At 65.6% G+C, this 224,719-nt stretch carries 212 protein-coding genes, 1 other RNA gene and 1 riboswitch (2 of these 214 cut by a window edge); of the genes, 123 read left to right on the top strand and 90 right to left on the bottom strand.

All coding sequences use genetic code 11. From position 1 onward, the window contains the following. The 3 genes in view from ACKVEX_RS02165 to rsmI are tightly spaced (at most 41 nt apart) and all read right to left on the bottom strand, a layout consistent with a single transcriptional unit that may run on beyond the window. A protein-coding gene (locus ACKVEX_RS02165; RefSeq protein WP_473214037.1) for a hypothetical protein crosses the window boundary here: on the bottom strand, nt 1-279 show its 5' portion. It extends 153 nt beyond the left edge of the window; the window shows 279 of its 432 coding nt (coding positions 1-279); the start codon lies at nt 277-279; its stop codon lies beyond the left edge, outside the window. A gap of 10 nt (nt 280-289) precedes the next feature. Further along, a complete protein-coding gene (gene pyrC, locus ACKVEX_RS02160) occupies nt 290-1,324 on the bottom strand; it encodes a dihydroorotase (protein WP_473214036.1) in 1,035 nt (344 codons plus the stop codon). A gap of 41 nt (nt 1,325-1,365) precedes the next feature. Then, entirely contained in the window at nt 1,366-2,226 is an 861-nt protein-coding gene (gene rsmI / locus ACKVEX_RS02155; protein ID WP_473214035.1) for a 16S rRNA (cytidine(1402)-2'-O)-methyltransferase, read from the bottom strand. Between rsmI and ACKVEX_RS02150 the strand changes: the two genes are divergently transcribed. From ACKVEX_RS02150 to ACKVEX_RS02140, 3 genes are read left to right on the top strand one after another with little or no spacing between them, the layout of a single operon-like run. After that, nucleotides 2,225-2,638, top strand: coding sequence for a YraN family protein (locus ACKVEX_RS02150; protein ID WP_473214034.1), 414 nt, complete (start codon nt 2,225-2,227; stop codon nt 2,636-2,638). The two genes, rsmI and ACKVEX_RS02150, sit on opposite strands and share 2 nt — an antisense overlap. A gap of 56 nt (nt 2,639-2,694) precedes the next feature. Continuing rightward, nucleotides 2,695-3,288, top strand: coding sequence for a phosphoheptose isomerase (locus ACKVEX_RS02145; RefSeq protein WP_473214033.1), 594 nt, complete (start codon nt 2,695-2,697; stop codon nt 3,286-3,288). Next, entirely contained in the window at nt 3,285-3,947 is a 663-nt protein-coding gene (locus tag ACKVEX_RS02140; protein WP_473214032.1) for a BON domain-containing protein, read from the top strand. Before ACKVEX_RS02145 ends, ACKVEX_RS02140 begins: the two co-directional genes overlap by 4 nt. A 27-nt stretch (nt 3,948-3,974) precedes the next feature. Here the strand turns inward: ACKVEX_RS02140 and mpl are convergent, their stop codons facing one another. Beyond that, complete coding sequence (mpl, locus tag ACKVEX_RS02135; RefSeq protein WP_473214031.1) at nt 3,975-5,327, bottom strand: UDP-N-acetylmuramate:L-alanyl-gamma-D-glutamyl-meso-diaminopimelate ligase; 1,353 nt, start codon at nt 5,325-5,327, stop codon at nt 3,975-3,977. Nucleotides 5,328-5,387: 60 nt separating this feature from the next. Between mpl and ACKVEX_RS02130 the strand changes: the two genes are divergently transcribed. The 7 genes from ACKVEX_RS02130 (at nt 5,388) to ACKVEX_RS02100 (ending at nt 11,272) form a co-directional block, all read left to right on the top strand. Further along, nucleotides 5,388-5,990: a hypothetical protein gene (locus tag ACKVEX_RS02130; RefSeq protein ID WP_473214030.1), complete on the top strand. Its 603-nt coding sequence runs from the start codon at nt 5,388-5,390 to the stop codon at nt 5,988-5,990. Then, nucleotides 5,987-6,535: a TlpA family protein disulfide reductase gene (locus ACKVEX_RS02125; protein ID WP_473214029.1), complete on the top strand. Its 549-nt coding sequence runs from the start codon at nt 5,987-5,989 to the stop codon at nt 6,533-6,535. Before ACKVEX_RS02130 ends, ACKVEX_RS02125 begins: the two co-directional genes overlap by 4 nt. Before the next feature lie 97 nt (nt 6,536-6,632). Beyond that, nucleotides 6,633-7,124: a type II 3-dehydroquinate dehydratase gene (gene aroQ, locus ACKVEX_RS02120; protein ID WP_473214028.1), complete on the top strand. Its 492-nt coding sequence runs from the start codon at nt 6,633-6,635 to the stop codon at nt 7,122-7,124. Nucleotides 7,125-7,171: 47 nt separating this feature from the next. Next, nucleotides 7,172-7,630, top strand: coding sequence for an acetyl-CoA carboxylase biotin carboxyl carrier protein (gene accB, locus ACKVEX_RS02115; protein ID WP_473214027.1), 459 nt, complete (start codon nt 7,172-7,174; stop codon nt 7,628-7,630). 7 nt (nt 7,631-7,637) lie between these two features. Beyond that, complete coding sequence (gene accC / locus ACKVEX_RS02110; RefSeq protein WP_473214026.1) at nt 7,638-8,999, top strand: acetyl-CoA carboxylase biotin carboxylase subunit; 1,362 nt, start codon at nt 7,638-7,640, stop codon at nt 8,997-8,999. Nucleotides 9,000-9,014: 15 nt separating this feature from the next. Then, nucleotides 9,015-9,920, top strand: coding sequence for a 50S ribosomal protein L11 methyltransferase (prmA, locus tag ACKVEX_RS02105; protein WP_473214025.1), 906 nt, complete (start codon nt 9,015-9,017; stop codon nt 9,918-9,920). After that, nucleotides 9,917-11,272, top strand: coding sequence for a DUF3426 domain-containing protein (locus ACKVEX_RS02100; RefSeq protein ID WP_473214024.1), 1,356 nt, complete (start codon nt 9,917-9,919; stop codon nt 11,270-11,272). The genes prmA and ACKVEX_RS02100 overlap by 4 nt, the downstream gene beginning before the upstream one ends. Nucleotides 11,273-11,281: 9 nt before the next feature. Here the strand turns inward: ACKVEX_RS02100 and ACKVEX_RS02095 are convergent, their stop codons facing one another. Then, on the bottom strand, nt 11,282-11,749 hold the full coding sequence (locus ACKVEX_RS02095) for an outer membrane lipoprotein (protein ID WP_473214023.1): 468 nt from the start codon (nt 11,747-11,749) through the stop codon (nt 11,282-11,284). After that, nucleotides 11,749-12,684, bottom strand: a complete 936-nt coding sequence (locus ACKVEX_RS02090) for a carbohydrate kinase family protein (protein WP_473214022.1) — start codon at nt 12,682-12,684, stop codon at nt 11,749-11,751. The genes ACKVEX_RS02095 and ACKVEX_RS02090 overlap by 1 nt, the downstream gene beginning before the upstream one ends. Nucleotides 12,685-12,815: 131 nt before the next feature. Between ACKVEX_RS02090 and ACKVEX_RS02085 the strand changes: the two genes are divergently transcribed. Further along, nucleotides 12,816-13,574 carry a GNAT family N-acetyltransferase gene (locus ACKVEX_RS02085; RefSeq protein ID WP_473214021.1) on the top strand — a complete coding sequence of 253 codons (759 nt, stop codon included), beginning with the start codon at nt 12,816-12,818 and terminating at the stop codon, nt 13,572-13,574. 8 nt (nt 13,575-13,582) lie between these two features. Continuing rightward, nucleotides 13,583-14,341 (top strand): lysophospholipid acyltransferase family protein, encoded by a 759-nt coding sequence (locus tag ACKVEX_RS02080; protein ID WP_473214020.1) that lies wholly within the window; start codon nt 13,583-13,585, stop codon nt 14,339-14,341. 38 nt (nt 14,342-14,379) lie between these two features. Here ACKVEX_RS02080 and ACKVEX_RS02075 read toward each other — a convergent pair whose 3' ends face one another. Next, nucleotides 14,380-15,177 (bottom strand): symmetrical bis(5'-nucleosyl)-tetraphosphatase, encoded by a 798-nt coding sequence (locus tag ACKVEX_RS02075; protein WP_473214019.1) that lies wholly within the window; start codon nt 15,175-15,177, stop codon nt 14,380-14,382. Between the two features lie 5 nt (nt 15,178-15,182). Then, a complete protein-coding gene (locus ACKVEX_RS02070; RefSeq protein ID WP_473214018.1) occupies nt 15,183-16,193 on the bottom strand; it encodes an NAD-dependent epimerase in 1,011 nt (336 codons plus the stop codon). A 139-nt stretch (nt 16,194-16,332) separates the two neighbouring features. Here ACKVEX_RS02070 and waaA point away from each other — a divergent pair, with 139 nt between their 5' ends. Beyond that, the gene (waaA, locus tag ACKVEX_RS02065; RefSeq protein ID WP_473214017.1) at nt 16,333-17,607 is read left to right on the top strand and encodes a lipid IV(A) 3-deoxy-D-manno-octulosonic acid transferase; all 1,275 of its coding nucleotides are present in this window, start codon (nt 16,333-16,335) and stop codon (nt 17,605-17,607) included. Nucleotides 17,608-17,610: 3 nt separating this feature from the next. On the opposite strand, the gene ACKVEX_RS02060 is transcribed toward waaA, so the two are convergent. The 4 genes from ACKVEX_RS02060 to ACKVEX_RS02045 form a co-directional block, all read right to left on the bottom strand. Beyond that, the gene (locus ACKVEX_RS02060; RefSeq protein WP_473214016.1) at nt 17,611-18,915 is read right to left on the bottom strand and encodes a TolC family outer membrane protein; all 1,305 of its coding nucleotides are present in this window, start codon (nt 18,913-18,915) and stop codon (nt 17,611-17,613) included. Nucleotides 18,916-18,926: 11 nt separating this feature from the next. Further along, nucleotides 18,927-19,250 carry a rhodanese-like domain-containing protein gene (locus ACKVEX_RS02055; protein ID WP_473214015.1) on the bottom strand — a complete coding sequence of 108 codons (324 nt, stop codon included), beginning with the start codon at nt 19,248-19,250 and terminating at the stop codon, nt 18,927-18,929. Between the two features lie 15 nt (nt 19,251-19,265). After that, the gene (locus ACKVEX_RS02050; protein ID WP_473214014.1) at nt 19,266-19,919 is read right to left on the bottom strand and encodes a protein-L-isoaspartate O-methyltransferase family protein; all 654 of its coding nucleotides are present in this window, start codon (nt 19,917-19,919) and stop codon (nt 19,266-19,268) included. A gap of 196 nt (nt 19,920-20,115) precedes the next feature. Further along, on the bottom strand, nt 20,116-21,435 hold the full coding sequence (locus ACKVEX_RS02045) for a carbonic anhydrase (protein ID WP_473214013.1): 1,320 nt from the start codon (nt 21,433-21,435) through the stop codon (nt 20,116-20,118). A gap of 168 nt (nt 21,436-21,603) precedes the next feature. Beyond that, nucleotides 21,604-21,707: riboswitch (TPP riboswitch) on the top strand. A 75-nt stretch (nt 21,708-21,782) separates the two neighbouring features. Between ACKVEX_RS02045 and thiD (ACKVEX_RS02040) the strand changes: the two genes are divergently transcribed. Then, entirely contained in the window at nt 21,783-22,631 is an 849-nt protein-coding gene (thiD, locus tag ACKVEX_RS02040) for a bifunctional hydroxymethylpyrimidine kinase/phosphomethylpyrimidine kinase (RefSeq protein ID WP_473214012.1), read from the top strand. Nucleotides 22,632-22,770: 139 nt separating this feature from the next. Beyond that, complete coding sequence (thiC, locus tag ACKVEX_RS02035; RefSeq protein ID WP_473214011.1) at nt 22,771-24,687, top strand: phosphomethylpyrimidine synthase ThiC; 1,917 nt, start codon at nt 22,771-22,773, stop codon at nt 24,685-24,687. A gap of 43 nt (nt 24,688-24,730) precedes the next feature. Here the strand turns inward: thiC and ACKVEX_RS02030 are convergent, their stop codons facing one another. Further along, complete coding sequence (locus ACKVEX_RS02030) at nt 24,731-26,527, bottom strand: SLC13 family permease (RefSeq protein ID WP_473214010.1); 1,797 nt, start codon at nt 26,525-26,527, stop codon at nt 24,731-24,733. A gap of 245 nt (nt 26,528-26,772) precedes the next feature. Between ACKVEX_RS02030 and ACKVEX_RS02025 the strand changes: the two genes are divergently transcribed. From ACKVEX_RS02025 to ACKVEX_RS02015, 3 genes are read left to right on the top strand one after another with little or no spacing between them, the layout of a single operon-like run. Further along, a complete protein-coding gene (locus ACKVEX_RS02025; RefSeq protein ID WP_473214009.1) occupies nt 26,773-27,300 on the top strand; it encodes a DUF2478 domain-containing protein in 528 nt (175 codons plus the stop codon). Between the two features lie 4 nt (nt 27,301-27,304). Beyond that, nucleotides 27,305-27,889 carry a YqiA/YcfP family alpha/beta fold hydrolase gene (locus ACKVEX_RS02020; RefSeq protein WP_473214008.1) on the top strand — a complete coding sequence of 195 codons (585 nt, stop codon included), beginning with the start codon at nt 27,305-27,307 and terminating at the stop codon, nt 27,887-27,889. Then, the gene (locus tag ACKVEX_RS02015) at nt 27,886-28,755 is read left to right on the top strand and encodes a methyltransferase domain-containing protein (RefSeq protein WP_473214007.1); all 870 of its coding nucleotides are present in this window, start codon (nt 27,886-27,888) and stop codon (nt 28,753-28,755) included. Before ACKVEX_RS02020 ends, ACKVEX_RS02015 begins: the two co-directional genes overlap by 4 nt. Before the next feature lie 18 nt (nt 28,756-28,773). On the opposite strand, the gene ACKVEX_RS02010 is transcribed toward ACKVEX_RS02015, so the two are convergent. Then, a complete protein-coding gene (locus ACKVEX_RS02010) occupies nt 28,774-29,682 on the bottom strand; it encodes a ZapG family protein (protein ID WP_473214006.1) in 909 nt (302 codons plus the stop codon). A 70-nt stretch (nt 29,683-29,752) separates the two neighbouring features. Next, nucleotides 29,753-30,274, bottom strand: coding sequence for a DsrE family protein (locus ACKVEX_RS02005; RefSeq protein WP_473214005.1), 522 nt, complete (start codon nt 30,272-30,274; stop codon nt 29,753-29,755). A 261-nt stretch (nt 30,275-30,535) separates the two neighbouring features. Here ACKVEX_RS02005 and ACKVEX_RS02000 point away from each other — a divergent pair, with 261 nt between their 5' ends. The 5 genes from ACKVEX_RS02000 (at nt 30,536) to mgtE (ending at nt 36,483) form a co-directional block, all read left to right on the top strand. Next, nucleotides 30,536-32,440 (top strand): ribonuclease catalytic domain-containing protein, encoded by a 1,905-nt coding sequence (locus ACKVEX_RS02000; RefSeq protein WP_473214004.1) that lies wholly within the window; start codon nt 30,536-30,538, stop codon nt 32,438-32,440. Between the two features lie 12 nt (nt 32,441-32,452). Then, the gene (locus tag ACKVEX_RS01995) at nt 32,453-33,403 is read left to right on the top strand and encodes an energy transducer TonB (RefSeq protein WP_473214003.1); all 951 of its coding nucleotides are present in this window, start codon (nt 32,453-32,455) and stop codon (nt 33,401-33,403) included. Next, the gene (aroE, locus tag ACKVEX_RS01990; protein WP_473214002.1) at nt 33,403-34,236 is read left to right on the top strand and encodes a shikimate dehydrogenase; all 834 of its coding nucleotides are present in this window, start codon (nt 33,403-33,405) and stop codon (nt 34,234-34,236) included. The genes ACKVEX_RS01995 and aroE overlap by 1 nt, the downstream gene beginning before the upstream one ends. Next, nucleotides 34,233-34,925: a monofunctional biosynthetic peptidoglycan transglycosylase gene (gene mtgA / locus ACKVEX_RS01985; RefSeq protein ID WP_473214001.1), complete on the top strand. Its 693-nt coding sequence runs from the start codon at nt 34,233-34,235 to the stop codon at nt 34,923-34,925. The genes aroE and mtgA overlap by 4 nt, the downstream gene beginning before the upstream one ends. A 115-nt stretch (nt 34,926-35,040) precedes the next feature. Continuing rightward, entirely contained in the window at nt 35,041-36,483 is a 1,443-nt protein-coding gene (gene mgtE / locus ACKVEX_RS01980) for a magnesium transporter (RefSeq protein WP_473214000.1), read from the top strand. A gap of 255 nt (nt 36,484-36,738) precedes the next feature. Here mgtE and hemL read toward each other — a convergent pair whose 3' ends face one another. The 3 genes from hemL to thiD (ACKVEX_RS01965) form a co-directional block, all read right to left on the bottom strand. Then, nucleotides 36,739-38,028: a glutamate-1-semialdehyde 2,1-aminomutase gene (gene hemL, locus ACKVEX_RS01975; RefSeq protein WP_473213999.1), complete on the bottom strand. Its 1,290-nt coding sequence runs from the start codon at nt 38,026-38,028 to the stop codon at nt 36,739-36,741. A gap of 85 nt (nt 38,029-38,113) precedes the next feature. Then, nucleotides 38,114-38,755, bottom strand: a complete 642-nt coding sequence (gene thiE, locus ACKVEX_RS01970; RefSeq protein WP_473213998.1) for a thiamine phosphate synthase — start codon at nt 38,753-38,755, stop codon at nt 38,114-38,116. After that, a complete protein-coding gene (thiD, locus tag ACKVEX_RS01965; RefSeq protein WP_473213997.1) occupies nt 38,745-39,629 on the bottom strand; it encodes a bifunctional hydroxymethylpyrimidine kinase/phosphomethylpyrimidine kinase in 885 nt (294 codons plus the stop codon). The genes thiE and thiD (ACKVEX_RS01965) overlap by 11 nt, the downstream gene beginning before the upstream one ends. A gap of 128 nt (nt 39,630-39,757) precedes the next feature. Between thiD (ACKVEX_RS01965) and ACKVEX_RS01960 the strand changes: the two genes are divergently transcribed. From ACKVEX_RS01960 to ACKVEX_RS01935, 6 genes are all read left to right on the top strand, one after another. Beyond that, a complete protein-coding gene (locus ACKVEX_RS01960) occupies nt 39,758-39,910 on the top strand; it encodes a rubredoxin (RefSeq protein WP_473214275.1) in 153 nt (50 codons plus the stop codon). A gap of 138 nt (nt 39,911-40,048) precedes the next feature. Next, nucleotides 40,049-40,432 carry a response regulator gene (locus ACKVEX_RS01955; RefSeq protein WP_473213996.1) on the top strand — a complete coding sequence of 128 codons (384 nt, stop codon included), beginning with the start codon at nt 40,049-40,051 and terminating at the stop codon, nt 40,430-40,432. A 25-nt stretch (nt 40,433-40,457) separates the two neighbouring features. Next, nucleotides 40,458-40,823: a response regulator gene (locus ACKVEX_RS01950; protein ID WP_473213995.1), complete on the top strand. Its 366-nt coding sequence runs from the start codon at nt 40,458-40,460 to the stop codon at nt 40,821-40,823. A 6-nt stretch (nt 40,824-40,829) separates the two neighbouring features. Further along, nucleotides 40,830-41,357 carry a chemotaxis protein CheW gene (locus ACKVEX_RS01945; RefSeq protein ID WP_473213994.1) on the top strand — a complete coding sequence of 176 codons (528 nt, stop codon included), beginning with the start codon at nt 40,830-40,832 and terminating at the stop codon, nt 41,355-41,357. Between the two features lie 49 nt (nt 41,358-41,406). Then, nucleotides 41,407-43,530 (top strand): methyl-accepting chemotaxis protein, encoded by a 2,124-nt coding sequence (locus ACKVEX_RS01940; RefSeq protein WP_473213993.1) that lies wholly within the window; start codon nt 41,407-41,409, stop codon nt 43,528-43,530. Between the two features lie 40 nt (nt 43,531-43,570). Next, a complete protein-coding gene (locus tag ACKVEX_RS01935) occupies nt 43,571-49,447 on the top strand; it encodes a hybrid sensor histidine kinase/response regulator (RefSeq protein WP_473213992.1) in 5,877 nt (1,958 codons plus the stop codon). A gap of 57 nt (nt 49,448-49,504) precedes the next feature. Here ACKVEX_RS01935 and ACKVEX_RS01930 read toward each other — a convergent pair whose 3' ends face one another. Further along, nucleotides 49,505-50,944: a cryptochrome/photolyase family protein gene (locus ACKVEX_RS01930; protein ID WP_473213991.1), complete on the bottom strand. Its 1,440-nt coding sequence runs from the start codon at nt 50,942-50,944 to the stop codon at nt 49,505-49,507. A gap of 107 nt (nt 50,945-51,051) precedes the next feature. Here ACKVEX_RS01930 and ACKVEX_RS01925 point away from each other — a divergent pair, with 107 nt between their 5' ends. The 5 genes from ACKVEX_RS01925 to ACKVEX_RS01905 are packed head-to-tail and all read left to right on the top strand — an operon-like array spanning nt 51,052 to nt 54,882. Continuing rightward, nucleotides 51,052-51,618: a YqgE/AlgH family protein gene (locus tag ACKVEX_RS01925; protein ID WP_473213990.1), complete on the top strand. Its 567-nt coding sequence runs from the start codon at nt 51,052-51,054 to the stop codon at nt 51,616-51,618. Continuing rightward, nucleotides 51,611-52,132: a Holliday junction resolvase RuvX gene (gene ruvX / locus ACKVEX_RS01920; RefSeq protein ID WP_473213989.1), complete on the top strand. Its 522-nt coding sequence runs from the start codon at nt 51,611-51,613 to the stop codon at nt 52,130-52,132. Before ACKVEX_RS01925 ends, ruvX begins: the two co-directional genes overlap by 8 nt. Continuing rightward, a complete protein-coding gene (gene pyrR / locus ACKVEX_RS01915; protein ID WP_473213988.1) occupies nt 52,119-52,619 on the top strand; it encodes a bifunctional pyr operon transcriptional regulator/uracil phosphoribosyltransferase PyrR in 501 nt (166 codons plus the stop codon). Before ruvX ends, pyrR begins: the two co-directional genes overlap by 14 nt. Further along, complete coding sequence (locus tag ACKVEX_RS01910; protein ID WP_473213987.1) at nt 52,612-53,568, top strand: aspartate carbamoyltransferase catalytic subunit; 957 nt, start codon at nt 52,612-52,614, stop codon at nt 53,566-53,568. Before pyrR ends, ACKVEX_RS01910 begins: the two co-directional genes overlap by 8 nt. A 27-nt stretch (nt 53,569-53,595) precedes the next feature. After that, entirely contained in the window at nt 53,596-54,882 is a 1,287-nt protein-coding gene (locus ACKVEX_RS01905; RefSeq protein WP_473213986.1) for a dihydroorotase, read from the top strand. 144 nt (nt 54,883-55,026) lie between these two features. Here the strand turns inward: ACKVEX_RS01905 and ACKVEX_RS01900 are convergent, their stop codons facing one another. The 5 genes from ACKVEX_RS01900 to ACKVEX_RS01880 form a co-directional block, all read right to left on the bottom strand. Next, the gene (locus ACKVEX_RS01900; protein WP_473213985.1) at nt 55,027-56,721 is read right to left on the bottom strand and encodes an acyl-CoA synthetase; all 1,695 of its coding nucleotides are present in this window, start codon (nt 56,719-56,721) and stop codon (nt 55,027-55,029) included. Between the two features lie 193 nt (nt 56,722-56,914). Beyond that, nucleotides 56,915-57,238 (bottom strand): DUF167 domain-containing protein, encoded by a 324-nt coding sequence (locus tag ACKVEX_RS01895; RefSeq protein WP_473213984.1) that lies wholly within the window; start codon nt 57,236-57,238, stop codon nt 56,915-56,917. Further along, the gene (locus tag ACKVEX_RS01890; RefSeq protein WP_473213983.1) at nt 57,235-57,816 is read right to left on the bottom strand and encodes a YggT family protein; all 582 of its coding nucleotides are present in this window, start codon (nt 57,814-57,816) and stop codon (nt 57,235-57,237) included. Before ACKVEX_RS01890 ends, ACKVEX_RS01895 begins: the two co-directional genes overlap by 4 nt. A gap of 5 nt (nt 57,817-57,821) precedes the next feature. Beyond that, on the bottom strand, nt 57,822-58,652 hold the full coding sequence (gene proC / locus ACKVEX_RS01885) for a pyrroline-5-carboxylate reductase (RefSeq protein ID WP_473213982.1): 831 nt from the start codon (nt 58,650-58,652) through the stop codon (nt 57,822-57,824). Then, complete coding sequence (locus ACKVEX_RS01880) at nt 58,649-59,350, bottom strand: YggS family pyridoxal phosphate-dependent enzyme (protein ID WP_473213981.1); 702 nt, start codon at nt 59,348-59,350, stop codon at nt 58,649-58,651. The genes proC and ACKVEX_RS01880 overlap by 4 nt, the downstream gene beginning before the upstream one ends. A 99-nt stretch (nt 59,351-59,449) precedes the next feature. Here ACKVEX_RS01880 and ACKVEX_RS01875 point away from each other — a divergent pair, with 99 nt between their 5' ends. After that, nucleotides 59,450-60,493: a type IV pilus twitching motility protein PilT gene (locus ACKVEX_RS01875; protein WP_473213980.1), complete on the top strand. Its 1,044-nt coding sequence runs from the start codon at nt 59,450-59,452 to the stop codon at nt 60,491-60,493. A gap of 119 nt (nt 60,494-60,612) precedes the next feature. Further along, the gene (locus ACKVEX_RS01870) at nt 60,613-61,746 is read left to right on the top strand and encodes a PilT/PilU family type 4a pilus ATPase (RefSeq protein WP_473213979.1); all 1,134 of its coding nucleotides are present in this window, start codon (nt 60,613-60,615) and stop codon (nt 61,744-61,746) included. A gap of 27 nt (nt 61,747-61,773) precedes the next feature. Here the strand turns inward: ACKVEX_RS01870 and ACKVEX_RS01865 are convergent, their stop codons facing one another. From ACKVEX_RS01865 to ACKVEX_RS01855, 3 genes are read right to left on the bottom strand one after another with little or no spacing between them, the layout of a single operon-like run. After that, nucleotides 61,774-62,931: a THUMP domain-containing class I SAM-dependent RNA methyltransferase gene (locus tag ACKVEX_RS01865; protein WP_473213978.1), complete on the bottom strand. Its 1,158-nt coding sequence runs from the start codon at nt 62,929-62,931 to the stop codon at nt 61,774-61,776. Between the two features lie 16 nt (nt 62,932-62,947). Then, the gene (locus ACKVEX_RS01860) at nt 62,948-63,358 is read right to left on the bottom strand and encodes a CopD family protein (protein ID WP_473213977.1); all 411 of its coding nucleotides are present in this window, start codon (nt 63,356-63,358) and stop codon (nt 62,948-62,950) included. After that, on the bottom strand, nt 63,352-64,257 hold the full coding sequence (locus ACKVEX_RS01855) for an NAD-dependent epimerase/dehydratase family protein (RefSeq protein WP_473213976.1): 906 nt from the start codon (nt 64,255-64,257) through the stop codon (nt 63,352-63,354). The genes ACKVEX_RS01860 and ACKVEX_RS01855 overlap by 7 nt, the downstream gene beginning before the upstream one ends. Before the next feature lie 21 nt (nt 64,258-64,278). Between ACKVEX_RS01855 and ACKVEX_RS01850 the strand changes: the two genes are divergently transcribed. From ACKVEX_RS01850 to ACKVEX_RS01835, 4 genes are all read left to right on the top strand, one after another. Then, nucleotides 64,279-65,298: a CDP-6-deoxy-delta-3,4-glucoseen reductase gene (locus ACKVEX_RS01850; RefSeq protein WP_473213975.1), complete on the top strand. Its 1,020-nt coding sequence runs from the start codon at nt 64,279-64,281 to the stop codon at nt 65,296-65,298. 15 nt (nt 65,299-65,313) lie between these two features. Next, a complete protein-coding gene (locus ACKVEX_RS01845) occupies nt 65,314-66,450 on the top strand; it encodes an EAL and HDOD domain-containing protein (RefSeq protein ID WP_473213974.1) in 1,137 nt (378 codons plus the stop codon). A gap of 161 nt (nt 66,451-66,611) precedes the next feature. Then, nucleotides 66,612-68,672: an ATP-binding protein gene (locus ACKVEX_RS01840; RefSeq protein ID WP_473213973.1), complete on the top strand. Its 2,061-nt coding sequence runs from the start codon at nt 66,612-66,614 to the stop codon at nt 68,670-68,672. A 71-nt stretch (nt 68,673-68,743) separates the two neighbouring features. Further along, nucleotides 68,744-70,909 carry a putative bifunctional diguanylate cyclase/phosphodiesterase gene (locus ACKVEX_RS01835; RefSeq protein ID WP_473213972.1) on the top strand — a complete coding sequence of 722 codons (2,166 nt, stop codon included), beginning with the start codon at nt 68,744-68,746 and terminating at the stop codon, nt 70,907-70,909. 119 nt (nt 70,910-71,028) lie between these two features. On the opposite strand, the gene ACKVEX_RS01830 is transcribed toward ACKVEX_RS01835, so the two are convergent. From ACKVEX_RS01830 to ACKVEX_RS01800, 7 genes are all read right to left on the bottom strand, one after another. Next, a complete protein-coding gene (locus tag ACKVEX_RS01830) occupies nt 71,029-71,337 on the bottom strand; it encodes a c-type cytochrome (RefSeq protein WP_473213971.1) in 309 nt (102 codons plus the stop codon). Between the two features lie 212 nt (nt 71,338-71,549). Next, the gene (gene queF / locus ACKVEX_RS01825; protein WP_473214274.1) at nt 71,550-72,401 is read right to left on the bottom strand and encodes an NADPH-dependent 7-cyano-7-deazaguanine reductase QueF; all 852 of its coding nucleotides are present in this window, start codon (nt 72,399-72,401) and stop codon (nt 71,550-71,552) included. 95 nt (nt 72,402-72,496) lie between these two features. Next, nucleotides 72,497-73,078 (bottom strand): TolC family protein, encoded by a 582-nt coding sequence (locus ACKVEX_RS01820; protein ID WP_473213970.1) that lies wholly within the window; start codon nt 73,076-73,078, stop codon nt 72,497-72,499. Between the two features lie 76 nt (nt 73,079-73,154). Further along, nucleotides 73,155-73,778 (bottom strand): DUF3299 domain-containing protein, encoded by a 624-nt coding sequence (locus ACKVEX_RS01815; protein WP_473213969.1) that lies wholly within the window; start codon nt 73,776-73,778, stop codon nt 73,155-73,157. A 6-nt stretch (nt 73,779-73,784) separates the two neighbouring features. Further along, the gene (locus tag ACKVEX_RS01810) at nt 73,785-75,047 is read right to left on the bottom strand and encodes an ABC transporter permease (protein WP_473213968.1); all 1,263 of its coding nucleotides are present in this window, start codon (nt 75,045-75,047) and stop codon (nt 73,785-73,787) included. After that, nucleotides 75,044-75,754 carry an ABC transporter ATP-binding protein gene (locus ACKVEX_RS01805; protein WP_473213967.1) on the bottom strand — a complete coding sequence of 237 codons (711 nt, stop codon included), beginning with the start codon at nt 75,752-75,754 and terminating at the stop codon, nt 75,044-75,046. Before ACKVEX_RS01805 ends, ACKVEX_RS01810 begins: the two co-directional genes overlap by 4 nt. 9 nt (nt 75,755-75,763) lie before the next feature. Further along, nucleotides 75,764-76,411, bottom strand: a complete 648-nt coding sequence (locus ACKVEX_RS01800) for a DUF2796 domain-containing protein (RefSeq protein ID WP_473213966.1) — start codon at nt 76,409-76,411, stop codon at nt 75,764-75,766. 231 nt (nt 76,412-76,642) lie between these two features. Between ACKVEX_RS01800 and ACKVEX_RS01795 the strand changes: the two genes are divergently transcribed. The 4 genes from ACKVEX_RS01795 (at nt 76,643) to ACKVEX_RS01780 (ending at nt 79,585) form a co-directional block, all read left to right on the top strand. Next, nucleotides 76,643-76,816 carry a hypothetical protein gene (locus tag ACKVEX_RS01795; RefSeq protein ID WP_473213965.1) on the top strand — a complete coding sequence of 58 codons (174 nt, stop codon included), beginning with the start codon at nt 76,643-76,645 and terminating at the stop codon, nt 76,814-76,816. Between the two features lie 8 nt (nt 76,817-76,824). Next, the gene (locus ACKVEX_RS01790) at nt 76,825-77,580 is read left to right on the top strand and encodes a metal ABC transporter ATP-binding protein (RefSeq protein ID WP_473213964.1); all 756 of its coding nucleotides are present in this window, start codon (nt 76,825-76,827) and stop codon (nt 77,578-77,580) included. Beyond that, nucleotides 77,580-78,446 carry a metal ABC transporter permease gene (locus ACKVEX_RS01785; protein ID WP_473213963.1) on the top strand — a complete coding sequence of 289 codons (867 nt, stop codon included), beginning with the start codon at nt 77,580-77,582 and terminating at the stop codon, nt 78,444-78,446. The genes ACKVEX_RS01790 and ACKVEX_RS01785 overlap by 1 nt, the downstream gene beginning before the upstream one ends. A 185-nt stretch (nt 78,447-78,631) precedes the next feature. Continuing rightward, nucleotides 78,632-79,585, top strand: a complete 954-nt coding sequence (locus tag ACKVEX_RS01780) for a metal ABC transporter substrate-binding protein (protein ID WP_473213962.1) — start codon at nt 78,632-78,634, stop codon at nt 79,583-79,585. Between the two features lie 39 nt (nt 79,586-79,624). Here ACKVEX_RS01780 and ACKVEX_RS01775 read toward each other — a convergent pair whose 3' ends face one another. The 5 genes from ACKVEX_RS01775 to ilvD form a co-directional block, all read right to left on the bottom strand. Then, nucleotides 79,625-80,431 (bottom strand): sulfite exporter TauE/SafE family protein, encoded by an 807-nt coding sequence (locus ACKVEX_RS01775; RefSeq protein ID WP_473213961.1) that lies wholly within the window; start codon nt 80,429-80,431, stop codon nt 79,625-79,627. A 104-nt stretch (nt 80,432-80,535) separates the two neighbouring features. After that, a non-coding RNA gene (ssrS, locus tag ACKVEX_RS01770) (6S RNA) lies at nt 80,536-80,718 on the bottom strand. A 37-nt stretch (nt 80,719-80,755) separates the two neighbouring features. Next, entirely contained in the window at nt 80,756-81,058 is a 303-nt protein-coding gene (locus ACKVEX_RS01765; protein WP_473213960.1) for a cell division protein ZapA, read from the bottom strand. Nucleotide 81,059: 1 nt separating this feature from the next. Next, nucleotides 81,060-81,254: a hypothetical protein gene (locus ACKVEX_RS01760; protein ID WP_473213959.1), complete on the bottom strand. Its 195-nt coding sequence runs from the start codon at nt 81,252-81,254 to the stop codon at nt 81,060-81,062. A gap of 63 nt (nt 81,255-81,317) precedes the next feature. Beyond that, nucleotides 81,318-83,168, bottom strand: coding sequence for a dihydroxy-acid dehydratase (gene ilvD, locus ACKVEX_RS01755; RefSeq protein WP_473213958.1), 1,851 nt, complete (start codon nt 83,166-83,168; stop codon nt 81,318-81,320). A gap of 129 nt (nt 83,169-83,297) precedes the next feature. Here ilvD and ACKVEX_RS01750 point away from each other — a divergent pair, with 129 nt between their 5' ends. Further along, nucleotides 83,298-83,996: a YceH family protein gene (locus tag ACKVEX_RS01750; protein WP_473213957.1), complete on the top strand. Its 699-nt coding sequence runs from the start codon at nt 83,298-83,300 to the stop codon at nt 83,994-83,996. A 27-nt stretch (nt 83,997-84,023) separates the two neighbouring features. Then, complete coding sequence (lgt, locus tag ACKVEX_RS01745; RefSeq protein ID WP_473213956.1) at nt 84,024-84,809, top strand: prolipoprotein diacylglyceryl transferase; 786 nt, start codon at nt 84,024-84,026, stop codon at nt 84,807-84,809. Nucleotides 84,810-84,833: 24 nt separating this feature from the next. Here the strand turns inward: lgt and ACKVEX_RS01740 are convergent, their stop codons facing one another. The 3 genes from ACKVEX_RS01740 to ACKVEX_RS01730 form a co-directional block, all read right to left on the bottom strand. After that, the gene (locus tag ACKVEX_RS01740) at nt 84,834-85,238 is read right to left on the bottom strand and encodes a two-component system response regulator (protein ID WP_473213955.1); all 405 of its coding nucleotides are present in this window, start codon (nt 85,236-85,238) and stop codon (nt 84,834-84,836) included. 104 nt (nt 85,239-85,342) lie between these two features. Beyond that, on the bottom strand, nt 85,343-85,996 hold the full coding sequence (locus ACKVEX_RS01735; RefSeq protein ID WP_473213954.1) for a response regulator: 654 nt from the start codon (nt 85,994-85,996) through the stop codon (nt 85,343-85,345). Further along, entirely contained in the window at nt 85,993-87,306 is a 1,314-nt protein-coding gene (locus tag ACKVEX_RS01730) for a sensor histidine kinase (protein WP_473213953.1), read from the bottom strand. Before ACKVEX_RS01730 ends, ACKVEX_RS01735 begins: the two co-directional genes overlap by 4 nt. A gap of 138 nt (nt 87,307-87,444) precedes the next feature. Here ACKVEX_RS01730 and ACKVEX_RS01725 point away from each other — a divergent pair, with 138 nt between their 5' ends. From ACKVEX_RS01725 to ACKVEX_RS01685, 9 genes are all read left to right on the top strand, one after another. Continuing rightward, nucleotides 87,445-88,824 (top strand): malonyl-CoA decarboxylase, encoded by a 1,380-nt coding sequence (locus tag ACKVEX_RS01725; protein ID WP_473213952.1) that lies wholly within the window; start codon nt 87,445-87,447, stop codon nt 88,822-88,824. Between the two features lie 225 nt (nt 88,825-89,049). After that, nucleotides 89,050-91,506 (top strand): putative bifunctional diguanylate cyclase/phosphodiesterase, encoded by a 2,457-nt coding sequence (locus ACKVEX_RS01720; RefSeq protein ID WP_473213951.1) that lies wholly within the window; start codon nt 89,050-89,052, stop codon nt 91,504-91,506. Then, on the top strand, nt 91,506-92,690 hold the full coding sequence (locus ACKVEX_RS01715; RefSeq protein WP_473213950.1) for a porin: 1,185 nt from the start codon (nt 91,506-91,508) through the stop codon (nt 92,688-92,690). Before ACKVEX_RS01720 ends, ACKVEX_RS01715 begins: the two co-directional genes overlap by 1 nt. Before the next feature lie 7 nt (nt 92,691-92,697). After that, a complete protein-coding gene (locus ACKVEX_RS01710; protein WP_473213949.1) occupies nt 92,698-93,132 on the top strand; it encodes a hypothetical protein in 435 nt (144 codons plus the stop codon). 78 nt (nt 93,133-93,210) lie between these two features. Further along, on the top strand, nt 93,211-93,987 hold the full coding sequence (locus ACKVEX_RS01705; protein WP_473213948.1) for a MotA/TolQ/ExbB proton channel family protein: 777 nt from the start codon (nt 93,211-93,213) through the stop codon (nt 93,985-93,987). Beyond that, on the top strand, nt 93,987-94,400 hold the full coding sequence (locus ACKVEX_RS01700; RefSeq protein ID WP_473213947.1) for an ExbD/TolR family protein: 414 nt from the start codon (nt 93,987-93,989) through the stop codon (nt 94,398-94,400). The genes ACKVEX_RS01705 and ACKVEX_RS01700 overlap by 1 nt, the downstream gene beginning before the upstream one ends. A gap of 326 nt (nt 94,401-94,726) precedes the next feature. After that, on the top strand, nt 94,727-96,019 hold the full coding sequence (locus ACKVEX_RS01695; protein WP_473213946.1) for an efflux RND transporter periplasmic adaptor subunit: 1,293 nt from the start codon (nt 94,727-94,729) through the stop codon (nt 96,017-96,019). Further along, on the top strand, nt 96,016-98,028 hold the full coding sequence (locus tag ACKVEX_RS01690; RefSeq protein ID WP_473213945.1) for a MacB family efflux pump subunit: 2,013 nt from the start codon (nt 96,016-96,018) through the stop codon (nt 98,026-98,028). The genes ACKVEX_RS01695 and ACKVEX_RS01690 overlap by 4 nt, the downstream gene beginning before the upstream one ends. A gap of 8 nt (nt 98,029-98,036) precedes the next feature. Further along, nucleotides 98,037-99,434, top strand: a complete 1,398-nt coding sequence (locus ACKVEX_RS01685; RefSeq protein WP_473213944.1) for an efflux transporter outer membrane subunit — start codon at nt 98,037-98,039, stop codon at nt 99,432-99,434. Between the two features lie 8 nt (nt 99,435-99,442). On the opposite strand, the gene ACKVEX_RS01680 is transcribed toward ACKVEX_RS01685, so the two are convergent. The 16 genes from ACKVEX_RS01680 to phnF form a co-directional block, all read right to left on the bottom strand. Further along, nucleotides 99,443-99,769, bottom strand: coding sequence for an AzlD domain-containing protein (locus tag ACKVEX_RS01680; protein WP_473213943.1), 327 nt, complete (start codon nt 99,767-99,769; stop codon nt 99,443-99,445). Further along, the gene (locus tag ACKVEX_RS01675) at nt 99,766-100,470 is read right to left on the bottom strand and encodes an AzlC family ABC transporter permease (RefSeq protein ID WP_473213942.1); all 705 of its coding nucleotides are present in this window, start codon (nt 100,468-100,470) and stop codon (nt 99,766-99,768) included. Before ACKVEX_RS01675 ends, ACKVEX_RS01680 begins: the two co-directional genes overlap by 4 nt. Nucleotides 100,471-100,554: 84 nt before the next feature. Further along, complete coding sequence (locus ACKVEX_RS01670; RefSeq protein ID WP_473213941.1) at nt 100,555-101,409, bottom strand: EamA family transporter; 855 nt, start codon at nt 101,407-101,409, stop codon at nt 100,555-100,557. Next, nucleotides 101,406-102,173, bottom strand: a complete 768-nt coding sequence (gene phnP, locus ACKVEX_RS01665; protein WP_473213940.1) for a phosphonate metabolism protein PhnP — start codon at nt 102,171-102,173, stop codon at nt 101,406-101,408. The genes ACKVEX_RS01670 and phnP overlap by 4 nt, the downstream gene beginning before the upstream one ends. Then, on the bottom strand, nt 102,164-102,733 hold the full coding sequence (phnN, locus tag ACKVEX_RS01660; RefSeq protein WP_473213939.1) for a phosphonate metabolism protein/1,5-bisphosphokinase (PRPP-forming) PhnN: 570 nt from the start codon (nt 102,731-102,733) through the stop codon (nt 102,164-102,166). The genes phnP and phnN overlap by 10 nt, the downstream gene beginning before the upstream one ends. A gap of 9 nt (nt 102,734-102,742) precedes the next feature. Continuing rightward, entirely contained in the window at nt 102,743-103,897 is a 1,155-nt protein-coding gene (locus ACKVEX_RS01655) for an alpha-D-ribose 1-methylphosphonate 5-triphosphate diphosphatase (RefSeq protein ID WP_473213938.1), read from the bottom strand. Next, entirely contained in the window at nt 103,897-104,619 is a 723-nt protein-coding gene (phnL, locus tag ACKVEX_RS01650; RefSeq protein WP_473213937.1) for a phosphonate C-P lyase system protein PhnL, read from the bottom strand. Before phnL ends, ACKVEX_RS01655 begins: the two co-directional genes overlap by 1 nt. Nucleotides 104,620-104,628: 9 nt before the next feature. Further along, entirely contained in the window at nt 104,629-105,459 is an 831-nt protein-coding gene (locus ACKVEX_RS01645; protein WP_473213936.1) for an ATP-binding cassette domain-containing protein, read from the bottom strand. Then, nucleotides 105,456-106,361 carry an alpha-D-ribose 1-methylphosphonate 5-phosphate C-P-lyase PhnJ gene (locus tag ACKVEX_RS01640; protein WP_473213935.1) on the bottom strand — a complete coding sequence of 302 codons (906 nt, stop codon included), beginning with the start codon at nt 106,359-106,361 and terminating at the stop codon, nt 105,456-105,458. Before ACKVEX_RS01640 ends, ACKVEX_RS01645 begins: the two co-directional genes overlap by 4 nt. Continuing rightward, on the bottom strand, nt 106,358-107,479 hold the full coding sequence (locus ACKVEX_RS01635) for a carbon-phosphorus lyase complex subunit (RefSeq protein ID WP_473213934.1): 1,122 nt from the start codon (nt 107,477-107,479) through the stop codon (nt 106,358-106,360). The genes ACKVEX_RS01640 and ACKVEX_RS01635 overlap by 4 nt, the downstream gene beginning before the upstream one ends. Then, nucleotides 107,479-108,045 (bottom strand): phosphonate C-P lyase system protein PhnH, encoded by a 567-nt coding sequence (gene phnH, locus ACKVEX_RS01630; RefSeq protein WP_473213933.1) that lies wholly within the window; start codon nt 108,043-108,045, stop codon nt 107,479-107,481. The genes ACKVEX_RS01635 and phnH overlap by 1 nt, the downstream gene beginning before the upstream one ends. A gap of 10 nt (nt 108,046-108,055) precedes the next feature. Then, nucleotides 108,056-108,547 (bottom strand): phosphonate C-P lyase system protein PhnG, encoded by a 492-nt coding sequence (gene phnG, locus ACKVEX_RS01625; RefSeq protein WP_473213932.1) that lies wholly within the window; start codon nt 108,545-108,547, stop codon nt 108,056-108,058. Nucleotides 108,548-108,559: 12 nt separating this feature from the next. After that, nucleotides 108,560-109,588: a phosphonate ABC transporter, permease protein PhnE gene (gene phnE, locus ACKVEX_RS01620; protein WP_473213931.1), complete on the bottom strand. Its 1,029-nt coding sequence runs from the start codon at nt 109,586-109,588 to the stop codon at nt 108,560-108,562. Nucleotides 109,589-109,598: 10 nt separating this feature from the next. Then, entirely contained in the window at nt 109,599-110,411 is an 813-nt protein-coding gene (phnC, locus tag ACKVEX_RS01615; RefSeq protein WP_473213930.1) for a phosphonate ABC transporter ATP-binding protein, read from the bottom strand. Between the two features lie 83 nt (nt 110,412-110,494). Further along, the gene (locus ACKVEX_RS01610; RefSeq protein ID WP_473213929.1) at nt 110,495-111,445 is read right to left on the bottom strand and encodes a phosphate/phosphite/phosphonate ABC transporter substrate-binding protein; all 951 of its coding nucleotides are present in this window, start codon (nt 111,443-111,445) and stop codon (nt 110,495-110,497) included. 50 nt (nt 111,446-111,495) lie between these two features. Then, a complete protein-coding gene (gene phnF / locus ACKVEX_RS01605) occupies nt 111,496-112,224 on the bottom strand; it encodes a phosphonate metabolism transcriptional regulator PhnF (protein ID WP_473213928.1) in 729 nt (242 codons plus the stop codon). A gap of 225 nt (nt 112,225-112,449) precedes the next feature. Here phnF and ACKVEX_RS01600 point away from each other — a divergent pair, with 225 nt between their 5' ends. From ACKVEX_RS01600 to ACKVEX_RS01575, 6 genes are all read left to right on the top strand, one after another. After that, nucleotides 112,450-112,929, top strand: a complete 480-nt coding sequence (locus ACKVEX_RS01600; protein ID WP_473213927.1) for an arsenate reductase ArsC — start codon at nt 112,450-112,452, stop codon at nt 112,927-112,929. Between the two features lie 30 nt (nt 112,930-112,959). Continuing rightward, nucleotides 112,960-113,322, top strand: coding sequence for an arsenite efflux transporter metallochaperone ArsD (gene arsD, locus ACKVEX_RS01595; RefSeq protein ID WP_473213926.1), 363 nt, complete (start codon nt 112,960-112,962; stop codon nt 113,320-113,322). Nucleotides 113,323-113,341: 19 nt separating this feature from the next. Next, a complete protein-coding gene (arsA, locus tag ACKVEX_RS01590) occupies nt 113,342-115,138 on the top strand; it encodes an arsenical pump-driving ATPase (RefSeq protein ID WP_473213925.1) in 1,797 nt (598 codons plus the stop codon). A 71-nt stretch (nt 115,139-115,209) separates the two neighbouring features. Next, nucleotides 115,210-115,551 carry an ArsR/SmtB family transcription factor gene (locus ACKVEX_RS01585; RefSeq protein WP_473213924.1) on the top strand — a complete coding sequence of 114 codons (342 nt, stop codon included), beginning with the start codon at nt 115,210-115,212 and terminating at the stop codon, nt 115,549-115,551. A gap of 179 nt (nt 115,552-115,730) precedes the next feature. Beyond that, nucleotides 115,731-117,791 carry a PhoX family protein gene (locus tag ACKVEX_RS01580; protein WP_473213923.1) on the top strand — a complete coding sequence of 687 codons (2,061 nt, stop codon included), beginning with the start codon at nt 115,731-115,733 and terminating at the stop codon, nt 117,789-117,791. A 105-nt stretch (nt 117,792-117,896) separates the two neighbouring features. After that, complete coding sequence (locus tag ACKVEX_RS01575; RefSeq protein ID WP_473213922.1) at nt 117,897-118,907, top strand: 2OG-Fe(II) oxygenase family protein; 1,011 nt, start codon at nt 117,897-117,899, stop codon at nt 118,905-118,907. Between the two features lie 110 nt (nt 118,908-119,017). On the opposite strand, the gene ACKVEX_RS01570 is transcribed toward ACKVEX_RS01575, so the two are convergent. Continuing rightward, entirely contained in the window at nt 119,018-120,676 is a 1,659-nt protein-coding gene (locus ACKVEX_RS01570) for a choice-of-anchor I family protein (protein ID WP_473213921.1), read from the bottom strand. A gap of 267 nt (nt 120,677-120,943) precedes the next feature. On the opposite strand from ACKVEX_RS01570, the gene ACKVEX_RS01565 reads away from it, so the two are divergent. The 15 genes from ACKVEX_RS01565 (at nt 120,944) to rhuM (ending at nt 136,042) form a co-directional block, all read left to right on the top strand. Beyond that, nucleotides 120,944-122,686 (top strand): GspE/PulE family protein, encoded by a 1,743-nt coding sequence (locus ACKVEX_RS01565; protein ID WP_473213920.1) that lies wholly within the window; start codon nt 120,944-120,946, stop codon nt 122,684-122,686. After that, on the top strand, nt 122,679-123,947 hold the full coding sequence (locus tag ACKVEX_RS01560) for a type II secretion system F family protein (protein ID WP_473213919.1): 1,269 nt from the start codon (nt 122,679-122,681) through the stop codon (nt 123,945-123,947). The genes ACKVEX_RS01565 and ACKVEX_RS01560 overlap by 8 nt, the downstream gene beginning before the upstream one ends. Nucleotides 123,948-124,049: 102 nt before the next feature. After that, nucleotides 124,050-124,490, top strand: coding sequence for a type II secretion system major pseudopilin GspG (gene gspG, locus ACKVEX_RS01555; RefSeq protein WP_473213918.1), 441 nt, complete (start codon nt 124,050-124,052; stop codon nt 124,488-124,490). Then, nucleotides 124,487-125,050 carry a GspH/FimT family pseudopilin gene (locus ACKVEX_RS01550; protein ID WP_473213917.1) on the top strand — a complete coding sequence of 188 codons (564 nt, stop codon included), beginning with the start codon at nt 124,487-124,489 and terminating at the stop codon, nt 125,048-125,050. The genes gspG and ACKVEX_RS01550 overlap by 4 nt, the downstream gene beginning before the upstream one ends. After that, nucleotides 125,047-125,424, top strand: coding sequence for a type IV pilus modification PilV family protein (locus tag ACKVEX_RS01545; protein ID WP_473213916.1), 378 nt, complete (start codon nt 125,047-125,049; stop codon nt 125,422-125,424). Before ACKVEX_RS01550 ends, ACKVEX_RS01545 begins: the two co-directional genes overlap by 4 nt. Beyond that, complete coding sequence (locus ACKVEX_RS01540; protein ID WP_473213915.1) at nt 125,421-126,143, top strand: prepilin-type N-terminal cleavage/methylation domain-containing protein; 723 nt, start codon at nt 125,421-125,423, stop codon at nt 126,141-126,143. The genes ACKVEX_RS01545 and ACKVEX_RS01540 overlap by 4 nt, the downstream gene beginning before the upstream one ends. Beyond that, entirely contained in the window at nt 126,140-127,024 is an 885-nt protein-coding gene (locus tag ACKVEX_RS01535) for a hypothetical protein (RefSeq protein ID WP_473213914.1), read from the top strand. The genes ACKVEX_RS01540 and ACKVEX_RS01535 overlap by 4 nt, the downstream gene beginning before the upstream one ends. Next, the gene (locus tag ACKVEX_RS01530; RefSeq protein ID WP_473213913.1) at nt 127,014-128,072 is read left to right on the top strand and encodes a PilN domain-containing protein; all 1,059 of its coding nucleotides are present in this window, start codon (nt 127,014-127,016) and stop codon (nt 128,070-128,072) included. Before ACKVEX_RS01535 ends, ACKVEX_RS01530 begins: the two co-directional genes overlap by 11 nt. Then, the gene (gene gspM / locus ACKVEX_RS01525) at nt 128,056-128,616 is read left to right on the top strand and encodes a type II secretion system protein GspM (RefSeq protein WP_473213912.1); all 561 of its coding nucleotides are present in this window, start codon (nt 128,056-128,058) and stop codon (nt 128,614-128,616) included. The genes ACKVEX_RS01530 and gspM overlap by 17 nt, the downstream gene beginning before the upstream one ends. Continuing rightward, a complete protein-coding gene (locus ACKVEX_RS01520) occupies nt 128,613-129,164 on the top strand; it encodes a hypothetical protein (RefSeq protein WP_473213911.1) in 552 nt (183 codons plus the stop codon). The genes gspM and ACKVEX_RS01520 overlap by 4 nt, the downstream gene beginning before the upstream one ends. 67 nt (nt 129,165-129,231) lie before the next feature. Beyond that, nucleotides 129,232-131,478 (top strand): type II secretion system secretin GspD, encoded by a 2,247-nt coding sequence (gene gspD / locus ACKVEX_RS01515; protein WP_473213910.1) that lies wholly within the window; start codon nt 129,232-129,234, stop codon nt 131,476-131,478. A 78-nt stretch (nt 131,479-131,556) separates the two neighbouring features. Next, the gene (locus tag ACKVEX_RS01510; RefSeq protein WP_473213909.1) at nt 131,557-133,107 is read left to right on the top strand and encodes a type I restriction-modification system subunit M N-terminal domain-containing protein; all 1,551 of its coding nucleotides are present in this window, start codon (nt 131,557-131,559) and stop codon (nt 133,105-133,107) included. Further along, nucleotides 133,104-134,309 carry an AAA family ATPase gene (locus tag ACKVEX_RS01505; protein WP_473213908.1) on the top strand — a complete coding sequence of 402 codons (1,206 nt, stop codon included), beginning with the start codon at nt 133,104-133,106 and terminating at the stop codon, nt 134,307-134,309. Before ACKVEX_RS01510 ends, ACKVEX_RS01505 begins: the two co-directional genes overlap by 4 nt. After that, on the top strand, nt 134,309-134,920 hold the full coding sequence (locus ACKVEX_RS01500; RefSeq protein ID WP_473213907.1) for a DUF4276 family protein: 612 nt from the start codon (nt 134,309-134,311) through the stop codon (nt 134,918-134,920). Before ACKVEX_RS01505 ends, ACKVEX_RS01500 begins: the two co-directional genes overlap by 1 nt. 117 nt (nt 134,921-135,037) lie before the next feature. Further along, entirely contained in the window at nt 135,038-136,042 is a 1,005-nt protein-coding gene (gene rhuM / locus ACKVEX_RS01495) for a RhuM family protein (RefSeq protein ID WP_473213906.1), read from the top strand. A 126-nt stretch (nt 136,043-136,168) separates the two neighbouring features. On the opposite strand, the gene ACKVEX_RS01490 is transcribed toward rhuM, so the two are convergent. Further along, nucleotides 136,169-136,627 carry a c-type cytochrome gene (locus ACKVEX_RS01490; protein ID WP_473213905.1) on the bottom strand — a complete coding sequence of 153 codons (459 nt, stop codon included), beginning with the start codon at nt 136,625-136,627 and terminating at the stop codon, nt 136,169-136,171. Between the two features lie 18 nt (nt 136,628-136,645). On the opposite strand from ACKVEX_RS01490, the gene ACKVEX_RS01485 reads away from it, so the two are divergent. Then, the gene (locus tag ACKVEX_RS01485) at nt 136,646-137,266 is read left to right on the top strand and encodes a cation efflux transmembrane domain-containing protein (RefSeq protein WP_473213904.1); all 621 of its coding nucleotides are present in this window, start codon (nt 136,646-136,648) and stop codon (nt 137,264-137,266) included. A 14-nt stretch (nt 137,267-137,280) separates the two neighbouring features. On the opposite strand, the gene ACKVEX_RS01480 is transcribed toward ACKVEX_RS01485, so the two are convergent. The 3 genes from ACKVEX_RS01480 to ACKVEX_RS01470 all read right to left on the bottom strand — a co-directional run bounded on the left by ACKVEX_RS01480 (nt 137,281) and on the right by ACKVEX_RS01470 (nt 141,159). Continuing rightward, the gene (locus tag ACKVEX_RS01480; protein ID WP_473213903.1) at nt 137,281-138,435 is read right to left on the bottom strand and encodes an aminotransferase class V-fold PLP-dependent enzyme; all 1,155 of its coding nucleotides are present in this window, start codon (nt 138,433-138,435) and stop codon (nt 137,281-137,283) included. 20 nt (nt 138,436-138,455) lie between these two features. After that, nucleotides 138,456-140,549 carry a YgiQ family radical SAM protein gene (locus tag ACKVEX_RS01475; protein ID WP_473214273.1) on the bottom strand — a complete coding sequence of 698 codons (2,094 nt, stop codon included), beginning with the start codon at nt 140,547-140,549 and terminating at the stop codon, nt 138,456-138,458. A gap of 130 nt (nt 140,550-140,679) precedes the next feature. Then, nucleotides 140,680-141,159 (bottom strand): LysR substrate-binding domain-containing protein, encoded by a 480-nt coding sequence (locus ACKVEX_RS01470; RefSeq protein WP_473213902.1) that lies wholly within the window; start codon nt 141,157-141,159, stop codon nt 140,680-140,682. Here ACKVEX_RS01470 and ACKVEX_RS01465 point away from each other — a divergent pair. The 3 genes from ACKVEX_RS01465 to ACKVEX_RS01455 all read left to right on the top strand — a co-directional run bounded on the left by ACKVEX_RS01465 (nt 141,158) and on the right by ACKVEX_RS01455 (nt 142,031). After that, nucleotides 141,158-141,424, top strand: a complete 267-nt coding sequence (locus ACKVEX_RS01465; RefSeq protein ID WP_473213901.1) for a nuclear transport factor 2 family protein — start codon at nt 141,158-141,160, stop codon at nt 141,422-141,424. The two genes, ACKVEX_RS01470 and ACKVEX_RS01465, sit on opposite strands and share 2 nt — an antisense overlap. 10 nt (nt 141,425-141,434) lie before the next feature. Further along, nucleotides 141,435-141,749: a non-heme iron oxygenase ferredoxin subunit gene (locus ACKVEX_RS01460; protein ID WP_473213900.1), complete on the top strand. Its 315-nt coding sequence runs from the start codon at nt 141,435-141,437 to the stop codon at nt 141,747-141,749. Nucleotides 141,750-141,872: 123 nt separating this feature from the next. After that, complete coding sequence (locus ACKVEX_RS01455; protein WP_473213899.1) at nt 141,873-142,031, top strand: hypothetical protein; 159 nt, start codon at nt 141,873-141,875, stop codon at nt 142,029-142,031. Between the two features lie 33 nt (nt 142,032-142,064). On the opposite strand, the gene ACKVEX_RS01450 is transcribed toward ACKVEX_RS01455, so the two are convergent. Beyond that, nucleotides 142,065-142,244 (bottom strand): hypothetical protein, encoded by a 180-nt coding sequence (locus tag ACKVEX_RS01450; RefSeq protein ID WP_473213898.1) that lies wholly within the window; start codon nt 142,242-142,244, stop codon nt 142,065-142,067. 59 nt (nt 142,245-142,303) lie between these two features. On the opposite strand from ACKVEX_RS01450, the gene ACKVEX_RS01445 reads away from it, so the two are divergent. Continuing rightward, nucleotides 142,304-142,990 carry a class I SAM-dependent methyltransferase gene (locus tag ACKVEX_RS01445; RefSeq protein ID WP_473213897.1) on the top strand — a complete coding sequence of 229 codons (687 nt, stop codon included), beginning with the start codon at nt 142,304-142,306 and terminating at the stop codon, nt 142,988-142,990. A 19-nt stretch (nt 142,991-143,009) separates the two neighbouring features. Here ACKVEX_RS01445 and ACKVEX_RS01440 read toward each other — a convergent pair whose 3' ends face one another. Further along, the gene (locus tag ACKVEX_RS01440; RefSeq protein ID WP_473213896.1) at nt 143,010-143,930 is read right to left on the bottom strand and encodes a YihY/virulence factor BrkB family protein; all 921 of its coding nucleotides are present in this window, start codon (nt 143,928-143,930) and stop codon (nt 143,010-143,012) included. A 183-nt stretch (nt 143,931-144,113) separates the two neighbouring features. Between ACKVEX_RS01440 and ACKVEX_RS01435 the strand changes: the two genes are divergently transcribed. The 9 genes from ACKVEX_RS01435 (at nt 144,114) to ACKVEX_RS01395 (ending at nt 152,897) form a co-directional block, all read left to right on the top strand. After that, nucleotides 144,114-144,734 carry a DUF502 domain-containing protein gene (locus ACKVEX_RS01435; protein ID WP_473213895.1) on the top strand — a complete coding sequence of 207 codons (621 nt, stop codon included), beginning with the start codon at nt 144,114-144,116 and terminating at the stop codon, nt 144,732-144,734. Between the two features lie 31 nt (nt 144,735-144,765). Then, nucleotides 144,766-145,107: a hydrogenase maturation nickel metallochaperone HypA gene (hypA, locus tag ACKVEX_RS01430; protein ID WP_473213894.1), complete on the top strand. Its 342-nt coding sequence runs from the start codon at nt 144,766-144,768 to the stop codon at nt 145,105-145,107. Nucleotides 145,108-145,113: 6 nt separating this feature from the next. Then, nucleotides 145,114-146,010, top strand: coding sequence for a hydrogenase nickel incorporation protein HypB (hypB, locus tag ACKVEX_RS01425; protein WP_473213893.1), 897 nt, complete (start codon nt 145,114-145,116; stop codon nt 146,008-146,010). 17 nt (nt 146,011-146,027) lie between these two features. Continuing rightward, on the top strand, nt 146,028-147,116 hold the full coding sequence (locus ACKVEX_RS01420) for a Kae1-like domain-containing protein (RefSeq protein ID WP_473213892.1): 1,089 nt from the start codon (nt 146,028-146,030) through the stop codon (nt 147,114-147,116). A gap of 3 nt (nt 147,117-147,119) precedes the next feature. Beyond that, complete coding sequence (locus ACKVEX_RS01415; RefSeq protein ID WP_473213891.1) at nt 147,120-147,359, top strand: HypC/HybG/HupF family hydrogenase formation chaperone; 240 nt, start codon at nt 147,120-147,122, stop codon at nt 147,357-147,359. Then, complete coding sequence (gene hypD, locus ACKVEX_RS01410; RefSeq protein ID WP_473213890.1) at nt 147,356-148,510, top strand: hydrogenase formation protein HypD; 1,155 nt, start codon at nt 147,356-147,358, stop codon at nt 148,508-148,510. The genes ACKVEX_RS01415 and hypD overlap by 4 nt, the downstream gene beginning before the upstream one ends. Further along, complete coding sequence (gene hypE, locus ACKVEX_RS01405; RefSeq protein ID WP_473213889.1) at nt 148,507-149,553, top strand: hydrogenase expression/formation protein HypE; 1,047 nt, start codon at nt 148,507-148,509, stop codon at nt 149,551-149,553. Before hypD ends, hypE begins: the two co-directional genes overlap by 4 nt. Before the next feature lie 16 nt (nt 149,554-149,569). Beyond that, a complete protein-coding gene (locus ACKVEX_RS01400) occupies nt 149,570-151,393 on the top strand; it encodes a hydrogenase maturation protein (protein ID WP_473213888.1) in 1,824 nt (607 codons plus the stop codon). 196 nt (nt 151,394-151,589) lie between these two features. Further along, nucleotides 151,590-152,897 carry a hydroxyacid-oxoacid transhydrogenase gene (locus ACKVEX_RS01395; RefSeq protein WP_473213887.1) on the top strand — a complete coding sequence of 436 codons (1,308 nt, stop codon included), beginning with the start codon at nt 151,590-151,592 and terminating at the stop codon, nt 152,895-152,897. Between the two features lie 78 nt (nt 152,898-152,975). Here the strand turns inward: ACKVEX_RS01395 and ACKVEX_RS01390 are convergent, their stop codons facing one another. Then, nucleotides 152,976-153,302, bottom strand: a complete 327-nt coding sequence (locus ACKVEX_RS01390; protein ID WP_473213886.1) for a hypothetical protein — start codon at nt 153,300-153,302, stop codon at nt 152,976-152,978. A 261-nt stretch (nt 153,303-153,563) separates the two neighbouring features. Here ACKVEX_RS01390 and ACKVEX_RS01385 point away from each other — a divergent pair, with 261 nt between their 5' ends. Next, nucleotides 153,564-153,923, top strand: coding sequence for a hypothetical protein (locus ACKVEX_RS01385; RefSeq protein WP_473213885.1), 360 nt, complete (start codon nt 153,564-153,566; stop codon nt 153,921-153,923). Here ACKVEX_RS01385 and ACKVEX_RS01380 read toward each other — a convergent pair. Then, entirely contained in the window at nt 153,889-154,503 is a 615-nt protein-coding gene (locus ACKVEX_RS01380) for an acyl carrier protein phosphodiesterase (RefSeq protein WP_473213884.1), read from the bottom strand. The two genes, ACKVEX_RS01385 and ACKVEX_RS01380, sit on opposite strands and share 35 nt — an antisense overlap. Continuing rightward, nucleotides 154,500-155,078, bottom strand: a complete 579-nt coding sequence (locus tag ACKVEX_RS01375) for a DNA-3-methyladenine glycosylase I (protein ID WP_473213883.1) — start codon at nt 155,076-155,078, stop codon at nt 154,500-154,502. Before ACKVEX_RS01375 ends, ACKVEX_RS01380 begins: the two co-directional genes overlap by 4 nt. 261 nt (nt 155,079-155,339) lie before the next feature. Between ACKVEX_RS01375 and ACKVEX_RS01370 the strand changes: the two genes are divergently transcribed. The 7 genes from ACKVEX_RS01370 to ACKVEX_RS01340 all read left to right on the top strand — a co-directional run bounded on the left by ACKVEX_RS01370 (nt 155,340) and on the right by ACKVEX_RS01340 (nt 163,342). After that, nucleotides 155,340-156,929, top strand: a complete 1,590-nt coding sequence (locus ACKVEX_RS01370; protein WP_473213882.1) for an ABC transporter substrate-binding protein — start codon at nt 155,340-155,342, stop codon at nt 156,927-156,929. A 68-nt stretch (nt 156,930-156,997) separates the two neighbouring features. Beyond that, complete coding sequence (locus tag ACKVEX_RS01365) at nt 156,998-157,981, top strand: ABC transporter permease (RefSeq protein ID WP_473213881.1); 984 nt, start codon at nt 156,998-157,000, stop codon at nt 157,979-157,981. Between the two features lie 20 nt (nt 157,982-158,001). Next, nucleotides 158,002-158,940, top strand: coding sequence for an ABC transporter permease (locus ACKVEX_RS01360; protein ID WP_473213880.1), 939 nt, complete (start codon nt 158,002-158,004; stop codon nt 158,938-158,940). Beyond that, nucleotides 158,940-160,013: an ABC transporter ATP-binding protein gene (locus tag ACKVEX_RS01355; protein ID WP_473213879.1), complete on the top strand. Its 1,074-nt coding sequence runs from the start codon at nt 158,940-158,942 to the stop codon at nt 160,011-160,013. Before ACKVEX_RS01360 ends, ACKVEX_RS01355 begins: the two co-directional genes overlap by 1 nt. Then, on the top strand, nt 160,010-161,053 hold the full coding sequence (locus ACKVEX_RS01350) for an ABC transporter ATP-binding protein (protein WP_473213878.1): 1,044 nt from the start codon (nt 160,010-160,012) through the stop codon (nt 161,051-161,053). The genes ACKVEX_RS01355 and ACKVEX_RS01350 overlap by 4 nt, the downstream gene beginning before the upstream one ends. Beyond that, nucleotides 161,050-162,390 carry an NAD(P)H-dependent oxidoreductase gene (locus ACKVEX_RS01345; protein ID WP_473213877.1) on the top strand — a complete coding sequence of 447 codons (1,341 nt, stop codon included), beginning with the start codon at nt 161,050-161,052 and terminating at the stop codon, nt 162,388-162,390. The genes ACKVEX_RS01350 and ACKVEX_RS01345 overlap by 4 nt, the downstream gene beginning before the upstream one ends. A 4-nt stretch (nt 162,391-162,394) precedes the next feature. After that, nucleotides 162,395-163,342 (top strand): DMT family transporter, encoded by a 948-nt coding sequence (locus tag ACKVEX_RS01340; RefSeq protein ID WP_473213876.1) that lies wholly within the window; start codon nt 162,395-162,397, stop codon nt 163,340-163,342. A 31-nt stretch (nt 163,343-163,373) separates the two neighbouring features. Here ACKVEX_RS01340 and ACKVEX_RS01335 read toward each other — a convergent pair whose 3' ends face one another. The 6 genes from ACKVEX_RS01335 to ACKVEX_RS01310 form a co-directional block, all read right to left on the bottom strand. Then, nucleotides 163,374-164,183, bottom strand: a complete 810-nt coding sequence (locus ACKVEX_RS01335) for a cobalamin-binding protein (RefSeq protein WP_473214272.1) — start codon at nt 164,181-164,183, stop codon at nt 163,374-163,376. Then, nucleotides 164,183-165,091: a ribose-phosphate diphosphokinase gene (locus ACKVEX_RS01330; RefSeq protein ID WP_473213875.1), complete on the bottom strand. Its 909-nt coding sequence runs from the start codon at nt 165,089-165,091 to the stop codon at nt 164,183-164,185. Before ACKVEX_RS01330 ends, ACKVEX_RS01335 begins: the two co-directional genes overlap by 1 nt. Then, nucleotides 165,091-166,683: a thymidine phosphorylase family protein gene (locus ACKVEX_RS01325; protein WP_473213874.1), complete on the bottom strand. Its 1,593-nt coding sequence runs from the start codon at nt 166,681-166,683 to the stop codon at nt 165,091-165,093. The genes ACKVEX_RS01330 and ACKVEX_RS01325 overlap by 1 nt, the downstream gene beginning before the upstream one ends. A 64-nt stretch (nt 166,684-166,747) precedes the next feature. Further along, entirely contained in the window at nt 166,748-168,031 is a 1,284-nt protein-coding gene (locus ACKVEX_RS01320; protein ID WP_473213873.1) for an MFS transporter, read from the bottom strand. A gap of 158 nt (nt 168,032-168,189) precedes the next feature. Next, complete coding sequence (locus tag ACKVEX_RS01315) at nt 168,190-169,221, bottom strand: VWA domain-containing protein (protein WP_473213872.1); 1,032 nt, start codon at nt 169,219-169,221, stop codon at nt 168,190-168,192. Nucleotides 169,222-169,587: 366 nt separating this feature from the next. Continuing rightward, nucleotides 169,588-169,761 carry a hypothetical protein gene (locus tag ACKVEX_RS01310; RefSeq protein ID WP_473213871.1) on the bottom strand — a complete coding sequence of 58 codons (174 nt, stop codon included), beginning with the start codon at nt 169,759-169,761 and terminating at the stop codon, nt 169,588-169,590. On the opposite strand from ACKVEX_RS01310, the gene ACKVEX_RS01305 reads away from it, so the two are divergent. The 5 genes from ACKVEX_RS01305 (at nt 169,760) to ACKVEX_RS01285 (ending at nt 175,974) form a co-directional block, all read left to right on the top strand. Continuing rightward, nucleotides 169,760-170,560 (top strand): S1C family serine protease, encoded by an 801-nt coding sequence (locus ACKVEX_RS01305; protein ID WP_473213870.1) that lies wholly within the window; start codon nt 169,760-169,762, stop codon nt 170,558-170,560. The two genes, ACKVEX_RS01310 and ACKVEX_RS01305, sit on opposite strands and share 2 nt — an antisense overlap. A gap of 62 nt (nt 170,561-170,622) precedes the next feature. Continuing rightward, nucleotides 170,623-171,597 (top strand): AAA family ATPase, encoded by a 975-nt coding sequence (locus ACKVEX_RS01300; RefSeq protein ID WP_473213869.1) that lies wholly within the window; start codon nt 170,623-170,625, stop codon nt 171,595-171,597. Continuing rightward, nucleotides 171,572-172,510, top strand: a complete 939-nt coding sequence (locus tag ACKVEX_RS01295; RefSeq protein ID WP_473213868.1) for a DUF58 domain-containing protein — start codon at nt 171,572-171,574, stop codon at nt 172,508-172,510. Before ACKVEX_RS01300 ends, ACKVEX_RS01295 begins: the two co-directional genes overlap by 26 nt. After that, the gene (locus ACKVEX_RS01290) at nt 172,507-173,529 is read left to right on the top strand and encodes a VWA domain-containing protein (protein WP_473213867.1); all 1,023 of its coding nucleotides are present in this window, start codon (nt 172,507-172,509) and stop codon (nt 173,527-173,529) included. Before ACKVEX_RS01295 ends, ACKVEX_RS01290 begins: the two co-directional genes overlap by 4 nt. 171 nt (nt 173,530-173,700) lie before the next feature. Then, nucleotides 173,701-175,974: an NADP-dependent malic enzyme gene (locus ACKVEX_RS01285; protein WP_473213866.1), complete on the top strand. Its 2,274-nt coding sequence runs from the start codon at nt 173,701-173,703 to the stop codon at nt 175,972-175,974. 73 nt (nt 175,975-176,047) lie between these two features. Here the strand turns inward: ACKVEX_RS01285 and ACKVEX_RS01280 are convergent, their stop codons facing one another. Continuing rightward, complete coding sequence (locus ACKVEX_RS01280; protein WP_473213865.1) at nt 176,048-177,268, bottom strand: exo-beta-N-acetylmuramidase NamZ family protein; 1,221 nt, start codon at nt 177,266-177,268, stop codon at nt 176,048-176,050. A gap of 499 nt (nt 177,269-177,767) precedes the next feature. Here ACKVEX_RS01280 and ACKVEX_RS01275 point away from each other — a divergent pair, with 499 nt between their 5' ends. From ACKVEX_RS01275 to ACKVEX_RS01265, 3 genes are all read left to right on the top strand, one after another. Further along, a complete protein-coding gene (locus ACKVEX_RS01275) occupies nt 177,768-178,697 on the top strand; it encodes a bifunctional nuclease family protein (protein ID WP_473213864.1) in 930 nt (309 codons plus the stop codon). A 248-nt stretch (nt 178,698-178,945) separates the two neighbouring features. Continuing rightward, nucleotides 178,946-179,125, top strand: coding sequence for a hypothetical protein (locus ACKVEX_RS01270; protein ID WP_473213863.1), 180 nt, complete (start codon nt 178,946-178,948; stop codon nt 179,123-179,125). 110 nt (nt 179,126-179,235) lie between these two features. Then, nucleotides 179,236-180,270: a GGDEF domain-containing protein gene (locus tag ACKVEX_RS01265; RefSeq protein ID WP_473213862.1), complete on the top strand. Its 1,035-nt coding sequence runs from the start codon at nt 179,236-179,238 to the stop codon at nt 180,268-180,270. A 21-nt stretch (nt 180,271-180,291) separates the two neighbouring features. Here the strand turns inward: ACKVEX_RS01265 and ACKVEX_RS01260 are convergent, their stop codons facing one another. Continuing rightward, the gene (locus tag ACKVEX_RS01260) at nt 180,292-182,853 is read right to left on the bottom strand and encodes a TRAP transporter permease (RefSeq protein WP_473213861.1); all 2,562 of its coding nucleotides are present in this window, start codon (nt 182,851-182,853) and stop codon (nt 180,292-180,294) included. A gap of 136 nt (nt 182,854-182,989) precedes the next feature. Between ACKVEX_RS01260 and ACKVEX_RS01255 the strand changes: the two genes are divergently transcribed. The 3 genes from ACKVEX_RS01255 to ACKVEX_RS01245 all read left to right on the top strand — a co-directional run bounded on the left by ACKVEX_RS01255 (nt 182,990) and on the right by ACKVEX_RS01245 (nt 184,775). Continuing rightward, nucleotides 182,990-183,505, top strand: a complete 516-nt coding sequence (locus ACKVEX_RS01255) for a DUF1499 domain-containing protein (protein ID WP_473213860.1) — start codon at nt 182,990-182,992, stop codon at nt 183,503-183,505. A 100-nt stretch (nt 183,506-183,605) separates the two neighbouring features. Continuing rightward, complete coding sequence (locus ACKVEX_RS01250) at nt 183,606-184,346, top strand: hypothetical protein (RefSeq protein ID WP_473213859.1); 741 nt, start codon at nt 183,606-183,608, stop codon at nt 184,344-184,346. Between the two features lie 138 nt (nt 184,347-184,484). Continuing rightward, a complete protein-coding gene (locus ACKVEX_RS01245; protein WP_473213858.1) occupies nt 184,485-184,775 on the top strand; it encodes a hypothetical protein in 291 nt (96 codons plus the stop codon). Between the two features lie 8 nt (nt 184,776-184,783). Here ACKVEX_RS01245 and ACKVEX_RS01240 read toward each other — a convergent pair whose 3' ends face one another. After that, nucleotides 184,784-187,348, bottom strand: a complete 2,565-nt coding sequence (locus ACKVEX_RS01240) for a PEP/pyruvate-binding domain-containing protein (RefSeq protein WP_473213857.1) — start codon at nt 187,346-187,348, stop codon at nt 184,784-184,786. Nucleotides 187,349-187,520: 172 nt separating this feature from the next. On the opposite strand from ACKVEX_RS01240, the gene ACKVEX_RS01235 reads away from it, so the two are divergent. The 8 genes from ACKVEX_RS01235 to ACKVEX_RS01200 all read left to right on the top strand — a co-directional run bounded on the left by ACKVEX_RS01235 (nt 187,521) and on the right by ACKVEX_RS01200 (nt 198,419). Next, complete coding sequence (locus ACKVEX_RS01235; protein WP_473213856.1) at nt 187,521-188,729, top strand: MFS transporter; 1,209 nt, start codon at nt 187,521-187,523, stop codon at nt 188,727-188,729. A 140-nt stretch (nt 188,730-188,869) separates the two neighbouring features. After that, on the top strand, nt 188,870-191,416 hold the full coding sequence (locus tag ACKVEX_RS01230; RefSeq protein ID WP_473213855.1) for a heavy metal translocating P-type ATPase: 2,547 nt from the start codon (nt 188,870-188,872) through the stop codon (nt 191,414-191,416). A gap of 3 nt (nt 191,417-191,419) precedes the next feature. Continuing rightward, entirely contained in the window at nt 191,420-191,833 is a 414-nt protein-coding gene (gene cueR, locus ACKVEX_RS01225; protein WP_473213854.1) for a Cu(I)-responsive transcriptional regulator, read from the top strand. A gap of 91 nt (nt 191,834-191,924) precedes the next feature. Further along, nucleotides 191,925-192,857: a YcjF family protein gene (locus ACKVEX_RS01220; RefSeq protein ID WP_473213853.1), complete on the top strand. Its 933-nt coding sequence runs from the start codon at nt 191,925-191,927 to the stop codon at nt 192,855-192,857. Between the two features lie 86 nt (nt 192,858-192,943). Further along, entirely contained in the window at nt 192,944-193,876 is a 933-nt protein-coding gene (locus tag ACKVEX_RS01215) for a 2-hydroxyacid dehydrogenase (protein WP_473213852.1), read from the top strand. 708 nt (nt 193,877-194,584) lie between these two features. Beyond that, nucleotides 194,585-196,621, top strand: coding sequence for an oleate hydratase (locus ACKVEX_RS01210; RefSeq protein ID WP_473213851.1), 2,037 nt, complete (start codon nt 194,585-194,587; stop codon nt 196,619-196,621). 79 nt (nt 196,622-196,700) lie between these two features. Continuing rightward, a complete protein-coding gene (locus tag ACKVEX_RS01205) occupies nt 196,701-197,714 on the top strand; it encodes an NADP-dependent oxidoreductase (RefSeq protein WP_473213850.1) in 1,014 nt (337 codons plus the stop codon). A gap of 30 nt (nt 197,715-197,744) precedes the next feature. Beyond that, nucleotides 197,745-198,419, top strand: a complete 675-nt coding sequence (locus tag ACKVEX_RS01200; RefSeq protein WP_473213849.1) for a type 1 glutamine amidotransferase domain-containing protein — start codon at nt 197,745-197,747, stop codon at nt 198,417-198,419. Nucleotides 198,420-198,922: 503 nt separating this feature from the next. Here ACKVEX_RS01200 and glmS read toward each other — a convergent pair. Together glmS and glmU are read right to left on the bottom strand one after the other, a co-directional pair. After that, nucleotides 198,923-200,749, bottom strand: a complete 1,827-nt coding sequence (gene glmS, locus ACKVEX_RS01195; protein ID WP_473213848.1) for a glutamine--fructose-6-phosphate transaminase (isomerizing) — start codon at nt 200,747-200,749, stop codon at nt 198,923-198,925. 42 nt (nt 200,750-200,791) lie between these two features. Further along, the gene (glmU, locus tag ACKVEX_RS01190) at nt 200,792-202,153 is read right to left on the bottom strand and encodes a bifunctional UDP-N-acetylglucosamine diphosphorylase/glucosamine-1-phosphate N-acetyltransferase GlmU (RefSeq protein ID WP_473213847.1); all 1,362 of its coding nucleotides are present in this window, start codon (nt 202,151-202,153) and stop codon (nt 200,792-200,794) included. Nucleotides 202,154-202,343: 190 nt separating this feature from the next. Here glmU and ACKVEX_RS01185 point away from each other — a divergent pair, with 190 nt between their 5' ends. Next, nucleotides 202,344-203,753, top strand: a complete 1,410-nt coding sequence (locus ACKVEX_RS01185; protein ID WP_473213846.1) for a bifunctional enoyl-CoA hydratase/phosphate acetyltransferase — start codon at nt 202,344-202,346, stop codon at nt 203,751-203,753. After that, a complete protein-coding gene (locus ACKVEX_RS01180; RefSeq protein ID WP_473213845.1) occupies nt 203,753-204,940 on the top strand; it encodes an acetate/propionate family kinase in 1,188 nt (395 codons plus the stop codon). The genes ACKVEX_RS01185 and ACKVEX_RS01180 overlap by 1 nt, the downstream gene beginning before the upstream one ends. A gap of 148 nt (nt 204,941-205,088) precedes the next feature. Here the strand turns inward: ACKVEX_RS01180 and ACKVEX_RS01175 are convergent, their stop codons facing one another. The 10 genes from ACKVEX_RS01175 to ACKVEX_RS01130 all read right to left on the bottom strand — a co-directional run bounded on the left by ACKVEX_RS01175 (nt 205,089) and on the right by ACKVEX_RS01130 (nt 219,319). Continuing rightward, a complete protein-coding gene (locus ACKVEX_RS01175; RefSeq protein ID WP_473213844.1) occupies nt 205,089-206,552 on the bottom strand; it encodes a glutamate synthase subunit beta in 1,464 nt (487 codons plus the stop codon). Between the two features lie 2 nt (nt 206,553-206,554). After that, complete coding sequence (gene gltB / locus ACKVEX_RS01170) at nt 206,555-211,228, bottom strand: glutamate synthase large subunit (protein WP_473213843.1); 4,674 nt, start codon at nt 211,226-211,228, stop codon at nt 206,555-206,557. Between the two features lie 259 nt (nt 211,229-211,487). Next, on the bottom strand, nt 211,488-212,612 hold the full coding sequence (locus ACKVEX_RS01165; RefSeq protein WP_473213842.1) for a deoxyguanosinetriphosphate triphosphohydrolase: 1,125 nt from the start codon (nt 212,610-212,612) through the stop codon (nt 211,488-211,490). Further along, nucleotides 212,609-213,691, bottom strand: a complete 1,083-nt coding sequence (gene aroB, locus ACKVEX_RS01160; RefSeq protein WP_473213841.1) for a 3-dehydroquinate synthase — start codon at nt 213,689-213,691, stop codon at nt 212,609-212,611. The genes ACKVEX_RS01165 and aroB overlap by 4 nt, the downstream gene beginning before the upstream one ends. A 53-nt stretch (nt 213,692-213,744) precedes the next feature. Next, nucleotides 213,745-214,314, bottom strand: coding sequence for a shikimate kinase (locus ACKVEX_RS01155; RefSeq protein WP_473213840.1), 570 nt, complete (start codon nt 214,312-214,314; stop codon nt 213,745-213,747). Between the two features lie 54 nt (nt 214,315-214,368). Then, nucleotides 214,369-216,489: a type IV pilus secretin PilQ gene (locus ACKVEX_RS01150; RefSeq protein WP_473213839.1), complete on the bottom strand. Its 2,121-nt coding sequence runs from the start codon at nt 216,487-216,489 to the stop codon at nt 214,369-214,371. A gap of 10 nt (nt 216,490-216,499) precedes the next feature. Continuing rightward, nucleotides 216,500-217,006 (bottom strand): pilus assembly protein PilP, encoded by a 507-nt coding sequence (locus tag ACKVEX_RS01145; protein ID WP_473213838.1) that lies wholly within the window; start codon nt 217,004-217,006, stop codon nt 216,500-216,502. Next, on the bottom strand, nt 217,003-217,677 hold the full coding sequence (locus ACKVEX_RS01140; protein ID WP_473213837.1) for a type IV pilus inner membrane component PilO: 675 nt from the start codon (nt 217,675-217,677) through the stop codon (nt 217,003-217,005). The genes ACKVEX_RS01145 and ACKVEX_RS01140 overlap by 4 nt, the downstream gene beginning before the upstream one ends. After that, nucleotides 217,674-218,246, bottom strand: a complete 573-nt coding sequence (locus ACKVEX_RS01135; protein ID WP_473213836.1) for a PilN domain-containing protein — start codon at nt 218,244-218,246, stop codon at nt 217,674-217,676. The genes ACKVEX_RS01140 and ACKVEX_RS01135 overlap by 4 nt, the downstream gene beginning before the upstream one ends. Next, nucleotides 218,243-219,319: a pilus assembly protein PilM gene (locus ACKVEX_RS01130; RefSeq protein ID WP_473213835.1), complete on the bottom strand. Its 1,077-nt coding sequence runs from the start codon at nt 219,317-219,319 to the stop codon at nt 218,243-218,245. The genes ACKVEX_RS01135 and ACKVEX_RS01130 overlap by 4 nt, the downstream gene beginning before the upstream one ends. 169 nt (nt 219,320-219,488) lie before the next feature. Between ACKVEX_RS01130 and ACKVEX_RS01125 the strand changes: the two genes are divergently transcribed. Further along, nucleotides 219,489-221,852, top strand: coding sequence for a penicillin-binding protein 1A (locus ACKVEX_RS01125; RefSeq protein ID WP_473213834.1), 2,364 nt, complete (start codon nt 219,489-219,491; stop codon nt 221,850-221,852). 6 nt (nt 221,853-221,858) lie between these two features. Here the strand turns inward: ACKVEX_RS01125 and cyaY are convergent, their stop codons facing one another. Then, nucleotides 221,859-222,182, bottom strand: a complete 324-nt coding sequence (gene cyaY / locus ACKVEX_RS01120; protein ID WP_473213833.1) for an iron donor protein CyaY — start codon at nt 222,180-222,182, stop codon at nt 221,859-221,861. Between the two features lie 44 nt (nt 222,183-222,226). Here cyaY and lptM point away from each other — a divergent pair, with 44 nt between their 5' ends. From lptM to dacB, 3 genes are all read left to right on the top strand, one after another. After that, nucleotides 222,227-222,391, top strand: coding sequence for an LPS translocon maturation chaperone LptM (gene lptM / locus ACKVEX_RS01115; RefSeq protein WP_473213832.1), 165 nt, complete (start codon nt 222,227-222,229; stop codon nt 222,389-222,391). Beyond that, nucleotides 222,388-223,656, top strand: a complete 1,269-nt coding sequence (gene lysA, locus ACKVEX_RS01110) for a diaminopimelate decarboxylase (protein WP_473213831.1) — start codon at nt 222,388-222,390, stop codon at nt 223,654-223,656. Before lptM ends, lysA begins: the two co-directional genes overlap by 4 nt. 95 nt (nt 223,657-223,751) lie before the next feature. After that, on the top strand, nt 223,752-224,719 hold the 5' portion of the coding sequence (gene dacB / locus ACKVEX_RS01105; RefSeq protein WP_473213830.1) for a D-alanyl-D-alanine carboxypeptidase/D-alanyl-D-alanine endopeptidase. Its footprint extends 457 nt past the window's final position; 968 of the gene's 1,425 nt are visible here — the first part of the coding sequence; it begins with the start codon at nt 223,752-223,754; its stop codon lies beyond the right edge, outside the window.

Raw genomic sequence — 224,719 nt, 5'->3', positions numbered from 1 at the left:
ACGCAGCGCCCACAGCAGATCTCCCGCCTCGAACACCTGCATTTCGGTCAGTTCGGTCGGGTCGGGATGGATGCCCACCTTGCGCTGACAGTGCGGCAGACGGGAAACGACCACGGACTGGTCGACCGTCGACGTCCAGAAAAAGGGCTGCTCACGGACCAGTGTCAGCGCGTGCTGACTGGTATCGATCATGAAGGCGGTCGCGCTGTTCTCGCACGCCGCGAGCAGCGGCAGCAGCATCAGCACCCCTGCCACGCGCGGCAGACCGGTCAGTCTCATGGTCATTGCCTCAGACCAGGCGCCATGCCACGGCCTCGCCGGCACCCAGCGGCACCAGCGGGTCGTCCGGCAGGTACGCGTATTCGGCGGGCACGGTCCAGGACGACTTTTCGAGCGTGATCCTGTCCGGGTTCGGCGGCAGGCGATAGAAGGCGGGCCCATTCAGGCTGGCGAACGACTCCAGCCTGTCGAGCGCTTCCGCACGATCGAACACCTCGGCATAAAGCTCTATGCCGACATGAGCTGTATAGCAGCCCGCACATCCGCACGCGTTCTCCTTTGCGCCACGCGAATGGGGCGCCGAATCGGTCCCGAGAAAGAACTTGGGATCTCCCGACGTGACCGCGGCCACCAGCGCCCGGCGGTGCGTCTCGCGTTTGAGCACCGGCAGGCAATAGTGATGCGGACGGATGCCACCCGCGAAGATCGCGTTGCGATTGAGCAGCAGATGATGGGCGGTGACGGTGGCCGCCACGTTCGCACCGCTGTGCTCGACGAAGCGCACCGCCGCCTCGGTGGTGATGTGCTCGAACACGATGCGCAGTTCCGGAAAACGCTGAGCCAGCGGTGCGAGCACCTGCTCGATGAACACCTGCTCGCGATCGAACACATCCACGTCCGGATGGGTCACTTCGCCATGAACGCACAACACCATGCCGCGCGACTGCATGCGCTCAAGCACTGGATAAATCTTTTCGATCCCGGTCACGCCCGCGTCCGAGTTGGTGGTGGCGCCCGCCGGATAAAGCTTCGCGGCAAGGACCGCCCCGCTGTCGGCAGCCCGGTCGATCTCGTCGGGCGACATGTTGTCGGTGAGATAGAGCGTCATCAGCGGCTCGAAGCGCGTGCCGGGCGGCACCGCAGCCAGGATGCGCCGACGATAGGCAAGCGCCTGCTCGGTCGTCGTCACCGGCGGGCGCAGGTTCGGCATGATGATCGCGCGTCCGAAACGCCGCGCGGTGTGCGGCACGACTGCGGCCAGCGCAGCGTCGTCGCGCACGTGAAGGTGCCAGTCGTCGGGTCGAATGAGGCTGATGGTGTGCATGTGCCAACGGAATCCGATCGGAACTTGATTATAGGCGTGCTTCAGTCGCCCTTGAGCTCGAGTGCGCGCGCATACAGCGCATTCTTGGGCCGGCCGCTGATCTCGGCCGCCAGTCGGGCGGCACGCTTCAGCGGCATCTCTGCCAGCAGCAGACGCAAGATCCTTTCCGCGCCCGCGTCGATACCTTCGGCCTGCGGCGCGCGCGCGACGATCAGCACGAACTCGCCCCGCGCGCGATTCGGATCCTGTGCGAGCCACGCACACGCGTCGCCGATGGGAAGCCGCACGATCTGCTCGAAGAGCTTGGTCAGTTCGCGCGCGATCACCAGTTCACGCTGCGGCTCCAGTTCGGCGGCGAGATCCGCCAGACACTCGCTGATACGGTGCGGCGACTCATACAGGATCAGCGGCACCGACAGGTCCCGGTAAAGCGCAATAGCAGCCCGTCGGGCCGCCGACTTGACCGGCAGGAAACCACCGAAATGAAATCCGCTGTCGGTGAAGCCGGCGACCGACAGGGCCGCGACCGCCGCACAGGCGCCCGGGACCGGAACCACCGGCAGTCCCGCCATTCGCACCCGCGCCACCGCACGCGCACCCGGGTCGGAGATGCCCGGCGTACCCGCATCGGAGATCAGCGCGACATGACGCCCCTCCTCAAGGATGCGTATCAAGTGGGCCGCAACGGTCTGCTCGTTGTGTTCATGCATGGCGATCATGCGGGTCCCGATGCCGTAGGCATCGAGCAGGCGCTGGCTGTGGCGGGTATCCTCGGCGGCGATCACATCCACGAACGCCAGCACCTCGCGCGCGCGCAAGCTGATGTCCTTGAGGTTACCGAGCGGCGTCGCCACCACATACAATGACGGTGTACTGGAGAGCGGAGAGGAGTCCTGGGACATGAAACGCGCCGATCAGCATGGAAACGGTCCGATTGTCGGTCCCGCGCGCACCGCGGCGCAAGTGCGCGGTGACGCCGCGGAAGCCCGGGCATGCGAATTCCTGTCGGCACGCGGCCTGCGGCGGCTGGCGCAGAACGTGCGCTGTCGCGGCGGCGAGATCGACCTGATCTGTCTCGATCGCGACGTGCTGGTGTTCGTCGAGGTGCGGCGGCGCGCCAGCGCGCGTTTCGGTGGCGCGGCCGAAAGCATCACGATGGCCAAGCGCCAACGCATCATCCTGGCCGCACGCTGGTGGCTGAACGGGGCGGGGCGACGACATGCGAATCGCGCGTGCCGCTTCGACGCGCTGCTCTTCGACGGCCCCGATGTCGAGAAGCCGGACTGGATCCGGCATGCCTTCGAACTCGACTGAACGACTGTGCGTGCTAGACTTTGCGCCTCTACAACCCGGTTCCCGAGACAGCACGCATGGACCTGATTCAACGCATCACCCGCCAGTTTGACGACAGCGCCCGCAGCAAACTCGATGCGCGCGATCTGCTCGCGGCGCCGATCGCCGGTGCGGTCGAAGTCATGACCACCTGTCTGCTCGGCAACGGCAAGATCCTCGCCTGCGGCAACGGCGGTTCGGCCGCCGACGCGCAGCATTTCGCCGCCGAACTGGTCAACCGCTTCGAAATGGAGCGCCCGCCGCTTGCGGCGATCGCGTTGACCACCGACTCCTCCACGCTGACCTCGATCGCGAACGACTATGACTTCGTCGAGGTCTTCTCCAAGCAGGTCCGCGCGCTAGGTCAGGCCGGGGACGTGCTGCTCGCGATCTCGACCAGCGGCAATTCACCCAACGTCATCGCCGCGATCGAAGCCGCCCATGAGCGCGACATGCGGGTCGTCGCTCTCACCGGCAGAGGTGGCGGCACCATCACCGACCGCCTGCAAGACAGTGACATCCACATCTGCGTACCTGCAGATCGGACCGCGCGCATCCAGGAAGTGCATCTGGTCACGCTGCACTGCCTGTGCGACGGCATAGACTGTTTGTTACTCGGAGTCGAAGAATGACCAATCCCAATCCCCCCACCCGTCCACTTTCGATCGCGCGCCGGCGCCTGATGCTGGCGGCTGCAGCTCTGGCCGTATTGCCCGCCATACAGGGCTGTGTCCCGGTCGCGGTGACCGGTGCGGCGGTCGGTGCTGCCGCGGTCATGGGCGACCGCCGTACCTCGGGAGCCTATCTCGAGGACGAGGCAATCGAGTGGAAGACGCGGTCCCAGCTGAGCAGTCGCTTCGGCAACATGATCAACGTCAGCGTGACGTCGTACAACCGCAACGTGCTGCTGACCGGGCAGGTTCCGGATGAAGCGACCCGGGCCGAAGCAGGGCGTATCGCGGCAGGCATCGACAACGTCCGCGGCGTGGTCAACGAGGTGGAAGTCGCGGGCTTGAGCTCGATGACCTCTCGCAGCAACGACGCATTGATCACGTCTCGCGTCAAGGCACGCTTCGTGGACGATTCGAGCTTCTCGGCCAATCACGTCAAGGTCGTGACCGAGACGGGCACGGTTTTCCTGATGGGCATCGTGACGCGACGCGAGGCGGACGCGGCCACCGAGGTGGCGCGCACCACCAGTGGCGTGCAGAAGGTGGTACGGGTTTTCGAGTACATCTCGGATGCCGAGGCGGCGCAGCTGAGCGCGCAACCGGCAAGTTCCGGGAACTGATCCGGGTCGCGCGATCCGGCGCATGTTTCAGGTCCGCGTCGCCAGTGCGGCGAGCAGCTTTTCGTGTACGCCGCCGAATCCGCCATTGCTCATGACCAGCACGTGGTCGCCCGGGCGCGCCCAGGCCACCACGTCCGAAACCAGCTCGGCTAGGTCGTGGTATACGCGCGCCCGCGCACCCAGCGGCGCAAGTGCGCCGGCGACATCCCAGCCCAGCCCGTTCGCGTAGCAGAACGTCTGGTCCGCCAGCGCGAGGCTGTGCGGCAAGCGGTCCTTCATCACGCCCAATTTCATCGTGTTCGAGCGGGGTTCCAGCACCGCGGCGATCCGACCCTCGGGGCGGCTGCGTCGCAGCCCCTGCAGCGTGAGTTCGACCGCGGTCGGATGATGTGCGAAATCATCGATTACGGTCACATCGCCGATACGGCCGCGAACTTCCATCCTGCGACGAATCCCCGAGAAGCCAGCCAGGGCGGCAATCGCGACCGATGGCGGAATGCCGACATGGCGCGCGGCCGCAATGGCCGCGAGCGCATTGGCATGGTTGTGACGTCCGGGCAGGGCCATCGTCGCGCTACCAAGCGTCGACCCGGCCAGATCGAAACGGGTGCTCGACGCGTCGTCACCCGACGCCACGAACCACTCCGACACATCGTTGAACCATTCGATTTCCGACCAGCATCCCCTGTCCAGCACGCGCCGCAAGGCTTCCGATTCGGCATTGGCGACGATGCGCCCGGTGCGTGGCACGGTCCGCAGCAGGTGATGGAACTGGGTCTCGATCGCGGCGAGGTCGGCGAAGATGTCCGCATGGTCGAACTCGAGATTGTTCAGGATCACGGTGCGCGGCCGGTAATGAACGAACTTGGAACGTTTGTCGCAGAACGCGGTGTCGTATTCGTCGGCCTCGATGACGAAGAATGGCGAGTCGGTCAAGCGGGCCGACAGGCCGAAGTTACCCGGCACGCCGCCGACCAGGAACCCGGGATTCAGCCCCGCATGTTCGAGCATCCAGGCCAGCATCGAAGTCGTCGTGGTCTTGCCATGGGTCCCCGCCACCGCGAGCACCCATCGACCCTGCAGCACGTTCTCGGCCAGCCACTGCGGACCGGACGTATAGGGCAGCCCCTGATCCAGCACCGCCTCGAGCAGCGGGTTCCCGCGCGAGATCGCGTTACCGATGACGAACAGATCGGGCGCCAGATCGAGCTGAGCAGGATCGAAGCCCTCGATCAGCGCGATCCCCTGCTCGCGGAGCTGGGTACTCATCGGCGGGTAGACGTTCGCATCGCAGCCGGTGACGGTGTGCCCGGCAGCGCGCGCCAGCAGCGCGATCCCTCCCATGAAGGTTCCACAGATTCCGAGAAGGTGAATGTGCATCGAGACTCCAGGCGGTCCACAGCGTGTAAAATGGATGCCATTCTACATCGGCACACGACCATGACCTCCCGAGCCCATGCAGGCCGAGCCGGCACCCTGAGGCGTGAGATCGCCGCGCTCGCGGCACGCATGATGGCCGAGGACGGCATCAGCGACTTCGGCTTCGCGAAACGCAAGGCCGCGCGGCAACTCGGCGTGTCCCTGTCCGAAGCGCTGCCCAACAACGCCGAGATCGAAGCGGAACTGCGTGCCTGGCAGTCCCTCTATCAGGATGACGAGCAGGCCGAGCGCGTGCAGGAAATGCGTGTCGCAGCGGTCGAAGTGATGCACCTGCTCGAGGAATTCCGGCCTTACCTGACCGGCGGCGTGCTGGACGGCACCGCGGGGCGCTACTCGGAAGTGGACATCGAGCTCTACCCGGAAAGCGCAAAGGAGGTCGAGATATTCTTCCTCAACCAGGACCTGCATTACGAGCATCGGGAGCCCCGGCGGCCGGCACCGCAGGCGCCCGAAGCGGTTCTGAGTTTCGACTGGGGGGACGTGCCGATTCGTTTGTCGATCTACGAGGGCCGTGCCGAACGCAACGGCCGACGAGGCGGCGACCGCGCCCGACGCGCCGCGGTCGAGGCACTGCTCGACAGAAGCGAGAACCTGACCGAATGAAACGCGCCCTTCGAATCCTGATGATCCTGGTGGTCGCCGCGGCCACCGCGGTGGCCGGATATTTCACCAGCATGAGCATGCGAACCGGTGCAAGCGCGACACAGAGCTTTCCCGCCGGAGCCGAACAGAAGATTCTCGGGATCACGTTGCCCGACCTGGACGGCACGGACCAGGGCCTGGCGCAATGGCGCGGCAAGGTGCTGGTCGTCAATTTCTGGGCGACATGGTGCCCGCCGTGCATCAAGGAGATCCCGGAGTTTGCGTCGGTCAGTCGACGTTACGCGGATGCGCCGGTCCAGTTCGTCGGGATCAGCATCGACACCGCGGACAACGTCCGCGATTTCGCGGAGCGCTTCGAAGTCCCGTATCCACTGCTGATCGGATCGACGCAGACGCTGAGTCTGGCCGCCGACATCGGTAACAGTGCGCGCGCGTTGCCCTTCACCGTCATTCTCGACCGCAGCGGCAGCATCAACGAAGTGGTGCTCGGCACGCTGAGCGAAGCCGACCTGATCGAAAAGATTCAGGCCCTGCTCGGCAGTTGATTCGAGTCGCACGCATGCGTGACTGAACGCTGCCGGCAGGCTGCGGCATTGCTGCGCCTCTGGACAAAATGCGCCCATTTGCGGCAAACTTGCAGACATGACGCGCTCAAAAAACAAGAAATCCTCGACCACGCAGCCGCCCCCGCAAGCGCGGATTCTCGTTCTGCACGGACCGAACCTGAATCTGCTCGGGACGCGCGAACCTGAGATCTACGGTCATACGACCCTCGCCGACGTTCACGACGCGATGGAGGCGCGCGCGCGTGCGGACGGCATCCAGGTCGAGTCCTTCCAGAGCAATCACGAAGGCCAGTTGATCGATCGCGTCCAGGCCGCCGCGTCCGAGGGCGTGGGCTTCATCATCATCAATCCGGCCGGATACACACACACCAGCGTTGCCTTGCGCGACGCGCTCGCGGCGGTGAGCATCCCGTACGTCGAAGTGCATCTGTCCAACATCCACGCGCGCGAGCCGTTCCGTCACCACTCCTATTTCTCGGATCGGGCGACTGGCGTCATCTGCGGACTCGGCGCCTACGGCTACATGGCCGCACTCGAGTTCGCACTCACGCGACTTCGCGAGAACTGAAAACCACCCGGGGCCGCCGGCTCGGCGCGCCCTTTCCGGAGAGAATCATGGATTTGCGCAAGCTCAAGAAACTGATCGACCTCGTCCAGGAGTCGGGCATCTCCGAACTCGAGGTGACCGAAGGTGAGGAGAAAGTCCGCATCGCCAAATATCCACCGGCTTCGGCCATGCACTATCAGCTGCCCCCCCATTCCGCTCCGGTCGAGGCCGGCACCCTGTCGGAGAGCAACCCGGTCGCTGCGGCAGCAACGTCGGTCGACGCCCTGCCGGATGGACACGTGGTCAAATCACCGATGGTCGGTACCTTTTATCGCGCAGCCTCGCCCGGCGCTCAGCCCTTCGTCGACGTCGGTCAGAAGGTCACGGCGGGCGAACGGCTGTGTCTGATCGAAGCGATGAAGCTGATGAACGAGATCGAATCCGATGTCGATGGCACGATCAAGGCGGTCCTGGTGGAGAACGGACAGCCGGTCGAGTACGGTCAACCGCTCTTCGTCGTCGGCTGAAGCGCCCATGTTCGAAAAAATCCTCATTGCCAATCGCGGCGAGATCGCGTTACGGGTCCTGCGGGCCTGCCGCGAGCTGGGCATTCGCACCGTGGCGGTCCACTCCGAGGCGGACATCGAAGCCAAGTACGTGAAACTCGCCGACGAGTCGGTCTGCATCGGTCCGGCCTCGTCCACGCTGAGCTATCTGAACGTGCCCGCCATCATCTCTGCGGCCGAGGTGACGGATTCGGAGGCGATCCACCCCGGCTACGGTTTCCTGTCCGAGAACGCGGACTTCGCCGAGCGCGTCGAGCAGTCAGGCTTCGTGTTCATCGGCCCACGGCCTGAAACCATCCGGCTGATGGGTGACAAGGTCAGCGCCAAGGACGCGATGAAGGCCGCAGGCGTGCCATGCGTGCCCGGATCCGACGGCGCTTTGCCGAGCGACCCCAAGGAGATCGTGCGCATCGCACGCACAATCGGATACCCGGTCATCATCAAGGCCGCAGGCGGGGGTGGGGGCCGCGGCATGCGCGTGGTCCACACCGAGGCCGCCCTGCACAATGCGGTCGCGATGACGCAATCGGAGGCGCAGTCCGCTTTCGGCAATGCGACCGTCTACATGGAGAAGTACCTGGAGAATCCCCGGCACGTGGAGATCCAGGTGCTCGCGGACCAGTACGGCAACGCCGTGCATCTGGGCGAACGCGACTGCTCGATGCAGCGCCGTCATCAGAAGGTCATCGAAGAAGCGCCCGCGCCCGGCATCGATCGCAAGCAGATCGAAAAAGTCGGCGAACGCTGCGCCCAGGCCTGCCGGACCATCGGCTACCGCGGCGCCGGGACCTTCGAGTTCCTGTTCGAGAACGACGAATTCTATTTCATCGAGATGAACACCCGGGTCCAGGTCGAGCATCCGGTGACCGAACTGATCACCGGTGTGGACATCGTACAGGCGCAGATCAGGATCGCGGCCGGCGAGAAGCTCTGGTTCAAGCAGCGCGACGTCAGTTTTCGCGGCCACGCAGTCGAGTGCCGGATCAATGCCGAGGACCCCTTCAAATTCACCCCCTGCCCCGGCCGGATCACGAACTGGCACATGCCGGGAGGCCCGGGCATCCGGGTCGATTCGCATGTCTATAACGGCTACACCGTCCCGCCCTATTACGATTCGATGATCGGAAAGCTGATCGCCTATGGCGACACGCGCGATCAGGCGATCAGGCGCATGCGGATCGCGTTGTCCGAGATGGCGATCGACGGCATCAAGACCAACGTGCCGCTGCATCAGGAATTGATGCTCGACAGCCGCTTCCTCGAGGGCGGAACCAGCATCCACTATCTCGAGCACAAGCTGTCCGATCGCAACGAGCTCAAGCAGGACTGAACCCGGAGCGGACGCATGTGGATCTCGGTCACTCTCCAGGCAGAGGCCGACAAGGCAGAGGCCCTGTCAGACGCACTGATGGACACGGGCGCCCTGTCCGTGTCCATCGAGGACGCCGATGCAGGCACCGATGCCGAGAGACCGCAGTTCGGTGAGCCCGGTCATCATCCGGCCGGTCTGTGGGATCACAGTCGTGTCGTCGCGCTGTTCGACGCCGACGCCGACCTCACGACGGCGCTGACCCAGGCTGCCGCACAGTGCGGCTTCGCCGCCGTACCGCCGTTCTCGCTGGCCGAGGTGCCCGAGCAGAACTGGGTCCAGCTCACACAGAGTCAGTTCGACCCGATCCGGATCACCGAAAGGCTGTGGATCGTGCCGTCCTGGCATCAGGCGCCCGATCCGGACGCAATCAACATCGAACTCGATCCGGGCATGGCCTTCGGGACAGGTTCGCACCCGACCACCCGCCTGTGCCTCGAATGGCTGTGCGACACGGTTCGGCCCGGCATGTCGGTGCTCGACTACGGCTGCGGTTCCGGGATACTGGGTATCGCGGCAGCCAAACTGGGTGCCGACGATGTACTCGGCGTGGACATCGACGACAAGGCGATCGAGGCCGCACATTACAACGTCGAGCGCAACAATGTGCGGATGCGACTGCAGCACACCCGCACACCCGTCGAGACGCGCTTCGATGTCGTGGTCGCGAACATCCTGACCAACCCCTTGTGTGTGCTCGCACCGGTCCTGTCGGCGCGGATCGCGCCGACAGGACGGATCGCGCTGTCCGGCGTGCTCGCAGCCCAGGCGGACCAGGTGATCGAAGCCTATTCCGGATATGTCACACTACACGTGGGCGCCGAACATGAGGGCTGGGTTCGGCTCCAGGGCCGGTGCGATCCGGCCCCCTCCGGACCATGATGATCGCCCGCTGTCCGGCCTGCCAGACAGTGTTCCGCGCGCGATCGGAACAACTGCAGGCGCATGGCGGCATGGTGCGATGCGGACAGTGTTTCGCGCCTTTCAATGCGCTCGAGCACGTGATCGAGGCCACGGTCTCAGCCGCTGGCGACGCGATACCGCTGCGGGCAGACGTGCAGACGTCCACGTCTGACGATCCCCTGCTGGTGCGCGCTCTCGACCGTGCGAACGAAGAAGCGTCCATCGATTCGGGGACACCAGACTCGCCCGGCGGGGACACTACAGACCGGAATGACCTGTCGGTCCACGATCTCAGCGACGACGCGCTGGAGTACGAGCCAGTGCGTGCGGACGATGCCTGGCGTGCAGACGCTCGAGCCGCTCAGCCTCGACCGGTCTTCGAACCACTGGGGGAAGGACTCGACTTCGAGTTTCCCGCCCCGTATTCGCCGCGGAAGCGGTACAGCGCCGCATCCGACGATGATGCGGACAATCCCGAGCACGCACCTCCTGAAGCACTGCGCTCCGATGGATCTCCCGCCCGGGCGCGAGCAGACCTCGGGGTCGGTCTACCGCCGTCGCGGGGCGATACACCCGAGCCTGAGGCCAGTGGTGCAGGGTTCGATCGGGGTGACGCGTGGTCCGACGTGGGGGTCGAGGACACGCCGGAACACGACGTCGACGCCAAAGCCGCGACGACGGACACCTCCGCGCGACAGGCACAGGCCGCCAACCATGCCGGCGTGGACGACGGAGCGGGCGCCCCGGATTACCAGCCGCCACCGGTCCGGCACCATCCGCGTGCAGCAGCTCATGTGAAGATAGACCGCCCTGACCGCGACTTCAGCCCTTACACAAAGCCGAAAGCGAGCGGCGTGGCACGCTGGATGACGGGTCTGCTGGTGGGCATTCTGATGGGCACGCTGGCGGCGCAGGCCGCCTATCTCTTCCGCATGGAAATCACCCGAAGCTGGCCCGAGTTGCGCCCGCTCTACCTCCGTGTGTGCGCCCAGCTCGGCTGCGACGTGCCCTTGCCCCAGGTCGCGAGCGCGATCCGGATCACGAGCTCGGATCTCGAATCCGACCCGGCCGATCCGTCCCGGATGGTCCTGAATGCGCGGGTGCTGAACCAGGCGGCCCACCCGCAGGCCTATCCACATCTCGAAATCACACTGACCGACGCGCGGGACCGCCCGGTCGTTCGCCGGGTGCTCGCACCGGACGAATGGGTAGGCACCGACAGGCCGGAGAATGGTTTCGGCGCCAGCAAAGAGATCGTCGTGCGGCTGCCCTTCGGCACGTCCGGGGTCGTCGACGCGACCGGTTACCGGGTCTACGCGTTCTTCCCGTGAACCCCGCGATCAGCGGGTCACTCGGGTCGTCGCACCGTCACCGAGCACACGCACCCGCTCACCCGGCCTGAAGCCCTCGCCACCGTCTTCCTGAACCACGGCGATGAGCCGCCCGGTCGGCATCCTGACTGTCACCTCGACACCACGACGGCGCGTGGCGCCCTCCTCGACCGCGGCACCTGCGACACCGCCCACCACCGCACCGAGTACGCTGGTGACGTACCGACCACTGCCTCCGCCCATGCCGCTACCGGCGATGCCGCCGACCGCCGCGCCCGCTGCCGGTCCAATCGGCGTCTTCGTGCCTTCGATCTGCACGTAACGCACTGCTTCGACCGTGCCGTACTGAACGTCTATGACCCTTCGGGCTTCGGCGCGAGAGTACGTGTCGCCCCCCAGTCCGGACGCACATCCGCCCAACCCGAGCGCGCCGACCGCCGCCGTCAGCACGAGCACACTTTTGAGTCCACGAATCATCACCACAATACCTCACCAAAAAACTGTTCGAAACGCTGCGCGATCGTATCGCGGTCGGGACGATGATTCTGCCCGCCACGGCTTGCGATCTTCAGCGCGCCCATCAAAGAGGCCAACCGACCGGTCCGCTGCCAATCGTAAGCATTTGCGATGCCGTACAACAGTCCGGCGCGATAGGCGTCACCGCACCCGGTCGGATCTTGGAGTGACTCCGCAGGCACGCACGGAATCTCGATACGGCGACCACCGGCATGAATATGGGAACCCTCTGCGCCCATCGTCACGATGAGCGCCTCGACCCGTTCGGCCAACTCCGCCAGCGTGCGCCCGGTCTTCTCGCAAAGCATTCTGGCCTCGTAATCATTGACAGTGCAGTATCGCGCCAGGTTCAGACAGGCCATCAGTTCGTCGCCACTGAACATCGGTAGACCCTGACCCGGATCGAATACGAAGGGAATGCCGCCGGCCGCGAACTGCTCGCAATGCGCCAGCATGCCGTCGCGCCCATCCGGGGACACGATGCCGAGACGGACTCCAGTGGCATCACCCACGCGGTTGTGGTGGGAGTAGTTCATCGCACCCGGGTGGAAGGCGGTGATCTGATTGTCGTCGAGGTCGGTGGTGATGAAGGCCTGCGCGGTGAAGCTGTCGGAGACCTGGCGCACGTGATCACGACGCAGGCCCAGCGCGTCCAGTCGATCCAGGTAAGGCTGGGCGTCCTGCCCGACGGTGGCCATGATCAGCGGGTCCGCGCCGAGCAGCTTGAGGTTGTAGGCGATGTTGCCGGCGCAGCCGCCGAACTCCCTGCGCATGTCCGGCACCATGAAGGCCACGTTCAGGATGTGAATCTGTTCGGGCAGGATGTGGTTCTTGAAGCGGTCATGAAAAACCATGATCGTGTCATAGGCAACCGAACCGCAGACGAGAATGGACATGCGCGCTCCCCGGTAAAGAAAGCCCGGATTATACGGCCGGCCGATCGGTCACCGGACCGTAATCCCGATGTCACGGCACTGAAACGGCTGATTTCGACAATGGGGCGACCCAACGCTACAGGACCTGCGTCATGCTCCAGCAAGCCCGACAAAGCTTCATCCGGCCCCAGCGCAAACTCCATACCGCGATCGCAACCTGCGAGACCGAGATCCTCGAGGCGCAAAAGCTGCGCTATCGGGTCTTCTCCGACGAGCTGGGCGCCCGCCTGCGAACCCGCATACCCGGCGTGGATCGCGACATCTACGATCCCTACTGCGAGCACCTGATCGTTCGTGACGAGGATCAGGGCCGCATCGTCGGAACCTACCGCATCCTGTCACCCGGCGCGGCACGCCGGGTCGGTGGCTACTATTCCGAGAACGAATTCGACCTGACCCGTTTGCACCATCTGAAGGACCGCATCGTCGAGATCGGACGCTCCTGCATCGATCCCGACTACCGCAACGGCGCGGTCATCGCGCTGCTGTGGTCGGGCCTCGCGCGCTACATGCGCGAGAATGGGTACGACTACCTGATCGGCTGCGCGTCGGTCACGATGGCCGACGGCGGCCGCACGGCGGCCAGTCTGTATAATCTGCTCAGGCGCGAACATCTGGGCCCACTGGAATACCGGGTCTTTCCGCGCAATCCGCTGCCACTGGACAGACTCCGCGGCGATCTGAATGTCGAGACGCCGCCGTTGCTCAAGGGCTACCTGCGCGCGGGGGCGTGGATTTGTGGAGAACCGGCCTGGGATCCGGACTTCAATACGGCGGACCTGGCTATCATGATGCCGATGAGCCGGCTGAACCAGAAGTACGCCAGACATTTCATGGGAAACCGGGACTGAGAAAGTGTTTGAACGCCACCGATGAGCTTGCACGTGCGCTGCCCGGGCGCGCGTGGCGCTATGTCCGGCTGGGAGTCCATGTCGTGGAGGGCGTGCTGACGGTCGCACTGATCTACCCGCTTAGCGACGGCGGCACGCATCAGCGAATCCGGCAACGCTGGTCCAAACGCCTGCTTGCGATTCTCGGCGTCAAGCTCGACGCGCGCGGGGCTGCCATTCAGCCGGGATGCATGCTGGTGGCCAACCATGTGTCCTGGCTGGACATCTTCGCGATCAATGCGCTGGTGCCGACCGCCTTCGTATCGAAATCGGAAGTTCGCGACTGGCCGCTGATCGGATGGCTGGCTGCCCGGAACGACACGGTATTCCTGCGCCGGGGCAGCCGCGGGCACGCGAAGATCATCAACGCGGAGATCGGCGCGCTGCTCGACGACGGACACAATGTCGGAATCTTCCCGGAGGGGACGACCACCGATGGCACGCATGTGCTGCGTTTCCACGCCGCGCTGCTTCAGCCGGCGATCGAATGCGGCCACCCGGTGCAGGCCATCGCGATCCGTTATCGGACACCGGACGATCGCTACTGCGCGGCACCGGCCTACGATGGCGACATAAGTCTTGGCCAATGCGTCGCGGCCATCATCCGCCAGCCCGGACTGATCGCCTGCCTCGATAGCCACACGCCTATGTCCACCCGAAACGGCCTCAGGCGACGGGAACTCGCAGTCGCGGCACGCGATGCGATCGCCGCCCATGTGGGCGCCTGACCCGATGCGCCGCTGCACAGCCGCGACTACGATTGAGCTCAGGCGTTGACCTGGAAGACCGCGCCGTCCTCGAGCCGTACTGCGGTCAGCTTGCCCCCCCAGACACAGCCGGAATCGAGCGCGATCAGTCCGTCCCGGCGGTAGTAACCCAGCGCGGACCAGTGGCCGCACACGATGGTCTGGCCGGACCACGCGGGCTGGGGCACCCGAAACCATGGCAATGTGCCGGGTGGAGCCTTGTCCGGCGGCCCCTTCGCGCGCATCGCCAGCCGCCCGTCGGGCGTGCAGAAGCGCATCCGCGTCAGCACATTCACGACAAAGCGCAACCTGTCCTGACCGCGCAGCGTGTCGGCCCAACGGTCGGGCTTGTCGCCCTGAAGGTGCAGCAGGAAAGCATGCGACGCCGGCCCGGTCAGCGCAGTCTCGACCTCGGCTGCAAGCGCAAGCGTCTGCGCGACCGACCAGTTCGGCAATACGCCGGCATGGACCATCAGGAAGCCGTTCTCGGCATGCGCGAGCGGACGATGCGCAAGCCAGTCGAGAAGCTCGTCCCGATCGGGGGCTTCGAGTACGCGTGCGAGCGTGTCGTCCTTGCCACGACGGGAAAAGCCCGCCGCGACCATCAGCAAGTACAGGTCGTGATTGCCGAGAACGACGGTCGATGCGTCCGCAAGCTCGCGTGCGAGCCGCAGCACCTGCAGCGACTCGGGGCCGCGGTTGACGAGATCGCCGACCAGCCACAGCCGGTCGACGACCGGATCGAAGCGCAGCTTCTCCAGCAAACGCCCGAACTGCCGGTAGCAGCCCTGAATGTCACCGATTGCGTAAACCGCCATGCCGCTCAACCGTGCCCGTAATACTCCCGATACCAGGCGACGAAGCGCCCGACGCCGTCACTGACGCTGGTCGCCGGCGCGAAGCCGGTCCACGCATTGAGCTCGTCGGTGTCGGCAAAGGTGGCCGGCACATCGCCATCCTGGAGCGGCAGCATGTTCTTCTCGGCCTTGACACCCAGCGCATGCTCGATCGCCTCGATGAAGGCCATCAGTTCGACCGGGTTGTTGTTGCCGATGTTGAACACCCTGAAAGGCGCACTGCTTCGACCCGGATCCGGGCGATCGGAGTCGAAGCCCGGGTCGGACTCCGCGATACGGTCCAGCGTGCGGATGACGCCCTCGACGATGTCGTCGACATAGGTGAAATCACGTCGCATGCGGCCATGATTGAAGACGTCGATCGCACGCCCCTCCAGCATCGCGCGGGTGAACAGGAACAGCGCCATGTCCGGCCGCCCCCAAGGGCCATACACCGTGAAAAAGCGAAGGCCCGTGGTCGGCAGGTCGTAAAGATGGCTGTAGGTGTGCGCCATCAGTTCGTTGGCCTTCTTGGTCGCCGCATACATGCTGACCGGGTGGTCGACGCTGTCATGCTCCGAGAACGGCATGCGAGTGTTGCCCCCGTAGACGCTGGAACTGCTCGCATACACCAGATGCGCGACCTTGTTGTGGCGACAGCCCTCGAGCACGTTCATGAAGCCTACGACATTGCTGTCGATATAGGCATGCGGGTTCTCGAGCGAGTACCGCACGCCGGCCTGGGCGGCGAGGTGCACCACGCGGTCGAAGCGCTCCTCGGCGAACAGGCATTCCATTCCGGCGCGTTCGGCTACATCCATCCTGACGAAGCGGAACGCCGGGTGCGGCATCAGCCGCGCCAGCCGGTCTTGCTTGAGTTTCGGATCGTAATAGTCGTTCAGGTTGTCGAGTCCGACCACCTGGTCGCCACGCGCCAGCAGGACCTGGGCGACATGCATGCCGATGAATCCGGCGGCGCCGGTCACGAGAATTTTCATGATTTTTGGTCTGGGTGATAATCCACCGATTATCGCACAGCGGTCTGTCATCACCACATACGCGGGCCGGCAAAGCGCGGGACGCGCAGCGGCAGCCGCCCCCCTTTATACTGCAGCCCTGACTGAACCAGGCTCATCCATGCTGCTGCGCGTCGCCTACTCCCTCCTGTGGCTTTTGTTGCTCCCGCTGGTGTTGCCACGTCTGGCCTGGCGCGCGCGCAGGCAACCGGCTTATCTGCAGCATGTCGGCGAGCGATTCGGGCGCTACACTGACGCCGGTCCGGACCGGTCGGTGTGGATCCACGCCGTGTCGGTCGGGGAGACCCGTGCCGCCGAACCTCTGGTGCGAGCGATGCTGGCGCGTTACCCGGATCACTCCATCGTGCTGAGCCACATGACCCCGACCGGACGCGACACTTCGGCGACCCTTTTCGGCGACGAAGCGCGCGTGCGGACGGTCTATCTGCCCTACGACGCCGGGTTGCTGGTGGGGCGCTTCCTCGATCATTTTCGGCCGGTGATCGGCATCGTGATGGAGACCGAGCTGTGGCCGAATCTGCTGCTCGGCTGTCAGACCAGGGGGATTCCGGTTGTGCTCGCCAATGCGCGCCTGTCCGAACGCTCCGCGCGTCGCTATGCGCGCTGGCCGGCACTGACCCGCATGACCCTGGGCGCGATCTCGGCCTTCGGCGCGCAGACCGGCGACGATGCCGAGCGACTGCGCCGGCTCGGTGCGAACGCTCCGTCGGTGACCGGCAACATCAAGTTCGACATCAAGCCGCCGGAGGCGCTGCTCGTCCTCGGACGGGCGTTTCGCACGCGTTTCGGAGGACGACCGGTGGTGCTCGCGGCCAGCACGCGCGACGGCGAGGAGACGCTGATCCTCGATGCGTTCATACGCCAGGCACCCGCCTCGGTTCTGCTTGCGCTGGTGCCACGGCACCCGCAGCGCTTCGACGCGGTGGCGCAACTCGTGTGCGAGCGCGGTCTGACACTGCAGATGCGCAGCGACGGCACCCCGGTGGATGCGGACACCCGGGTCTGGCTCGGAGATTCGATGGGTGAGATGTTCGCTTACTACGCCGGCGCCGATATCGCGCTGATCGGCGGAAGCTGGCTGCCATTCGGCGGACAGAATCTGATCGAAGCCTGCGCGGTTGGCACGCCGGTGATCATCGGCCCACACACGTTCAATTTTTCGCTGGTCGCGGACCAGGCCGTTGACTGCGGCGCGGCGCTACGCTCGCCAGACGCGGACGACGCGATCCGGGTGGCGCTCGACCTGCTCGCACACCCGGACGTACGCGACCGCTGCGGGAGCGCAGGCCAGACGTTCGCGGCCGCTCACCGGGGCGCGACCGCACGCACGATCGAGATCATAGAGGAACTGATGCCGCGTCGATCCGACCCGTGACAGTCATTCGCCGAGCAAGGCATTCACAGTTTGCAGATCGTCCTGGCCCAGCGTGCCGGCCGCGGCATTCAGGCGCAAGTGCGACAACACGGTGTTGTAGCGAGCGCTTGCGAGACTGAGCCGGGTCTCGGCCAGTTGGGTCAACGCATCGAGCACATCGATGTTGATCCGCACGCCGACCTCGTAGCCGAGGCGATTCGCCTCCACCGACGACAGCGACGACACCTCGGCGGCCTCAAGCGCCGCAATCTCAGCCAACCCACTGCTGACCCCGAGATACGCATCGCGAGCCGCGAACGCAGCGTTGCGCCGCGCATTCTCCAGATCGGAGTCGGCCTTGACCAACAGCGCGGCCGCCTCGCGCTCACGCGATGTAATCGCACCGCCCTCGAAAATAGGTAGCCTCAGCACCACGCCGACCCGGGTATCGCTGCTTCGATTGGTAGAGGATGACACCCCCCCCGACTGGCGATTCGGCCATCCCTGCGACGCGACCAGATCCAGGGTCGGATAATGTCCGGCACGGGTGCGCTCGACCTCACGTGTCGCGATCTCGCGCACGATCTGCTGCGTCTGCACGCCAAATGCGCCTGTTTGCGCAGCGGCCACCCACTCATCCGAACGGTTCGGCGACGGGGGATTAACGACGATGCCGCTGCGTAATCCCACCAGTTGATCAGGTTCCCGCCCGATGATCCGGGCCAGGTTGTGACGATTGAGTTCCAGCTCGCTCTCGGCCGCAATGACGCGGGCGACCGCAAGATCGTAACGCGACTGGGCCTCATACACGTCGGTGATCGTGACCGTGCCGACTTCGAAGCTGGTTTCGGCGATCTCGCGCTGCTCCTGCGCAGCGGTGCGCAGTTGTGTGACCGCATCGAGATTGTCCTGCGCATTGAGAACGTTGAAATAAGCCTCGGATACCCGCAGGATCAGGTCCTGATGCGCGAGACCGAACTGCACCCCGGACAGTTCGGTCTGCAATGCCCCCTGATCCGCGACGATCCAGTTCTGCCGCCGATAGATCGGCTGCCTGAGCTCCACACCGAAGTTGTCGGTGGTGAAGGTCTGGGAGCGCGCGCCGTCCGGGTCGAAACGATTGCGGGACACGTCGCCGACCGCCTCGATGTTCGGCAACAGGCCGGCCCGCCCCTGCACCGCGAACTCCCGCCCCGCCTCGAACTCGGCTCTCGCCGCGGCATATTGGGGGTCGTTCACGAGCGCGTCACGATAGACGTCGAGCAGATCCGAAGACCAAACCGTGGCGGAAAAGAGGCTGGCCACAGCGACTGCGAGCAAGCGCTTCATCGTGACTCCATTCAGTATTGCGGCATGCCGGGTTCGACCTGCACGGCCCAACCCGCCACGCCGCCCGACAGATTGATGACGCGGGGGAAGCCCTGATGCTCCAGGAACATGCCGACCTGCGCGCTACGTCCGCCGTGATGACAGATCACGACGATCTCTGCGTCCTGATCGAGCTCGCCAACACGCGCCGGAACGGTCGCCATCGGAATGTGCACCGACCCCGCGATGTGGCAGAGCTGGAACTCCCAGGGTTCGCGCACATCGAGCAGAACCGGCTTGCGGCGTGAATCGTCGGCCATCCAGGCCGAAAGTTCCAAGGGGCTGAGCTGCTTCATCGTGGATCCCGGATTTCAGAAACGGAAGTGTTCGGTCTGACGCGCATTCCTGAGCATCGGCACCAACGATTCGAAAATATCCTCGGCCTTGAAGCGACCCTCGCCCAGATGCGTGATCAATCGCGCCTTCATCACCGGCGCCTCGCCGACGAATGCGAACAGGCGTCCGCCTGGTTTGAGCTGCTCGAGCAGACTGCGCGGCACCATCGGCATGCCAGCCGATACGACGATGACGTCGTAGGGCCCCGAACCGGCCAGCCCGTCGGCGCCGTCCGCTTCGATCACGGTGGCGTTCTCGACGCCATAGCGATCGAGGTTGGCGCTGGCGAGATCGACCAGTCCCGGTTCGATCTCGAGGCTTCGGACCCATTCCGCCCGGGCCGCCAGCAGCGCCGCAAAGAAGCCGGATCCTGCACCGATCTCGAGTACCGAGTCCGAGCGCCCGATCTGCAGCGCCTGCAGGACCTTGCCCTCGATCACCGGTTTCAGCATGACCTGGCCGCAACCGATCGGGATCTCGACGTCGGCGAATGCGAGGTTCCGATAGGCTTCCGGCACGAACTCCTCGCGCCGGACCGTCATCAGGAGATCGAGCACATCCTGATCCAGCACCTCCCAGGTACGGATCTGCTGCTCGACCATGTTGAAACGGGCTTGTTCGAAATTCATTGTCGGCTTCCTGAAGGAATATGAGCGCACTCTAGCTGCTGGCCGTCCGAGACCGCGAGCTTTGTTTCAGCCCGATATTCTATCCCAGCTTGGCGGCTTTGCCGACGCGGATGATGCACTGCAAGAACCCCGACGCGTTCTGAGCTGCGGCCGGGCGAGGCGCACGGGAACGCGTGTTCCACGCGGCCGGCTCCGTTCAGCGCGACTGAAGAACGATCCGATCGTTGAGCGGCTGGACCGGTCTGCCGTTGTTGGCGTAGAGGCGTCTGAAGATTCCCAGTTGATCATCCGAAATCCGGACGGGCTCCTTCAGCACGACCCAGGTGACACCCTCCGAGCAAGGGGGCGTGGACAGCGAACCGAGATACAGATAATGCGCCTGACTGCCAGGCAACAAGGCCGCAATGTCGATCGTCGCCTGAGGCATGAAATAGGCACCCCGATCGAGAGGCAGGCTGTTCCACAGGGCCTGTATCACCGGATGAGGCGTGCCACCGCCATCGATCGAGATCGCCACGATGGCGTGACGCCCATCCGCATCGCGGTGATGCAGATGCAGGCCGAGTTCGTGCACCTGACCGTCGATGCGCATCTCCGATGGCGAATGAAACCGGATCCGTTCGAGTTCGAAACGCCGACCGCGAATGTCCGCGCCCAGGCCGGCCCCCACCATCACTTCCAGCGTCCTGCCGGTGTCGGTGACCATGAATCGCGTCTGACGATAGTCGAACGATACCGGCTCGAGATCGACCGCAATCCCATCGCGCAGATCGACGGGGGACTGGCGCATGCCGCTGTCGCACAAGGCCCAGTCCGGCCTCAGCCGGCCCCAGTGCGCGGGACCGGTCTCACCGTGGTAACTCCACTCGACCATCGGCGGCGTTGCGGCGGCCGCCGGCAATGGGACGCTCGGCGTCAGCCGCGACGGATCGGATGGCGCACGCGCGGATCGGGTCGCGGGCGCAGCCGCAGCCGGCCGGGCATCGACAGGTACTGCGGGCGTGCGAGCCGCCGGAGAAGGCGACGCGTCGCGCACCGGCGCGGGCTCGGCCTGCACCTGCGGCCTCGAAGGCGAAACCGGCCGACGCGCCGGATCGTCCGCGATCCGCTGCAGATCCGCAACCGAAGGCGGGCGGCAGATTTCGCGCCACAGACGCTCATCCACGGTATTGCTCGACACCAGCACCGGCTTCGGGTCCGCGATGCTCTCCTCGCGCACCACGATGTTTCGGGCGTCGAGATAGCGGCGGCGCACCGTGATGAAACTGCGATTGACGCAGTCGAAACGATTCAGCGCCTGAGCCGTCATGTAGCCCGCAGTCGCAGCTTCCGCCGGCATCAGCACCACCCGCGCCCAGGCCACGCGCGTGCCGGCGTCCGCCTGGATGATGCTGGCACGGTCGATCTGGACCTGACGGTTTCGGTCGCGCATCAGCGTCTCCCAGGAATCCTGGGCGGCGAGGTCGGTTGCGCCGGTCAGCAGGATGAGCATCGCCGCAGAAGCGAAGGTTTTCATGTGGGGCAAGGACTCGCAGCGTAATGCATCATCATCGGCCGGATTGTCGCCGATCTTTAGCGCCAACCGAAAAAGTCTTGCCGATCACGGCGCAGCGAGCTGGGGATGACTGCTGGCCCCTCGGCGACTCGGCCTGCTTGAAATACGCACGGCGCAGGAGTAGGCTCGAGGCTTCGTTAGGGGTGCCCGCCGTGCGTCGTACCGCGGGCTGAGAAATACCCTTGGAACCTGATCCGGCTCGCACCGGCGTAGGGAAACGCGATGTCCATCCCTGATTCCGTCGTCTTTCCACGCTTCGTCCGGGTACCGTCTTGCCGGTGCAGCCCCCGATTCGTGGAGATTCAGACTTGAAAGCCACCGTCCCCAATGTGTTGAGTATCGCCGGTGTAGACCCGTCGGGGGGCGCCGGCGTTCTTGCCGACGTCAAGACGTTCTCGGCCCTCGGCGCCTATGGCTGCGGTGTCGTGGCCGCCCTGACCGCGCAGAACACGCAGGCGGTCACCGGGGTCCACACCCCGCCGGTCGACTTCCTGCAGTTGCAGATCGACACACTGTTCTCGGACGTGCGTATCGACGCAGTGAAGCTCGGCATGCTCGGCACTGCCGACATCGTGCGCACCGTCGCCGACCGCCTGTCCCACTTCAAGGCGCGTCGCGTGGTCTGCGATCCGGTCATGGTCGCGAAGAGCGGCGACCATCTGCTGGCCAGGAGCGCGGTCGCGATGTTGCGGGAAGCCTTGTTGCCGGCGAGCTTCATGATCACCCCCAACCTGCCGGAGGCGGGCGTGCTGCTCGAATCGCGCGCCCCGGAGTCGGTCAAGGAGATGTACAGGACGGCCGAACGCCTGCGCGAAATGCTGCCGACCGCCAGCGAACGCTGGGTGCTGCTGAAGGGCGGACATCTGCCCGGCAACGAGCTGATGGACCTGCTCTTCGACGGCGACCGCATGATCGAACTGCCCGCACAGCGCATCGACACTCGCAACACCCACGGCACCGGTTGCACACTGTCATCGGCGATCGCCGCGTTGCTGCCGCAGCGCGCCGATGCGTTGCGTCCGGTCGAAGCGGCCGTGCGCGAAGCACGCGTCTACCTGCTACGCGCGATCGCCGCCTCGGCCGCGCTCGCCGTGGGCAGCGGCCACGGGCCGGTGCATCACTTCCACGCGCTATGGCGCACACACGATCAGATCTGACGATCATACGGACGACAGCACCGCATTATTCCGCGCACATCACCCGACCAAACGCCCCAGACCTTTCACGCTGGACCGCAAAACCCCGTCACCCCCTGCATGCCCCCGGCCTGCAAACCTCGAGAAACCCGGAGACCTCATGAACGCCAACGAAAAATTCATCGCCGCCGACGCCCATGTCGACGAAGCCGCAATCGCGCCGCTGCCGAACTCGCGCAAGATCTACGTCGAAGGCAGTCGCCCCGACATTCGCGTGCCGATGCGCGAGATCTCGCAATCCGACACCCCGGCATCGATGGGTGCCGAGCCCAATCCGCCGATCTACGTCTACGATTGTTCGGGCCCATACTCCGACCCGCAGGCCAGCATCGACGTTCGCTCGGGCCTGGCCGCGCTGCGCGCGGGGTGGATCGAGGAGCGTGGCGACACCGAGGTACAGGAGGGTCTGTCGTCAGAGTTCGGTCGCATGCGCGCCGCCGACCCGACGCTGGACGAGTTGCGTTTTCCCGGCCTGCATCGCCAACCACGCCGCGCCAAGCCCGGTATGAACGTCACGCAGATGCATTACGCACGGCGCGGCATCATCACCCCCGAGATGGAGTTCGTCGCCATTCGCGAGAATCTGCGCCGCATGGAATACGTCGAATCCTTGAAGAATGCGGGCCCGACCGGACAGAAGATGGCGGCGATGCTCACCCGCCAACACCCGGGTCAGAACTTTGGCGCATCGATCCCGGCCGAGATCACGCCGGAGTTCGTGCGTGACGAGATCGCCCGCGGCCGCGCCATCATCCCCAACAACATCAATCACCCCGAGTCCGAGCCGATGATCATCGGCCGCAACTTCCTGGTGAAGATCAACGCCAACATCGGCAACTCGGCGCTCGGCTCGTCGATCAGCGAGGAGGTCGACAAGATGACCTGGGCCATCCGCTGGGGCGGCGACACCGTGATGGACTTGTCCACCGGCAAGAACATCCACGAAACCCGCGAATGGATCATCCGCAACAGCCCGGTGCCGATCGGCACGGTGCCGATCTACCAGGCGCTGGAGAAGGTCGACGGCAGGGCGGAGGCGCTGACCTGGGAGATCTTCCGCGACACCCTGATCGAGCAGGCCGAGCAAGGCGTGGATTACTTCACCATCCACGCCGGCGTGCGCCTGCAATACGTGCCACTGACCGCCAACCGGCTCACCGGCATCGTGTCGCGCGGCGGCTCGATCATGGCCAAGTGGTGTCTCGCGCATCACAAGGAAAGCTTTCTGTACACGCGCTTCGAAGAGATCTGCGAAATCATGAAGGCCTATGACGTCGCGTTCAGCCTCGGCGACGGCCTGCGTCCGGGCAGCATCTATGACGCCAACGACGAGGCGCAGCTGGGCGAGCTGAAGACCCTGGGTGAGCTCACCGACATCGCGTGGAAGCACGACGTGCAGGTGATGATCGAAGGCCCGGGCCACGTGCCGATGCAGTTGATCAAGGAGAACATGGACCTGCAGCTCGAGCACTGCAAGGAGGCCCCCTTCTACACGCTGGGCCCGCTGACCACCGACATCGCACCCGGCTACGACCACATCACCAGCGGCATCGGGGCGGCGCAGATCGGCTGGTACGGCACCGCGATGCTCTGCTATGTCACGCCGAAAGAGCACCTCGGCCTCCCCAACAAGGACGACGTCAAGGTCGGCATCATCACCTACAAGCTCGCCGCCCACGCCGCCGACCTGGCCAAGGGGCATCCCGGCGCACAGATCCGCGACAACGCGCTGTCCAAGGCGCGTTTCGAATTCCGCTGGGACGACCAGTTCAACCTGGGCCTCGATCCGGACAAGGCACGCGAGTTCCACGACGAGACCCTGCCCAAGGATTCGGCCAAGGTCGCGCACTTCTGCTCGATGTGCGGCCCGCACTTTTGCAGCATGAAGATCACGCAGGACGTGCGCGACTATGCGGCGAAACAGGGGATCGACGAGGCCGAAGCACTCAGGAAGGGTATGGAGGAGAAGGCGGTCGAGTTCGTCAAGGGCGGCGCCGAGGTGTATCGAAAGGCCTGAGGAGGATCCCGCTCGCCATCCGGAACCCGCTGACCGCGACGATTCAGCTCGCGGTCAGCGGCCAGAACAGCGGAATGACGAGACTCGCGACGATCCACACGATCAGGTTCATCGGAATTCCCAGCCGCGCGAAGTCGGTGAAGCGGTAGTTGCCGGCGTTGTACACCAGCGTGTTTGTCTGGTAGCCGATCGGGGTCGCGAAGCTCGCGCTGGCCGCGAACATCACGCCGACGACGAAGGGGCGCGGGTCTACCCCGAGTTGCTGCGCGACGCCGATCACGATGGGCGTGAACAGCACCGCAACCGCATTGTTGCTGATGAATTCGGTCGCGATCGACGTGATCAGGATCACGATCGCCAGCATCATCCACGGCGACAGCCCCACGCCCGCACCGACCAGCGACGTGGCCAGCAGGTCGGCCAGCCCGGACTCGCGCATCGCGATGCTGATCGCGATCATGCCGAAGATCAGGATGATGATCGGCCACTCTATCGCCTTGTAGGCCTCGTCCGAACGGATGCAGCCGGTCGCGACGACGACCGCCGCGCCGATCATCGCGAGCCCCTCGATCGGCATCACTTTGAAGGCGGCCAGCAGCATCACGCCGGCGATGGTCGCGAGCGCGATCGGCGCCTTTGCCTGCCGATTCGCCGGTGCGCGTCCCTCGGTGATCGCGAACAGATCCCCGTTCTCGCAGAAGCGCTTGATCTGCGCCGGCGTGCCTTCGACCAGCAGGACGTCGCCGAACTGCAGCTGGAAGTCGTCGCCGACGTCCTGAATGGACGCATCCCTGCGGTGCACCGCGATCAGATGGATGCCATAGCGGGCGGCGAGATCCAGATCGCGGATCGGTCGCGACACGTAACGCGAGGTCTGCCCGACGATCGCCTCGACCATGACGACCCCGCGCCGGCGCAGGGTCTCCAGGTCATGGCTGTCGGTGCCCTTGGCCTGCAGGCCGACCAGATCGGTGCTGCGCAGATCCATCATCGCGCTGCTGCGGCTATGCACCACCAGCCGGTCGCCGACCATCAGCCGGGTTTGCGGCGGCGGCGAGGCGATCTCGTCGTCGCCGCGAAAGAGCCTCAGTACCTGTATCGTGCCTTTGGACAGCCGCGCATCCTTCAGCGTGCGCCCGGCCAGCCTCGAGCCTTCGGGCACGAACAGCTCGGTCATGAAGAGCCGGTCGCCACTGCCGGTAAATTGCTGGGTCAGGGTCTCGCGTGAAGGCAGGTAGCGCGGCGCCATGAAATACATGAACACACAGCCGACCAGCGCCAGCAGCAGCGCCGGCGCGCTGATCTCGAACATGTGGAAGGGCGCGAGGCCCATGTCGCGGGCCACACCATCGACCAGAATGTTGGTCGAGGTACCGACCATCGTCACCAGACCGCCCAGGATCGTCGCGTAGGACAGGGGAATGAGCAGGCGCGACGGCGACGTTCCCTGGCGGGACGCAAGCGCGATGACCGCCGGGATCATGACCATGACCACCGGTGTATTGTTGATGAACGGCGACACGAGGACGCCGACCAGCAGCAGCGCCAGCAGCATCCTCCGCTCGCTGTGCCCGGCCATCGCACCCAGCCAGTCCCCGAGCCGGTCGACGCAGCCGGTGCGACTCAGCGCACCGCTGATGATGAACAGGCAGGCGACCGTGATCGGCGCACTGTTGCCGAACACCGACAGCACCTGACCCGGCGCGAGCAGGCCTAGCGCGAGCAGCACCGCGACCGCGCTCATCACCGCGACATCGGGCTTGAGCCACTCGCGGATGAAAGTCGCGAACAAACCGACAAGTATCAGGCCGACGATCAACGGCTGCAGATTTTCGGGCACCAGGTGAGCGCTCCCTCGCGCAGGGGATCAGAACAAGCGCCACACGATAGCGCACAGCCCTTACGACGCGAAAGAATTAAAGATCACTTGAATATTCTCTTTTAGTAACATTCCAATGTTTCCTGACTGCGCACGATCCCGCGCATGTCCGTGGGCGGGCCAATGTTCGAAATGCGCGGTTCGGGACTGTCGCGAGATGCGCGTGAATGAGACAATTCCCCATCGCCACCATGGTTCTCAGCGTCATGTCCGAAGAATCCCTCGCACCGATCGCGGCTGTCGTCTACAAGCCCACCGACAACATCGAATCGATGCTGACCAGCGTCGCGCGCACGCTTCGCGCCCGCGGGGTCAGGCTCGGGGGTGTCCTGCAGCACGACATCGCGACCGTGATCGACGACCCCTGCGCGATGGAACTCGAGGATCTGGACAGCGGTGAACGCTTTTCGCTATCCCAGGAGCTCGGAAGCGGTTCCGAGGCCTGCCGGCTCGATCCGGCGTCGCTCGCCCATGCCGCAATGGCGGTGCGGCGCGCGGTGGACGACGGCGCCGCGCTGGTCATGATCAACAAGTTCGGCGCGCAGGAGGCGGCAGGCTCGGGCCTTCGATCCGAGATGGGGGTCGCGGTCATGGCCGGCGTACCGCTGCTGACCGCGGTCGGGGAGCGTTTTCTGGCCGAATGGCAGGATTTCACCGGCGGCGCCTCCACGCTGCTGACCCCGGATGCGGACAGCATCCTCGCGTGGTGGGATGCGCTGCAGGGACAGGCATGACGCCATGATCATCTATCTGCACGGTTTCCGATCGGCTCCGGCATCGATCAAATCCACCGCGATGAAGAAACGGATGGCGGAACTCGGACTGGCCGATGAATTCTGGTGCGAGCAGTTGCCGGTTTCTCCACAGGCGTCGATAGAATTGATCGAACAGCAGATCGATCGCGCGCGTCAGCGTGACCCGCAGCGTCCACCGACGCTGGTCGGCAGTTCGCTTGGCGGCTACTACGCCACCTGGCTTGCCGAAACGCACGGCCTGCGGGCGGCCCTGGTCAATCCGGCAGTGGTCGCACCCGCTGCGCTGGAGGCCTGGGTCGGCCGCCAGACCAATCTCTATACCGGCGAATCCTTCGACTTCACGCATCGGCACATCGCGGAACTGCAGACACTCGACGTCGCATCGATCACGCACCCGGAACGCTACTGGCTGCTGGTCGAAACCGGCGACGAACTCCTCGACTACCGCGATGCGGTCGCGAAGTACAGGGGGGCGCGCCAGACCGTGATCGAGGGCGGCGATCACGGCTTCTCGCACTGGACCGACTACATCGACGACGTGCTGCGTTTTGCGGGACTGCGCCAATGAGCGCGAAAACGCCGGATTTCGACGCGATGCGTTTCAAGGCGCAGGAGCGGACCGGATTCAATCGTATCGCGGCACGCTATGCTGCCGGCGCGCACCTGCGTGCCGATCTCGCCGTCGCACTCCTCGATGCGGCAGGGCTTCATCCCGGAATGCACGTGCTCGACCTGGCCAGCGGTCCGGCCCTGCTCGCCTCCGACGCAGCGACGCGCGTGGCACCGGATGGCTGGGTGGTCGCAACCGATATCGCCGAAGCGATGCTGGCGCACGCGATGGAGGTCCGACAGCAACATGCGAGGGAGGCCCCCCTGCCCGACGGGCTTTCGTTCGCCGCCGCGGACGCGGAGCGGCTTTGTTTCGCGGACGACAGTTTCGATCGGGTGCTGGCTGGGCTGGCGCTTTTCATGTTTCCGCACCCGCAACAGGCTCTGGCCGAAATGCGGCGCGTACTGAAAAGCGGAGGGCAAATAGCCGTGTCGGTGTGGGGTCCGCGCGAGTCGGTGCCATTGATCGGTCGCGCCCAGGACTGCATCGCGCGCCTGCTGCCCCGCCCCAGGGTAGAACGGCCGTCGGTGTTCCGCTTCGGTTCGCCCGGTGTGCTGGAGTCCCAGCTGCGCGCGGCTGGATTCACCGCCATCCGTGTCGAAACCTGTCGATTCTCGTGTGACTTCGAAGACGCCGACGCCTATTGGCAGGCCTTTCTGGATCTTGCCGGCGGCGCAGCGGAGGCGCTCTCAAGACTGCCGCCGGCTACCCAACTGAAACTGCGTGAAGCCGTGGCAAACGATCTTGAAGCGGATCGCGCGACCGGCAAGCCCGGCTACACGGTCGAAGCGCAGGCCCTGATCGCGGTCGCAACCGTGGACTGAGGCCAGCCCCGGGCTCGACTATTTCCCGGGTCGAGTTTTGGCGTCACCACCCTTGTCGTCGCCCTGCCCTGCTTGCCGGTCCGTTCCACCGGCCTCCGAAGAAGCCTCTTGCGAGCCAAGCTCGGAACCGTCGGTCGGCGACGCCTGAGCGCGCGCTACATCGGTCCGCTTGCGCGCCGCCTTTTCGACTGTCGACTCGGGTGCGGAGTCCGGCTCCGACGTCGATGCTTTGCCAGCTGCGGATCCGGCTTCGGACCCCGTTTCTGACTTGGCTTTGGCCGTCTCGGTGACGATCTCCGTCGCATCCGCCCGAGGTTTCACACTTGGGTCGTCCGCGGCCGCCTTCGGTTCAGCCGCCTTCGGTTCAGCCGCCTTCGGTTCAGCCGCCTTCGGTTCAGCCGCCTTCGGTTCAGCCGGATCGTCGCTTCCGGACGCTGTGGCCGGAGCGGCCCCTTCCTCATCCGGGGTCGTGCCTGCCGCCGAGTCTGCCGCTCCGCTCTCGACGGACTCGTCCCGATTCGCGTGTGCCGACGACTTGTCATCCGTCGGGCTCTCATCCGGCCCGGGATTCTTGCCGGCTCCGCTGCCTTCCGCGCTCTTCGGCCCATCGAGCAGCAGCGCGGCCACGCGTTCCTTGAACAGTTCGCGTGCCGAACCTTCCGAGAGCTTCTCGTAGCCACTCGACAGATGTTCGAACAAATCCTTGTACGATCCTGCCATCGACACGAACAGGGTCGCCGTCTTGTCGAAATGCGACTCGACCTCCTGCTTGTAGGTCGAGATCTCCTCCTTCTGCCGGGTCACTTCAGTTTCGAGTTCTTCGATCCGCTCCTTCGAGCTACCGGACCGGCGTCCGACGAAAAAACTGATCACCGCAGCGACAATCACCGCCGCAATCGCCAAGATCCAACCCATCTGCTCAGTCATATCCCCCCCTGGACATTCAGCACTTCTGTCTCGACCAGCGGCCCCCGGACGCGTCCAGGGGCCACCACCCTTACTCGATCTTTATGTAAGCAAAGCCGTCGCGTTGAAGTTCGGCGATCCGAACCACGCCCGAAGGGACGATATTCACCCCATCGTACAGCTTGTCCTGATCCAGGCCGATCTGGGCCCGCGTGATGTCGCACAGTTCCAGCTTCACGCCCTGCACGGTTCTGAGGCTGTTGAGACGGCTCGCGTTGTTCTCGCGCCGCTCGGCCATCCCGGCATCTTCCTCGAACGGCGTACCGGCCAACGTGTCGTCAGTCAGGAAACGAATGCCGTGCGCGACGAACACGACGCGCACGTCGTAGTCAACGAGCTCGTTCTGGTAATGGGTGACCATGTTGTTGATGCTGGTCAGCATCGCGCTGAAGCGGCGCGGATCCGAGAAATCCGCGTGATAGACGACCTTGGGCGCTTCGTCGGCACGCGCGGCTGTGGTAGACAACATCAACAGTCCGAGCATCAGCGCCGCCATCGACATTCCGGCGAGTCTCGCCAGCGGGTGAGCGGTAAGGTTTGCGGGCTTCATCATCGGGTCTCCTCGTCGGACGGTGCGATGGTCTCTCGAGCATCTTTTTGTATTGTCGCGAAAGTATACGCCGTTTGCCCTGTCCATGAAGCGTACATGATCGATGCATTGCCCGCATTCGTGCCGACGGTGATCACGTGAGGTGCCGCCGGAGCCGCCTCGCCCGATCACGATCCGGCCCGAACCCGCTGCCCCGAATCGAGCCCAATGGCGCGGATCATCCGGGTTAAACTGTGCATCTGGAATCATTCTTGGCGGTTTTTGATGTTTGTGCTTTTTGAAGAGAGCGGCGCGTTCAAGGCGGGCACCGTCCTCGCCGACAACGACAATTCACTGCAGGTGGAGACCTCCCACGGCAAGCGTGTGAAGCTCAAGAGCGGCAACGTGCTGATGAAGTTCCGCGAGCCGTCGCCGACGGAATTGCTCGACCGTGCGGAATCCGGTGCAGAGGAGCTCGACACCGACTTCCTGTGGGAAGTCTGCGGCGAGGACGAGTTCGGTTTCGAGGCGTTCGCGGCCGAGTATTTCGGGCGAACCCCGACCCCGGTCGAGGCCGCCAGCATCCTGCTGCGCCTGCATTCGGCGCCGATCTATTTCCATCGCAAGGGCAAGGGACAATTTCGCAAGGCGCCGGAGGACATTCTGAAGGCGGCGTTGGCAGGCCTCGAAAAGAAACGCCAGCAGGCCGAAGCGATGGAGCAGATCCGGGCCGAACTGGTCGCAGGCCGCCTGCCGCACGAACTTCAGGCGATGATCCCGCAACTCCTGTACCGGCCGGATCGCAACCGGATCGAAACCAAGGCGCTCGAGGCCGCCTGCGTCGACAGCGGGCTGTCCGCCGCGCGCCTGCTGCTCAGGTGTGGCGCACTCGCGTCGAGCCACGATTTTCACTACAACCGCTTTCTGTTCGAGTATTTCCAGGAGGGTACGGCCTTCCCGGCCTACGAGCCGCCAGACCCGCATCCGGAATTGCCGCTCGCGGACGTGCGCGCGTTCTCGATCGACGACGCCACCACCACCGAGATCGACGACGCCTTCTCGGTCACGCCGCGCGAAGGCGGCGGCTGGCGCATCGGCATCCACATCGCGGCCCCGGCGCTTGGGTTCAGCCGCGGTTCGACGCTGGACGCAATCGCGCGACGGCGTCTGTCGACCGTGTACATGCCGGGCAACAAGATCACGATGCTGCCGGATGAACTGGTCGAGCGTTTCACGCTGGCACAAGGACGGCAGTGCCCTGCGGTTTCGCTGTACCTGGACGTGACGCCCGCGCTCGCGATCGTCGGACACGAGAGCCGCCTGGAGCGCGTCCCGATCGTCGCAAATCTGCGCCATCACGACGTCGAACCGGTGTTCAACGAAGACACGCTGGAGCATGGACTACCCGAGTTCGCGTGGAAGCGCGAGCTGAACCTGCTGTGGGATCTCGCGACCGTGCTCGAAGCCGGTCGCGGAAAGCCGAGCGCCAACCAGAACCAGGTGGATTTCAGCTTTTATGTCGACTGGCACACGCAGACGACGGACGGCCCCGGCTATGTCACGATCAGTCAGCGCCGCCGCGGATCGCCGCTCGACAAACTGGTTGCCGAGCTGATGATTCTGGCCAATGCCACCTGGGGCAAGATGCTCGACAAGGCCGGCATCCCGGGTCTGTACCGGGTGCAGAATGGCGGAAAGGTCAGGATGAGCACGTCGGCGGAACCTCATGAAGCCCTCGGCGTCGATTGCTATGCATGGTCGAGTTCGCCGCTGCGTCGCTATGTGGATCTGGTCAATCAATGGCAGATCATTTCGTTGCTGTCCGGCGCGGAACCGGCGTTCGCACCCAAGTCGCCCGACCTGTTCGCCGCAATGCGCGATTTCGAGCTCACCTATGCCGCCTATGCCGAGTTTCAGCGCCATATGGAGCGTTACTGGTGCCTGCGCTGGCTGCGACAACAGTCGGCGCCCGAGGTCGAGGCACGCGTGTTGCGCGACAATGTCGTCAAACTGGAAAACATACCGCTGGTGATCAAGGTTCCATCCCTGCCGCTGCAGATGCCAGGATCGCGCATTCGCCTGGCGATCGAAGGCAGCGACCTGGTGGATGTCGAGGTGCATGCCCGGTTCGTCGCGACGCTGGCCGAACCCGATCCGGATGCGGAAAACGAAGCGCTGTTCGAAGGCTGACGAGGTCGGCAGATGCCCAACGCCCAGACCTTTGCGACCCCGCTTTACCGAACGCCGACGCCCACCGGCGTGGCGGCGGGCCTGCTCACCCTGATCCGTTCCGACCGCCGGCTACAGATCGGCCTGGTCCTGTCGATCGCGCTGCACCTGTTCCTGTTGAGCATCCATTTCGGCCTGCCGGAACGCCAGGAGACGAGTGCGCACAACAGGGCACTGGACGTGGTGCTCGTCAATGCCCGCCATGCCCGTCCACCCGAACAGGCCGACGTGCTGGCCCAGGCGAATCTCGATGGAGGCGGCACCACCGACCTCGACGAGCGCCCCAGCACGCCGGTCCCGCCGCAGGAGACCCGTCAGGACGGCGACGCGCTGATCGACACCCGGGCCGCACCCCCGGAGCCCAGGCCGGTGCAAAAGGAAGTACTGACCCGGCCGGCCCCGGCCGAGCGTCCCGCGCCGCGCATCGCACAGGCACGCCCGCAACCGGAGCCGCCCAGGGAGCCGGCTCCCGCACCGGTCTCCGGCCTCGACCTGATGAGCAACATCGCGAGCATCGCGCGCATGGAAGCGCAGATCGATCGCAGCCTGAATGAACTCGCGAAACGGCCGCGCAAGCAGTTCATCGGTGCCCGAACCCGCGAGTACCGGTTCGCCCAGTATGTCGAGGACTGGCGCATGAAGATCGAACGTGTCGGCACCCTGAACTATCCGGAAGCCGCACGTGGGCGGCTGTACGGCAGCCTGATGCTGTCGGTCGTGATCCGCGCGGACGGTTCGATCGAGAAGGTCGAGGTGCAGCGCTCCTCCGGACAACCGGTCCTGGATGCGGCCGCGGTTCGAATCGTCGAACTCGCCGCACCGTTCGCGGCTTTTCCGCCCGACATCCGGGTCGATACCGACATCATCGAGATCACCCGTACCTGGACCTTCACGAACTCGGACCAACTCAGGACCTCACGCTGATGGACCGTTACGCAGTGGTAGGGAATCCGGTCGCCCACAGCAAATCGCCGCAGATACATCGCGCCTTTGCGCAGCAGACCGGGCAGATCCTCAGCTACGAGGCCCTGCTCGCGCCGCTCGACGGGTTCACCGATACGGTCCGGACCTTCCGTTCGGCCGGTGGTCGGGGACTGAACGTGACCGTGCCGTTCAAGCTCGACGCGCATGCACTGGCCGACACGCTGTCCAAGCGCGCCGAGGCCGCCGGCGCGGTCAACACCCTCGCGTTCTCGAAATCGGGCCTGTTCGGCGACAATACCGACGGCGCCGGCCTGGTGCGCGATCTGATCCACAACCTGGGCTGCCCGCTCGCCGGCCGACGGATCCTGCTCCTCGGTGCGGGTGGCGCGGCCCGGGGTGCAGTGCTGCCATTGCTGGCCGAAGCACCTAGCCAGCTCGTGATCGCGAATCGAACCCTGAGCCGCGCCGAAGAACTCGTCCTGCGCTTCACCCCACATGCGGTCGGCGTCACGCTCCGCGCAAGCGCATTCGGAGCGCTCGGCGGGCTGAGCTTCGATATCGTCATCAATGCGACCGCGGCGAGCCTCGCCGATCAGCGTCCGCCCCTGCCTGCGGGTGTATACGGACCGGACGCGCTGGCCTACGACATGATGTACGGTAGGGGTGACACGCCATTCCTGGCGGCGGCACGTGCGGACGGCGCCGCACGTGTGGCCGATGGACTGGGCATGCTGATCGAGCAGGCGGCCGAGAGCTTCTTTCTGTGGCGCGGTGTTCGCCCCGACACGGCCCCGGTCCTGAGCGACCTGCGGAACAGCCTCGCACGCGCATGAAGAAGGTGCTGCGGCGCCTCGGGTGGGCGATGGCCACGCTGTTCCTGCTCGTCGTACTGGTGCAGGCCTGGTTCTTCGCACATGTGCTGTGGTGGAAGAACAACGACCCGGCCAGCACGCGCTTCATGCGGCTGCAGCTCTCGGAGCTGCGCAGGAACGATCCGGACGCGACACTACGGCATGAATGGGTGCCGTACGAACGGATCTCGGTGCATCTGAAGCGCGCGGTGGTTGCGGCCGAGGACGATCATTTCCTGAATCACCGCGGATTCGACTGGCAGGGCATGCAGCATGCGATCGAGCGCAACCGCGCGCGTGGAGCGGTGGCCGCCGGCGGCTCGACGATAAGCCAGCAACTGGCAAAGAACCTGTTCCTGTCACCACAGCGCAGCTACCTGCGCAAGCTGCAGGAGGCCGTGATCACGGTCATGATCGAATCGACCTGGAGCAAGCGTCGCATTCTCGAGGTCTATCTCAACGTGGTCGAATGGGGCGAGGGGATCTTCGGTGCCGAGGCTGCGGCGCAAGGCTATTTCGGCCTGTCGGCGGACCGGCTCGGTCCGGGCGAGGCGAGCCGGCTGGCTGTCAAGCTGCCCAATCCGCGACGCTATGAACGCGAGTTCGGCCCAACCATGAGCAGGCATGCCGAGCGATTGCGGGCCCGCATGGTGTACTCCAGGATTCCATGAGCGCACCCATCGCGCGGTGACGGGAATTTTCCGATCGAAGAACGAAATACGTTCGCGTGCGCAACGGCAAGCCCGTAAAATTTGGATCTTTGCGCCCCAGGTCGAAGAGGCACGCATGTCCGCCAACGAGGAACGCCATCCCGACGACGTCCAGCAGCATCTGCGTGAGGTGCAGGAGCTGCTGTCGCGCCAGAAGCTGGTGGAAGACCTCGTGCTGCGCCAGGACATGCCACGGCACGACCTGGTCGAGGACCTGGTCCATAGGCAGCACATCGCCGAACTGCAGAACCGCCTCGACGAATTGCATCCCGCCGACATCGCGTACATCCTCGAAGCCCTGCCACTCGAGGACCGCCTGTTCCTGTGGAATCTGGTCAAGGCCGAGCGCGATGGCGAGATCCTGCTCGAAGTCTCGGACGCGGTGCGTGAATCGCTCATCGAGACGATGGATTCGGAGGAGCTCAAGGCGGCCGCCGAATCGCTGGATGCGGACGAACTGGCCGACCTGGCGCCAGACCTCCCGCCCGAAGTCATACAGGACGTCTTCCAGTCACTCGACACCGAAGGCCGCGAGCAGCTTCGCGCGGCGATGTCCTACCCGGAGGACACCGTCGGCGCGCTGATGGACTTCGACATGGTGAGCGTCCGTGAGGACGTCAGCCTGGAAGTGGTGCTGCGCTACCTGCGCCGTTTCGAGGAACTGCCGGACCACACCGACAAACTGTTCGTCGTCGATCGCGACGAGCACCTGCGCGGCATCCTGACGCTCGAGCAACTGCTAATCAACGACCCGGAAAAACAGGTCGGCGTCGTGATGCGCGCCGAACCGGTAATCAGCTTCGAACCCGAGGATGATGCCAGCGACGCGGCCCAGGCCTTCGAGCGCTACGACCTGATCTCCGCGCCGGTGGTCGATGGCGAGAAGCGGGTGATCGGACGCCTGACCGTAGCCGACGTGGTCGACTACATCCGCGAGGAGTCCGAGCAGGAGATCCTCAGCAACGCCGGTCTGCGCGAGGAAGAGGACATCTTCGCGTCGGTGTGGGATTCGGTGAAGAACCGCTGGGCCTGGCTGGCGATCAACATGGTCACCGCGATCATCGCGTCGCGCGTGATCGGCGCCTTCGAGGACTCGATCGAGAAACTGGTCGCGCTGGCCGCGCTGATGCCCATCGTCGCCGGCATCGGTGGCAATTCGGGCAACCAGACGACCACGATGATCGTGCGTGCGATCGCGATGGGTCAGGTCGAGCAGAGCGCGATGCGGCGCCTGATCCGCAAGGAGATGGGCGTCGCGCTGTTCAACGGCGTGTTCTGGGGCGGCTTTCTCGGCGCAATGGCGTGGTGGCTTTACGGCAGCTGGCCGCTCGGCCTGGTCATGACCTCGGCGATGACGCTGAACCTGCTGCTCGCCGCCAGTGCCGGTGTGCTGATCCCGATGATACGCACCCGCCTTGGCAAGGACCCTGCTCTCGGCAGCTCGGTGATGATCACCGCGCTGACCGACTCGGGCGGCTTCTTCATTTTCCTCGGGCTGGCGACGATCTTCCTGCTGTGAGCGGGGTGTGCGCTCGGGAATCCTGTTACGGGTCAATCTGCGATTCGGGATGGCGGTGGCCCGCTCGGCTCCGACAGCCACTCGCGCTACCGCTGTAAGGCTCGCTTCGCTGCGATCCCTGAACTCGCGCTTCGCGCTCAGACAGCAGGGATCGCGGACGCTACGCTCGCCAACAGCGGCATGCGCTAGGGCTGAGTCGCCGAGCGGGCCACCGCCATCCCGAATCGCTGCGTCGCGCGGATTCTGGGAACCGGCTCAGCCGGCAGCCATTGCCGCAAACACTTCGCCCGCCTTGGCCACGGTGGAATCGATGTCGCGCTCGGTGTGGGCCGCCGACACGAATCCGGCTTCGAACGCCGAGGGTGCGAAGTAATGACCGGCGTCCAGCATCGCGTGGAAGAAGCGATTGAAGGCGTCCTTGTCGCATGCGGTGACCTCGGCGAACGAGCCCGGCACCCTGTCGCCGAAATACACGCCGAACATGCCACCGACCGAATCGGCACAGAAACGGATGCCGGCCGACGCAGACGCCTGGTGCAGACCCTCGACCAGCTGCGTGGTGCGCGCAGTAAGCGTATCGAAGAAACCGTGCTCACGAATCAGATTCAACGACGCAATGCCGGCCGCGACCGCGACCGGACTGCCCGACAGTGTTCCGGCCTGATACACCGGGCCCAGCGGCGCGATCGCCTGCATGATGTCGCGGCGCCCGCCGAAGGCCCCCACCGGCATGCCGCCACCGATGACTTTGCCCAGGGTCGTCAGATCGGGCGTGACGCCGTAAAGGCCCTGCACGCCCTGCGGCCCGACCCTGAAGCCGGTCATCACCTCGTCAAAGATCAGCACCGCGCCGTACTCGGTGCACACCCGCCGCAGCCCCTCCAGGAAACCGGGCGCCGGTTTGATCAGATTCATGTTGCCGGCGATCGGCTCGACGATGATCGCCGCAATGTCCTTGCCGCGCGCCTTGAACACGTCCTCGACCTGCTGCAGATCGTTATAGTCGAGCACGATGGTGTGCTTTGCGAAATCCGCCGGCACGCCACCGGACGACGGATTGCCGAAGGTCAGCAGGCCGGATCCGGCCTTCACCAGCAAGCTGTCCGCATGCCCGTGATAACAGCCTTCGAACTTGACGATCGCGTCCCGGCCAGTGAAGCCCCGCGCGAGCCGGATCGCGCTCATCGTCGCCTCGGTGCCGGAACTGACCAGGCGCACCATCTCGATCGACGGCAGCAACGCGCAGATCAGCTCGGCCATCTCGACCTCGGCTTCGGTCGGCGCGCCGAAGGACAGGCCGCGCAGCGCGGCCTCCCGCACCGCCTCGACGATCGCCGGATGGGCATGGCCCGCGATCGCAGGCCCCCACGATCCGACATAGTCCAGGTAGGACTTGCCGTCCGCATCCCAGACCCTCGGGCCTTCGGCGCGCTCGATGAAGCGCGGCGTGCCGCCGACCGACCTGAAGGCGCGCACCGGAGAATTCACGCCACCCGGAATCGTCCTGGACGCGCGGGTGAAGAGAGCTTCGTTTCTGCTGTTCATATCGTCTCGATAGGTCTTTTCGTATGGGTCGGCATTGTCGCCGCTGAGTCCGTTCGGGTCCAGTCGCTTCGCGCCCCTGCGGGCCTCACGTCTGCCCGACAGGTCGCACGAACAGTTCACGGTACGCGGCCGCGCGCGCGGCCGGATCATCGGCGTCGAAGACGTCCGAGATCACCGCAAGCAGATCGGCGCCAGCATCGATCAGCGACGACGCGTTGTCGAGCGTGATCCCGCCGATCGCGGCGCAGGCGAGCCCGAGCGCCGCAGGGCGCCCGAGCAGCTCGATCGGCGCGCGCACCGCCGCCGGTTTGGTCGGCGACGCGAACATCGCGCCGAACGCGACATAATCCGCCCCGGCCTCCGCCGCGGCCTCGACTCTGGACCAGTCGTCATAGCAGGACACGCCGAGCAGACGCTGCCGGCCGATCGCGGCACGCACCTGCGCCGGATCACCATCGTCACGTCCGACATGCACTCCGTCGGCGCCGACCGCCATCGCCAGCGCCAGACTGTCATTCACGATGAATGGCACCCGCGCGCGACGGCACAAGTCCCCGATCCTACGCGCCTGCTCGAGGCGCAGCGATTCAGAGGCGAGCTTGCTGCGATACTGCAGCAAAGCCGGGCGACCCGCGAGGACTGCTTCGACCCTGGCCGCCAGTGACGCGGTGTCGGCGCAATCCGGCGTCACCAGATAGAGGCCGCGCAGGCGCACTTCAGTGCTCATCCGGGTCCGCCTCACGTGCCCAGAACAAGCGGTCCGGCACGGCCAGTCCCATGCCGATCCGGTAGCCCGACGAGAGGGCCTGCCAAACGAACTCCTGCGCCTCGCGACACGCCTCGGACATATCCATGCCATGGGCGAGCGCCGCGGCGACCGCGCTCGCCAGCGTGGCGCGCGCACCGAGGTAGTGACCGCCTAGCCGCTCCCACGCATCCGACCGAATCCGGCCACCCGACCCGAAAAGCATATTGACAACCGTCGGACCCGGCTCTCCCGCGCCGGTGACCAGCACATGCGCGGCGCCGAAACCGATCAGGCGCTCGACGTCCCGGGCGATATCGGGACCGGGACGAATGGGTGCGTCCTCATCCTCGTCGCACAGGCCATCATCGGCGTCACCGTCTTCGTCGAAGGCCGTCAGCATGCGCTCCAAGTCATGCGGGCCCAGCACCACCACGGCGCTCATCGGGAGCAGCAGTTCGACCAGTGCGGCGGCAAAATCCTCGCCCAGCCCCTCGTTTCCATCCAGATGGAACAACGCGGGTTCGAGCACCAGCGGCAACTCCGGATAATCCGACAACACCTCGGCGATCGCGGCGATATTCTCGACGCTGCCGACCATGCCCACCCGAAAGGCCTGCACTGGAATGTCCTCGAGGATCGACCGCGCCTGGGCCACCACGGTATCGGCATCGAGCGCCAGCAACTCCTCCATACCCCGTGTATCGCGCACCGCGACCGCGCACACCACCGACAGCGGATGGCACCCCATGCTCGCGATCGTCAGCACATCCGACTGGATACCGCCGCCGGTGGTCGCGTCGGCACAACCGAAAGTCAGCACCGATGCCGGTGCGGCGAAAAATGCAGAGCTCATCTCAGGCGCCAACCTTCACGGGGTTGCCTTCTGGCAAAGAAACGAAAATGGGGTAAGATCGGCGTCGATTCTAACGCCAAACGGTTCAAGCCAAGCCCCCCATGGCAAACCCCGAATTCAAGACCTACATGTGTCTGATCTGCGGCTTCATCTATGACGAAGCCGCCGGCCTGCCTGACGAAGGCATCGAACCCGGCACGCGGTGGGAGGATATCCCCCCGAACTGGACGTGCCCGGAATGCGAGGCCCGCAAGGAAGATTTCGAGATGGTCGAGATATGACGCTGGAGCGCGTGCCGAGCCTCATGCGACATCCGGCGCCGTGCCGGCGTCTGTCAGCGATCTCGGCGCGCCGGCCGCACGCTGGACGCGATCGACGCCGGACAGCCCCCCGCCACAGCATGATCGAGGACTGACGCCATGGACCTGACCGGACTGAAGGTGATGGTCATTGATGACAGCAACACCATCCGCCGCAGCGCGGAGATCTTCCTGAGCCAGGCGGGCTGCGAGGTGGTGCTGGCCGAGGATGGCTTCGACGCGCTCGCGAAGATCGCGGACCATAATCCCGAAGTCATCTTCGTGGATATCATGATGCCCCGACTCGACGGCTACCAGACCTGCGCGCTGATCAAGAAGAATCCGCGCCTGTCGTCGACGCCGGTCATCATGCTGTCCTCCAAGGACGGCCTGTTCGACCGCGCACGCGGCCGCATGGCCGGCTCCGACGAGTATCTGACCAAGCCCTTCACCAAGGACAGTCTGCTCAAGGCCGTGGCTCACCACGCCGCAAATGCAGACTGAACCGTCCGACTGACGATGGATAGAGATGCCGATCAAGAAGATTCTCGTCGTTGACGACTCGCCGACCGAGCGCTTTGCGATGACCGAAGCCCTAAAGGCACGGGGCTATCTGGTCCTGACCGCCGACAACGGTGAGGAGGCGATCGTCAAGAGCAAGAGCGAACTGCCCGATCTCATCCTGATGGACGTCGTCATGCCCGGCATGAACGGTTATCAGGCGACCCGGACGATTTCACGGGACCCGGCCACCCGATCGATTCCGATCATCCTGTGCACCACCAAATCCCAGGAAACCGACAGGATCTGGGGCATGCGACAGGGTGCGCTGGATTACCTGATCAAGCCGATCAACCATGCGGAACTCATCTCCCGCATTCAGAAACTGGATTGATCGACGATGGCCAGACGAATCAGCTTGCGGGAGTTCCAGGAGAATCTGGTCAAACGGCTGGCCGAATCGCGCACCAGCGACCGACGTACATTACTCGGGGTCGAGGCGGGGAGCGAGAACTGGCTGGTCGACCTCACCGATACCGGCGAGATTCTGCCGGTCCCGGCCATCAGCCCGGTCCCGCTGACCAGCAACTGGTTCCGCGGCATCGCCAGCGTGCGCGGCTCGCTGTACGGCATCATCGATTTCTCCGCATTTCATGGCGGCTCGACCATCATGCCGTCCGGTCTGGCCCGCCTGTTGCTCATCCATGGACGTCATGGCGTGAACAGTGCGCTGCTTTTCTCCCGGACCAGCGGCCTGCACAGCCCGGAAGACTTCGAGCCCGACACGCAGGACGGTGGCCCAGTCGACGATCGACCGTGGGTCGCCGGCAGGCTTCGTGACATGCAGAACAAGGTCTGGCTACGACTGAACATGAGCAAGCTGATCGCCCATCCCCGCTTCCTGGAGGCTGGGCCGGGCGAGCACTGATCACCGACACCGATCCACCACAACCCGCTACTGCGGCGGAGCACGCTATATGGCCTTCAAGCTTTCCGGACCGTCTCTTGGCAAGAACCCGTCCGAGAACGACTCGGCATCCGACACCACCATCCTCGAGAGCGACCCTCCCGGACAGTCCATCCCAGCGCCGGTGGTGAGCGAGCAGCGGCCGATGTCCGGCCGGATCAAGTCGCTCGGGGTGGTTTTCGCGCTGCTGGTCGCCGCGACCGCCGGTCTGCTCGTGTATGAAGGGCGCCAGTCTGCCCATGCGACCCTCTATGTCGCTGCAGCCGGGGAACTCCAGACGCTGTCCCAGCAGATCGCCAGGGCTGGACAGTCGTCATCGCAGGGCGAGCGCTCCGCATTCGGCGAACTGCGTGGTGTGAGCACACGTTTTTCAACGCTGCTCGACGCCCTTTCCCATGGCGGGGAGACGCGGGGTGGCAACGTGCCCGCCAGCCCGACCGCGACCGCCGCGCAGATCGAAGCGCTGCGGGCTGCCTGGCTGAAGACCGAGGCCAATGCGCGTCAGTTGCTCGACCAGGAGGGGAACCTGATCGCGCTCGATCAGGCGGTCGAAACCATCAATGCCCGTGACCCGGCGCTGCTGCAACTCGCCGAGAGCGTCGCGGCGCTCAAGCTTCAGTCCGGCGCCAGCATGCGCGAAGTCTCGGCGGCCAATGCCCTGGCCGTGCTGACCCAGCGCATTGCAAGAAATGCAAATGCGCTGCTGCCGGCCAGTGCAATCACCCCGGACGCGGCCGACCGACTCGGCGCGGACGCCGCCAGTTTCCGCGAACTGCTCGGCAGCCTGCAGCACTCCGTCCTCGACGCCGACATTCGCCAGCGCGTCGGCGATCTCGAGGCGGCGTCGGCCGAAACGCTGGACGCAGTCGGCGGCATCGTGTCGAACATCCCCGCCCTGGTGCAGGCCAAGCAGGCCGGCAGCAACCTGATTGCCGACTCGACCGAACTTCATGCCCGAACGCGGGATCTGGCGGACGCCTACGACCGCGAATTTCGCGGCTTCAAACCGATCGATGCGGCAATCCTGGCCACCGGTCTGCTCGGTCTGATCGTGCTTGCGATGATGGCGCGCGCCTACAATCAGGACCTGACCAGCCGCCAGGCCGAAACCGACAGTCAGCGCCAGAACGCCGAGCATGAACGCAACCTGTCGCAGCAGGCCATCCTGCGACTGATGAACGAGATGGGTGACCTCGCCGACGGCGACCTGACCGTGCGCGCGACCGTCACCGAGGACATCACCGGTGCGATCGCGGATTCGGTCAATTACACCATCGAGGAATTGTCGGTGCTGGTGCGCCGCATCAACGACGCGGCCAACCGCGTCACCACGGCCACGGAATCGGCACAGCGCACTTCCGGGGAACTGCTTGACGCGACCGAACGCCAGACGCGCGAGATCGAGGAGGTCGGCACCACGGTGCAGCGCATGGCGATGTCGATGACCGAGTCGTCCGAACGTGCGCTGCAATCGGCGCAGGTCGCGCGCCGGTCACGCGACGCCGCGCAGAAGGGTACCAACGCGGTCGAGAACACGATCAAGGGCATGCAGGAGATCCGCGAGCAGATCCAGGAAACGTCGAAGCGGATCAAACGGCTCGGCGAATCCTCTCAGGAGATCGGCGAAATCGTCGAGCTGATCTCGGACATCACCGAGCAGACGAACGTGCTGGCGCTGAATGCCGCGATCCAGGCGGCCTCGGCCGGTGAAGCCGGGCGCGGTTTCACCGTGGTCGCCGAAGAGGTGCAGCGGCTGGCCGAACGTTCCGGCGAGGCGACCAAGCAGATTGCGGCGATCGTGAAGACCATTCAGACCGATACCAAGGATGCGGTCGGCGCGATGGAGAACGCGACACGCGACGTAGTCGACGGTGCCCAGCTGTCGGACGCGGCCGGCCAGGCCTTGAGCGAAATCGGCAAGGTCTCGAGCGAAACGGCGCAACTGATCGAACAGATCTCGACCGAGATCCAACATCAGGCGACGACCGCCGGTCGCGTGGCCACTACGATGAAGGACATCCTCGCGATTACCGAACAAACGACCCGCGGCACCCAGCAGACCGCGGTATCGATTGGTGAGCTTGCGGATCTGGCAGTCGAACTGAAGGGTTCCGTGTCCGGTTTCAAGGTGTGATCAGGAGCCGAACCGGACAGGCGCGGCGGAGAAGGCGTTGATGAATCAGAGCACCGAACTGGATCTCGGCCCACTGACCTGGGTCAAGAGCGAGATCGACCTTGCGCTCGCCCGTGCGGATAAGGCGCTGGGCAAGGCCCGCCATTCGCCCGAGGCACAGAGCGATTTCCAGTTCGCCCAGACGCATGTGCATCAGGCCTGCGGCGCGCTCTCCATCGTCGGGCTCGACGGTCTGACGCAATTCGCCAGCACGCTCGATCGACTGCTCGGCATGCTGGCGCGGGGCGAACGCAAGGCCGACGAGGGTACGATCGCGATCGCCAGCCGGGCACTGGCCTCCATCGCCAACTACCTCGAGGAACTGGTGCGGGGTACGCCCGACCAGCCGATGCGGTTGATGCCGCTTTATTCCGAGATCGTGGCGGCCCAGGGCGAAAAACCGGCCTCACCATCCGCGCTGTTCTTTCCGGACCTCTCGCGCAGGCCGACGCGACGCCGGCCGACCGCGCCGATGGCCGAAGCCGACTGGCAGGAGCTGTTGCGCAAATCGCGCACCAAGTTCGAGCGCGGACTGCTGCAATGGCTGAAAAACAGCGCTGACACGACCGGCCCGGCCGCGATGCAGGACGCCGCGAGCGAACTCGAGGCCCTGTTCGACAGCCCGGCCCTGGCCGCGCTGTGGTGGGCGGCACAGGCCCTGTTCACCGCCATCGCCCATGGCGACCTGGCCGGACAGGTCGCCGTTCGCCGCGTCTGCACCCAGTTGGACAGGGAGCTGCGTCAGCTCCAGCGCAACGCGCGCACGGTCCCGGACGCGCTGATGCGTGAACTGCTCTACTGGATCGGCCAGGCGCCGGTGCGCACCGAGCATCAGGCCGCCGTGCGTGAGGTCTGGGCCCTGGATGCGCTGATTCCCGAACCCGAGGCCACCGTCACCGAGATTCCGCTCGCGCCGCTGCTCAAGACCTTAAACACCGAACTCGGTGCATGCAAGCGGGCCTGGAACGAGTTCTGCGACGGACAGGCGATCGCGTTGCCGCGTTTTGAATCCCATGTCGGCGAGTTGACGCGGCTGGCGGCGGCGCTCGAACGGCCGGCATTCGATCGCCTGCTCGCCGGCATCGGCGAATTCGGCGCCTGGCTGCGCAAGGACCCGCTGAAGTTTCAGGATGCGATCGCAATCGAGGTCGCGACCGCGCTGTTGCTGGCCGAGGTCTCGCTCGGTCGTGGAATCCCGGAATCGGGTTTCAATGAACAGGTCAGGGACACGCTGAACCGGCTGGATGCACTGTCCCGCGGTGAGGCGATTCAGGCCGCGGAACACTCTCCGACCGTGGAGGCCGCCCGCAAGCTGCAGGAGAAGCAGGCAAAGACCCAGGTCGCGAGAGAGATCCTGTCCAACCTCGGCCAGGTCGAGCAGACGCTCGACGATTTCTTCCGCAATCAGGCAAAGCGTGCCCCACTGGCCGGACTGAGCCAGCCGCTCAAGCAGATCGAGGGCGCGCTGACGCTGCTGGGGGAGGACGAGGCGATTGCATTGGTGCGGCAGGCGACCGACACGGTGGCGCGTCTCGCGAGCAAGGATGCCGAGCCGGTGCCCGGCGAGTTCGAATCCCTCGCCCAGCGCCTGTCCGCACTCGGCTTCTACGTCGACGCACTCCAGCATGGACCGGCGACGCTGGACCGTTTTCTCGAACCTGCCCGGCCCACACGCGCCGAAGCGCCGCTGGGCGGCGCCGGGGAGGCTGCAGCCGAGCGCGCAGCGACGATGCAGCGCGCACCCGAGGCCCCCGGAATCTTCCCATTCACGGAGACGACCGACCAACCCTGGGCCACGCCCGAACCGGTGGAAGAGGCCGGGCCATTGGCCGCGACAGCGGGCGTGGAGGAGTTCGATCTCGATCTGGAACTCGAACCCGTGTCACTGGACGAGGCCCTCGAGGCAAGCGAGGCGACACCGGGTCTCGAATCGGTGCCATTCGGCGGGCCGACGGTGCGCGAGCACGCCGCCGCGAGTCTGTCCGATGACGCGATCGACGCCGAACTTCTGGACATCTTCCTCGAGGAAGCCCGGGAGGTCCTGTCCACGATCACCGAGCAACTCGATGCGCTGACCGCCGACCCGTCGGACGGCGAAGCGCTGACCTCGGTCAGACGCGGATTCCATACCCTCAAGGGCAGCGGACGCATGGTCGGCCTGACCGAACTCGGCGAGGCCGCATGGTCCATCGAGCAGACCCTCAATCGCTGGCTGCAGCTCGAACTGCCTCCATCGGACGCGCTGATGGCGCTGCTCTCGACCGCTCGTCCACTCTTCGCCGACTGGGTGGAGCAGATCGCATCCGGCCGGGGGCATGCACGCGACGTATCGTCGCTGGTGGCCGAGGCCGAACGTCTGTCTGGAACCGATGATGAGCGCGCCGATACCGGCGTGGTAGCGCCCTCGGCGACGGCAATGCAGGCTGCTGCGGGCGACACCTTCGCAGCGCCCGCAGAAGCGCCGGTCGTGCCGCTCGAAACCGAGGAAGACCTTCCGGACGATCGCTTCGAACTCGAGCACAACCCCGGATTCCAGGCTCTGGACGAGGCGCTGCTGCCGGAACGAGGCGCAGCCGATGCGCGGCCCGCACTCGAAGCGCAGGACTTCACGCCGGAAGACGTCGCATCGCCAGGCGACACGCCCGAGCAAGCGGCCGACTTGCTGCCGGAGGACATGGATCAGACGGAACCTGCGCTTCCAGCCGACACCAGTCTGGAGTCGATACTTCGCGCTGGGGAGCAAGCGGAAGCACCGGTCCAGGCCGACGAAACGGCCGGCACCGTGATGGACTTCGGCGACCTCGAAGCCGCGCCGGAGTCCGGGACCACGCCGACCGACGCCGCGCTTACTGAGGAAGGTCAGCGCGAGGCCGAATTTGCCGAACCCACCGACGTTACCGAACCCACCGAATTTGCCGAACCTGCCCAACCTGCGGAATCCGCCGAAACACCGACCGGGCAAACCGGCGGGACCGCACACGACGAGGCGACCGCAGCCGAGGTCGAGCCGGTCGACGCGCACACGCCACTGGCAGCGGAGACGCCTTCCCTCGACGAACCGCCCGAGGCTGGCCTCGAGGCGCCCCCCCAGCCTGGCGCAGCGGCGACCGTCAGGCTCGGTGATGCCGACATCTCGCGCGCACTGCTGGCGCTCTACCTGGGCGAGGCCCAGGAACATATTGCAACGCTGCACGATGCGCTCGCACAACTGCAGCGCAATCCAACGCTGATACCGTCCGAATCGTTGCTGCGCGCAGTCCATACGCTCGCCGGCATATCGGGTACCGCGCACATCGAGTCCATCCACAGACTTGCGCGAGCGCTGGAGCACGCGACCGAACGCCTGCGCGAGTTCGAGCGCGCCCCGTCCGCCGAACAGACCGAGCTGATGCGTCAGACGACGGTCACGCTGGAAGCCATGGTCGCCGACGTCGCCGCCGAACGGCTACCGCTGAGCGTTCCCGAACTCGAGGCACAGCTGGACGAATGTGGGCGCATGCCCGATGCCGGTCAGCGGGACGTGTCCGGTGTCATCTTCCCGCGAACCGCACCCGACGCGTTCAAACCGATTCCGGCCCTGGCGCAGGGGTCCGTCCCCGAACCCTCGGCGCCGGTGCATGACGATCTGGACGAGCAGTTGCTGCCGCTCTTTCTCGAGGAAGGCAGGGATCTGCTCGGCGAACTGCATACCGCGTTGCGGCTGTGGCGTGACGATGTCGACAGCATCGAAGCATCCGGGAAAACGGCTCGGCTGCTTCACACGCTCAAAGGCAGTGCCCGGATGGCGGGCGCGATGCGCCTGGGCGAACATGTCCATCAACTCGAGAGCAGGCTGGAACTGGCACTGAAGGCCGGTCGTCCGACCGCGGCGCTGATCGAGGAACTGGTCGGCGGGCTGGACGCCGCCGAACAGATGATCGAGCAGATCGCACATCCGCGAGCGCCGGAAGCCGTGGCCGCCGCCGCGACGGATCCGGACGAACTCGCACTCCAGCCGGACATCGCCGGAACCGTCGCCGCACTCGAAACCGCGCCCGCCCCCGATGCCCCGGGCGGCGGCGCAAGCCTGCGCGTGCGCGCAGACCTGGTGGACCGTTTCGTCAACGAAGCCGGCGAGATCGGCATCGCGCGCACCCGCATCGAAGGCGAGCTGCGCACACTCAGGCGCTCGATGCTGGACCTGACCGACAACGTGATCCGCCTGCGCAATCAGTTGCGTGAGGTCGAGATCCAGGCAGAGTTGCAGATGCAGTCGCGCATCGCCCAGGCCGAGTCCGAGCATGCCGACTTCGATCCGCTAGAGATGGATCGCTACACCCGGCTGCAGGAACTGACCCGGATGATGACCGAGAGCGTCGGCGACGTCACCACGGTGCAGCAGAACCTGCTGCGCAACCTCGATGGCGCCGAACTGGCCCTGAACAGCCAGGCACGTCTGTCGCGCGACCTGCAGCAGGCCTTGATGCAGGTGCGGATGGTACCGTTCGAGAGCCTCGCCGACCGCCTGCACCGGGTCGTCAGGCAAAGCGCCAAGGAGCTCGGCAAGCGGGTGAACCTCGATCTGCGTGGCGGCCGCATCGAGGTCGATCGCAGCGTGCTCGAACGCATGACCGCGCCACTGGAACACCTGCTGCGCAATGCCGTGGCGCACGGCATGGAATCGGCCGAAGAACGCGAGGCTGCCGGCAAGGATCCGATCGGCGAAATCATGCTGTCGGTAAGCCAGGAAGGTAACGAAATCGCGATCACGCTGCGTGATGACGGACGCGGGCTGGACCATGACGCGATCCTGGCCAGGGCACGCGAAAAGGGGCTGGTCGGGGCGGACGAGGTCGTGGACGAGCGACGTCTGACCAACCTGATCTTCGTGCCGGGCTTCAGCACCGCCAGCAGCGTGTCGACCGTGTCCGGGCGCGGCGTCGGAATGGACGTGGTCAAGGCGGAAACCGCGGGCGTCGGAGGTCGGATCGACATCCAGTCCGTGCCCGGCAAGGGCACCGAGTTTCGCATCTACCTGCCGCTGACGCTGGCGGTCACCCAGGCGCTGCTGGTGCGCGCCGGCGCTCGCAGCTACGCGATTCCGTCCAGCATGATCACGCAGGTGATGGAACTGCGGTCGGACGCGCTCGAGCTGATCATCGCCGAAGGCGGCGTCGAATGGCAGGGACAGTTCTTCGCCTACCGTTTCATGCCGCACCTTCTCGGCGACGTCGGCGCCACGGTGGAACTGCAGCGCTTCAACCCCTTGCTGCTGCTTCAGGCCGGCGCCCAGACACTGGCGCTGCATGTCGAGGCGCTGCGCGGCAACCAGGAGATCGTGGTCAAGAATGCAGGGCCGCAGCTGGTGCGCATCGTCGGCATCACCGGCGCAACGGTGCTCGGAGACGGCGAGATCGTGCTGATCCTGAATCCGGTCGCGCTTGCAAGCCGCAACCTGACCAGGATAGGACCGTCGGACGCACCCGCCCCGCAGCAGCCGATGTTGGCCGCGCCCACCGAACCGCCGCCCCCGACGGTCATGATCGTCGACGACTCGCTGACCGTGCGCAAGATCACCGGCCGGTTGCTCGAACGCGAAGGCTACCGGGTCATCAGCGCCAAGGATGGTACCGACGCACTCGAGAAGCTGGTCGATACCGTGCCGGATGCGATCCTGTCGGACATCGAGATGCCGCGCATGGACGGTTTTGACCTGGTCCGCAACATCCGTGCCGACGCGCGCACGCAGGCGGTCCCGGTCATCATGATCACGTCCCGGCTTGCCGAGAAGCACCGTGAGTACGCGATGAAGGTCGGTGCCAATCAGTATCTGGGCAAGCCCTACGACGAGGAGGAATTGCTCGGGTTGTTGAAGCGCTACATCAGCGGCGCGCCCTGACCGACCCGGGCCGCCGAATTCTGGAGTGGGCGCGTCCGCCCCCCGGTCGGCCTGGATTCAGCCCTTGGTCACCGCGAAGCGCGCGAGCGTGCGTTCGCGCGCAATCGCGTGGTCGACCACCGGCGCCGGGTAGTCCTGCCCGACCCGCACTCCAGCGGCCTGCGCGTCGATCCCGCCCATCTTCCACGGCGCGTGAATGTACTTGTCCGGCACGCGCGCGAGTTCGGGCACGTAGCGACGGATGAAGCGGCCGTCCGGATCGAAGCGCTCGGATTGCGTGACCGGATTGAAGATCCGGAACCACGGCTGCGCATCGCAGCCGGTGGAGGCCGCCCACTGCCAGCCACCGTTGTTCGCGGCCAGATCGAAGTCGTTCAACCTGGCGGCGAAGTAACGCTCTCCAAGACGCCAGTCGATTCCGAGGTCTTTGGTCAGGAACGACGCGCTGACCATGCGCAGGCGGTTGTGCATGAAACCGGTGCTGTTGAGCTGGCGCATCGCGGCATCGACCAGGGGGTAGCCGGTGCGCCCGTCGCACCAGGCCTGGAACAGCGCCGGCGCGTCATCCCACCGCACCCGATCGAACGCCGGCTTGAAACTGGCGTGCACCACTCGCGGGTGGTGCCACAGAATCATGTGGTAGAAGTCGCGCCAGATCAGCTCGGCCAACCACGCCTGCGCGCCGGCGCTGCCGTTGGCCCAGGCGTAAGCCGCGAGTTCACGCACCGACACGGTGCCGAACCGCAGATGGGCCGACAGGTAGGACACGCCCTTGACCGCCGGGTAGTCCCTCAGACGCTTGTAGTCATCGATTCGGGCGCAGAAATCGTCGAACAGCTTCCGCCCGCCGGACATTCCGGTCGGCAGTCGCAGCGCGCTCAGATCGGTCGGCGCGAAGCCGATGTCGGCCAGCTCCGGCAGCCCCTCGCCCACGGGTTTCGGCGCGAGTGCGCGCGCATGTACGGCGATCGGATACGACTCGATCGCCGCCGGCGTCAGCGCCTTCAGCCACGCGTTGCGATAGGGCGAGAACACGCTGAACGGCTGCGTCGCCTGCGACAACACCTCGTCCTTCTCGAAGATCACCGTATCCTTGAAATCGCGGAAGACGACGCCTGACTCACCGAGCCGCTCGGCCACCCGTCGGTCCCGCGCGCAGGTGGCCGGCTCGTAGTCGCGATTGGCATAGACTGCATCGACCGCCAGCGTGCCGGCCAGATCAGGAATGACCCGATCGGCCCGGCCATGACGCACCAGCATGCCGGCACCGCCTCCTCCCGCGGCCCGCGACAAGGCGTCCAGCTCCGCGTCCAGCTCGCGCAGGCTGTTCCAGATGAACTCGACCCGGCGGTCCTCGCGGCTCGGCAGCGCATCCAGGATCTCGGTATCGAACACGAACACGCAATGAACGCGCTCGCAGTTGCGCAGCGCATGATGAAGCGCGGCATGATCGAAGCTGCGCAGATCCCGTCGAAACCAGACCAGGGCTGAGGACATGGATGCTCCAGAAATGTAGGCTGACGCAGTTGGATGATGCGCGGGTGCGTGGGTTCCTCGACGCAGGAACCTGATCATCCGAGGCCTTGAAAGCGTAAAATGAACACATGAGCGAGATCACTGCAAACCTGACCCATCATTTTCTGATCGCGATGCCGGCGATGGTAGATCCGAACTTCGCTAGGACGCTGACCTACATCGCCGAACACAATGAGCAGGGTGCCCTGGGGATCATCGTCAACCGACCGATCGACATGACGGTCGAGAAACTTTTCGAACGGGTAGAGCTCCGGCTGGAATCCGACGACATCGCGAAGCAGCCGGTTTTCTTCGGCGGTCCGGTGCAAACCGATCGCGGCTTTGTGCTGCATCACCCGCCCGGTGACTGGCACTCCACGCTGAGGGTCAATGACGACATCGCGCTGACCAGTTCGCGGGACGTGCTTCAGGCGATCGGTGCGACCGGCATGCCGTCACGCACGCTGATCTCGCTCGGGTATGCCGGGTGGTCGGCGGGACAGCTCGAACAGGAACTGGTCGACAATGCTTGGTTGACCGTGCCGGCCGACCTGACGATTCTGTTCGACACGCCGCCGGAGGCACGCCTGCCCGCCGCGATGCAGAAGCTCGGCATCGATTTCGCGAACCTCAGCGAGGTCCCCGGCCATGCCTGAGGCTGCGGAGCGAGTCGACGCGCGCCGTGCACAACAGCCGGCCGCCAGTGCCGACGGGCCCGTCGCGAGAACGCCGCTGACCCGCCGCGGCTCGCTGCTCGGTTTCGATTTCGGAGTAGCCCGCATCGGTGTCGCGGTCGGCGAACTGGAGACCGGCCAGGCGAACCCGCTGGCTACGCTCGCGGTCGACTCCGACCCTGCCCGCTTCGCGGCGATAGAACGGTTGATCCTCGAATGGAAACCGGTTGCGCTGGTGGTCGGCATCCCGGTTCAGCCGGACGGCAGCGAACATGACCTGACCCGGCGCTGCCGGCGTTTCGCGAACCAGTTGCACGGACGCCATCGACTCCGGGTCTTCGAGTGCGACGAACGTCTGACGTCGGCGGAGGCGGAAACCACGCTGAAGGCCGCCGGACAACGGCGCTGGCAGGCCCGCAGGAAGACACTCGACGCGGTGGCCGCTCAGCTCATTCTGCAACAGTTCCTGGACGGTCTCCAACATGAAGAGTCTTGACGCAGAGGCGCTTTGCCTCACCCTGATCGACCAGATGCGATCGCGGGTCCGGTCCGACACGATGCTGGTCGGCATTCATACCGGCGGCGTGTGGCTGGCCGAGCGACTGCACGCCGCGCTCGGACTGACCCACCCGCCCGGTAGCATCGACGTGTCCTACTACCGCGACGATTTCGGTTCCCGCGGACTGAACACCAAGGCCAGGCGCACCGACATTCCCTTCAACGTCGAAGGCGCGAACCTCATCATCGTCGATGACGTGCTCTACACCGGCCGAACCACGCGTGCGGCGCTGAACGAACTTTTCGATTTCGGGCGTCCTGCGTCGGTGGAGCTGGCGGTGCTGGTGGACCGCGGCGGGCGCGAGCTGCCGATCGCGGCGCGCTATTGCGCCCACACGCTGCCCGAGCCCTTGCCCGCGTCGCAGATCCTCGAGCTCCAGAAGGACGACTCCGGCATGCTGACTCTGAGACTGATCGATGCATAACCCCCAGCTCAACAAGAACGGCGAACTTCAGCACCTGCTCACTCTGGACGGGCTGCCGCGCGACATTCTGACCGCGATCCTCGACACGGCAGCCCCCTTCACCGAAGTAGCCGAGCGCGAAGTCAAGAAGCTGCCCATCCTGCGCGGCAAGAGCATTTTCAACCTGTTTTTCGAGAATTCGACCCGTACCCGCACCACCTTCGAGATTGCGGCGAAGCGCCTCTCGGCCGACGTGGTCAATCTGAACGTGTCGACCAGTTCGACCGCCAAGGGCGAGAGCCTGCTCGACACCGTGGACAACCTGTGCGCGATGCAGGCCGACATGTTCGTCGTGCGGCATGCGGCCAGCGGCGCGCCGTTCCTGATCTCGCAGCACCTGTTCGCCAACGGACGCAACGACATCCACGTGATCAACGCCGGCGACGGTCGCCATGCCCACCCGACCCAGGGCCTGCTCGACATGTACACGATCCGCCACTTCAAGCAGGACTTCACGCAGCTGACGGTCGCGATCGTCGGCGACGTACTGCATTCGCGCGTCGCGCGCTCGCAGATCAGCGCACTGACCACGCTGGGCGTGCCCGAGGTGCGCGTGATCGGCCCGAAGACGCTGCTGCCGACCGAGGTCGAACGCATGGGCGTGCGGGTATTCCACGACATGCGCGAGGGGCTCCAGGATGTCGACGTCGTGATGATGCTGCGCCTGCAGAACGAACGCATGAACGGTGCGCTGCTGCCCACGCCGCAGGAGTTCTACAAGGTCTGGGGGCTGACGGCCGAGAAGCTCGCGCGGGCCAAGCCGGATGCGATCGTGATGCACCCGGGACCAATGAACCGAGGCGTCGAGATCGACTCCGCGGTGGCCGACGGTGCGCAGGCGGTGATCCTGCCGCAGGTCACGTTCGGCATCGCCGTCAGGATGGCCGTCATGAGCATGCTCGCTGCATGAACATCCGATCAATCGCCGGTTGAACAAATGAAGATCAGAATCAGCAACGGCCGTGTCGTCGACCCGGCCAACAATACCGATGAAACGCGGGACGTCTTCATCGCGGACGGCCGCATCATCGCTCAAGGCGCCGCGCCCGACGGATTCCAGTCGGACCGGATCATCGACGCGACCGGGCTGGTGGTGTGTCCCGGTCTGATCGACCTGGCGGCGCGCCTGCGCGAACCGGGTTTCGAATATCGCGCCACACTCGAATCCGAGATGGATGCGGCGATGGCCGGCGGTATCACCAGCCTCGCGATCCCTCCCGATACCGACCCGACGCTGGACGAACCCGGCCTGGTGGAGATGTTGTGCCATCGCGCCAAGAAGCTCAATCGCGCGCACGTCTATCCCGTCGGTGCGCTGACGCTGGGGCTCAAGGGCGAACGCCTGTCGGAGATGGCCGAACTGGTCGATTCGGGTTGCGTCGCCTTCAGCCAGGCGAACGTGCCGATCATCGACAGCGCAGTGCTGATGCGCGCGATGCAGTATGCGGCGACCTTCGATTTCAGGGTGTGGCTCCAGCCCATCGCGCCTTTCCTGTCGCGCGGCGGCTTCGCACATGACGGGGAGGTCGCCAGTCGTCTCGGCCTGCCGGGCATCCCGGTGGCGGCCGAGACGGTCGCGCTGTACACCTACATCCAGCTCGCCCGCAGCACCGGCGCCCGCCTGCACATCACCCGCCTGTCCAGCGCCGAAGGGCTACACCTGATCGACCAGGCCCGTGCCGACGGCATCGATATCAGCTGTGACGTGTCGATCAACCACCTGCACCTGTCCGACATGGACATCGGCTATTTCAACGCCAACTGCCATCTGATCCCGCCGCTGCGCAGCCAGCGCGACCGGGATGCGCTGCGCGAGGGGCTCAGCGCGGGCCGGATCGATGCGCTGTGCTCGGACCACACACCGGTCGACGACGACGGCAAGCTCACGCCCTTCAGCGAGTCCGAACCGGGCGCGACCGGACTGGAGCTGCTGCTGCCGCTGACCCTCAAATGGGCGCAGGACGAGGGCGTCGCGCTGATCGACGCGCTCGCCCGGGTCACGTCGAATGCCGCGCGCATCATCGGCATCGCCAAGGCCGGGCATCTTTCGCCCGGCGCACGCGCCGACGTGTGCATCTTCGACCCGCAGGCATGGCGACGAGTCACCCGTGAAGACCTGATCAGTCAGGGCAAGAACACGCCGTTCCTCGGGCTGGAACTGCCCGGGCAGGTGCGCTACACGCTGGTCAAGGGCAAGGTGATGTTCGGTGGTTCACCCGCCTAGGAGGCTGTCGGACTTGAGCGATCGTCACGAGCCGAGTGGGAAAGCGAGGACAGATCTGCTCGATTTTGAGGCGCATAGTGGTTCTATGCAACGAAAAATCGGGCAAACATCGATAGCTTATCCCACCGACGCAGTAGATCAGCTTCAAGTCCGACAGCCTCCTAGTTTTGCCCGCTCCTCTTCCTGCAGACGCAGCACCCGCCGCTGTACCTTGCCGGTCGTCGTCATCGGCAGCATGTCGATGAACTCGATCTCCTTGGGATATTCGTAAGGGGCGAGCTGGCTGCGGACATGGGCCTGCAGGCTGTCGACCAGTTCGGACGAAGCCTCGTAGCCCGCGGCCAGCACCACATAGGCCTTGACCAGCGCACCGCGCTCGGGGTCGGGCTTGGGCACCACCGCCGCATTCGCCACGGCCGGGTGTTTGACCAGACAGTTCTCCACTTCCGACGGCCCGATCCGGTATCCGGCCGCCTTGAACATGTCGTCCGCGCGTCCCTTGTACCAGAGGTAGCCGTCGTCGTCGCAGACGGCCAGATCCCCGGTCCGACACCAGTCGCCGGAGAACTTGCTTTCGGTCGCTCCCGGATTCTTCCAGTAGCCGATGAAGAAGACCGGATCCGGATCGCCATGGATATCGCGGCGATTGACCGCGACCTCTCCCAGCTGGCCCGACGGTACCGGGGACCCGGCATCGCCGATCACCGCCACCTGATGCCCCGGGTAGGCCCGCCCCATCGATCCCGGTCGCGCCGGCCAGTCCTGATGACTGTTGCCGACGATATAGTTGATCTCGGTCTGCCCGAACATCTCGTTGACGGTCACCCCGAGTGCCTGCGCGCACCACGTGAACACCGCATCGCCGACCGCCTCGCCGGCACTCATGATCGCCCGCAGGTTCAGATCGAAGCGGTCACGCGGCTGCGGACAGGCCTTCATCATGGCTTTCAGCGCAGTCGGGAACAGAAACGTGTTCGTGACCCGATGGCGACTCATCAGGTCGAACGCGCGCTCGGGCGAAAAGCGACCGCGGAAACCCACCAACGGGCTACCGAAGTAGAGCGTCGGCAGCATCGCGTCCATCAACCCCCCGGTCCAGGCCCAATCCGCGGGCGACCAGAATACGTCGCCGTCGCGCGGGAAACCGTTCTGACTGGCGACGAAACCCGGCAGGTTGCCGAGCAGCGCCTGCTGCGGCATCAACGCGCCCTTCGGCGGGCCGGTGGTGCCGCTTGTATAGATCAGCACCGCCGGATCGGTCGCCCGGGTCTCGGTCACCGGCCCCACCGGATCGGTGCCCTCCATCAGAGTGTGCCACGTCACGCAGTGCAGCGCAGCGAGGTTCGATGGCTCCGAAACGGTCGGCGTGCCGACCGTGACCAGCGTCTTGAGGTCGGGGCAGGACTCGACCAGACCGATCACCGCCGAGGCGACTGGGGCGTCGACGATCGCCAGCACGGCGGCACTGTCGCGCAACCGGTACTCTAGCGCATCCGGCCCGAACAGCATCGACAGCGGCATCGCGACCGCCCCGAGCCGGTAGACGGCCATGTGCGCGACCGCGGTTTCGAAACACTGCGGCAACACCACCGCGACGCGATCGCCGGCACGAACGCCCAGCCCCTGCAGCGCGGCACTCAGACGCTCGGCCGCGACCCGAAGATCATGATAGCTATGCCGAGTACAGGCGCCGGTGTCGTCCTCGACGATCAGCGCGACCCGCTCGGCGGACCCATCCTCTGCCCAGCGCGCACAACAGGCCTGATAGATGTTGAAATCGGCTGGCACCTGCCAGCGCCAGGACGTGTAGAGCTCTTCGTAACGATCGATGCTCGCCATCGTGTCTCCTCCAGGCGAATTCTTGTGTCGTTTCCCAGCGCCGTGCATCGGCGCTGATGGGTGCAATCGTAGTCGTTGCGGACCGACTTGTCGCGACAATGCGCCCATGCTGGCGACACGCACCCCCGACACACCCTTGGGCCGGGCCGGGCCGGACAGGCCCGCCTCGACACGGCGGCGGTGTCCGCGCCGCTCAGGCTGCCGGGGCTCCGGTGGCGTCGGCGGCAGCCCGAAGGCGGTCGACCGTGGCCCGATCCGCCCCGTCGATGCGCACGCGCTTGCGCCGCGACGTCTGTCCGCTCACCAGCGTGACCGCGGCCCGAGGCAGACCGCAAAAGCCAGCGATGAAATCGCACAGCGCCGCATTGGCCTTGCCGTCGACCGGCGGCGCAGCCAACCGCAGCTTGAGCGCATCACCATGCAGACCGACGAAACCGCTTCGCTTTGCTCCCGGCTGCACATGCAGGTCCAGCAAAACACCCCCGTCGCCATGGGTCCTCAGCCAGTCGCAGGTCATCCCGCGAACAGCAGCAACATGAAATTGGCGCGGAAGCCGCCCAGCACGATGAGCAGGATCTGCAGCAGCAACAGCAGCAGCAACGGTGACAGGTCGATGTTGGCAATCATCGGAACGATGCGCCGGAACGGACGCAGAAAGGGTTCGGCCAGGCCCCGGAACAGTGGCGCGGCAGGCGCGTGCGGACTGACCCAGGACAGCACGGCCGACACCAGCACGACCGCGAAGATCAGATAGATCGCCATGCGCGCGAGCCCCACCAGCCCGAGCCCCCACAGGCCGAGCAGCACCCCCAGCGGACCACCGTCGAACGTCGCGCCGCGCAGGCTCAGCTCGATGAACACATAGGCGGTCTGAAACGCCCACGCGGGCAGCAGGCTGGCCAGGTCCAGACCGAACAGCCCGGGCACCGCACGCCGCAGCGGGCGGACGATCCAGTCGGTGGTCGTGACCACGAACTGTCCAATCTGATTGCGGAACGACACGCGCTGCCACTGCATGAAGAAACGCGCCAGCAGCAGCAAGGTGATGAAACCGAAAGCGAAATTGAGCAGCAGCAGCAGAATGCTTCCCAGCATCGTGATCAGCCCTCCTCCCGGCCAAGCGCATCGCCGAGCTCCCGGCTGCGCGCTTCGGCAGCCTTCACCGCGGTCACGATCGCATCGAATACGCCCGACTCGGCCATGCTTGCGAGCGCGGCCGCAGTGGTCCCCCCTTTGGAGGTCACGCGCTCGCGCAGTACCGCGGGCGATTCGTCGGAATCGGCGGCCAGGCGGGCGGCGCCGAGCATGGTTTCGATCGCGAGCCTGCGCGCAGTGGATTCATCGAAACCGAGCGACACACCGGCGGCCTCCAGCGCCTCGATGAAATGGAAGACGTACGCGGGTCCGCTGCCGGACACGGCCGTGACCGCATCGATCAGGCTCTCTTCGGCGACCCAGACGACGCTGCCGACCGCCGACAGCACCCGCTCGGCCGCGTCACGGTCCGCCGCACCGACGCTGGCGTCGGCGAACACGCCGGTGACCCCCGCGCCGATCAGGGCCGGCGTGTTCGGCATGGCCCGCACGATTGCGCGGTATCCCCCGGTCCAGCGCGCAATGTCCTTCATGTGCAGGCCCGCGGCGATGCTGACCAGCAACTGGCGTGTCAGCCGCCCGTTCAGCGGCGACAGCGCGAGCTTCATCTGCTGCGGCTTGACCGCGAGCATGATCAGGTCCGAGTCGAGAAACGCGTCGTCCACCGCCAGCACCGCACGCACGCCAAAATCACGGGTGAGCCGCTGACAGGCCTCGCCCGACGGGTCGACCACCTGGATGTCCCCCGGCGGACATCCGCGCGACAGCATGCCGCCGATCAATGCGGACGCCATGTTGCCGCCCCCCAGAAACCCAACCCTCGAACGCCCGCTCACGATTCCACTCCCTGCCTCGTTCTGGCCCCGAATATCGCACTGCCAATCCGCAGCATCGTGCTGCCCTCTGCAATCGCGAGTTCGAGATCGTCCGACATGCCCATCGACAGCGTGTCGAGCGCGAAACCCCGCACATTCAGTTCGTCACGCAATTCGCGCAGCAGCCGGAACCGTCCACCCAACACCGTTTCATCCTGCACCGGTTCAGGGATGCACATCAACCCGCGCAATGCCAGTCGCGGCAGTTCGGCGACTGCGCGAACGAGGGGCAGAACCTCTTCCGGTGCGACACCGCTCTTGCTGGCCTCGCCACTGACATTGACCTGTATGCAGACCTGAAGCGGCGCACGTGCGGGATCACGCTGGACGGACAGGCGCTCGGCGAGCTTCAGACGGTCGATCGAGTGCATCCAGTCGAAGTGTTCGGCGACGAGTCGCGACTTGTTGCTCTGCAACGGGCCGATGAAATGCCATTCGAGCGCCCGGTCCGCGAGCGCCTCGATCTTGCCGACACCCTCCTGGACGTAATTCTCGCCGAATGCGCGCTGCCCGGCACGGGCTGCCTCGATGATGGACCCGGTCGGCCAGGTCTTGCTCACCGCCAACACCGCGATACCGGAGACATCACGCCCCGCCGCGTCGGCAGCCGCGGCGACACGCCGCCTCACGGCTTGCAAGTTGGCTGAGATTGATGTCATATAGCGGTGACCCGGCATTCGAAGCGGCAACAGTATAGCATCGCCTACTGTAGCCTCCGCTTGCCCCCACCTTCCTATCGAAGTGCGCGCCCAGACCTCATGGACATAACCGAACTGCTCGCTTTTTCAGTCAAGAACAGGGCCTCCGACCTGCATCTGTCCTCTGGCCTTCCGCCGATGATCCGGGTCAATGGTGACGTCAGGCGAATCAATCTGCCGCCCATGGAGCACAAGGACGTACACGCGATGGTGTACGACATCATGAACGACTCCCAGCGCAAGCAGTACGAGGAAGTGCTGGAATGCGACTTCTCCTTCGAGATTCCCAACCTCGCGCGCTTCCGGGTCAATGCGTTCAATCAGAACCGCGGCGCATCGGCGGTGTTCCGGACGATTCCGTCCAAGGTGCTGACACTCGAGGAGCTCAACGCACCCAAGATCTTCAAGCAGATCGCGGACCAGCCACGTGGCATCGTGCTGGTCACCGGTCCGACCGGTTCGGGCAAATCGACCACGCTCGCAGCCATCATCGATTACATCAACGAGAACCAGTACGCCCACCTCCTGACGATCGAAGATCCGATCGAATTCGTGCACACATCCAAGCGCTGTCTGATCAACCAGCGTGAGGTCCACCGCGATACGCTGTCGTTCACCAACGCGCTGCGTTCCGCTCTGCGCGAGGATCCCGACGTCATCCTGGTCGGCGAGATGCGCGACCTGGAAACGATCCGTCTCGCGCTGACCGGTGCAGAGACCGGCCACCTGGTTTTCGGGACCTTGCATACGTCATCGGCCGCGAAGACCATCGACCGGATCATCGACGTGTTTCCGGCCGAGGAAAAGGACATGGTCAGGGCCATGCTGTCGGAATCGCTGCGCGCAGTCATCGCGCAGACGCTGCTCAAGACCAAGGACGGCTCGGGCCGCGTCGCGGCGCACGAGATCATGATCGGCACGCCGGCCATCCGTAACCTGATCCGCGAGAACAAGGTCGCGCAGATGTACTCGGCGATTCAGACCGGTCAGAGCCTGGGCATGCAGACGCTGGACCAGTGCCTTCAGGATCTGGTCCGACGCAACATCGTGTCGGTCGGCGAAGCGCGCATGCGCGCGCAGAACAAGGACAATTTCGCGGGATGACCGAGGCCCCGCGAGATTGCAGCGCAGCCACGAGTTCGCAGGCCCGCAGCCACACCGGCGAAACCAAGATGAATTCAACGCAACGCGAACGCAAGCGTTTTCCGACTGGAGACTAGAGGATGGAACGCGACCAGGCACTCAAGTTCATGCACGATCTGCTGAAGCTGATGGTGCAGAAGAACGGCTCGGACCTCTTCATAAGTTCGGGATTTCCGCCGGCGATCAAGATCGACGGGCGCATCGTCCCGCAGTCGAACCAGATCCTGAGCCCGACGCACACCGCCGAACTGGCGCGCTCGATCATGAACGATCGCCAGGCAGCCGAATTCGAATCGACCAAGGAATGCAATTTCGCGATCTCGCCGGCCGGAATCGGACGGTTCCGCGCGAATGCCCACATCCAGCAGGGCCGGGTTGGCCTCGTACTGCGCACGATCGCACAGAAGATCCCGACCTTCGACGAACTCGGACTGCCGGAGGTGCTGCGCGACATCGCGATGACGAAGCGGGGACTGGTGATCTTCGTGGGCGGCACCGGCACCGGCAAGACCACGTCGCTCGCGGCGATGGTCGATTACCGCAACGAACATTCGTACGGCCACATCATCACGGTCGAGGACCCGATCGAATTCGTGCACCAGCACAAGAACTGCATCGTGACCCAGCGCGAACTCGGCATCGACACCGACAGTTGGGAGGTCGCGCTGAAGAACACGCTGCGCCAGGCGCCGGACGTGATCCTGATGGGCGAGATCCGTGATCGCGAAACGATGGACTATGCCGTAGCGTTCGCCGAAACCGGCCACCTGTGCCTGGCCACGCTACACGCCAACAGCACCAACCAGGCCCTGGACCGGATCATCAACTTCTTCCCCGAGGAGCGGCGCCAGCAACTTCTGATGGACCTGTCGCTGAACGTGCGCGCACTGATCTCGCAGCGGCTGCTCCCGCTCAGGGAACGCAAGGGCCGCGTGCCTGCGGTCGAGATCATGCTGAACTCGCCGCTGATCTCGGACCTGATCTTCAAGGGCGAGGTGCCGGGCATCAAGGACGTGATGAAGCGCTCGCGCGAACTCGGCATGCAGACCTTCGACCAGAGCCTGTTCCAGCTCTACGAAGACGAGTTGATCACGTACGAGGACGCGCTGCGCAATGCCGACTCGATCAACGACCTGCGCCTGCAGATCAAGCTGCACAGCCGTCATGGCGACAAGGACTTCGTGTCGGGCGCGCAGAATCTGGATATCGTGTGACGCGGCCCCGGCCCGGGCGGCCGGGGATCAGACCTTCGGCTTGCGCTGGCTTCCGGTAAAGATGCGGTACTCATAGAGCCGGCACTCCAGCGCGCCGTTGAAAAGCGGCGTGCGCTTGCTCGCCTTGAGCCCGAACAGGCCGGGCAACGCGGTGTCCGCGCTCAGGAAATAGCAGCGCCAGCCGGCCCAGCGCTGCTTCAGCACGTCGCCCCAGCGCGGGTAGAGTTCGGCGAGTGCCTCGAGTTCGCCGATGCGCACGCCATAGGGTGGATTGGTCACCAGCACCCCTTCGCCCGCAGGGGACTCCCGCTCCAAAAAATCCGCGCGCTCCAGTTCGACGCAGACCCCCAGTCCGGCTGCGTTCAGGTTGACGCCGGCGCGTCGGACCTGGTCTCCGACGACATCCGAGCCGAAGATGTTCAGGGGGCGGGCCGGCTTGCGCCGGCCCTCGGCCGCGCTGCGCAGCGCGGCCCACACCGGCCGCTCGAAATGCCGGAAACGCTCGAAACCGAACGAACGCCCGAGACCGGGTGCGACATCGAGTGCGATCTGGGCCGCCTCGATCAGAAAGGTGCCGCTGCCGCACATCGGATCGATCAGGGCCTCGCCAGGCGTCCAGCCGGTCAGCCGCAGGATGCCGGCCGCCAGATTCTCCTTCAGCGGCGCTTCGACCGCCGCCTGCTTGAAGCCGCGCTTGTACAGCGGCTCGCCCGACGTGTCGAGGTACAGCGCCACCGTGTCCTTGGTCAGGAACGCATGGATGCGCACGGCGGGTGCCGCGGTATCGACGCTGGGACGCCGCCCGGAGACGGTGCGGAAATGATCGCAGACGGCATCCTTGATCCGCAGTGTCACGAACTCCAGGCTTCTGAGCGGCGAGTGGCGAGCCGTAACATAGATCCGAATCGTATCGTCGGGCGTGAACCATTTCGCCCAGGTCGCCGCGTAGGCCAGTCGGTAGATGTCTTCCTCCGCCCGATAGCGGCCCTGGTTGATCCGCCACAGCACGCGGGTCGCGATGCGGCTCTCGAGATTGGCCCGGTAACAGGTCGCCCAGTCGCCCCGAAAGCCCACCCCACCATGGGTCGGAGCGACATCGGTCGCCCCCAGCCCGGTCAGTTCGTCCACCAGCGCGGGTTCCAGCCCCCGCGGACACGGGGCGAAATAGAATTCGGGTGAGGTCACAGGGTTCTCGCGTGCATCAGAACGGCTTCAATACGGTCAGGAACACGACCACCAGCAGGACCAGCACCGGCACCTCGTTGAAAACCCGGTACCAGACATGGCTGCGGGTATTCCGCCCAGCTGCGAAGTCGCGCATCAGCTTCCCGCAGTAGAGATGGTAGGCGATGAGCACGGCCACCAGCGTGGTCTTCACGTGCAGCCAGCCCCCGCCAAAGCCGTAGCCGAACCACAACCAGAGCCCGAGCGCGACCGCGAGCGCTCCGATCGGGGTCACGAAGTAATAGAGCTTTCGCTCCATCATCGCAAGCCGTTCGCGGGTGGCGGCATCCTCGACCATGGCGTGATTGACGAAGATTCTGGGCAGATAGAAAAGCCCGGCAAACCAGCTCACGACAAAAACGATATGCAGGGCCTTGACGGTCAGCATCGGGGCGTTTCTCCAGTTCGATTGCGGGATTCGGGGAGCGCAGCGGCCAGGCCCTCGCGCACCGTCGGATAGGTGGGCCGGAAACGCAACTCCCGGCGGAAACGTTCGCCGCCGAGGCGACGGGATTCCGCCATGAAGCTCAGCGCCATCGGCGATACCACGCCTGCCAGCGTGGCACGACTGACCCGCTGCGGACGTGGCAGACCGAACATGTCGGCGGCGAGGTCGAAGTAATCGCCCATCTTCAGGGCCGTTTCATCGACCGCATTATAGACCCGGCCGGGACGCCCCCGAAAAAGCGCCAGACATGAAGCGCGGGCCAGGTCCTCGGCATGAATATGATTGGTGTAGACATCCTCGTCGGCCGACAGCACCGGGTCGCCGCGCTGCAGTCGGGCCACCGGGAGTCGATCCGCCGCATAGATGCCGGGCACCCGCAGGATCGCCACCGTCACGCCCCGACCGCGTCCGAAGCGGCGCAGCCGCGCCTCGGCGTCCACCCGCCGTCTGGCGCGGGCCGTAGTGGGCCGACAGGAATCGGTTTCGCTCACCCATGCGCCGCCCCGATCGCCGTAAACCCCTGTCGTGCTTATGTATACGAGACGCTGTGGTAGACTTTGGCGGCTTGTGAACGCGGCAATGAGATTTGCCGTTCGGGTATCCACGGCACCGCTTGCAGGCGGAGGCGCGAAGTGAAGCACCCACTGTGCAATGCCCGCCAGGCGCCTGAGCGTTCTGCGGTCATCGAGGTCGGCGATCAGCGGGATCGCGCCGGCCGCCCGAAGTGCATCGATGTCGTCGTGCCGACGTGTCACGGCATAGACCCGGAACCGTTTCGCCAGCCAGGGAATGGCCCGGCGGGCCACATCACCGCTACCGACTATCAGAACGCTTTTCATTGACGGATTATCTCACGACCGATGCAGTTTCAGATCTCGACCGAACCGGGGGCCCAGTCCTTCGAAGCCAGCTCCGAGCAGACCGTGCTGGAGGCCGCGCTGGCCGCGGGCCTGCTGCTCCCCTATGGATGCCGTGACGGTGCCTGCGGAACCTGCAAGGCGCGCGTGATCAGCGGTGAGTTCGACCCGGGCGACACGTCGGGCAGCGGCCTGAGCGCAGAAGAGCGCACGCAAGGTTACGCGCTGCTGTGCCAGGCTCGCCCCAGATCGGACATGGTGCTGGGCGTGCGCACGCTGGCCCGAATCGGTGACATCCCGTGCAAGAAGATGCCATGCCGCGTCCAGTCGCTGGAACGGGTGGCGTCGGACGTGATGATCCTGACGGTCAAGCTGCCCGCGAGCGAACAGTTCCGTTTCCGCGCCGGTCAGTACATCGATTTTCTGCTCACGGACGGACGCCGCCGCAGCTTCTCGATCGCCAATCCGCCCCACCAGGCGGATCATCTCGAACTCCATGTCCGTAGAGTCGAGGGCGGCAGCTTCACGACCCATGTGTTCGATTCGATGAAGGTTCGGGACATCCTGCGCCTGGAAGGGCCGCTGGGGAGCTTTTTCCTGCGCGAGGACACGCAGCGACCCATCGTGCTGATCGCGGGCGGGACCGGCTTCGCCCCGATCAAGAGCATCATCGAACATGCGATCGACACGCACTGCAGCCGGCCCATGGTGCTGTACTGGGGCGCGCGCAACCGCGAGGGTCTGTACCGGGACGATCTTGCGCGTAGCTGGGAATCCGCGCTGCCCGGCTTTCGATACATTCCGGTGCTGTCGGACGCGAATGCAACGGACGACTGGCAAGGTCGCCGCGGACTGGTGCATCATGCTGTCATGGAAGACGTCGCGGACCTGTCCGGATACGAAGTGTATGCCTGCGGTGCACCCGCGATGATCGACGCCACTCGAAGCGACCTGGTGACGGCGCGCCACCTGTCTGAAGACGCGTTCTTCGCCGACGCCTTCACCTTCGCATCCTCACCCTGATACGCCGCCGAGCTCATGAACCAGACCACGATCCTCACGCGCGAACCGGTCGTCAACAAGAAACGTGCGATCACCGCGAACCGCCTTATCGCCCACGGGCCGAACATCGCATCGGTCGTCGAGACGCTGAACGATCTGAGCGACGTGTGGCCCGGGCATCACACCGTGTTCGTGTCGCTGGCGCGACTGGTTCCGACCCCTGAACTGCTCGGCTGGCAGATCGCACCGAACACGATGGTCGAAATTCCGGCGCAGGCACTCGCACATGCGAAGACGCGCCAGTTGCTGCCCGAACTGCGCCAGGCCGGCGTCAGCACCTGCCTCAGCTGGTTTTCGCCCGGTATCGAGCTGCCGCTGGACGCCGACTGGCGCTTCGTGCTGATGGACGCCCGCAAACATCCCACGTCGGCCGGCTCCCCGGGCATCGCGCTCGCCTGGGGGTTGCCCGACATCGAGGCCTTTCAGCGCGCTGTCAAGAACGGTTTCGACGGGGCCTCCGGCTGGTTCTTCCTGTACGGCAACCCACCCCCGAAGGCTCTCACGCCAGGCCATGCGCAGATCGTGCGCTTGCTCAACCTGGTCCGGAAGAATGCGGACATACGCGAGATCGAGGCACTGCTGAAGCAGGATGTCGCGATCTCCTACAAGCTGCTGCGCTACATCAACTCGGCCGGCTTCGGATTGATGTGCGAGATCCAGTCCTTCCGCCACGCGGTCACGATCCTTGGCTATTCGAATCTGAACAAATGGCTGTCGCTGCTGCTGGTCACCGCGACCCGTGATCCTGGGGCCCAGGCGATGATGCAGACGTCGATCGCCCGCGGTCGCTTCATGGAGGAGATCGGTTCGAGCTTCTTCGACAAGTCCGAACTCGACAATCTGTTCATCACCGGCGCATTCTCGTTGCTGCCGGTGCTGCTTGGCACGTCCATGCAAAGCATCCTGGATGAAATGCACCTGCCGGACAACGTGACCGATGCCCTGCTGCATGAGGAAGGCGAGTTTGCCCCGTTCCTGAAGCTGGCAAAAGCCAGCGAGAACTTCGATGCGGCCCACTTGCAGCGGCAGGCAGCGGAACTGCAACTCACCAACGAGCAGATCAACAAGGCCTTGCTGAGTGCACTCGGGTTCGCCGACAGCCTCCAGAGCTGAGCGAAACGGCGCGCGGCGCGTCCGACGATGAATCTTGAGTGCATTTTTCACGGACAGCCCTAGATACTGTCGCAATGGATCGCTTACGCGTATTCGGTCACGCAGCCCGCCTGAGGCCGGCTCATAGAATCGGGGCAAGATTAAGAAGGCCCCGTGAGCCGATGATGCTGGCATCCGCCGAATCTCCACTCCTTGCCGGTTCGATACGATTTGCCGTGCTGCCCGAGCAGGCCGGCGCATTGCTGCGCCAGCTCGGAACGGCTTCGGTCGACTGGAGTGAGCTGGCAGAAGAGATCATGCACTCACCCGGCCTGCTCCATGCTTTGCTGACCGCCGCACCGCTGGAGGCGAGGCGCCTGGAGCGCGATCTCAAGGACCGGGTCATCGAACGACTGCAAAGCGTCGGCGTCGAGCTGTTGCGCGCCTGGCTGCTGCAGGAGAGCTGGAACCCGCCGCCGTCCCCACACGTCCCCGAACTGCACGCGCGCTCGGTGATGGCGGCCGAATGCGCGCTGCACCTCGCGCTCGAAACGCGCTACCCGCATCCGGACGAAGCCTATCTTGCCGGACTCTGGCATCGCCTGGACGAACTGCTGATTCCGCCTGCAGCCGACGCTTCCCTCCGCTCGAATTCGGTCAAGACCGACGCCGCGTCACTGAGGGCCACCCTGTTGGCAGCGTGCGGCGTGAACGGTCCAATCGGGGACGCGTTGCGCTTCGGTTCGGCACTGGAAGAGCGGTTCGCCTTCGCGCATCCGCTGACCAAGCTCATTCGGGTCGCGGTACAACTGGCGGCGGACGACTGGGATCACCATGTCGACAGCATGTCAGGGCTGTGCGCGCTGTCGACATCGGCGCTTTTCAGTCTGCGGACCGACGTCGCCTTCATCGCGCAGCAACGTATCGCGCCGGACACGATCGCACCGCCTGCGCTGACCGACTCGGGGGCCGAACAGGATCGCATGCCGGCCAGAGCGCTTGCGGTGCCGATGCTCCCCGGACTGCCCGACGACTTCCTGAGGCGGGCGGCGCTGGCCGGCTGCATCCGCAATGCCTTTGCCGCACTTGAACCGGAGGCCATCAGTTCGCGATTCATGATGTCCACGTGGCTGCTGTGCAGGACGCGCGTGCCGCTCATCGTGACGGTTTCGGAGCAGGACGACCTGGTCGCGCTGGCGCTCGGCGACGATGCCGGCATCCACGCGTATTTCAACGAGCTGAAGCTGCACCTGGAGGACGAGACCAGCGTGATCGCGCTCGCATCCAGAACCGGAGAGCCTTCGAGCCGCGCGGGCAACGGCGCCACGCCGGGGCGCGCGGTCGCGGACTGGCATGTCTCGCAGTGGCTGCGTGCCGATACGCTGATCTGCCTGCCGCTGCCCTGCAAGGGTCGGCGCGTCGTCGCGGTGCTCGCCGCCGACCGGGAGGCACCGCCCCGCACCGAGATCTGCGACCTGCTGGTACAACTGACCACCGAAGCCGCGGATGCGTGGCTGCGCATCGACACGGAGCGGACACATCAGGATCGGATGAGCGCGGAGATCGAGAGCCGATTCCGCGAGCACGCCCGCAGAATCGTCCATGAGGCCAGCAATCCGCTCACGGTGATCAAGAGTTACCTGGAGGTGATGCCCGACCGGCACCCGGAAGCGCGTGCGCTCAATGACGAACTGCGCATCCTGAGGGCAGAGGTAGAACGGCTGGGCACCTTGTTCCGCGAAGTCGCGCATCCACCGGCACAGGCCACCGAACCGGCGACATGCCGGATCCCGGCTCTGCTCGAGGACATGCGCGCACTTTACGGTGAGGCGCTGTTCACTCGCCGCGGGATACAGTTCGAGGTACGCACCAGCGCGGCACTGCCGCCGGCCGCGATGCCCGCTTCGGCCCTGAAACAGGTGCTGCTGAATCTGTTCCGCAACGCCTCGGAAGCGCTGCAACCGGGCAAGCGCTTTTCCATCGTGGTCCCCGGGCAGTTGATCGTCAATGGAATCGCATGCATCGAGATTCGCGTCATCGACAATGGCCCGGGGTTGCCGGCCGAGCGTCTGTCACGGCTCTTCGCCGCACACCCGAGCACGAAAGGCGGTGAACATCAGGGTCTGGGACTGTCGATCGTGAATGAGATCCTCGGCAAATGGCATGGCTCTATCCTTTGTCGTAGTCAGCCCGGCACCGGGACAAGCTTTCAATTGCTTGTTCCTGCTACGGAATCAAGTTAAATTAGTCGGGATGCGCGGAGTTCGTCACGGATTCCGAAGAGCAACAGATCGAAACACACAGAACAGGGATCATGGTCATTCCAGGTGAGGCGCCCTTCTACGGCCAGTCTTCCGAAGTCGCGTCGGACCCTGAGGACATGATACGCATCCTGGTCGTCGATGATGACGTGGCCTTGCGCCGAAGCCTTCCGCACATCCTCGCGCAGGACGATCGACGCTTCGAGCTTTGCGGCAGCGTGTCCGAGGCGATCGCGATCCTCGAGCACGCCACGTTCGACCTGATTCTTCTCGATTACCGGCTGCCCGACGGGACCGGCCTGACCGTGCTCGACTGGCTGAGCAATGCATCCCGCGAGGAGGCGGTGATCATGATCAGCGGCGAGGACGCGATCGACGCTGCGATCGGCGCGCTGCGTCGCGGAGCCGACGACTTCGTGCGCAAACCCTACCATGTCGCCCAGCTTCAGCGCGCCGTTCAGGGCGCTCTGCACAAGACCGCGCTGGAACGCACCAACAAGGTCATGGGCGACAAGCTCAGAGCGTCCGAGCGGCTGCACCGTTATCTGGTGGAGAGTTCGCCCGACCTGATCTTCACGATCGACGCGCAGGCGCGCTTCAGCTATCTGAATCCGCGCATCGAGGGGCTGCTCGGCTATCAGCGCAACCAGTTGCTGAAGCGGCCCTTCCTGTCGCTGGTGATGCCCGAGGATCTCGATCGCATCCAGAGTCTGCTCAAGGCCCAGCTCGAAAGTCCGTCGTCCAGCTTCAGCGTGGAACTGCGTCTTCGGCGCTCACCGGCGGAAGGGGGGGCCGGTTTCATCACGGTCGCGATGCAGGGCATTCCCATGCTTGGCCGTGACGGCGGCGCCAACCGCTACGTCGGCCTCTACGGCGTGGCGCGCGACATTTCGGATCGAAAGCGGGCCGAGGAGATCATCAGTTTCCAGGCGTATCACGATCAACTGACGCGGCTGCCCAACCGGGTCCTGTTCAAGGACCGTCTGGAACTCGCCATTGTGCAGGCGCAGCGCCGGGGCGGCTCGCTTGCGGTGATGTTCGTCGATGTCGACCGCTTCAAGCTCGTCAACGACACCTATGGTCATGCCGAGGGCGATGCCCTGCTGCGCGGGATCGCAACCCGACTGAGCAACAGTCTGAGGCGCGGCGACACGCTGGCCCGACTGGGAGGGGACGAGTTCACGGTACTCCTTCCCGATATCGCCGGCCCCGAGGACGCCGAGGTCATCGCCCGCAAGATCCTGCTCGCCCTCGAGGATCCGTTTCCGCTGGATCACGGCGATTTTCGTGCTACCGCCAGTGTCGGCATCGCGATCTATCCCCCGGACGGCCAGACCGCGGAAGCCCTGACCCAGCACGCGGATATCGCAATGTACCAGGTCAAGCGTTCCGGCAAGAATGGATTCCGCTTCTTCGCCCCGGAACTCAATACACACCATCAGAGCCGCATTGCGGTCGAGAACGATCTGCGCATGGCTATCGAACGCAACCAGCTGGAACTGTACTACCAGCCGCAGGTCAGCCTGTCGAGGCAGCGCGTGGTCGGCATGGAGGCGCTGCTGCGCTGGAATCATCCGGAAAACGGTCTGATCGGCCCTGACGTATTCATCCCGGTGGCCGAAGAGGTCGGGTTCATCGGCGAGATCAGCCGGTGGGTACTGGAAGGCGCATGCATGCAACTGGCCAGTTGGCGAAAGGCCGGTTACTGCGACCTGAAGATGTCGCTCAATCTTGCTCCGCATGACTTCGATCGCGGCGACATCGTGCAATTCGTCACCGACTGCATTCAACGCTACGACCTTCCGCCGAGCAAGGTCGAGCTCGAGATCACCGAGAGCATGATGATGCAGGACACCGCCGGCGTGGCCGCCAAGGTCCGCGAACTGCGCAGCGCCGGCATCGGCGTCGCAATAGACGATTTCGGTACCGGCTATTCCGCGCTGGCCTATCTGCAGAAACTTCCGGTCAGCGTACTGAAGATAGATCGAAGCTTCGTCCGCGACCTGGACGGTTTGATGACGAATCCGATCATCTCGGCCATCACCGGCATCGCCAAGGGCTTCGGACTGGAACTCATCGCAGAGGGCGTCGAACACGCACAACAGGCGAAGACACTGAAGGCGCTCGGCTGCGACGTGATGCAGGGCTATTACTTCGCCCGCCCAATGCAGGCAGCCGACGCGAGCACGCTGATCGGCATGGCGCCCAGGGCGATCTGACCGGGGCGAACCCGGCCCGAAGTGCCACCACGAAGCCCGATCGGCGGAAACGAAAAACCGGCCCTTGGCCGGTTTTTCGCGTGGGTCGCGTCATGCTGTCGATGCGACCGCGAGACCCATCATTTCAGGCTCAGCACCCATTCGGCGAGCTTGACGGCCTCTTCCTCGCTGACCTGCGGGTTAGGCGGCATCGGTACCGGACCATAGACGCCGGAACCGCCCGCCTTGATCTTCTTGGCCAGATACTCGACGGCATCGGCCTGATCGGCGCGCTTGGCCGCGACTTCCTGGTAGGCCGGGCCGACCAGTTTCTTGTCAACCGCATGACAGGCCATGCAGTTCTTGGCCTTGGCCAGATCAGCGTCGGCGAAGGCAGGCGCCGCGGCGAGCAGTCCGGCAGCGACGGCGACGGTAAGGAAAAGCTTCATAGTCATCCTCTCAACAGTAGTGTGGCGAGCACACGATACTAAACCAAGCAAGGTAGTTTGCCTACCGGATCGCCGTCTGAAGCGCAAAACCGCAGTGAGTCACATCGTCGCACCAAGCCGGCTTGCCACTTCAACGCACCAGCCCCGCAAAGGGTTGACCGCGGAATGTGTCGCTCACGCGACGCCGTCGACCGTGGCGACGCGAAGCGCCACTACTGACGCACCTCGAACTGGTCGTCCACCGCTCCGGCGGGTTCGGTCGTGCGGTACGGGTTGATGTCCAGACCGCCGCGGCGGGTGTAGCGCGCCCACACCATCAGTTGCACCGGCAAACAGCGCCTCAGGATGTCGCAGAAGATCCGCTCGACGCATTGCTCGTGAAACTCGTCGTGCCCGCGAAAGGACACGATGTAGCGAAGCAGCCCTTCACGGTCGATTCGCGCGCCCCGGTAGCGGACGAAGATCGATCCCCAGTCGGGCTGTCCGGTGACGAGGCAGTTGGACTTCAGCAAGTGCGAGAACAACGTTTCGGTCACCGCTTCGCCGCCCGGGTCGCAACTGAGCAGCGACGGGTCGGGCTGATAGGTCCGGATCTCGACATCCAGCTCGTCGAGCAGCACGCCGTCCGGATAACCCACCCTGCGCACCGGCCGTGCCGACAGCGAGGTCAGTTCGACGTCCACGCGCGCGCCGTTGGCGACGGACAGGTCACGCGCAATCACATCCCGAACACCACTGATATCCACAAACCGGGTCTGGTTGAAGGAGTTCAGATAGAGCTTGAGCGACTTCGATTCGACCAGACACGGGGAGTCGGCAGGCACTTCGAAGCGCCCCAGCGCGACGACCGGCTTGCCGCGCCCATCCAGCCAGGACACCTCGTACGCATTCCAGAGGTCCACACCGTGAAACGGCAATGCGCCCCCGGAAAGGCCGAGCTCGTCACGCTTGGTCTGCCTCGCGATCGGAAACAGCAACTCCGGTGCATAGCTGTCACGGTAGGACACCGGCCGGCCCAGAGGCATCGTGCGGTCAGGATCGTCGCTGTTCTGGATGGTCTTCATCATGAGCCGGATTGTATCGGATCGGGGCGGCCGGCCGCAGCGCGAACCACTTTCGGGGAAGTGCCGAGATCGACTCGAGCGCAGCCTCAGGCGCGTCAGCGACTCATTGCGCGCATCGCCTCCGCGAACACCGCCTCCTTGTCGATCCGCAACGGTTCCGGCGCCTCTGGCGGGCAGATCGAATCCGGATCGATCGCGCCGCGTTGCTGGCCGAGATCTGCCGGGGTCGGCAGATCCTCCCGGGCCACATCCAGCGCACGCATCAGACGTCCCATCTCGGCCAGCGAACGCGCCTCGGCCACGAGTTGATCATGGAGCGCGCCGACATAGGCACGGCTCGCCTCGGAGAACTCGTTCTCGGTGTCGAGCAGATCGAGCAGCGTGCGCTGCCCGATGTCGAACTGCTGGCGGTAGGCCTGGCGCGTTCGCTCGGACGACCGTCGGTGCTGCGCCAGATAGCCGAGTTGCTCGTTCAGGCGACTGACGTCGTTGTAAGCGATCGACAAGGATTGCCGAACGTCGCGACAGACCTTCTCGCGCAAGTCCATGCCTTCGTTGGCGGTTTCGGCGGCCCGACGCAGCCTGGCCTGATCAGCGCCGCCCCGGCTCAGGTTGTAGGTCATCACCAGTCCGACCACGCCGTCGCGGGTCAAGCCGCCGCCGTGCGCATGTGCCAAGCAGAATCAGGCATTCGAGCAGGCTGTCGGACGCCGCCTCGGTCACATACACCAAAAGCGCAAGCTCGGCGGTGCGCTATTCCTTGTACTCTTCGACCCGAATGCCGCGCATCTGGTAGCCGGCCGAGCCCAGTTCGGAGTTGAAGCGTGCGACGGTCAGGACGCCGCTCACCCAGACCGGCACCATGTTCCAGGCGGCCGGAATCTCGCTGTCCGGCATGACATGGATGAGCTGGTTGGCCGGCGGCGGCGGCACGTGGATGCACGCGCCGAAATACGGCACCAACAGGAACTCATGGATGTTCTGGCCGTCGCTCTCCAGCGGCACCACGAAGCCCGGAATGCGGATGCGCCTGCCGTCGAAGCGGTCCACGACCGGGGCGCTGTCCCACATCTCCCGGATCTTCTCCATGATCTCGACCGCCCGCGGGTCGTAGTCATCGAGGGCATCCATGTTCGCATCGTCGAACAGCCCCGCGAACAGGTCCTCCGGCAGCCAGTCGGGCGGAATCAGATCGTCCCAGCTGATCTCCTGGAACCCGTCGCTGGTCGCGCCATCGCCTGCGGCCAGCGTGTCACCGATCTGGAACGCCCCGTCCGCAGGAGGCGGCGCATCCTGCGCCGTAGCGGGCGTAATTACGCCTGCCAGGCAAACCAGCAAGCCGGCCATCAGCAAATTTTTTGTACGGTTCAAGCTCATTCATCCTCAGATTCTGATCGTCATGCCGTCGGCCAGCGAATAGCGGTAGGCACGAAACCCCGGCACCAGACTGGCCAGGAACGCCGCGATCATCACGCTCCCGAGCAGCACCCATTCTCCCGTTGCCGGCATGCCGGTGCTCAGCAACAGTCCATGCTGTGCGGCCAGCCACGGTCCGACCAGCAGCGACACGCCCTGCACCAGCGCGAGGCCGGCGATGCAGCCGATCAGGCTGATGACCAGACTCTCCAGTGCCAGCAACAGAAACACCTGCCGCGGGCTGGCCCCCATCGCCCTCAGGATCGCCAGTTCTCGCCGGCGCTCGCCCAGACTCGCCACCACGACCGCGACCAGTCCCGCCAGCCCGACCAGCACCACCACCGCCGATACCACCATCAGGGCGCGCTCGGCAACAGAAATCAGACTCCACAATTGCTGCAGGGTTGCACCCGGGAGAATCGCCAGCAGCGGCTCGTCCGGAAACGCATTCACGAAACGCTGCACCCGAAACACCGCCACCCGCGACTCGAGCCCGACCAGCGCGGCGGTCACCTCCCTGGGGGTCAGGTCGAAACGCTGCACATGCGCGGCGGGTATGGAGACGCCGGGCATGCGCGCCCCGCCCGCCCAATCGACGTGAATCGCCTCGATCGCCTCCAGACTCACGAGCACCGACCGGTCCACCGGCGTGCCGGTCCGCGCCAGAATGCCGACGATCGTGAATGGCTTGTCGTCATGCGTCGCGAAACTCACGTCGCCCGCACCATGACTGACGACGATGGACTGTCCGACCCGATAGCCGAGGCGAGCGGCCACCTCGGCGCCGACCACCGCGTCGAAGAGTCCTTCGAAGGCCGCACCGTCGGTGAAAGCAAGATTGCGGTCGCGCGCGTAACGATAATGCCTGAAGAAATCCGTGCTCGTACCCACCACGCGAAAACCGTGATGCGAGTCACCGAGCGAGATCGGCACCAGCCAATCGACCTGCGGGTGCGCCGCGATCTGCCGGATGCTGTCCCATGACACGTTGTTGGTCGGATCGCCGATATGGAAGACCGCATAGAGCAGCAGTTGCACCGGTCCGCTGCGGGCGCCGATGACCAGGTCGGTTCCGGAGAGCGTCTGCGCAAATCCTTCACGCGCGTCGTTGCGCAAGCGCTCTACCCCGAGCAGCATCGCGACCGCGAGGGCCACCGCGAGCGCGGTCAGGCCGACGGTCAGACGCCGGTTCCCAATGCTGCGCCAGGTCAGATGCCACAACGGGGTCATGCCGCACCCGCCGTCATGCGGTTGATCGCGCCCAGTTCGACCGTACGCGCGAATCGTTCGCCAAGCCTGTGGTCGTGGCTGACAAACAGCAGCGTCGTTCCGACGCCTTCGCATTCGCTCAACAACAGATCGAGAAAGGCCTGCTGCCGATCCGCATCCAGCGCGGAAGTCGGCTCGTCCGCAATGATCATGCCGGGCCGGCCGATCAACGCCCGCGCGGCCGCCACGCGCTGTTGCTGTCCGACCGACAGCTCCGCCGCCGAACGGACGAGCAATGCCCGATCGAGATCGAGCCGATCCGCCAGACGCAGGGCTTCGTCCCGTGGCGAGCTCTGCAGCCGTACCGCCCGCTCCGCCGAAAAGCGACAGGGCAACAGGATGTTGTCCAGGGCCGACAGATACGGAATCAGGTTGAACAACTGGAAGATGAAACCGATGTGCGCCGCGCGAAACCGGTCACGCGCAGCGGTGCTCATCGCGGCCAGATTCTGCCCCAGGACCCGGACCTGCCCCTGCTCCGGCGCGATCACACCGGCGACCAGCGACAGCAGCGTCGACTTGCCGCTGCCGCTCGCCCCGTGGAGGAAGACGCGTTCGCCCGTGCCGACACTGAAGGTCGGCACGTCCAGACACACGTCGGCGCCCCGCGCCCAGCGAAAACGGACGTCGGTCAATTCGACGGCCGGTGTGGGTACGTGCTCAGACATGAAGACGCTTCACCGGCCCTGCAGACGAAGCGACGGGGACGCGCGGTCGATGCGGACCGCGCTCTGCCCCTGCGGTGACGCGACTGCGGCACGAACGGTCTGCAGACGCGGAAACGCGTCGAACAGTCTCACATCGAGCCGGTCGAGTGAAGCCGGATTGGCGCATTCGAACTGATACACGACATACAGATCGGCATGGGCATCCGCCTCGTCGTGCCTGTGCTCGTCGTGATCGTGCTCGTCGTGATCGTGCTCGTCGTGATCGTGCTCGTCGTGATCGTGCTCGTCGTGATCGTCGTCGCCCTGCGGATAGGGCGACTCCAGCTGAACGTCGGCGAGTACACAGCCGGCGGCCGCAGGCAGCGTGAAGAGCGGCGTGAATTCCTGCAGACTGCGTTCGGCCTGCAGCAACGCCTCGCGTTGCTGATCGGTGCTCGGTGCGTGCTCGAACCCTACGATGCCGTCCAGCGGACTGTCGAATTCTATCAACAGCGTCGATGATTCGAGCGCGACCCGCAGTTCGGCCACGCCATGCTCATGCGCACCCTGCTGCGCCCCGACTGCCGTTGCGAAGGCCAGCGCCATACTGGCAATGACTGGCTTGAAGAACGCACCGGAGCCGCAGCCCAGCGACGGTAGATTCAAAGGTTTGGACATTGACGGGGGCCTCCAGGTGGGCGTTCAGGGTCGAGATTGGCATCGCATGCTGCGGTCGCTCCGAGCAATCGTCGATGCAATTCCGAGCGAATGCTACAATGTTGCATTCTCGAATACAAATCCGCCGCAGAACCACGGTTCGAAATCCAGACGTGCCCTTCGACCCCGGATCGGGCTGTCCCAACAGCGCAGCCGGCCTCGCAGGCGACCCTGAAGCATTCGCCCACAATCATGACGACCACCAAGATCTCACCCGCCCAGGCGCATCCTCATCACCACCCGGCGCACGGCGGCCTGCCGGACGTCGCATATTCGGTGTTGACCGGCGGCGCATCCTGGCGACTGGCGATCGCGGCGGCGGTATCGCTGCTGTTATGGCTGATCGTCGGTTGGGCGCTGGCATGAGACGGGACATGCCGCCGGCTGCGATACGGTTCAGCAACCTGACCCTCGGATACGACCGTCATCCGGCCGTCCATCACCTCGACGGCACGATCGCGCGCGGCTCGCTGGTCGCGGTCGCCGGCCCGAACGGTGCCGGAAAATCCACGCTTCTGAAGGCCCTGACCGGCGAGATCCGGCCGCTGCAGGGCGGCTTCGAACTGGGCATCGCGCAGGCGCGCGTCGCGTATCTGCCCCAGCGCAGCGAGCTGGATATCAGTTTTCCGGTGAGCGTGTTCGACATGGTCGCAATGGGACTGTGGCGGAGCATCGGCGGCTTCGGTGGGCTCGCCCGCAGCGAACGCAACCGGGTGCGCGAGACCTTGCACCAGGTCGGTCTGCACGGACTGGAACAACGACCGATCGGCACATTGTCCGGCGGGCAATTGCAACGGGCCCGGTTCGCGCGGCTGATGCTGCAGGACTGCGACCTGCTGCTGCTGGACGAGCCCTTCAACGCGATCGACAGCCGCACCACCGACGACCTGATCGCGCTGATCCTGGATTGGCATGCTCAGGGCCGGACGATTCTCGCGGTCCTGCACGATCTCGAACGAATCCGCCGCTATTTTCCGGAATGCCTGCTGCTTGCGCGCGAGGTGATTGCCTGTGGTCCGACGGCTGAAGTCCTGACCGCGGACAGACTGACCCGGGCCCGCACGCTCGCGGAGTGGGTCGATGAGGATGCGCCGGTCTGTCATCGCCATCCTGAACAGGAGGCGATGTGATGATGGAGGGGCTGATCGGCCCCTTTTTCGAGTTCGAGTTCATGCGTCGCGCGCTGGCGGGTTGCCTGGCGCTCGCGCTCGGGGCGACACCGATCGGTCTTTTCCTGCTGCTGCGGCGGATGAGCCTGATGGGCGATGCGATGTCGCACGCGATCCTGCCCGGGGCCGCACTCGGCTATCTGGCCTTCGGCCTGTCGCTGGGCGCCATGACGATCGGCGGACTGATCGCCGGCGTGGTGGTCGCGATGGCGGCCGGCCTGGTGGCGCGCTCGTCGGTGCTGAAGGAAGATGCGAGCCTGGCCGCCTTCTATATGATGTCGCTCGCGGCCGGGGTGCTCATCGTCTCCCTGCGCGGCCGCAATCTCGACCTGCTGCATGTGCTGTTCGGTTCGGTGCTGGGACTGGACGACGCATCGCTGCTGTTGATCGCGGCGATCACGACCGTCACCGTGTTCGCGCTGGCGCTGATCTACCGCCCACTGGTCGTGGAATGCTTCGACCCGTCGTTCCTGCGCGGCGTGAGCCGTCTCAGCCCGGTCGCGCATTACGGCTTTCTGGTTCTGGTGGTCCTGAATCTGGTCAGCGGCTTCCATGCGCTCGGCACACTGATGGCAGTCGGCATCATGATTCTGCCGGCCGCTGCCGCCCGCCTGTGGGCACGCCGCCTGGGCACGATGCTGGCGCTGGCGGTCGTGATCGCATTCGGGAGCGGTCTGATCGGCCTGCTCGCCTCATTTCACGCCGACGTACCGGCCGGCCCGGCGATCGTGTTCTCGGCCGGCCTGTTCTATCTGATCTCGCTCGCGCTCGCACCCGGCGGTCTGTTTGGCGCCCGGCTCCACCGTCGCCCGCATCTGGAAGCCTAGGAGGCTGTCGGACTTGAGCGATCGTCACGAGCCGGGTGGGAAAGCGAGGACAGATCTGGTCGATTTTGAGGCGCATAGTGGTTCTATGCAACGAAAAATCGGGCAGATATGGACCGCTTCTCCCACCGGCGCAGTAGATCAGCCTCAAGTCCGACAGCCTCCTAGACACCCACTACGTCGAAGTCATGATCAAAATACCCCCCCTGTTCAAAACCTTTCTGCTGATCCTCGCGCTCGGCCTCAACGCGACCACGCTGTCGGCACGTTCCGAGCCACTGACCGTGGTCACCAGTTTCAGCATTCTGGGTGATCTCGCGCGGCAGATCGGCGGTGACGACATTCGGGTCATCAGTCTGATCGGCCCGGACGAGGATGCCCATGGCTACCAGCCGAGGCCCTCCGATTCACGCCTGATCGGTGAGGCAGGCCTCGTGATCGTGAATGGGCTGGGGTTCGATACCTGGCTCGAGCGAGTGGCGAGCTCGACCGGACGGTCCGGTCGCGTCGTTATCGTCAGCGAGGGCATCGACGCGATCGAGAATGCCTACGGACAGGCACACGCGGGACATGACCATGGGCCCGGCGATCCGCACGCCTGGCAGGACGTCGCGAATGCGCGCGTGTATGCGCGCAACATCGCCCGCGCGTTCGCTCAAGCGGATCCGTCCAGGGCCGACGTCTACCGCCGCCGCGCCGAGGCCTACGACCAGGCACTCGCGGCGCTCGATGCCGAGATCCGCAGCACGCTGTCAGTGCTTCCGGCGTCGAGGCGCAAGCTGGTGACGTCGCACGATGCATTCGCGTATTTCGGACGAGCCTATGGAATCGTCGTGATCGCGGCTGCAGGAATAAGCCATGAATCCGAACCCTCGGCGGCCGGCATCGCGCGGCTGATCCGGCAACTCCGGCGGGAGAAAGCACCGGTCGTTTTCGTCGAGAACATCAGCGACCCGCGGCTGATCGAACGCATCGCACGCGAGGGCAGCGCAGGTCTCGGCGGAAAGCTCTACTCGGACGCACTGTCCGGACCGGACGGTCCGGCCGGAACCTACATCGCCATGATGCGGTTCAACCTTGCGCAGTTGATGGACGGTCTGATGTCGGAAGCGGCGCTGGAAGAGGACGAATCGGGTCCATGACGTGCGGCAACGAATCGACCGGTAGCACATGACCGGACATCAGAAGAAGATCGTGTGCAGCATCTTCGCACACAGCAGCATCAGCACGCAGGCGAAAACGCGTTTCAGTGTCGCCACCGGCAAGCTGTGCGCGAGGCCCGCACCCACCGGCACCGTAAAAATGCTCGCCAGACTCACGAACACGAGTGCCGGCAGGTAGATGAAACCGAAGCTGAATGACGGCATGCCGGTCGCACTCCAGCCATTGGCCAGGTAGCCAATGGTGCCGGCCAGCGCGATCGGCAAGCCGATCGCGGCGGACGTGCCGATCGCCTGATGGACCTTCACGTTGCACCAGGTCATGAACGGAACCGACAGCGATCCGCCACCGATCGCGACCAGCGCCGATACGATGCCGATGCCGCCACCGACGGCGCTGATCCCCACCGGGCCCGGGAGGTTTCTCGACGGCTTCGGTTTGACGTTGGCCAGCATCTGAATCGACATCAAGGCCATGAAGCCGGCAAAGAAGATCGCCAGCGGCTCCGACGGCACGCGGGATGCGATGAAGGTCGCCGCGAAGGTGCCGACGACCACGCCCGGGGTGATCGCCCTGACGATGTCCCAGCGCACCGCCTTGTGGCGATGATGCGCCCGCAAACTGGCGATCGACGTCATCACGATCGCGGCCATCGACGTACCGAGTGCGAGATGGACGACCTTGTCCATCGGAAATCCCTGTGCGACGAACAGCGTCGCCAGCACCGGCACCATCATCCCGCCGCCACCGACACCGAGCAGACCCGAAAAGAACCCGATGAACGCGCCCAGCGCGAGATAGCTCATCCACCAAAGATCGAACGCCATACGATCGAGTGTCCATCCACGGAACCGCCACGGTTCACGAACGCGCGCAAAAAATTAAGGCGCGGACTCGTCCGCGCCTTGAATGTGGGCTCATCGGCCCGATTTGGCCCCCCGCCTGTGCCGCCTCCGCCGGGCATCCTGAACCGGTGGTTCAGGGTGGTCGCGTCCCGTCCGTATCAGGCTCACCCGGCGAGGGGCGTGCACACCAACGGTTTCATTGGTCGGCAACCATGTCTCTCGACATTGGTTCAAGGAATCTACGGCTTCGACGTACACTGCAGGGGATTGATACTTGCCCACCTTGCCACCCACCCTCGGAAGCTGTCAGAACAGCTTTTCCTGCTGGGCGAGTACCCCGTCAAGGCGTGCATTCATGAAATCGATTCTACGCTTCAAGGCCGGCATGTCAAACCCGCCGGAACGCTGGAATGCCAGAAACTCGTGCGTGACGTTCAGTGCAGTCATGATCGCGAGTTTCTCGCCGGACGCGTTAGTCTTGACGGCGGCATCGCGCAGTTTCTGGTCCAGATACGCGACCGCCTCGAGCAGCGCATCGCGTTCCTCCGGCTTGCATGCCACCCGGTACTCGCGGCCCAGCAGCTTGATGTCGAGCATGTCGTTGTGCATGTCAGGCTTCCGGCATACGGTCGAGCAGGGACTCGAGTTTCTCGGTAGCGAAACCGAGCTTCTCCTTCAGCCTGCGGTTGTCGAGTTCGAGCGCCGCGAGACGCTCGCGCAGCCCACGCATCTCGACCTTGCGAGACTCGTAGAGCCCGATCAGCTGCTCGAGCCGGTTTTCGAGATTGGCGAGTTCAGTATCCATGCGAGCATAGTAGAGGGGGCCCGCCAGGGCGGTCAACAAAGGCGGCGAGCGCACCCGAATCGATCAACGTTGCACCTGCGTGACGTCACGTACCGCACCGGTGTCGGCACTGGTGGTCAGAGCCGCATAGGCCTGCAGCGCAGCCGACACGACGCGCTCACGGTCGGTCGGTTTCCAGGCCTTGTCGCCGCGCGCATCCATCGCCGCACGCCGCTGGGCGAGCACCTCATCGGATACGGCGAGATGGATGCGACGGGTGGGAATGTCGATCTCGATCGTATCGCCCTCTTCCACCAGACCGATTGCGCCCCCACAGGCCGCTTCGGGCGAGGCATGCCCGATGGACAGGCCGGACGTCGCCCCCGAGAAGCGCCCGTCGGTCAGCAGGGCACAGACCTTGCCCAGGCCCTTGGACTTGAGGTAGCTGGTCGGGTAGAGCATCTCCTGCATGCCCGGCCCGCCCTTCGGCCCTTCGTAACGGATGATCACGACGTCACCGGCCACGACCTCGTCGGCCAGAATCGCCTTCACCGCCGCCTCTTGGCTCTCGAACACCCGCGCCCGCCCGGAGAAGGTCCAGATCGATTCATCCACGCCGGCCGTCTTCACGATGCAGCCGTTCTCCGCGATGTTGCCGTAAAGCACCGCGAGTCCGCCGTCCTGGCTGAACGCATTGGCACGATCACGGATCACGCCCGTGGTGCGATCCGTGTCGAGTTCGTTCCAGCGTCGATCCTGCGAGAAGGGTTGTTGCGTCGGAACGCCGCCCGGCGCGGCGCGGTAGAACTCGAACACAGCCTTGTCGTCCGCCTGCATCACGTCCCAGCGACGCAATGCGTCGCCCATGGTGCTCGCATGCACGGTCGACACTTCCCGATGCAGCAGGCCGGCTCGGTCGAGTTCGCCGAGAATTCCCATGATGCCGCCGGCCCGGTGCACATCCTCGATATGGACGTTGGCGACCGCCGGCGCGACCTTGCACAGGCAGGGCACCTTGCGCGAGATGCGGTCGATGTCCTTCATCGTGAAATCGACCTCGCCCTCGCGCGCAGCTGCGAGCAGGTGCAGCACGGTGTTGGTCGATCCGCCCATCGACACATCCAGCGTGATCGCATTCTCGAAAGCCTTGAAGTTGGCGATCGAACGCGGAAGCACGGAGGCGTCGTCGTGCTCGTAATACCGCCGTGCCATGTCGACGATCGTGCGCCCGGCGCGCAGGAACAACTGCTCGCGGTCCGCGTGCGTCGCGAGCACGGTGCCGTTACCCGGCAGCGACAGGCCAAGTGCCTCGGTCAGGCAGTTCATCGAGTTGGCGGTGAACATGCCGGAGCACGACCCGCAGGTCGGACAGGCGGAGCGTTCGATCTCGGCCACTTCCTCGTCCGAGCAGGCGCTGTCGGCGGCCTTGACCATCGCGTCGACCAGGTCGATCGCGATCACCTTGTTCTCCCACTTCACCTTGCCGGCCTCCATCGGACCGCCCGACACGAAGATCGCCGGAATGTTCAGGCGCAGCGCGGCCATCAGCATGCCCGGCGTGATCTTGTCGCAGTTGGAGATGCACACCAGTGCATCGGCGGTGTGAGCATTGACCATGTACTCGACGCTGTCGGCGATCAACTCGCGCGACGGCAGGGAATACAGCATGCCGCCATGCCCCATCGCGATGCCGTCGTCGACCGCGATGGTGCTGAACTCCTTGGCGACCCCGCCCGCGGCCTCGATCTCGCGCGCGACCATCTGACCGAGATCCTTGAGGTGCACGTGGCCGGGCACGAACTGCGTGAAGCTGTTGGCGATCGCGATGATCGGCTTTTCGAAGTCGCCGTCCTTCATGCCTGTGGCGCGCCACAGGGCGCGGGCCCCGGCCATGTTGCGACCGGCGGTTGACGTGCGGGATCGATATTGGGGCATGTTGACCTCGATTCTTCGGGATGCGGAAATCTGCTTGCGGAGGCGGGAATTCTAACCGGACTCGGCTATCATCGGCAGGTGATGCTCAGTATAAGCGGGCCAACCAGCGCCCGCACACCCAGAGAATTCATGACCGAAACCACTGAACAGGGCGACCGCAACACCGAGGGCGGATTCGACCTCCGCCCGGACGAGATCCGGGTCCTCGGCGTACTCATCGAGAAGGGCTTCGTCACGCCGGACAACTATCCGATGTCGATCAATGCGATCCAGACCGGCTGCAACCAGCTCACCGGACGCGACCCGGTCATGAACCTGACGGAGGCCGACGTCCAGGATGCGATAGACAGCCTGATCGCGCGCAGGCTCGTGTCGCGTCGCGACTCGGCCAGTGCACGGGTCCCGAAATACGAGCACCTGGTCCGGTTGCGCCATTCGCTGCCACCGGCCGAACAGGCGGTGCTGACGACGCTTCTGCTTCGCGGCCCCCAGACGGCCGGCGAAATCCGGCAGCGCAGCGAGCGCATGCACGCGTTCGCGGACATCGCGGCGGTCGAGACGGCGCTCGAACACCTGTGCGACAAGTACCCCCCCATGGCCGCACCGCTGCCGCGGGCACCGGGTACGAAGGAGACCCGCTACGCCCACCTGCTCGGCGGCGAGGCACAGTTCGAGGCCCTTGCCGAAGCGGCCGCCAGCGGCGCAACGCCGCCCGCGGCCGGGTCACGCGGACGCAATGCCGAAATCGAAGAAGAGCTCAGACGCCTGCGCGAGGATATCGACCGCCTGCGCGGTGAGTTCGACAGGTTTCGCACCCAGTTCGAGTAATCACACAATAGCGCCCGAAGATCGTCCATGCTGACCCATCCCCAGTTCGACCCGGTTGCAGTCTCCCTCGGTCCGATTTCGATCCACTGGTACGGTCTGATGTACATGGCCGCCTTCGTACTTTTCGTGGTGCTCGGGCGTCTTCACGCCCGGCGCAGACCCGAACTGGGCTGGGATGCGAAAGCGATCGACGACCTGTTGCTGTATGGCGTACTCGGCGTGGTCGTGGGCGGGCGCCTCGGCGAGGTCATCTTCTTTCAGCCGGCCTACTATCTTGCCAATCCGCTCGAGATTGTCGCGATCTGGAAGGGCGGAATGAGCTTTCACGGCGGTTTCCTGGGTGTCCTGGTTGCGATGTGGCTGTATGGCCGCAAGCACGGCAGGGGGTTCTGGGCGGTCACCGACTTCATCGCACCACTGGTACCGACCGGCCTTGCGGCCGGTCGCATCGGCAATTTCATCAACGGAGAACTGTGGGGACGCCCGGTGAGCATGGATCTGCCTTGGGCGATGGTGTTCCCATGGGTGGATGGGATTCCGCGCCATCCGTCACAGCTCTATCAGGCCGCGGGCGAGGGCCTGGTGCTGTTCCTGATCCTGTGGCTCTACGCCGCCCGACCGCGGCCGGTCGGTGCGGTATCGGCGGCATTTCTGGTCGGCTACGGCGTGCTGCGTTTCGGCGCCGAATTCTTCCGCACTCCGGATCCGGGCATATTCGGTACGCTCACGCTCGGGCTGTCGACCGCACAATGGCTGTGCGTCCCGATGGTCGTCGTGGGCGTCTGGATGCTCGGCCGCCTGCCCAAATCCTGAGCGCGCAACCGGCCGAGCTGCGCCTCAAGATCGGTCGATCATACCGGCCAGCGCGAATGGAAGATCGGCCTCGGTCGTAATGACATTCGCGCCGAGCGCACGGGCAGCGCGCGCGGGCATCGAATCGAGCGAAGGTACGACCGAGATGATCCGCAACTCTGGCGCGACCCGTTTCAGCATGCCGATCAGCCGTGCCGGCTCGCTCACGGCAAGACGGGTGTCGAGCACCGCGACGTCGGGTCTGACCCTGAAATACAGGCGTATCGCGGCACTCTCGCTCTCCGCCCGACCGACCAGCTGGATCTGCGGCGCGATCCGCTCGAGCGCACTGTCGATCCAGTTGCACAGCCCCTCCGGAGCGGCGATGATCACCCGCAGTGAGCGATCGACGGTCTTATTCCTGATCGGATGTTCGGACAACAGGCCCATTTGGCATAACCTCTTCAGATACAGCGGAATCATGCATCAACGACCCGGGAAATGACATAGGGGAATATACGAAGTCGTGAAATCCTGCCGCGGCCCGACGGCTTTCAGATGTCGAGCGAGACCAGCCCGCAGCGGATTGCATGGCGCGTGAGACCGGCGACATCGAATATTCCGAGCCGCTGCATCAGTTGTGCGCGATGGGTCTCCACCGTCTTCACGCTGATGTGCAGGCGCTCGGCGATCTCGCGGGTGGAACCGCCTTCGGCGATCAGTTGCAGGATCTCGCGTTGGCGACTGGTCAGCAACACGTTGCGGTCGCCGGGTTCGCCCGCCGGGGTTTTCGCCGCGCGGTCGAACAATGCCGGCGACAACGGTGGCGACAGGTAGCGTCCGCCCCGGGCCACGCGACGCATCGCCGCCTCCAGGGCTTCGGGTGCCGCATCCTTGATCACGTAGGCGGACGCGCCCGCCCGCAGCGCCTCGATGACATAGTGATCGGCCGAATGCATGGACAGCACCAGCACGGCGCAGTCCGGAACAGCCTTGACGATGCGCGCGGTCGCATCCAGACCGTTCAGCCCCGGCATCGTGACGTCGATGACCACGATCGCGGGACTGGCAGACCGGACCAGCCGCAGCGCGTCGCGACCGTCGGCCGCCTCGCCGACCACTTCGAATCCGTCGAAGCCCTCGATCAGTGCGCGCAGGCCACGTCGCACCAGGGCGTGATCATCGACCAGCAGCACCCGCACGGTCATGACTGCACGTCCTCCCCTCCCGCCCGTGATTTGACCGCCAGGGGCAGGCGTACTGCGATGCGCACCCCCGTTCCCGGTTCGGACGACAGCGCGAAGGCTCCTCCGAGCAAGGCCACGCGCTCGCGCATCGCAATCAATCCGTAACCCTCGCGTGCGGCCCGCGTTGTCGCCCGGTTGACATCGAAGCCTCGTCCGGTATCGCTCACTTCGATGTGGAACGCCCCATTATCGACCCGCAACCCGACCGTCACCTGATCCGCCCCTCCATGCTGCAGTGCGTTGCTGACCGCCTCCTGCACCACGCGGAACGCGGTGATCTCCACCGGTTCGTCCAGCCGCCCGAGCGATTCGGCGCCCTCCAGCAGGATGCACACGCCGGCGCGCTCCTCCTGTCGCCGGCAATACCAGTCCAGGGCCGCACCGAGCCCCATGTCGTCGAGCATCGGCGGGCGCAGATCGAGAACACGTGCTCGAACACGATCCAGCGTCTGATCGAGGATGGCCACGCAATCGGCAAGCCGGAGCGACTGAGCCTCTGCATCCCGGGCTGCGCCGATCGCATGCAGATTGAACCTGATCGCAGTCAGCTGCTGGCCGATCTCGTCGTGCAGCTCGCGCGCAAGACGGCTGCGCTCCTGCTCCTGCACTGCCAGCAGGCGCGCCGACAGTTCGGACAGCCGGCGCATCGCCTCCACCTGCGCGGTGATGTCCAGATAGGTGCCCACCACTCTGGCCGGCCCGCCCCGCGCATCGCGCTCGACGACCTGGCCGACCGAACGGAACCAGCGATACTCGCCGCTGCGGGTTCGCATCCGGAACTCGCTCAAATAGTCCTGCTGCGCCCCGTCGAGATACGCGCGAAAGCGGGCCCGCACGGCATGCCTGTCATCAGGATGCAGGCGTTCCACGAAAGCCGACCGGGTCTCGCAGAACCCGGCCGGTTCGTAACCGAGCAGCAACGCCACTTCGTCATTGCTGCCCACACTTTCGTGTCCGGGCCGGTAATCCCACAAGCCCAGTCCGGTCGCATGCATCGCCAGACGCAAGCGCGTCTCGCTCGCGACCAGCGCCTGCTCCGCATCGTCGAGCTGCCGGTGTTGCTCTGCCGCCAGGGCCGCGACCCCGCGGCCGATCACTTCCCGGGCCGCCAGCGCAAACCCTGCGGACAACAACAGCATCGCGCCGACCGAGCCCACCATGCCGACCGAACCACCCGACGCAGGCGACCACCACTCGAACAGCCCGAGTACGATGAACACCAGCGCGCCCAGCGCGACCGCCAGCATTCGCAGCAGATTTCGTTCATCCATGATTCGAACCCCGCACTCGGACATCGATCGGCACATCCGAGCGCATGATACCGGGCGCGCAACTTACGCAATCGATTCCGGTCTGGCATGATCATCGGCCAAGCGGATTCACCCGCTTCGTTTGCAGGAAGATCGATCATGCCCAACGGACTCGTAGCGCGCAGTCTCTCCAAGGTGCGTGAGATCGTCGCCAGCGCGACAGGTCTGGGCGCCGAGACCCCGGAAAAGACACTTGCACGGATTCGACAGCAGTTGCAGGAGTGCGCGGAGAGCCTGGGTGGAGAAGTGTCGACCCGCCAGCGCGCCGCCCGACTGGCGCACAGTTATCTCGAACTGGATGACGACGGACGACGGGCCTTTCTGCGGATGATCGCGCTCGAGTTCGGTCCGGACCCGGTCCGCATCGCGCAGGCGCATGAACAGTATCAGGCCTCGATCGGCACTGCCGGGCAGTGGGATGCGGAAGCCGGGCTGCGCGCCGCGATGCGATCCTCGCGTATCCGCATACTGACACAGTTCAACGCGATCCCGCAGGGCGTCAAGTTCCTGGTCGACCTGCGGGCGGATCTGATCCGATATCTTCGCGACGACGCTGACCTCAAGGCGCTCGACAGGGAGCTCGAGGCCCGCCTGTCGGCCTGGTTCGATGTCGGTTTCCTCGAACTGTCGCGTCTCACGTGGAATTCGTCCGCGGCGCTGCTCGAGAAGATCGTCCAATACGAGGCGGTGCATGAAATCGCGTCCTGGGGGGACCTGAAGAACCGGCTGGATTCGGACAGGCGCTGCTACGCTTTCTTCCACCCGCGCATGCCAATGGAGCCGCTGATCTTCGTCGAGGTCGCGCTTCTCGAGGATCTCGCCGACAACGTCCAGAAACTGCTCGACGAGAGCGCACCGGTCTTGGACACCGCCGGGGCGACCACCGCGATCTTCTATTCGATCAGCAACACCCAGCCTGGCTTGCGCGGCGTGTCCTTCGGCAACTTCCTGCTCAAACGGGTCGTCGACGACCTGAAGCGGGACTTTCCGCACCTGAAGACCTTCGCGACGCTGTCGCCGATTCCCGGTCTGTCGCGCTGGGCGGGCGCGCATGCCGACCAGGTCACCGCAGGATTCACGTCAGCCGACTGGAAACGGCTGTCCGAAGCGGGTGTGGACGGTCCGCACTCACCCATCCTGCAAGAGGTACTCGCGGGCACACTGCCACCCGACCGGGACGATGCGCTCGCCCGCGCGTTACGCGAACCCCTGCTCCGGACCGCTGCACATTATCTTCTGAGCGCACGCTCGGGCGAGCAACCGGCCGATCCGGTGGCGCGATTTCACCTTGGCAATGGCGCGCGCATCGAGCGCCTGCACTGGCTGGCCGACGGATCGGAAAAGGGTCTCGGCCAGTCCTGGGGGATCATGGTCAACTATCTGTACGATCCGGACCGGATCGAGGACAACGTCGAATCCTTTGCGCGCAGCGGCGCCGTCGATGCGGCCGCGTCGGTCCGAAAGCTGGCCGCTCGCTGACCCGGCGCGACCAGCGGCACACCCGGCCCGCCCCGCGGTACGGTCGCGTGCGGCGCCTTATGTCGATTTGATGTAACCTGTGCCCAAAACGGGCAAAGCCCCCTATACTCGGCGCCATCCTGCCGGTCAGCCTGCGCCTGAGATCACGCGAAGGCATAGCCGGCACTTTGACGCCATGGCGATCGCGGGCGTTGATCAGCTGCGATCCAGAGCCGGAAACCCTGCTTGAAACTGCCTTCGCCCCGCACATCGATCCGCATCCGCCTGCTGCTCGCGAGCACGACCGTTCAGGTGGTCCTGCTGTCGCTGCTGCTGTTCAACAGCATCCGCCTGATGAACGAGGCGACCGACGCGACCTTGCAGACCATGGTCAGCCAGAACGCCACGATGCTTCATGCCCTGGCCACCGCATACGGTGAGCAGGGACGCCTCGATGTGATGCAGGACGTGCTGGACGAGTTGCTGTCCGACGCGGGCGAAGGCCTGGTCTATGTGCGCATCGGGCATGCCGACCAGGACGTCCTGCTCAGCGCAGGCCTCCCGCAGATGCAGTCCCTGCCCGATGCAACGAGCCAGTTCAGCCGCCCGACGACCGGTTTCGGGCAACATCTGATCCACGTGCGCGCGCCACTGCTGCTCGAGCGCAACGAAGTCGGATATCTGCAGTTCGGCGTATCCGCATCGGTGCTCGCCCTCGCACAACAGGCCATCCTGAAGCAGGGCGCGGCCATCGCAGTGGTCGAGATACTGCTGACCGTGCTGCTTTTGTCGGTGATCGGCTATCTGCTCACCCGCAATCTGGGACGTCTGCTCGACGGCAGCCTCGCCATTGCCGAGGGGCGTCTGACCCACCGCATTCCCGAAGACGGCAACGACGAACTGGCGCACCTTGCCCGTCGCTTCAACATCATGTCGGATCGCCTGCAGGACAGGATCACCGAGCTGGAGCAGACGGCCGAACGCCTGCACGTCAGCGAGGCCCGCTATGCGCTCGCGATGCGCGGCGCCAATGACGGCCTGTGGGACTGGGATATCGAGGCCGGGACGGTGTATGTCTCGCCACGCTTTCATGACATCCTCGGTTCTGCCTCGGACAGCGAAGTCATTCACGTGCAGGCATTCACCGAGCATCTGAGTCCGGAGGACGTGCATGACTATCGCGACAGGATGGTCGCGCATCTGAAGGGGCGTACCGCCCAGTTCGAATACGAATGCCGCATCGCGCGCGGAGCGGAGGAACATTACTGGGTGCTGCTGCGCGGTGTCGCGCTGCGCGATGCGGCTGGTCGCGCCTACCGCATGGCCGGTTCGATCAGTGACATCCACGAGCGCAAACTGGCTGAACAGCAACTGATGCATGATGCCTTGCACGACCCGCTCACCGATCTGCCCAACCGCGCACTGTTCCTGGAGCACCTGAACAACGCGCTCCGTCGTCAGCACCGCAGCGAGATCCTCCGCTTCGCCGTGCTGACGATCAACCTGGAACGCTTTCATCTCGTCAATGACAGCTTTGGCCATGCTGCCGGGGATGCGGTGCTGCGCACGGTCGCATCGCGCATCAGCCAGATGATCCGCGAGGGCGACGTCGCCGCCAGGGTCGGCGGCGACCAGTTCGCCATCCTGCTCAATGGATTGGTGTCCGGTGCCGAGGGCCTGAGCATCGCGGAGCGTCTGCGTGACGCCGTCGGGCAGCCGATCATGATCTCCGACGGCAGTCACCTGTTCTATCCGAAGGCAAGGGTCGGCCTGGCGCAAAGCGACGAGAACGTCCGCGACGCGGAGGCATTGCTGCGCGACGCGGACAACGCGCTCCATCAGGCCAAGCAGGCCGGTGACTCGGGGGTGGCGGTATTTCATGTCTCGATGCACAGCCGTGCGGTACAGGCGCTCGAACTCGAGGCGGACCTGCGCGCGGCCGTCCGACAGCGGGCGCTCACGACCTTCTTCCAGCCGATCGTCTCGCTGCATACGGGCAGGATCACGAGCCTGGAGGCACTGGTCCGATGGCCTCATCCGGAGCGGGGCCTGCTTGCGCCGGGCGCGTTCATCACGCTGGCCGAGCGGCTCGGTCTGGTGCATGAACTCTGCCTGCAGGTGCTCGATCAGTCCTGCGCTGCGCTGCGCGACTGGCAGTCGCGCCTCGGTGGCGCACAGATGCCGACCATCAGCATCAACCTGTCGGTGGTCCAGTTGTCCGATCCGGCTCTGGCCGACGCGTTGATCGCAAGGGTCGCACGCAACGGCATCGCGCCCCGCTTGCTGCGCTTCGAGGTGACCGAGAGCATTCTCGCGGATCAGGACGGTGCCGCCCCCGAGACGCTGAGACAGTTACGCGATGCCGGATTTCGGGTGTTGATCGACGATTTCGGCACCGGCTTCTCGGCGCTCAGTTACCTGCACACGATACCGTGCGACCTGATCAAGTTCGACGGCACTTTCGTTCGACGGATCGATTCCGACGACCGCCTGCGCGCGATCGTCAGACGCAGCATCGAGCTCGCCCACGATCTCGGCATGGGCGTGGTGGCGGAATGGATCGAGACGGAATCACAGGCAGAGGTCTTGCGCGCGCTGGGTTGCGACTATGGTCAGGGCTATCTGTATGGCAGACCCCTGCCCCGGGCCGAGATCGAGGAAAAACTGTTCGACAATCATTCATCCGGGGAGGCACCGGTCTGATGCATCGAATCGGGCAATCATTCCTGATCGGCCTGGCACTCGCTGTGGCGAGCCCGGCCTCGCTGGGCAGCGACCGGCTCGTCATGTCGGGCTTCGGCACCCTGGGGGCCGTGCATGTGGATCAGCGCGACCTTTTCTTCAATCATCCGGCCAAGCCGCGCGACGGCGCCGATCGGCCGGACTGGGGTGCCGACTCGGTGCTCGGCGTGCAGGGCTCGTTCGCCCTTGCGGACAGGACCGGCGCCACGATGCAGATCCTGTCGTCCGACAGTCACGACCGTAACTATCGGCCGCGGGTGAGTTGGGCCTTTCTGCATCACGACCTCAACCCGAACCTGACCGTTCGCGCCGGGCGCCTGCGAACGCCCTTCTTCATGCATTCCGAAAGTCTGAACATCGGCTTCGCGCACCCGTGGGTCCGCCCGCCAGTGGAGGTGTATGGACTCAACCCCTTCAACGACATGGACGGCGTCGACCTGTTGTTCACCCGACGCCTGGGTGGGGTCGACATCGAGGTCCAGCCCTACGTCGGCTACGAGTCGACGCTGGAGTTCCCGGACGGTGACGCATCGCTGCGCCGTATCCAGGGCATCAACCTGAACATGAGTCACGGCCGGCTGAGCGGGCAACTCGGTTATGGCCGCGCGCGGCTCAAGATCCGTTACGGAGACCCGTTGTTCGATCTGATCGGCGCTCTTTCTCCCGACACCCAGGCGCAACTGGCGGGCAGCGATGCCCGGGCCTCGTTCACATCGCTCGGCGTACGCTGGGACGACGGGGATCTGCTGGTGATCGCCGAGTTCGCGCGACGCAGCGTCGATCGATACGTGGCATCGGCCAATGGCTGGCATCTGACGACCGCATACCGCGTCGGTCCGCTCACCCCCTTCGTCACATTCGCGCGCCAGAGACAATCCAAAGGGGCGATTTCTCGGGTCAGCGCCAATCCGATGCTGGGTGCGGTTGTGGATGCCTATCTGGAATCCCGCAACCAGTCGCAGCGCAGCGTCACGCTCGGCGCACGCTGGGACATTCATCCGCAGACCGCGCTGAAGGCGGAGTGGAGCCGGGTGGAGGTGGACAAGGCATCCTGGGGCGCCTTCTTCCCGAACGACCTGACCAGCGCCAGTCCGGCCGGCCGGACCGTGAAGATGTTCAGCCTGTCCATGGACTTCGTGTTCTGAGGCCGACATGAGCGCCAGACGCCTCGTTTGCGCGATCCTGTTGGGTATTGGCCTGGGTTTTGGCGATGCGGCGCACGCATCGGGCGACATCGTGCTGGTTGCCGGCCGCGACGGCGTGATCTCGGACATCGGTCGCGACGAAGCCGAGCAGCTTTATCTCGGACGACTCAATGCGCTGCGGGACGGTACGCAGGTGCGATTGCACGACCTCCCCCCCGGTCCGATACGCGACCGCTTCTACCGCCTCATGATCGGAAAGAACGCGGTCCAGACCCGCGCCTACTGGTCCAGGCTGGTATTCACCGGCCGGGCGCGTCCGCCCCGCGAAGTCTCCGGTCCCGAGGATCTGCGCGCCGTACTGGCCGCCGATCCGAATGCGATCGGCTACCTGCCCGAGACCGACGTTACCGAGGAAGTCCGGGTGCTGCTCAGTGTAGACTGAGCACCGAGCGCCATCGAACCGGGCACACACCCCGGAATTCGGTCGGCATCGTTTTCGAGATGCATGGACGGTATGAGCATGAACCCGAGCGAAGCGTTCGGCCTGGCACACCTGTGGGCCCAGTCGGACATCATCATCAAGCTGGTTGCATTCGTGCTGGTCGTGATGTCGGTCGCGAGCTGGTATCTGATCCTGGTGCGCGGCGTGCGCCAGGTGCGCGCCCGCAATCGAGACGGCGCGGTCGAGGCCTTCTGGAATGCGCCGACCCTCGTCGAGGGGCTCGTCAGCCTGTCCAGCCGCGCACCGGATTCACCCTTCGACGCGCTGGCACGCCAGGCGGTGGCGGCCACCGAACATCTGCGGCGCCACGGCCATGCCGACACGCTCGGAGGCAAGCTCGATGCCGACGAGTTCATCACCCGCGCCATGCGCAAGTCGATCGCGCTGTCCACCGCGCAGCTCGAATCCGGCCTCACGGTGCTGGCATCGATCGGCTCGACCGCCCCCTTCGTGGGTCTGTTTGGCACCGTCTGGGGGATCTACGGCGCGCTGATCGGCATCTCGGCGTCGGGCAGCGCGACGCTGGATGCGGTCGCCGGACCGGTCGGCGAGGCGCTGATCATGACCGCCTTCGGGCTGTTCGTCGCGATCCCGGCGGTGCTGGCATTCAATGCCTTCACGCGTGCCAACCGGCTCGAACTGTCAGAACTCGACGCGTTCGCGCACGATCTGCACGCCTGGTTCACCACCGGCACCCGTCTGGCCAGCGCTCCGGCACCGGGCGTGGCGCACACGGACGCCGCGCACGGACGAAGTGTCGCCGGCCCGGACCCGTCGGCATCGGGAGCCGTGTGATGGCCTTCGGAAGCTTCAGCCAGGAGGGCCGCTCGACGCCGATGAGCGAGATCAACATGGTGCCCTTGATCGACGTGATGCTGGTGCTGCTGATCGTGTTCATGATCACCGCACCACTGCTGACCCACTCGATCAAGATCGACCTGCCGAGCGCGGCCAGCGAGACCAGCAACGAGAAACCGGAGACCATCAGCCTGGCGGTGGATGAATCCGGGCTGCTGTACTGGAATAACGAACCGATCGCGGACGACGTGCTCGCCGCGCGACTTCGCGAGGCTGCAGCCGCAACGGAGCAACCTGAACTGCACCTGCGCGCCGACCGCAACACCCGCTACCAGCGGCTTGCCGAAATCATGGCAGAGGCCCGTCTCGCGGGTATCCAGAAGCTGGGCTTCGTCACCACGCCGGATTGACCGCGCGCTCACCCGGGACCGACCATGGGGACAGACGTCCCGATGGTCGGTCCCGAAAGCGCCGCTTCCCTGTCGGGCTGAACTCCGCTACAGGCATCGCATCCAATCAGCACGTCACCAGCGTTGCGACGGATTTCCGCCCCAGGCTTTCTGCATGCTCATCTCGCAACCGATCGCACCCACGGACGCGTGCAATACGATACAAAGCCTGGCGCCGAAAACCGTATGCTGTAACAGTCCCAGCTGATCTCATTGACCGGAACCCGATGCCCCCTCCCTCATCCATCCGTCCCGCAGTCATACGCAGCCGCTGGCCGCGCATCTTGATGCTCACCGCTGCCGTCACCGCCGCAGGCGGCGGTGCGTGGTACTTCTGGGACGCGAACCGGCGTGAGAGCGACGAGCTCTCCGCACAACAGTTCGTCAGCGTGACCCGTGGCGATATCGAGGACGTGGTCACCGCAACCGGCACGTTGCAACCGCGCGACCATGTGGACGTCGGCGCCCAGGTCTCGGGCGTGCTGACCCGCATCCATGTGGAGGTCGGTTCCGAGGTCGGCGAGGGCGACCTGCTCGTCGAGATCGACCCGACCGTGCTGCAGAGCCGCGTGGACGCGACCCATGCGCAACTTCGCAATCAGCGGGCGCAGCTGACCGATCGGGAGTCCAGCCTGCAGCTTGCGCAGATCCAGTTGCGGCGCCAGCGCAACCTGATCGCCGAGGATGCCACTACCGAAGAAGCCGTGCAGACCGCCGAAGCGACGCTGCGCTCGGCCCTCGCCCAGATCGAGGCGCTGAAGGCGCAGATCGACCAGACCGAATCCAACCTGCGCGCGGACGAAGCCAATCTGGCCTATTCCCGCATCTTTGCGCCGATGTCCGGCACGGTGGTGTCGATCACCGCGAGGCAGGGTCAGACGATCAATGCCAGCCAGCAGGCACCGACCATACTCCGGGTGGCCGACCTGTCGACGATGACGGTGCAGGCACAGGTCTCGGAAGCCGATGTCACGCGACTGACGAATGGCATGGACGTTTATTTCACCACGCTGGGAAATACTGGCCAGCGCTGGTCGAGCGTCTTGCACAAGATCGAACCGACGCCGACCATCACCAACAACGTGGTGCTGTACAACGCACTTTTCGATGTACCCAATCCGGATCGACGTCTGATGACGCAGATGACGGCGCAGGTCTTCTTCGTGGTCGCCCGCGCCGAGGACACCCTGACGGTGCCGATGGCCGCGCTGTCGGGTCTGGCACCCGTCCGGGCTGGAGGCGGATCCGACGTGGGTGCCCAGCACAGCGGTGGCCCGCCGGGCAACGGCGTCGCGCTTGCGGCGGGCGCTGCCGAAGCCGGCCGGGGAGGAGCCGGCCCCACCGACCAGCAGACGGACGCCCACCGGGATCTTGCGAGCGCGCGCCAGGCAAGCGTCAGCGTGCTGCGCACAGATGGTCGCATCGAGGAACGCAGCGTGCTGATCGGCGTGACGAGCCGCATCGCGGCACAGGTGCTGTCAGGGCTCGCCGAAGGTGACCGGGTCCTGCTCGGCCGACGCCTACCGGCTGGCGCGGGACGGGCCGCTGCCGGATCGGGGACGCGGCCGGTGCTTCGATGAAGCTCGAAACCGACATCGCCCGCCTGGCCGGCGGGGTCGCCGACGTTCCGCTGATCGAGATGCGCGGGGTCACGCGACGCTTTCGCAGTGGCGACATCGAAGTCGAGGTGCTGCACGGCATCGACCTGACGATTCACGCCGGGGAGTTCGTCGCGATCGTCGGCAGTTCCGGTTCCGGCAAGTCGACGCTGATGAACATCCTCGGCTGCCTGGACCGTCCGACCGGTGGCACCTACCGCTTCATGGGGGCGGACGTCTCCACCCTTTCCCGGGACGAACTGGCGCGTCTGCGGCGCGAGGAGTTCGGTTTCGTGTTCCAGAGCTACAACCTGATCGGCGCTGCGACCGCGACCGAGAACGTCGAGGTGCCGGCGATCTACGCGGGCGTGCCGCCGCACGAGCGCCATGAACGTGCGCGTGCATTGCTGTCCGAACTGGGACTGGAAGACAGGCTTGACCACCGGCCCAGCCAGTTGTCCGGCGGCCAGCAGCAGCGTGTGTCGATCGCGCGCGCGCTGATGAATGGCGGCCGCGTAATCCTGGCCGACGAACCCACTGGCGCGCTCGACAGCAAGAGCGGTGCGGACGTGATGCGCCTGCTCGGCGAACTCTCGGCCCGCGGTCACACCCTGATCCTGATCACCCATGAGCGGGAAGTGGCGGCACATGCCGAACGCATCATCGAGATCCACGATGGCAACATCGTCAACGATCCATCCGCGATGCCAAGCTCCCGCCGGAAGTCCCGCCCCGACCCGGTCCCAGACCACACCCGGTCCGCGATGCCGGCGGATGGTTCGGCATTCAGGCCGGTGTCGTCGCTGGTCGAACTGGTGGAGGCGACCCGCACCGCGCTGCGCGCCATGCGTGCGAACTTCTTCCGCACCGTGCTCACACTGCTCGGCATCGTCATCGGCGTCGCGTCGGTGATCGCGATGCTGGCGATCGGCGACGGCGCCAAGCAGGCGGTCGTCGACCGGGTCAGCGCGATGGGCTCCAACCTGCTGACGGTGCGCCCGGGCGCCCCCAACATGCGCGGACGCGACACGCCCGCCACACTCGTCCTGGAGGACGTACGGGCGATCGCCGAGTTGCCCAACGCGCTCGCGGCCGTGCCGGAGCAAAGCAGCACGGTGACGGTGCGCTTCGGCAATGCCGACCATCGCACGTCGGCCAACGCGACCACGGCCGACTTCATCGTCGCGCGCACCTGGCCGGTCGTGCGCGGCGCCTTCTTCAGCCATGAGGACGAAATACGCTACGCCACCGTCGCGGTGCTGGGGCAGACCGTGGCGAATGCGCTTTTCCCCGGGGCAGACCCGATCGGCGAATACGTGCTGATCAACAACATCCTGTTCCAGGTGGTCGGCGTCATGGCACCGATGGGCGCGACCGGCTGGGGTCAGGATCGGGACGACGTGATCTTCGTGCCCTATTCCACCGGCAGTCTGCGGCTGTTCGGCCAGCGCCACCTGCGCAACGCGACGATCGCGGTCGAGGACATGTCGCGCATCGACGAAACGCAGGCCGACGTCCACGCCCTGCTGCTCGCGCGTCACGGCGTGGAAGACTTCCAGATCCGCAACATGGCCTCGGTCATCGAGAGCGTGTCGGCCACGCAGAACACGATGACGATCCTGCTCGGGTCGATCGCCGCGATCTCCTTGCTCGTCGGCGGCATCGGCGTGATGAACATCATGCTGGTGTCGGTCACCGAGCGCACCCGCGAGATCGGCATCCGCATGGCGACCGGGGCGCGCACGAAGAACATCCTGCAGCAGTTCCTGATCGAGGCCCTGGCGGTTTCGGCGCTCGGAGGAGCCATCGGCGTCGCGGCCGGACTCGGGGTCGCCGCGCTTATCGAGCGCCTCGGCACGCCCATACAGTATTCGGTGTTCCCGGTCGCGCTCGCCTTCGGCTGTGCGTTCGCGACCGGACTGATCTTCGGTTTCCTGCCCGCGCGCAAGGCGGCGCTGCTCGACCCGGTCGCAGCGCTGGCATCCGAATGAGGCAGCCGATGCCCCGATTGCCCCGACCGACCAGCCTGCTTGCAAGCACCGCTGCTGCACTGCTGGTCGCCGGCTGCGCGATCACGGAACCCGTGTCGCGCGTGGATCTCGCACTGGCGGAGGAATGGACCGAAACCTCGACCCCGACCGCCGAAGCGCCGGATCTTGAATGGTGGCGCCACTTCGAATCGACGCGCCTGGACGCGTTGATCGCGGATGCCGTCGCTGGCAACCCGGACCTCGCGATCGCGGCGGAACGCCTGATCCAGGCCGAACTTCAGTTACGCAGCGCCGGCACGTCGCTGCTGCCGGGGGCCAGTCTCGGCGGCAACACGGGTTGGCGACGGGTGGATCCCGGCTCCGGCGCATCCGCGCTCGAGGTCGAGTCGACCACGCTGTCGCTGGCGATCAGCTACGAGATCGACCTGTGGGGGCGGCTCGCCGCCGGCGTCGACAGCGCCCGGGCGGGGGTGCAGGCCTCGCAGTACGAACTCGAAGCCGCGCGCCTGAGCCTGCAGGCCTCGGTCGCCGCGACATGGTTCCAGGCGATCGCGGCCGCCGAGCGACTCGCAATCGCGCACGAAAGCGTCGCGACCGCGGAGCGGATCCTCGACATCGTCCAGGCGCGCTACCGCAACGGCGCCGCGTCGGCGCTCGACGTGAGCCAGCAGCGCCGCACGGTGCTGTCGGTGCGCGCCACGCTGCAGCCGCTGGAACTGCAGGTTCGACAGGGCTTGTCGGCGCTCGCGCTGCTGACCGGCACGCCCCCGCAGGGTTTTGCGCCGGAGTTGGAGGTTCTCGACGCGCTGGGTGTGCCGGAGGTCGCGCCCGGCCTGCCGTCCGACCTGCTGACGCGGCGCCCCGACCTCGCCGCTGCCGAGAGCCGGCTGCTCGCGGCCGACGCCAACGTCGCCGCAGCGCGGGCCGCGTTGCTGCCCAGCCTGTCCTTGTCCAGCACCGGCGGGCTTGCCAGTACCGCGCTGCTGTCCCTGGCGGATCCTTCGAACACCGTCGCGATCACCGCGTCGCTCGCTCAGACCATCTTCGACGGCGGCCGCCTGCGCGATCAGGTCGAGACCGCACGCTCACGCCAGCGCGAACTGCTGGAGGCCTATAGGCGCATCATTCTGGTCGCGCTGAAGGAGGTCGAGGACGCGCTCGGCAACGTGGAGCGCAACCGCCTGCAGGAAGCCTCCCAGCGCGAGATCGTGGCCGAGTCGCAACGTGCGCTGAGGCTGGCGGAACTGCGCTACCGGGAAGGCGCCAGCGATCTGTTGTCTACCCTCGACGCGCAGCGCACATTGTTTGTGGCGCGCGATCAGCTCGTGCAGCTGCGCCTGGCGCGCCTCGGTTCCGCGGTCGACCTGTACAAGGCGCTCGGGGGTAGCTGGCAGCGAACAGGCTGAGCGGGCGGTCACCAGCCCAACCCCTTGCGCAACACCAACAGGACCCCCATGCCGAGAATGAACGGCAGCCACGGATTGCGCGAGCGCAGGCTGATCGCAATCACCACCAGGCCCGCGAGCAGTTTCGGATTCGCCGGATCCAGCACCCCGTCGTCCAGCAGCAGATCCGGTGCGATCAGGCCTGCAAGCGCGGCGGCCGGCGCGTAGCGCAGCACCCGCTGCGCGACCGGCGGCAGCCTCGCCCGCTCGCCCGGAATGATGAAACTGCCGCGGGTCAGCATCGTCGTGCTGCCGATCAGCGCCAGAGTGATCCACAGCCACATTCCCTCGCTCATGCGCTTTTCCTCCGCACCAGCCAGTGCTCGGCGGCAAACCCGGCCAGGATGCCGATGAGAATGCCGGCGATCAGCCCCAGCTTGAGCGGCATGCCGCGCAACAGCACCGCAGCGAGCCCGCCGGCGATCGCGGCCACCAGCATCGGCCGGGTCGCGGTCATCGGGATCAGCATGACCATCAGCGCGATCGTCGCCATGAACTCGAGCGACCAGTCGCGCGGGAGCACGCCAGCGCCCAGTACACCGACCAGCGAGAACACCTGCCACAAGACCCAGCACCACACCGAAGGCACGATGTAGCAGCCCCACCGCCAGCTCGCGTCGGTCGCCTTCAGCAGGCGCTCCGACAGCACCGCGAAGGTCCCATCTACCAGCAGATAGCTCGACAGCACCCGCCGCGGCCATCGCTCACCGGCGAAGGCCGGGGCCAGCGCGGCACTGAAGATGATGAAGCGCAGGTTGAGCACCAGCGCGGTCAGCACGATCAGCCAGACCGGCGCTCCGCCCGCGATCAGCGGCAGCGTGCCGATCTGCGCAGTGCCGGCGAACACGATCACGTTCATGCCCATCGCTTCCAGCGGCGACAGGCCGATCGAGCGCATCGCGACCCCGGTCACGATCGCCCACGGCACCAGGCCGACCGACAGCGGCAGGAAAGCGCGAAAGCCTTCCCGGCCGCCTTGAAGGAAGTTGGAGTTCATTCGTATGTAGTCGTCGCAACGGTGACGACGATCATATCAGCGATGCCCTCGCGCGCACGGCACGCGTCGAGCGACGCGCCAAGCTCAGGACCGTCCCAACGCGAGCGTCGCCAATCCGATGGTGATGATCAGTGCGCCACCCAGCCGCCGGCGCCAGCCCGCATGTTCATGAAAGACCACGATGGAGGACACCGTGGCCAACACGATACCAGCGTTGGTGTAACTCACCGCCTCAGCTGCGGTCATTTCGCGCATCGCGTGGATCACCAGCGCATAGGCCAGACCGATGCACAATCCGCCCACCAGCATCGCCGTCGCACCGGGTCGCTCTGCCGGTATCCAGCGGCCGGATCGCCTGTAGGCCGTCCAGGCCAGAAAGGCCCAGGACGCCGTGTAACCCACGGACAGAAAACCGATCAGGCCGAGGAACGACGGAATCTGCGCGGTCGCCGCCTTGTCGCTCAGCGAATACACGCTGGTCGCGAGCATCGCCAGCAGCGCCGAGGGCAGCGCCCGACGGTCGTCGCCACCGCGCGCGCTCGACGCCATGATCCACAGCCCCGCGACGCTGACCGCAATGCCGGCCCAGGCCAACGGCGGCAGATGCTGGCCGAAGAAGACGCTGCCCCATACCGCGATCAGCAGCGGCGAGCTACGCACCAGGGGATAGACGAGCGCCACCGGCGCATACTCGTAGGCCCGCGCGAGTCCAGCGAAATAGACCATGTTGGCGGTCGCCGACAGTGCGAGCAAACCCACCAGGCGCGGCGACCACTCGGCATGCTGGACCAGGGCCCACACCCCGAACGGTGCGACCAGCACCAGATGCACCGCCAGCACCCACCACAGCGGATTCGACGCCCGGGGCTGCTGACGGGCGATCAGATTCCACGTGACGTGCATCAGTACCGATACGGCAAGCGCCCAGCCTGCGCTCACGAAGACGTACCGGCGATTTCCACCTTCAGCCCATCCCGGGCGAGCGCGATTCCGGCGGGCATTTCCGGCGCATGACGCATGTGCCACGCGTCCAGCGAATGCCCGACATGGGTCAGCCAGGTGCGCCGCGCACCGACTTCGGCGGCAATCCGACAGGCCGTATGCCAGTCGTTGTGGTTTCGCGGCTCGGGACGGGGCGGGAAGCTGCAGTCCAGCGCGAGATCGAAGCCCTCCCATTCGCGCAGGAAGTCGCTGCTGCGTGGCGGCAAGCCGAGCGTATCGGTGAGGTAGGCGAATCGCGCGCCGCCCGGTCCCTCGATCGCATAGCCCAGCGTGGGCCTGGAATGGATCAGCGGCAAGGGCGTAAAGCGCAGCACGCCAATCTCGAACGGTTCGAACTTGCGCGCCGTGTCGAAGGCCAGCAGACCGGGATGCTTGTAGAGGTCGGCGCACCCTTCGGAGTCGGGCGGTCCGAACACCGGAATCCGCTCACCCACGCCCCAGCGCAGATGAAACAGGCCCTGGACATGATCCACATGGTAATGGGTCAGCACCACTGCCGACAGCGCGCCCGCAGGAAAACGCTCATGCAGATCCATACGCCCGGCGTCGATCATCACCCGGGTGTCGCCCGCCTCGATCAGCGCGCTGCACGGTGCGCGCTGGAAGCCTGGGTCACGCTGTGCTCGAAAGCAGGCTTCACAACAGCAACCATAAAGCGGCACGCCGCCGGCCGCGCCAGTGCCCAGAAAAGTCACACGCATGCGCTCACACCCTCTCGCGCGCGGATCAGGCGGACCAGGGCCTCGCCCGCCTGCTCCACCGATCCGTCGTTATGGATCACCACCCCGGGCCAGGCACGCTCGCGCATCGCCTCATGCCGCGCCAGCCTCGCCTCGATCTCGTCAGGCGTCTCGCGTCCGCGCGCCAGCAGGCGATCACGCAACACCCCGGTCGAGACGGCTATCGTCACCGGCTCGAGTTCCGGGTAGCGGCGTGCGGCATCGAGCAGGTAGTCGCGGGACCCGTTCACGACCACGGTCAGACCTCTGGCGAGCCACTGGTTGATCTCGACGCCGATGCCGTAGTGCAGGCCGTGACTGCCCCAGTGCAACGCGAACAGGCCACTGTCCCGACGCGCGGCGAACTCGGCGGGGCTCAGCGCCATGTGGTTCTCGCCCCCGGCGTTGGCCGGCCGGGTGATATAGCGGTGCGCGAAACACACGCCCGCCTCGCCCGCCAGACGATCCCGCGCATAGGTAATCAACGTGTCCTTGCCGCTACCCGACGCGCCGACGACGTAGATCAGTCTTCCTTCGCTCATGGTCGGCCCTCAGACGTGATCGAAGTGCAGCCCCAGCGACGGCACGCCGGCCGACCACACCCGCTCGGCCTGGGGCAGGCCCCCGAGTGTCCTGACCGCGACCAGGTCGGCGCGTTTGCCGACCGCGATCTCGCCGCGGTCGCGAAGACCCGCCGCGCGCGCCGGGTTGGCAGTGACCAAGGCGATCGCGTCGTTGAGCGGAATGCCGGCCAGATCCGGCAGTCTCATCACCGACGGCAACAGTGCCGCCGGCGAATAGTCACCGCACAGACAGTCGACCACCCCGGCCAGCACCGCGTCGAGCGCACGCATGTTGCCCGACTGCGACTTGCCGCGCAAGATGTTGGGGGCGCCGAACAGCGTCGCCAGGCCCCGCGCACGGGCCGCCTGGGCGGTCTCCAGATTGACCGGAAACTCCGACACCACCGCGCCCAGCGCCTTGACGATATCCACCTTTTGCGGACTGTCGTCGTCATGGCTGGCGATGGCGATGCCGCGCTCATTCGCAAGCGCCGCCAGTTGCCGCATGCGCTGCATCGCCCCCTGGGCCGCCTCGGCCTTGCGCGCGAGGATGTCGTCGATCTCGGCCGAGTCGGTCTTGTAGGTTTTCGCCAGATAGGCCCGATACGCCTCGACGTCGCGGAACTGCCCCTGACCCGGGCTGTGGTCCATGAAGGACATCAGGTGGGCGTGACCGTCGTGTAACAGCGTCGAGAGCACCGGCGGCGCAGTTTCATCGGTGACCTCGTAGCGTACATGCACCCGGTTGTCGATCAGCGCATGCGCCTGCCAGTCGCCAATCGCGCGCGCGATCTCGGCGGCGAAGGCGTTGTTGCGCACCCCCAGCTCGTGGTTGGCGAAAGACAGGGCGTGGAAAACGGTGGTGATGCCGGCAGCGGCGTTGCGCTTGTCGGCCTGGGCGCAGGCGAACTCGAGCGGAAAATGCACCCCGGGGCGCGGCTCCACCTCCTTCTCCATCGCATCGCAGTGCAGGTCGATCATGCCCGGCATCAGCACCCGGCCGGAAAGGTCGATCTCGGTGGCGCCGGCAGTGCTTTCCGGATCGATCGCTGCGATCCGCCCGCCTTCGATCAGCACCGCCACGTCGTCGCGAACCTCGTCGGGGAATACCACGCGGGCATGGGTCAGTAACACGGCTTTCATCAGTGACACGCCTCCAGCAAAGCGTCGCTCGCGAGCGGTGGCGAAAGCGTCACGACGCGTTCGGCCAGTCGCTCGACCAGATCGGGGTGATGGAAAATCGCCAGCATCGCGACACCTTCGGCCTTGATCGACTGCAACAGCTCGACGACGCGGTCGGTGGTGTTCAGATCCAGGCTGGCGGTGGGCTCGTCGAGCAACAGCAGACGCGGACGCGCGATCAGGCCACGGGCGAGGTTGACCCGCTGCTTCTCGCCACCGGAGAAGGTCGCCGGTGGCACACTCCACAGGCGTTCGGGTACGTTCAGACGCGCGAGCATGTCACGTGCGCGGGCCTGCGCCAGATCGGGGCTGACGCCGCGCACCACCAGCGGTTCGGCGACCACCTCGGTCGCCGACTTGCGCGGCAGGCAGTGCAAAAACTGGGTAACGAAGCCGATATCGCGGCGACGCAGTTCTAGAATCCGGTGCTCGCTGGCCTGGGCCAGATCAGTGACCGCCCCGTGCTCGTCGCGGTAGAGCATGCGACCCGCGGTGGGCAGGTAGGTGCGGAACACCGCCTTGAGCACCGACGACTTGCCGGCACCGGTAGGGCCGACCAGCGCGGTGAGCTGGCCGGCGTAGACCTCGAGCACCACATTGGCGCAGGAGGGGATGAGCTTTTGCTGGTCGTGAAGCTGGAACTGCTTGACCAGCCCTTCGACCTTGAGAATGGGCGCTTGCATGGCGACTCCTTAAAGGGCGGAGGCCACCAGCCGCTGGGTATAAGCGTGCTGGGGGTCTTCGAGAATCTGATCGGTCAGCCCGGCCTCGATGACGCGGCCGTACTTCATCACGATGGTGCGTCCGGCCAGCAGCCGGATCACGCCCAGGTCGTGGGTGACGACGATCATCGCGGTGCCGAGCTCCCGCTGGATCTCCAGGATCAGGTCGAGGATGCGTGCCTGCACCGACAGATCCAGTCCGGTGGTCACCTCGTCCAGATACAGCAGCGGCGGCTGGGTGGCGAGCGCCTTGGCGATCTGAACCCGCTGCTGCATGCCGCCGGAGAACTTCTTCGGCGACTCGTCCATGCGGTCGGCCAGCACCTCGGTGCGCGCCAGCAGACGCCGGGCGCGCTCGCGGATTTCGCCGTAGTGGGTGAGATCGTTCATCAGCAGGCGCTCGGCGATGTTGCCGCCGGCCGATACGTTGAAGTTCAGCCCCAGGTGCGGGTTCTGATACACCATGCCGAAGCGCTGGTTACGCAGCCAGCGCTGCTGCGCGGCGTTAAGCGCGAACATGTCCCATTGCCGTTCGCCATCGAAGAAGATGGCCTCGCCGGCGGTCGGTGTCTCGTCGAAGTACAAGGTCTTGACCACCGTGGACTTGCCGCTGCCGGACTCGCCCATGATTCCGAGTATCTCGCCTTCGAACAGATCGAAGCTGATGTCGTGGTTGGCCACCACGGTGCCGCATTGCGGGCAGATGTTGGTGTCCATATCCGGACCGGTCAGCTCGACGCAGGCCGAACAGCCGGGCCCGTAGAAGTTGGACAGCGCACGCACTTCCAGGATCTTCTTCATGGCGCGACCTCCTCGCCGGCGGCTTCATGTTCGGCCACCCGTGAATTGCAGTAATCGGAATCCGAGCATTGCCAATGGCGCTCGCCCGCGTCGTCGATGAACTCGTCGAGAAAGCTGTCGTCGGCGCCGCAGCGCTCGCAACAACGGCGCCCGCCGCTCGCGTCGCGGAAATCCTCGGTACGGAACGGCACGTCGTCGAATACCAGCGGCTCGGCGCGGGTGTAGGGCGGCACCGCGTAGATCTTTTTCTCGCGCCCGGCGCCGAGCAGCACCAGCGCGGCACTGTCGGCCAGGCGCGGCACGTCGTAACGCGGGATCGGGCTCGGGTCGATGACGAAGTGACCTGCGACGCGCGTCGGGTAGCGGTGCGAGATCGTAATCTCGTCGAACTGCACGATATCCTCGTAGAGCTTGGTCAGCAGGCGCGAGTAATCACCCTCGCCGTGCATGGCCTTGCGCCGGGCTTCGGACGGCTCGACCACGACCAGCGGATCGGGGTATGGCACCTGCAGGATCAACACCTGCTGCTCGGTCAGCGGCACCTCGGGGATGCGGTGGCGCGACTGGATCAGCGTCGCCTCAGCGGTGTGCTCGGTGGTGTCCACGCCGGGACAGGTCAGCTCGACGAAGTGGCGCAGATTAACCGCGTTGACCGAGTCGTCTGCGCCCTGGTCGATGACCTTGAGCGTATCGTCCGCACCGATCAGCGACAGCGTGAGCTGTAGCCCCCCGGTGCCAAAGCCTCGGCCCATCGGCATTTCGCGCGAGGCGTAGGGCGTCTGGTAGCCAGGGATGCAGATCGCCTTGAGGATGGTGCGGCGCACCTCGCGCTTGGCGTATTCGTCCAGAAAACCGAAGCTGTAGGCCGCCTCGTCGAGCGGCAGGTCATAGCCGGGATTCATGCCTCACCTCGTTCGGTGGATTGACGGACAGCCGCCTTGTCCTGCGTGGTGCGCAGCCGGTCCATGTCCGACTGGAAGGTCACGTAGTGCGGCATCTTGTAGTGGCTGGCGAAGCCCATCGAGTCGACCCCGTCGATATGCAGCAGCACGAACTCCGGGTCTTCCGACGGATTGGTGGGTCCGTCGCGCATGCCTTTCTGCAGCGCGCGGTCGAGAATCGCCATCGAGATCGCCTTGACCTCGTTGTGGCCGAAGCAGGCGCCGTAGCCGAGTGTGAAGGTGGGCGGGGCATCGCTGTCGCTGCCCTCGTACATCGCGACCACCTCGCATTCGGTCATCAGCACCTCGCCGGCTTCGATCGGCTCGCCGGTCACCGGGTGCGGCACCGTCACCGGCAGATAGCCGACGCGCAACTCGGCCACGGTGGGGTGCACGTCGCCGTAGCCACGCATGTTGGAATACGCGATCGACAGCAGCGAGCCGGTCTCGGCACGGGCCATGGTCGCCAGCGCGGCCGAACGTGGCACCGGAAACACCAGCGGGTCGCGGGTGATGTCGAACGGCGCCAGCGCACGCCGCGCCAACGGTGGCAACAAGCCCTCTGCGCGCAGCGCGTCGACCACCTTGGGGAAAGTATCCGGCAGCTCGCAGTCGGCGACATCGTCCATAAAGCGCCGCGACACTGCGCGGAAATCCTCGCTCGACTCGCGCGCCAGATCGAGCCGCATCAGGCGCAACGCATAGTCGGTGGTCGGGCCGAGCATCTGGCCACCGGGGATATCCTTGAATGCGCTCGAGATGCGGCGGATCACGCGCATGCGCGCGGTGTCCTGCACCGGCAGTTGCTGCAGGCGCGGTTTGGTGGAGCGGTAGGCCCGCAACGCGAATGCCGCCTCGAGCGTGTCGCCCTGCATCTGCTTGATCGCCAGCGCCGCGAGCCGGGGGTGGTACAGCCCACCTTCGGATATCACGCGCGAGGTCAGCAGGCGCAACTGGTTTTCGATCGCGTCCAGCGCCAGCGGCGTGCCCTGCGCGCCTTCGGCGCAGCGCAAGGCCTCAAGCGCGGCCTCGGCACCGGCGATGGCCTTGCCACCGCCCTTGATGGCAACGTAACCCATCAGTTGGTCTCCTTGAATATGATGCGCGTCGTGCGCGGCAGCGCTACGATGCGGTGCCCGGCGAGCAGGATCAGGTCCACGCCCATCGGAAACTGGCAGTTCCACTCGGCACGCTGCTGCCACCAGGCGGGATCGACACCGGCCACCCGCAGCGTGTGCGTGGCGCGGACACCGGGGCCATCCAGGGTGAGCTTCGCACCATCGTCGAAATCCGCGACCTGCAGGATGACGGTGGCGCCCTGCTCGGGGCATTCCAGGGTGCCGAGGCGAGGCGTATCGTCCAGCGGGGCGTCGCCGCGCGCGAGCACGAATTGCGCCTGCTCGACGGTCGCGCCGCGGGCGCCGAGGCGACGCCAGTCGTCGGCGCTCAACGCCGCCATGGCATCGGCCAGCGTGCATGCGCCATCTACCAGTGTCGCCAGCAGCAACATGCGCGCTGGGTCACCCGCTTCGGTCAATTCGCACACCCGGCCCGGATAGGAGAAGGCTTCCATCAGGGTGCGGAAGGCTTTTTGCTGGCGCGACGGATGCCAAGCTTCGAGCGTGGCTGTATCGGCAGTCGCCATGTTGATCTCCTCATTCATCTTCGTCGTCCTCGACCGCGCCGAGCAGCGCGAAATCCACCCGCGTCGCAGCGAGAATCGCCTTGCGCATCCTGTCCTGCTCGGTCAGCGCGGACCGCCCTTGCTCGAGCAGCGCGTCAGCCGCCTCGCAACCTGGCCAACGCGCAGCACACACGGCATCCAGCACCGCCAGCGCACGCGCCAGACGGGCGCGGTCGTCGATCAGCACCGCGGCACCTTCGGCGGTGGCACCGTCTTCGGCGCGCAACCGCACATGGGCACGGGCAAGCGGCACTTCACCGACAAAGTAGGTGTCGCCCAGCGCGCTGTCATTCACCGGCAACAGGCCGAGACCGGACTCGGCCAACGCCAGATCCTCGGCCGCGTAGTGCTGCGCCAGCGGCCTGGCAACCTGCTGTATCGCAGCTGCCGGCAGGGCCGACCACAGGCGCAACCACTGGCCGCGCGCAGCGGGTGCGGCGGTCATTTCATCGAAACGTGTCATGTCCGTGACTCCTTAAATCAGCTTGCCGCGGATGCGGGCCTGGACCTGGTCGAGCACGAACACGAACAGGAAGATCGCAATCAGGATCGTCATCACATGGTCGTACTGGAACAGGTCGAAGCGGCCCTTGAGTTCCTGGCCGATACCGCCCGCGCCGACCAGACCGACGACGGTCGCCATGCGCAGGTTACGGTCCAGGATATAGGCGGTATAGGCGATGTATTGCGGCACCACCTGCGGCAGCACGCCATACCACAGGGTCTTGATCTTGCCGGCGCCGATGGCTTCCAGTGCCTCCTGCGGCTTCTTGTCGGCGTTCTCGATGTCTTCGGCGTAGAACTTGCCGAGAAAGCCGGCGGCATGCAGACCGAGCGCGAGCACCCCGGCAATCGGGCCGAAACCGTAGGCCAGCACCAGGAACAACGCAACGATGAGCTCGGGCATCGAGCGCAGCGCACTGACGAAGCCACGCGCGGCGTTGTAGGTAAAGCGGTTGGGGCTGTAGTTGCGTGCCGCGAAATACGCCAGTGGAATCGACAGCAGCACCGACAGGATCGTGCCCCAGAGCGCGATCTCCAGCGTCTCGATCATCTTCACGAATACGGTCCAGACATAGCCGAGCGGTCGGATCAACACCTCGACTTCGTCGACATGAGCCTCCAGTTGCAAGGTCTCGGTGTTGAGCCGCTGCTCGACGCGTTCGATCGTCTCGATGCGTTCGAGCAGGCCGAGGCGCTCACGGTCGAGCCCGGGCAGGCGGTTCACCTCCTCGACCTCGGCGATGGCCGGCGGCCACATCGCATTGCCGACACGGGTCAGGCCGCGCACCACCTGCGAGTCATCCACCACGCCGATGAGGTTGCCCACGGCAGCAGCCGTCATGCCCACCATGCGATCCATCTCGGTGCGTTGACCGGTGAACATCAAAAGCGCGAAAACCATCAGCACAACCAGCGCATGACGCCAGTTGTAAGGCGCGTCCAGATGCCAGCGAAGCTGTGCCCCCTGCGGCGGCAAAGGTATGGGTCGGTTCGTCATCATGTCCATATCCTCAGGCCGCGCTCAGCTCGACCATGCCTGCCGGCGGCAGCGCGCAGGCTTCATCATCGTCCGCGGCAGGGGCATCTTCCCAATGCGCGCCGTGATAGAGCGCCTCGACGCGCTCGTCAGAAAACTCCGCCGGCGTGCCGTCGAACACCACCTTGCCGTCGCGCATGCCGACGATACGATCGCCAAACTCGCGCGCCAGATCCACCTGGTGCAGGCTGCACAACACTGTGGCACCCCGTTCGCGAGCGGCATCACGAATCAGCGTCAGGATGTCGGCGGAGATCTTCGGGTCCAGGCTCGCGACCGGCTCGTCGGCGAGCACCACTTCGGGGTCGAGCATGAAGGCACGGGCGATGCCCACGCGCTGCTGCTGCCCCCCGGACAGATCGCCAGCACGTCGCGTCAGATGCATCGGCAACAAGCCGACGCGCTCGAGCAGCTGGCACGCCTTGACACGCTGTTCGGCACGGAACCAGCCCGACAGTGCCCGTACGGTTGACACCGTCGGCAGCAGACCGGCCAACACATTGCCGGCCACGCTCATGCGGTTGGTGAGGTTGAAGTGCTGGTGGATCATCGCCACGCGCTGGCGCAGTTCGCGCTGAGTGCGGGGATTGAGCTCGATGTCGTCAATCATCACGCGGCCAGCGGTCGGCCGCGTGAGGCCATTGACCGCGCGCAGCAGCGTCGATTTGCCGGCTCCGGACGGGCCGAGGATCACGCAGAACTGACCTTGCGGCACCTCGAGGCTGATTTCGTCCATGGCCACGGTACCGTCGGGCCACACCTTGCGCAGGGATTCGAAGCGAATCATGTCGCGTTCTCCTTGTTACGTGGGCAAGACACGACCGTGCCACGCGGCGCGGCGTGTCGTTTTGCATTGCGATTTAGAAACGCTCAGCGGGCGCTGGCCTTTCTCATGATGTCCTGCTTGATCTGGTCGGTGACCAGCTCGAACATCTGGCCGGCACTGGCCATCTCCTGTTCGCTGACATTGGCGGTGTAACCATCGACCTTGCCGCCGCCGTAACCGCGAATCTGGTCCTTGGTGATCCCGGGCAGGCTGTCGACCCGGTTGAAGGCATCACGCAGGCTGGACTTGACGCTGGCATCGACGGCCGGGTGAATCGCCAGCGGCGGATACGGGATCGGTGCGCTCTTGGCCACCACCTTGACTGTTGCGGGGTCGATGCTCCCGGCATTGACCGCCTTCTCGAAGGAGTCGAAGGAGGCGCCGCCGGCATCGACCAGACCTTCGGACAGCGCCAATAACACGTTGGCATGACTGCCTGCGAGGTTGATATTACCGAGATCCCCAGTCGGATTGACACCCGCCGTCATCATCATCGCTACCGGCACCGCGAAGCTCGAGGTGGAGTTGATATCCCCCAGCGCAACTTTCTTGCCCTTGAGGCTGGCTACGTCGGTCACGCCACTGTCGGCACGGGCGAAGATGCCAGAGTAATAGACCGAATCTCCTTTGCGCACGGCCATCGCAAGCAACTCGGCGCAATCACGTGCCTTGGCTTGCAGGTAGGTCGCAGGGCCAAACCAGGCGATATCAGCCGCACCACCGCACATGGCTTCGACCACGCTGCCGTAACTCTGGCCGACAGTCAGATCGAACTTGAGCCCGGTGGCTTGTTCGATCGCGGTGAAGATCGGCTGGAAGTCCTTCCGGGTGCCGTCCTCGGTACCGCCGTCAGCCGGCACCAGCACCACACGCAAGGGTTTGGCGGTACTGCCGTCGTTCTGTTGGGCCTGTACGGCAAAGGGCAGGGTAATTGCGGCGAGACCGGCGATGGCGACGGTCAGCAGTTTGCGACGGATGGATTGTTTCAGGTACATTGCTTGAGCTCCTGTGAGAGGCATGACAAAGGGCGAGGTTTGCGAGACCTTCAGGGGGTGATGCGCAGTTGGATCCGGTCTGCGCGGAACCGGGTGATCGCGTATTCGACCGGGGTGTCGTCCCGCTCGTCCACGTTGATGCTCTTGACCCGCAGCACCGGTCGGTTCTGCGGCATTGCCAGCAGCCTTGCGTCGTCCCCTTGCGGGAGCACCGCGGTCACCAGGCTTTCGGTACGTCTCAGGCTGCAGCCGTAATCGGCCTTCAACACTGCATGCAGCGACCCACTCTCGAAGCGCTGCCGCAAATCCGGGAACCGTGTCGCCGGCACGAAGTGGGAGATCACACACACTGGCCGCTGGTCGGCCAAGCGCAGCGTCTCCAGCCAATGCACCTTGGCGCCGGCCGCAATCGCCAGCCGCGCGGCCACACTGGGAGAGGCTTCGATGGTTTGGGCACGCAAGATGCGGTTCTCAGCGGTCAGGCCGAGCAAGGCGAGGTTCTCGGTGAAGCGGGTGCCCTTGCCGATCTGATAATCCCACTGGGTATCGAGCACGAACACACCAAGACCGTGACGGCGCTCGAGCAGGCCCGCCTCGACCAGCTCATCCACAGCCCGTCGCAGGGTGTGGCGATTGACACCGAAACGCGCGGCCAGTGCGCCTTCCGAGGGCAGGCAGTCACCCGGCGCCTGCTGGTCGCGCACCTCCTTCTCGAGCTGCCGCGCGATCTGAGCGTAGATGGCGGTTCCGGATTCGCGGTCGAGCAAATAAAGACTCATGACGGGCCTGCATAGCTGTCTAGATGACTGGATGACCGGCATCCTAATCATCGTCTGTGACGGTGCAATGAAGCTTGTGTGACGACTGAACATTACAAAACGTCGCCGACCGCCCGATGCACCTGAAACGCGCTCGAGCACGGTTCGCCCATAGCGGAAACAACATCCAATTCAATAATCGTTGTATTATTGAACTAATCGATTCTGAGCTTCCCGCTCGCATCCATGAACGTCCTCTTTCTCTGCACCGGTAACTCGTGCCGCTCGATTCTCGGCGAGGCCACTTTCAACCATCTGGCGCCCAATGGATGGCGCGCCATCAGTGCCGGGAGTCAGCCCACCGGCCAGGTCCATCCGCGTTCGCTCGCCTTGCTGCAGCGCGAGGGCATCGCCACCGAGGGTCTCCACAGCAAGTCATGGGGCGACCTGCCGCTGACACCGGACATCGTCATCACCGTGTGTGCCAGCGCGGCCGGCGAAGCCTGCCCGGCCTATCTCGGACCGGTGCTGCGCAGCCACTGGGGTGTGGACGACCCGGCCCATGCCACCGGCACCGAAGCCGACATCGACGCGGCCTTCGTGAATGCCTACCGCATCCTGCGCGCCCGCATCGAAACGCTGCTCGCGCTGTCGCTGACCGAGCTCGAGCACGACCGCAAGCGTCTTAAGGCCGAACTCGACCGCATCGGCAATCTGACCGTCTGACATTCACGCTTTTCAAAGGAAACCCTCAAAATGGCAAACATCCAGATCTTCGACCCCTCGCTGTGCTGCAGCAGCGGCGTGTGCGGCGCAGACGTCGACCAGGCACTGGTCACTTTCGCGGCCGACGTCGACTGGGCCAGGTCCCAGGGCGCCACCATAGAACGCTTCAACCTCGCGCAGCAGCCTCTTGCGTTCGCAGAGAATGAAATCGTCAAGGGTTTTCTAGAGCGCGCCGGCCAGGAGGCATTGCCGCTGACGCTGGTGGACGGCGGCGTCGCGCTGGCCGGACGTTACCCGAAGCGCAGCGAGCTTGTTCGGTGGGCCGGCCTCGCAGTACCGACAGCCGAAACCGCGGCGGCCTCGGGCTGTTGCTCCGGTGGCCGCTGCGGCTGAACGGCACGGAGACTCCAACATGATCGCGACGCCCACACCCCTATTTCTTGCGCATGCTCCGCGCTTCCTGTTCTTCACCGGCAAGGGCGGAGTCGGCAAGACATCCATCGCATGCGCCAGTGCGATCGAACTGGCCGAAGCAGGCAACAAGGTGCTGCTGGTCAGCACCGATCCCGCCTCCAATGTCGGTCAGGTGTTCGGCGTCACCATCGGCAACCACATTACCTCCATCCCGGCAGTCTCGAATCTCTTCGCACTCGAGATCGACCCCGAAGCGGCCGCCCGCGACTACCGGGAGCGTCTGGTCGGCCCGGTGCGCGGCGTGTTGCCGGACGATGTCGTCAAGGGTATCGAGGAGTCGCTGTCCGGCGCCTGCACCACCGAAATCGCCGCGTTCGACGAGTTCACCGCGCTGCTCACCGACTCCGAGCTCACCCGCAAGTACGATCACATCCTGTTCGACACCGCACCCACCGGCCATACCATCCGCCTGCTGCAACTGCCGGGCGCGTGGAACGGTTTTCTCGAGGCGGGCAAGGGCGATGCTTCATGCCTCGGGCCGCTCGCCGGCCTGGACAAGCAACGCATCCAATACAAGGCGGCGGTCGATGCGCTGGCCGATGCGGCGCGGACCCGCCTGGTGCTTGTCACCCGCGCGCAGCAGGCCAGTCTGCGCGAGGTTGCCCGCACCCACGAGGAACTCGCAGCCATCGGCCTGACCCGGCAGCATCTCGTCGTCAACGGCATCCTGCCGCCTGCCGAAGCCCGTGCCGACCCGCTCGCGGTCGCGATCCATGGTCGCGAGCAGGCCGCGCTGGCCGCCATGCCGGACGTGCTGCGCAGCCTGCCTCGCGACGAACTGGCACTCAAACCCTTCAACCTGGTCGGCATCGACGCGCTGCGCGGCCTGTTGCGCGAGCAGCCGCTGCCGGACGGCGACGACTCGCCCGTCCCCACCGCCGACGCCCCGGCGCTGGCCGAACTGGTCGATGGCATCGCTGCGGACGGCCACGGTCTGGTCATGCTGATGGGCAAGGGTGGCGTCGGCAAGACCACGCTCGCCGCCGCGATTGCGGTGGAGCTCGCCAGCCGTGGCCTTCCGGTCCATCTCACCACTTCCGACCCGGCCGCGCACCTCGCCGAAGCCCTGGACGGCGCGTTTCCGGGGCTCGAAGTCAGCCGCATCGACCCCCATGCCGAAACCGAGCGCTACCGCCAGCATGTGCTCGCGACCAAGGGCAAGGACCTGGACGATCAGGGCCGCGCGCTGCTCGAGGAAGATCTGCGCTCGCCCTGCACCGAGGAGATCGCGGTGTTCCAGGCCTTCTCGCGCATCATTCGCGAGGCCGGACGCAAGTTCGTGATCATGGACACCGCACCGACCGGTCACACACTGCTGCTGCTCGACGCCACAGGCGCCTATCATCGCGAGATCGCCCGCCAGATGGGCAGCAAGGGCATGAACTTCACCACCCCGATGATGCAGTTGCAGAACCCGAAGCAGACCAAGGTGCTCATCGTCACACTGGCCGAGACCACGCCGGTACTCGAGGCCGCCGCGCTGCAGGCCGACCTGCGCCGCGCCGGCATCGAGCCCTGGGCCTGGATCATCAACAACAGCGTGTCCGCCGCCCACGCCGGCTCGCCATTGCTACGCCGCCGCGCCACCAACGAGTTGCGCGAGATCGCAGCGGTCGTGAATGAGCACGCCAGCCGCCATGCGGTCGTGCCACTGCTCGCGCACGAACCTGTCGGCGCCGACCGATTGCGCGAAATGATCGCGGCGACCAGGCTTGCAACCGGGTCTGGCGTTTGACCATGCCTCGGCCCCTGCGAATCCGGCTTGTGGTCGATGTCGGCCTTCCCGAACCCTGGCGGGCTTGAACCATGGAAAGGCCCGTAGCCCTTACGATCTTCGAATCCCTGTCCTCCGGCATCCGCCTGGACGTGTTCCGACTGCTGGTCCGCATGGGGCCGGAAGGCATGGTGGCGGGCGACATTGCGGCCAATCTGGCCGTGCCGCCCACGAACATGTCCTTCCACCTCAAGGCGCTCACCCACGCCGGCCTGGTGTCGGCCGAACAGGAGGGGCGCTTCCAGCGCTACCGCGCCAACATGGCGCTGATGCACGATCTGATCGACTACCTGACCGCAGAATGCTGCACCGGCGCGCCGGAACAGTGCATCGACGCGACAATCCCCCCGTGCGTGCCGGTCCGGCACCGCTGAGCGCGAACCCCGCACCGATCCGGCCTGGCGCAGGACCCGGCGTGGCCGCCCGAGCCGTCATCACCCCGGGCCGGCCCGGCGGCTCGAAAAAAATTGTCCACGAAATCTTCACCGGCCTGTAACCCGGCTCTTCTATCTTTGGCGCTCCTCAACGACACATCGACAGGAGATCCACTGCGATGAAAGACAATTCCCTCGAGCTGATGCTCGCCGACAACGGCGACGAACTGCCGTCCAACGATTCCAGCAATCCGACCTTCGCCTCCATCCTGGAGCGTCGTTTCTCCCGCCGCGACATGATGCGCACGTCGCTCAGCGCAGCCGTCGTCGGCGCGTTCGCGACCGCCCCGGTCGCCGCGATGGCGCGCACCGGCTTCCTGCCGCCGGTCGCCGCCGGTAACGCCGCTTTCGGCCTGAACCCGACCCTGAGCTTCGACGCGATCCCGGTGGTCCGCTCCGACACCGCCACCGTGCCGCACGGCTACAAGGCGCAGGCGCTGGCCTCCTGGGGTACGCCGATCACCGGCAGCTACCCGGCCTTCGACGGCGTCAACGGCAACAGCGGCGAGGACCAGGAACAACAGGTCGGCTCGCACCACGACGGGCTCCACTATTTCCCGATGGCGGAAGACCCGAACGGCCACGGCATCCTGTGCATCAACCATGAGTATGTAGATCAGCGTGTACTGCATGCGAACGGCCCGACCACGGACAACAACACCCGCCCGCAGGACGAAGTGCGCAAGGAGATCGCGGCCCATGGCGTGACCTTAGTCGAGATCAAGCGCACCAATGGGGAATGGGATGTGGTCCGCGGCGATTACAACCGCCGCATCACCGCCGGCACGCCGTGCGAGATCGCCGGCCCGGTGCGCGGCTCGGACTTCGTCAAGACCAAGCACAGCCCCGACGGCACGATGGCCCGCGGCACGATCAACAACTGCGGCAACGGCCATACCCCGTGGGACACCTACCTCGCCTGCGAGGAGAACTGGGCGGGCTACTTCGTCAACCGCAGCCCGCGTCCTCGCGAGCAGAGCCGCTACGGCGTTCGCACCTCTACCAGCCGCTATCTCTGGGACACCGTCGCCGGCGACGCGTACGAGCGCTTCAACGTCACCCCGAGCGGCGCCAGCGCGACCGAAGACTATCGCAACGAAGTCAACGGCCACGGCTGGATCCTCGAGATCGACCCGTTCGATCCGACCAGCACACCCAAGAAACGCACCGCAATGGGCCGCTTCGCCCACGAGGCCTGCGCTTTCGCCACCCCGCAAAACGGCCAGCCCCTCGCGTTCTACTCCGGCGACGACGCCCGTAACGAATATATCTACAAGTTCGTCACCAAGGGCCGCTGGAATCCCAACCGGGTCGACCGCGACATGCTCGACCATGGCAAGCTGTACGTCGCCGTGTTCAACGACGACGGCAGCGGTGAATGGCGTGCGCTGGACTTCAACGATCCGGCCTTCCTCGCCGCCGCGCTGGAAAAGGGCGTGCAATTCACCAGCCAGGCCGACGTGCTGGTCAACACCCGTCTCGCGGCCGACGTGGTCGGGGCGACCAAAATGGACCGTCCGGAATGGGGCACGGTGCACCCGCAGACCAACGAGGTGTATTTCGCGCTGACCAACAACAACACCTCGCGCACCGAGACCGATGCGGCCAACCCCCGCCTGCCTAACCCATACGGCCACATCATCCGCTGGCGCGAAGAAGGTAACCGCCCGTGGGCGACCAAGTTCGAATGGGACATCTTCGTGCTCGGCGGGCCTGAAGAAGACAGCCAGATCCTGCCGGCCCAGGACGGCCCGGCGCTGGACGAAAACAACCGTTTCGCCAGCCCGGACGGCCTGTGGATCGACCAGAACGGCATTCTGTGGATCCAGACCGACATGAGCGGCAACCAGCAGGCGGGCATCAACGGGACCAACTTCGGCGAGAACGGCATGCTCGCGGCCAACCCGATCACCGGCGAGATCAAGCGCTTCCTGGTCGGTCCGTTCAACCAGGAGACCTCCGGTGTGGTCTCGACGCCGGACGGGAAGACGCTGTTCGCGAACTTCCAGCACCCGGGCGATCGCTCACGGCCGGGCGAGTTCACCAGCAACTGGCCGGACAACGGTGCGGTCTATCGCCACCCGGGCGATGCACCGGTGCAGGTCGATCCGAAGGGCCCGCGTCCGCGCTCCTCGACCATCGTCATCACCCGCGAAGATGGCGGCGTGGTCGGCCTGTAAGCGCTGACGATTGTCCCGAGGCGGCCGCAGCCACTGCGGCCGCCTCGGGCAGAACGACCGGACCCGCTGCAATGCGGGTCCTTTTCTTTTGGAAGAACCGGACCGATGACTGCGCCGCCCACCCCCGCATTGACGCTGCCGAAACCCGGCGAGCGTGCCCCGGAGTTCCTGCTGCCGCCCGAAGACGGCATGTTGACGACCTTCTATGAGCGCTACTGCGGCCGCCCGGCCGTTCTGCTGCTCGCGCACCGAGCCGACGCGTTCTCACCCTTCGCAGCATTAGGTGAGGCGATCCCGCTGCTGGGGCTGCTGCCCGGTGCAGGCAGCGCGAAGGTCCCGGCCGCGATCGCCGCGATGCAGGACCATGGCCGACTGACCGACATGCTTGGACTGACGAACTCGAGTAATGACGAGCCGCTCGCCTGGCTGCTCGACCGGCAACTGAGGTTCCGCGAGCGGATCGACAACGCGAATCCGCAATCCGTTGCCGACGCACTCGACCGACTGGTCGCCCGCGAGCCGGTGCCGCCGTCCTCACCGCCGGTGGTGCAAAGCGGCGCAGCACCTGTACTGTTACTCCCCGACGTGCTCGATGCCGGCCTGTGCGCCCGCCTGATTGCGGCCTACGCTGCCGACAATACCGAAAGCGGCATGGTCCGCCTGATCGATGGTGCTCCGAAGCTGGTCCCCGACGACCGCGCGAAGAAACGCCGCGATCACAGATTACTCGACCCCGACCTGGTCGCCGAGGTCACCGACGCGATGTCGCGCCGGGTGTTGCCTGCGATCGCCGCCGCCTTCAACTACACTGTGACCCGCTTCGAAGGCTTCAAGATCGTCGCCTACGACTCGGCCACCGGCGGCTATTTCCGCCGCCACCGCGACAACGTCACGCCCGACGCGCGCCATCGACGTTTCGCGATGAGCCTGAATCTGGACGATGACTACGACGGCGGTTGCCTCGCCTTCCCGGAGTTCGGCGCCACGCTGTACCGCCCGGAGGCCGGCAGCGCAATCGTGTTCTCGGGCGCGCTGCTGCACGAGGCGACCAACGTCACCCGCGGCAGGCGGCATGTGTTGCTGACCTTCCTTTGGGGCGACGAGGCGGCAGGGTAAACATTCGACCGGCAGGCCAGCGGGCGATGCCTGGTCGACTGCGGCGCCCCTGCGCCCTCCCCTTCAAGGGGAGGGATGGGGTGGGGATGGGTCAAACAGACCCCGACGGCTTACTGACGACCGACCAGCCGCTCGCGGTCGATGCGGAACACCGTCGTCGTGCCGCTGACCTCGTTGGCGACCACCAGCAGCGGCACCCCAGGGATCGGGCTTTTGGCGGCCTCGATCACGATCAGGCCTTCTGCACCGAGATCACCCGCGGCTTCGGTATCTGGCGCTGCCGCGAAGTCGCGGTTGTTGAAGTACTGCACGAAGCTCGGCGCATACGGGTCGGTGATATCGTAGATCATCACGCCGCCGATCCGCTCCAGCCCGACGAAGGCATAGGTGCTGCCCCATAGCTTGGCCACGGTCACGCCCTCGGGCTCCGGCCCCTTGTCGTCGCTGCGGGTCTCGAACGAGTTCTGGCGGTGGTTGGAGTTGAAGAACTCCGGGTAGGCCTCGGCGGTGATCCGCTCGAAGTCCGAACCACTGTCATAGACCTGTTCGATCTCTTCATCGTAGATCGAGAACGAGCGCGCACCGAAGGCGTAGATCGCTTCGTAGCAGCTGCCGTCGGCACGCAGGCCTTCGGTGGTGAGCACGTTCAGACGGCCCATGTTGGCGTTATCGCGCAGCTCGGAAGCGGTCTGTACATTGACCTCATTATCGGCCAGGAAGGTGGTCAGGCGCGGCGAATCCGCACAGAACGGAGTGTTACCGCTCAGAGCGCGGTAGCGCGACACATCGGCGAAGCCCTCGTACTCGCGCGCATCGCCTTCGTTCGCGGTCACGATGTAGTTGCGGCCGCGATACTCGTAGCTCGCGATCGAATCCGGCATGTACACACCAAACACCGGCCAGTTCGCGATACGGATCACGTTGTCACGATCACTGACATCCAGTTCGTTACCCGGCAGCATGTGGTCCTTGAAACCCAGCCCCTTCAGCGCGGTGAATTCACCCGCCTCGATGTCGAGAATGCCGATCGCATTGTTCTCCTGCAGCGCGACCCAGGCCGTGCGTGAGTCGGGCGACACGGTGATGTACTCGGGCTCAAGGTCCTGCGCGACGGTCGCATTCGGCCCGGTGATGCGGATCGAAGCATCCAGTTCGGCATCGTTGAACTGCGTGAAGCCGGCGGTGCGCACATGCCCCTGGTTCAGCGTGCGGACATCACTCGGCAGGTCGATGATGCTGACCGAGCCTTCGGGATCGATGCTGTAGTCGATATTCGGCTCGCCCTCGTTGGCGACCAGCACGCGCTTGCCGTCCGGCGTGAACGTGACCATGTCCGGCAGCGCGCCGACCGCGACCGCCGCGATCACGTTGCCGTCGATGTCGGTGAATACCGCCATGCCCGGGTCGGTCTTCTCCTCGGCTTCGACCGCCGCCACGACCAGTCCCTCGCGCACGTCGACACTATTGACCGTATTGCCGTACTCCGCCAGATCGATACTGAACAATTTGACCAGCGCGCTCGGCACACGCGCATCGAGCACATCGATCTGGCCGCTCTGCGCATTCACGACGAACAGGCGCTGGCTCTGCGGGTCGTGCGCAACGATCTCGGCCGCGGACTGATCGAACACGCCCGACGCATAGCTGCCGATCGGCGTAATGTCGAGCTGGAAAGGCGTCACCTGAGCGACGGCCTGCATGCTGCCAGCCGAGCACAGCGCGACGATGCCGGCCGCGATCGCGTTACGGAGAAACTTCTTGTCGTGCATGGTCTATCCCCTGTCGTGGCAAAAACTGCGACTATCGGGGGCGCCTGTTTCACGGCGATGACGTTTCCGTGTCGGTTTTCCTGCGAAACGTCGCGGCTGAAACATGAACGTCACACTGAAATGCAACACTTCGTGCCAACCCGCGTGCCGTCTCCAGTGGGTCGGCCCCATTGGCGCAGGCCGCGGATGCTCCCGTGACCCTAGACATCCGGGAACCGACCCGACCCGCCGGTTCGGACAGACGCCAAGCGGCACGGACAGCATTCGATGATGAACTCCGACCTCCACCCCTCCCGCGAGACACCCGATCCGGCGCCGCGACCCGGCGCGCGCCTGGGCGAACGGCTGGTCGCGAGCGGCCGCCTGGAGGCACGTGACCTCGAGCAGGCGCTGCTCGCGCAACGCAGCATGGGCGGGCTGCTCGGGCGCGTGCTGATCCGGCTCGGGCTGCTGTCCGAGCTGGATGTCGCGCGCGCGCTGTCGTCCCAGCTCGGCATTCCTCTGGTCGAGGCGGATGGTTATCCGCAGGAAGCGATCGCGGTGCCCGGCCTCGGTGTCGACTACCTGCAACGCCACGGGGTATTGCCGATCGCGATCGGCGACGGCTGGTGCGAAGTCGCGATGGTGACTCCGCAGGACGGATTCCTGATCAAGGCGCTGCAGCTTGCGACCGGCCTCGACGTGCGACCCGCGATCGCGCTCGAAAGCGAACTCGCGGCCGCACAGGCACGACTGTTCGGTCGCGACGACGAAGCACTCGGGCACGAGCCCGACGGCACGCCGGAGGCCGGTCAGGACGGCGACTTCATCGAGCATCTGAAGGATCTCGCATCCGAAGCGCCGGTCATCACCCTGGTGAATCGCATCATCGCGCGCGTGGTCGATCTGCGCGCTTCGGACATCCATATCGAGCCGTTCGAGGACGGCCTGCATGTGCGCTATCGGGTCGACGGCGTTCTGCTCCCGCCCGAACTGGAAGACCTGCGCCTCGCCGCGGCGGTGACGTCGCGAATCAAATTGCTCGCGCATCTGAACATCGCCGAGCGCCGCCTGCCGCAGGACGGACGCATCCGCACGCGGGTCAAGGGGCACGAGCTGGATCTGCGCGTGTCGACACTGCCGACCGTGCATGGCGAGAGCGTCGTGATGCGGGTGCTGGACCGTGCCAGCCTGCGCGTCGAACTCGAGGACATGGGCTTCTCGGCCGAGACGCTGCAACGCTATCGTGAATTGATCGCACGCCCGCACGGCATCGTGCTCGTCACCGGGCCCACCGGCTCCGGCAAGACCACGACGCTGTACGCGTCGCTGGCCAAGCTCGACGCCGACGCGCTGAAGATCCTGACCGTGGAGGATCCGGTCGAGTACCAGCTTGCCGGCGTCAATCAGATCCAGGCGCAGCCCCAGATCGGGCTGGGCTTCGCGCAGGCGCTGCGCGCGATCCTGCGCCAGGATCCGGACATCATCATGATCGGGGAGATGCGCGACACCGAGACCGCCCGCATCGCGGTGCAGTCGGCGCTGACCGGCCATCTGGTGCTGTCCACATTGCACACCAACACCGCCGCGGCCGCGATCACGCGTCTCGAGGACATGGGCATCGAGCGCTACCTGATCACGTCGACCATCACCGGCGTACTCGCGCAACGCCTGATCCGCAGGCTGTGTCCGCAATGCAAGACGCCGCAAACCCTCTCGACAGAGTGCCTCGAAGCGACTGGCCTGGACCGTCTGGTCGACAGCGGCGACGTGCGCGTCCATGAAGCCAGGGGTTGCCCGCACTGCAAGCACACCGGCTACCGCGGTCGAACCGCGATCCACGAGCTGCTGGTGCTGGACCCGACCTGCCGGCAGGCGATCCTGGCGGGCGCGGACGCGGGCGGCCTGCAATCGGTCGCGCGCAGCGCCGGCATGGGATCGCTCTACGAGGACGGCCTGCGCCGGGTGCTCGCCGGCGATACGTCGCTGGACGAGGTGCTGCGTGTCACCCAGGACGAGCACCATGGCTGAGTTCGCCTACCGCGCCGCCACGCTCACGGGCGATACCCGGCGGGGGTCCGTATCGGCCGACAGCCGCGAAACCGCGTTGCGCCAGTTGCGCAACCAGGGTCTGACGCCGATCTCGGTGCAAGCCCCGGGCCCGGAGTCCGCGCACGCGGGCGACGGCGGCGCGGTCATGCCCGCTGCGCCTGCGCCTGCGCACGCGCGCCGCCGCTGGACGCTGCGCGCCGAGCAAGGACCGAACCGCGCCGACGTGCTGATCCTGACCACCGAGCTCGCAGTCATGCTCAAGGCGGGGCTGCCGTTGGACCGGGCGCTGCGGGTAATGGCCGGCATGACCCCCCGCGCCCCGGTCGCCGCACTGGTCGAGGACCTGCTCGCGTCGGTCAAGGCGGGCAAGCCATTCAGCCAGGCGCTGGACGATCATCGGGCGCTGTTCGGCGAGTTCTACATCAACCTGCTGCGCGCCGGCGAGACGAGCGGACATCTGGCCGACACGCTGGCCCAGCTCGCCGCCCATCTCGAAAAAGTCAGCGAGATCCGCGAAAGCGTGATCTCGGCGCTGACCTACCCGGCGATCCTGCTCGTGGTCGCAGTGCTGTCCGTCGCGCTGATGCTCGGCTTCGTCGTGCCGCAGTTCGAGACGCTCTTCGACGACATGGGCGAGGCCCTGCCCTGGCCGACGCGCGCGCTGCTGATCGGCGCCGACTTCGTGACCGCCTGGGGTCCGTGGCTGCTCGCGGCCATGCCGGTCGCGCTGCTGCTGGGCCGGCGTGCCCTGCTCGGCCCGGCCGGACGACGCTGGCGCGACGCCCGACTGCTGCAGCTGCCGGTGCTGGGCCGGGTCCTGCGCGAGGCCGATCTGACCCGCTTCGCCCGCAGTCTCGGCACGCTGATCGGCAACGGCGTGCCCATCGTCGGCGCGATCCGGATCGCGATAGACACGATGAACCTGCAGGGCCTGCGCGATGCGATCGCCCCGGTCCCGGACGCGATCAAGCGCGGCGAGCGACTCGCCGACGCACTCGCACCCGCCCACCTGTTCTCGCCGCTGGCTCTGAACATGGTGCGTCTGGGCGAGGAAACCGGTCGGCTCGACGCGATGCTGCTGGAACTCGCGCGCGTGCAGGAGCGGGGAATCCAGTCGGCGATCAAGCGCGCACTGACGCTGATCGAGCCGGTGCTGATCCTGCTGCTCGGTGGCGTCATCGCCGGGATCATGGCCGCGATCCTGATGGGCATCCTGTCCGTCAACGAGCTGGTGCTCTGAGCCGTGCGAGAGCCGCTGCCAAGCCCGATCCGGGCCATATCTTCCGCACACATCGAACACCTCCCCGCCGAGCGGGCCAGACACGAATCAGGAGCCGCACCCATGCCATCGAAGCAACCATGCACCCGCAACACCCGGCGCGGCTTCACGCTGATCGAACTGCTGGTCGTACTCGCGATCCTGGGTCTGCTCGCTGGTCTGGTCGGGCCGCGCGTGCTGAACCAGCTCGGCGGCGCGAAGAGCAAGACCGTCGCGGTGCAGATCCGCGACCTGGAGCAGGCCGCCGACCTGTTCCGGCTGGATGTCGGCCGCTTTCCGTCCGCACAGGAGGGTCTGGACGCGCTGATGACCCGGCCGTCCAGCGCGAGCGGCTGGAACGGCCCCTACCTGCGCGGCAACGCGCTGCCGCTGGATCCGTGGGGCAACCCATACCGCTATGCCGTCCCGGGTCGCCATGGCGACATCGACATCTATTCCTACGGCTCGGACAATGCGCCGGGCGGCAGCGGCGAAGCCGCCGACGTCGGCAACTGGCAGCTGTGATCGGCCCCGCTCGCGCTCACCTCGCGACCGCGCGGCATCGCCGCCGACACGGCTTCACGCTGGTCGAGATGGTCGTTGCGCTCGGCATCGCGGCATTGATGCTGGCCACTGTGCCGACCGCCGTGACGCGCGCCTTCGACACGATGGCGTACCGCTCGACCGTGCGTCACCTGCTGACGGACCTCAAGCGCGCACGGCTGCACGCGCTGCACAGCGGACAGGCGACGGTGTTCGCCTACGAACCGCAGTCGCGCCGCTTCGGCGTTGGCGAGCAGCTCAAGCGCGAGGTGCCGCCCAAGCTCGCCATCGCGATGATCGTCGCCGACACCGAGGTCGTCGCCACGCGCGCCGGCATCCGCTTCTATGCGGACGGCGGTGCGTCCGGCGGCTCGATCGACGTGATCCGTCCGTCGGGCGATGGCGTGCGCATCAGCGTGGACTGGTTGCTCGGACGGGCGCGCCAGCAAGCGTTCGATGCCTCCGAACGGTCCGGGCCTCTCCGTGACGCGCGAGGACGGCCCGCGGCCGGGCCCCGACTCCCGGCAACGGAGGCGTCATGACGCGCTGCCATGCTGCACGGCCCGACGGGTTTTCGCTGCTGGAAATGCTGGTCGCGATAGCGATCGCGGCGATGACGCTGATTGCGCTGTATCACGCTTCGGGCGGCAGCGTGCGCGCCGCCGCCGAGATCGACCGGCAGACCCGCGCGATCATCGCGGCTGAGTCGCTGCTCGCACTGCATGGCCAGGTTGGACCCGACGGAGTGCACGCGACCGGACGTTTCGAGGACGGAATGGACTGGGACGTCACATCGACTCCGCTGGATTCGGCCCGAAGCACACGACAACGCATGCAGCATATCGTCGTCACCGTCCGATGGCCGCAGGACCGGCAGCTGCAGCTGGTCGGCGTGGTACCGGAGCGGGCGCCATGATCGGCCGCGTTGAAGTGCAGCCGCGCGGCTTCACGCTGATCGAGGTCGTCGTCGCGCTGAGCCTGCTCGGCATGCTGCTGCTCGCGGTCACGGCCGCCTTTCGCGGTCTGGCCCAGACCAGCACGCGCCTGGAACGCAATGCGCTGGCCAGCGAGGATATGCGCGTGGTCACTGCGCTGCTGCAGCGAACCGTCGGCATGGCAGTCGCCCACCCGGGCGCGACCGCGGCCGATCGCGGCATGCGGATCCGATTCGCCGGTCGGCCGGACGCCCTCGAGTGGCTCGCGCCGCTGCCGGCACGCGAGGGCGTGGGTGGGCTCACCCATGTCGGCCTGCAGATCGGACAACATGCTGGCCGCGCGGCGCTGATGCTGCACATTGCGCCTTACGTGAACCACGATCCGCTCGCGGCCGCGACCGGCCTGACCCGGCCGGCCATGCGCGGAGCCGAACCCGACTGGCAGAGGCTGCCGCCCCGCCCGCTGATCGAAGGACTGACCGGCTTCGAGCTTCGCTATCGCGGCGTCGGCGAATCCGCGTGGCACACGCACTGGCTGGATGCCGAGGCGCTGCCCGGCCATGTGATGTTGTCGCTGCAGATCGACGGACGCGACTGGCCACCGCTGGTGATCGCGCTGAACGCTGCGTCGCCGCGGCGCGACGCAGCGCGCACCCGCGCCGGCCAGGAATCGCTGCGACTGGCAGGCGTCGCGCGATGAATGGTCGCCGCTTCGACTCCGGTCATCAGCACGGCATCGCGCTGGTCGCGATGATGTGGCTGCTGGCCGCACTGGCCCTGCTGGTCGCCGGCCAGGTCGGTGCGACGCGCGCCGACCTGCGCAGCCTGCAGACCTTCCGCAGCTTCGCCGAACATGCCGCGCTCGGCGATGGTGCGATCCGGCTGACGATGGCCGAGATCGCGGTGTCGCCGCCGCCGACCCGGCCGCTGCGCCGCACATTGCAGATCGGCGAGCACCGGCTGCGGGTCGAGGCGGTGCCGGCATCGGCGCTGATAGACCTCAACAATGCACCGCCGGAGCTGTTGCACGATGCGCTCGTGTTCGGCGCCGGTCTGTCCGCCGATCGGGCCGGACCGCTTGTCGACGCGCTGGTCGCATGGCGCGATCCCGAAGTCGCGAGCCTCGCCGGCAACCCGACGCCTTCAGTTGGACGCATAGGCGGCTTCGACACGATCGAGGACCTGGTCCAGGTCCCAGGCGTGGACCTCGCGCTGTACCAGCGCCTGTCCGATCTGGTCACGGTGCATAACCCGCTGACCGGCGTGGATCCACGCTTCGCATCCGACCGGGTGCTGACCATCCTGTCCCGCGGCGACCGGGTCCGCGTCGAACGCGTGCTCGCTGCGCGCGACACGGGTGACCCGGCGATGGACATCGCCGACCTGCCCCATGCGCAGATCTCGCATTCGGGCATACGGGTCATGCGCGTCGCGGCCACCCGCCGGGTCGGGGATGCGACGCTGACGCGCGTGGGCTGGCTTGCGAACGAGCGGGTGCCGCACAGCGGTGTACCCTGGCGCGAACTCGCCTTCGAACCGGTGCGGTCGGTGACGATGACGGAGCGTCACGATGGTGGCTGAAACACGCGATGCGCGCGCAATGGCTCACCCGGCGCACGGGTGGGCGCAGTTCCGCCGCGGGTGGTCGGACGCGCTGCAGTGGCCGGTGTTCGCGTGGCTGAACGCGAGCGAGCCGGTGCGGGTCGTCCATGCCGACGGGCGGATCGGCGTGCACGACGGGGCGTCAGGCGCGACGCTGTCGTCGGCACGCGTGCGCACGACCGCGGTGCTGGTGCCGGATCCGATCGTGTTGCGCGCGGAGCGGGTCCTGCCTGCGCTGGACCCGGACGATCTGGCCGCGGCGATCGCGCTGCAGGCGGCCGAACTCAGCCCGTTCGACGAAGCTGACACCGTCCATGGCTGGCAGGCGCGCATGCGCGCCGACGGACGACTGGACGTCATCATCGCGATCGCGTCGCGGGCGCATGTATCCGCCCATCTCGCCGCCCTGGCCGCACGCGCCGCCGACGATCCGCGTGCGCCCGGCCTCGCACTGGCGAGCGAAGCGGAGCCCGAGGTCTGGGCGGGCGGCAACCCTTCGATCGTTCTTCGCGGTTTCGGCGAACCCGCGCGGCTCGCCCGTCAGGCCCGGCACCGCCGAACACTGCTCGCGATGCTGATGATCGCGGCAAGCCTGTCGATCGCGCTGGCGGCGACGCCGGTGCTGGTTCAGTCGCAACGGCTCGCACATGCGCGCAGCGCGTTGCAGGCGCTGCAGTCCGAGACGCGCGCCATCCTCGGCGAGCGCGAATCCCTGGTCCGGACGAACGACAAGCTGAACGCACTGGCGCGCGTGTTCGAGGATGACGTGGATCTGCCGGTGCTGCTCGAGACGCTGACCCGCACATTGCCGGACCAAGCGTATCTGCAACGGCTCGAAGTCAGTGGCCGGCAAGTCCGCATCGCGGGTTTCTCGGACAACGCCGCCCAGCTGATCGATCGCCTCGGCGAGCAACCCGGTTTCGTCGAGGTGCGCACGCCGTCGCCGATCTCGCGCGGCCGGGATGGTCGCGAATCCTTCTCGGTTGAATTCACGTTGAACGGAGCACCTATTGATCGCATCGACTGATTTTCCGGGCCGGCGCGCTCGCGCCGTCGTTGCGATTACGCTGCTCGTCATCGTCGCGCTGCTTTATGCCGGTGGCACCTGGCTGCTCGAGGCCCATGCCGATGCACGGCGCGAACTCGACGACATCGGCGCGCGCCATGCGCGCCTGGCCAGCCTGCGCGACGCGACGCCGCAGATCGTCGCCGCGCTCCACGACGCGACCGCGAGGCTCGACCGTTACGCCTATCCGGTCAGCGTCGGCGTCGACCGCGTCGGCGCCGACCTGCAGCAACGTGTGCGGGCGCTCGCGGCCACTGCGGGGCTGGGCGTGGTGGGCAGCCAGATCCTCGCACCGCGAGAGATGGAAGCTTTCCAGCTGGTCAGCATGATGGCGACGCTGGACGGCGGCATCGAGCAGGTGCACGCCCTGCTGCACTTGCTGGCCGAGGCCGAACCGGCGATACGCGTCGAATATGTCGGCATCCAGCAGGTTCAGCAACGCGGCAACGCGGGCGGGGCCGACCTGCGCGTGCAACTTAACATCGTCGCGTTTCACCTGCTATGAAGCGCTCCGCATCGACCCTGCTCGCCGCGCTGTGCATGCTGCTCGCCGCAGCACTTGCCGCCCGCTGGATCGGCGCCGAAAGGGTGTGGACGCCACCTGCGCCGCAGGCCTCTCCCGACACGCTGTTCCTGAGCCTGGCGCCGGGCGTGACCGATCCACCGGCGACGGCAGATGTCATGCCGGACGCGCTCGCCGAGATCGCCGCCCGTCCATTGTTCAACCCGGGTCGGCGTCCGGCGGCGCCAGGCTCGACTCCAGCGTCCGCTGCGACGCCAGCCGACATCGCACTGGTCGGCGTATTCAGCACCGAATCCGCCGGCGGCGCGATCCTGATGATCGACGGCGCGGCAACACGCGTGCGCACCGGCGAGCGCGTCGGCGGGCTGATCCTGCTCGCCGTGGACGACACGCATGCGCGCTTCGTCGCGGACGACGGCAGCGGTTTCGAACTCGCGCTGCAACGACGCGTGCTGCCGCAGGCCCCGGACGCATACGAGGGTCCGGCGCAAGCGGATGTGCCCGACGCAGATGAAAACGAAGCCGACTGACGCCCCCGGGCCGCAGGCCCCGCCACCCACAGCACGCTCATCCCATGACCCAGATCGCAGGAACGCCATGAATCTCCACGCTGCATCCGCAACAGCGCCTTGCTCGACCCGCCTCGCTGCGTTTGGCCTGTGCCTGACCCTGCTGGGCTGCGCCGGCCTGCCCGCCTCCGACCCGGCAGCGCTGTCGTCGTCCGCCGCGCCGGTTGCGAGCGTGTGGGCGACGCAGCCCGCCGCAGCGGTGGCCCCGCCGCCATCCTTGGCCGCGATGTCCGCGGATGCGCCGGAGGCGCCGGGTACGACAGAAGCCCCGGTGACGCAACCGACGCTGGTACGCGGCAACGACCGCATGTTCGCGCCGCCGGCGGCCCGCCCGCCGATCAGGCTCAGCGGCGAGCGCGTGTCGCTGAACTTCGATCAGGCGCCGATCACCGAGGTCGTGCATGCCGTGCTGGGTGACCTGCTCGGCCTGCCCTACGCGATCAGCCAGCCGGTCAGCGGCTCGGTCACGATCCAGACCCACAACCCGCTGCCCCAGGACCAGCTGTTCGCGGTGTTCGAGTCGCTGCTGCACAGCAACGGGCTCGCGATCGTGCGCGATTCGAGCGGCATCCACCATGTCGGCAAGCCGGACACACTACGTGGCATCGCACCGGTGTTCGGCAGCGTCGGCTCGCTTCCCGCCGGCCACAAGCTCGTGGTCGTGCCGCTGCGCTTCATCGGCGCAGCCGCGATGGCCGAGATCATCGAGGCGCTGGCCGGCCCCGAGGCGCTGCGGCGGGTCGACGGCGCGCGCAACCTGATCGTGATGGCCGGCACCGGTCCGCAGGTAGAGGGCTGGCTCGAGATCGTCAACAGCTTCGACGTGGATATGCTCGCCGGCATGTCGGTCGGCCTGTTTCCGCTGCAGCATATTTCGGTGCAGGACATGCAGGCGGCGCTGAAAAACGTGCTCGCTGGCGTGGATGCGACGATGGCGCGCGACGCAGACGGTGGCGAGCCGGCTCGCTCAGCCGGCGGTCCGGTCGGCGGCGTGGTGCGCCTGATGCCGATCGAGCAGCTGAATGCGCTGCTGGTGGTGACGCCGCGGGCCCATTACCTGGATCGCGTGCGCGACTGGATCGCGCGCTTCGACCGCGCCGGCAACAGCGGCACCGAGCCGCAGCTGTACGTGTATCCGGTCCAGAACGGCGCGGCCGAACACCTCGCGCATCTGCTGAACGCGGTGTTCGGCGGCGAACTCGCGCAACAACCGGAACGCCTGCAGGCGGTCGCACCCGGACTGCAGCCAGTCGCCATCGGCGACATGGCGACGGCCGGCACGATGCCGATACGTGGCGACGGCACCACGGGCAACGGCGGCGAGGTCGCTCAGGTCACGCTCGCGCCCGACATCCGCGTGGTCGCCGACGTGCGCAACAACGCGCTGCTGATCTACGCGCCGCCCGGGGCCTACGGCAAGGTCGAGGCCGCCTTGCGCCGCCTCGATATCGCACCGACCCAGGTGCTGATCGAGGCCAGCATCCTCGAGGTCACGCTCAGCGACGACCTCAAGTACGGGCTGCAATGGTATTTCAGTGGCGGGATCGGCGGGGACCGCACCGGCACCGGCATCCTCGGCAATTCACCGACCGGCCAGATCGCGTCCGGCGGACCGGGCTTCTCTTACACGATCACCAATGGTGTCGGCGAGATCCGCGCGGTGCTGAACGCACTGGCCGAAAAGTCGCTGGTGAACGTTATCTCGAGCCCGAGCGTGCTGGTGCAGGACAACCACACCGCGACGATACAGGTCGGCGACCAGCAGCCGGTGCGTTCGTCGACGACGATCAGCGACGGCGGCACCACCACCAGCAGCATCGAGTTCAAGGACACCGGCGTGATGCTGTCGGTGACGCCTTCGGTGAATGCGGGCGGCCTGGTGTCGATGATGGTCGACCAGTCGGTCACCGATGTCGGCCAGGTCGATGTCGCGACCGGGCAGCGCAGCTTCCTTCAGCGTCATATCTCCAGCCGGGTCGCGGTGCGCTCGGGCGAGAGCGTCGTGCTCGGCGGCCTGATCCGGGACAACGCGATCCGCGGCCGTCAGGGCGTGCCGGTCCTGCAGGAGATCCCGGTGTTCGGCGCGCTGTTCTCGACCACGACGAACAATGCCAGCCGCACCGAACTGCTGGTCATGATCACGCCGCGGGTCGTGCGCTCCGAGACCGACCTGCGCCAGGTCGGCGACGAACTGCGCCGCCGCATGCGCTCGCTCGAAACCCTGCCGGAACGCATCGGCGGCGACTACTCGGCGCGCGCGGCCAGGGTGGAGTGACGGCGTCCCCATCCGGGGCTGACGGCCAGTATGGTGCATGCGTGATAGGATCCCGGAACGACCACGGGATATGAAAGCATGCGCACTGAAAACGGCGGCAGGCCCGCTACCCACCTGGGCTTCGAGGCCGACCTCTTCAAGACCGCCGACAAGCTGCGCGGCAACATGGAGCCCAGCGACTACAAACATGTGGCACTCGGGCTGATCTTCCTGAAATACATCTCCGACGCCTTCGAGGCCCGCCACGCGCAGCTGCTTGCCGAAGACCCACAGGCCGCCGAGGACAAGGGGGAATACCTGGCCGACAACGTGTTCTGGGTGCCCAAGGACGCGCGCTGGTCACGCCTCAAGGCCAACGCCAAGCGCCCCGAGATCGGCACCCTGATCGACGACGCCATGCGCGCCATCGAGAAGGACAACGAATCGCTCAAGGGCGTGCTGCCCAAGGACTACGCCCGCCCGGCGCTGAACAAGGTGATGCTGGGCGAGCTGATCGACCTGATCTCCGGCATCGCCATGAACGAGGGCGGCGACACGTCCAGGGACTTGCTCGGCCGCGTCTACGAATATTTCCTCAGCCAGTTCGCCGGTGCCGAAGGCAAGCGCGGCGGCGAGTTCGTGCAGAGCGAGAAGTTTGTGCTGGAGCACGGCGGCCGCATCGGCGACATCGCCATCTACGGCCAGGAGAGCAACTACACGACCTGGCGCCTGGCCAAGATGAACCTCGCCGTGCGCGGCATCGACAGCGACATCCGCTGGAACAACGAAGGCAGCTTTCACAAGGACGAATTGCGCGACCTACGCTTCGACCACATCCTCGGCACGCTGGACAACAAGATCGAACTCAACCGCCGCCGCAACCACACCCTGGAGGCCATGGCCCGCGCCCTGTTCAGGGACTGGTTCATCGACTTTGGCCCCGTCCGCGCCAAGATGGAAGCCCGCGACCCCTACCTCCCCGCCGACCTCTGGCAACTCTTCCCCGACCGCCTCGACGACGAGGGCAAGCCCGAGGGGTGGAGTGAACGGCCGCTCAGCGAACTTCTGACGATCATTGGTGGAGGGACTCCCAAGACATCTGTTGATGAGTATTGGGGCGGAGGCATACCCTGGTTTTCGGTGGTGGACACGCCCTCGGCCAGCGATGTATTCGTCGTAGTCACGGAGAAGACGATTACGGCTCAAGGCTTGGCTGGTAGTTCTGCACGATTGATCCCGAAAGGCACAACGATCATTTCTGCGCGGGGCACCGTCGGCAATCTCGCCATCGCGGGATGCGACATGACGTTTAACCAATCGTGCTATGGCCTGCGCGGAACCGGCAGTACAGGTGATTATTTCGTCTACCTCACTGCGCAGCAGATGGTCGACCAACTCAAGTCCATGGCGCATGGCTCGGTTTTCTCGACGATCACCCGCCAGACCTTTGAAGCGATACAGCGCCCCGTGCCGCAAACGGGTGTCTTAACCGAATTCGAAAGGATGGTCGCGGGATGGTTTGACTCCATCCTGTCCAATGTTGAGGAATCCCGAACCCTCGCCCAACTCCGCGACACCCTGCTGCCCAAACTGATCTCCGGCGAGCTGCGCATCGCCGATGCCGAACGATTTGTAGAGAGCCTGCGATGAGCGACACCATCCATCCGCCACGCATCGAACGCCTGCATGTGCGTAACTATCGCGCATTGAAGGACATCACCTTGGAAAAGCTGACGCCGCTGACCGTATTGCTGGGTCCGAACGGCAGCGGGAAGTCTACGGTGTTCGATGTCTTTGCTTTTCTGGCCGAGTGTTTCTCCGACGGTTTGCGCAAGGCGTGGGAGCGGCGGGGCCGGTTTCGTGAACTGCGCAGCCGCGATCAGGACGGTTCCATCGTCATCGAGATCCAGTACCGCGAGAAGCGCGGCTCACCGCTGATCACGTATCACCTGGAGATCGAGGAGCAAGGCAAAGGACCCGTGGTCAAGCGGGAGTTTCTGCGCTGGAAGCGGGGCCACCCTGCGGCGCCATTTCATTTTCTCGATTATCAGTACGGTCAAGGCAAGGTCATCACCGGGGAAAGCCCCGAAGCAAACGACACCCGCATTGACAAAACGCTGTCTGGCCCCGATGTGCTGGCGGTCAATACCCTTGGCACGCTTGCGGAAAACCCGCGCGTAATTGCGCTGCGCAGCTTCATCACCGGCTGGCACCTGTCGTACCTGTCTGCAGATGCAGCGCGTGGCAACCCCGAGGCGGGCGCGGAGGAACGTCTGTCGCCGACCGGGAGCAACCTGCCGAATGTCATCCAGTATTTGCGGGAACAGCATCCGCAACGCCTGGAACAGATCTTCGAGACGCTGCGTCGGCGCATCCCACGCATCGAGAAGGTAGAGGCAGAGGTCTTGCAGGACAGCCGCCTGCTGTTGCTGGTCAAGGATGCGCCATTCTCTACACCGGTGCTTTCACGCTTCGTATCGGACGGCACGCTCAAAATGCTGGCTTACCTGACGGTGCTCTACGATCCGGACCCGCCGCAATTGATCGGCATTGAAGAGCCAGAAAACTACCTGCATCCGCGCCTGCTGCCCGAACTGGCCGAGGAGTGCCAGCAGGCATCGGAGCGCACTCAGTTAATCGTCACCACCCATTCGCCATTCTTCATCAATCCGTTGCGACCTGAAGAGGTCCGTGTGCTGTATCGCGCCGCCGACGGCTACACCAGGGTTCGCCGGGTCGCTGGCATGCAAGGGATTCGGGCATTCCTCGATCAAGGTGCGCACCTGGGTGAACTCTGGATGGAGGGACATTTCGATGTTGGCGATCCACTGTCTCCGGTGGAGCCACAGTGATGCAGATCGAGTTTCTCGTCGAAGAGCAGTCCACGGAAGAGGCGCTACGCCACCTGCTGCCTCGCGTCTTGCGGAATCGCGCCCGCGCCAGAGTGATCAATCTGGGCAGCAAGTACAAACTATTGAAAGTGCTACCACAACGATTGGCTGCCTATGGCCAACGCATCGCAAGGGGCGAGTCGCTGCGGGTCGTGGTGCTGGTGGATCGGGATGATGACGATTGCGAACAACTCAAGACGGAGCTTGAGAGGATGGCTGCTGCGGCCGGATTGCCGACCAAATCCGCTCCTTCTGCCGATGGGCGGTTCATGGTGTTGAACCGGATTGTCATCGAGGAACTGGAATCCTGGTTCATTGGCGACCCAACCGCCTTGCGCAAGGCGTTTCCCAGCCTGCCGGCGATTTCGCAAAAAACGGGGATCTTCCGCAATCCGGACAATGGCGGCAGTTGGGAAGCCTTGCATCGTTTCCTGAAGAAGTACGGCATCTACAAGAGCAGCTTCCCCAAGATCGATGCCGCCCGCCGTATCGCGCCTCATATGCATATTGAACAGAATCGCTCCCGAAGCTTGCAGGTCTTTGTGGATGGCATGGAGGCGTTACTGACTTGACCCGCATCCCGGCCAACCCCGAGCTGCTGACCTGGGCGCGTGAAAGCGCCGGGCTGGATATGCTCGCGCTGGCGGGGACACGGAATTCGGGAGCCACAAAACCCGCGGACGGAACCCATGAGTAACATCGTGATTTTCGAATCCGGCGATCAACCAGTGCAGGTGCGGTTAGAGGGTGAAACCGTCTGGCTGACTCAGGCGCAGATGGCAGAGTTGTTCGGCACGTCAACCGACAACGTTAGCCTGCACTTGAAGAATATTCACGCAGACAAGGAGTTGGAAGAACTGGCAACTACCGAGGATTTCTCGGCAGTTCGTCGGGAAGGGGCGCGCCAAGTCAAACGTCAGCTCAAGCACTACAACCTCGACGCCATCATCTCCGTCGGCTACCGGGTCAATTCCAGCCGCGCTACCCGCTTCCGGCAGTGGGCCACTGGCGTGCTGCGTCAGCATCTGGTCGAGGGTTACAGCCTCAACCAACAACGACTTAAAGAACGCGGCATCGCGTTCGAGCAGGCGCTGGATCTGCTCTCGCGCACCCTGGCCAACCAGCAACTGGTCAGCACCGAGGGTACAGCTGTGCTCGGGGTGATCACCGATTACGCCCGCAGTTGGAGCTTGCTGCAAAGCTACGACGAACAGAGCCTGACCGGGCAGAGCGGCAAACAACAGAACATGCGCTCGCTGCAACTGGATGACGCGCTCACCGCGATTGCCCAGCTCAAGCGGGAGCTGATCGCCAAGGGTGAAGCCACGGAACTGTTCGGCCAATTGCGCGGCGACGGCCTGGCATCGAGTATCGCCACGATCGAGCAGGGCTTTGGCGACGATCTGTTCTATCCCAATGTCGCCAGCCGGGCGGCGCACCTGCTGTACTTCGTCATCAAGAACCACCCTCTGGCCGATGGCAATAAACGCACCGGGTCGTTCCTGTTCCTGTGGTATTTGCGCCTGAACCAGCATTTGCTGGCGCGGCCCGTGGAGAGGCTGGTCAACGACAACACCCTGGTGGCACTGGCGCTGCTGGTGGCTGAGAGCAAGCCGGAGCAAAAGGAATTGATGGTGAAGCTGGTGGAACATTTTGTACTGCTAAAAGACAGTGCCAACACAGGTGGCATCTGATGGCATTTCTTTCCGAAGCCCAATCCGACTCCGCGCTGCTGGAGCAGCTTGCCGGCCTGGCTTATGCGACGGCTTTGGATGAACTCCCATGAGGACCTTCACATGACCGAGGAGCCCCTTCTTCGGTCACCGATTCTCCAGCATCTTGCGCCGGATCTCCCACACCTCGGGCGGCCAGGTGCTCTGGATATATGCGAACACCGCGCGGATCTCGGCGTCGCTCAGTACGCCCGCATAGGCCGGCATGTCGCTCTCGTAGCCTGCCGGCGCGAGCGGCGGCACCAGGCCGTCGCGGGTCATCGCGATCAGGTCGGCATTGCGATGGTGCCAGGTGTGGCCGCTCTGGTCGTGCGGCGGGGCCGGCAGGCGACCGTTCTGCAGGCGGCTGCGCCAGTCGGGCTGCCCCTCGAGCTCGGTGCCGTGACAGCTCGCGCAGTGCCGGGCGTACAGCCCCTCGCCCAGCGCGACCTGGGCCGCGTCGTTCGGGTCGATACCATCGGACGGCCCGCCACGGCCGCATGCGGTCAGCAGCGTCGCGCACGCGAGCAACACAGGCCAGGACGGAAGACGGTAGACTATCGACATTAGACTTTCCTGATAAATATGGAACCGAAAGCGACGACGAGCGAATGCGGTGGCGGCTGTGCGTGCAGCCAGGCATTGACCGACAGCGACGATGCGATGCAGCGCAACGTGCTGTGGTGGTTGCTCGGCATCAACGCGTTCATGTTCGTCGCCGAGTTCGGCGCCGGGCTGTGGGCGCAGTCGGCCGGCCTGATCGCCGATTCGCTGGACATGTTCGCGGACGCCACGGTCTATGCGCTGGCGCTCTACGCGGTCGGTCGCAGCGCCGCGCTGAAGCTGCGTGCCGCCCATCTGTCCGGCTGGTTCCAGATGCTGCTCGCACTGGGCGCACTGCTCGAGGTCGGCCGCCGCGTGCTGTTCGGGGCCGAGCCGATGGGCGCGGCGATGATGGCGGTGGCGGCGGTCGCGCTGGTGGCCAACGTGACCTGTCTGCTGCTGATCGCCAAGCACCGCCACGGCGGCGCGCATATGCGCGCGAGCTTCATCTTTTCGGCCAACGACGTGATCGCCAACTGCGGCGTGATCCTGGCCGGACTGCTGGTCGCGATGACCGGCAGCGCGTGGCCGGACTGGATCATCGGCGTCATCATCGCGGCCGTGGTGTTCAACGGTGCGATCCGCATCCTGCGCCTGCGCTGAGCCCGCCGCCGGCGCTACACGGACACCGACGGCTGCATTTCGGCGGTGACCCGCTCCAGCGCCAGCGTCAGGTTCGCGACGGTGCGATCGATGTCCTGCAACTTGTCGAGGCCGAACAGGCCGATCCGGAAGGTCTTGAAATCCGCTGGTTCGTCGCACTGCAGCGGTACACCGGCGGCGGTCTGCAGGCCGACCTGCGCGAAGCGCGCCCCGCTCTTGATGCCATCGTCGAGCGTATGGCAGACCACCACGCCAGGGGCCTCGAAACCCGCCGCAGCGACACTCGGGAAACCCCTCTCGGCCAGCACCGCCCTGACCCGCTCACCAAGCTCCCGCTGCGCGAGCTTGAGCCGGTCCAGGCCGCAGGCCAGGGTCTCGTCGATCGCGTCGCGCAGGCCGCGCAGGCCGTCGGTCGGCAGCGTCGCGTGATAGGCATGGCCGCCGCTCTCGTAGGCCTCCATGATCTGCAGCCATTTGCGCAGGTCGCACGCGAAGCTGGTGCTGGTGGTCGCATCGATGCGCTCGCGCGCAAGCTCGCTCAGCATCACCAGCCCGGCGCACGGTGACGCGCTCCAGCCTTTCTGCGGCGCACTGATCAGCACGTCCACGCCGCAAGCCTGCATGTCCACCCACATCGCCCCGGATGCGACGCAGTCCAGCACCATGATGCCGCCGACCGAATGCGCCGCGTCGGCCACCGCGCGGATGTAGTCGTCCGGCAGCATGATGCCGGCCGAGGTTTCGACATGCGGGGCGAACACGACCTGCGGCCGTTCCGCAAGGATGCGGGTGACGACTTCGTCCAGCGGTGCCGGCGCCCAGGCGGACTGCGCACCCGCCTCGAGCGGACGGGCCTTCATCACGATCGCCTCGGACGGGATCGCACCCATGTCGAAGATCTGGGTCCACCGGTAGCTGAACCAGCCGTTGCGCACCACCAGGCATTTCCGGCCGGTCCCGAACTGGCGGGCGACCGCTTCCATCGCATAGCTGCCGCCACCCGGCACGACCACGACCGAATGCGCGGCATAGACCTGCTTCAGTGACCGGGAGATGTCGCGCATGACCTGCTGGAAGGCCTGCGACATGTGATTGAGCGAGCGGTCAGTGAAGACCACCGAATATTCCAGCAATCCGTCCGGATCGACGTCAGGCAACAAACCGGGCATGTTCTCCTCCTGTGTCTGTCTCAGTGTTTCTTGCGTCGCGGTGACTCGGGCGTGCGCCCGTCGCGTCGCTTGTGGGTCAAGCCTACCATCGAACCGACCGGCTGCCGATGCGGCACCAGTTGATGCGGGCGGCTGCCGATCAGGTCGGCGCGACCCATCGCGATCAGCCCCTCCCGGATCAGCGGCCAGTTGTCCGGATCGTGCCAGCGCAGCAGGGCCTTGTGGAACTTGCGCACCTTGCCGGAGCGCGCGGTCTCGACCGTTTCCGAGTCTTCGCCGACCTTGCGCAACGGGTTCTTGCGGGTATGGTACATCGTGGTCGCCAGCGCCATCGGCGTCGGCATGAAGGTCTGCACCTGGTCGGGCTTGAAGCCGTTGGCCTTCAGCCACAGCGCGAGATTGACCATGTCCTCGTCGGTGGTACCGGGGTGGGCCGCGATGAAGTACGGCACCAGATGCTGGTTCTTGCCGGCCTTCTTCGAGAACTTGTCGAACAGCTTGCGGAATTCGTCGTAGGCACCGATACCCGGCTTCATCATTTTCGACAGCGTGCCTTCCTCGGTGTGCTCGGGTGCGATCTTGAGAAGGCCGCTGACATGATGGGTGACCAGTTCCTCGACATATTCGGGCGAACGCACCGCCAGGTCGTAGCGCAAGCCGGAGCCGATCGTGACCCGCTTCACCCCCGGGATCGCGCGCGCCTTGCGGTACAGCGAGATCAGCGGCGCATGGTCGGTGTTCAGGTTCTCGCAGATGCCCGGATAGACGCACGACAGGCGTCGGCACGAGGACTCGATCTTCGGATCCTTGCACGCCATGCGATACATGTTCGCGGTCGGCCCTCCAAGATCGGTGATGTGGCCGGCAAAGCCCGGGGTCTTGTCGCGGATCTCCTCGATCTCGTGCAGGATCGAGCGCTCCGAGCGGCTCTGGATGATCCGGCCTTCGTGCTCGGTGATCGAGCAGAAGGTGCAGCCGCCGAAGCAGCCGCGCATGATGTTGATCGAGAAGCGGATCATGTCCCAGGCCGGGATGCGCGCGTCGCCATAGGCCGGATGCGGACGACGCGCATACGGCAGGTCGAACACGAAATCCATCTCGTCGGTGGTCAGCGGAATCGGCGGCGGATTCAGCCACACGTCGCGCCGCCCCGGCCCTTGGCCATGGGCCTGCACCATCGCCCGCGCATTGCCCGGATTCGATTCGAGATGGAACACCCGCGATGCATGCGCATACATGACCGGATCGGCGCTGACCGTCTCGAAGGACGGGAGCCGGATCACGGTCTTCGCGCGCTGCGCCCGATGCGCCGCGATGCGCTCGGCCGGCGACAGGATCCGGATCGGTTGCGCGATCACGGGGGGCCGCGCAGCCGCCCCGCTGTCGGCCGAGGCACCGACCCCCGAGGCCGGCGTGGGTTCCGGCGCCATCGCATATGGATCGGGATGGGCCTCGATGCGACCCGGCTTGTCGAGGTTCAGCGAATCCTGCTCGACCCAGTCATGGGCCGGCAGCCAGCCGGGCCTGACCATGAACGCAGTGCCGCGCAGGTCGCGAATCGCGTCGATCGTATCGCCGGCGTCGAGCCGATGGGCGAGCGCGACCAGCGCCCGCTCGGCGTTGCCGAACAGCAGGATGTCGGCCTTGGAATCCGGCAGCACCGAGCGGCGCACCTTGTCCGACCAGTAGTCGTAATGCGCGATCCGGCGCAGGCTCGCCTCGATGCTGCCGATCACGATGTGTGCGTCGGGATACGCCTCGCGGGCCCGCTGCGCATAGACCGTCACCGCCCGGTCGGGCCGCCGGCCGGCCTCGGCGTTCGGGGTATAGGCATCGTCGGAGCGGATCTTGCGATCGGCGGTGTAGCGGTTGACCATCGAATCCATGTTGCCGGCGGTCAGGCCGAAGAACAGGCGCGGCCGGCCGAGCGCGCGGAACGGTTCCGCACTCTTCCAGTCCGGCTGGCTGATCACGCCGACGCGGAAGCCCTGTGCCTCGAGCAGCCGCCCGACCAGCGCCATGCCGAAACTCGGGTGGTCGATGTAGGCGTCGCCGGTGACGATGATCACGTCGCACGCGTCCCAGCCGAGACCATCCATCTCGGCGCGCGTCATCGGCAGAAAAGGAGCGGGGGCGGCCGGTTTGCGGGCGCGGGCGAAGATCGGTGTGGTGGGCTGCATGATGCGCAACATTGTAGCCTCTCCCCCGCAACACCGACGACGCGTTACGACCGCAGCAGACGCGTCACTCGGAGAACAGGTCGACGATGGTCTGTCGCAACCAGCGGTTGGCCGGATCGCGGTGGAAGCGGCCATGCCACAGCAGATTGATCCCGATGGACGGCAATGGTGCCGGGTGCGGCGACCACGCGAGGTCGAAGGGCTCGACGAAGCGCATCGCGAGTTTCTCCGGCACCGTGGCGATCAGATCGGTCGCATGCAGGATGTGCCCGATCGCGGTGAAATGCGGCACCTTGAGCCGGATGTTTCTGCGGATGCCTGAGCGGTCCAGGATGATATCCACCTCGCCGTGGCCGGTTCCGGCCGCGACGACGACCAGGTGATCGAGCGCGGTGAAGCTGTCCAGGCTCATCGGACTGCGCGCGACCGGGTTATGCTTGCGGTACAGGCAAACGTAGCGCTGCTCGAACAGCCGCCGCTGGAATAAACCGGCCTGCAGATGCGGCAACAAACCGATCGTGAGGTCGACCGCGCCCGACTCCATGTCCTCGCGCAGGCTGACCTACCAGCGGCATATCGTCGGCACCCCCCGGATCACCGCGGTCGAGCGCGACCTCTACGGCGAGCTGATCCGTTCCGAGGCGAACTACGCGGTGATCCGGACCAAGCTCGACGGCGAAGCGATCGTGCTCAACGCCGGCATCTACCGCGACGAGATCGTGCGAACGCCCGAAGGCCTGAAATTGCGCGCGCGCCTGTGCATCTGCGACACCGAGATGATCGCGAACTCGATCATCTATCCGATCTGAGGATTCCGACATGTCCGAGCAATGGATAGACGTGGCCGACGTGACCGCGGTCCCAGAGGGCGACGTCATCGGCGTCATCGTCAATGGCCGGGACGTCGCGCTGTACGAGGTCGAGGGCGAGATCTTCGCCACCGACAACACCTGCACCCACGGCCAGGCACGCCTGAGCGACGGTTTTCTGGAAGAACGCGAGATCGAATGCCCGCTGCACCAGGGCAGGTTCGACGTCTGCACCGGCAAGGCCTTGTGCGCACCGCTGACCGAGGACACTCGGATCTACCCGGTCCGGATCGAGAGCGGCCGGGTCTTCCTGCAGTTCGTCTGAACGGGCGCGATAAGCCCGGTTGATACAACGACGAGAAACGCTGATTTGCTGCGCCGCACAAATAACCATACACTGATATTCCGCCTACACGATGGGCGGCATTTCATTATTGGAGCATCAAAAATGCAGCAGCAAAACCCGGCCGACCTGACAGCCCTGATCCAGCAGGCACGCGCCCAGCGTGACGCAACCGTCGCAGCCCTGATCCATGCCGGATTCCTCGGCGCGAAGCGCGTGATCCGCAACGCAGTCATCAAGAGCCGTAGCCCGCTCGCGCAGTGAGCCTGTACTCCACTGCGCTACTCGGGCGCCGACTCAATCGTACCGATTCCGGCGACGGAAGACATTCACGCCGAGCACGATCCCGGTGACCAGCATCAGCGTGACGAAGGCGATGTACCGCCCGAACGCAAGCACCACCGCGGGGTAGTCGTGCAGCAGCAGCGGAACGATGAAGATCAGCCCCCACAGGGCGCCTGCTCCGAGCGCGGCCAATATGCCGAAACCATACCGGACTCCAGGTCGGCCCCTTTCAGCCAGGAGCGTTGCCACAGATGCCACAAATGCCACCATCGACCCCCGACGACCGCGACACGTCCCCCGCGGAAGACGGCCTGCAGCGCCAGGCACGATCGCTGACGCAATCGACCCTCAGTCACTACGAACAGCACGCCGCACCCTACTGGGAAGGCACGCGCGACCACGACGTCAGCCAGAACATCGAGGCGCTGCTGGACGCGATCGACCACCCGGCGCCCTGTCGCATTCTGGATTTCGGCTGCGGCCCGGGCCGGGACCTGCAACGGTTCAGAGCCCTCGGTCACGACGCGATCGGGCTGGACGGCAGCCGTGCGTTCGCGGAGATGGCCAGAAAACATACAGGCTGCGAGGTCTGGATTCAGGACTTCATCGCGCTCGATCTGCCGGCATCATTCTTCGATGGCGTTTTCGCCAATGCCTCCCTGTTTCACGCACCCCGATCGACGCTGCCGGACGTGCTCGCCGCGCTCCATGGTACTTTGAAGCCCGGAGGCGTGCTGTTCTGCTCCAACCCGCGTGGCGACAATCAGGAAGGCCTGAACGGACTGCGCTACGGCTGCTACTACGACTATGAAACCTGGCACGCCAAGGTCAGCGGCGCCGGTTTCTCCGAGATCGGGCACTACTACCGGCCACCGGGCCTGCCACGGGATCAGCAGCCATGGCTCGCGACCTTGTGGCGCAAGCCCCACGCGGTTTGAAGCCTGGGAGGATGTCGGATCACGCAGCCGATGGCGGTGGATCCTCGATCAGTTTGCGGTGCACGCAGACCGCCGTCACGCGCGGACACACCCGCAGGCCTCTCGCCTCGAGATGCGCCCGTGTGAAGGCCGCGCCGAACAGCAGGATCAGCGACGAGTAATTGACCCACAGCAGCAGCAGCACCAGCGACCCGGCCGCACCGTAGGTCGATGCGGGCGCGGTATTGGCCAGATAGAACGCGATCAGCGACCGTCCCACCGAGAACAGCACTGCGGTCACGAAAGCGCCCGGCAGCACGTCCCGCCAGCTCAGCACCACATCGGGCAACACCCGGAAGATCGTCGCGAACAGCAGCGTCGCCACCGCAAGCGACACCGTCACATCCAGGCCCACCATGAACCAGCCGGGCACCACCAGCCAGTCACTGGCGAACACGACCACCGCGCGCACCATCACGCTCATCAGCAACGACACCAGCAGCACGAAGCCGATCACGAGCACGATGGTCAGCGACAGCACCCGATTCTTGATGAAGATGAAGATGCTGTTGCGCGACGGCTTGGGCACCACCGCCCAGATCGTGTTCAGCGACAGCTGCATCTGCGCGAACACCGTGGTGGCGCCGAACACCATCGCCGCGATTCCGATCATCGTCGGCATCAGTCCGCTCTGATCGATCTGGCTGCTCTCGACCGCGGTCTGAATCGCCTCGGCCGCCTCCACACCGATGGTCTCCTCGAGCTGCAGCGCAATTTCGCCGGCCGCGGCCTCCTCTCCGAGAAAGAACCCGACGATGGTGACCGCGATGATGACCACCGGCGCAACCGAGAAGACCGTGAAGAAGGCCAGCGCCGCCGCGAACACGAAAGCATTGCCGTCCAGCCATAATTTCACCGAAGACTTGAGGATCCGAAACCAGAACACCAGCGCCTGCCACATAGTCGATCAGCCCCTTCTCACCATTTCAACCGCCAGTGTAACGCCTCGGTCGGCCGCACTCACCCCGGGGCGACGTTCGCCACGCTGCGGATCTGTTGCACAATGGGGCCGATAAGACTTCGCGACCGCATCGGAATCCGACCGCCGGTCACGGCCACATTCTCATTCCATCCGGACCGACCCATGGGCGTCATCACCAAGAACATCCTCACCGGGCTGATCACGATCCTGCCGATCGCGCTGACGCTCTATCTGATCTACTGGCTCGCAGTGTCCACCGAGGCGCTGCTCGGCGGGCAGCTGATCCGCGTGCTCCCGGACGGCATCTATCTGCCTGGGCTGGGTGTGGCGGTCGGCATCGTGATCCTGTTCTTCGTCGGCATGCTGATGCACAGCTATGTCGTGCAGAATCTGTTCTCGCATGTCGAAAGGCTGTTTCTTCGCCTGCCGCTGGTAAGCCAGGTGTATCCGGCGATCCGCGACTTCTTCGACTATTTCTCGCCGATCAAGAAGAAGGACTTCCAGCAGGTGGTATCGGTCACGCTCGGCGACACCGGCATGCAGGCGATCGGTCTGGTCACACAGGCCAATGCGTCGCGCTTTCCGGCCGGTCTGGGCGACGACGATCAGGTGCTGGTCTATCTGCCGATGAGCTACATGATCGGCGGCTATGCGCTGCTGGTGCCGCGCAGCGCCTTGCGCCCGATCGACATGAGCATGGACGAGGCGATGCGCTTCATCCTCACCGCCGGAGTCGCCGGCACGGCCCCGCCGCGCAGCGACCCCGCCTCGCCGCACCTCTGAGCCGCAGCGCTCGATCTGACGGAGATCTCACATGCATGAGATGTCGCTCGCCGAGGGCATTCGCAGCATCGTGAAGGACGCCGCCGAAGCGCACCCCGGGCGCCGGATCGCAGCGGTGGTGCTCCAGATCGGCGAACTCGCGGCGGTCGAGGTGGACGCGCTACGATTCTGCCTCGACGTGGTGTTGCGCGGCTCGGTGGCGGAGTACGCCAGGGTCGAGATCGAGTCGGAGGCCGGCCTCGGCTGGTGCATGCAATGCAGCGCCACCGTTGAAGTGGCGGCCTTGTACGACGCCTGCCCGCAGTGCGGCAGCTATCAGGTTCAACCCACCGGCGGCACCGAAATGCGGGTCAAGGCGCTCGAACTGGAGTAGAGAACGATGTGTACAGTGTGTGGATGCGATGGCGGAGAACTCAGGATCGATGGCCAGTCGGTGCCGATGCGCACGCCTGTCAGGCGCACGCCGAGGCAGGAAGCACAAGGATGGCGCCAGGCCGCGCCCGCCTCCGCGCCTCAGACCGAAGCCACAGCGGAACCGGCCACGGACGATGCGCCCGACCCGCTGCATTTTGGCCACGGCCCGGCGCGCGCCCATGCCCCCGGACTGTCGCAGACCGAGATGGTGCGCATCGAGCGCGACATCCTGGGCAAGAACGACGCCTATGCCGCCGCCAACCGCGCACGGCTGGCCGACGCAAGGGTATTCGCGCTGAACCTCGTCTCCAGCCCCGGTTCGGGCAAGACCACGCTGCTGGTCGAGACCATCCGCCGCCTCGCCGGACGCATGCCCATGGCGGTCATCGAGGGCGACCAGCAGACCGAGTTCGACGCCGAGCGGATCCGCGCCACCGGCGCACCGGCACTGCAGATCAACACCGGCAAGGGTTGCCATCTCGACGCCCACATGGTCGGCCGCGCCTTCGACCGGTTGCCGATGCCCGAGCGGGGCCTGCTGCTGATCGAGAACGTCGGCAATCTGGTGTGCCCGGCCGCGTTCGACCTCGGCGAGGCACACAAGGTGGTGATCCTGTCGGTGACCGAGGGCGAGGACAAACCGCTCAAATACCCGGACATGTTCGCCGCCGCCGACCTGATGCTGCTGTCCAAGGTGGACCTGCTGCCACACCTGACTTTCGATTCGAAGCGCGCCATCGCCTACGCGCGGCGGGTGAATCCGAAATTGCAGGTGATCCAGTGTTCGGCCACCAGCGGCGAGGGTTTCGACGCCTGGCTGGACTGGATCGGGGCGGGCGTGGCGTGCGCAGCGAACCGGTGAGGTCGGCGATGCAGGCCATGGCGCCCTTCCCCCTGCCGGGACCGCCGGTGCTGGCGACAGGCGCCTGGTTCGAGAGCACCCCGATGCGCGTGGCCGACGGCCAGCTGCACAGGGCCCATGGCGCCGGCGACCTGATCGACGCAGACGCCTGCCGGCGTTTCGATGCCGCGCTGGATGCGCTGCTCGCGCTGCCCGGCGAACCCCCGCGCGCGGTCGCACACGACCTTCACCCGGACTTCCATTCCACCCGTCGCGCGCTGGCGCTCGCCGGGCGGCTGGGCCTGCGCGCGATCGCGGTGCAGCACCATCACGCACATCTTGCCGCGGTGCTGGCCGAGCACCGCCATCCGGGACCGGCGGTCGGCCTGGCGGCCGATGGCGTCGGCCTGGGCACCGATGGCGGCGCCTGGGGGGGCGAACTGCTGCAGCTCGCCGGCGCGACCTGCATCCGCCGCAGTCATCTGCGCCCCCTGCCGCTGCCCGGGGGTGACCGCGCCGCGCGCGAACCCTGGCGCATGGCGGCCGCGGTCCTGCATCTCGTCGGTCGCGGCAGCGACATCGCCACCCGCTTCGCCCACCATGCTGCCGCGGCCGGACTGGCACAGATCATCGAGCGCGCGCCGCTGTCACCGCCCACCACCAGCCTCGGGCGCCACTTCGACGCCGCCGCGGCGCTGCTCGGTCTGTGCGAGTTGAACGAAACCGGCGCCCAGGCCGCGATCGCGCTGGAAAGCGCCGCCCGCGCCCATGGCCGGGTCGCGCCGGAAACCGACGCCGCGCGGATTGCGCCCGACGGCACGCTGGATCTGCTGCCACTGCTGGCACGGCTCGCCGACGAAAGCGATCCGGCGCGCGGGGCGGCGCGCTTTCATGCGACGATGTCGGCCGCGCTGATCGACTGGGTCGCGGCCGCCGCCGAGACCGGCGGCACACCCACCGTCGCGCTGGGCGGCGGCTGTTTTCACAACCGGCTGCTGCGCAGCGCACTCGCGCAAGGGCTCGCCGCCCGGGGTCTGACGGTGCTGCTCCCCGGACACCTGCCCCCGGGCGACGCCGGCATCGCCGCCGGCCAGGCCTGGGTGGCCCAACGCCTGCTGGAGGAATGATCGATGTGCCTCGCCATTCCCGCTCGTGTCGTGGAGCTCGCCTCCGACGACCAGGCCATCGTCGATCTGGGTGGTGTGCGCAAGCAGATATCGCTCGCGCTGGTCGACGGGATCGCACGGGGCGACTACGTGATCGTGCACGTGGGTTACGCGCTGTCGCGCCTCGACCCCGAAGAGGCCGAAGCCACGCTGGCGCTGTTCCGCGAGGCCGGCGACCTCCTCGACGCAGAGGGACGGGCGTGAAATACATCGACGAGTTCCGTGACGGCGAAATCGCCCGGGGCCTCGCCGCGGCCATCCGCCGCGAGGCCGACCCCGCGCGCAACTACGCCTTCATGGAGTTCTGCGGCGGCCATACGCACGCCATCTCGCGCTACGGCGTCACCGACCTGCTGCCGGCCAACGTGCGCATGATCCATGGCCCCGGTTGCCCGGTGTGCGTGCTGCCGATCGGTCGCATCGACCTCGCCATCGAGCTCGCGCTCGAGCACGGGGTCACGATTCTGACCTATGGCGACTGCCTGCGCGTGCCCGCCTCCGGCGGGCTGTCGATGCTCAAGGCCAAGGCACGCGGCGCCGACATCCGCATGGTGTATTCGGCCGCCGACGCACTGGCGCTGGCTCGGCGCGAGCCGCAACGCGAGGTGGTGTTCTTCGCGATCGGCTTCGAGACCACCACGCCGCCCACCGCGCTGGCGCTGCAGCAGGCGCGCGCGCTCGGTCTCGCCAACTTCAGCGTGATGTGCAACCACGTGCTGACCCCATCGGCCATCCAGACCATCCTGGAGAGTCCGGAGGTCCGGCAGCTGGGCACCGTACCGCTCGACGGCTTCATCGGGCCGGCGCACGTGTCCACCATCATCGGCAGCCGGCCCTATGAGTTCTTCGCCGAGGAATACCGCAAACCGGTGGTCATCGCCGGCTTTGAACCGCTGGACGTGATGCAGGCCATTCGCATGCTGATCCGCCAGGTCAATGAACACCGCGCCGAGGTCGAGAACGAATTCACCCGTGCGGTCGGCCGCGACGGCAACGTCAAGGCGCAGAACCTGGTGTCCGAAGTCTTCGAACTGCGCCGCAGCTTCGAATGGCGGGGCCTCGGCCCGGTCCCCTATTCCGCGCTACGCATCCGCGCGGCCTTTGCCGACTGGGACGCCGAGACGAAGTACGGTCTCGACTACCGCTCCGTGCAGGATCACAAGGCCTGCGAATGCGGCGCCATCCTGCGTGGGGTCAAGCGCCCGACCGACTGCCGGCTGTTCGCGACCGTGTGCACGCCGGAAAACCCGATGGGCTCGTGCATGGTGTCCTCCGAAGGTGCCTGCGCCGCGCATTTCAACTACGGTCGCTTTCGCGACCGGACCGTACCCGCTGTCGCGGTCGGATCTGCATGAAACCACACTATGTCCGCCCACTGGACCTGCGCATCGGCCGGGTCGATCTCAACCACGGCGCGGGTGGCCGCGCCACGGCACAACTGATCGACGAACTGTTCGCGCGCGCGTTTTCCAATGACTACCTGGGCCAGGGTAACGACGGTGCCGTGCTGCCGGCGCCGGCGCCCGGCGAGCGCCTGGTGATGGCCACCGACGCCCACGTCGTGACGCCGCTGTTCTTTCCCGGGGGCGATATCGGCAGTCTCTCGGTGCATGGCACCTTGAATGACGTCGCGGTGATGGGCGCACGCCCGCTCTATCTCGCGGCCAGCTTCATCCTGGAGGAGGGTTTTCCGCTGGCGGATCTCGCCCGTATCGTTCAATCCATGGCCGAGGCGGCGCACGCGTCGGGCGTACCGGTGGTCACCGGCGACACCAAGGTGGTCGAACAGGGCAAGGGCGACGGCGTGTTCATCTCGACCACCGGCCTGGGCGCACTCCCGCCCGGGCGCAATCTGGGCGGCGCATTGGCCCGGCCCGGCGATGTGGTGCTGGTGTCCGGCAGCGTGGGGGATCACGGCATGGCCATTCTCGCGCAGCGTGAGTCGCTCGCCTTCGAATCGGCGATCGTCTCGGACAGTGCCGCGCTGCACGGACTGATCGACGCGCTGCTGTCCGCGGTACCCGACGTGCGCGTGCTGCGTGACCCGACCCGCGGCGGGTTGGCCACCACGCTCAACGAGATCGCGCGCCAGTCCGGAGTCGGCATGCAACTGGTCGAGTCCGCGATCCCGGTTCATCCACAGGTCGCGGCCGCCTGCGAACTGCTCGGCCTCGACCCTTTGTATCTCGCCAACGAGGGCAAGCTGGTGGCGATCTGCGCGCCGGAGCATGGCGAGCGCGCACTGGTCGCGTTACGGGCACATCCGCTCGGCCGCGAGGCCGCGCTCATCGGCGAGGTCACGGTCGATGCGCAGCATTTCGTGCAGATGCGCACCGCCTTTGGCGGCCAGCGCATGCTCGACTGGCTGTCCGGCGAGCCGCTGCCGCGCATCTGCTGACCGAGCGGCCCGAACGATGCGCATCCTGATGCTGACGCACAGCTTCAACAGCCTGGCCCAGCGCCTGCATGCAGAGCTCGCCGCCGACGGCCACGAACTATCGGTCGAGTTCGACATCGCCGACAGCGTCACCGAGGAAGCGGCGGCGCTGTTCGCACCCGAGCTGGTGCTCGCGCCATTCCTTAAGCGCGCCGTACCGGAGTCGGTGTGGCGCCGGGTTCCGACGCTGATCGTGCATCCGGGCATCGTCGGTGACCGCGGCCCGACCGCACTCGACCACGCGATTCAGCGCGGCTGCACCGAGTGGGGCGTAACGGTACTGCAGGCCGAGGCCGCGATGGACGCCGGGCCGGTGTGGGCGCACGCCGGGTTTGCGCTGCGTCCGACGGCCACGAAGGCTGGGACCTATCGCAACGAGGTCACCGCCGCGGCGGTCACTGCGGTGCGCGAGGCCCTTGCCCGCTACCCGGCGTGGCGGGCCGGACGCTGGCATCCACGCGCGCAGGACTACGCCGATCCGACGGTGCGCGGTCGCCCGCATGCGCCGATGAGGCAGGCCGACCGCGCGCTCGACTGGGCCGGCATGTCGACCGCACAGATTCTCGCCCGAATACGCGCGGCCGACGGGTTCCCGGGCGTCCTCGACAAGCTGTTCGGGCGACCATGCCACCTGTTCGACGCGCACCCCGGTCCGCATGTGCTCGATGTCACCCCTGGCGATGTCGTCGGCCGCCACCACGATGCCTTGCTCGTCGCCACTCGGGACGCCAGCGTGTGGATCGGCCACGTGCGCCGCGCCGACCACATCCCCTCTTTCAAGCTGCCTGCGGCGCTGGCCTTCGCGGACGAGGCGGCAGCCCTGCCCAAACCGTTCGCCGCCCCCTCACAAAGCGAGTCAGCCGAGCCCTTCGACCACCGCCCCCGGGCGGACGGTGGCTGCGATCCGGCCGACACCGCAGCAGTTGCGAGCGCCACCCTCCGTTACCGCGGCATCGCGTACCGTGAATCGGCCGACGGCCGAATCGGGTTTCTCGCCTTCGAGTTCTACAACGGCGCCATGGGCACGGTCGAATGCGCACGACTCACCCGCGCATTGCGCGCCGCACGCCGCCGACCGACGAAAGTGCTTGTGCTCACTGGTGGGCACGACTTCTGGTCGAATGGCATCCACCTCGGCCGTATCGAATCAGCCGACTCCCCCGCGGACGAATCCTGGCGCAACATCGAGGCGATGGACGACCTGTGCCTCGCGCTGCTGGAGACGACCGATCGTCTCACGGTGGCCGCGCTGCGCGGCAATGCCGGCGCGGGCGGCTGCTTTCTCGCACTCGCCTGCGATATCGTGTGGGCGCGGGATGGCGTGGTGCTCAACCCGCACTACAGGAACATGGGCAACCTCTACGGCTCGGAATACTGGACCTACCTGCTGCCGCGCCGGGTCGGCGCGGACGGGGCGGCGCGCATCATGCGCGAGCGCCTGCCGCTGACCGCGCGCCTGGCCGCGGCGCGGGGCCTCGTCGACGCGACGTTCGGAGATACGGTCGAAGATTTCGAAGCCGGGCTGCACGGCCGCGTCGAGACACTCCTTGAGCACGACCTCGACGTGCGTATTGCCGCCAAGGCCGCACGACGCGCCGCCGACGAAGCAGACAGACCGCTTGCCGCCTACCGTACACACGAGCTCGCCGCGATGCGACGCAACTTCTATGGCTTCGACCCCAGCTATCATGTCGCGCGCTATCATTTCGTCATGAAGACGCCGCACTCCTGGACGCCGCGCCACCTCGCCCGCCACCGCGAACCCGGCTGGTCAGGCGCCACGGCCGGGACGGGCGGATGAGACGCCTGCCCACGCTGCTCGTGGTCGACGACGAGGGAATCGCGATGGCGAGTACCGCACTGGCCCTGCTCGGCGCGGCCTGATCACACGTCTGCGAGCTTGCCGCGACCGCCTGCGTGCATGCCCTAACAGCAGGCGTATCATCGGGATACCCCTCACGACCAAGCCGGCCCCGGCCGGCCCTCAGGAGCGCCCGATGGCCTGCTGTCACCACTACGCACTGACCGAAGGCGGCGACGCCGTCTTCTCGGTCGACATCTCCGCAATCACCTTCGGTCCGGGGTGCCTCGCCGAGGCCGGCGATCATGCGCGCGAACGCGGATTGCGTCGGGTGGCATTGTTCACGGACAGAAGATTGGCCGCGCTCGAGCACGTCGAGGTCGTCAGGGCCTCGCTGCGCGCGGCAGGCGTCGATGTCGCGGTCTATGACGAGGTGCGGGTCGAACCCACTGACGCATCCTTCGTCGACGCCACCCGCTTCGCAAGCGAGGGCAACTTCGACGGCTATGTGTCGGTCGGCGGCGGTTCGGTCATCGACACCGCCAAGGCGGCCAACCTCTATGCATCCTTTCCGGCCGAGCTGGCGACCTATGTGAACGCACCACTGGGCGACGGACGTGCGGTGCCGGGTCCGCTGAAGCCGCACATCGCCTGCCCGACCACCAGCGGCACCGGCGCCGAATGCACCGGTATCGCGATCTTCGACTGGGTCGAGCGCGGCGTGAAGACCGGCATCGTATCGAAGCGACTCCGGCCGACGCTGGCGCTGATCGATCCGACCACGACCTACACGCTTCCCCGATCGGTCGTCGCCGCGTCCGGCTTCGACGTGCTGTCGCATGCGCTCGAGAGCTACACCGCGCTGCCGCACACCCGCCGCGCCCGCGCGGAGCGACCGAGCCTGCGGCCGATGAGCCAGGGGGCGAACCCGTGGAGCGACTTCGGTTGCGAGAAGGCCCTGCAGCTCACCGGCCGCTACCTGGAGCGGGCGGTGAACGACGCCGCCGATCGCGAGGCGCGCGACGGCATGATGTGGGCCGCGACGCTGGCCGGCATCGCCTTCGGCAACGCCGGCGTGCACCTGCCGCATGGCATGGCCTACGCGGTCGCCGGCGGCGTGCGCGACTTCCATGCGCCCGACTATCCGGACGATCATGCCATGGTGCCGCACGGCATGTCGGTGATCGTCAACGCGCCGGCGGTGTTCCGCTTCACCGCGGATGCATGCCCCAAACGGCATCTCGAAGCGGCCGGCTGGCTGGGTGCCGACACGAAAGGCGCCGCCGTGAACGATGCCGGCGAGATCGTCGCGCGCCGCCTGATCGACCTGATGCAGCTGTGCGCGATCCCGAACGGCGTAGGCGGGGTCGGCTATCACGACGGCGACATCGCCACGCTCACCGCCGGCGCCTGGGCCCAGCAGCGCCTGGTCAGGAACGCGCCCAAGGAGGTCGGCGAGCAACACCTTGCCGACCTGTTCAGACACGCGATGCGCTACTGGTAGACACGCCGCCCTCGTTTGAAAGGCGCGGCTGCGCCGACTGCCCAATCGACGCGGTCGATCGCGTACGACATCCGCGCGTCACGTGCCGTGGGGCCGAACTCGGTCGCACGCACACAGATCAGAACGCTTGTGGTCGACATCCGGTCGTTTCCCCGCTCGCGTCAGCGCAGTTCGGCAACGACCCTCACCCCGCCAGTCACCCTGTCCCGGGTGCGTGATTACGACCTCTCCGTCACGCAGGCCTTCGACGACCTGCGTGACCAGCCGGGCTCGGCGCCCCGATTCGACCGCGCGGACCACCGCTCGGCCATCCTCGACGACGAACACCGGCGCACGTGCATGCCGGCGCGCGATGGTCTCGTCTCGCACCGCCGTGTCGTCGATCCGGTCCTGTTGCGAAGTCATGGCATGGCCCGATGTCCGACGCCGGTGCGACAGCTGAACGGAGCGCCGCACGGCGTCGACGACAGAATAACCGATCGACCCCACCGCATCGCGATGAAGGTAACGGCCCCCGGCGGCGGCCGCTGCACGCTGCTTACAAATATCCACTTACATCCTCGCGCCAACCGCCGACGCCGGCCAGCCGTTGTATCGGCATCGGAACGGCGTGTGCGATCCACGACGCACCGTTCCGCCGATCAATGTTCAGCACGGAGGTTCGACATGAAATCCCTGGCCATCAGTCTGTGCATGGCGCTGTTCGCCGGCTCTTTGCTCGTCACCGCACAACCGGTCGAGGCGCGTCAAGACCGTTTCGAATCGCGCAGCGTCCATCGGGACTTCCGCTCACCGTCGGGCCGCGCGTGGGGGCATCAGAAACAGCAGAAGCATCAGAGGCATTACCAGCAGCGCCCGTCCCGGCACACCGTCGTTCGAGAGATTCACCATTACCACCATGCGCCGCCGCGACATGCGTCGCCCCGCTTCGGGTCAGCGCGTCATGCGCCCCCGGTGGTGCATCACCGGTATCGGAGTCCGGGAATCGTGATCAGCTTTCCGCCGGTCGTGATTCCGATTCGCTGAGCACGGTCCGGCAGTTGCGTGCATGGTCGATCGCGTCGCGCATGAAGACGCGGAAGTCCGCTTCCAGCGCCGCATAATGGAGTCCGAGTTCGACCCCGGCGCCCTTTAGCGCGGCCGGTTGCCGCAAGCGCAAGGCCATGCGGTCGAGCGCGAGTTCGATCGTCCGTGCCGATCGGTATGAGACCAGCCAGTCGCCCTCGCGCATGCGCGGCAGCTGGTGCGCCAGTCGATGCGGCAGCAGGTGATCGTGCTCGGCCATCAGCGCGTACATGCGCGCCGAGAACGCCTCGAGAGGGTCGTCGTGAAAGTCCGCCCAGTGCCGCGCCAGAAAGTGGTCGTAGAACATGTCGACCATGATCCCGGACACACGCCGGCGCGTCGGAGACACGCGTGCACGGCTGCGCCGGAACGCCGGATGCGTGTCGGCAAAGACGTCGATCAGCCGATGCAGACGCACGCCGGCCGCGACATCCGGCGGCAGACCGGCGGGCAGCGGCCCCTTCACGAAGTCGCCGATCAGGCCGCCGAGTTGATCCGCGGGATCGTCGCCGGCGAGCAACGCGTGCGCGAGAAAGTTCATGCGCCGTCGAGCCTGCGCACTTCGGCATGGCGGAAGCAGTCCCGCGTATGGTCGTTCACCATGCCGGTCGCCTGCATGAACGCATAGCAGATGGTGCTGCCGACGAACTTGAAACCGCGCGCGCGCAAGGCCCGGCTCATCGCGTCCGACTCGGGAGTGGTCACCGGCACGTCGGCCAGAGCAGACCAGAGGTTCTGACGGGGTGCCCCGTCGACGAAGGCCCACAACCATTCGACCGGGTCCTGCCCTTCGTGCTGCAGCGCGAGCCATGCGCGCGCATTGATGATCGCCGCATCGATCTTGGCCCGGTTGCGGATGATGCCCGCGTCGGCCAGCAGCGCCGCCTTCTTCGCGTCGTCCCACGCGGCGATCCGCGCGGGGTCGAACCCGTCGAACACCACTCGGTAGTGCGCGCGCTTCTTCAGCACCGTCAGCCACGACAGTCCCGCCTGTGCGCCCTCGAGCACCAGGAACTCGAACAGCAGCCGCGGATCGTGCACCGGCACGCCCCACTCGCGGTCGTGGTAGTCGAGGTAGAGCGGGTCGGTCCCGACCCAGCCACATCGTGTCCTCATCGCGCTGCACACCTCCTCGGTTCCGGTGAACGACTGTCTCGAGCATCGTGGGCGGGGACCCGATACCGCCCATGCCGGGCCGGCCACGCGTCGCCCATCATGACGATCGCAAGCCCTTTTCCGGCCAATATACGGGAAAACCCACGCTTGAGTTTTCCCGGTCACGCCCATTAAATGTAGAACATACGTCGCGCAACGCGGTGCTCGACCTCTAACCCGCCGCGGCCCGCCTGGCCGCGCGCCCTTCACGGAGCCGAACACATGAAGATGTCGAAACGGGCCATCGCACTGGCCATTGCTTCTTCCACGCTGTTGGCCGGCATCGCAGGCGCGGAAACCCTGCGCTGGTCGAGCGCAGGCGACTCGCTGACGATGGACCCCCATGCGCAGAACGAGGGGCCGACCCATGTTCTGAGCCATCAGGTCTATGACTCGCTGGTGTTCCGCGACCAGGACATGAAGCTACAGCCGCGCCTGGCGCTATCGTGGCGGATCACCGACGAGGATCCGTCGGTTTGGGAGTTCAAGCTGCGCGAAGGGGTCGAGTACCACAACGGCAACCCCTTCACCGCCGACGACGTGGTGTTCTCGATCATGCGGGCCAAGCACGAAAATGCCGACATGAAAGGCCTGCTGACGACCGTGGTGGACGTCACCAAGGTGGACGACTACACGGTCCGGATGCGCACCGACGGCCCCAACCCGCTGCTGCCGAACAACCTCACCAACCTGTTCATGATGGATCGGGAATGGTCCGAGGCCAACAACGTGACCGTGCCGCAGAACTTCAAGGCGGGCGAGGAAACCTTCGCCGTGCGCAACGCCAACGGCACCGGCCCCTTCAAACTGGTCAACCGCGAACCGGACGTGCGTACCGAACTGGTGCGCAACGATGACTACTGGGGCCGCGACCAGTTTCCGATGGAGGTGACCCGCATCATCCATACCCCGATCCGCTCCGCCGCGACCCGCGCGGCGGCGCTGCTGTCGGGCGAGATCGACTTCCTGCTCGATCCGCCGGTGCAGGATCTGGAGCGCCTGAACAAGGCCCCCGGCCTGGTGGTGCGGTCGGCCCCCGAGAACCGCACCATCTTCCTGGGCATGCAGATGGCGCTGCCGGAACTGCGCACCTCGGACGTGAAGGGCAAGAACCCGTTCGCCGACGAGCGGGTGCGCGAGGCGCTGAACATCGCGATCAATCGCGAAGCGATCCAGCGCGTCGTGATGCGCAGCCAGTCGGTGCCGGCCGGCATCGTGATGGCGCCGTTCGTCGACGGCTACAGTGCCGCGATCGACGTCGTGCCCGCGGTGGACATCGAGCGCGCCAAGGCCTTGCTCGCCGAGGCCGGTTACCCGAACGGCTTCACGGTGGGGCTGGCCTGCCCGAACGACCGCTATATCAACGACGAAGCGATCTGCCAGGCTGTGACCGGCATGTTCGGCCAGATCGGCGTGCGTGCCCGACTCGACGCGCGCTCGCGCAGCATCCATTTCGCCGAGTTGCAGCGCGGCGAGCTGGACTTCTACATGCTCGGCTGGGGCGTGCCGACGATGGATTCGCACTACGTGTTCCATTACTTGTTCGAGACGCGCTCGGACAAGGGCGGTTCCTGGAACCATACCGGTTACTCCAACCCGGAAGCCGACGCGCTGATCGACGCGATGACACGCGAGATCGACCCGGGCAAGCGCGACGCGATGGTCGCGCAGGTGTGGAGCATGGTGCAGGACGACATCGTGTATCTGCCTATCCACCATCAGATGCTGAACTGGGCGATGAAGGACAACATCGACTTCCCGGTACAGTCCGAGAACTACCCCTACTTCAAGCTGCTGAAGTACAACAAGTAAGCGCCTGAGGACCCGAGGCGGGGCGATACACCGGTATCGCCCCGCGTGCTCGCCCGTACCGAACATTCATGCTCGCATTCATCATCCGCCGCCTGCTGCAGTCCGTGCTGGTCATGCTGACGGTCGCGCTGGTTTCCTTCGGCCTGTTTCGCTATATCGGCGACCCGATCCAGAACATGGTCGGCCAGGAAGCGACCACTGCCGAACGCGAGCAGCTGCGCGATGCGCTCGGTCTGAACGACCCGGCGCCGCTGCAGTTCGCGCGCTTCGTCGGCAATGCGCTGCGCGGCGAGTTCGGTATCTCCTACCGCATGGCGCGTCCGGTGACCGACGTGATCATGGAGCGTCTGCCGGCGACGCTGGAGCTCGCGATCATCTCGGGCGTCGGGGCGCTGGTGTTCGGCATCGCGCTCGGCGTCTATACCGCCTTGCGGCGCGACGGCTGGCTGAGCCACACGATCATGTCGCTGTCGCTGATCGGTGTGTCGCTGCCGACCTTCCTGATCGGCATCCTGCTGATCTATCTGTTCGCGGTGGAACTGCAGGTGTTGCCGGCCTTCGGTCGTGGCGAGACGGTGCGCCTGGGGTGGTGGACCACCGGGCTGCTGACCGAGTCCGGGCTGAAGTCGCTGATCATGCCGGCGATCACGCTCGGACTCTACCAGCTGACGCTGATCATGCGCCTGGTGCGCGCCGAGATGCTCGAGGTGCTGCGCACCGACTACATCAAGTTCGCGCGCGCGCGCGGCCTCAGCGACCGTGCGGTACACTTCGGGCATGCGCTGAAGAACACGCTGCTGCCGGTGATCACGATCGCCGGCCTGCAGATCGGCTCGATCATCGCGTTCGCGATCATTACCGAAACGGTGTTCCAGTGGCCCGGCGTCGGCCTGTTGTTCATCACCGCCGTGCAGTTCGTCGACATCCCGGTGATGGCCGCGTACCTGGTCCTGATCGCGCTGATCTTCGTCGTCATCAACCTGATCGTCGATCTGCTCTACTTCGCGGTCGACCCGCGGCTGCGCGTGCAGCGCAGTGGACGCGGACACTGAACGAAGGGGCCACGACCGACATGAACCACATCGCCGCCCGGTCCGATTCGCTGCTCGCGCGCATGCTCGACAGCGACATCTTTCACAGCTTCATTGGTTCGCCGGTCACGGTGATCTCGGCGCTGATCACGGTGGTCTTCATCAGCGCCGCGCTGCTCGCGCCGGTGATCTCGCCGCACAATCCGTTCGATCCGGCCACGCTGAACCTGATGGAGGGCTTCACGCCGCCGATGCAGCCCAACGAATTCACCGGCAGCGTCTATTGGCTGGGCACCGACGCACAGGGTCGCGACATCTTCTCGGCGATCCTGTACGGCTCGCGCGTGTCGCTGCTGGTCGGTTTCGCCGCGGTCGGCTTCGCGGCGGTGCTGGGCATCACGCTGGGGCTGATGTCCGGCTACCTCGGCGGCTGGGTGGACGCGCTGATCATGCGGGTGGCCGACGTGCAGCTGTCGTTTCCGGCGATCCTGATCGCGCTGCTGATCTTCGGCGTGTTCAAGGGTGTCGTGCCGCCAGCGATGCAGGACCGGATCGCGATCTACGTGCTGATCGTCGCGATCGGCCTGTCCGACTGGGTGCAGTACGCGCGCACGGTGCGCAGTTCGACGATGGCCGAGAAGAACAAGGAATACGTGCAGGCGGCACGCGTGATCGGGGTGCCGGCGCCGCTGATCCTGCTGCGCCACATCCTGCCCAACGTGATGGGGCCGGTGCTGGTGATCGCGACCATCGGTCTCGCGCTGGCGATCATTCTGGAGTCGACATTGTCCTTTCTGGGCGTCGGTGTACCACCGACCCAGCCCAGCCTGGGCACGCTGATCCGCGTCGGTCAGGACTTCCTGTTCTCCGGCGAATGGTGGATCGTGTTCTTTCCGGGCGCGACGCTGCTGATCCTGGCGCTGTCGGTGAATCTGCTCGGCGACTGGCTGCGCGACGCGCTGAACCCGAGGTTGCGCTGATGCCCTCCACGATCGACACGTCGACGAACGCCGACAGAGCCGCCGTGGCGATCACGCAGTCCGCTGCTCCAACCCCGTTGCTGTCGGTGCGCAATCTGCGGATCGAGTTTCCGCACCGCCGCGGCACGTTGGTGGCGATCGACGACGTGTCCTTCGACATCGCGAGGGGTGAGGTGCTCGGCGTGGTCGGCGAATCGGGCGCCGGAAAATCGCTGACCGGCGCGGCGATCATCGGACTGCTCGAACCCCCGGGGCGCATCGCCGCGGGCGAGATCCTGCTGCATGGCGCGCCGATCCACGCGCTGCCCGCAGCCAGCATGCGCAGGATCCGAGGGCGCAGGATCGCGATGATCTTCCAGGATCCGCTGACCAGTCTGAATCCCCTCTATACAGTGGGTCGCCAGATCGTCGAGACCATCCTGACCCACCGCGACATCGGCGAGAAGGCGGCGCGCAAGCGTGCGATCGAACTGCTGGACGAAGTCGGCATCCCGGCGCCGGCTCAGCGCATCGACCATTACCCGCACCAGTTCTCGGGCGGGATGCGGCAACGGGTCGTGATCGCACTGGCGTTGTGCGCCGAACCGGAACTGATCATCGCGGACGAGCCGACCACCGCCCTCGATGTGTCGGTGCAGGCCCAGATCATCGCACTGCTGAAGAGGCTGTGCCGCGAGCATCACACCGCGGTCATGCTGGTCACGCACGACATGGGCGTCATCGCCGAGACCGCCGACCGGGTCGCGGTGATGTATGCCGGCCGGCTCGCCGAGATCGGCCCGGTCCGGGCGGTGGTGCAGCAGCCGCAGCATCCCTACACGCGCGGGCTGATGGGATCCATCCCGGTGCTCGGCGCCGATGTCGAGCGACTGGTGCAGATCGACGGCGCGATGCCGCGCCTGACCGAGATTCCGCCCGGCTGCGCGTTCAATCCGCGCTGTCCGCAGGTCTTCGCGCGCTGCCGCAGCGAACGGCCCGACCTGCTGCCGGCCCACCAGACGCGTGCGGCGTGCTGGCTGTACGCCTGGGGCGATGGCGCCGGATCCACGGCCGACCCGGAGATCCGTCGATGACCGATGCGCTGCATGCCCCGGCGACGCCCTCGATTCCGCTGCTTCGGGTCGAGGATCTGCGATGTCTGTTCGACGTGTCCAGGCCCTTTCTGAACCGGCTCATCGAGCGCGAGCCACGTCGCTGGCTGAAGGCGGTGGACGGCGTGAGCTTCACGATCGACCGCGGCGAGACCTTCGCGTTGGTCGGCGAGTCGGGCTGCGGTAAATCCACTGTCGCTCGGCTGATCGTCGGCCTGTACGAAACCACCGACGGGCGGATCGTGTTCGACGGCACCGATGTCGCATTGATCACGGCGGGCAGCGAGCGGCAGAAGCTGCGGCGCCGCTTCCAGATGATCTTCCAGGATCCGTTCGCGAGCCTGAATCCGCGCTGGCGGGTGGACCGCATCATCGCCGAACCGATCCGCGTATTCGGGCTGATGAAGGATGAGCACGCGGTCCATGCCCGGGTGGCCGAACTGCTGACCCAGGTCGGCCTGTCGCCGGCGGACGGTCGCAGGTTCCCGCACGAGTTCTCCGGCGGACAGCGCCAGCGGATCTGCATCGCGCGGGCGCTGGCGAACAACCCGGAGTTCCTGGTCTGCGACGAGCCGACCTCCGCATTGGACGTGTCGGTGCAGGCACAGATCCTGAACCTGATGCGGGACCTGCAGGACGAACTCGGCCTGACCTACCTGTTCATCAGCCATGATCTCGCGGTGGTGCGCCACATGGCCGACCGGGTCGGCGTGATGTACCTCGGACGCCTGGTCGAGGTCGCCGGCAGCCGTACATTGTTCGGGAATGCGCAGCACCCCTACACCCGCATGCTGCTCGCGACGATCCCGGACATCACGATGAGCCACACGCGCAAGGAAACCGTACGCGGCGAGGTCCCCAACCCGATCACTCCGCCGCCCGGCTGTACCTTTCATCCACGCTGCCCGCTGGCCAACGAGCGCTGCCGGCGCGAATCGCCCGCACTGGTGCCGATCGCACCCGGCCACCTCGCAGCCTGTCATGCTATCGAGGAGAACCGCATGGAGCCCGAAACCCGATGAGTCTCTACACCCAACTGCTCGCACGCGCAGCCGACCGCAAGCCGATCCGGATCGGCCTGATCGGGGCCGGCAAGTTCGGCGCGATGTATCTGTCACAGGTGCCGCGCACCCCCGGCGTGCACCTGGTCGGCATCGCCGACCTGTCACCGGACAACGCGCGAACCAACCTGGCGCGGGTCGGCTGGAATGCCGAACGCAGTGCGGCGACGTCGCTGGACGATGCGCTCCGCACGGGCACCACCCATGTCGGCGACGACTGGAAGGCGCTGGTGCGCCACCCGGCAATCGACATCGTGGTCGAATGCACTGGTCACCCGATCGCGGCGGTCGAGCACTGCCTGGCCTCGTTCGCCCAGGGCAAGCACGTCGTCAACGTCACGGTCGAGGCAGACGCGTTCTGCGGGCCGCTGCTCGCCCGCCGGGCCGAGGAAGCCGGGGTCGTGTATTCGCTGGCGTTCGGCGACCAGCCCGCGATGATCTGCGACCTGGTCGACTGGGCGCGCACCTGCGGCTTTCCGGTGGTCGCGGCCGGGCGCGGGCACAAATGGCTGCCGCACTTCTGCGAATCGACGCCCGAAACCGTGTGGGGCTACTACGGCCTGACCCCCGAGCAGGCGGCGCGCGGCGGCCTGAACCCGAAGATGTTCAACAGCTTCCTCGACGGCTCCAAACCCGCGATCGAATCGACCGCGGTCGCGAACGCGACCGGTCTCTTCGTCCCGTCGAACGGCCTGCAGTACCCGCCGGCCAGCATCGCCGACATCCCGTTCGTGACCCGTCCGATCGCCGAAGGCGGACAGCTCGAGCGCAAGGGCATGGTCGAGGTGGTGTCGTCACTGGAAAAGGACGGCCGCGCCATCCCCTACGACATTCGCATGGGCGTGTGGGTCACCGTCGAAGGCGAATCCGAGTACATCCGTAACTGCTTCGAGGAGTACAACGCGCACACCGACCCGAGCGGCCGCTACTTCACGCTGTACAAGCGCTGGCACCTGATCGGCCTCGAAGTCGGCCTGTCGGTCGCGAGTGTCGCGCTGCGGCGCGAGGCGACCGGCGTGGCTCAGTGCTGGCAGGCGGACGTGGTCGCGACCGCGAAGCGGGATCTGGCGGTCGGCGAGCGGCTGGACGGAGAAGGTGGCTACACCGTCTGGGGCAAACTGCTGCCGGCGCAGAAGTCGGTCGCGATCGGCGGCCTGCCGCTCGGTCTCGCCCACGATGTGAAGCTCGTCCGGCCGGTCGCAAGAGGACAGTGCGTGAGCTGGGACGACGTCGCGATCGACACCGGCACCGACGCCTATAGAATCCGTCGCGAGATGGAACAGACCTTCGGCCACTGAGCCGATGACCCTCGAGACCATGCGCGACGGGCTCGCGCCACAAGCCGGCGATGCATCCGAGGCCCGCCGCAGGGGCATCGGCATCGCATCGATCGGCGTGCTGGTGCTGAGCTTCGACGCGCTGCTGATCCGTCTCGCCAACGCATCGGAATGGAACGTGGTGTTCTGGCGCGGCTGGCTGATGATGCTGTCGATAGGCGTGGCGATTCTGGTCACGCGGCAACGCATCCGCCTGCCTGCAACCCGGCTCGCGCTGGCCGGTGCCGCCGCGATCTGCATGCTGTACGGCCTGAATTCCGCGCTGTTCGTCTATTCCATCAGCCATACCAGCACCGCCAACACGGTCGTCATTCTGGCCAGCGCCCCGCTGTTCGCGGCGCTGTTCTCGTGGCTCTTCCTGCGCGAACGCATCTCGACCCGCACGCTGTTCGCGATCGTGATGGCGATCACCGGCGTGTGCGTGATCTTCGTCGGGTCGCTGGATGCGCCGCGCTGGCGCGGTGACCTCGCGGCGGTGACGATCGCAGTGACGATGGGCGCATCGCTGACGCTGCTGCGCCGTTTTCCCGACATGCCGCGTCTGCCGCTGATCGCGCTTTCCGGCGCGGTGGCAGGCATGATCGCGATTCCGTTCGCCGAACCGCTGTCGCTGGCCGCGGCGAGCTACGGCTGGCTCGCGCTGATGGGTCTGGTCCAGATCCCGCTCGCGACGCTGATGATCATGATCGCGCCCCGCTACCTGCCCTCGGCCGAGGTCGGCCTGTTCCTGCTGATCGAAACCGTGCTCGGACCTTTCTGGGTGTGGCTGGTGATCAGTGAGCAGGTACCCGACGACACGCTGCTCGGTGGCATCATCATCCTCGCCGCGATCGCGATGAACTCGTGGCTGGCGTTGCGCGAGATGCGTAGGCAGAAGAACGGCACACGGCCGGTCAGATCCCCCGTCGATTGACCGATGCGATCTGGCGGACAGTCCGAACGACTCATCGCTTGAGGTCCGGCCCTTCTGCCCAATCGCGGATCAAGCCGGCCAGCGCCGGCAGCCCCTCGCGTATCGCGACCGGCCCCGGCGACAGGATGATCGCCGACTTGATCTCATGCACCTGCCCACGCGCCACCGCCGGCACCGCCTCCCAGCCGGGTCGTGCGGCGACCTTCTCCGGACGGAAGCGCTTGCCGCACCAGGAACCGATGATGATGTCCGGGGCGCGACGGACGGCCTCGAGTGGATCGGCGAGAATGCGGTCGCCCGCGGATGGTCGGGTCGCGAGTTCCGGGAAGACGTCCTGACCGCCAGCGATCTCGATCAGTTCGGACACCCAGCGGATGCCGGAAATCGGTGGTTCGTCCCATTCCTCGAAGTACACCTTCGGTCGGCGGGTCAGCTTCGCCGCCGCCATGCGGACATTCGCGATGACACCTTCGAGTTCGGCGCACAGCGCCTCGGCACGATCGATCGCGCCGACCAGCCGGCCGAGGGTCGAGATCATCCCCAGGATGCCGTCGACGCTGCGCTGATTGAAGACGTGGATCGCCACGCCGGCCTTGATCAGATCCCGCGCGATGTCGGCCTGCAGGTCGGAAAAGCACAACACCAGATCCGGCTCGACCGCGAGAATGCGCGCGAGATCGCCGCTGCTGAATGCGAACACCTTCGGCTTGTCCTTGCGGGCCTGCGGCGGAAAGACGGTGTAGCCCGAGATGCCGACGATCCGATCCTGCTCGCCGAGCGCATACAGCACTTCCACCGTCTCGGTGCTCAAGCACACGATGCGCCGCGGAGTGCCGCGCATCATGCCGCGGACGACCATGACCCGAACAAGCGGCGCAATGCGTCGGCCAGCAGCGGCGCCACGCCGATCGCATTGCTCGTATGCACGATGCAGTCGGAGCTCCAGACCTCGCCGACGCCGGCCGCGCGCAGACGCTCGAACGCTCCCCCGGCGAACAACGCGTGCGTGACCGCCAGGTCCACCGAACATGCGCCGGCGGCGAGCAATCTGCGGGCCGCGACCGCAACCGTGTTGCCGGTGCTGACCATGTCGTCGAGCAGCACGACCGCGCGGTCTCGCACATCGATGTCCGGCAGTGCGATGTCGACGTCGTGGTCTCCGCGACGCAGCTTGGCGCACACCGCATGATCGAAACCGTGGGCGTCGGCAGCGGTCGCGACCCATTGCGCCGACTCGGCATCCGGACCGATCAACAGCGGCCGCTCACGGCGTGCGGCGATCAGGTCGGCCAGCAATCCGGCCGCCGACAGCGCCACCGCATGGCGCACCGGAACCGCCTCGGCCAGTGTCGCGACCCGGTGCAGGTGCGGGTCGACGGTGATCACGCCGTCGAAGAGATCCGACAGAAAGCGTCCGACGATGCGCTGGCTGACCGCCTCGCCCGGCTCGAAAGCGATGTCCTGGCGCATGTAGGCCAGATAGGGGGCCACCAGAACCACTCGCTGCGCCCCCAGATCGCGCACGGTACGTGCCGCCAACAGGATCTCGACCAGCTTCTCGTTCGGCGTCACCAGACTGCGAAGCAGCACCACCGTTTCCGGCAGCACTGCCGGCAGGCGCAGGCGCAATTCGCCGTCCGGGAAACGGTGACGCACGATGCCGGCCGCGGGCAGGGCTGCCGCCTTCGCCAGCCTGTCGGCGAAGGGCCGTTCGTCGTCGAAATGCAGCAGCGTCGCGGTGTCGGGCATCAGAATTCCACGAAAAGGTGCAGCAACTCGTCTGCCGTACCGATGGTGTAGCCGGACAGTTTTTCGGCCGCCTGACGCGCGAATTCGAGATCGGCGGGATATTCGGCGAAAACGCGGTACAGCGGCTCACCGGCGCGCACCTCGTCGCCGAGCTTGCGGAACAGCTCGACGCCGGCCGCCTTCACCTTGGGTGCGCCGGCCAGCCGCGCGACACAGGCGATCTGCAGATTGTGGATCGCGGTCACGACGCCGCCGGCCTGCGCCGGGATGTCGAAGCTGAGCGGCCCGAACTGTGTCGCATTGTGGTCGAAGCCATGACTGCCCTGGGCGCGGATGATCGCGTCCATCTTGGCCAGCGCCCGGCCGGAATCCAGGATGTCGCGTGCGATCGCGAAACCGTCGCCGCCGCGCACGTCCGGGTCGAACTCCAGCATCCGCCCCGCCAGCCGGAGCGCCTTCTGGCGCAGGTCGTCCGGCGCCCGCGGATCGTTCTCCAGCACCCGCATCACGTCGCGCGCCTCGAGCATCGGCCCGATGCCGTCGCCGATCGGCTGACGACCGTCGGTGATGACCGCGTCCAGCGCCATGCCCATCCGGCCGGCGACGTACTCGAACAGCTTGCGCAGGCGCTGCGCCTCGGGCATCGAACGCACCTTCGCGGTCGGGCCGACCGGGATGTCGAGGACCATGTGCGTGGATCCGGCCGAGATCTTCTTCGACAGGATGGACGCGACCATCTGACCGGGCGAATCGATCGACAGCGGCCGCTCGACCGAGATCAGCACATCGTCGGCCGGGGACAGACGGGCCGTACCGCCCCAAGCAAGACAGCCGCGGTGCTCGCGCACGATCTCCTCGAGCTGGTCGAACGGCAGTTCGACGTTCGCGAGCACCTCCATCGTGTCGGCGGTGCCGGCGGGCGACGTGATCGCGCGCGAAGACGTCTTGGGACACAGCATGCCGTGCGCGGCGACGATGGGCACCACCAGCATCGACGTGCGGTTGCCCGGGATGCCCCCGATGCAGTGCTTGTCGACGACGAGCCGCTCGTGCCAGTCCAGCCGGCGCCCGGACTCGGCCATCGCATCGGTCAGGAAATACACCTCCTCGCGATCCAGTTCCCCCTGATTGGACGCGACCACGAAGGCGGTCAACTCGATCTTGGAATAGCGCAATTCCGCGATGTCGCGCACGATCGCGCGAAAGTCCTCGCGACCGAGGCGCTCACCGGCGATCTTGCGATGCAGGGCCGGAATCGACCCGGGCGGTTCGGCCTGGGAGACCGAGGCCGGGTGTCCGTCCACGACGCTCAGCTGCGCGAACGCGTCCTCGGACAGACCGAGTTCACGACAGCCGACGATAGCTTCGTCGTCGACGACGTTCAGCGTCGCGAGGATGCGGCGCCCGTTAGCCCGGACTTCGACCTTGGACAGGGCCTGAAAACCCTCGGCGCGATAGACGGCGCAATCGCGGTGAAGATAGGCGACGTTCTCGCGATAGGTATCGATCGCGACGCGGCGCAGCGCGAGCGTCGTGGCCTCGTCGACATGAGCGACCGCTCTGTTTGCGGAATCGGGATCGGATATGGTCATCGTTCAAGCCTGCACTGGCGACGCGTGAGTCACGAAAGGAGCGAAACCGGTCAAATGTCCGCGATCAGCCCACATTCTGCCGGCAGTGGGTCTCGTGCGAAAACAGCGACAGCACCATCGACAGCGCGATGAAGGCTGCGATGACCAGGAAGCCGGCCTGGAAGGCCTCGGCCGGGTACAGGCGCACCCCGCCCTCGACCACGCCCTGCCAGTTCAGATCGAGCACCCAGCCGAAGATCGGCTGGAGCAGCATTCCGCCCATCAGCGGCCCCATGTTACACACACCCGACGCGGTACCGGCCAGATGGGGTGGTACCGATTCCTTGTTGAACGCAAAACCGATGATCAGGTTACCGGCGAAGAAGCCTGCCACCAGCAGCACTCCGATCAGCGCCGGCAGCGGCAGATGCACGAGCGCGAGCAGCGTCCAGCATACGAGCCCGACGACGCAGCCGAGCACGTGCAGCGGCTTGCGCCGACCCAAGCGTTCGGACAAGGCCCCGAGGAAGGGACCGCCAAGCGCCCACGCGACCAGGGAGGCGGATGTGATCGCCGCCGCGGTGCTCGCATCGAGGCCATAGACCTGGCGCAGATAGGGCACACCCCACAGGCCGCCAAAGGTCAGAAGCGCACCGGAGACACCGATCGGCGTGATCAGCAGGATCCACACGTTGCGATAGGCGAGCACGTCGGCCAGCCCGCGCAGGATCGATCCCTGTTGGCTGCCGTGCGCACCGTGCGATCGATGGCTGCGATAGCCGTAGTCTTCCGGATCGTTGCGTACCCTGAGCCAGATCACCACCGCCAGCAACGCGGTCACAGCCGCCGACACCAGCATCACCGCACGCCAGCCGAACGCATCGACCAGCAGGCGCAATGGCACACCGCCGAAGACGCCGCCGACGATACCGACGAACAGGGCCATGCCGGAGGCCAGTGCAAAGTGCCTGGGCGCGAACCAGTGCGTCGCGAGTTTCAGCATCGACACGAAAGCCACCGCCACGGACCCGCCGATCAGCAGGCGCCCGAAACTCGCCCAGGCGAGGCTGGCGCTGAAGGCGAAGACCACGGTCCCGACCGCCGCAAGGGCCGCCCCGGTGGCCAGCAGCTTGCGCGCGCCCCAGCGGTCGGCCAGCACGCCGGTCGGCACCTGCATGACGACGTAGGCGTAAAAATAGAACGCCGACAGATTGCCGAGCGCCGCGCCGCTGATCATGAACTCGGCCATCAGGCTGTCGCCGATCACCGCCGGTGCGACCCGCTGATAGAAGCCGATCAGATAGAGCAGCGCACCCAGGCCCCAGACGGTCCAGGCCAGCTTGACGGGCGGGAGCGACGTGCTCGACATGAAGATTCCCGATACGGTGAACGAGGGGCAAAGATACCCTGCCGTATGGCGCGCGCACAAGCAAAGCTTGGTCTCGGACGGGCCGTCCGGATCGCGCGAGGCGGATCGCGGCCGGCTTCGATCCCTGCTGTCGGTCCCGCATCAAGGTGCCGGCCCGATCAGATCTCGCGATTGAACCACACCAGCGACAGCAGACCCGCCAGAACGGCCAGTGCCGTGGCCGCCGCGGCGAAGAGCGCGGTGAGTTCGGTTTCCTGCCGTTCGAGCACGAAGCGCGCACTGAGGTCGTCATAGACCCTGCGCAGGTCCGCCGCGGTGCCGGCATGAAAGTACTCCGCGTCGGTGATGTCGGCGACTGCCCTCAGCGATCCCTCGTCGAAGCGCATGTACATCGACCAGCCCTCGGTCGTGACGGTGGCGCCCTCGGTCGTCCCGAACCCGACCGTGTACACGCGCACACCGCGATCGGCCGCGACGCGGGCCGCCTCGATCGGATGCGGCCCGGTGGTGCTGCGCCCGTCGGTGAGCAGGATGATCGCGGCCGACGGGTAGCTGCCCGGCACCGCGATCGCGCTCGCCTCGCCAGCCCGCCCACCGCCCGACGACGCGCCCTGCCAGTCGCCGAGCAGCATCGTGTCCAGATCCGGGCCCTGAGCGGGAAACAACGTCGCGAGCGACACCAGAATGGCGCTGCCGATTGCGGTATGCCGGTCCAGCAGCAGACGGTCGATCGCCGAGACCACGGCCATCCGATCGATGGTCGGCGCCTGGACCAGCGACGCCGTTCCTGCGAAGGACACGATGCCCACCTGCAGGTCCGACGGCAGATCCTCGACGAAGCCACGCGCAGCCGCCTGCGCGGCGGCCAGGCGGTTCGGCTCGATGTCGGGCGCGCTCATGCTCAGCGACACATCGAGTGCCAGGATCAGCGTGCGTTGATCCGACGGCAAGATCACGATCGAACTGGGGCGGGCCAGCGCGAAAACGGTCGCGGCCAGCGCCAGCAACAGCAGCGCGGGCGGCACATGACACCGCAGACTCTGACCCGGTCCGACCGACCCACGGATCAGCGCGAGACTGGGATAGCGCAGGCGATTGCGCTTGCGCCGCCGCTGCAGCAGCAGGTAGCACGCGACGAGCGCCGGCAGCAGCAGCAAGCCCCACAGCATCGCGGGCCATACAAGACTCATTGGCACATCCCTCGCCCGTTCATCGATACCGCCGTGCGCACCACCGCGATCCGCTTGCGCGCACCGGGCCCTGACAGTGCTGACCCGCTTCGACCGAAATGGTGCCCAGGCTCCGCCGGCGCGCGCGTCGAGCCTGCGGTGCGGATTCGCCGCTCTGCGCTCCCGAGCGCAGCCGGTCGAGCAAATTCCCAGCGCCACGGAATCTCTGCGCTGGGCTATAGTCAGATTAGTTCGTTTTCAGCGACACGACCATGTCCTGCACACCTCATTGGAAGCAGGGTCGCGCGCAACTGTTCGCTGATCAGCTTGAACCGGGTCCAGGCATTGGAACAGGAGGGGCGTGATGAAGCGAATCCCGCTTTACAGTCATTCGGGACCTGCGCGAAGACGGTCGGGCGTCGGCCCGTCCGGCTCGGCCGATTCGATCCGCGGCGCGTCTCGCTCGAGCCGCACGCCTGCATCGAGCCGCACGCTCCCGCCCTCCAGCGCGGCGGCGCCGGACGCGGCGTCAGCATCCCCCGACAAGGTCGTCGAGACCATGCCTCGCACCACCACTTCGCGTCGCGAGCGGTTCGCGCTGGTCGGCGCAGGCGCGCTGATCGCGTCGCTGCTGTTCGTCGCACAGGCCTGGATCTCCGCAGGCACGGGGACGGCCGGGTCGATCGACATCGACGCCGCGATCCAGCGCAAGATCGACGCGCAGGCGATGACCTCGCCCGCGGTGCGCGCGCATCAGGTGATCCAGCCTTCGGTGGTCAGGGTGCGCAGCAAGGTGGCGACTTCAGGGGATGAAACGGATGACGACAGCAACGTCGGCACCGGCGTCGTGATCGTGGACGACGGGACCATCCTGACCAATCTGCATGTGGTCGCAGGTGCGGAGCGAATCACGCTGGTGTTCGCCAACGGCTTCGAATCCGAGGCCGACGTTGTCGGCATGCGCCCGGAACACGATCTGGCGGTGCTGCAGGCACGCGAGATCCCGAACGGTCTGGTCGCCGCCACGATGCGCTCGACCACCGGACTCGCCCTCGGGGAACGCGTGGTCGCAGTCGGCTTTCCGTTCGGGCTCGGTCCGTCGGTCAGTGCCGGCGTCGTGTCCGGGCTGCGGCGCGAATTCGTGTCACCCGAAGGCCAGCGGGTGCTGACCAATCTGATCCAGTTCGACGCGGCTGCCAACCCGGGCAGTTCCGGCGGACCGCTGGTCACCAGCGACGGCGAGGTGGTCGGCATCGTGACCGGCATCCTCAATCCGCGCCAGCACGGCGTTTTCATCGGCATCGGTTTTGCGGTCCCGATCGAGAATGCCGCCGGCGCGGCCGGTCTGTCACCATTCTGAGCGTCCGACGGAGGGCAGCGATGCAAAACCGGGAAACGAGTCGAGGCGATGTCGCAACCTTGATGGAACGCGTCCTGTACGAAGTCAAGAAGGTCGTCGTCGGGCAGGACCACTTTCTGGAGCGGGTGCTGGTCGCGGTGCTCGCGCAGGGGCATCTGCTGGTCGAGGGCGTGCCCGGTCTGGCCAAGACGCTGACGGTGAAGACGCTCGCGCAGACGATCCGCGGCCACTTCCGACGCATCCAGTTCACCCCCGATCTGGTCCCCGCCGACCTGGTCGGCACCCGCATCTACAATCAGCGCACCGGCGAGTTCAGCACGTCGCTCGGACCGGTGTTCACGAACCTGCTGCTGGCCGACGAGATCAACCGCGCTCCGGCCAAGGTGCAGAGTGCGCTGCTCGAAGTAATGCAGGAATATCAGGTGACCATCGCCGGGGAGACGCATCACGTGCCGCGCCCTTTTCTGGTGCTGGCGACGCAGAACCCGATCGAGACCGAGGGCACCTACCCGCTGCCCGAGGCCCAGGTCGACCGTTTCATGATGAAGGTGCTGGTCGGCTACCCGACCGAGGAAGAGGAGTTCACCATCGTCGAGCGCGTAACCGGTCCGCCCACACTCACCTCGCCGATGGCCACCACCGATGAACTGGCCGCACTGCAACGGGAGTGCCGCAATGCGTATGTGGATCCGGCGCTGATCCAGTACGCGGTCAAGCTGGTGGCTGCGACCCGTGATCCGGAACGCTACGGCATCGCCGATCTCGCGCATTACCTGAGCTATGGCGCCAGTCCACGGGCGTCGATTCACCTGATCGAGGGCGCGCGTGCGCTCGCGTTCCTGCGCGGACGCGCCTATGTGCTGCCGGAGGACGTCACGGACCTGGTGTCGGACGTGCTGCGCCACCGGCTGGTCCTGAGCTACGAGGCCCTGTCGGACGGCCTGACGGCCGACGACCTGCTCGACCGCGTCATCGAACGCATCACCCCGCCCGAAAAACCGCTGGAGGCCCATGTCCGGCACGGTACGCGATCCTGAGCGCATGCTGCGTCGCCTCGAGTGGACGGTCATCCACAAGCTCGACGGCCTGCTGCAGGGCGACTATCGCAGCCTGTTCCGCGGTTTCGGCCTCGATCTCGCCGATCTGCGCGAGTATCAGTACCAAGACGACGTGCGCCACATCGACTGGAACGTCACCGCCCGGCAGCACACGCCCTACGTGCGGGAGTTCCACGAGGACAGGGAGATCACTGCGTGGTTCCTGGTCGATCTGAGCCCGTCGGTGGACTTCGGTTCGCAAGCCTCCAAGCGCAGCGTCGGCACCGAATTCGTGACCGTGATGGCGCGGCTGCTGACCCGACAGGGCAATCGTGTCGGCGCGCTGCTGCATGACGGGGCCGAGCGGGACACCATGATCCCGGCCCGCAGCGGCCGCCGCCATGTGCTGCACCTGCTGCATCAGCTCCATGCAAGGCCGGAACGGCCGCGGTCCGCCGAGACCGACCTCGGTCGGCTGCTGCGCGCCGCGATCAGCTTCATGCCCAGGCGATCGCTGGTGTTCGTGATCTCCGACTACATCTCGCAGCCCGGCTGGGCCGGACCGCTGGCGCAGCTTGCCCGACGCCACGACCTGATCGCAGTGCGCCTGACCGACCCGCTCGAGGCAGACCTGCCCGATCTCGGCATCGTCGTGATCGAGGATGCCGAAACCGGCGAGCAGATGCTGGTGGACACGCATGACGCGGGATTCCGACGCCGTTTCCACATGCAGGCCGAGGCGCGCGAAAGTGCGCTGCACGCAGCCTTCCAGAGTGCCGGCGCCGACACGCTGGAACTGTCCACCGACGACGACCTGGTCGACGCCATCCTGCGTTTTGCCGATCTGCGCAACTGGCGCAGCCGGGCCGCCGCCAGCGGTATGCCCGGACATCTGGCGGGGGCCCGAAAATGAGTTTTCTATGGCCCGATCTGCTATGGCTGCTGACCATGGTTCCGCTGCTGGTGCTGACCTACATCCTGCTGTTGCGCCGCAACCGCAAGGTCGCACTGCGCTACGCCAGCCTCGCGATGGTCAAGCGCGCGGTCGGACCCAATAAGGGTCTGCGACGCCATGTTCCGCCCTTGCTGTTTCTGCTGGGCATCACCACGATGCTGGTTGCCGTGGCCCGCCCCAGCGCGATCGTGACGCTGCCGCACCAGGAGCAGTCGGTCATCCTTGCAATCGACGTGTCAGGCAGCATGCGCGCGACCGACGTGGAACCCAACCGACTGATCGCGGCGCAGGAGGCCGCCCGCAGCTTCGTGGCCGAGCAGCCCCGCGACACCCGTATCGGGGTCGTCAGCTTCGCCGCGACCGCCGCGCTGGTGCAGCCGCCCACCCTGTCGCGTGAGGACATCTCAGCCGCGATCGAACACCTTCAACTGCAGTACGGCACCGCAATCGGCAGCGGCCTGGCGGTGTCGCTCGCCACGCTGTTTCCGGAGGCCGGGATCATGATCGCGGCCCCGGGCGGCGAGTCCGCGATCGAGATCCGACATCCCGAGTTCCTCGGCCCGGTGCCGATGGAACCGGGGGCGAACACCGATGCGGCGATCATCCTGCTCACCGACGGACAGAGCACCACCGGACCGGATGCGGTCGAAGTCGCGCGGCTCGCGGCGGATCTGGGCGTGCGCGTGTTCACGGTCGGGGTCGGCACCATCGCCGGCGATGTGATCAATGTCGGGGGCTGGTCCGCGCGGGTCGGACTGGACGAAGACGCGCTGACCGAGATCGCGGGCATGACGCGCGGGGAGTACTTCCATGCGGGTACCGCCGAGGATCTGAAGGCGGTCTATCGCAACCTGAACACCCGCATGGTGCTCAAGACCGAGCAGACCGAGATCACCGCGCTGTTCGCCGCGGCCGGCGCGCTGATCACGCTGTTCGGCGCGATGCTGTCGATGCTGTGGTTCAACCGCGTGTTATGAATCGAACCGGCGGATGATGCGTCGGCGGCCGGCGACGCATCATCCGCATCAGAACAACAAGACCGTGCCCTATCGTGCCAGGGCACCGGGAGGAGACCAGAACCGCGAGCGCGTGACGCGCGCGGCCGCACGCTCCGCCTCGAACACGCACGCAACAAGAGGAGAACGATAATGGACGAGCAACTGCGCCAGGATGCGCTGAACTATCACGAGTTTCCGACCCCAGGGAAGATCTCGGTGACCCCGACCAAGGGCCTCGCCACGCAGCGCGACCTGTCGCTGGCCTATTCGCCCGGCGTGGCCTTCGCATGCACCGCGATCCAGGAGGATCCGTTGCTGGCCGCGCGCTACACGTCGCGCGGCAACCTGGTCGCGGTCATCACCAACGGCACCGCGGTACTCGGACTGGGCAACATCGGTGCGCTCGCCGGCAAGCCGGTGATGGAGGGCAAGGGCTGTCTGTTCAAGAAGTTCGCCGGCATCGACGTGTTCGACATCGAACTCGACGAGCATGACCCCGACAAGCTCATCGACATCATCGCCAGCATGGAGCCGACCTTCGGCGGCATCAACCTCGAGGACATCAAGTCCCCGGAGTGTTTCTACATCGAGAAGAAGCTGCGCGAGCGCATGAAGATCCCGGTTTTCCACGACGACCAGCACGGTACCGCGATCGTCGCCGCCGCCGCGGTCATCAACGGCCTGCGCCTGGTGGGCAAGGAGATCCGCGACGCTAAGCTGGCCGCGTCGGGCGCCGGCGCGGCCGCGATCGCGTGCCTGGACCTGCTGGTGAGCCTCGGCATGCCGGCGGAAAACATCCGCGTCGTCGACGGCAAGGGCGTGATCTACGTCGGCCGCCCGGGCGCGATGGATGCGAGCAAGGAACGCTACGCCCGCGACACGCCGGCCCGCACGCTGGCGGACATCGTCGACGGCGCCGACATCTTCCTGGGTCTGTCGGCAGGCGGCGTGCTCAAGCCCGACATGGTCGCGAAGATGGCACGCGACCCGATCATCCTCGCGATGGCCAATCCGACCCCGGAGATCAATCCGGAGGACGCGAAAGCGGTCCGCCCGGACGCGATCATCGGCACCGGCCGCTCGGATCACCCGAATCAGGTCAATAACGTGCTGTGCTTTCCATTCATCTTCCGAGGCGCGCTAGACGTCGGGGCGACGACGATCAACGAGGAGATGAAGGTCGCCACGGTGCGCGCGATCGCCGACCTGACCCATGCCGAGATTCCGGCCGAAGTCGCCAGCGCCTATGGCGCCGAAGGCTTGCGCTTCGGTCCCGAGTACCTGATTCCGAAGCCCTTCGATCCTCGGCTGATGGAGCGCGTCGCTCCGGCAGTTGCGAAGGCGGCGATGGACTCCGGCGTCGCGACGCGTCCGATCGAGGACTTCAATGTCTACCGGCAACGCCTGCGCCGCTTCGTCTACCACTCCGGCACCAGCATGGAGCCGGTGTTGCAGGCGGCAAGACTGGCGCCCAAGCGCATCGCATATGCCGAGGGCGAGGACGAGCGCGTGCTGCGTGCCGCGCAGATCGTCATTGACGAAGGCATCGCGCGTCCGCTGTTCATCGGTCGCGCGGACGTGATCGCAGCACGCATCGAAAGTTTCGGGCTGCGCATGCGCCTGGGCGAAGACTGCGAGTGCGTGAACATCCTCGATGACCCGCGCTACGATGCCTGCTGGAGCGAATACCTGCGTCTGGGCGGGCGCGATGGCGTCACCACCGCGATCGCGAAGGAAAGGATGCGCAGTCGCCCGACGCTGGTCGCGGCGATGCTGGTGCGCCGCGGCGACGCCGACGGCATGCTGTGCGGCACCAACGGGACCTACATGGACCACCTGCGCTACGTGCGCCAGGTGATCGGCCTGCGCGAGGGGGTGGACACCTTCGCAGCGATGCAGATGCTGATGCTGCCCGGACGCCAGCTGTTTATCTGCGACACGCATGTGAATCAGGATCCGACGCCGGAACAGCTCGCCGAGATGACGGTGCTGGCCGCCGAGGAGGTGCGCCGCTTCGGCATCGAGCCGACCGTCGCGCTGCTGTCGCACTCGAACTTCGGCAGTTCGGACGCGGCGTCCGCGCTAAAGATGCGCGACGCATTGGCGCTGATCAACGCGCGCGCGCCCGATCTATCGGTCGAGGGCGAGATGCAGGGCGACTCAGCGTTGGCACCATCCATCCGTACCGATATCTTTCCCGACATGCGGCTGAAGACCGAAGCCAACGTGCTCATCATGCCGAACGTCGACGCGGCCAACATCGCCTTCAACCTGCTCAGGGTCGCCGCCGGCCATGGCATCACGGTCGGCGCGATCCTGCTCGGCGCGGCACGCCCGGTGCACATCCTGACACCTTCGTCCACGGTACGACGACTGGTCAATATGACCGCGCTCACGGTCGTAGATGCGGACGTCGATCGCTGATCTTCAAGCCTGGGCGCGGATCCGGCAGTTGCGCTGCTCGCGACTGCCGGATCCGCGCCGGTGATGGCCGTGCTCAGCGGTAGATCAGGAAAGGCGCACGCGCCTCGCGCCAGGCCGCCTCGTCGGCGGCGGCCAACCGTTCCAGGTCGCCAGGCATCGCGGCCGCATCATCCACCCACTCGCGCAGCAGCGGGCTGCCGTTGATCAGGTCAATCGCACGCCGCTCAAATTCATACTCGTACGGGAAATCGCGCCAGATCGGGTAATCGGGCCGGAGCCGGCGCAAGGCCTTGAACGCGAGCGCCTGCAGCCGCCACGGCCTGAACGCCGCATGCTCGTAATGACGCGGGTCCTCGACATGGATCTGGAGTCCGGCGCACAGCCGACCGGCATGCTTGTGGAAGGTCGGCTCGAACCAGCACTCGCGCAGCACGCAGCCGCGCAGCCAGTCCGGCGCCAGCGCCTGCATGCGCGCACGTATGGCAATGGCATCGATACCCGGCGCACCGAACAGCTCCAGCGGCCGCGTCGTACCGCGCCCCTCGGACAGCGTGGTGCCCTCGAGCATCACGGTGCCGGCATAGCAGCGCGCCATAGACACATTCGGCGCGTTCGGACTGGGATTGATCCAGCTGCGCTGCGCACCCGGCCAGCCGAACCCGGGCGCGTCGTCCGGCAACCAGCCCTGCATCGGGACGACCTCGCATTCGACGTCGAGGCGCAGCGTGTCGACGAACCACTGCGCGAGTTCCGCCATGGTCATGCCGTGGCGCATCGGCATCGGCCCCGCACCGACGAAACTCTCCCAGCCGTCACGCAGCGTCAGTCCTTCGACCGGCCGGCCGACCGGATTCGGTCGGTCCAGCACCCATACCGCCTTGCCATGCGCGGCGGCGGCCTCCAGTACGTAGCGCAGCGTGGTGATGAAAGTGTAGATCCTGCAACCCAGATCCTGCAGGTCGACCAGCAACACGTCGAACGCCTCCATCATCGCCGCGGTGGGTCGGCGCACGTCGCCATACAGGCTGAACACCGGGATTCCATGACGCGGATCGACGAAATCCGGCGACTCGACCATGTTGTCCTGCTTGTCGCCGCGCAGCCCGTGTTGCGGCCCGAACGCGGCGACGATGTCGAGATCCGGAAGCGCCGCAAGCGCATCGAGCACGTGCGTCAGATCACGGGTGACCGACGCCGGATGCGCGAGCAGCGCGACCCGCTTGCCCGCGAGCGGCCGGCGCAGCGCGGCATCCTCGATCAGGCGATCCAGTCCGAACTTGATGTCAGTGCTCATGGGCAGGTCTCGAATCGGTCGGGGCGAACGCAAAGGCTCGGCCCTCGGCGGAAACGCGCATGGTAGCGCGAACCCCCGGTCTGCAGACAAGCACCGATGACCTTGGCAAGACCATCGATGAACACGCTGCGGCGAAGCGAGCGGGAGGGGACGGTCGCCCTGACGGCGACTCGGCCCGAGCGCATGCCGCTGTCGGCGAGCGTAGCGCCCGCGGGCCTCGCTGTCTGAGCGCGCCAGCGCGAGTTCGAGGCCCGCAGCGAAGCGAGCCTTACAGCGGCAGCGCGAGTGGCCGTCGGAGCCGTCAGGGCGGCCGTCCCCTCCCGCTCGCGGCTTCATGCGGCGCACGATGGAACCCATGACCCGCAGTGACGCTCTGAACAATTGTTGTGGCGACATTCCCGATGCCGACGCCAATCGCCCGGTATTGCGGTTCCGACGTCGGCAGGGACGCCGGCCGGGCCCACGGCACCACCGCCCGATCGCCACGAGGAGACCCGACATGACGCAGACCCCAGTGCCCTCACGGAAACGCCGATCCGACACGGACATCCTGTCGCTGCCCGATGCGCGGCTTCGGTGCGGGCCGGTGCTGCACGCGATCGCAAGGCTGCTCCCGGTGCTGCTCGCGCTGCTGATGCTGGCCCCGGCGATCGGCGCACGCGAACTCGCGCTCCCGAGCGACGCGCTGATACCGGTCGAACTCGCGACGGTCGCAGTGCTGAGCGGGACCGACACGCCGGTCGTGCTGCTGCGCGAACCCGAGTCCGGGGACATGGTGCCGATCTTCATCGGACCGCCCGAAGCACGGGCCATCCTGCTCGCGCAGCAGGGCATCACCCCACCACGTCCGATGACGCATGACCTGCTGCGCGACGTGATCGACAAGCTCTCCGGCACGCTGGAAAGCGTGGTGGTGGACGCCCTGCGCGACGGCATCTACCACGGTGCGCTCGAAGTCCGGGTGGGGCCGGACGCGCGGCTGGTGCGCATCGATGCGCGACCGAGCGACGCGCTCGCGCTGGCCGCACGCACTGGTGCCGCGATCCGGGTCGCACCCAGCGTGCTGCACGGCGGGGCGGGTCTGCAGTTCGACGGACTTGCCCGCGATCAGGTGGCCACCGCGCTCGGTATCACGGTAGTCGAAGCGACCCCGGCGCTGCGCGATGCGCTGCGTCTGCCGGATACGCCCGGGGTACTGGTCACCGCCGTCACCGGTTTGGCCGCCTACGCGGGCATGAACCCGGGCACACTGGTCGTCGAAGTCAATGGCGATGCGCCGGACAAGCCGATGGTTTTTCTGGAACTGGTCCGACGCACCGTCGCCGGCGAGCGGGCGCAAATCGTGTATTGGTACGCCGGCGAGGAGCGCACGCTGTCGCTGCCGACCACCGTGCCGCCACGGCCGAATCAGCGTGCGATGCGCCTGTGACCTGCGCCCCCGCCCGGCTTGCCCTCCTGCGATTTCGGACCAAGAAACTGCGTCGATCCAACGACTTTGATTGATCTTGATCAACAATATCCGGATACTTGCGCACATTCATGACTTGACGGCATGAGAATCGGCAGGCTCAGCACGCGTCTTCGCGACATGGGCCTTGGCGGCCCGACCGCCACGCGACGAGAGGATGGCCCGTGTTTCGACGAGATATAATCATTCTGTTACTGGTCGCAGTTGCGATGTTCGGCCTGCTCGCGCACTACGCCATCAAAGGCCAGGACATCCCGATCTGGCAGGCCCTTCTGGTCGGCTTCGCCAACCTGCTTGCAGCCGGCAAACTCTTTCTGACGGTCAAGAGAGCGAAGGACGAGCAGCGCCGCGCGCAGGCCCAAAAGGTCGCGCCGCACAACCCGCGCTGACCCGGACGGCAACCCGACCGCAGCCGCGGAACCACTGGCTACAGACATTTTCTTCTGATCGGACCTCGACACCCCATCCCTGATAACCCCGAAGCGCAGGACGCTCTCGAATGGATAAAGCAGACGACGCAGTCACAATCGGCATGAACAGGCAGCATCCCGAACCCGGCGTTCAGGTCCTGGATTTCCTCGCACAGCACGCTCTGTCGGCCTCGCCGATCCACTACTGGGTAGCGCACGAGTACCTTCAGGGTAACAATCCCGAACTGGCGAAGACCATCGACGACTGCATCGCGTCCGGCAAGACCTTCGATACGTTCTTCGTGCGGGACCTGTACGAGCGCTTCATCGTCGCGGAGAGCTTTCGCCAGTTTCGCGGCATGGGGGAAGACATGGAGCGGCTGCTCGGCGGCCTGATCGACAATCTGCGCGAGGCCGACCGCAGCGCGACCGGACTCAAGGACTCCCTGTCCGAGAACATCACGCAACTCAAGCGTGCCGAGGATCCGAGCAACCTGAAGACGATCGCGCAGAACCTGCTGAAGGCAGCGGTCGCAGCCAGCGTAGATAACGAAAATCTGCAGAAGAACCTCGAGTCGACCGAGCAGGAAGCCAGAAGTCTGCGCAGCGAACTCGAGAAGCACCGGCGCGAGTCGATCACTGATCCGCTGACTGGACTGTTCAACCGCCGCGGCATGGAGCTCGAGATGGCGCGCGTGTTCGGACTGTCGCCGGACGGGCCAGCCGCGATGCTGGTCCTGGACATCGATCATTTCAAGAAGATCAACGACACCTACGGTCACGCGATCGGCGATGTCGTCATCCGCAAGGTGGCCGAAACCATCAGGAGCGTGACGCCGGAGGACTCAGTATCGGTGCGATTCGGCGGCGAAGAATTCATCGTGTTGCTGTCAGGGGCCTCGCCCGAACTGGCCCGCTCGGTGGGCGAGAACGTCCGCCAGACCATCGAGAAGCTGCGGCTGATCCGGCGTCACGACAAGCTCGCGATCTCGCCTTTCACGATCTCGGTGGGCGTTGCCGCGAGGACCGGCAACGACACCCTGGACACCCTGTTCGACCGCGCGGACAAAGCCTTGTACGAAGCCAAGAGCAGCGGCCGCAATCGCGTGATCAGCGCGCCCTGACCGAAGCGGCGGGCGCCGCGCTCACCCGTGCGCAGGTTCGAGCGCGTCGCGCCGGCGCAACTGCCGGCGCACCACCCACGCAATCAGCATCAGCGCCGGCACGAATATCCATTCCGGTGCCGGCCGCTCCGCCGGCACTTCGACCGCGGTGATCCTAAAGCCGGGTCCCAGGCCGAGCTTGGCGGCGGTGCTGCCGAAGCGCACCCCCTGCACGCCAAACCCCGCCTCGTCCTCGACCACATTCAATCCACTGAACGCAAGCCGCTGTGCGGCATCCTGCCCGGGCGCACCGAGCGGCAGCAGGATCACGCCGTTCACTCCGCGCCCCTCCAGCGTCACGCCCTCGTAGAGGATCCGGATGCGCTCGTTGCGCCCGGCCTGGACCACCGCTTGCGCAACCGCTTCGCCGGTCAGTTGCTGGAAGGGTGCATGAACACGATCCATGAAGAGGGCCGGATAGAAAAGCATGATGGTCGCGAGCATCAGCACCAGCCGCTCGGAGGTCCGGCAACGCACGATCAGCCAGGCCTGATTGACGGAGATGAACACGAAGCCGGCAAGCGTCGCGCTCGCGACCGTCAGCAGCGCATGGCCGACGCCCTGCACGCCGATCAGCAACAGCTGCGGATTGAACACGAACATGAACGGCAGCAAGGCCATCCGCATCGAGTAGCGGAACGCGATGATGCCGGTACGCAACGGATTTGCGCCGGCGATGCTCGCCGCCGCATACGAGGCGAGCCCGCCGGGCGGGAGCACATCGGCCAGCAGTCCGAAATAGAACACGAACAGGTGGGCGGCGATCAGCGGCACGGGCAGCCCGTTCTGCGCGCCCACCGTGACGATGACCGGCGCCATCAACGAGGACACGACGATGTAGTTGGCCGTGGTCGGCAGCCCCATTCCGAGCACCAGACAGATCAGCGCGACCATGATCAGCATCAGCAGCACGTTGCCGGCGGTCAGGACCTCGACCACCTCGGTCATCACCAGGCCGATGCCGGTCAGCGTGACGGTACCGACGACGATGCCGGCGGTCGCGGTGGCGATCGCGACCGTGACCATGCTGCGCGCACCATTGACCAGACCGGTCCGTAATTCGGTCGCCCCCTGCCGGAACGCCGACCACAGCCGGTGCGCTTCGCCCCGGAGCCAGGCCTGCAGCGGACGCTGGGTGAGCACGACGAAAATCAGGAAGGCGGTGGCCCAGAAGGCCGAACGGGTCGGCGACAGGCGTTCGATCATCAGATTCCAGACCAGCAAGCCGATAGGAAGCAGAAAGTACAGGCCCGATTTCAGCGTCGGACCGGGATCGGGGGTATGGGCCAGCGACGCGGCACCGTCGTCGCCCGGCAGCGGGTGGCGGGCGCCGATGCGCAACAACAGCAGATACGCGATCAGCAACAGACCGGCCACCGCCGGCAGCATCGCACCCGGCGCGACTTCCCGGATCAGCGTCGTCGTCAGCGACACTCCCCCCGCGATGGCGCCGAGCACCGCGGCACCGACGGTAAAGCGCATCACCGAACGCTGCCAGTAGCGCGGCCGAAAACGCGCCAGGCCGCGCAGGTCGGCCTTCACCGCCTCCAGATGCACGATGTAGAGCAGCCCGAAGTATGCGATCAGCGCCGAGATCAGCGCATGCTTGAGCACGTCCAGGTAGGGGATACCGACATATTCGACCATCAGGAACGCCGCCGCCCCCATCACCGGGGGCATCACCTGGCCATTGACCGACGAGGCGACCTCGATTGCGGCGGCCTTCTCCGGCGGATAACCGACGCGCTTGATCATCGGGATCGTCAGCGGACCGGTGGTCACCACATTGGTGATCGACGATCCCGAGATCATACCGGTCGCGGCCGACACGCCGACGGCCGCCTTGGCCGGACCGCCGCGAAAATGCCCGAGAACGGCGAGCGCGCTATGCACCAGATAGGCCGCACCGCCCGCCGCCTCCATCAGCGCCCCGAACACCACGAACAGAAAGATGAAGCCCGCCGACACCCCCAGCGCCACACCGAACACCCCCTGGGTCGTGAGCCACAGATGACTGGCCGCCTTGGTCAGCGATGCGCCCTTGTGCGCGATCAGGTCGGGCGCATGCTCGCCGAAGAACACATAGGCGAGCAAGGTCGCAGCCAGCACCACCATCGCCAGGCCGAGCACGCGCCGGGTGGCCTCGAGCAGCAGCACGATTCCGACCAGTGCCACCGCGACATCGAAGCCGGCGGGTTCGCCGGGGTGGGCACTGATACGCGCATAGAATAGATACAGATAGCCGGCGCAGAAGGCCGCCACCACCGCGACACCAATATCGTGCGGCCGCGGCCGATGATCGATGACGGCCCCGCGTGCCGGATACAGCAGGAAGGCGAGCAGCATCGCGAAGGCCAGATGCAGCGAGCGCACCTTGGTGTCGCTGAACACCAGCACTCCGAGCTCGACCGGAAGCGGTGAGGCCACCCACAACTGGAAGACCGCCCAGGACAGCGCGATCCACGCGATGACATCGACCGTACGCCGCGGCGCCGTGGGATGCGCGGCGACGGGCTGCTGAGCGGGAGTCTCGCCGGAGGTCATCGCTACCGGTATCCTGTTCAGATGACGCACATGCGCCGGTGGGCGGGGGCCAGCCTGTCGGCTTCAGACCTCAATCTACCTGAAGTGGCAGGACGCCGCTCGGACAATTCGTACGCAGGCGAACCAATGAGCCCCGGTGCCCACCGCCGATGCGGAACACATGCGCACCCGCGATGTCCCAGCCAAGATGAAACCTTCGGAGTCCCGAGCCAGCGTCCGGCGCAGTGCACGCTGTCTGCCGCTGTGCCTGTTGTTGCTGGCCGCCTGCGCGACCGAGCGGCCGCAGAACATCGGCTTGACCGAGGGGCGACTTTCACCCTGCCCCAGTTCCCCGAACTGCGCTTCCAGCCTCGCTCAGGATTCGTCGCACCGGGTCGAACCATTCCGCTATACGGGCAACCGTGACGCCGCCCGCGCGCGCCTGCTCGCCGCGATCGGCACCTTGTCGGGCGAGCGCATCGTCCGCGACGACGCCGACTACCTCCATGTCGAGGTCACCACGCAGATCATGCGCTTCGTCGACGACCTGGAGTTTCATTTCGTCGGTGACGGCCTCATCCATGTGCGCTCGGCCTCGCGGGTCGGGCATTCGGATCTGGGCGTGAATCGCAAACGGGTCGAGGCGCTGCGGCAGGCGTTCGGGGGCGAGTAGGATGACGACCCGGTCAACCCTGTGCTGTGGAATAAACTGACCCGGGTTCGAGGCACGCGACATGATCCGGCCAGGCTGCCTCCTTCTGCCGCCGCTCGCGATGACAGCCTCGCTGGCGATCGCGAGCGACGGCGACTCGATCGAGTTCCGCACGTTCTTCCTGCTGTTTCTCGGTGCCTTCTGGCTCATCATGGTCGTGTCGTCGATACCACGGCGCATTCGCCCGGGTCTGGTGACACCCGCACTGCTGCGGGCATTTGCGCACGAACATGGGCTGCATGCCGGCACGTCGGGAGAGCGCGCCGGGCAGAGCGGTTCCCGGAGCCGATCGCTGCAACGCTGGCTGTCGACCAATCCCGCGCTGAAGCATCCGGACCGGAACGGGCCGATGTTCGTCGGCGAGCATGCCGGTTTTCCGTACTCGATCGACGAAGTCAGCGTGAACAGCTGGTTCGGCAGTCCCTGGCAGCGGAAACGCTATCTGCGCCTGTGCATCGTCCCGCCGGAGATACCCACCACGCTCGCGCTTCGTCCGGCGCGGTTGCGGGACCGGATCCTGGGCCGCGCCGGACTGCTGCGATCGAGGACGACCGCGAAACATCGAGGCGGCCTGGTCGCGACGCTGTCCAAACGTCCGATCGTCCAGGCACGAGAGCGCATGTTCCTGAACGACGCCCGCCGCCAGCTGCTCGAGCAGTACCAGGCGCGCAGCGACGGCATCCACCTGCACGACGGCAGGCTCTACCTGATACGCGATCGCTTCGAGATCACCGGGCCGGAACTCGACCGGCTCCACGGCGACGCAGGCGCGCTCGCTGCTGCGCTCGCCGCGGCGAGTTGAAGCCGCAGCCAGGGCGGGAGGGTCCTGCCGCGCCCCGCATCTCGGCATAGTCCCGCCCCGCCAAGAAAATTCGGGTTAAGATTGAACCCGACGACGCCTCATGCCGTCAATTGACTGTACGACTACGGATCTGCCGCCATGACCCGCATCATGAAGCACCTCTCGCTGAAGTCCCTGGATCGCACCGAACGTCTGCAGGTGCTCAACCACGCGTTCTTCATCACCGCGTTCCTGTTCGTCGCGCATCAGAACGTGCTGACGCCGCAGCAGGTCAATGCGGAAGTGCCGATGATCGCGCAGGCGCTGCAGATGCAGCCGCACACGCCGCCACCGGGTTACGACCCCGACCAGATGAGCAGCGAGGAACTGGACCTGCGTGACCTGCCGGATCTGCGCGAGCTGCGCGACATGTCGGTGCGCCCGGAGTAGCACCCCGCTCAGGTTTCGCACACCACCACACGCTGCTGCATCGCGTCGGCGAACAGCGTGAGCCGGCCCGGTTCGACGTCGCACACGTGCACGACCTGCGCCCACCGCGCCGTATCCGGCACGATCTCCGCCAGGCGATTCTCGCCGCGCAGCAACGCGGCCTCGTCGATAGCGTTCCCGTCCATCTTCGGAAACAGCGCAAAGTACAGCATGTCGGCTTCGATCAACTCGTTGATGAAGTGCGTGCCGAGTGACACGTCCGGCACCAGCGTCGCGTGCATCGCGACGATCTCGCACAGCGCCGCGACATGGTTGATCTCCGAGAACGCGACCGGGATGCCCAGCGACGGGTCCCGAGAGCCCCATCGCCCCGGTCCGAGCAGCAGCAGCTGGCGATCCCGGCTCGCCTGATTGATCGCCCCGACCAGGCGCGCGATCTCGAAACGATCGGCCTGCGACAGGTGGCCGTAGACGCCTGGAACGACGTACACGACACGATCCGGCTGCAGGACCCGACTGGGTCCGATCACCGCACCACGGGTGCGCACCCGCACCGGCGCCGCCAGCGGCGGTTCCGGGCTGAGGCCGGCATCGATATTGCGCACCTGCATCGGCCGGCACTGCAACAGGTTGATGCGGTAGGCCCCGTCCGGATGCATGTTCAGCGCGAATTCGATCTCGACCGCGTGGTCATAGGCCGCGTGCAGGCGTTCGAGTATCGCGCGCATGTCGGCTACGAACGGCGTGCCGCCGACCAGGCCGTCGAAGGTCAGAAAGGCCGGACCGTCGTCCCGTTCGCGGGACGTGAACAGGCTCATCGGGAAGGTCTTCTGGTCGCGCACCAGTTCCCCGAATGGCCCCGAGGCGACACGGTTTTCCTGCAGATCGAGCGCATCCATGCGGCGCTGGGCATGACGGGCGATCGCGCCGAACCTGGTTTCCGGACGCAGGTCGGGGGCGTTCAGCGCAATCAGACGCGTATAGTCGTCATCCGATCGATCGACCGCGCGGGTCCCCAGGCCCGCGACGATGCGCACGACCCCTGCGCCCATGTCGATCTTCGGGTTCCACGGGTAGGGATTGACCGACAGGCCGACCCCTGCAGCATGCGGGTTGAAGTAGCGTGACCCCGCGGTGCCGGACACCCGCATGATCAGCAGGGCCATCTGCTCGTTTTCCGCGAGCAGCCCGCGCCGCTCCCGGTAGCGCAAGGCCTGTTCGCCCAGCGTGCTCGCATAGACCTGGCGCACCGCATCGAGCAACTGCCCGAGGCGCTGCTCGCGCGGACCCTGGTTGACGCAGAACACACTGTCGTACTGGCCTGCGAAGGCGTTACCGTAGCGGTCCTCCAGGCGGGAACTGGAGCGCACGATGAACGGCCATTCGCCGAAGTAATCGAGCATGCCTTCGAACTGGCGGATCGTCGCAGACGGGAAGCTGCCGGCGAGCATCCGCTCGCGTGCCTCGTCCAGCCCGCTCAGCAAAGTGGCCGGATCGCGCTGTCGGCGCCGTATCCACCACACCCGGTTCTGCACCAGAAACGTGTCGAACACCTCGGTTCCGACGAAGAACGAGTCATGGGCCTCCATCCGCGACAACAGGTCTGGTGCATCGCGCCGGATCACCGCACGCGCGAGCAGCATGCCCAGCGCCTTGCCGCCGATGGCGCCAATGCCGATCATGCGGTTGCGGATCGCGATCAGGTCGTCGAGATCGAGGTAGCCATCGACCAGGCACATCAGCGCCGGGTCGTCCGGGAACACCAGTCGGCTCAGGCGCCGAAACCATTCGGACTCGGCCTCCCTGTCCTGGCCGCCGCCCTGTCGTGCCTTCAGCAGCGCCCGAACCGCCGCAAAATGCCGCTGCCAGTGATCGCTGAACAGGTTGTCCTCGAGCCCGGGCCAGTCCGCGCCGGCCAGGATCTCGGACACGGTGCCGCTGTCGGTGACCGGCGGGAAGTGATCGCCCGCCTCCCACGCGTGAATCAGGTTCATGACCGCGGCGGACCGATGCTGGACCTTGATCGGCCGGATGTAATGCCGCCCGCGACATCGGAACACGTCGAGCAGGAACTGGGTGGTGTCCGTGATCATTTCCATCGCGGCACGGGTATGGGTGTTTCGCAGCACCCCGAAATAGGTCACCGTGTCGAGGTCGAACAGCCGCGGGCAGGTCAGGCGGAAGAAGTTGCCCATCATGCGGTCCGACTGCCAGGCTTCGGCCAGATCCGACAGGCAGTCGAACACATACAGCGTCTCGGTGCCGGCCGTCTCGATCACGTCATGGACCTGGTCGACGAAGGCGTCGAACCCGTCGCCGGGGCGCGGATGATGGATCTCGACCCCGGGATCCTGGGCCAGCAAGGGCGGATGGCACGCGAAGCGGAAATAGATCAGCCGCCGTCGTTGCGACCAGGCCGCCCGCGCATACGGGACCACCAGCGCCACGTAATCCTCCACCGTCTGAATCTGCCAGACGATGTTGTCGCCGCGCTGAACGCCGCTGAAGACCTTGTCGAGCCCGGGCATGCCGGTGGTCGGGGCGAAGGAGGACTCATTGGCGGCATTCATCATCGGGGGCCCTTGTCGGGTGGGTGCAGCACAGCTTAAATCGGATGACGGCACCCCGACAAACCGATAACCTCTGACGACGATCGGGCCATCGACGGGCACAGCCTGTCCGGGTGCGCCGCAACGATCCCGAATCCGCCACGATCCTCAGCCAGCACGACAGGAGCCGGACCGCATGTCGAACCACACGCCTGACGGCGCCGACGCCTACTATCGCTCGGGCACACCCGAGTATCGTCGTGCCAACCTGGCCCTGTCGCTCGGCGGCTTCACGTGCTTCACGCTGCTGTATGGTACCCAGCCCCTGCTACCCCAGCTGAGTCAGACCTTCGACGCCTCCGCGACCGTGGCCAGCCTGACCGTGTCCGCTGGCACAATGGCGATGGCCATGCTGCTGATTCCGTTCAGCCTGATGTCAGACCGCTATGGCCGGGTCGGCATGATGAAATGGTCACTGGTCGGAGCGACGCTGTTCGCCTGGTTGTCGGCGCTGGCGCCGAGCCTCGACTGGCTGGTGCTGGCCCGCGCCGGCGTCGGCGTGTGCATCGCCGCCCTTCCGGCTGCGGCGATGGCCTACCTGGGCGAGGAGGTGTCGCACGAGGCGCGTGCACGCGCGATGGGCATGTACATTGCGGGCAATGCACTGGGCGGCATGTTCGGCCGCTTCCTCGCGGCCACCGTCACGCAGTGGCTGGACTGGCGTTACGGACTGGCATCGCTCGGGGGGGTGGGCATCGTCGCATGCTGGCTTTTCTGGCGCACCATTCCGCCGGCCCGGCATTTCGAGACGCGTTCGCTGCAACCCCGCCAGCTCTTCGCGGATGTCCGCAAGATCTACGCCGATCCGGGCCTGCCATGGCTGTTCCTGACCGCCTTCCTGATCATGGGTGCGTTCGTCAGCATCTACAACTACCTCGGTTTCAGACTCAGCATCGAGCCCTATAACCTGGGGCCGGCCGCGATCGGCGCGATCTTCCTGCTCTACGCGGTCGGCAGCGTGTCGTCCGCGTGGGCGGGTCACCTCGCCGACCGGTACAGCCGGAGCGCGATCATGCTGGTGATGGTGGTCGTGATGGCCGTGGGCATCGTCACGACCGCGCTGTCGTCGCTGATCCCTATCATCGTCGGCCTCGCACTGTTCACCTTCGGCTACTTCGCGACCCATGCGGTCGCGAGCGGCTGGGTGTCGCAGCGCGCCGGCCAGCGGCGCGGGCTGGTGTCCGCGCTCTACCTGTCGAGCTACTACCTCGGCAGCAGCATCCTGGGCAGCGCCACTGGTCCGCTGTGGATCCATGCCGGCTGGAACGGCGTGGTCATCGGCCTGCTGGGCCTGATCGGGCTGGTGTTCGCGATCGCGGTGATGCTGCGCCTGCGCTGCGGCTGACACACGGATCACCCGCAGCACATGACGCGCTCTGACCACAGGAATGGATCTTGACCGAAAAATGAATTGAATGTTGACCTTCCCATGCTGTCAAGGTCTAGAGTGCGTAGGATCAACAGCATTCCTGCGGGAGCATGGCGATGAACAACACGACGATCGATGGCGAGGTCAGGATCCTGAATGTGGACGGCATGACCTGCGCTTCCTGCGTGGCGCATGTCGAGAAGGCCCTGCTGAAGGTGGACGGCGTGCGTGCGGCGAGCGTCAACCTCGCGACCGAGACCGCCACGGTCACGGTCGCGCCGGAGGTCAGCTTCGCGCAGCTGTCGGACGCGGTCACCAAGGCCGGCTACGAAGTCCGGCGTGACGAAGTGACGCTGGATATCGAGGGCATGAGCTGCGCCGCCTGCGTCGGGCGGGTCGAGAAAGTGTTGCGCCGCGTGCCGGGCGTCGTCGACGCGTCGGTCAACCTGGCCGCACGTCGCGCGCGGGTCCAGACCTCCGCGGCGGTGCCGATGGCCGCGCTGGTAGCGGCGGTCGCCAAGGCCGGATTCGGCGCACGACCCTCGACCGAGGTGTCCGAGGCGAGCCGCGCCGAGAGCGCGGAGGCGGAGCGGCACAAGCTGCAACAGGCGGTCTGGATCGCGGTCGCGCTGACGCTGCCGGTATTCGTGCTCGAGATGGGTTCCCACCTGATCCCGGGCATGCACGACTGGGTCATGACCCATATCGGGCATCGCGAGAGCTGGTGGCTGCAGGCCGTGCTGACCACGCTGGTGCTGTTCGGGCCGGGGCTGCGCTTCTTCAGGAAGGGCGTTCCGGCGCTGCTGCGCGGCGCCCCCGACATGAACGCGCTCGTGTCACTCGGCACCGGTGCCGCATGGGGCTACTCGATGGTCGCACTGCTCGCACCCGGCGTGCTGCCCGAAGGCACCGTGAACGTGTACTTCGAGGCTGCTGCGGTCATCGTGACGCTGATCCTGATCGGCCGACTGCTCGAAGCCCGTGCGCGCGGGCGCACCAGCGAGGCGATCCAGCGTCTGATGCGCATCCAGCCGCGTACCGCACGCGTGCGGCGCGACGACGAAGTGCGCGAACTACCGATCGACGAGGTCGTGGTCGGCGACGTGCTCGAGGTGCGTCCGGGCGAGAAGATCGCGGTCGACGGCGACGTCATCGACGGCGCCTCCTGGGTCGACGAATCGATGATCACCGGCGAGCCGATCCCGGTCGAGAAAACACCCGGTGCGACCGTGGTCGGCGGCACGCTCAACACGCGGGGGGCGTTCAGCTTCCGCGCGACCCGGATCGGCGCCGACACCGTGCTCGCGCAGATCATCCGCATGGTCGAGGCGGCCCAGGGCGCCAAGCTGCCGATCCAGGCACTGGTGGACAAGGTCACAATGGTGTTCGTGCCTGTGGTGATGGGCGTGGCGCTGCTGACCTTTCTGGTCTGGCTCATCTTCGGCCCCGAGCCGGCGCTGACCTTCGCACTGGTCAATGCGGTCGCGGTGCTGATTGTCGCCTGTCCTTGCGCGATGGGCCTCGCGACGCCGACGTCGATCATGGTCGCGACCGGCCGCGCCGCGCAGATGGGCGTGCTGTTCCGGCGGGGCGACGCGCTGCAGATGCTGCGCGACGCGGACGTGGTCGCGCTCGACAAGACCGGCACGTTGACCGTCGGTCGCCCGCAGCTGACCGATCTGGCGACCACTGCCGGATGCGAGCGCAACGACGTGCTCGCGGCCATTGCCGCCGTCGAACGCCGCTCCGAGCACCCAATCGCCGACGCCATCGTCCGCGCCGCACGGGAGGCCGGCCTCGCGATCGCCGACGCCGAAGACTTCGAGGCCACCGCCGGGCACGGCGTCCGTGCGCGGGTCGCCGGACGGCGAATCGAGGTCGGCGCCGATCGGCTGATGCACCAGCTCGGCATCGACATCGGCGTCTTCGCCGACCAGGCGGCACGCCTCGGCGACGAGGGCAAGAGCCCGCTGTACGCGGCGATCGACGGCAGGCTCGCCGCGATCATCGCGGTCGCCGATCCGCTGAAGCCCACGTCGGTGCACGCGGTCGAGGCCCTGCATGCGATGGGCTTGCGGGTCGCAATGATCACCGGCGACAACGCCCGCACCGCGCACGCGATCGCACACCTGGTCGGCATCGACGAGGTCGTCGCCGAGGTGCTGCCCGACGGCAAGGTGGATGCGCTGAACACGCTGCGCGGCGGTGACGGCAGCCATGGCGGCAAGGCGCGCAGCGTCGCGTTCGTCGGCGACGGCATCAACGATGCACCGGCGCTCGCCGCCGCCGATGTCGGCATCGCGATCGGCACCGGCACCGACGTCGCGATCGAGAGTGCCGACGTGGTGCTGATGTCCGGCGACCTGGCCGGCGTGCCGCACGCGATCGCGCTGTCACGCGCGACGATGCGCAACATCAAGCAGAATCTGTTCTGGGCCTTCGCGTACAACACCGCGCTGATCCCGCTCGCGGCCGGCGTGTTCTATCCGGCGGCGGGCCTGCTGCTGTCGCCGGTCTTCGCCGCGGCCGCGATGTCGATGTCCAGCGTGTTCGTGCTCGGCAACGCGCTGCGCCTGCGCTATTTCCAGGCGTCCCGGGCCCCGGCGGAAGCGGATCAGCCGCCCGCCGCGAACATCCCCGCCGCACGACCCGCAGGAGGCTGAAGCATGCTGAACATCGGCAAGGCCTCGGCCGCATCCGGCGTCTCGGCGAAGATGATCCGGTATTACGAATCGATCGGCCTGATCCCGGCCGCGCGCCGCGGCGAAAACGGCTACCGCTTCTACACCGACGAGGACGTGCACGTGCTGCGCTTCATCCGGCGCGCCCGGGATCTCGGTTTCAGCGTCGATGACATCACCGAACTGCTCGCGCTGTGGCATGACCAGGCGCGCGCCAGCGCCGACGTCAAACGCATCGCGATGGAGCATGTGGATGCGCTGCAGCGCAAGATCGTCGAACTGCAGGGCATGGTCACCACGCTGCAGTCATTGGCCGAGCACTGCCATGGCGACGCCCGGCCCGACTGCCCGATTCTTGGGGACCTCGACCTCGGTCCGTCGCAGCGGCCGAACGGGTGAACCGTCGCGTTCACCATGGGTTCATCTTCACCGGGGTAAAAGGGAGCCTTCACAACCCCTGTATATCCGCAATCGACAAGGAAAATCGAAAATGAACAATCGCCAGGCCCGTTCCGTCGTCGCAGTCAGCCTGATGGCCGCATTTGCCGATGGCCGGCAGGATCCGGGGGAACGCGAGCATGTCCGCAAGGTGGCCGAATCGCTGAGCGGCGAAACGGACATCGATTTCATCGCGCTCTACCAGGACGTACTGCTCGGCCGGCTCGATCTGCAAGGCGCGGTGGACGGGTTGGACACCCCCGAACTCAGAGATCTCGCGTTCGAGATGGCAGTCGGTGTGTGCGAAGCCGATGGCAGCCACAATACGCAGGAAACCGCCTTTCTCGACCGGCTCACCGGCCTGCTCGGACTGGACCGGGCCGAAGCGGAGAACTTCGTCCTGAATGCCGAAGCGGTCGCGGAATCGCCGGTGAATGGGGCCCTGGCCGAGATTCCATCCGCCGTCCGACCGAATCCGGCCGAACTCGACCGCATCATCCTGCATGCGGCGATCCTGAACGGTGCGCTGGAGCTGCTGCCGCAGTCGATGGCGTCGATGGCGATCATTCCGCTGCAGGTTCGGCTCGTCTACCGGATCGGCCAGGCCCACGGTTTCGAACTCGACCGGGGTCACATCAAGGACTTCCTGGCCACGACCGGCGTGGGCATGACCGGGCAGTATGTCGAGCAGCTCGGCCGCAAGCTCGTGGGCGGCGTGCTGGGCAAGGTCTTCGGGGGGGTCGGCCGGGCCATCGGCAGCCAGGCGACCGGCTCGGCCTTCTCGTTCGCCACGACCTATGCGATCGGTCAGGTCGCGAACCGCTATTACGGCGACGGGCGCAAACTCGACACCGCCGCGCTGAAGGCTACCTTCGCCCAGATGTTCGAACAGGCCAAGACCCTGCAGTCGCGCCACACCCAGGACATCCAGGAACGGGCACGCACGCTCGACCTGAAAAAACTCACCGCCGAGCTGCGCGCTTAGACGATAACCGCGCCGCGCACGCTGAGTTTTCCGACCATTTCGTCGCCCCGTTCGCGGGGCGTCGTCTTCATCGCAGCGAGAGCCCCATGCCGAAGATCCTGTTTGCCGCGACCGACCCGCGGCCCGAGCGCTGGACCGGCGCGATCGAGCGCGCCTACCCGGAAGCAGACGTGTTCGTCTGGCGGGACGACGGCCGCATCCACGACGCCGACTACGCGGTGGTGTGGCATCCGCCCGCCGCGCTGTTCGCACGCGAACGCCGGCTCAAGGCCTTGTTCAACCTCGGCGCGGGTGTCGACGGCCTGCTCGGTCTGGACGCACGTCCTGCCGGCGTGCCGGTGATCCGGCTCGAGGATGCCGGCATGGCGGTGCAGATGGCCGAGTTCGTGATCCATCAGGTGGTCGAGCGCACGCGCGACATGGCGGTGTATCGTGCCCAGCAGCGCGATCGGGTATGGCGGATTCAGCGTCCGATAGACCGGGCGCAATGGCCGGTCGGCGTGCTCGGACTCGGCCAGATCGGCGCGCGGGTCGCGAAGTCGCTCGCAGCGCTGGACTATCGTGTCGCGGGCTGGGTGCGCAGTGCGCGTCGTGTGGATGGCATCGAAATCTTCGATGGCAAGACCGGCCTGCAGGCGATGCTGGCGCGCACCCGGATCGTGATCAACACGCTTCCTCTGACGGACCAGACCCGCGACCTCATGGACCACGCCTTCTTCTCGGCGCTGCTGCCCGGCGCGGTGGTCATCAACGTCGGGCGCGGCGAACACGTTGTGGACCAGGACCTGCTGCGCGCAATCGCCGAAGGTCGGGTCGCAGCCGCCACGCTGGACGTGTTCCGCGAGGAGCCGCTACCGCCGGAGCACGCCTTCTGGCGCACCCCACAGATCACGATGACGCCACACATCTCGGCCCGCACTCTGCGCGACGCGACCATCGCGCAGATCGTCGCGAAGATCCGAAGCATGGAGGCCGGCGCCCCGGTTTCAGGCGTGGTCGACCCGGCCCGTGGCTACTGAAACGCCGCGCAGGGTTTTTGTGTGACCTGGCGGCGGCTCGAGGCGATGTAACGCCCAGCGGCCGGTATATTGGCAAGGAACACAGATGTTCCGTGCAATTAAAGTCGAAAACTCCGTTTCAGCTTCCACGCGGGTTTCACGAAGGCCTCGCTCGACGCGCGTCAAGGCCAAAGTCGAAAACAACGGGGAGCAAGGCAGAAGCTTCGCGCAAGCGCTGCGCAATATAGTCGAAAACGGCTCCGTTACTCGAACCGTATTGACGAGTCGATCTCCCATCGTGATCAGAGCCACCGCGGTCTTCCCGTTACGACCCGTTGCAGTCAGAGAGATTTCCGCAAAGCTGCCGCTCAGCCAGACGGGCCTCACGCGAGTTTCGCTTCCGGGAAGCTGCCGTTCGTGACCTCGCACTCCCGGCCGTTAGCGGGCGGTCACTGGGGAAGTGTAAGCGGCTGAGTCAGCCGTAAACCTGACGTTCGGAACCGGTCTTCGAGATCGATAGCGAGACTGCGACCAGGGAGTCTCTGAATCACACTGTTCGGCGCGGGACGGAAAGGGTTGATGGAAGTCCTGGAGCGCAGCCGTTGCGCGCGCCATTACGGGATGTGGCGTTGCCAGCCATTGTGTTCGCCAACGAACAGACCCGCGACTCCGGGTGAGGCATTTTTCCAGATCATGAACCCGCAATTCGTCTGACCGACATTTTCTACCGTGAAAAAGGAAACAAACGTGACTCGTGAAGTACCAAAAACGGTTGCCGGTCAACTCAAGACCCATGTCGAAGCTATGGCTGGTCAGGTCGTCGACGTTAACCCGGATGCATCATCCAGACACCTGCACAACGGTCGGGACACACTTCTGCCACCGGCTGACCTGCACGGAAGCTATGTCAACCATCGCCCGCTTCCAACCGAGGGCATTGCAGATCGCCAAGCCTATATTGTTGGCAGCGGATTAGGCGGCCTGACTGCTGCCTTCTTTCTGATCCGCGACGGCCATATGCCCGCCGCGAACATCACCATTCTGGAATCCCGAAACATCGAGGGCGGAGCGCTCGATGGGGCTGGCAATCCAGAGGATGGTTATCTCGTCCGTGGCGGCCGCGAGATGGAGCTGAGCTATCAGAATTTCTGGGATGTGTTTTCGGAGATCCCCGCACTGGAGTTGCCCCCGCCGTTCACGGTTCTCGACGAGTTCCGGATCGTGAATGATGCCGACAAGAATTGGTCGAAAGCGCGGCTTATGGAGAAACAGGGCCAGATCGGCGATTTCTCGACCATGGGGCTCAGCAAGTTGCAGCAGCTTGAGCTTGTCCGGCTCTTTCTGGCACGAAAGGAAGATCTGGACGACATCACGGTAGAAACCTGGTTCAGTGAAGGCTTTCTGAAGACCAACTTCTACACGTTCTGGCGCACCATGTTCGCTGTTCAGAATTGGCATTCCGCTCTGGAAATGAAGCTGTACATGCATCGTTTCCACCATCTTCTGGATGGGCTGAACGACATGACCTCTCTCGTTTTTCCAAAGTACAATCAGTATGATAGCTTTGTCCGGCCCTTGATGGCGTGGCTGAAAGACCAAGGGGTCAGGATCCAGTACGACACGATCGTGTCTGACTTCGAGATGGACATCAGCGGTGAAACGCGGACCACCACCGCAATCCTGTGCCGCACCGGCACCGGTGATCAGACGATCGAGGTCGGCGCGCGGGACCTGGTGTTCGTGACGCTGGGTTCCATGGTCGAGGATACTGCTTTTGGCGACGACACATCCGTGCCACAGCTGCGCGTGAACGCGGCTGACCCGGATGTGGGCGTGGCGAGGAAGCTGTGGCAGAACCTCGCCCGGAAATCCCCAAGTTTCGGACGGCCCGAGAAATTTTTCGGCGATGTGCCCAAGACGACTTGGGAATCTGCCACGCTGACCTGCAAGCCGTCACCCTTGGTCGACAAAATCAAGGAAGTGTCGGTCAACGATCCCTATTCCGGCAATACGGCGACGGGCGGCATCATCACCTTCACCGACTCCGCCTGGCTGATGAGTTTTACGGTCAACCGCCAACCCCACTTTGTCGATCAACCATCGGATGTGATCGTCCCATGGGTTTATGCGTTGCTGATGGACAAGCCCGGAGACTACGTCAAAAAGCCGATGCCGGACTGCACAGGCGTCGAGATACTGACCGAGTTGTGCTTTCACCTTGGCCTGATCGATCAGGTCGAGGAGGTGATCGCCGCTACAAAGGTTCGCACCGCGCTGATGCCCTATATCACTGCGCAGTTCATGCCCCGCGCCCGCGGCGACCGTCCATGGCCGGTCCCGCAAGGCTCCACCAACCTCGCCTGCATCGGTCAGTTCGTTGAAACTCATAATGACGTTGTCTTCACCCTGGAAAGCTCGGTGCGGACCGCGCGCATCGGCGTCTACAGCCTGCTCGGGATCAAGAAACAGGTGCCCGATATCTATCCCGGTCAATATGACATCCGCCGCCTGCTGCGCGCGACTCGGACCCTGAACAATGACCAGCCGTTCTTGGGCGAGGGCCTGCTTCGGCGTCTTCTGGGGGGGACCTATTTCGAAAACATCCTCCCCCTTGGTAAGGATGAAGTGCCCGCCGATTTACGCAAACACAGCCTGTTTGAAGACCAGATGACCGAACTGCGGGCATTTGTGAAGGACAGCCACACGTTGGACATCGCAAGAACGTGGGTTCAGGGCATGATCAATACTATGCGCGGCCGTCGTTGACATTGTGTCCGCCATTGTCCGCCGGTCGATCCCATCTTCAGATCTGAAAAGAACCCGCATCATGCCGCAATCCGACAGAGTGAACCGCAAGTTCGTGCTCGCCGAGCGCCCCAAGGGCGAGCCGGACGACACCACCCTTCGGCTTGAAACAGAGGACATCGCGACCCCCGGCAAGGGTCAGATGCTGCTGCGCAACGAATACCTTTCGCTGGACCCCTACATGCGCGGCCGGATGAGCGATGCGCCGTCCTATGCTCCCCCGGTCGAGATTGGCGCGGTCATGATCGGTGGCACCGTCGCGCAGGTCGTGTCCTCCGATGTGAATGGCTTCGCGGCAGGCGACTGGGTGCAGGCGTTCGGCGGCTGGCAGGATTATGTGCTGTCCGACGGCACGGGTGTAATCAATATGGGAAAGTCGCCCGAAAATCCGTCCTGGGCGCTCGGTGTGCTGGGGATGCCGGGCCTGACCGCCTGGGCGGCCCTGACCCGGATCGGCCAGCCGAAAGCAGGCGAGACGCTCGTTGTCGCCGGGGCCAGCGGTCCGGTGGGGGCCACGGTGGGACAGATCGGCAAGATCCTCGGACTGCATGTTGTCGGTATCGCGGGCGGGCCTGAGAAATGCGCCCATGTGGTCGGCACTCTGGGGTTCGATGCCTGCATCGACTACAAGGCAGACGGGTTCTCGGGCGCGCTGAAAGCGGCGGTTCCTCACGGCATCGACATCTATTTCGAGAATGTCGGTGGGGCGGTGTTCGACGCTGTGATGCCCTTGCTCAACACCTCGGCCCGCATCCCGGTCTGTGGCCTGATCTCGCAATACAACGCCACAGCACTTCCGGACGGCCCAGACCGGATGAACCTGCTGCTGGGCACGATCCTGCGCAAGCGCATGACTGTGCGGGGTTTCATCGTCTTTGATGACTTCGGCCATCTTTACCCTGAGTTCGCCAAGCAGATGGGCGCATGGATCAAGGCAGGAGATGTCCAATACCGCGAGGAAATGATCGAAGGCCTTGAACTTGCCCCGGCGGCCTTCGTTGGATTGTTGAGAGGCGAAGCTTTCGGCAAACGCGTGATCAAGCTGACCGCCTGAAGTACAAACAGGTTAAAAGGCACCAACCTTATGAAAATTCTCATGGTTCTCACGTCGCATGACAAACTCGGCGACACCGGCAAGAAGACCGGTTTTTGGCTCGAGGAATTCGCCGCACCCTATTACGTCTTCAAGGATGCGAAGGTCGAGGTCACGCTCGCGTCGCCCAAGGGCGGCCAGCCACCGCTGGATCCGACCAGCGACGCGGACGATGCCCAAACCGAGGCGACGAAACGCTTCAAGGACGACGCGGCGGCGCAACACGATCTGGCAAACACTGTCGTGCTGTCCACGGTATCAGCGGAGGATTTCGATGCAGTCTTCTATCCCGGCGGCCACGGCCCGCTGTGGGATCTCGCCGAAGATGCCGACAGCATCAAGCTGATCGAAACCTTCGCCGCCAACGACCGCCTGATCGCTGCAGTTTGCCACGCCCCGGCGGTGTTCAAGCACCCAAAAGGCCCAGATGGCAAGCCGCTGGTCGCAGGCAAGACCGTGACCGGGTTCACCAATACCGAAGAAGACGCCGCCGGATTGACCGAGGTGGTCCCCTTCCTCGTCGAGGATATGCTGAAAGCCAACGGCGGCATTTATGAAAAGGGCGCCGACTGGACGTCTTTCGTGGTGACGGATGGCAAACTGGTCACAGGCCAGAACCCGGCCTCGTCCGAAGAAGCGGCGCGCAAGTTGCTGGGCCTGCTTTGACCAGGTCGGTCGTGGCGAATATCCGGTGATCGGAAAATAATGACGCACACAACTCGGCCCCGCCCAACTCCGCGGCAAATAACCGTGGTTCTGCCTCGGCGATAACAGCAACCGTCGATGAGGCCCTCCCAGAAAAGAGTCCCGGGCTGAGTTGTGTGCGTTGCAAAGGGCGTGATAGCGCGCCCCGATCTCATTCCAGAACGCCATAGTTAGAGGAGGGGCGCCGTCAGGTCCAGCGCCGCCTTGTAGATCGGCAGATGTTCGTAGCGTGCCATTTCAGCAAACCAGGCGCGCCTCAATAGCGATCGGTGACAGCGTTGAGCGGTCGTTCGACCGGCCGCTCGTGCCAGAGGGGGAAGGGCGGTTGATGGCCGGGTCCAGTCACTGACTCGATTACAGCTCCAGGGCAGCGCCCTTTGGCCGACTGCTTCGGTGTTCTCGACTTTATTGCCACGTTTTCGACTTTAATGGCAAGGAACACAGATCGCCTTTCACGGCCGCGCTTACTCCACCGTCACCGACTTCGCCAGGTTCCTCGGTTTGTCCACATCCGTCCCCTTCACCAGCGCTGCGTGGTACGACAGCAGTTGCAGCGGGATCACGTGCAGCACCGGCGACAGCATGCCGTAGTGCTCCGGCATGTGCATGATGTGCACCCCTTCGGTTTCCAGGATCTCACTGCCGGCGTCGGCGAAGACGTAGAGTTCGCCGCCGCGGGCGCGGACCTCCTGCAGGTTGGACTTGAGCTTCTCGAGCAGTTCGTCGGCCGGCGCGATCGCGATGACCGGCATGTCCTTGTCGACCAGCGCGAGCGGGCCGTGCTTGAGTTCGCCGGCGGCATAGGCCTCGGCGTGGATATAGGAGATCTCCTTGAGCTTCAGCGCGCCTTCCATCGCGATCGGCCAGTGGCGGCCGCGACCAAGGAATAGCGCGTGGTGCTTACTGGCGAAGCGCTGGGCCCAGCGCTCGATCTCGGGTTCGAGCTCGAGCACCTTCTGCACCGCAACCGGGAGATGACGCAGCCCGTTCAGCGCGCGTGCTTCCGCCTCTTCCGGCAGGCGCCCGGCCGTCTTGGCCAGCGCGAGCGTCAGCAGCGCCAGCGCCGCCAGCTGCGTGGTGAAGGCCTTGGTCGAGGCCACGCCGATCTCCGGGCCGGCACGGGTGATGAAGCGCAACGCGGCTTCGCGCACGATCGCCGATTCGGGCACGTTGCACACCGCCAGCGTGCGATGCATGCCGAGCGCCTTGGCATGCTTGAGTGCGGCCAGCGTGTCGGCGGTTTCGCCCGACTGCGAGATCATGACCACCAGCGTGTCGGGATCGGGGACGGACTCACGATAGCGGTACTCGCTCGCGATCTCCACCGAGCACGGCAGCTTCGCGACCGACTCCAGCCAATAGCGTGCTACCAGACCGGCGTGGTAGCTGGTGCCGCAGGCGATGATCAGCACCTGGCGCACGCCGGCCATCACGTCGGTGGCGCGGCTGCCGAACAACTGCGGGCTGATCGAACCGCCGCCGGCGATGATCTCGAGCGTATTCGCGAGGGCCTGGGGCTGCTCGAAGATCTCCTTCTGCATGTAATGGCGGTACTGCCCGAGTTCGACCGCATCGGCTGACAGGTTGGAGATGTGGATCTCCCGCTCGACCGGCGCGCCATCGAGTCGCACGATGCGGTAGCCCTCATGGCGCAGTTCGGCCAGATCGCCGTCCTCCAGATAGATGATCTTGCGCGTCACCTGCAGCAAGGCGGCGGTGTCGGAGGCAGCGTACATGCCGTCCTCGCCGATGCCGAGCAGCAGCGGCGAACCGCGGCGCGCGACGATCGCGCGGAACGGGTCGGCCTCGGACACGACGCCGATCGCATAAGCGCCGACCAGTTCGTTCGTCGCGAGCCGGACCGCGTCGAACAGGTCGGGCACCGCGTCCAGCTTGCTGTGGATCAGGTGCGCGATGGTTTCGGTGTCGGTCTCGGACTCGAAGACGTAACCCCTTGCCTCCAGCCTTTCGCGGATGCTCTCGTAGTTCTCGATGATGCCGTTATGCACGACCGCAAGGCCGCCCGAGATGTGCGGATGCGCATTGCGTTCGGACGGCACGCCGTGGGTGGCCCAGCGGGTGTGCGCGATGCCGATGTGCGCGGACAGCTCGGAGGCGTTCGCAAGCGCCTCCAGATCGGCCACCCGTCCGGCCGAGCGCAGCCGCTTAAGCCCCTTGTCGAGCACAGCGACGCCAGCGGAGTCGTAGCCCCGGTATTCGAGCTTGCGCAGGCCCTCGAGCAGGACGGGTACGACGTTTCGGGTCGAAATCGCGGTGACAATGCCACACATGGCTTTCTCCGGGTGCTCGGACGAGCGGGAACTTTAAGGGATTCAGGACGATTTCTTGACCGGCCGCTTCCAGCCGGCGATGCTGATCTGCTTGGCGCGCGATACGGTCAGCTGATGCTCCGGCGCGTCCTTGGTGAGCGTGGTGCCGGCAGCCAGCGTCGCGCCGCGGCCGACCCGCACCGGTGCCACCAGCTGCGTATCGGAACCGATGAAGACGTCGTCCTCGATGACGGTGCGATACTTGTTGGCGCCGTCGTAGTTGCAGGTGATCGTGCCAGCGCCCACATTGACCCGCTGGCCGATGTCCGCGTCGCCGACATAGGCCAGATGGTTGGCCTTGGAATGATTGTCTATGCGGCTGTTCTTGACCTCGACGAAATTGCCGATATGCACGTCCTCGCCGAGCCGCGTGCCGGGCCGGGTGCGGGCGTAGGGCCCGATCACGCAGGCATCGCCCATGCTCGTGTCCTCGATATGCGAGAACGGCGCGATGCGGGTACCCGCACCGATCACTGCATCACGCACCACGCAGTTGGCCCCGATGCGCACGCAATCGCCGAGCTCGACCCGGCCCTCGAACACGCAATTGACGTCGATCTCCACGTCCCGGCCGCAGACGAGTTCGCCGCGCACGTCGATACGCGACGGGTCGACCAGCGTGACGCCGTCGTCCATCAGGCGCAGCGCGATATTACGCTGATGCAGACGTTCGAGCTCGGCGAGCTGGCGCTTGCTGTTGACGCCCAGCGTCTCCCAGGCCGACGCCGGCTGGACCGTCGCAATGGCGACGCCATCCTCGACCGCGAGCGCGACGATGTCCGTCAGGTAATACTCGCGCTGGGCATTGTCGTTGCCGACCCGCGCGAGCCAGTCGCGCAGACGCGCGACCGGTGCGACCAGAATGCCGGTATTGACTTCGCGCACCTCGAGTTCGTGGGCGGTGGCATCCTTCTGTTCGACGATATGGGTGACTTCGCCGGCGGCGTTGCGCAGGATGCGTCCGTAGCCGCTTGGATCGTCCAGGATCACCGTCAGCAGCGCCAGCCTGTCGCCGGCGGCCGCGCGGCGCAGGGCCATCAGGGTATCGACGCCCATCAGCGGCACGTCGCCGTACAGCACCATTGCGACGTCGTCATCGGACAGCAGCGGAAGGGCCTGCTGCACCGCGTGCCCGGTGCCGAGCTGCGGTTCCTGTCGCGCCCACAACAGATCCGGCATGCCGAGGCACTCGCGCACGCTCTCGCCGCCATGTCCATAGACGACGCAGATACGCCGCGCGTCGAGTGCGCGGGCGGTGTCGACGACATGGCTGAGCATGGGCCTGCCGGCGAGCGGCTGCAGAACCTTGGGCAGGGCCGAACGCATTCGGGTGCCCTTGCCCGCAGCGAGAATCACGACTTCCATCTGCACTCCAGTGCGACGCAATTTGACGGCGATTCTAGCATGGCGCCTGCACCCTTCCCCGTGCATCCCGCCACGGAGACCGACACTTTGTCTTTATGCTGCAATGCAGCTAATCTATCATCGAACCTTAATACTTCGCCTTAAGCACAGGTACAATGAAATTGTTGCAACGCACACAAAGAGATCGCAAATGGACAAGACCATCATCCAGTACATCCAGAACCGCACGTTCGACGAGATCCAGGTCGGAGATCATGCACAGCTGATCCGCACGCTCCGGCCGGACGACATCCATCTGTTCGCGGTGATGTCCGGAGATGTGAATCCGACCCATGTGGACACCGAATACGCGCGCTCCAGCCAGTTTCGCGAAGTCGTCGGCCACAGCATGTGGGGCAGCACGCTTATTTCGTCGGTGCTGGGCACCGAATTTCCCGGTCCCGGCACCGTCTACGTGTCGCAGGGGCTCAACTTCTGGCGTCCGATCACGATCGGCGACACGCTCACGATCACGGTCACCTGCCGCCAGAAGTACGAGCACAACCATCACATCGTGTTCGACTGCCTGGCGGTCAATCAGGACGGGCTCAGGGTCATCGACGGGGTCGCCGAAGTGCAGGCGCCGACCGAAAAGGTCAAGCGTCCGCGCATGAACCTGCCGGAAGTGACGATTTCGGACCGGGAACTGCGCTACCGCCACCTGCTGTCGATCGCGTCCGGCCTGTCACCGATTCCGATGGCGGTTGCACACCCGTGCGACACCGAGTCGCTGCGCGGTCCGATCCAGGCGGCCGAGGCCGGGCTGATCGAACCTATCCTGGTCGGGCCGGAAGCCAGGATTCGCGCAATTGCGGAGGAGCAGGGACTCGACCTGCGCAGCTACCGCATCGTGGATGTGCCGCACAGCCATGCCGCGGCCGAGGCAGCGGTGGCGCTGTGCCGCGACGGCGGTATCGAGGCCCTGATGAAGGGTTCGCTGCATACCGACGAGTTGATGAGCGCGGTGGTATCGCGCGCCAGCGGGCTGCGCACCGGCCGCCGCATCAGCCACGTCTTCCTCGCGGACGTGCCGACCTATCCGCATCCGCTGATGATCACCGATGCCGCGATCAACATCGAGCCGTCGCTCGAGGTGAAGGTGGACATCGTGCAGAACGCGATCGATCTCGCGCACGTGCTCGGGCTGGCCGAACCCAAGGTCGCGATCCTGTCCGCAGTCGAAACCGTCACGTCGAAGCTGCGCTCCACGATCGACGCCGCATCGCTGTGCAAGATGGCCGACCGCGGCCAGATCAGGGGCGGTCTGCTCGACGGCCCGCTCGCCTTCGACAATGCGGTGTCGCTGGTCGCCGCCAAGACCAAGGGTCTGCGATCGGCGGTGGCGGGGAACGCCGACATCCTGGTGGTGCCCGACCTGGAGTCGGGCAACATGGTCGCAAAGCAGCTCGAGTATCTGGGCAATGCGCTGATGGCCGGGGTGGTGCTGGGCGCACGGGTTCCGATCGTGCTGACCAGCCGCGCCGACACCGCCGAGACCCGCGCGGCCTCCTGCGCGGTGGCACAGCTGATGGCGCACCGCAAGCGCGAGGCGATGATCTGATGCGTGCGGTGCTGGTTCTGAACGCGGGTTCGAGTAGCCTGAAGTTCGCGCTCTTTCCGATCGACCCGCAACTGGCCGAAAGGCCCGCGCTGTCCGGCCAGATCGAGGGCATCGGCGCGTCGCCCGAGATGAGCGCAAAATCCTCGGACGGTGTCCGCTACCGGGAGAACGTCCGCGTCTCGGGCGGACACGACGCGCAGCACAAGGATGCGCTCGACCACCTGTTCGGTTGGCTGTCGACGCACAGCCCGGAGCTCGAGATCATCGCGGCCGGCCATCGTGTGGTCCATGGGGGCGAATCGTACAGCGCGCCAGTGCTGCTCGACGACGCCGTGCTGGCCAGACTGGATACCTTCGTGCCGCTGGCTCCCTTGCACCAACCACACAATCTGCGCGCAGTGCGCGCAGTGTCGAGCCTGATGCCGTCCATCCCGCAGGTGGCCTGCTTCGACACGGCCTTTCACCGCACGCAGCCGCCGCTCGCGCAGGCCTTTGCGTTGCCGCGCGCAATCACGGCCGAGGGCGTGAAGCGCTATGGCTTTCATGGTCTGTCCTACGATTACGTGGCGCGACTGATGCCTCAGGTCATCGGTGAGCGTGCGCGTGGGGCCGTGGTCATCGCGCACCTCGGCAACGGCGCATCGATGTGCGCGCTACGCGAAGGCAGCAGCGTCGCATCCACGATGGGCTTCACTGCGGTCGAAGGGCTGATGATGGGCACCCGCAGCGGGAGCCTGGACCCCGGCGTCCTGCTCTATCTGATGGAACAGAAGGGCATGGACGCGAAGGCGCTGACCGACCTGCTGTACAAGCGATCCGGCCTGCTGGGCGTGTCGGGCATCAGCCAGGACATGCGCACGCTGCTGGCCAGCGACGCCCCCGAGGCGCACGAGGCGATCGAGCTGTTCTGCTACCGGATCGCTCGCGAACTCGGGTCGCTCGCCGCGGCGGCGCAGGGGCTGGACGCGCTGATCTTCACCGGCGGCATCGGCGAGCACGCCGCCCCGGTGCGCGCCAGGGTGGCCGCGATGTCGAGATGGCTGGGCATAGCCATCGACCCGGAGCTGAACGCGGCCCACGCCTCGCGCATCGATACGCCGGACAGCCGTGTCGCGGTCGCCGTCATGCCGACCAACGAGGAAGCCATGATCGCGCGCTACACTGTCGAACGACTCGACCTGGATTGAGTGAGCCCTTGGGCGGTTCGCCGTTCATCGTGGCAACACGCTTTCACCCATCAGGAACGCATCCACCTCGCGGGCGGCCAGTCGACCCTCGCGCAACACGGCCCGCAGGCCGTGTTCCACACTTGCCCGCCCTTGGGCGGTTCGCCGTTCATCGTGGCAACACGCTTTCACCCATCAGGAACGCATCCACCTCGCGGGCGGCCTGTCGACCCTCGCGAATCGCCCATACCACCAGGGACTGTCCGCGCCGCACATCGCCCGCGGCGAAGACCTTGGGCACGTTGGTCGTGTAACAGCCTTCACCATCGGTCGTCGCGTTCGCATTGCCGCGCTTGTCCTTCTCCACGCCGAACGCGTCGAGCACGCTGCCGACCGGATTCGTGAAACCCATCGCGAACAGCACCAGGTCGGCCTTGAGTTCGAAATCCGAACCGGGCACCTCGACCATGCGGCCATCCTTCCAGTCCAGTCGAACCGCGCGCAGCGCCTTGACCCTGCCGTTGTCGCCGATAAACTCCTTGGTGGCGACCGCGAAGTCGCGCTCGCAGCCTTCTTCGTGCGAGCTGGACGTACGCAGCTTGGTCGGCCAGTAGGGCCAGGTCAGTGCCTTGTCTTCCTGCTCGGGCGGCATCGGCATAAGCTCGAACTGCGTGACCGAGACCGCGCCGTGTCGATTGGAGGTGCCAACGCAGTCCGAGCCGGTATCGCCCCCGCCGATCACGACCACGTGCTTTCCGGTCGCGGAGATCGGGTTGGGGCGGCCACCCGCCACTTCCTTGTTCTGCGGAATCAGGAACTCGAGCGCGAAATGCACGCCATCGAGCTCGCGCCCCTGCACCGGCAGATCGCGCGGCACTTCGGCCCCGCCTGCCAGCACCACCGCATCGAACTCGGCCTGCAGGGTTTCGGCCCCGACCACCTCGGTCGCGTCATTGACGATACCGGCCGGCACGTCCTTGCTTCCGACCAGCACGCCGGTGCGGAAGGTCACACCTTCGGCCTGCATCTGCTCGATCCGACGATCGATCAGATGCTTTTCCATCTTGAAATCGGGAATACCGTAGCGCAGCAGGCCGCCAATGCGATCGTTCTTCTCGAACACGGTCACGTCGTGCCCGACCCGCGCCAGTTGCTGCGCCGCAGCCAGGCCCGCCGGACCGGAACCAACCACCGCGACCTTCTTGCCGGTCCGGGTCGCTGGCACCCGGGGCACCACCCAGCCTTCTTGCCAGGCCTTGTCGATGATCGCGTGCTCGATCGACTTGATGCCGACCGGGTCGTTGTTGATGTTCAGCGTGCAGGCAGCCTCGCACGGCGCCGGACAGATCCGCCCGGTGAACTCGGGAAAGTTGTTGGTCGAGTGCAGTACCTCGATCGCCTCGCGCCACTGGTTGCGATAAACGAGATCATTCCAGTCTGGAATGATGTTGTTCACCGGGCAACCACTGTTGCAGAACGGAATGCCGCAGTCCATGCAGCGCGCGCCCTGAACGGCCGCCTCCGCGTCAGTCAGGCGGAGGACGAACTCCCTGTACTTCTTGACCCGCTCCTGTACAGGCTCGTAGGCCTCGGACAGACGCTGATACTCCAGAAATCCGGTTGGCTTTCCCATCTCTATGCGGCCTCCAGTTGACTCTGACGCTGTCCGGCCATTTCGGACAGCGCGCGACGGTATTCATGCGGCATCACCTTCACGAACCTGGCGCGGAAGGTACTCCAGCTGTCCAGGATCTCGCGCGCACGCGCGCTGCCGGTGAAGCGCGCATGGCGCTCGATCAGCCCCTTCAGGATCAGCTCGTCGCCCATTTCAAGATGATCGATATCGACCCGGCCGAGCGACTCGAGTTCGTCGCCCGACTCCGATCCCTTGCGCGCCTCGAGTTCGTCCGGCAACGGTTCGAGCGCAACCTGAGCCATGTTGCAGCGCGTCTCGAAATCGCCGGTCTCGTCGAGCACGTAGGCCACACCGCCCGACATGCCGGCCGCGAAGTTGCGACCGGTCTGTCCAAGCACGACCACGGTACCGCCGGTCATGTACTCGCAACCATGGTCACCGACTCCCTCGACCACCGCGGTCGCCCCCGAGTTGCGCACCGCGAAGCGCTCGCCCCCGACGCCGGCAAAATAGACCTCGCCCTCGGTCGCGCCGTACAGCACGGTGTTGCCAATGATGATGTTGTCGGTGGTGGCACCACGGAACTCGGCCTGCGGGCGTACGATGATGCGGCCGCCCGACAAACCCTTGCCGACATAGTCGTTGCCTTCGCCGACCAGTTCGAGCGTGATGCCCCTCGCGAGGAAGGCGCCGAAACTCTGGCCCGCGGTACCGGTGAGCTTCACACGGATGGTGCTGTCCGGCAGCCCGGCATGGCCGTAGCGCGCCGCGACGCGGCCGGACAGCATCGCGCCGACGGTACGGTTGATGTTGCGCACCGGCACATCGATCGTGACCTTCTCGCCATGCTCCAGCGCGGGGGCGGCTAGCGCGATGAGCTCGTTGTCCAGCGCCTTGGCCAGGCCGTGGTCCTGCGCTTCGACATGCAGGCGCGGCACATTCGACGGCACGTTGGGGCGATAGAAGATGCGGCTGTAGTCCAGCCCGCGCGCCTTCCAGTGTTCGATGCCCTTCCTCATGTCGAGCAGGTCGGCCCGTCCGATCAGCTCGTCGAACTTGCGAATGCCCAGTTGCGCCATCAGTTCGCGCACCTCCTCCGCAACGAAGAAGAAGAAATTCACGACATGCTCGGGCTGGCCGGTGAACTTGCTGCGTAGCACCGGATCCTGGGTCGCGACCCCGACCGGGCAGGTATTGAGGTGGCACTTGCGCATCATGATGCAGCCCTCGACCACCAGCGGTGCGGTGGCGAAACCGAACTCATCGGCACCGAGCAGCGCGCCGATCACCACGTCACGGCCGGTCTTGACCTGGCCGTCCACCTGCACCCGGATACGACTGCGCAGACGGTTGAGCACCAGAGTCTGCTGGGTTTCGGCCAGACCGAGTTCCCACGGGGAGCCGGCATGCTTGATCGACGACCAGGGGCTCGCGCCAGTGCCGCCGTCATGGCCGGCGATGACGACGTGATCCGCCTTGGCCTTGGCCACCCCTGCCGCGACGGTGCCGACCCCGATCTCGGACACGAGCTTGACCGACACGTCGGCCTCGGGATTGGCGTTCTTAAGGTCGTGAATAAGCTGCGCCAGGTCCTCGATCGAATAGATGTCGTGGTGCGGCGGCGGCGAGATCAGACCGACGCCCGGCACCGAATGGCGCAGGAAGCCAATGTACTCGGACACCTTGTGACCGGGCAACTGACCGCCCTCGCCCGGCTTCGCGCCCTGGGCCATCTTGATCTGCAGCTGGTCGGCATTGACCAGGTACTCGGCGGTGACGCCGAAGCGCCCGGATGCGACCTGCTTGATCGCCGAGCGCAGGCTGTCGCCGACTTGCAGATCCAGGTCTCGGGCGACCCGACTCTCGCCGATGACTTGCGCCAGGCTGGTCGCTCGGGTGATCGGCTTGTAGCGCATCGGATCCTCACCACCTTCGCCGGTGTTCGACTTGCCGCCGATCCGGTTCATCGCAACCGCGAGCGTGGTATGCGCCTCGGTGGAGATGGCGCCGAGTGATATCGCACCGGTGGCGAAACGCTTCACGATCTCCTTGGCGGACTCGACTTCGTCGAGCGGCACGGGGGGGCCGGCTGGCTTCAGCTCGAACAGTCCCCGCAGCGTCATGTGACGGCGCGTCTGGTCGTTGATCAGCTTCGCATATTCCTTGTACGAGTCGAACTTTCCGGAGCGGGTGGAGTGCTGGAGCTTCGCAATCGCGTCCGGCGTCCACATGTGCTCGTCGCCTCGGATGCGGAAAGCGTAGTCGCCGCCCGCGTCCAGCATGTTCGCCAGCACCGGGTCCGGACTGAAGGCCTTCTTGTGCAGCCTGATCACCTCCTCCATGATCTCGAACACACCGATGCCCTCGACCTGACTCCGCGTACCGGTGAAGTACTTGTCGCACAGCGCCTGCTGCAGACCGACCGCCTCGAAGATCTGCGCACCGGTATAGGACATGTAGGTGGAGATGCCCATCTTGGACATCACCTTCATCAGGCCCTTGCCGATCGCCTTGACGAAGTGCTTGACCGCGTTGTCAGCCTCTTCTGCACTGCCTGCAAGCTGCTGCAGCGTTTCCATCGCGAGATAGGGATGGACGGCCTCGGCACCGTAACCGCCGAGCACCGCGAAATGGTGGACTTCGCGCGCCGAACCGGTCTCGACCACCAGACCCGCACGGGTGCGCAGCCCCTTGGTCACCAGATGCTGGTGGATCGCGGACAGGGCCAGCAGCGCCGGAATGGCGACATGGCTCACATCGGTGTTGCGGTCCGACACGATCAGAATGTTGAAACCCTGCTCGACCGCATCCTCGGCCTCGGCGCACAGCGAGGCCAGCCGCGCCTCGACGCCTTCGTTGCCCCAGTCGACCGGGTAGCAGATGTCGAGCACCGCGGAGCGGAACCTGTTCTTGGTGTAACGGGCGATATCGCGGATCTTCGCCATCTCGTCGAAGTCGAGCACCGGCTGCGAGACTTCGAGTCGGAACGGCGGATTGATCTCGTTGATCTCGAGCAGGTTCGGCCGTGGCCCGATGAAGGACACCAGTGACATCACCAGTTGCTCGCGGATCGGATCGATCGGCGGATTGGTGACCTGCGCGAACAACTGACGGAAATAGTTGTAGAGCGGCTTCTCCTTGTTCGACAGTACCGCCAGCGGGGAATCGTTGCCCATCGAGCCGGTGGCCTCCTCGCCCGCCTTGCCCATGGGCTCGAGGATGAACTTGATGTCCTCCTGTGTGTAGCCAAAGGCCTGCTGCCGATCGAGCAATGGGGTGTCGGTATGCGGCGGCTGCACGTCGGCCGACGCGGACACGCTATCGAGCTTGATGTTGATCCGGGACAGCCAGTCGGCATAGGGACGCGCGTTCGCAAGCGATGCCTTGAGCTCGGCGTCGTCGATGATGCGGCCCTGCTCCATGTCGATCAGGAACATCTTGCCCGGCTGCAGCCGCCATTTCTTCACGATTCGGCTGTCAGGGATCGGCAGCACACCGGATTCGGACGCCATCACGACAAGATCGTCGTCGGTGACCAGATAGCGGGCCGGACGCAGGCCGTTGCGGTCCAGCGTCGCCCCGATCTGGCGACCGTCGGTGAACGCCACCGCCGCCGGACCGTCCCAGGGCTCCATCATCGCCGCATGGTATTCGTAGAATGCGCGACGCCGCTCGTCCATCTGCGTGTGCGACTCCCAGGCTTCGGGAATCATCATCATCATTGCCTGCGCCATCGAATAGCCGCTCATCACCAACAGCTCGAGCGCATTGTCGAATGAGGCGGAGTCCGACTGACCCGGGTAGATCAGCGGCCAGATCTTCTCCAGATCGGCCCCGAGCAACGGCGACGATACGCCCTTCTCGCGCGCGCGCATCCAGTTGTAGTTGCCGCGCAGGGTGTTGATCTCGCCGTTGTGTGCGATGTAGCGGAACGGATGGGCCAGATTCCACCGCGGAAAGGTGTTGGTCGAGAAGCGCTGGTGCACCAGCGCGAGCGCCGACACCGCGCGCGGATCGACCAGGTCGAGGTAATAGTCGCCCACCTGCGTGGCCAGCAGCAGGCCCTTGTAGTTCACCGTGCGCGTGGACATCGACACGAAGTAGAACTCCTGCCCGTACTTGAGCTTGAGCGCCATGATCGCGTTCGCGCCACGCCGGCGCGCGACGAACAGCTTGCGCTCGAGCGCCTCGGGTACCATCACGTCCGGGCCGCGGCCGACGAAGATCTGCCGGATCACCGGCTCGGTCTTCTTGACCGCCGGGGACATCGGCATGTCGGGATTGACCGGCACGTTGCGCCATCCGAGCACGACCTGCCCCTCGGCCCGCACAGCACGCTCGATCTCCTCTTCACAGGCCAGACGCGAGGCGCGTTCCTTGGGCATGAACACCATCCCGACGCCATACTCGCCCGGGGCCGGCAGGGTCACGCCCCGGGTCGCCATGTCCTCGCGATAGAGTCGATCCGGGATCTGGATCAGGATGCCGGCACCGTCGCCCTGCAGCGGGTCCGCGCCGACTGCGCCACGGTGGTCCAGATTCTTCAGGATTTCCAGCCCCTGAAGAATGATTTGATGACTCTTGTCGCCCTTGATGTGGGCAACAAAACCCACGCCACAGGCATCGTGTTCGTTCGCCGGGTCGTAAAGACCTTGCTTCAGGGGCTGATCCATCACGCTCTTCCTCAACACTACTCATTGCCGGCCATCGCCGGAGGGCACGGGCGGCCAAAAAACCGCGAACAAATCACAAGCAAAATACGCACCAAAAAAGCGCCCGGGCCAAAAAAAACCGGACTCACCTGGTCCGGCTCGAGAATCGGCAGGTGCTCACACACACGGCCTCACCCCATTGTTTCAGGCGGGTGGACGAATATACGCCCGACAAACCGCTGATTCAAGTTTTTTTGGGCTGCGGTAAACCTATGATGAATCAATGAATTTCGCCGACCGCAAAGAGCCGGCTGTGCTCCTTGATCGCGTACCGGTCGGTCATTCCAGCGATATAGTCGGCGATCGCGCGCGCCTTGTCGGTTCTGGCGCGCATCTGATACTGCGGCGGCAGCAGGCGAGGATCGGCCATGAAGGCTTCGAACAGATCGGAAATGATGCGTCGCGCCTTGTCGGTCATGCGCAGCACCTGATAGTGCCAGTAGAGATTGTCGCGCAGGAAGCGCTTCAGGGACTTCATCATCGGTTCGAAGCGGGCCGAATGCGAAACCAGCCGCGGTGCGCACCGAACTTGTGCAAGGCTGCACACATTCTGTGCATCGATGTTCTGTCGGGTGGTTTCGATCAGATCGAGCGCCATCGCATTGATCATGCGGCGGATGGTCTCGTGAATCAGCCGCCGCCCGCCCAGCGCCGGCCATTGCACCTCGACCTCACGACGTTTCTCGACGAAGATCTCCACCGCATCGAGTTGCTCCAGCGTGATCAGCCCGGAGCGCAGGCCGTCATCGATATCGTGATTGTTGTATGCGATTTCGTCGGCCAGATTGGCCAACTGGGCCTCGAGCGAAGGCTGGGTACCTTCGATGAAGCGCCGTCCGAGCTCGCCCAGTTGCTCGGCATGGGCTCTGGAGCAGTGCTTCAGGATGCCTTCGCGCGTCTCGAAGGTCAGGTTCAGGCCGTCGAAGGCGGCATAATGTTCTTCGAGCGCGTCGACCGTGCGCAGCGACTGCAGGTTGTGCTCGAACCCACCGTGGGGTTTCATGCACTGATTCAGTGCATCCTGTCCGGCATGGCCGAATGGTGTATGTCCGAGATCGTGCGCAAGCGCAATCGCCTCGGCCAGATCCTCGTTCAGGCCCAGCGCCCGCGCGATGCTGCGGGTGATCTGAGCGACCTCGATACTGTGCGTCAGGCGGGTGCGGAACAGATCGCCCTCATGATTCACGAAAACCTGGGTCTTGTACTCGAGCCGACGAAATGCGGTGGAATGTACGACACGGTCGCGATCGCGTTGAAACTCGCTGCGGACACCGGGTGGCGGCTCGGGATGCAGGCGCCCGCGCGAATTGTGCTCGGTAACCGCGTAGGATGCGAGCGCAGTCATGTCGAACACTCGGCGATCGCCGCCGAAATGTCTTCGACGCGCGCATCGCCGTGGATGACCGACCTGCCGATGGCCCTCAGCAACACGAGACGCAAGCGACCGCCCTCGACCTTCTTGTCACCCGCCATCAACGCGTGGTATCGCTCGACCGGCAGATCCGGCCCGGTCACCGGCAGGCCCGCCCGCTCGTGCAGGGCACGGATACGGGCCACGTCTGCATCATTCAGCCACCCAAGCCGTCGCGACAGCGCAGCCGCCATCATCGTGCCCGCTGCGACCGCCTCGCCATGCAGCCACTGGCCATAGCCCATCCCCGCCTCGATCGCATGGCCGAAGGTGTGGCCCAGATTCAGCAGCGCACGCTCGCCACGCTCGGTTTCGTCGGCGGCCACCACTTCCGCCTTGTTCGCGCAGGACCGCTCGATCGCGTAGGACAAGGCCTCGGTGTCGCGTAGCCTGAGCCGGTCGATGTGTGCCTCGAGCCACTCGAAGAAGGCCGGATCGCGGATCAGTCCGTACTTGATCACTTCCGCCAGTCCGGCCGAGAGTTCACGATCGGGCAGGGTGTCCAGCGTGTCGATGTCGGCCAGCACAAGGCGCGGCTGGTAGAAGGCACCGATCATGTTCTTGCCCAGCGGGTGATTGATCGCGGTCTTGCCGCCAACCGAGGAGTCGACCTGCGACAGCAGGGTGGTCGGAATCTGGATGAAGGGCATGCCGCGCTGATAGGTCGCCGCCGCGAAGCCCCCCATGTCGCCGATCACACCGCCACCGAGCGCGATCAGCGTCGTCGACCGCTCGCAGCGCTCGCGCAGCAGCGCGTCGTAGATCAGGTTCAGTGTCGTCCAGTCCTTGTGCTCCTCCCCGTCAGGCAGGACGACCGCCATGCTCGCGACCCCGCCCTGCTCGAGCACGGTCCGCAGGCGGTCCAGATAAAGAGGGGCGACCACATCGTTGGTCACGATCGCGACCCGCGACGTCGTCAGGGCCGCCGTGAGCAGTTCGACGGCATCGAGCAGTCCCCGGCCGATATGGATCGGGTAACTACGCACGCCGAGATCAAGATTCAATGTTCGCATCGTCATTTCGCAGGAACCGTGGGAGACGGGCTATGCGACACCGTAGCTGAGTTTCAGCGCCCGGGCTCGGACGAAGGTGTCTCGGGATGCCCTCCGGCCCGCCGTTTCCGGTATTCCTCGATCGCCCTGTCCACCTGTTTGACCATTCCACCGGGACTGCCCCGTCCGCCCTCGACGATCACATGCGCGATCTCGCGATAGAGCGGATCGCGCTCATGATATAGCGCTTCGATACGCTGGCGTGGATTCGGGACCTGTAACAGCGGGCGATTACGGTCATGCCGGGTGCGCTCCCACAGGACCTTGGGCGGCACATCCAGGTAGACGACCAGGGCACGTTCGTGCAAGAGCGTGCGATTTTCGGGGTTGAGCACCACGCCACCGCCGGTCGCAAGAACCAGCCCGGGTTCGCGGGTAAGTTCATCCAGCAACTGGGACTCTCGACGCCGGAATCCAGCCTCGCCCTCGATCTCGAAAATCGTCGCAACGCTGACGCCGGTCCGCGCCACGAGTTCCTGATCGCAATCGAGGAAGCGCAAGGAATGACGACGGGCGTATTCGCGCCCGACGGTCGTCTTTCCGGCACCCATCATGCCCACCAGAATGACGGGCGTCTCAGGCAAACCCGGTCTCTCGTCAGCTGCGATTCGACAGCGCGTCCGGCACTGCGCCCGCCATCACCGCAAGGTCAGCGAGTCGGCCACGATCCTCGGCGTGATGAAGATCAGCAGTTCGCGTGTCGCCTTGAAGTCGGAATTCACTCTGAACAGCGGCCCGAGCACCGGCAGGTCGCCCAGGAACGGTACCTTGTCGATGTTGTTGGTGTCTTCTTCCTCGAAGATGCCGCCGATCACGACGGTACCGCCGTTCTCGACCAGCACCTCGGTCTCGACGCTCTTGGTATCGATGGGCGGATTGCCGAGGATACTTCTGGAGAAATCGGCCCGGTCCTTGTTGACGACGACCCGCATCTGCACCCTGCCGTCGGGCGTGATCTGCGGACGGACGGTCAGGGACAGCACCGCATCCTTGAACTCGACCGTCGCGGGATCGTTTGCCGACGACGGCGTCACGAACGGAATCTCCTGACCTTGCCGGATCGTGGCCTCGACCTGGTTGGCGGTCAGCACACGCGGGCTCGAAATCACGCGGCCGCGCTGGTCTGATTCGAGTGCAGCGACCTCGAGTGTCAGGAACTTGGTGGCCGCCGCGTTGAACAGGCTGAACGCGAAGCTAGAGAAGTCGGTGACCGGCGTCGACCCGCCGCTCGAGACCCCGGTGCCGGTCAGGAAGCCGTTCGTGAATTCACCGGGGCGAATCCGCGGCCCGCCCGCGAGGTCACCCGGAGCCCGGGGCACGCGAGTGTCGCCGAACCGCAAACGCACACCGAGATCCTGCGCGAACCCCTTGTTCGCCTCGACGATCCGGGCTTCGATCAGGACCTGGCGCGGCGCGATGTCGATCTCCTGGATGAGCCCGCGAATCGCATCGAGCCGGGACCCCACGTCGGTGACGAACAATTTGTTGCTGCGCTCATCGAACACGACGCTGCCGCGCGGCGACAGGACCGTCTGCTCCCGATTCTGCAGAAACTCGGTGATCTCGCTTGCCCGGTGGTAGTTCACCTGGAAGCTCTCGGTCTGCAATTGCTCGAGATCGGCGACCTGCGCGAGCGCTTCCAGTTGCAGTTTCTCACGCGTCGCAAGCTCCTCGGCGGGTGCGATCCAGATCACATTGCCGGTCTTGCGCATGTCCAGACCCTTGGCCTGCAGGATGATGTCCAGCGCCTGATCCCAGGGCACATCCTTCAGACGCAGCGTCAGATTGCCCTGAACCGAGTCACTGGTCACGATATTGAAATCGGTGAAGTCCGCGATCACCTGCAACACCGAGCGCACATCGACGTTCTGGAAATTCAGCGACAGCTTGTCGCCGGCGAACTCGCCCCTGCGCGCGCCCTGAACCAGCCGGTTCGGCTCTTCCACGACGCGCCTGACCTCGAGCACGAACTGGGTGTCGCTCTGGTAAGCGTTGTGCTCCCACAGGCCATTCGGTGTCACGACGAGCCGCACGCTCTTGCCATGCGGTTGAGCGACCATCGACGTGACCGGCGTTCCGAAGTCGGTTACATCCGAACGGCGATGCAGATGCTCAGGCAGATAGGTGTCCAGCAGTTCGACCACCAGATTGGAGCCCTGCCGGCGGATGTCGATGCCGGTATCGGCGCTGGCGAGTTGCACCACGATCCGCCCCTCGCCATCCACTCCGCGACGGAACTGGATGTCCTGCACGCTCTGAACATCAGCCCCTGCTGAGGCGGTCGGGACGGAGAAGGTCGCCATCGCCTGAGATACCTGCGTACTCGCGGCGACTTCGCGTGCAACAGGCGACAACGAAATGATGACGTCACGCCCTTCGACGCGGGTTTCGTAGGGCGAGACCCGGTTCAGGTTCAGGACGAGCCGCGTCCTGTCCCCCGCTTGGACGATGTTGGCGCTGCGCAGGTCACCCTGATTGATCTCCTGCTGCGTTCTTCCGAGCGCATTCGCGGTCGCGGGAAAGTCGAACGCGATTCTTGCGGGATTCGCGATGCTGAAGCTCGCAGGTGGGGCAGCCAATGCCTCACTTAAGGTCAGACGCACGAACAGGGCCCCGCCCTGTTCGGCGACCTGCAGATTCTCGATCCGGTTCAGCGCCTCCTGCGCCTGGGTTTCGGCGGTCTGGGCCAAAGCGACGGGAATCGGCGCGGCGAACACGGACAGGGCCGCGACCAGCGACAGCATGGTTTTTCGTTTCATCATCGGACTCCTACCGCTCCACCAACCGCAACTGGCTGACGCGCTCCACCCAGTCACCTTCTAAGTTCTGAACCAGTTCCTTGAGCAGGATCTCGCTTTCCTGAATGTCGGTCACCACACCATGATCCTGTCCCATGTAATTGCCGACCCTGACCTGGTGCAACAGGCCTGCAACGGCGACGATCCCCTCGATCTTGCCTTCCTGCATCAACACTCCGACCATGGACAGCGATTCGAGCGGATAGGCCTCGAGCGGTTCACGCGGACGATCGAGATCCGGCCCCCCGGAAACCGTAGCGGTCGGCTCGGGTTCGATCCGGCTGAGATCGAACGGGTCGAGTGCGTCGGCCGGGACAGTGTAGGCCGCGACCGGAAAGGACTTCATTTCGGGCAGCGGCTCGATGCCACCCGTCATGCCCCGCTCCTGCGCGACCATCCAGCCACGCAGATCCTCTTCCTCGACCGTGCAGGCGACCAACGCCAGTCCGCTCAATGCGATCAGTAGATGCTTTGTCATCGTCTCCGCCCCTGCGCACCCTGAGCCTGCTGCCTTTGCTGGGCGAGCTCTTCCTCATCGAGGTAACGGTACGTGATCGCCTTGGCATCGAACACCAGGTTATTGTCGTCCCGCTTGCTCAACGAGATGTTGCTGAGCGTCACGATCCTCGACATGCGTGCAACATCGGTCACGAACTCACCCAGATCGTGATACGCGCCGACGACGCGTATGTCGATCGGCATCTCGGCGTAGAAATCCCGCACGACATCGCTGCCGGGCTTGAACAGATCGAATTGCAGGCCCCGCCCCAGACCGGCCTGGTTGATCTCCGCCAGCAGGGAGTCCATCTCGGCACGGTTGGGCAGCTGTTTCACCAGCGCGCCGAACTGCCGATTGGTCTCATCGAGCTGTTGCCGATACTCGTTCAGGTTGATGGCCTGACGCTTCTTGGACCCCCAGTCCTGACGCAACTGGATTTCTTCGGCCTGACGACGCTCAAGCAGTTCCACCTGCCCGCGCCAGTCGAACCACCACACTGCCGCCACCGTGGCGACCAGCAGCACGAAGAACACGGCGACCCTGGGCGCGGTCGGCCAGTTGCCCGGTTCGTTCGCATCGAGCCCCTGGAAGTCCTGCGCGAGCCGATTGAGGTCGAATTTCGGCTGGGCGTCTTTTCGATTCCTCTTCATTTCGGCGACACCTCGGCTTCGCTGTCAGTGGGCCTGACCAGACTGACGTTGAGCGTGAACTCGCTGACCCGGCGATTATTCACCACTGCGGACTTCACCTCCACCAGACCCGGTTGCGCAATATACGGAGAGTTCTCCAGGCTGCGCATCAGATGCGAAACCCGCGCGTTCGACTGGGCATGCCCGGTCAGCGTGACCCTGGCCCCCTGCTGCTTGACCGTGTTCAGTCGAATCCCCTCGGGCAATCCCAGCACCAGTTCGTTGAACAGATTGACGATGTCCGACCGGTTGCCCTGAAGCGACTCGATCACCTGCTTGCGCGACAACAAGGCCTCGATCTGATGGCGCAGGTCGCGTATCTCGGCAATCTCCCGATCCAGTTTGGCGATCTCCGCCTTGAAGAAATCGTTCTTGCGCTCCTGCCGCTCGATATTCCCCGCCATATATATATGGCCTGCGAAACCAATCGCGAGGCCGAGCACGATCATCAGCAGCGAGACCGCGAAGAACTCTTTGCGGCGCTCGCGCCGTTTTTGCTCCCGATGTGGAAGCAGGTTGATGCGGATCATGGATCAAATCTCCTGAGCGCCAATCCGCATGCAACCATCAGGCAGGGCGCATCGGAAATCAGATTCTTGGGCCGGACTTTCGACGACAGCGACATTTTCGCGAACGGATTGGCCACCGCCGTCTGCACCTGGGTCCGCCCGGCGACCACATCGACAAGGCCCGGCATGACCGCACATCCGCCGGCGAGCACGATGAAATCGACCTCGTTGTACTGTGTCGAGGTAAAGAAGAACTGCAACGCGCGGGAGATCTCGAGTGCGACACTGTCCATGAACGGGCGCATCAGATCCCGCTCGTAATCATCCGGCAACCCCCCGCTTCGCTTGGCAGCTTCGGCCTCGTCGACACTCATGCCGTACTGGCGCGCCACGTCCTGGGTCAGCTTGGCACCACCAATCGCCTGCTCGCGCGCATAGATCTGCTTGCCGTCACGCAGGATGGATACGCTCATCGCACTCGCGCCGATGTCAACGAGCGCGACGATCTTGCCCTTGGCGCCATCCGCCAACTGGCGACTGACGAAGTCGAATGCAGCTTCGGCCGCAAACGACTCGACATCCATTACAACTGCTTTCAGACCGGCGACCTCGGCCGCTGCTACCCTGTCCTCGACTTTCTCCTTTCGGGAAGCTGCGATCAGGACCTCGACATCGTTCGGATCGGCGGGCGACTGTCCGACGACCTGAAAATCCAGATTGACTTCATCGATCGCGAACGGAATGTACTGATTGGCTTCCGATTCGACCTGGAATTCCATCTCCTGCTCGCGCAGGCCGGCCGGGAGGATGATGCGCTTGGTGATCACGGCCGACGCAGGCAGCGCGACCGCGACCTGCTTGATGCCGGAGCCCATTCGCCGGACTGCGCGCTTGATGGCTTCTCCAACCCCTTCCAGATTGGTGATGTTGCCATCGACGACGGCGTCACGTGGGAGCGGCTCGATTGCATAGCGCTCGATGCGGTAGCCGTCCTTTTCGCCTCCGGACAACTCGACCAGCTTCACCGATGAAGATGAAATATCGAGTCCGGCCAACTGGCGCGCCCTGGGACGAAACAACTGGAAGTCAGTCACAAAGAAAATCCTTAAATTTCTTTATGTTAGGCGCAACATCTAATTTAGTGCATCAGATGCTAGCAACAAACCGGGGAAAGTGTAAAGGAAAAATGCTTGACATATTCGACTGGAGTGCAACTTTGCCCCCCCGTATAATCTCTAACCCATCTGATTCACTGGATTCTTGATGCGCTGGTTTCTCTATCCCTTCGCGGCGCTGTGCGTCGCGCTGGTGCTCGCCCTGGCCACGCTTGCAACGGTGGTCGTGCTCGCTTGGCCCAAACTGCCTACGCTCGAGGCCCTCACGGATTATCGCCCCAGCATTCCGCTGCGAGTATACACGGCGGATGGCGACCTGCTGGATGAGTTCGGTGAAGAACGCCGCGCGCTGGTCAAGATTCAGGATGTGCCGCCGATCCTGACGAAGGCCATCCTCGCCGCCGAAGACGAACGGTTCTATGAACACCATGGCGTCGATCCGATCGGCATCGCGCGTGCAGCGATCGCCAACTTCACGTCGGGCGAGCGCGGCCAGGGTGCCTCGACGATCACGATGCAGGTGGCGCGCAACTTCTTTCTGTCCCGTGAGAAGACCTACAACCGCAAGCTCTACGAGATTCTGCTGTCGCTCAAGATCGAGCAGAACCTGTCCAAGGACCAGATCCTGGAGATCTACATCAACCAGATCTTCCTCGGCCATCGCGCATACGGCTTCTCGACCGCTGCGCGGACCTATTTCAGCAAGCGTCTGGACGAACTGACGGTGGCCGAAGCCGCGATGCTGGCCGGCCTGCCCAAGGCCCCCTCCGCCTACAACCCGATCTCCAATCTGCGTCGAGCGACCATCCGTCAGCAGTACGTGCTGCGCCGCATGCTCGACGCCGGTTTCATCGATGCGAACACCTTCGAACAGGCGCGCACGGAACCATTGACGCTCGCCCGGTCGAGAACCCCTGCCCGGGAGACCAGCGGGGATTTCGTGGCCGAGATGGCTCGCCAGATCGCCGTGGAGCAGTTCGGCGAGGACGCCTATGTGCTCGGAATCAGGGTGATCACGACGGTGACGAGTGAACAACAGGCCGCCGCGAAACGGGCGGTGCGCAAGGGTGTCATGGACTTCGACAGACGGCGCGGCTACCGGGGGCCCGAGGCCTTCGTGGATCTGTCCGGCGTGGCAGACGCCGACGAGGAACGCCTGGTCGACGCCTTGACCGATCATCGGGATCTGGATCAGCTCCTCGCGGCAATCGTGCTCGAAGCCTCGCCCAAGGAGGTCAAGGCCTACCGCAATGGCGAAGTCCTGAAGATCACCGCCAAGGGACTGACATTTGCAGCGCCGATGCTGGCCGAGCGCGCCCCCCAGACCCGTCGCGTACGCCGCGGCGCAATCATCCGGATTCAGGACAGGGGCGAGGGTAACTGGGAAATCGTGCAACTGCCCGAGGTCGAAGCCGCCCTGGTGGCGATCGACGCGAACACCGGGGCGATACGGGCGCTGGTCGGCGGTTTCGATTTCAACCGCAGCAGTTTCAACAATGCGACGCAGGCGATCCGCCAGCCCGGGTCCGCCTTCAAGCCCTTCATCTACTCGGCAGCGCTGGAGCGCGGATTCTCGCCCGCCCACTATGTGGAGGATGAACCGCTGTTCTTTCCGGCCGGCGTGACCGGCAGCAAGGACTGGGAACCCAAGAACTACGACGGCAAGTACGAGGGGCTGATGACCGTGCGCGACGCGCTCGCGCGCTCGAAGAACCTGGTCTCGATCAGAATCCTGCAGTCGATCACCCCCATCTACGCCCAGGACTACATCAGCCGATTCGGTTTCGAGCCGTCGCGCCATCCGGCCTATCTGACGATGGCGCTGGGCGCCGGTTCGGCCACCCCATGGCAACTGGCCACCGGATACGCCGTCTTCGCCAATGGCGGCTTTCGCGTCGAACCCTATATCGTGAGTGAAATCACCGACAGCCAGGGTCGCACGCTGGCGAAAGTCGATCCACCGGTCGCCGGCCAGAGCGCACCGCGCGTCGTCGATCCGCGCAATGCATGGCTGATGGATTCGATGCTTCAGGACGTGGTCAGGCGCGGCACGGGCGCTCGCGCCAAGGCGCTCGGGCGCAACGACCTCGCCGGCAAGACCGGCACCACGAACGACTATGTCGATGCCTGGTTCGCCGGCTACAACCCGGATCTGGTCGCGGTGAGCTGGCTGGGATACCCGCAGCCGCGAAACCTCGGGCGAGGCGAAACCGGCGGACGCGCGGCACTTCCGATATGGATCGACTACATGGGCGAAGCGCTGAAGGGCATGCCTGAGAAATCCCGTCCACAGCCTCCGGGCCTCCTGCCGATCCAGCATGAAGGCAGCACGCAGGTGGACTATTACTACCGGGAAAACCCGCCGCCCGAGCCACCCGCCCCGACCCTGCCCGACATCCCGGAGCTGCGCTATTTCATGACCGAGCAGACGCCGTGGCAGAGCCAAACCGGAGCGGCCCCCGTAGCGCCGGCTCCGGTCGAGGAGCGCTCGTTCACGCCCGTCCGGCCTTGACCCGTGTCACTCCGGCCGCAGACTGACCGCGTGGCCGGATTGCTCCTCGACCAGTCGCGACAACGTGGCATAAAGCTCGGCCCCGTCGCGACCGGCGATCCAGCCCTCCCCATCCGGACGGAAATGGAAGCCGCCGGAACGGGCAGCGATCCAGATCTCGCGTGCGGCAGTGTGCCGGTTGATGATGATCTTGCTGCCATTGTCGAATTCGACTTCGAGCACGCTGCCGGGTTTGGGCTCGATATCCAGTTCGACACCGCAGGCTTCGAGCGCAGCCTCGATCCGCATCAACTCCGCGTCGGCAAGATCGTTGAAGACGGTCTCATCCATGGCCACTCCTTCTGTTAACATTCGTGTTTTTGACCGGCACAGCCATGCGAACCCTGTTGCTAGCGAGCGCACTCGGATGCGCGTTGACCCTCACCGCCTGTGGTATCCGCGGACCGCTCTTCCTGCCGCAAGTTCCGGAGGCACCTGCTCGTGACGCGCCGTCGTCGAGCACCGATCATAGCAAGCAACCGGGCACGGAAAGCGCATGAAACCGGAATTCACCATGCCCACGCTGCAGGCTGGCAGCGCAGGACTGCAGGTCGAACAGGTCCCGCTGGTCGAGATCGCCGAACGCTTCGGCACGCCGACCTATGTCTATTCGCACGCAGCCCTGTGCATCGCCTACAGGGACTACCAGCGTGCGCTGGCCGGTCGCAATGCAACCGTCTTCTATGCGGTCAAGGCCAATTCCAGTCTCGGCGTGCTGTCTGCGTTCGCCCGGCTCGGGGCAGGCTTCGACATCGTGTCGGGCGGCGAATTGATGCGGGTGATCGCTGCCGGTGGTGATCCCCGCAAGGTCGTTTTCTCCGGTGTCGGCAAGAGCGCGGCCGAGATGCGCCAGGCACTGGAAGCCGGCATCCACTGTTTCAACGTCGAATCCGAAGCCGAGCTCGAGCGTCTGGACGAGGTTGCGGGCAGGCTCGGCAAGACGGCGCCGATCGCGCTGCGGGTCAATCCGGACGTCGACCCCAAGACCCATCCGTATATCTCCACCGGTCTGCGCAACAACAAGTTCGGCGTCGCGTTCGACGAGGCGATGCGCCTGTACGAGCGCGCCGCGAGCTTGCCACACATCCACGTCAGCGGCATTGCGTGCCACATCGGTTCGCAACTGCTCGACCCGGCCCCGATGGTCGAGGCGACGCGCAGGATTCTGGCGCTGGTCGATCGCCTGAAGGCCTGGGGTATCACGCTCGAGCACATCGATCTCGGCGGCGGGCTTGGCATTCGCTATCGTGACGAGACCCCACCCGCGGTCGACGACTATCTGGCGCCGCTGCTGCATCTGCTCGACGGGCGCAGCGAGCAGCTCTGTTTCGAACCGGGCCGCTCGCTGATCGGAAACGCCGGCTTGCTGCTGACCCGTATCGAGTATCTGAAGCCGGGCGCGGAGCGCAACTTCGCGGTGGTCGATGCGGCCATGAACGACCTCGCCCGTCCGGCACTGTATGACGCGTATCACGAGGTTGTCTCGGTCTGTCCTCGCGACCTCGCGGCCCATGCCTACGAGGTGGTCGGTCCGATCTGCGAGAGTGGAGACTTTCTCGCGCATGACCGAAGGCTCGCGGTCGAACCGGGCGATCTCCTCGCGCTGCTGTCGGCTGGCGCCTACGGGATGACGATGAGCTCCAACTACAATACCCGGGCACGGGCGGCCGAGGTGATGGTGATCGGCGACCAGATGCACCTGATCCGCGCGCGCGAGACCATAGAGTCCCTCTATGCGCTCGAGTCCCGACTGCCGGCCCGTTGAGTCCTCGCGCCAGTGATGTCCGGCACCGCTTCGAGACACCCTGCCCGTGCATGTGCGGCCCTGGACGTGGGTCGATCCGAGTTGGGAACGCTGACATGAGCAGGGTGTTGAATCTTGTGGTCGCGATGCTGGCGATCGCGTGGATGTCGCTCAGCCATGCGGCCACGTTGCCGCCTGCGGTCGCGCAAGCGCTCGCCCGCGCCGGCATTCCGGCATCCAACGTGTCGGTCTGGGTCCAGCCGGTCGAGGGCAAGACCCCGACCCTGAGCGTCAACGCGGACAAGCCGATGAATCCGGCCTCGGTCATGAAACTCGTGACCGCCTTCGCCGCACTCGAGGAACTGGGACCGGCTCACACCTGGACCACGCGCATCGAAACGACTGGCACGGTGCGCGACGGCGTGCTGGACGGGGACCTGCTGATCATCGGCGGCGCGGATCCGGTCCTGAGCTACGAGCGCGTATGGAAACTGCTCAGACAGGTGCGCGCGATGGGCATCGCGTCCGTTCGCGGCGATATCGTGCTGGACGGCTCGGCGCTGGCCCTGCCCGCCCACGATCCGTTCGCCTTCGACGGTCGTGGCTTGCGTCCCTACAACAGCGGGCCGCACGGACTGATGTTGCATTTCAACACGCTATTGCTGTCGCTGCAGCCGGCCTCCGGCCCCGGTGCGCCGGTCGGCGTCGTGAGCAGTCCGCCGCTCGCCGGTCTCGGCATCGACAACCGCATCGTCACGGAATCGGGGGCGTGCGGCGTGTGGCATCGCAATCTTGACGCGCGCGTCGAGTCCGCACCGGGCAACACCCGGCTGGTTCTGCTCGGAGGATTGCCGGCGAGTTGCGGACCGCGTACCTGGAGTGCGGCCCCCCTGCCGCCCGATGCCTTCGCCGCCGCGGTGATCGCAGCCCTGTGGCAGGAGGTCGGCGGGCGACTCGGCGGCACCGTCCGAAGCGGTCTGGCACCCACCGGCGGCACATTTCTTGTCAGCGACACGTCGCCTGCACTGGCCGAGGTGGTGCGCGAGATGAACAAGTGGTCGAGCAATGTGATCGCCCGCCAGCT

This window comes from Denitraticella aggregata (assembly GCF_048158365.1).
Taxonomy (GTDB): domain Bacteria; phylum Pseudomonadota; class Gammaproteobacteria; order Burkholderiales; family Rhodocyclaceae; genus Azoarcus_F.
The sequence above is the reverse complement of the archived record's forward strand: the minus strand, read 5'-3'. Positions and strand labels throughout refer to the sequence as shown.

What these genes read in the sequence shown, in the direction of transcription:
- pyrC (WP_473214036.1), bottom strand. Translation starts at nt 1,324, where the DNA reads ATGCACACCATCAGCCTCATTCGACCCGACGACTGGCACCTTCACGTG.
- ACKVEX_RS02150 (WP_473214034.1), top strand. Translation starts at nt 2,225, where the DNA reads ATGAAACGCGCCGATCAGCATGGAAACGGTCCGATTGTCGGTCCCGCG.
- rsmI (WP_473214035.1), bottom strand. Translation starts at nt 2,226, where the DNA reads ATGTCCCAGGACTCCTCTCCGCTCTCCAGTACACCGTCATTGTATGTG.
- ACKVEX_RS02145 (WP_473214033.1), top strand. Translation starts at nt 2,695, where the DNA reads ATGGACCTGATTCAACGCATCACCCGCCAGTTTGACGACAGCGCCCGC.
- ACKVEX_RS02140 (WP_473214032.1), top strand. Translation starts at nt 3,285, where the DNA reads ATGACCAATCCCAATCCCCCCACCCGTCCACTTTCGATCGCGCGCCGG.
- mpl (WP_473214031.1), bottom strand. Translation starts at nt 5,327, where the DNA reads ATGCACATTCACCTTCTCGGAATCTGTGGAACCTTCATGGGAGGGATC.
- ACKVEX_RS02130 (WP_473214030.1), top strand. Translation starts at nt 5,388, where the DNA reads ATGACCTCCCGAGCCCATGCAGGCCGAGCCGGCACCCTGAGGCGTGAG.
- ACKVEX_RS02125 (WP_473214029.1), top strand. Translation starts at nt 5,987, where the DNA reads ATGAAACGCGCCCTTCGAATCCTGATGATCCTGGTGGTCGCCGCGGCC.
- aroQ (WP_473214028.1), top strand. Translation starts at nt 6,633, where the DNA reads ATGACGCGCTCAAAAAACAAGAAATCCTCGACCACGCAGCCGCCCCCG.
- accB (WP_473214027.1), top strand. Translation starts at nt 7,172, where the DNA reads ATGGATTTGCGCAAGCTCAAGAAACTGATCGACCTCGTCCAGGAGTCG.
- accC (WP_473214026.1), top strand. Translation starts at nt 7,638, where the DNA reads ATGTTCGAAAAAATCCTCATTGCCAATCGCGGCGAGATCGCGTTACGG.
- prmA (WP_473214025.1), top strand. Translation starts at nt 9,015, where the DNA reads ATGTGGATCTCGGTCACTCTCCAGGCAGAGGCCGACAAGGCAGAGGCC.
- ACKVEX_RS02100 (WP_473214024.1), top strand. Translation starts at nt 9,917, where the DNA reads ATGATGATCGCCCGCTGTCCGGCCTGCCAGACAGTGTTCCGCGCGCGA.
- ACKVEX_RS02095 (WP_473214023.1), bottom strand. Translation starts at nt 11,749, where the DNA reads ATGATTCGTGGACTCAAAAGTGTGCTCGTGCTGACGGCGGCGGTCGGC.
- ACKVEX_RS02090 (WP_473214022.1), bottom strand. Translation starts at nt 12,684, where the DNA reads ATGTCCATTCTCGTCTGCGGTTCGGTTGCCTATGACACGATCATGGTT.
- ACKVEX_RS02085 (WP_473214021.1), top strand. Translation starts at nt 12,816, where the DNA reads ATGCTCCAGCAAGCCCGACAAAGCTTCATCCGGCCCCAGCGCAAACTC.
- ACKVEX_RS02075 (WP_473214019.1), bottom strand. Translation starts at nt 15,177, where the DNA reads ATGGCGGTTTACGCAATCGGTGACATTCAGGGCTGCTACCGGCAGTTC.
- ACKVEX_RS02070 (WP_473214018.1), bottom strand. Translation starts at nt 16,193, where the DNA reads ATGAAAATTCTCGTGACCGGCGCCGCCGGATTCATCGGCATGCATGTC.
- waaA (WP_473214017.1), top strand. Translation starts at nt 16,333, where the DNA reads ATGCTGCTGCGCGTCGCCTACTCCCTCCTGTGGCTTTTGTTGCTCCCG.
- ACKVEX_RS02060 (WP_473214016.1), bottom strand. Translation starts at nt 18,915, where the DNA reads ATGAAGCGCTTGCTCGCAGTCGCTGTGGCCAGCCTCTTTTCCGCCACG.
- ACKVEX_RS02055 (WP_473214015.1), bottom strand. Translation starts at nt 19,250, where the DNA reads ATGAAGCAGCTCAGCCCCTTGGAACTTTCGGCCTGGATGGCCGACGAT.
- ACKVEX_RS02050 (WP_473214014.1), bottom strand. Translation starts at nt 19,919, where the DNA reads ATGAATTTCGAACAAGCCCGTTTCAACATGGTCGAGCAGCAGATCCGT.
- ACKVEX_RS02045 (WP_473214013.1), bottom strand. Translation starts at nt 21,435, where the DNA reads ATGAAAACCTTCGCTTCTGCGGCGATGCTCATCCTGCTGACCGGCGCA.
- thiC (WP_473214011.1), top strand. Translation starts at nt 22,771, where the DNA reads ATGAACGCCAACGAAAAATTCATCGCCGCCGACGCCCATGTCGACGAA.
- ACKVEX_RS02025 (WP_473214009.1), top strand. Translation starts at nt 26,773, where the DNA reads ATGTCCGAAGAATCCCTCGCACCGATCGCGGCTGTCGTCTACAAGCCC.
- ACKVEX_RS02020 (WP_473214008.1), top strand. Translation starts at nt 27,305, where the DNA reads ATGATCATCTATCTGCACGGTTTCCGATCGGCTCCGGCATCGATCAAA.
- ACKVEX_RS02015 (WP_473214007.1), top strand. Translation starts at nt 27,886, where the DNA reads ATGAGCGCGAAAACGCCGGATTTCGACGCGATGCGTTTCAAGGCGCAG.
- ACKVEX_RS02010 (WP_473214006.1), bottom strand. Translation starts at nt 29,682, where the DNA reads ATGACTGAGCAGATGGGTTGGATCTTGGCGATTGCGGCGGTGATTGTC.
- ACKVEX_RS02005 (WP_473214005.1), bottom strand. Translation starts at nt 30,274, where the DNA reads ATGATGAAGCCCGCAAACCTTACCGCTCACCCGCTGGCGAGACTCGCC.
- ACKVEX_RS02000 (WP_473214004.1), top strand. Translation starts at nt 30,536, where the DNA reads ATGTTTGTGCTTTTTGAAGAGAGCGGCGCGTTCAAGGCGGGCACCGTC.
- ACKVEX_RS01995 (WP_473214003.1), top strand. Translation starts at nt 32,453, where the DNA reads ATGCCCAACGCCCAGACCTTTGCGACCCCGCTTTACCGAACGCCGACG.
- aroE (WP_473214002.1), top strand. Translation starts at nt 33,403, where the DNA reads ATGGACCGTTACGCAGTGGTAGGGAATCCGGTCGCCCACAGCAAATCG.
- mtgA (WP_473214001.1), top strand. Translation starts at nt 34,233, where the DNA reads ATGAAGAAGGTGCTGCGGCGCCTCGGGTGGGCGATGGCCACGCTGTTC.
- mgtE (WP_473214000.1), top strand. Translation starts at nt 35,041, where the DNA reads ATGTCCGCCAACGAGGAACGCCATCCCGACGACGTCCAGCAGCATCTG.
- hemL (WP_473213999.1), bottom strand. Translation starts at nt 38,028, where the DNA reads ATGAACAGCAGAAACGAAGCTCTCTTCACCCGCGCGTCCAGGACGATT.
- thiE (WP_473213998.1), bottom strand. Translation starts at nt 38,755, where the DNA reads ATGAGCACTGAAGTGCGCCTGCGCGGCCTCTATCTGGTGACGCCGGAT.
- thiD (WP_473213997.1), bottom strand. Translation starts at nt 39,629, where the DNA reads ATGAGCTCTGCATTTTTCGCCGCACCGGCATCGGTGCTGACTTTCGGT.
- ACKVEX_RS01960 (WP_473214275.1), top strand. Translation starts at nt 39,758, where the DNA reads ATGTGTCTGATCTGCGGCTTCATCTATGACGAAGCCGCCGGCCTGCCT.
- ACKVEX_RS01955 (WP_473213996.1), top strand. Translation starts at nt 40,049, where the DNA reads ATGGACCTGACCGGACTGAAGGTGATGGTCATTGATGACAGCAACACC.
- ACKVEX_RS01950 (WP_473213995.1), top strand. Translation starts at nt 40,458, where the DNA reads ATGCCGATCAAGAAGATTCTCGTCGTTGACGACTCGCCGACCGAGCGC.
- ACKVEX_RS01945 (WP_473213994.1), top strand. Translation starts at nt 40,830, where the DNA reads ATGGCCAGACGAATCAGCTTGCGGGAGTTCCAGGAGAATCTGGTCAAA.
- ACKVEX_RS01940 (WP_473213993.1), top strand. Translation starts at nt 41,407, where the DNA reads ATGGCCTTCAAGCTTTCCGGACCGTCTCTTGGCAAGAACCCGTCCGAG.
- ACKVEX_RS01935 (WP_473213992.1), top strand. Translation starts at nt 43,571, where the DNA reads ATGAATCAGAGCACCGAACTGGATCTCGGCCCACTGACCTGGGTCAAG.
- ACKVEX_RS01930 (WP_473213991.1), bottom strand. Translation starts at nt 50,944, where the DNA reads ATGTCCTCAGCCCTGGTCTGGTTTCGACGGGATCTGCGCAGCTTCGAT.
- ACKVEX_RS01925 (WP_473213990.1), top strand. Translation starts at nt 51,052, where the DNA reads ATGAGCGAGATCACTGCAAACCTGACCCATCATTTTCTGATCGCGATG.
- ruvX (WP_473213989.1), top strand. Translation starts at nt 51,611, where the DNA reads ATGCCTGAGGCTGCGGAGCGAGTCGACGCGCGCCGTGCACAACAGCCG.
- pyrR (WP_473213988.1), top strand. Translation starts at nt 52,119, where the DNA reads ATGAAGAGTCTTGACGCAGAGGCGCTTTGCCTCACCCTGATCGACCAG.
- ACKVEX_RS01910 (WP_473213987.1), top strand. Translation starts at nt 52,612, where the DNA reads ATGCATAACCCCCAGCTCAACAAGAACGGCGAACTTCAGCACCTGCTC.
- ACKVEX_RS01905 (WP_473213986.1), top strand. Translation starts at nt 53,596, where the DNA reads ATGAAGATCAGAATCAGCAACGGCCGTGTCGTCGACCCGGCCAACAAT.
- ACKVEX_RS01900 (WP_473213985.1), bottom strand. Translation starts at nt 56,721, where the DNA reads ATGGCGAGCATCGATCGTTACGAAGAGCTCTACACGTCCTGGCGCTGG.
- ACKVEX_RS01895 (WP_473213984.1), bottom strand. Translation starts at nt 57,238, where the DNA reads ATGACCTGCGACTGGCTGAGGACCCATGGCGACGGGGGTGTTTTGCTG.
- ACKVEX_RS01890 (WP_473213983.1), bottom strand. Translation starts at nt 57,816, where the DNA reads ATGCTGGGAAGCATTCTGCTGCTGCTGCTCAATTTCGCTTTCGGTTTC.
- ACKVEX_RS01880 (WP_473213981.1), bottom strand. Translation starts at nt 59,350, where the DNA reads ATGACATCAATCTCAGCCAACTTGCAAGCCGTGAGGCGGCGTGTCGCC.
- ACKVEX_RS01875 (WP_473213980.1), top strand. Translation starts at nt 59,450, where the DNA reads ATGGACATAACCGAACTGCTCGCTTTTTCAGTCAAGAACAGGGCCTCC.
- ACKVEX_RS01870 (WP_473213979.1), top strand. Translation starts at nt 60,613, where the DNA reads ATGGAACGCGACCAGGCACTCAAGTTCATGCACGATCTGCTGAAGCTG.
- ACKVEX_RS01860 (WP_473213977.1), bottom strand. Translation starts at nt 63,358, where the DNA reads ATGCTGACCGTCAAGGCCCTGCATATCGTTTTTGTCGTGAGCTGGTTT.
- ACKVEX_RS01855 (WP_473213976.1), bottom strand. Translation starts at nt 64,257, where the DNA reads ATGAAAAGCGTTCTGATAGTCGGTAGCGGTGATGTGGCCCGCCGGGCC.
- ACKVEX_RS01850 (WP_473213975.1), top strand. Translation starts at nt 64,279, where the DNA reads ATGCAGTTTCAGATCTCGACCGAACCGGGGGCCCAGTCCTTCGAAGCC.
- ACKVEX_RS01845 (WP_473213974.1), top strand. Translation starts at nt 65,314, where the DNA reads ATGAACCAGACCACGATCCTCACGCGCGAACCGGTCGTCAACAAGAAA.
- ACKVEX_RS01840 (WP_473213973.1), top strand. Translation starts at nt 66,612, where the DNA reads ATGATGCTGGCATCCGCCGAATCTCCACTCCTTGCCGGTTCGATACGA.
- ACKVEX_RS01835 (WP_473213972.1), top strand. Translation starts at nt 68,744, where the DNA reads ATGGTCATTCCAGGTGAGGCGCCCTTCTACGGCCAGTCTTCCGAAGTC.
- ACKVEX_RS01830 (WP_473213971.1), bottom strand. Translation starts at nt 71,337, where the DNA reads ATGAAGCTTTTCCTTACCGTCGCCGTCGCTGCCGGACTGCTCGCCGCG.
- queF (WP_473214274.1), bottom strand. Translation starts at nt 72,401, where the DNA reads ATGAAGACCATCCAGAACAGCGACGATCCTGACCGCACGATGCCTCTG.
- ACKVEX_RS01815 (WP_473213969.1), bottom strand. Translation starts at nt 73,778, where the DNA reads ATGAGCTTGAACCGTACAAAAAATTTGCTGATGGCCGGCTTGCTGGTT.
- ACKVEX_RS01810 (WP_473213968.1), bottom strand. Translation starts at nt 75,047, where the DNA reads ATGACCCCGTTGTGGCATCTGACCTGGCGCAGCATTGGGAACCGGCGT.
- ACKVEX_RS01805 (WP_473213967.1), bottom strand. Translation starts at nt 75,754, where the DNA reads ATGTCTGAGCACGTACCCACACCGGCCGTCGAATTGACCGACGTCCGT.
- ACKVEX_RS01800 (WP_473213966.1), bottom strand. Translation starts at nt 76,411, where the DNA reads ATGTCCAAACCTTTGAATCTACCGTCGCTGGGCTGCGGCTCCGGTGCG.
- ACKVEX_RS01795 (WP_473213965.1), top strand. Translation starts at nt 76,643, where the DNA reads ATGACGACCACCAAGATCTCACCCGCCCAGGCGCATCCTCATCACCAC.
- ACKVEX_RS01790 (WP_473213964.1), top strand. Translation starts at nt 76,825, where the DNA reads ATGCCGCCGGCTGCGATACGGTTCAGCAACCTGACCCTCGGATACGAC.
- ACKVEX_RS01785 (WP_473213963.1), top strand. Translation starts at nt 77,580, where the DNA reads ATGATGGAGGGGCTGATCGGCCCCTTTTTCGAGTTCGAGTTCATGCGT.
- ACKVEX_RS01780 (WP_473213962.1), top strand. Translation starts at nt 78,632, where the DNA reads ATGATCAAAATACCCCCCCTGTTCAAAACCTTTCTGCTGATCCTCGCG.
- ACKVEX_RS01775 (WP_473213961.1), bottom strand. Translation starts at nt 80,431, where the DNA reads ATGGCGTTCGATCTTTGGTGGATGAGCTATCTCGCGCTGGGCGCGTTC.
- ACKVEX_RS01765 (WP_473213960.1), bottom strand. Translation starts at nt 81,058, where the DNA reads ATGCACAACGACATGCTCGACATCAAGCTGCTGGGCCGCGAGTACCGG.
- ACKVEX_RS01760 (WP_473213959.1), bottom strand. Translation starts at nt 81,254, where the DNA reads ATGGATACTGAACTCGCCAATCTCGAAAACCGGCTCGAGCAGCTGATC.
- ilvD (WP_473213958.1), bottom strand. Translation starts at nt 83,168, where the DNA reads ATGCCCCAATATCGATCCCGCACGTCAACCGCCGGTCGCAACATGGCC.
- ACKVEX_RS01750 (WP_473213957.1), top strand. Translation starts at nt 83,298, where the DNA reads ATGACCGAAACCACTGAACAGGGCGACCGCAACACCGAGGGCGGATTC.
- lgt (WP_473213956.1), top strand. Translation starts at nt 84,024, where the DNA reads ATGCTGACCCATCCCCAGTTCGACCCGGTTGCAGTCTCCCTCGGTCCG.
- ACKVEX_RS01740 (WP_473213955.1), bottom strand. Translation starts at nt 85,238, where the DNA reads ATGGGCCTGTTGTCCGAACATCCGATCAGGAATAAGACCGTCGATCGC.
- ACKVEX_RS01735 (WP_473213954.1), bottom strand. Translation starts at nt 85,996, where the DNA reads ATGACCGTGCGGGTGCTGCTGGTCGATGATCACGCCCTGGTGCGACGT.
- ACKVEX_RS01730 (WP_473213953.1), bottom strand. Translation starts at nt 87,306, where the DNA reads ATGGATGAACGAAATCTGCTGCGAATGCTGGCGGTCGCGCTGGGCGCG.
- ACKVEX_RS01725 (WP_473213952.1), top strand. Translation starts at nt 87,445, where the DNA reads ATGCCCAACGGACTCGTAGCGCGCAGTCTCTCCAAGGTGCGTGAGATC.
- ACKVEX_RS01715 (WP_473213950.1), top strand. Translation starts at nt 91,506, where the DNA reads ATGCATCGAATCGGGCAATCATTCCTGATCGGCCTGGCACTCGCTGTG.
- ACKVEX_RS01710 (WP_473213949.1), top strand. Translation starts at nt 92,698, where the DNA reads ATGAGCGCCAGACGCCTCGTTTGCGCGATCCTGTTGGGTATTGGCCTG.
- ACKVEX_RS01705 (WP_473213948.1), top strand. Translation starts at nt 93,211, where the DNA reads ATGAACCCGAGCGAAGCGTTCGGCCTGGCACACCTGTGGGCCCAGTCG.
- ACKVEX_RS01700 (WP_473213947.1), top strand. Translation starts at nt 93,987, where the DNA reads ATGGCCTTCGGAAGCTTCAGCCAGGAGGGCCGCTCGACGCCGATGAGC.
- ACKVEX_RS01695 (WP_473213946.1), top strand. Translation starts at nt 94,727, where the DNA reads ATGCTCACCGCTGCCGTCACCGCCGCAGGCGGCGGTGCGTGGTACTTC.
- ACKVEX_RS01690 (WP_473213945.1), top strand. Translation starts at nt 96,016, where the DNA reads ATGAAGCTCGAAACCGACATCGCCCGCCTGGCCGGCGGGGTCGCCGAC.
- ACKVEX_RS01685 (WP_473213944.1), top strand. Translation starts at nt 98,037, where the DNA reads ATGCCCCGATTGCCCCGACCGACCAGCCTGCTTGCAAGCACCGCTGCT.
- ACKVEX_RS01680 (WP_473213943.1), bottom strand. Translation starts at nt 99,769, where the DNA reads ATGAGCGAGGGAATGTGGCTGTGGATCACTCTGGCGCTGATCGGCAGC.
- ACKVEX_RS01675 (WP_473213942.1), bottom strand. Translation starts at nt 100,470, where the DNA reads ATGAACTCCAACTTCCTTCAAGGCGGCCGGGAAGGCTTTCGCGCTTTC.
- phnP (WP_473213940.1), bottom strand. Translation starts at nt 102,173, where the DNA reads ATGCGTGTGACTTTTCTGGGCACTGGCGCGGCCGGCGGCGTGCCGCTT.
- phnN (WP_473213939.1), bottom strand. Translation starts at nt 102,733, where the DNA reads ATGAGCGAAGGAAGACTGATCTACGTCGTCGGCGCGTCGGGTAGCGGC.
- ACKVEX_RS01655 (WP_473213938.1), bottom strand. Translation starts at nt 103,897, where the DNA reads ATGAAAGCCGTGTTACTGACCCATGCCCGCGTGGTATTCCCCGACGAG.
- phnL (WP_473213937.1), bottom strand. Translation starts at nt 104,619, where the DNA reads ATGCAAGCGCCCATTCTCAAGGTCGAAGGGCTGGTCAAGCAGTTCCAG.
- ACKVEX_RS01645 (WP_473213936.1), bottom strand. Translation starts at nt 105,459, where the DNA reads ATGAAGAAGATCCTGGAAGTGCGTGCGCTGTCCAACTTCTACGGGCCC.
- ACKVEX_RS01640 (WP_473213935.1), bottom strand. Translation starts at nt 106,361, where the DNA reads ATGAATCCCGGCTATGACCTGCCGCTCGACGAGGCGGCCTACAGCTTC.
- ACKVEX_RS01635 (WP_473213934.1), bottom strand. Translation starts at nt 107,479, where the DNA reads ATGGGTTACGTTGCCATCAAGGGCGGTGGCAAGGCCATCGCCGGTGCC.
- phnH (WP_473213933.1), bottom strand. Translation starts at nt 108,045, where the DNA reads ATGGCGACTGCCGATACAGCCACGCTCGAAGCTTGGCATCCGTCGCGC.
- phnG (WP_473213932.1), bottom strand. Translation starts at nt 108,547, where the DNA reads ATGACACGTTTCGATGAAATGACCGCCGCACCCGCTGCGCGCGGCCAG.
- phnE (WP_473213931.1), bottom strand. Translation starts at nt 109,588, where the DNA reads ATGATGACGAACCGACCCATACCTTTGCCGCCGCAGGGGGCACAGCTT.
- phnC (WP_473213930.1), bottom strand. Translation starts at nt 110,411, where the DNA reads ATGATTCGCTTCGAATCCCTGCGCAAGGTGTGGCCCGACGGTACCGTG.
- ACKVEX_RS01610 (WP_473213929.1), bottom strand. Translation starts at nt 111,445, where the DNA reads ATGTACCTGAAACAATCCATCCGTCGCAAACTGCTGACCGTCGCCATC.
- phnF (WP_473213928.1), bottom strand. Translation starts at nt 112,224, where the DNA reads ATGAGTCTTTATTTGCTCGACCGCGAATCCGGAACCGCCATCTACGCT.
- ACKVEX_RS01600 (WP_473213927.1), top strand. Translation starts at nt 112,450, where the DNA reads ATGAACGTCCTCTTTCTCTGCACCGGTAACTCGTGCCGCTCGATTCTC.
- arsD (WP_473213926.1), top strand. Translation starts at nt 112,960, where the DNA reads ATGGCAAACATCCAGATCTTCGACCCCTCGCTGTGCTGCAGCAGCGGC.
- arsA (WP_473213925.1), top strand. Translation starts at nt 113,342, where the DNA reads ATGATCGCGACGCCCACACCCCTATTTCTTGCGCATGCTCCGCGCTTC.
- ACKVEX_RS01585 (WP_473213924.1), top strand. Translation starts at nt 115,210, where the DNA reads ATGGAAAGGCCCGTAGCCCTTACGATCTTCGAATCCCTGTCCTCCGGC.
- ACKVEX_RS01580 (WP_473213923.1), top strand. Translation starts at nt 115,731, where the DNA reads ATGAAAGACAATTCCCTCGAGCTGATGCTCGCCGACAACGGCGACGAA.
- ACKVEX_RS01575 (WP_473213922.1), top strand. Translation starts at nt 117,897, where the DNA reads ATGACTGCGCCGCCCACCCCCGCATTGACGCTGCCGAAACCCGGCGAG.
- ACKVEX_RS01570 (WP_473213921.1), bottom strand. Translation starts at nt 120,676, where the DNA reads ATGCACGACAAGAAGTTTCTCCGTAACGCGATCGCGGCCGGCATCGTC.
- ACKVEX_RS01565 (WP_473213920.1), top strand. Translation starts at nt 120,944, where the DNA reads ATGATGAACTCCGACCTCCACCCCTCCCGCGAGACACCCGATCCGGCG.
- ACKVEX_RS01560 (WP_473213919.1), top strand. Translation starts at nt 122,679, where the DNA reads ATGGCTGAGTTCGCCTACCGCGCCGCCACGCTCACGGGCGATACCCGG.
- gspG (WP_473213918.1), top strand. Translation starts at nt 124,050, where the DNA reads ATGCCATCGAAGCAACCATGCACCCGCAACACCCGGCGCGGCTTCACG.
- ACKVEX_RS01545 (WP_473213916.1), top strand. Translation starts at nt 125,047, where the DNA reads ATGACGCGCTGCCATGCTGCACGGCCCGACGGGTTTTCGCTGCTGGAA.
- ACKVEX_RS01540 (WP_473213915.1), top strand. Translation starts at nt 125,421, where the DNA reads ATGATCGGCCGCGTTGAAGTGCAGCCGCGCGGCTTCACGCTGATCGAG.
- ACKVEX_RS01535 (WP_473213914.1), top strand. Translation starts at nt 126,140, where the DNA reads ATGAATGGTCGCCGCTTCGACTCCGGTCATCAGCACGGCATCGCGCTG.
- ACKVEX_RS01530 (WP_473213913.1), top strand. Translation starts at nt 127,014, where the DNA reads ATGGTGGCTGAAACACGCGATGCGCGCGCAATGGCTCACCCGGCGCAC.
- ACKVEX_RS01520 (WP_473213911.1), top strand. Translation starts at nt 128,613, where the DNA reads ATGAAGCGCTCCGCATCGACCCTGCTCGCCGCGCTGTGCATGCTGCTC.
- gspD (WP_473213910.1), top strand. Translation starts at nt 129,232, where the DNA reads ATGAATCTCCACGCTGCATCCGCAACAGCGCCTTGCTCGACCCGCCTC.
- ACKVEX_RS01510 (WP_473213909.1), top strand. Translation starts at nt 131,557, where the DNA reads ATGCGCACTGAAAACGGCGGCAGGCCCGCTACCCACCTGGGCTTCGAG.
- ACKVEX_RS01505 (WP_473213908.1), top strand. Translation starts at nt 133,104, where the DNA reads ATGAGCGACACCATCCATCCGCCACGCATCGAACGCCTGCATGTGCGT.
- ACKVEX_RS01500 (WP_473213907.1), top strand. Translation starts at nt 134,309, where the DNA reads ATGCAGATCGAGTTTCTCGTCGAAGAGCAGTCCACGGAAGAGGCGCTA.
- rhuM (WP_473213906.1), top strand. Translation starts at nt 135,038, where the DNA reads ATGAGTAACATCGTGATTTTCGAATCCGGCGATCAACCAGTGCAGGTG.
- ACKVEX_RS01490 (WP_473213905.1), bottom strand. Translation starts at nt 136,627, where the DNA reads ATGTCGATAGTCTACCGTCTTCCGTCCTGGCCTGTGTTGCTCGCGTGC.
- ACKVEX_RS01485 (WP_473213904.1), top strand. Translation starts at nt 136,646, where the DNA reads ATGGAACCGAAAGCGACGACGAGCGAATGCGGTGGCGGCTGTGCGTGC.
- ACKVEX_RS01480 (WP_473213903.1), bottom strand. Translation starts at nt 138,435, where the DNA reads ATGCCCGGTTTGTTGCCTGACGTCGATCCGGACGGATTGCTGGAATAT.
- ACKVEX_RS01475 (WP_473214273.1), bottom strand. Translation starts at nt 140,549, where the DNA reads ATGACGCGCGCCGAGATGGATGGTCTCGGCTGGGACGCGTGCGACGTG.
- ACKVEX_RS01465 (WP_473213901.1), top strand. Translation starts at nt 141,158, where the DNA reads ATGTCCTCGCGCAGGCTGACCTACCAGCGGCATATCGTCGGCACCCCC.
- ACKVEX_RS01470 (WP_473213902.1), bottom strand. Translation starts at nt 141,159, where the DNA reads ATGGAGTCGGGCGCGGTCGACCTCACGATCGGTTTGTTGCCGCATCTG.
- ACKVEX_RS01460 (WP_473213900.1), top strand. Translation starts at nt 141,435, where the DNA reads ATGTCCGAGCAATGGATAGACGTGGCCGACGTGACCGCGGTCCCAGAG.
- ACKVEX_RS01455 (WP_473213899.1), top strand. Translation starts at nt 141,873, where the DNA reads ATGCAGCAGCAAAACCCGGCCGACCTGACAGCCCTGATCCAGCAGGCA.
- ACKVEX_RS01445 (WP_473213897.1), top strand. Translation starts at nt 142,304, where the DNA reads ATGCCACAAATGCCACCATCGACCCCCGACGACCGCGACACGTCCCCC.
- ACKVEX_RS01440 (WP_473213896.1), bottom strand. Translation starts at nt 143,930, where the DNA reads ATGTGGCAGGCGCTGGTGTTCTGGTTTCGGATCCTCAAGTCTTCGGTG.
- ACKVEX_RS01435 (WP_473213895.1), top strand. Translation starts at nt 144,114, where the DNA reads ATGGGCGTCATCACCAAGAACATCCTCACCGGGCTGATCACGATCCTG.
- hypA (WP_473213894.1), top strand. Translation starts at nt 144,766, where the DNA reads ATGCATGAGATGTCGCTCGCCGAGGGCATTCGCAGCATCGTGAAGGAC.
- hypB (WP_473213893.1), top strand. Translation starts at nt 145,114, where the DNA reads ATGTGTACAGTGTGTGGATGCGATGGCGGAGAACTCAGGATCGATGGC.
- ACKVEX_RS01420 (WP_473213892.1), top strand. Translation starts at nt 146,028, where the DNA reads ATGGCGCCCTTCCCCCTGCCGGGACCGCCGGTGCTGGCGACAGGCGCC.
- ACKVEX_RS01415 (WP_473213891.1), top strand. Translation starts at nt 147,120, where the DNA reads ATGTGCCTCGCCATTCCCGCTCGTGTCGTGGAGCTCGCCTCCGACGAC.
- hypE (WP_473213889.1), top strand. Translation starts at nt 148,507, where the DNA reads ATGAAACCACACTATGTCCGCCCACTGGACCTGCGCATCGGCCGGGTC.
- ACKVEX_RS01400 (WP_473213888.1), top strand. Translation starts at nt 149,570, where the DNA reads ATGCGCATCCTGATGCTGACGCACAGCTTCAACAGCCTGGCCCAGCGC.
- ACKVEX_RS01395 (WP_473213887.1), top strand. Translation starts at nt 151,590, where the DNA reads ATGGCCTGCTGTCACCACTACGCACTGACCGAAGGCGGCGACGCCGTC.
- ACKVEX_RS01390 (WP_473213886.1), bottom strand. Translation starts at nt 153,302, where the DNA reads ATGACTTCGCAACAGGACCGGATCGACGACACGGCGGTGCGAGACGAG.
- ACKVEX_RS01385 (WP_473213885.1), top strand. Translation starts at nt 153,564, where the DNA reads ATGAAATCCCTGGCCATCAGTCTGTGCATGGCGCTGTTCGCCGGCTCT.
- ACKVEX_RS01380 (WP_473213884.1), bottom strand. Translation starts at nt 154,503, where the DNA reads ATGAACTTTCTCGCGCACGCGTTGCTCGCCGGCGACGATCCCGCGGAT.
- ACKVEX_RS01375 (WP_473213883.1), bottom strand. Translation starts at nt 155,078, where the DNA reads ATGAGGACACGATGTGGCTGGGTCGGGACCGACCCGCTCTACCTCGAC.
- ACKVEX_RS01370 (WP_473213882.1), top strand. Translation starts at nt 155,340, where the DNA reads ATGAAGATGTCGAAACGGGCCATCGCACTGGCCATTGCTTCTTCCACG.
- ACKVEX_RS01365 (WP_473213881.1), top strand. Translation starts at nt 156,998, where the DNA reads ATGCTCGCATTCATCATCCGCCGCCTGCTGCAGTCCGTGCTGGTCATG.
- ACKVEX_RS01360 (WP_473213880.1), top strand. Translation starts at nt 158,002, where the DNA reads ATGAACCACATCGCCGCCCGGTCCGATTCGCTGCTCGCGCGCATGCTC.
- ACKVEX_RS01355 (WP_473213879.1), top strand. Translation starts at nt 158,940, where the DNA reads ATGCCCTCCACGATCGACACGTCGACGAACGCCGACAGAGCCGCCGTG.
- ACKVEX_RS01350 (WP_473213878.1), top strand. Translation starts at nt 160,010, where the DNA reads ATGACCGATGCGCTGCATGCCCCGGCGACGCCCTCGATTCCGCTGCTT.
- ACKVEX_RS01345 (WP_473213877.1), top strand. Translation starts at nt 161,050, where the DNA reads ATGAGTCTCTACACCCAACTGCTCGCACGCGCAGCCGACCGCAAGCCG.
- ACKVEX_RS01340 (WP_473213876.1), top strand. Translation starts at nt 162,395, where the DNA reads ATGACCCTCGAGACCATGCGCGACGGGCTCGCGCCACAAGCCGGCGAT.
- ACKVEX_RS01335 (WP_473214272.1), bottom strand. Translation starts at nt 164,183, where the DNA reads ATGCGCGGCACTCCGCGGCGCATCGTGTGCTTGAGCACCGAGACGGTG.
- ACKVEX_RS01330 (WP_473213875.1), bottom strand. Translation starts at nt 165,091, where the DNA reads ATGCCCGACACCGCGACGCTGCTGCATTTCGACGACGAACGGCCCTTC.
- ACKVEX_RS01325 (WP_473213874.1), bottom strand. Translation starts at nt 166,683, where the DNA reads ATGACCATATCCGATCCCGATTCCGCAAACAGAGCGGTCGCTCATGTC.
- ACKVEX_RS01320 (WP_473213873.1), bottom strand. Translation starts at nt 168,031, where the DNA reads ATGTCGAGCACGTCGCTCCCGCCCGTCAAGCTGGCCTGGACCGTCTGG.
- ACKVEX_RS01315 (WP_473213872.1), bottom strand. Translation starts at nt 169,221, where the DNA reads ATGAGTCTTGTATGGCCCGCGATGCTGTGGGGCTTGCTGCTGCTGCCG.
- ACKVEX_RS01305 (WP_473213870.1), top strand. Translation starts at nt 169,760, where the DNA reads ATGCCTCGCACCACCACTTCGCGTCGCGAGCGGTTCGCGCTGGTCGGC.
- ACKVEX_RS01310 (WP_473213871.1), bottom strand. Translation starts at nt 169,761, where the DNA reads ATGGTCTCGACGACCTTGTCGGGGGATGCTGACGCCGCGTCCGGCGCC.
- ACKVEX_RS01300 (WP_473213869.1), top strand. Translation starts at nt 170,623, where the DNA reads ATGGAACGCGTCCTGTACGAAGTCAAGAAGGTCGTCGTCGGGCAGGAC.
- ACKVEX_RS01295 (WP_473213868.1), top strand. Translation starts at nt 171,572, where the DNA reads ATGTCCGGCACGGTACGCGATCCTGAGCGCATGCTGCGTCGCCTCGAG.
- ACKVEX_RS01290 (WP_473213867.1), top strand. Translation starts at nt 172,507, where the DNA reads ATGAGTTTTCTATGGCCCGATCTGCTATGGCTGCTGACCATGGTTCCG.
- ACKVEX_RS01285 (WP_473213866.1), top strand. Translation starts at nt 173,701, where the DNA reads ATGGACGAGCAACTGCGCCAGGATGCGCTGAACTATCACGAGTTTCCG.
- ACKVEX_RS01280 (WP_473213865.1), bottom strand. Translation starts at nt 177,268, where the DNA reads ATGAGCACTGACATCAAGTTCGGACTGGATCGCCTGATCGAGGATGCC.
- ACKVEX_RS01275 (WP_473213864.1), top strand. Translation starts at nt 177,768, where the DNA reads ATGACGCAGACCCCAGTGCCCTCACGGAAACGCCGATCCGACACGGAC.
- ACKVEX_RS01270 (WP_473213863.1), top strand. Translation starts at nt 178,946, where the DNA reads ATGTTCGGCCTGCTCGCGCACTACGCCATCAAAGGCCAGGACATCCCG.
- ACKVEX_RS01265 (WP_473213862.1), top strand. Translation starts at nt 179,236, where the DNA reads ATGGATAAAGCAGACGACGCAGTCACAATCGGCATGAACAGGCAGCAT.
- ACKVEX_RS01260 (WP_473213861.1), bottom strand. Translation starts at nt 182,853, where the DNA reads ATGACCTCCGGCGAGACTCCCGCTCAGCAGCCCGTCGCCGCGCATCCC.
- ACKVEX_RS01250 (WP_473213859.1), top strand. Translation starts at nt 183,606, where the DNA reads ATGACAGCCTCGCTGGCGATCGCGAGCGACGGCGACTCGATCGAGTTC.
- ACKVEX_RS01245 (WP_473213858.1), top strand. Translation starts at nt 184,485, where the DNA reads ATGACCCGCATCATGAAGCACCTCTCGCTGAAGTCCCTGGATCGCACC.
- ACKVEX_RS01240 (WP_473213857.1), bottom strand. Translation starts at nt 187,348, where the DNA reads ATGATGAATGCCGCCAATGAGTCCTCCTTCGCCCCGACCACCGGCATG.
- ACKVEX_RS01235 (WP_473213856.1), top strand. Translation starts at nt 187,521, where the DNA reads ATGTCGAACCACACGCCTGACGGCGCCGACGCCTACTATCGCTCGGGC.
- ACKVEX_RS01230 (WP_473213855.1), top strand. Translation starts at nt 188,870, where the DNA reads ATGAACAACACGACGATCGATGGCGAGGTCAGGATCCTGAATGTGGAC.
- cueR (WP_473213854.1), top strand. Translation starts at nt 191,420, where the DNA reads ATGCTGAACATCGGCAAGGCCTCGGCCGCATCCGGCGTCTCGGCGAAG.
- ACKVEX_RS01220 (WP_473213853.1), top strand. Translation starts at nt 191,925, where the DNA reads ATGAACAATCGCCAGGCCCGTTCCGTCGTCGCAGTCAGCCTGATGGCC.
- ACKVEX_RS01215 (WP_473213852.1), top strand. Translation starts at nt 192,944, where the DNA reads ATGCCGAAGATCCTGTTTGCCGCGACCGACCCGCGGCCCGAGCGCTGG.
- ACKVEX_RS01200 (WP_473213849.1), top strand. Translation starts at nt 197,745, where the DNA reads ATGAAAATTCTCATGGTTCTCACGTCGCATGACAAACTCGGCGACACC.
- glmS (WP_473213848.1), bottom strand. Translation starts at nt 200,749, where the DNA reads ATGTGTGGCATTGTCACCGCGATTTCGACCCGAAACGTCGTACCCGTC.
- glmU (WP_473213847.1), bottom strand. Translation starts at nt 202,153, where the DNA reads ATGGAAGTCGTGATTCTCGCTGCGGGCAAGGGCACCCGAATGCGTTCG.
- ACKVEX_RS01185 (WP_473213846.1), top strand. Translation starts at nt 202,344, where the DNA reads ATGGACAAGACCATCATCCAGTACATCCAGAACCGCACGTTCGACGAG.
- ACKVEX_RS01180 (WP_473213845.1), top strand. Translation starts at nt 203,753, where the DNA reads ATGCGTGCGGTGCTGGTTCTGAACGCGGGTTCGAGTAGCCTGAAGTTC.
- ACKVEX_RS01175 (WP_473213844.1), bottom strand. Translation starts at nt 206,552, where the DNA reads ATGGGAAAGCCAACCGGATTTCTGGAGTATCAGCGTCTGTCCGAGGCC.
- gltB (WP_473213843.1), bottom strand. Translation starts at nt 211,228, where the DNA reads ATGGATCAGCCCCTGAAGCAAGGTCTTTACGACCCGGCGAACGAACAC.
- ACKVEX_RS01165 (WP_473213842.1), bottom strand. Translation starts at nt 212,612, where the DNA reads ATGACTGCGCTCGCATCCTACGCGGTTACCGAGCACAATTCGCGCGGG.
- aroB (WP_473213841.1), bottom strand. Translation starts at nt 213,691, where the DNA reads ATGCGAACATTGAATCTTGATCTCGGCGTGCGTAGTTACCCGATCCAT.
- ACKVEX_RS01150 (WP_473213839.1), bottom strand. Translation starts at nt 216,489, where the DNA reads ATGAAACGAAAAACCATGCTGTCGCTGGTCGCGGCCCTGTCCGTGTTC.
- ACKVEX_RS01145 (WP_473213838.1), bottom strand. Translation starts at nt 217,006, where the DNA reads ATGACAAAGCATCTACTGATCGCATTGAGCGGACTGGCGTTGGTCGCC.
- ACKVEX_RS01140 (WP_473213837.1), bottom strand. Translation starts at nt 217,677, where the DNA reads ATGAAGAGGAATCGAAAAGACGCCCAGCCGAAATTCGACCTCAATCGG.
- ACKVEX_RS01135 (WP_473213836.1), bottom strand. Translation starts at nt 218,246, where the DNA reads ATGATCCGCATCAACCTGCTTCCACATCGGGAGCAAAAACGGCGCGAG.
- ACKVEX_RS01125 (WP_473213834.1), top strand. Translation starts at nt 219,489, where the DNA reads ATGCGCTGGTTTCTCTATCCCTTCGCGGCGCTGTGCGTCGCGCTGGTG.
- cyaY (WP_473213833.1), bottom strand. Translation starts at nt 222,182, where the DNA reads ATGGATGAGACCGTCTTCAACGATCTTGCCGACGCGGAGTTGATGCGG.
- lptM (WP_473213832.1), top strand. Translation starts at nt 222,227, where the DNA reads ATGCGAACCCTGTTGCTAGCGAGCGCACTCGGATGCGCGTTGACCCTC.
- lysA (WP_473213831.1), top strand. Translation starts at nt 222,388, where the DNA reads ATGAAACCGGAATTCACCATGCCCACGCTGCAGGCTGGCAGCGCAGGA.